This is a genomic window from Sorangium sp. So ce281, from assembly GCF_051527395.1.
Taxonomy (GTDB): Bacteria; Myxococcota_A; Polyangia; order Polyangiales; family Polyangiaceae; genus Sorangium; species Sorangium cellulosum_B.
This window is the reverse complement of the sequence record NZ_CP150322.1, coordinates 8,414,538-8,645,223: the sequence shown is the minus strand read 5'-3', so window position 1 is coordinate 8,645,223 and position 230,686 is coordinate 8,414,538. Positions and strand designations below refer to the sequence as shown.

At 71.6% G+C, this 230,686-nt stretch carries 183 protein-coding genes and 1 pseudogene (2 of these 184 only partly in view); 82 read left to right on the top strand and 102 right to left on the bottom strand.

Annotation, left to right across the window (positions count from 1 at the left end; genetic code table 11):
• Nucleotides 1-161, bottom strand: partial view of a glutathione S-transferase family protein gene (locus WMF27_RS32905; RefSeq protein ID WP_437764909.1) — the 5' end (the start) only. Its footprint begins 598 nt before the window's first position; the window shows 161 of its 759 coding nt (coding positions 1-161); its start codon is at nucleotides 159-161; its stop codon lies off the left edge, out of view.
• A 925-nt stretch (nucleotides 162-1,086) separates the two neighbouring features.
• Here WMF27_RS32905 and WMF27_RS32900 point away from each other — a divergent pair.
• On the top strand, nucleotides 1,087-2,958 hold the full coding sequence (locus tag WMF27_RS32900) for a DUF2169 domain-containing protein (RefSeq protein ID WP_437764910.1): 1,872 nt from the start codon (nucleotides 1,087-1,089) through the stop codon (nucleotides 2,956-2,958).
• A 13-nt stretch (nucleotides 2,959-2,971) separates the two neighbouring features.
• On the opposite strand, the gene WMF27_RS32895 is transcribed toward WMF27_RS32900, so the two are convergent.
• The 4 genes from WMF27_RS32895 to WMF27_RS32880 form a co-directional block, all read right to left on the bottom strand.
• Nucleotides 2,972-5,572, bottom strand: coding sequence for a type VI secretion system Vgr family protein (locus WMF27_RS32895; protein WP_437764911.1), 2,601 nt, complete (start codon nucleotides 5,570-5,572; stop codon nucleotides 2,972-2,974).
• Between the two features lie 64 nt (nucleotides 5,573-5,636).
• Entirely contained in the window at nucleotides 5,637-6,227 is a 591-nt protein-coding gene (locus WMF27_RS32890; protein ID WP_437764912.1) for a hypothetical protein, read from the bottom strand.
• Nucleotides 6,218-10,423 (bottom strand): DUF6531 domain-containing protein, encoded by a 4,206-nt coding sequence (locus WMF27_RS32885; RefSeq protein WP_437764913.1) that lies wholly within the window; start codon nucleotides 10,421-10,423, stop codon nucleotides 6,218-6,220. Before WMF27_RS32885 ends, WMF27_RS32890 begins: the two co-directional genes overlap by 10 nt.
• Nucleotides 10,410-11,855 (bottom strand): hypothetical protein, encoded by a 1,446-nt coding sequence (locus tag WMF27_RS32880; protein ID WP_437764914.1) that lies wholly within the window; start codon nucleotides 11,853-11,855, stop codon nucleotides 10,410-10,412. The genes WMF27_RS32885 and WMF27_RS32880 overlap by 14 nt, the downstream gene beginning before the upstream one ends.
• 971 nt (nucleotides 11,856-12,826) lie before the next feature.
• Here WMF27_RS32880 and WMF27_RS32875 point away from each other — a divergent pair.
• Both WMF27_RS32875 and WMF27_RS32870 read left to right on the top strand, forming a co-directional pair.
• On the top strand, nucleotides 12,827-15,037 hold the full coding sequence (locus WMF27_RS32875; protein WP_437764915.1) for a PKD domain-containing protein: 2,211 nt from the start codon (nucleotides 12,827-12,829) through the stop codon (nucleotides 15,035-15,037).
• A 575-nt stretch (nucleotides 15,038-15,612) separates the two neighbouring features.
• Entirely contained in the window at nucleotides 15,613-16,062 is a 450-nt protein-coding gene (locus WMF27_RS32870; RefSeq protein WP_437764916.1) for a hypothetical protein, read from the top strand.
• Between the two features lie 121 nt (nucleotides 16,063-16,183).
• Here WMF27_RS32870 and WMF27_RS32865 read toward each other — a convergent pair whose 3' ends face one another.
• A complete protein-coding gene (locus WMF27_RS32865) occupies nucleotides 16,184-17,119 on the bottom strand; it encodes a cupin domain-containing protein (protein ID WP_437764917.1) in 936 nt (311 codons plus the stop codon).
• 15 nt (nucleotides 17,120-17,134) lie between these two features.
• Between WMF27_RS32865 and WMF27_RS32860 the strand changes: the two genes are divergently transcribed.
• On the top strand, nucleotides 17,135-17,644 hold the full coding sequence (locus WMF27_RS32860; protein ID WP_437764918.1) for a DUF4267 domain-containing protein: 510 nt from the start codon (nucleotides 17,135-17,137) through the stop codon (nucleotides 17,642-17,644).
• Nucleotides 17,637-18,116, top strand: a complete 480-nt coding sequence (locus WMF27_RS32855) for a DUF2871 family protein (protein WP_437943246.1) — start codon at nucleotides 17,637-17,639, stop codon at nucleotides 18,114-18,116. The genes WMF27_RS32860 and WMF27_RS32855 overlap by 8 nt, the downstream gene beginning before the upstream one ends.
• A gap of 1,765 nt (nucleotides 18,117-19,881) precedes the next feature.
• Here the strand turns inward: WMF27_RS32855 and WMF27_RS32850 are convergent.
• From WMF27_RS32850 to WMF27_RS32815, 8 genes and pseudogenes are all read right to left on the bottom strand, one after another.
• Nucleotides 19,882-20,136 (bottom strand): hypothetical protein, encoded by a 255-nt coding sequence (locus WMF27_RS32850; RefSeq protein WP_437764920.1) that lies wholly within the window; start codon nucleotides 20,134-20,136, stop codon nucleotides 19,882-19,884.
• Nucleotides 20,133-20,399 carry a hypothetical protein gene (locus WMF27_RS32845; RefSeq protein WP_437764921.1) on the bottom strand — a complete coding sequence of 89 codons (267 nt, stop codon included), beginning with the start codon at nucleotides 20,397-20,399 and terminating at the stop codon, nucleotides 20,133-20,135. Before WMF27_RS32845 ends, WMF27_RS32850 begins: the two co-directional genes overlap by 4 nt.
• A gap of 199 nt (nucleotides 20,400-20,598) precedes the next feature.
• Entirely contained in the window at nucleotides 20,599-20,766 is a 168-nt protein-coding gene (locus WMF27_RS32840; RefSeq protein WP_437764922.1) for a hypothetical protein, read from the bottom strand.
• A complete protein-coding gene (locus tag WMF27_RS32835; protein ID WP_437764923.1) occupies nucleotides 20,763-20,891 on the bottom strand; it encodes a hypothetical protein in 129 nt (42 codons plus the stop codon). Before WMF27_RS32835 ends, WMF27_RS32840 begins: the two co-directional genes overlap by 4 nt.
• A 33-nt stretch (nucleotides 20,892-20,924) precedes the next feature.
• Nucleotides 20,925-21,881 (bottom strand): hypothetical protein, encoded by a 957-nt coding sequence (locus WMF27_RS32830; protein ID WP_437764924.1) that lies wholly within the window; start codon nucleotides 21,879-21,881, stop codon nucleotides 20,925-20,927.
• Between the two features lie 671 nt (nucleotides 21,882-22,552).
• Nucleotides 22,553-23,689 (bottom strand): annotated as a pseudogene (locus WMF27_RS32825) (IS701 family transposase); the annotation flags it as partial.
• Nucleotides 23,690-23,821: 132 nt separating this feature from the next.
• The gene (locus WMF27_RS32820) at nucleotides 23,822-24,499 is read right to left on the bottom strand and encodes an RDD family protein (RefSeq protein WP_437764925.1); all 678 of its coding nucleotides are present in this window, start codon (nucleotides 24,497-24,499) and stop codon (nucleotides 23,822-23,824) included.
• Nucleotides 24,500-24,771: 272 nt separating this feature from the next.
• Nucleotides 24,772-26,358: a sigma 54-interacting transcriptional regulator gene (locus WMF27_RS32815; protein WP_437943245.1), complete on the bottom strand. Its 1,587-nt coding sequence runs from the start codon at nucleotides 26,356-26,358 to the stop codon at nucleotides 24,772-24,774.
• Nucleotides 26,359-26,775: 417 nt separating this feature from the next.
• Here WMF27_RS32815 and WMF27_RS32810 point away from each other — a divergent pair, with 417 nt between their 5' ends.
• A complete protein-coding gene (locus WMF27_RS32810) occupies nucleotides 26,776-28,005 on the top strand; it encodes a serine hydrolase domain-containing protein (RefSeq protein WP_437943244.1) in 1,230 nt (409 codons plus the stop codon).
• Between the two features lie 73 nt (nucleotides 28,006-28,078).
• On the opposite strand, the gene WMF27_RS32805 is transcribed toward WMF27_RS32810, so the two are convergent.
• Both WMF27_RS32805 and WMF27_RS32800 read right to left on the bottom strand, forming a co-directional pair.
• Nucleotides 28,079-29,029: a hypothetical protein gene (locus tag WMF27_RS32805; protein WP_437764928.1), complete on the bottom strand. Its 951-nt coding sequence runs from the start codon at nucleotides 29,027-29,029 to the stop codon at nucleotides 28,079-28,081.
• A gap of 147 nt (nucleotides 29,030-29,176) precedes the next feature.
• Nucleotides 29,177-29,911: an iron-containing redox enzyme family protein gene (locus WMF27_RS32800; protein WP_437764929.1), complete on the bottom strand. Its 735-nt coding sequence runs from the start codon at nucleotides 29,909-29,911 to the stop codon at nucleotides 29,177-29,179.
• Nucleotides 29,912-30,096: 185 nt separating this feature from the next.
• Between WMF27_RS32800 and WMF27_RS32795 the strand changes: the two genes are divergently transcribed.
• The 11 genes from WMF27_RS32795 (at nucleotide 30,097) to WMF27_RS32745 (ending at nucleotide 39,873) form a co-directional block, all read left to right on the top strand.
• The gene (locus WMF27_RS32795; RefSeq protein WP_437764930.1) at nucleotides 30,097-30,909 is read left to right on the top strand and encodes a DUF1287 domain-containing protein; all 813 of its coding nucleotides are present in this window, start codon (nucleotides 30,097-30,099) and stop codon (nucleotides 30,907-30,909) included.
• A 231-nt stretch (nucleotides 30,910-31,140) separates the two neighbouring features.
• The gene (locus tag WMF27_RS32790) at nucleotides 31,141-31,728 is read left to right on the top strand and encodes a dihydrofolate reductase family protein (protein ID WP_437764931.1); all 588 of its coding nucleotides are present in this window, start codon (nucleotides 31,141-31,143) and stop codon (nucleotides 31,726-31,728) included.
• The gene (locus tag WMF27_RS32785) at nucleotides 31,725-32,732 is read left to right on the top strand and encodes an RNA polymerase sigma factor (RefSeq protein WP_437764932.1); all 1,008 of its coding nucleotides are present in this window, start codon (nucleotides 31,725-31,727) and stop codon (nucleotides 32,730-32,732) included. The genes WMF27_RS32790 and WMF27_RS32785 overlap by 4 nt, the downstream gene beginning before the upstream one ends.
• 59 nt (nucleotides 32,733-32,791) lie before the next feature.
• On the top strand, nucleotides 32,792-34,042 hold the full coding sequence (locus WMF27_RS32780) for a hypothetical protein (RefSeq protein ID WP_437764933.1): 1,251 nt from the start codon (nucleotides 32,792-32,794) through the stop codon (nucleotides 34,040-34,042).
• A 169-nt stretch (nucleotides 34,043-34,211) separates the two neighbouring features.
• The gene (locus tag WMF27_RS32775) at nucleotides 34,212-34,697 is read left to right on the top strand and encodes a hypothetical protein (protein ID WP_437764934.1); all 486 of its coding nucleotides are present in this window, start codon (nucleotides 34,212-34,214) and stop codon (nucleotides 34,695-34,697) included.
• 49 nt (nucleotides 34,698-34,746) lie between these two features.
• Nucleotides 34,747-35,757: a cupin-like domain-containing protein gene (locus WMF27_RS32770; RefSeq protein WP_437764935.1), complete on the top strand. Its 1,011-nt coding sequence runs from the start codon at nucleotides 34,747-34,749 to the stop codon at nucleotides 35,755-35,757.
• A gap of 217 nt (nucleotides 35,758-35,974) precedes the next feature.
• Nucleotides 35,975-36,961, top strand: a complete 987-nt coding sequence (locus WMF27_RS32765) for a patatin-like phospholipase family protein (RefSeq protein WP_437943243.1) — start codon at nucleotides 35,975-35,977, stop codon at nucleotides 36,959-36,961.
• A gap of 511 nt (nucleotides 36,962-37,472) precedes the next feature.
• Nucleotides 37,473-38,354, top strand: coding sequence for a CHAP domain-containing protein (locus WMF27_RS32760; protein ID WP_437764937.1), 882 nt, complete (start codon nucleotides 37,473-37,475; stop codon nucleotides 38,352-38,354).
• 76 nt (nucleotides 38,355-38,430) lie between these two features.
• Nucleotides 38,431-39,324 carry a hypothetical protein gene (locus tag WMF27_RS32755; RefSeq protein WP_437764938.1) on the top strand — a complete coding sequence of 298 codons (894 nt, stop codon included), beginning with the start codon at nucleotides 38,431-38,433 and terminating at the stop codon, nucleotides 39,322-39,324.
• Between the two features lie 13 nt (nucleotides 39,325-39,337).
• Complete coding sequence (locus WMF27_RS32750) at nucleotides 39,338-39,508, top strand: cupin-like domain-containing protein (RefSeq protein WP_437764939.1); 171 nt, start codon at nucleotides 39,338-39,340, stop codon at nucleotides 39,506-39,508.
• 77 nt (nucleotides 39,509-39,585) lie between these two features.
• Nucleotides 39,586-39,873, top strand: coding sequence for a hypothetical protein (locus WMF27_RS32745; RefSeq protein WP_437764940.1), 288 nt, complete (start codon nucleotides 39,586-39,588; stop codon nucleotides 39,871-39,873).
• On the opposite strand, the gene WMF27_RS32740 is transcribed toward WMF27_RS32745, so the two are convergent.
• Nucleotides 39,844-40,851, bottom strand: a complete 1,008-nt coding sequence (locus WMF27_RS32740; protein WP_437764941.1) for a cytochrome P450 — start codon at nucleotides 40,849-40,851, stop codon at nucleotides 39,844-39,846. The genes WMF27_RS32745 and WMF27_RS32740 overlap by 30 nt on opposite strands.
• Before the next feature lie 271 nt (nucleotides 40,852-41,122).
• Between WMF27_RS32740 and WMF27_RS32735 the strand changes: the two genes are divergently transcribed.
• Nucleotides 41,123-41,311 (top strand): hypothetical protein, encoded by a 189-nt coding sequence (locus tag WMF27_RS32735; RefSeq protein ID WP_437764942.1) that lies wholly within the window; start codon nucleotides 41,123-41,125, stop codon nucleotides 41,309-41,311.
• Between the two features lie 173 nt (nucleotides 41,312-41,484).
• Here the strand turns inward: WMF27_RS32735 and WMF27_RS32730 are convergent, their stop codons facing one another.
• Together WMF27_RS32730 and WMF27_RS32725 are read right to left on the bottom strand one after the other, a co-directional pair.
• Entirely contained in the window at nucleotides 41,485-42,393 is a 909-nt protein-coding gene (locus WMF27_RS32730) for an alpha/beta fold hydrolase (protein ID WP_437764943.1), read from the bottom strand.
• A gap of 307 nt (nucleotides 42,394-42,700) precedes the next feature.
• Complete coding sequence (locus WMF27_RS32725) at nucleotides 42,701-44,113, bottom strand: spondin domain-containing protein (RefSeq protein WP_437764944.1); 1,413 nt, start codon at nucleotides 44,111-44,113, stop codon at nucleotides 42,701-42,703.
• A gap of 817 nt (nucleotides 44,114-44,930) precedes the next feature.
• On the opposite strand from WMF27_RS32725, the gene WMF27_RS32720 reads away from it, so the two are divergent.
• From WMF27_RS32720 to WMF27_RS32700, 5 genes are all read left to right on the top strand, one after another.
• Nucleotides 44,931-45,839, top strand: coding sequence for a pirin family protein (locus WMF27_RS32720; protein WP_437764945.1), 909 nt, complete (start codon nucleotides 44,931-44,933; stop codon nucleotides 45,837-45,839).
• 96 nt (nucleotides 45,840-45,935) lie between these two features.
• Nucleotides 45,936-46,331, top strand: coding sequence for a GFA family protein (locus tag WMF27_RS32715; RefSeq protein WP_012239229.1), 396 nt, complete (start codon nucleotides 45,936-45,938; stop codon nucleotides 46,329-46,331).
• Nucleotides 46,332-46,435: 104 nt separating this feature from the next.
• Nucleotides 46,436-46,810, top strand: coding sequence for a BlaI/MecI/CopY family transcriptional regulator (locus WMF27_RS32710; protein ID WP_437524485.1), 375 nt, complete (start codon nucleotides 46,436-46,438; stop codon nucleotides 46,808-46,810).
• Entirely contained in the window at nucleotides 46,807-48,237 is a 1,431-nt protein-coding gene (locus WMF27_RS32705; protein WP_437943242.1) for a M56 family metallopeptidase, read from the top strand. The genes WMF27_RS32710 and WMF27_RS32705 overlap by 4 nt, the downstream gene beginning before the upstream one ends.
• 44 nt (nucleotides 48,238-48,281) lie before the next feature.
• Nucleotides 48,282-49,349 carry a hypothetical protein gene (locus WMF27_RS32700; RefSeq protein ID WP_437943241.1) on the top strand — a complete coding sequence of 356 codons (1,068 nt, stop codon included), beginning with the start codon at nucleotides 48,282-48,284 and terminating at the stop codon, nucleotides 49,347-49,349.
• A gap of 66 nt (nucleotides 49,350-49,415) precedes the next feature.
• On the opposite strand, the gene WMF27_RS32695 is transcribed toward WMF27_RS32700, so the two are convergent.
• The 3 genes from WMF27_RS32695 to WMF27_RS32685 all read right to left on the bottom strand — a co-directional run bounded on the left by WMF27_RS32695 (nucleotide 49,416) and on the right by WMF27_RS32685 (nucleotide 51,834).
• Nucleotides 49,416-49,946, bottom strand: a complete 531-nt coding sequence (locus WMF27_RS32695) for a hypothetical protein (protein WP_437943240.1) — start codon at nucleotides 49,944-49,946, stop codon at nucleotides 49,416-49,418.
• Nucleotides 49,947-50,443: 497 nt separating this feature from the next.
• On the bottom strand, nucleotides 50,444-51,127 hold the full coding sequence (locus tag WMF27_RS32690) for a hypothetical protein (protein WP_437943239.1): 684 nt from the start codon (nucleotides 51,125-51,127) through the stop codon (nucleotides 50,444-50,446).
• Nucleotides 51,128-51,237: 110 nt separating this feature from the next.
• Nucleotides 51,238-51,834: a hypothetical protein gene (locus tag WMF27_RS32685; protein ID WP_437943238.1), complete on the bottom strand. Its 597-nt coding sequence runs from the start codon at nucleotides 51,832-51,834 to the stop codon at nucleotides 51,238-51,240.
• Nucleotides 51,835-52,418: 584 nt separating this feature from the next.
• Here WMF27_RS32685 and WMF27_RS32680 point away from each other — a divergent pair.
• From WMF27_RS32680 to WMF27_RS32655, 6 genes are all read left to right on the top strand, one after another.
• Nucleotides 52,419-53,123 carry a hypothetical protein gene (locus WMF27_RS32680; RefSeq protein WP_437764951.1) on the top strand — a complete coding sequence of 235 codons (705 nt, stop codon included), beginning with the start codon at nucleotides 52,419-52,421 and terminating at the stop codon, nucleotides 53,121-53,123.
• Nucleotides 53,124-53,142: 19 nt separating this feature from the next.
• On the top strand, nucleotides 53,143-53,652 hold the full coding sequence (locus tag WMF27_RS32675) for an RNA polymerase sigma factor (RefSeq protein ID WP_157907086.1): 510 nt from the start codon (nucleotides 53,143-53,145) through the stop codon (nucleotides 53,650-53,652).
• Nucleotides 53,649-54,422: a DUF4384 domain-containing protein gene (locus WMF27_RS32670; RefSeq protein WP_437764952.1), complete on the top strand. Its 774-nt coding sequence runs from the start codon at nucleotides 53,649-53,651 to the stop codon at nucleotides 54,420-54,422. The genes WMF27_RS32675 and WMF27_RS32670 overlap by 4 nt, the downstream gene beginning before the upstream one ends.
• The gene (locus tag WMF27_RS32665; protein WP_437764953.1) at nucleotides 54,419-56,008 is read left to right on the top strand and encodes a caspase family protein; all 1,590 of its coding nucleotides are present in this window, start codon (nucleotides 54,419-54,421) and stop codon (nucleotides 56,006-56,008) included. The genes WMF27_RS32670 and WMF27_RS32665 overlap by 4 nt, the downstream gene beginning before the upstream one ends.
• Nucleotides 56,009-56,126: 118 nt before the next feature.
• Nucleotides 56,127-58,028 carry a leucine-rich repeat domain-containing protein gene (locus tag WMF27_RS32660; RefSeq protein ID WP_437764954.1) on the top strand — a complete coding sequence of 634 codons (1,902 nt, stop codon included), beginning with the start codon at nucleotides 56,127-56,129 and terminating at the stop codon, nucleotides 58,026-58,028.
• A gap of 145 nt (nucleotides 58,029-58,173) precedes the next feature.
• Entirely contained in the window at nucleotides 58,174-59,502 is a 1,329-nt protein-coding gene (locus tag WMF27_RS32655) for a ferritin-like domain-containing protein (RefSeq protein ID WP_437764955.1), read from the top strand.
• Between the two features lie 500 nt (nucleotides 59,503-60,002).
• Here the strand turns inward: WMF27_RS32655 and WMF27_RS32650 are convergent, their stop codons facing one another.
• On the bottom strand, nucleotides 60,003-60,431 hold the full coding sequence (locus WMF27_RS32650; RefSeq protein ID WP_437764956.1) for a jacalin-like lectin: 429 nt from the start codon (nucleotides 60,429-60,431) through the stop codon (nucleotides 60,003-60,005).
• 632 nt (nucleotides 60,432-61,063) lie between these two features.
• On the opposite strand from WMF27_RS32650, the gene WMF27_RS32645 reads away from it, so the two are divergent.
• Together WMF27_RS32645 and WMF27_RS32640 are read left to right on the top strand one after the other, a co-directional pair.
• Nucleotides 61,064-61,741, top strand: coding sequence for a DNA alkylation repair protein (locus WMF27_RS32645; RefSeq protein WP_437764957.1), 678 nt, complete (start codon nucleotides 61,064-61,066; stop codon nucleotides 61,739-61,741).
• Between the two features lie 432 nt (nucleotides 61,742-62,173).
• Entirely contained in the window at nucleotides 62,174-62,383 is a 210-nt protein-coding gene (locus WMF27_RS32640) for a hypothetical protein (protein WP_437764958.1), read from the top strand.
• Nucleotides 62,384-62,408: 25 nt separating this feature from the next.
• Here the strand turns inward: WMF27_RS32640 and WMF27_RS32635 are convergent, their stop codons facing one another.
• Entirely contained in the window at nucleotides 62,409-63,611 is a 1,203-nt protein-coding gene (locus tag WMF27_RS32635; protein WP_437764959.1) for a poly(ethylene terephthalate) hydrolase family protein, read from the bottom strand.
• 391 nt (nucleotides 63,612-64,002) lie between these two features.
• On the opposite strand from WMF27_RS32635, the gene WMF27_RS32630 reads away from it, so the two are divergent.
• Together WMF27_RS32630 and WMF27_RS32625 are read left to right on the top strand one after the other, a co-directional pair.
• Nucleotides 64,003-64,764 carry an ATP-binding protein gene (locus WMF27_RS32630; protein ID WP_437764960.1) on the top strand — a complete coding sequence of 254 codons (762 nt, stop codon included), beginning with the start codon at nucleotides 64,003-64,005 and terminating at the stop codon, nucleotides 64,762-64,764.
• A 202-nt stretch (nucleotides 64,765-64,966) separates the two neighbouring features.
• On the top strand, nucleotides 64,967-66,544 hold the full coding sequence (locus WMF27_RS32625) for a hypothetical protein (RefSeq protein WP_437764961.1): 1,578 nt from the start codon (nucleotides 64,967-64,969) through the stop codon (nucleotides 66,542-66,544).
• 476 nt (nucleotides 66,545-67,020) lie between these two features.
• Here the strand turns inward: WMF27_RS32625 and WMF27_RS32620 are convergent, their stop codons facing one another.
• A complete protein-coding gene (locus WMF27_RS32620; protein ID WP_437764962.1) occupies nucleotides 67,021-67,209 on the bottom strand; it encodes a hypothetical protein in 189 nt (62 codons plus the stop codon).
• A 341-nt stretch (nucleotides 67,210-67,550) separates the two neighbouring features.
• Here WMF27_RS32620 and WMF27_RS32615 point away from each other — a divergent pair, with 341 nt between their 5' ends.
• Complete coding sequence (locus tag WMF27_RS32615) at nucleotides 67,551-68,213, top strand: hypothetical protein (RefSeq protein WP_437764963.1); 663 nt, start codon at nucleotides 67,551-67,553, stop codon at nucleotides 68,211-68,213.
• A gap of 124 nt (nucleotides 68,214-68,337) precedes the next feature.
• Here WMF27_RS32615 and WMF27_RS32610 read toward each other — a convergent pair whose 3' ends face one another.
• Nucleotides 68,338-69,531 (bottom strand): FAD-dependent monooxygenase, encoded by a 1,194-nt coding sequence (locus WMF27_RS32610; RefSeq protein WP_437764964.1) that lies wholly within the window; start codon nucleotides 69,529-69,531, stop codon nucleotides 68,338-68,340.
• Between the two features lie 84 nt (nucleotides 69,532-69,615).
• On the opposite strand from WMF27_RS32610, the gene WMF27_RS32605 reads away from it, so the two are divergent.
• On the top strand, nucleotides 69,616-70,572 hold the full coding sequence (locus tag WMF27_RS32605; protein ID WP_437764965.1) for a LysR family transcriptional regulator: 957 nt from the start codon (nucleotides 69,616-69,618) through the stop codon (nucleotides 70,570-70,572).
• 71 nt (nucleotides 70,573-70,643) lie between these two features.
• Here WMF27_RS32605 and WMF27_RS32600 read toward each other — a convergent pair whose 3' ends face one another.
• Nucleotides 70,644-71,372 (bottom strand): enoyl-CoA hydratase/isomerase family protein, encoded by a 729-nt coding sequence (locus WMF27_RS32600; protein WP_437764966.1) that lies wholly within the window; start codon nucleotides 71,370-71,372, stop codon nucleotides 70,644-70,646.
• A 322-nt stretch (nucleotides 71,373-71,694) separates the two neighbouring features.
• Between WMF27_RS32600 and WMF27_RS32595 the strand changes: the two genes are divergently transcribed.
• The 4 genes from WMF27_RS32595 (at nucleotide 71,695) to WMF27_RS32580 (ending at nucleotide 88,443) form a co-directional block, all read left to right on the top strand.
• Nucleotides 71,695-73,752 carry a leucine-rich repeat domain-containing protein gene (locus tag WMF27_RS32595; RefSeq protein ID WP_437764967.1) on the top strand — a complete coding sequence of 686 codons (2,058 nt, stop codon included), beginning with the start codon at nucleotides 71,695-71,697 and terminating at the stop codon, nucleotides 73,750-73,752.
• Between the two features lie 274 nt (nucleotides 73,753-74,026).
• Nucleotides 74,027-74,995 (top strand): hypothetical protein, encoded by a 969-nt coding sequence (locus tag WMF27_RS32590; RefSeq protein WP_437764968.1) that lies wholly within the window; start codon nucleotides 74,027-74,029, stop codon nucleotides 74,993-74,995.
• Between the two features lie 590 nt (nucleotides 74,996-75,585).
• Nucleotides 75,586-87,753, top strand: a complete 12,168-nt coding sequence (locus WMF27_RS32585) for a tetratricopeptide repeat protein (RefSeq protein WP_437764969.1) — start codon at nucleotides 75,586-75,588, stop codon at nucleotides 87,751-87,753.
• A 351-nt stretch (nucleotides 87,754-88,104) separates the two neighbouring features.
• Complete coding sequence (locus tag WMF27_RS32580; protein WP_012239209.1) at nucleotides 88,105-88,443, top strand: HU family DNA-binding protein; 339 nt, start codon at nucleotides 88,105-88,107, stop codon at nucleotides 88,441-88,443.
• A 206-nt stretch (nucleotides 88,444-88,649) separates the two neighbouring features.
• On the opposite strand, the gene WMF27_RS32575 is transcribed toward WMF27_RS32580, so the two are convergent.
• A complete protein-coding gene (locus WMF27_RS32575; protein WP_437943237.1) occupies nucleotides 88,650-89,264 on the bottom strand; it encodes a hypothetical protein in 615 nt (204 codons plus the stop codon).
• A gap of 207 nt (nucleotides 89,265-89,471) precedes the next feature.
• The gene (locus tag WMF27_RS32570) at nucleotides 89,472-89,681 is read right to left on the bottom strand and encodes a hypothetical protein (RefSeq protein WP_231864381.1); all 210 of its coding nucleotides are present in this window, start codon (nucleotides 89,679-89,681) and stop codon (nucleotides 89,472-89,474) included.
• Between the two features lie 344 nt (nucleotides 89,682-90,025).
• Between WMF27_RS32570 and WMF27_RS32565 the strand changes: the two genes are divergently transcribed.
• Entirely contained in the window at nucleotides 90,026-90,835 is an 810-nt protein-coding gene (locus WMF27_RS32565) for a hypothetical protein (protein WP_437764971.1), read from the top strand.
• Between the two features lie 139 nt (nucleotides 90,836-90,974).
• Here the strand turns inward: WMF27_RS32565 and glyA are convergent, their stop codons facing one another.
• Genes glyA through WMF27_RS32550 form a run of 3 tightly spaced genes read right to left on the bottom strand, consistent with a single transcriptional unit; the run spans nucleotide 90,975 to nucleotide 93,796 of the window.
• The gene (gene glyA, locus WMF27_RS32560) at nucleotides 90,975-92,246 is read right to left on the bottom strand and encodes a serine hydroxymethyltransferase (protein WP_437764972.1); all 1,272 of its coding nucleotides are present in this window, start codon (nucleotides 92,244-92,246) and stop codon (nucleotides 90,975-90,977) included.
• Nucleotides 92,243-93,577: a dihydrolipoamide acetyltransferase family protein gene (locus WMF27_RS32555; protein WP_437764973.1), complete on the bottom strand. Its 1,335-nt coding sequence runs from the start codon at nucleotides 93,575-93,577 to the stop codon at nucleotides 92,243-92,245. Before WMF27_RS32555 ends, glyA begins: the two co-directional genes overlap by 4 nt.
• A gap of 42 nt (nucleotides 93,578-93,619) precedes the next feature.
• Nucleotides 93,620-93,796: a hypothetical protein gene (locus WMF27_RS32550; RefSeq protein WP_437943236.1), complete on the bottom strand. Its 177-nt coding sequence runs from the start codon at nucleotides 93,794-93,796 to the stop codon at nucleotides 93,620-93,622.
• Between the two features lie 114 nt (nucleotides 93,797-93,910).
• On the opposite strand from WMF27_RS32550, the gene WMF27_RS32545 reads away from it, so the two are divergent.
• Complete coding sequence (locus tag WMF27_RS32545) at nucleotides 93,911-95,719, top strand: glycosyltransferase family 39 protein (RefSeq protein ID WP_437764975.1); 1,809 nt, start codon at nucleotides 93,911-93,913, stop codon at nucleotides 95,717-95,719.
• 59 nt (nucleotides 95,720-95,778) lie between these two features.
• Here WMF27_RS32545 and WMF27_RS32540 read toward each other — a convergent pair whose 3' ends face one another.
• Nucleotides 95,779-97,434 carry a hypothetical protein gene (locus tag WMF27_RS32540; RefSeq protein ID WP_437764976.1) on the bottom strand — a complete coding sequence of 552 codons (1,656 nt, stop codon included), beginning with the start codon at nucleotides 97,432-97,434 and terminating at the stop codon, nucleotides 95,779-95,781.
• 397 nt (nucleotides 97,435-97,831) lie between these two features.
• On the opposite strand from WMF27_RS32540, the gene WMF27_RS32535 reads away from it, so the two are divergent.
• The gene (locus WMF27_RS32535) at nucleotides 97,832-98,878 is read left to right on the top strand and encodes a glycosyltransferase family 4 protein (protein ID WP_437764977.1); all 1,047 of its coding nucleotides are present in this window, start codon (nucleotides 97,832-97,834) and stop codon (nucleotides 98,876-98,878) included.
• Between the two features lie 24 nt (nucleotides 98,879-98,902).
• On the opposite strand, the gene WMF27_RS32530 is transcribed toward WMF27_RS32535, so the two are convergent.
• From WMF27_RS32530 to WMF27_RS32520, 3 genes are all read right to left on the bottom strand, one after another.
• Nucleotides 98,903-99,949: a hypothetical protein gene (locus tag WMF27_RS32530; RefSeq protein WP_437764978.1), complete on the bottom strand. Its 1,047-nt coding sequence runs from the start codon at nucleotides 99,947-99,949 to the stop codon at nucleotides 98,903-98,905.
• A gap of 360 nt (nucleotides 99,950-100,309) precedes the next feature.
• The gene (locus WMF27_RS32525; RefSeq protein ID WP_437764979.1) at nucleotides 100,310-100,927 is read right to left on the bottom strand and encodes a TonB family protein; all 618 of its coding nucleotides are present in this window, start codon (nucleotides 100,925-100,927) and stop codon (nucleotides 100,310-100,312) included.
• Between the two features lie 59 nt (nucleotides 100,928-100,986).
• Entirely contained in the window at nucleotides 100,987-103,299 is a 2,313-nt protein-coding gene (locus tag WMF27_RS32520) for an ArnT family glycosyltransferase (protein WP_437764980.1), read from the bottom strand.
• Between the two features lie 120 nt (nucleotides 103,300-103,419).
• Between WMF27_RS32520 and WMF27_RS32515 the strand changes: the two genes are divergently transcribed.
• On the top strand, nucleotides 103,420-104,181 hold the full coding sequence (locus WMF27_RS32515; protein ID WP_437764981.1) for a Uma2 family endonuclease: 762 nt from the start codon (nucleotides 103,420-103,422) through the stop codon (nucleotides 104,179-104,181).
• 117 nt (nucleotides 104,182-104,298) lie between these two features.
• On the opposite strand, the gene WMF27_RS32510 is transcribed toward WMF27_RS32515, so the two are convergent.
• A complete protein-coding gene (locus WMF27_RS32510; protein ID WP_437764982.1) occupies nucleotides 104,299-105,819 on the bottom strand; it encodes a serine/threonine-protein kinase in 1,521 nt (506 codons plus the stop codon).
• Between the two features lie 396 nt (nucleotides 105,820-106,215).
• On the opposite strand from WMF27_RS32510, the gene WMF27_RS32505 reads away from it, so the two are divergent.
• The 5 genes from WMF27_RS32505 to WMF27_RS32485 all read left to right on the top strand — a co-directional run bounded on the left by WMF27_RS32505 (nucleotide 106,216) and on the right by WMF27_RS32485 (nucleotide 111,580).
• Complete coding sequence (locus tag WMF27_RS32505; protein ID WP_437764983.1) at nucleotides 106,216-107,961, top strand: hypothetical protein; 1,746 nt, start codon at nucleotides 106,216-106,218, stop codon at nucleotides 107,959-107,961.
• 39 nt (nucleotides 107,962-108,000) lie between these two features.
• On the top strand, nucleotides 108,001-108,789 hold the full coding sequence (locus WMF27_RS32500) for an HmuY family protein (RefSeq protein WP_437764984.1): 789 nt from the start codon (nucleotides 108,001-108,003) through the stop codon (nucleotides 108,787-108,789).
• Entirely contained in the window at nucleotides 108,771-110,486 is a 1,716-nt protein-coding gene (locus tag WMF27_RS32495) for an MXAN_6640 family putative metalloprotease (RefSeq protein ID WP_437943235.1), read from the top strand. The genes WMF27_RS32500 and WMF27_RS32495 overlap by 19 nt, the downstream gene beginning before the upstream one ends.
• Before the next feature lie 84 nt (nucleotides 110,487-110,570).
• Nucleotides 110,571-110,996, top strand: coding sequence for an STAS/SEC14 domain-containing protein (locus WMF27_RS32490; protein WP_437764986.1), 426 nt, complete (start codon nucleotides 110,571-110,573; stop codon nucleotides 110,994-110,996).
• A 158-nt stretch (nucleotides 110,997-111,154) separates the two neighbouring features.
• Nucleotides 111,155-111,580, top strand: a complete 426-nt coding sequence (locus WMF27_RS32485; RefSeq protein WP_437764987.1) for an STAS/SEC14 domain-containing protein — start codon at nucleotides 111,155-111,157, stop codon at nucleotides 111,578-111,580.
• An 8-nt stretch (nucleotides 111,581-111,588) separates the two neighbouring features.
• Here the strand turns inward: WMF27_RS32485 and WMF27_RS32480 are convergent, their stop codons facing one another.
• Complete coding sequence (locus tag WMF27_RS32480) at nucleotides 111,589-113,175, bottom strand: S8 family peptidase (protein ID WP_437764988.1); 1,587 nt, start codon at nucleotides 113,173-113,175, stop codon at nucleotides 111,589-111,591.
• 334 nt (nucleotides 113,176-113,509) lie between these two features.
• Here WMF27_RS32480 and WMF27_RS32475 point away from each other — a divergent pair, with 334 nt between their 5' ends.
• On the top strand, nucleotides 113,510-114,085 hold the full coding sequence (locus WMF27_RS32475; RefSeq protein WP_437764989.1) for a hypothetical protein: 576 nt from the start codon (nucleotides 113,510-113,512) through the stop codon (nucleotides 114,083-114,085).
• 132 nt (nucleotides 114,086-114,217) lie between these two features.
• Here the strand turns inward: WMF27_RS32475 and WMF27_RS32470 are convergent, their stop codons facing one another.
• The 8 genes from WMF27_RS32470 to WMF27_RS32435 all read right to left on the bottom strand — a co-directional run bounded on the left by WMF27_RS32470 (nucleotide 114,218) and on the right by WMF27_RS32435 (nucleotide 121,580).
• The gene (locus tag WMF27_RS32470) at nucleotides 114,218-114,865 is read right to left on the bottom strand and encodes a hypothetical protein (RefSeq protein ID WP_437764990.1); all 648 of its coding nucleotides are present in this window, start codon (nucleotides 114,863-114,865) and stop codon (nucleotides 114,218-114,220) included.
• Between the two features lie 439 nt (nucleotides 114,866-115,304).
• Nucleotides 115,305-115,784: a hemerythrin domain-containing protein gene (locus WMF27_RS32465; protein ID WP_437764991.1), complete on the bottom strand. Its 480-nt coding sequence runs from the start codon at nucleotides 115,782-115,784 to the stop codon at nucleotides 115,305-115,307.
• Between the two features lie 323 nt (nucleotides 115,785-116,107).
• The gene (locus WMF27_RS32460) at nucleotides 116,108-116,821 is read right to left on the bottom strand and encodes a pirin family protein (protein ID WP_437769980.1); all 714 of its coding nucleotides are present in this window, start codon (nucleotides 116,819-116,821) and stop codon (nucleotides 116,108-116,110) included.
• Between the two features lie 118 nt (nucleotides 116,822-116,939).
• Nucleotides 116,940-117,899 carry a GNAT family N-acetyltransferase gene (locus WMF27_RS32455; RefSeq protein ID WP_437764992.1) on the bottom strand — a complete coding sequence of 320 codons (960 nt, stop codon included), beginning with the start codon at nucleotides 117,897-117,899 and terminating at the stop codon, nucleotides 116,940-116,942.
• A 70-nt stretch (nucleotides 117,900-117,969) separates the two neighbouring features.
• On the bottom strand, nucleotides 117,970-119,145 hold the full coding sequence (locus WMF27_RS32450; RefSeq protein ID WP_437764993.1) for a hypothetical protein: 1,176 nt from the start codon (nucleotides 119,143-119,145) through the stop codon (nucleotides 117,970-117,972).
• On the bottom strand, nucleotides 119,142-119,372 hold the full coding sequence (locus WMF27_RS32445; RefSeq protein WP_437764994.1) for an acyl carrier protein: 231 nt from the start codon (nucleotides 119,370-119,372) through the stop codon (nucleotides 119,142-119,144). Before WMF27_RS32445 ends, WMF27_RS32450 begins: the two co-directional genes overlap by 4 nt.
• Before the next feature lie 15 nt (nucleotides 119,373-119,387).
• Nucleotides 119,388-120,188 (bottom strand): acyltransferase, encoded by an 801-nt coding sequence (locus tag WMF27_RS32440; RefSeq protein WP_437764995.1) that lies wholly within the window; start codon nucleotides 120,186-120,188, stop codon nucleotides 119,388-119,390.
• Between the two features lie 357 nt (nucleotides 120,189-120,545).
• Entirely contained in the window at nucleotides 120,546-121,580 is a 1,035-nt protein-coding gene (locus tag WMF27_RS32435) for a lysylphosphatidylglycerol synthase domain-containing protein (protein ID WP_437764996.1), read from the bottom strand.
• A gap of 116 nt (nucleotides 121,581-121,696) precedes the next feature.
• Between WMF27_RS32435 and gor the strand changes: the two genes are divergently transcribed.
• Complete coding sequence (gor, locus tag WMF27_RS32430; protein ID WP_437764997.1) at nucleotides 121,697-123,124, top strand: glutathione-disulfide reductase; 1,428 nt, start codon at nucleotides 121,697-121,699, stop codon at nucleotides 123,122-123,124.
• A 148-nt stretch (nucleotides 123,125-123,272) separates the two neighbouring features.
• Complete coding sequence (locus WMF27_RS32425; protein WP_437764998.1) at nucleotides 123,273-123,863, top strand: DUF420 domain-containing protein; 591 nt, start codon at nucleotides 123,273-123,275, stop codon at nucleotides 123,861-123,863.
• Between the two features lie 33 nt (nucleotides 123,864-123,896).
• Here WMF27_RS32425 and WMF27_RS32420 read toward each other — a convergent pair whose 3' ends face one another.
• The 13 genes from WMF27_RS32420 to WMF27_RS32360 form a co-directional block, all read right to left on the bottom strand.
• Entirely contained in the window at nucleotides 123,897-125,402 is a 1,506-nt protein-coding gene (locus WMF27_RS32420; RefSeq protein ID WP_437764999.1) for a hypothetical protein, read from the bottom strand.
• 99 nt (nucleotides 125,403-125,501) lie between these two features.
• Nucleotides 125,502-126,161, bottom strand: a complete 660-nt coding sequence (locus WMF27_RS32415; RefSeq protein WP_437769981.1) for a protein-methionine-sulfoxide reductase heme-binding subunit MsrQ — start codon at nucleotides 126,159-126,161, stop codon at nucleotides 125,502-125,504.
• Between the two features lie 2 nt (nucleotides 126,162-126,163).
• Entirely contained in the window at nucleotides 126,164-127,210 is a 1,047-nt protein-coding gene (gene msrP, locus WMF27_RS32410) for a protein-methionine-sulfoxide reductase catalytic subunit MsrP (protein ID WP_437765000.1), read from the bottom strand.
• A 47-nt stretch (nucleotides 127,211-127,257) separates the two neighbouring features.
• Nucleotides 127,258-128,040: a DUF5995 family protein gene (locus WMF27_RS32405; protein WP_437765001.1), complete on the bottom strand. Its 783-nt coding sequence runs from the start codon at nucleotides 128,038-128,040 to the stop codon at nucleotides 127,258-127,260.
• A gap of 1,166 nt (nucleotides 128,041-129,206) precedes the next feature.
• On the bottom strand, nucleotides 129,207-129,980 hold the full coding sequence (locus tag WMF27_RS32400; protein ID WP_437765002.1) for a succinate dehydrogenase/fumarate reductase iron-sulfur subunit: 774 nt from the start codon (nucleotides 129,978-129,980) through the stop codon (nucleotides 129,207-129,209).
• A complete protein-coding gene (locus WMF27_RS32395) occupies nucleotides 129,980-131,893 on the bottom strand; it encodes a fumarate reductase/succinate dehydrogenase flavoprotein subunit (RefSeq protein ID WP_437765003.1) in 1,914 nt (637 codons plus the stop codon). Before WMF27_RS32395 ends, WMF27_RS32400 begins: the two co-directional genes overlap by 1 nt.
• A 19-nt stretch (nucleotides 131,894-131,912) precedes the next feature.
• Nucleotides 131,913-132,608: a succinate dehydrogenase cytochrome b subunit gene (locus WMF27_RS32390; protein ID WP_437765004.1), complete on the bottom strand. Its 696-nt coding sequence runs from the start codon at nucleotides 132,606-132,608 to the stop codon at nucleotides 131,913-131,915.
• A gap of 149 nt (nucleotides 132,609-132,757) precedes the next feature.
• Nucleotides 132,758-133,618, bottom strand: coding sequence for a response regulator (locus WMF27_RS32385; RefSeq protein WP_437765005.1), 861 nt, complete (start codon nucleotides 133,616-133,618; stop codon nucleotides 132,758-132,760).
• A gap of 330 nt (nucleotides 133,619-133,948) precedes the next feature.
• The gene (gene ureG, locus WMF27_RS32380) at nucleotides 133,949-134,791 is read right to left on the bottom strand and encodes an urease accessory protein UreG (protein ID WP_437765006.1); all 843 of its coding nucleotides are present in this window, start codon (nucleotides 134,789-134,791) and stop codon (nucleotides 133,949-133,951) included.
• Nucleotides 134,792-134,800: 9 nt separating this feature from the next.
• Nucleotides 134,801-135,463: an urease accessory protein UreF gene (locus tag WMF27_RS32375; protein WP_437765007.1), complete on the bottom strand. Its 663-nt coding sequence runs from the start codon at nucleotides 135,461-135,463 to the stop codon at nucleotides 134,801-134,803.
• A 93-nt stretch (nucleotides 135,464-135,556) separates the two neighbouring features.
• On the bottom strand, nucleotides 135,557-137,272 hold the full coding sequence (ureC, locus tag WMF27_RS32370) for an urease subunit alpha (RefSeq protein WP_437765008.1): 1,716 nt from the start codon (nucleotides 137,270-137,272) through the stop codon (nucleotides 135,557-135,559).
• A complete protein-coding gene (gene ureA / locus WMF27_RS32365) occupies nucleotides 137,269-137,979 on the bottom strand; it encodes an urease subunit gamma (protein ID WP_437765009.1) in 711 nt (236 codons plus the stop codon). The genes ureC and ureA overlap by 4 nt, the downstream gene beginning before the upstream one ends.
• Before the next feature lie 55 nt (nucleotides 137,980-138,034).
• The gene (locus WMF27_RS32360) at nucleotides 138,035-138,898 is read right to left on the bottom strand and encodes an urease accessory protein UreD (RefSeq protein ID WP_437765010.1); all 864 of its coding nucleotides are present in this window, start codon (nucleotides 138,896-138,898) and stop codon (nucleotides 138,035-138,037) included.
• A gap of 393 nt (nucleotides 138,899-139,291) precedes the next feature.
• On the opposite strand from WMF27_RS32360, the gene WMF27_RS32355 reads away from it, so the two are divergent.
• A complete protein-coding gene (locus WMF27_RS32355; protein WP_437765011.1) occupies nucleotides 139,292-140,638 on the top strand; it encodes a class I SAM-dependent methyltransferase in 1,347 nt (448 codons plus the stop codon).
• A 100-nt stretch (nucleotides 140,639-140,738) separates the two neighbouring features.
• The gene (locus WMF27_RS32350) at nucleotides 140,739-141,854 is read left to right on the top strand and encodes an aminopeptidase (protein ID WP_437765012.1); all 1,116 of its coding nucleotides are present in this window, start codon (nucleotides 140,739-140,741) and stop codon (nucleotides 141,852-141,854) included.
• A 1,252-nt stretch (nucleotides 141,855-143,106) separates the two neighbouring features.
• Here the strand turns inward: WMF27_RS32350 and WMF27_RS32345 are convergent.
• The 3 genes from WMF27_RS32345 to WMF27_RS32335 all read right to left on the bottom strand — a co-directional run bounded on the left by WMF27_RS32345 (nucleotide 143,107) and on the right by WMF27_RS32335 (nucleotide 147,470).
• On the bottom strand, nucleotides 143,107-143,625 hold the full coding sequence (locus WMF27_RS32345; RefSeq protein ID WP_437765013.1) for a nuclear transport factor 2 family protein: 519 nt from the start codon (nucleotides 143,623-143,625) through the stop codon (nucleotides 143,107-143,109).
• 99 nt (nucleotides 143,626-143,724) lie between these two features.
• The gene (gene purL, locus WMF27_RS32340) at nucleotides 143,725-146,094 is read right to left on the bottom strand and encodes a phosphoribosylformylglycinamidine synthase subunit PurL (RefSeq protein WP_437765014.1); all 2,370 of its coding nucleotides are present in this window, start codon (nucleotides 146,092-146,094) and stop codon (nucleotides 143,725-143,727) included.
• A gap of 101 nt (nucleotides 146,095-146,195) precedes the next feature.
• Complete coding sequence (locus tag WMF27_RS32335; protein ID WP_437765015.1) at nucleotides 146,196-147,470, bottom strand: SpoIIE family protein phosphatase; 1,275 nt, start codon at nucleotides 147,468-147,470, stop codon at nucleotides 146,196-146,198.
• A 386-nt stretch (nucleotides 147,471-147,856) separates the two neighbouring features.
• Between WMF27_RS32335 and WMF27_RS32330 the strand changes: the two genes are divergently transcribed.
• The 3 genes from WMF27_RS32330 to prs are packed head-to-tail and all read left to right on the top strand — an operon-like array spanning nucleotide 147,857 to nucleotide 151,763.
• Nucleotides 147,857-148,900 (top strand): LolA family protein, encoded by a 1,044-nt coding sequence (locus tag WMF27_RS32330; protein ID WP_437765016.1) that lies wholly within the window; start codon nucleotides 147,857-147,859, stop codon nucleotides 148,898-148,900.
• Nucleotides 148,897-150,843: a class I SAM-dependent methyltransferase gene (locus WMF27_RS32325; RefSeq protein ID WP_437765017.1), complete on the top strand. Its 1,947-nt coding sequence runs from the start codon at nucleotides 148,897-148,899 to the stop codon at nucleotides 150,841-150,843. The genes WMF27_RS32330 and WMF27_RS32325 overlap by 4 nt, the downstream gene beginning before the upstream one ends.
• Nucleotides 150,840-151,763 carry a ribose-phosphate diphosphokinase gene (prs, locus tag WMF27_RS32320; protein ID WP_437765018.1) on the top strand — a complete coding sequence of 308 codons (924 nt, stop codon included), beginning with the start codon at nucleotides 150,840-150,842 and terminating at the stop codon, nucleotides 151,761-151,763. The genes WMF27_RS32325 and prs overlap by 4 nt, the downstream gene beginning before the upstream one ends.
• A 13-nt stretch (nucleotides 151,764-151,776) precedes the next feature.
• Here prs and WMF27_RS32315 read toward each other — a convergent pair whose 3' ends face one another.
• Complete coding sequence (locus WMF27_RS32315; RefSeq protein WP_437769982.1) at nucleotides 151,777-153,120, bottom strand: DUF1552 domain-containing protein; 1,344 nt, start codon at nucleotides 153,118-153,120, stop codon at nucleotides 151,777-151,779.
• Between the two features lie 395 nt (nucleotides 153,121-153,515).
• Between WMF27_RS32315 and WMF27_RS32310 the strand changes: the two genes are divergently transcribed.
• From WMF27_RS32310 to WMF27_RS32300, 3 genes are all read left to right on the top strand, one after another.
• A complete protein-coding gene (locus tag WMF27_RS32310; protein ID WP_437524272.1) occupies nucleotides 153,516-153,734 on the top strand; it encodes a hypothetical protein in 219 nt (72 codons plus the stop codon).
• A 490-nt stretch (nucleotides 153,735-154,224) separates the two neighbouring features.
• Nucleotides 154,225-154,695, top strand: a complete 471-nt coding sequence (locus WMF27_RS32305; RefSeq protein ID WP_437324392.1) for a ferritin-like domain-containing protein — start codon at nucleotides 154,225-154,227, stop codon at nucleotides 154,693-154,695.
• 240 nt (nucleotides 154,696-154,935) lie between these two features.
• Nucleotides 154,936-155,541, top strand: a complete 606-nt coding sequence (locus WMF27_RS32300; protein WP_437765019.1) for a leucine-rich repeat domain-containing protein — start codon at nucleotides 154,936-154,938, stop codon at nucleotides 155,539-155,541.
• On the opposite strand, the gene WMF27_RS32295 is transcribed toward WMF27_RS32300, so the two are convergent.
• The 7 genes from WMF27_RS32295 to WMF27_RS32265 all read right to left on the bottom strand — a co-directional run bounded on the left by WMF27_RS32295 (nucleotide 155,522) and on the right by WMF27_RS32265 (nucleotide 163,679).
• Nucleotides 155,522-157,264: a M23 family metallopeptidase gene (locus WMF27_RS32295; RefSeq protein WP_437765020.1), complete on the bottom strand. Its 1,743-nt coding sequence runs from the start codon at nucleotides 157,262-157,264 to the stop codon at nucleotides 155,522-155,524. The genes WMF27_RS32300 and WMF27_RS32295 overlap by 20 nt on opposite strands.
• Nucleotides 157,261-157,737 (bottom strand): hypothetical protein, encoded by a 477-nt coding sequence (locus tag WMF27_RS32290; RefSeq protein ID WP_437765021.1) that lies wholly within the window; start codon nucleotides 157,735-157,737, stop codon nucleotides 157,261-157,263. The genes WMF27_RS32295 and WMF27_RS32290 overlap by 4 nt, the downstream gene beginning before the upstream one ends.
• Nucleotides 157,738-158,041: 304 nt before the next feature.
• A complete protein-coding gene (locus WMF27_RS32285) occupies nucleotides 158,042-158,659 on the bottom strand; it encodes a DUF4276 family protein (RefSeq protein WP_437765022.1) in 618 nt (205 codons plus the stop codon).
• Nucleotides 158,656-159,849: an AAA family ATPase gene (locus tag WMF27_RS32280; protein WP_437765023.1), complete on the bottom strand. Its 1,194-nt coding sequence runs from the start codon at nucleotides 159,847-159,849 to the stop codon at nucleotides 158,656-158,658. The genes WMF27_RS32285 and WMF27_RS32280 overlap by 4 nt, the downstream gene beginning before the upstream one ends.
• 164 nt (nucleotides 159,850-160,013) lie before the next feature.
• Nucleotides 160,014-160,787, bottom strand: a complete 774-nt coding sequence (locus tag WMF27_RS32275; protein WP_437765024.1) for a glutaredoxin domain-containing protein — start codon at nucleotides 160,785-160,787, stop codon at nucleotides 160,014-160,016.
• A complete protein-coding gene (locus tag WMF27_RS32270) occupies nucleotides 160,784-162,880 on the bottom strand; it encodes an ABC-F family ATP-binding cassette domain-containing protein (protein ID WP_437765025.1) in 2,097 nt (698 codons plus the stop codon). Before WMF27_RS32270 ends, WMF27_RS32275 begins: the two co-directional genes overlap by 4 nt.
• Before the next feature lie 172 nt (nucleotides 162,881-163,052).
• Nucleotides 163,053-163,679: a glutathione S-transferase family protein gene (locus WMF27_RS32265; protein ID WP_437765026.1), complete on the bottom strand. Its 627-nt coding sequence runs from the start codon at nucleotides 163,677-163,679 to the stop codon at nucleotides 163,053-163,055.
• A 511-nt stretch (nucleotides 163,680-164,190) separates the two neighbouring features.
• On the opposite strand from WMF27_RS32265, the gene WMF27_RS32260 reads away from it, so the two are divergent.
• The 3 genes from WMF27_RS32260 (at nucleotide 164,191) to WMF27_RS32250 (ending at nucleotide 168,920) form a co-directional block, all read left to right on the top strand.
• A complete protein-coding gene (locus WMF27_RS32260; protein WP_437943234.1) occupies nucleotides 164,191-166,500 on the top strand; it encodes a DUF3160 domain-containing protein in 2,310 nt (769 codons plus the stop codon).
• 558 nt (nucleotides 166,501-167,058) lie between these two features.
• Entirely contained in the window at nucleotides 167,059-167,487 is a 429-nt protein-coding gene (locus WMF27_RS32255; RefSeq protein ID WP_437765028.1) for a hypothetical protein, read from the top strand.
• A gap of 335 nt (nucleotides 167,488-167,822) precedes the next feature.
• Nucleotides 167,823-168,920, top strand: a complete 1,098-nt coding sequence (locus WMF27_RS32250; RefSeq protein ID WP_437765029.1) for a hypothetical protein — start codon at nucleotides 167,823-167,825, stop codon at nucleotides 168,918-168,920.
• A 60-nt stretch (nucleotides 168,921-168,980) separates the two neighbouring features.
• On the opposite strand, the gene WMF27_RS32245 is transcribed toward WMF27_RS32250, so the two are convergent.
• Together WMF27_RS32245 and WMF27_RS32240 are read right to left on the bottom strand one after the other, a co-directional pair.
• Nucleotides 168,981-169,148 (bottom strand): hypothetical protein, encoded by a 168-nt coding sequence (locus WMF27_RS32245; protein ID WP_437765030.1) that lies wholly within the window; start codon nucleotides 169,146-169,148, stop codon nucleotides 168,981-168,983.
• Entirely contained in the window at nucleotides 169,145-169,378 is a 234-nt protein-coding gene (locus WMF27_RS32240; protein WP_437765031.1) for a hypothetical protein, read from the bottom strand. Before WMF27_RS32240 ends, WMF27_RS32245 begins: the two co-directional genes overlap by 4 nt.
• Before the next feature lie 127 nt (nucleotides 169,379-169,505).
• On the opposite strand from WMF27_RS32240, the gene WMF27_RS32235 reads away from it, so the two are divergent.
• Entirely contained in the window at nucleotides 169,506-169,892 is a 387-nt protein-coding gene (locus WMF27_RS32235) for a hypothetical protein (RefSeq protein ID WP_437765032.1), read from the top strand.
• A 66-nt stretch (nucleotides 169,893-169,958) separates the two neighbouring features.
• Here WMF27_RS32235 and WMF27_RS32230 read toward each other — a convergent pair whose 3' ends face one another.
• Nucleotides 169,959-170,267, bottom strand: a complete 309-nt coding sequence (locus tag WMF27_RS32230; protein ID WP_437765033.1) for a hypothetical protein — start codon at nucleotides 170,265-170,267, stop codon at nucleotides 169,959-169,961.
• A 174-nt stretch (nucleotides 170,268-170,441) separates the two neighbouring features.
• On the opposite strand from WMF27_RS32230, the gene WMF27_RS32225 reads away from it, so the two are divergent.
• From WMF27_RS32225 to WMF27_RS32215, 3 genes are all read left to right on the top strand, one after another.
• Nucleotides 170,442-170,642: a hypothetical protein gene (locus WMF27_RS32225; RefSeq protein WP_437765034.1), complete on the top strand. Its 201-nt coding sequence runs from the start codon at nucleotides 170,442-170,444 to the stop codon at nucleotides 170,640-170,642.
• Nucleotides 170,643-170,736: 94 nt separating this feature from the next.
• On the top strand, nucleotides 170,737-171,147 hold the full coding sequence (locus WMF27_RS32220; RefSeq protein WP_437765035.1) for a hypothetical protein: 411 nt from the start codon (nucleotides 170,737-170,739) through the stop codon (nucleotides 171,145-171,147).
• Between the two features lie 162 nt (nucleotides 171,148-171,309).
• Nucleotides 171,310-172,347 (top strand): IS630 family transposase, encoded by a 1,038-nt coding sequence (locus WMF27_RS32215; RefSeq protein ID WP_437765036.1) that lies wholly within the window; start codon nucleotides 171,310-171,312, stop codon nucleotides 172,345-172,347.
• Nucleotides 172,348-172,706: 359 nt separating this feature from the next.
• Here the strand turns inward: WMF27_RS32215 and WMF27_RS32210 are convergent, their stop codons facing one another.
• The 4 genes from WMF27_RS32210 to WMF27_RS32195 all read right to left on the bottom strand — a co-directional run bounded on the left by WMF27_RS32210 (nucleotide 172,707) and on the right by WMF27_RS32195 (nucleotide 178,592).
• Nucleotides 172,707-174,980: an ATP-binding protein gene (locus WMF27_RS32210; RefSeq protein ID WP_437765037.1), complete on the bottom strand. Its 2,274-nt coding sequence runs from the start codon at nucleotides 174,978-174,980 to the stop codon at nucleotides 172,707-172,709.
• Nucleotides 174,977-176,863 (bottom strand): ATP-binding protein, encoded by a 1,887-nt coding sequence (locus WMF27_RS32205; protein WP_437765038.1) that lies wholly within the window; start codon nucleotides 176,861-176,863, stop codon nucleotides 174,977-174,979. The genes WMF27_RS32210 and WMF27_RS32205 overlap by 4 nt, the downstream gene beginning before the upstream one ends.
• A 205-nt stretch (nucleotides 176,864-177,068) precedes the next feature.
• Nucleotides 177,069-178,133: a YihY/virulence factor BrkB family protein gene (locus WMF27_RS32200; RefSeq protein WP_437765039.1), complete on the bottom strand. Its 1,065-nt coding sequence runs from the start codon at nucleotides 178,131-178,133 to the stop codon at nucleotides 177,069-177,071.
• Between the two features lie 117 nt (nucleotides 178,134-178,250).
• Nucleotides 178,251-178,592, bottom strand: a complete 342-nt coding sequence (locus WMF27_RS32195; RefSeq protein WP_437765040.1) for a hypothetical protein — start codon at nucleotides 178,590-178,592, stop codon at nucleotides 178,251-178,253.
• A gap of 125 nt (nucleotides 178,593-178,717) precedes the next feature.
• Here WMF27_RS32195 and WMF27_RS32190 point away from each other — a divergent pair, with 125 nt between their 5' ends.
• The 3 genes from WMF27_RS32190 to WMF27_RS32180 all read left to right on the top strand — a co-directional run bounded on the left by WMF27_RS32190 (nucleotide 178,718) and on the right by WMF27_RS32180 (nucleotide 183,477).
• Nucleotides 178,718-181,720 (top strand): TIGR03960 family B12-binding radical SAM protein, encoded by a 3,003-nt coding sequence (locus WMF27_RS32190; RefSeq protein ID WP_437765041.1) that lies wholly within the window; start codon nucleotides 178,718-178,720, stop codon nucleotides 181,718-181,720.
• A gap of 121 nt (nucleotides 181,721-181,841) precedes the next feature.
• Complete coding sequence (locus WMF27_RS32185; RefSeq protein WP_437765042.1) at nucleotides 181,842-182,531, top strand: sensor histidine kinase; 690 nt, start codon at nucleotides 181,842-181,844, stop codon at nucleotides 182,529-182,531.
• Nucleotides 182,532-182,589: 58 nt separating this feature from the next.
• Entirely contained in the window at nucleotides 182,590-183,477 is an 888-nt protein-coding gene (locus tag WMF27_RS32180; protein ID WP_437765043.1) for a Uma2 family endonuclease, read from the top strand.
• 27 nt (nucleotides 183,478-183,504) lie between these two features.
• On the opposite strand, the gene WMF27_RS32175 is transcribed toward WMF27_RS32180, so the two are convergent.
• The 3 genes from WMF27_RS32175 to WMF27_RS32165 are packed head-to-tail and all read right to left on the bottom strand — an operon-like array spanning nucleotide 183,505 to nucleotide 186,734.
• Nucleotides 183,505-184,707 carry a vWA domain-containing protein gene (locus WMF27_RS32175; RefSeq protein ID WP_437765044.1) on the bottom strand — a complete coding sequence of 401 codons (1,203 nt, stop codon included), beginning with the start codon at nucleotides 184,705-184,707 and terminating at the stop codon, nucleotides 183,505-183,507.
• Between the two features lie 2 nt (nucleotides 184,708-184,709).
• Nucleotides 184,710-185,549: an AAA family ATPase gene (locus tag WMF27_RS32170; RefSeq protein WP_437765045.1), complete on the bottom strand. Its 840-nt coding sequence runs from the start codon at nucleotides 185,547-185,549 to the stop codon at nucleotides 184,710-184,712.
• 45 nt (nucleotides 185,550-185,594) lie between these two features.
• Entirely contained in the window at nucleotides 185,595-186,734 is a 1,140-nt protein-coding gene (locus WMF27_RS32165; RefSeq protein ID WP_437765046.1) for a phospholipase D-like domain-containing protein, read from the bottom strand.
• Nucleotides 186,735-187,707: 973 nt separating this feature from the next.
• Here WMF27_RS32165 and WMF27_RS32160 point away from each other — a divergent pair.
• Nucleotides 187,708-188,271: an ExbD/TolR family protein gene (locus WMF27_RS32160; protein WP_437765047.1), complete on the top strand. Its 564-nt coding sequence runs from the start codon at nucleotides 187,708-187,710 to the stop codon at nucleotides 188,269-188,271.
• A gap of 30 nt (nucleotides 188,272-188,301) precedes the next feature.
• Here the strand turns inward: WMF27_RS32160 and WMF27_RS32155 are convergent, their stop codons facing one another.
• The 10 genes from WMF27_RS32155 to WMF27_RS32110 all read right to left on the bottom strand — a co-directional run bounded on the left by WMF27_RS32155 (nucleotide 188,302) and on the right by WMF27_RS32110 (nucleotide 199,725).
• Nucleotides 188,302-188,883: a hypothetical protein gene (locus tag WMF27_RS32155; protein WP_012239127.1), complete on the bottom strand. Its 582-nt coding sequence runs from the start codon at nucleotides 188,881-188,883 to the stop codon at nucleotides 188,302-188,304.
• Between the two features lie 29 nt (nucleotides 188,884-188,912).
• A complete protein-coding gene (locus WMF27_RS32150; RefSeq protein ID WP_437765048.1) occupies nucleotides 188,913-189,761 on the bottom strand; it encodes a hypothetical protein in 849 nt (282 codons plus the stop codon).
• Complete coding sequence (locus tag WMF27_RS32145) at nucleotides 189,746-191,737, bottom strand: BatD family protein (protein ID WP_437765049.1); 1,992 nt, start codon at nucleotides 191,735-191,737, stop codon at nucleotides 189,746-189,748. Before WMF27_RS32145 ends, WMF27_RS32150 begins: the two co-directional genes overlap by 16 nt.
• A complete protein-coding gene (locus tag WMF27_RS32140) occupies nucleotides 191,734-192,828 on the bottom strand; it encodes a tetratricopeptide repeat protein (RefSeq protein ID WP_437765050.1) in 1,095 nt (364 codons plus the stop codon). Before WMF27_RS32140 ends, WMF27_RS32145 begins: the two co-directional genes overlap by 4 nt.
• Entirely contained in the window at nucleotides 192,815-193,957 is a 1,143-nt protein-coding gene (locus WMF27_RS32135) for a vWA domain-containing protein (protein WP_437765051.1), read from the bottom strand. The genes WMF27_RS32140 and WMF27_RS32135 overlap by 14 nt, the downstream gene beginning before the upstream one ends.
• Nucleotides 193,954-195,099 (bottom strand): VWA domain-containing protein, encoded by a 1,146-nt coding sequence (locus tag WMF27_RS32130; protein ID WP_437765052.1) that lies wholly within the window; start codon nucleotides 195,097-195,099, stop codon nucleotides 193,954-193,956. Before WMF27_RS32130 ends, WMF27_RS32135 begins: the two co-directional genes overlap by 4 nt.
• Nucleotides 195,096-196,367, bottom strand: coding sequence for a hypothetical protein (locus WMF27_RS32125; protein ID WP_437765053.1), 1,272 nt, complete (start codon nucleotides 196,365-196,367; stop codon nucleotides 195,096-195,098). Before WMF27_RS32125 ends, WMF27_RS32130 begins: the two co-directional genes overlap by 4 nt.
• The gene (locus WMF27_RS32120; RefSeq protein ID WP_012239120.1) at nucleotides 196,364-197,272 is read right to left on the bottom strand and encodes a DUF58 domain-containing protein; all 909 of its coding nucleotides are present in this window, start codon (nucleotides 197,270-197,272) and stop codon (nucleotides 196,364-196,366) included. The genes WMF27_RS32125 and WMF27_RS32120 overlap by 4 nt, the downstream gene beginning before the upstream one ends.
• Nucleotides 197,269-198,255: an AAA family ATPase gene (locus tag WMF27_RS32115; protein WP_437524192.1), complete on the bottom strand. Its 987-nt coding sequence runs from the start codon at nucleotides 198,253-198,255 to the stop codon at nucleotides 197,269-197,271. Before WMF27_RS32115 ends, WMF27_RS32120 begins: the two co-directional genes overlap by 4 nt.
• A 123-nt stretch (nucleotides 198,256-198,378) precedes the next feature.
• Entirely contained in the window at nucleotides 198,379-199,725 is a 1,347-nt protein-coding gene (locus tag WMF27_RS32110) for a serine/threonine-protein kinase (RefSeq protein WP_437765054.1), read from the bottom strand.
• Nucleotides 199,726-199,948: 223 nt separating this feature from the next.
• Here WMF27_RS32110 and WMF27_RS32105 point away from each other — a divergent pair, with 223 nt between their 5' ends.
• On the top strand, nucleotides 199,949-201,058 hold the full coding sequence (locus tag WMF27_RS32105) for a hypothetical protein (RefSeq protein ID WP_437765055.1): 1,110 nt from the start codon (nucleotides 199,949-199,951) through the stop codon (nucleotides 201,056-201,058).
• A complete protein-coding gene (locus WMF27_RS32100) occupies nucleotides 201,055-202,752 on the top strand; it encodes a hypothetical protein (RefSeq protein WP_437765056.1) in 1,698 nt (565 codons plus the stop codon). Before WMF27_RS32105 ends, WMF27_RS32100 begins: the two co-directional genes overlap by 4 nt.
• Before the next feature lie 18 nt (nucleotides 202,753-202,770).
• Here WMF27_RS32100 and WMF27_RS32095 read toward each other — a convergent pair whose 3' ends face one another.
• From WMF27_RS32095 to WMF27_RS32070, 6 genes are all read right to left on the bottom strand, one after another.
• A complete protein-coding gene (locus WMF27_RS32095) occupies nucleotides 202,771-204,336 on the bottom strand; it encodes a dipeptidyl-peptidase 3 family protein (RefSeq protein ID WP_437765057.1) in 1,566 nt (521 codons plus the stop codon).
• Nucleotides 204,337-204,372: 36 nt separating this feature from the next.
• Nucleotides 204,373-205,308 carry an SDR family oxidoreductase gene (locus WMF27_RS32090; RefSeq protein WP_437765058.1) on the bottom strand — a complete coding sequence of 312 codons (936 nt, stop codon included), beginning with the start codon at nucleotides 205,306-205,308 and terminating at the stop codon, nucleotides 204,373-204,375.
• Nucleotides 205,305-206,168, bottom strand: coding sequence for a lysophospholipid acyltransferase family protein (locus WMF27_RS32085; protein ID WP_437765059.1), 864 nt, complete (start codon nucleotides 206,166-206,168; stop codon nucleotides 205,305-205,307). Before WMF27_RS32085 ends, WMF27_RS32090 begins: the two co-directional genes overlap by 4 nt.
• Before the next feature lie 258 nt (nucleotides 206,169-206,426).
• A complete protein-coding gene (locus tag WMF27_RS32080; RefSeq protein WP_437765060.1) occupies nucleotides 206,427-206,747 on the bottom strand; it encodes a hypothetical protein in 321 nt (106 codons plus the stop codon).
• Between the two features lie 377 nt (nucleotides 206,748-207,124).
• Complete coding sequence (locus WMF27_RS32075; protein ID WP_437765061.1) at nucleotides 207,125-208,927, bottom strand: protein kinase domain-containing protein; 1,803 nt, start codon at nucleotides 208,925-208,927, stop codon at nucleotides 207,125-207,127.
• Nucleotides 208,928-209,120: 193 nt separating this feature from the next.
• Nucleotides 209,121-211,013, bottom strand: a complete 1,893-nt coding sequence (locus tag WMF27_RS32070) for a radical SAM protein (RefSeq protein ID WP_437765062.1) — start codon at nucleotides 211,011-211,013, stop codon at nucleotides 209,121-209,123.
• A 153-nt stretch (nucleotides 211,014-211,166) separates the two neighbouring features.
• On the opposite strand from WMF27_RS32070, the gene WMF27_RS32065 reads away from it, so the two are divergent.
• The 4 genes from WMF27_RS32065 to radC all read left to right on the top strand — a co-directional run bounded on the left by WMF27_RS32065 (nucleotide 211,167) and on the right by radC (nucleotide 215,441).
• Complete coding sequence (locus WMF27_RS32065) at nucleotides 211,167-213,392, top strand: HEAT repeat domain-containing protein (protein WP_437765063.1); 2,226 nt, start codon at nucleotides 211,167-211,169, stop codon at nucleotides 213,390-213,392.
• 5 nt (nucleotides 213,393-213,397) lie between these two features.
• A complete protein-coding gene (gene xseB / locus WMF27_RS32060) occupies nucleotides 213,398-213,760 on the top strand; it encodes an exodeoxyribonuclease VII small subunit (RefSeq protein WP_437943233.1) in 363 nt (120 codons plus the stop codon).
• A gap of 16 nt (nucleotides 213,761-213,776) precedes the next feature.
• Nucleotides 213,777-214,505, top strand: a complete 729-nt coding sequence (locus WMF27_RS32055; protein ID WP_437294310.1) for a competence/damage-inducible protein A — start codon at nucleotides 213,777-213,779, stop codon at nucleotides 214,503-214,505.
• A 156-nt stretch (nucleotides 214,506-214,661) separates the two neighbouring features.
• Complete coding sequence (radC, locus tag WMF27_RS32050; RefSeq protein ID WP_437765065.1) at nucleotides 214,662-215,441, top strand: RadC family protein; 780 nt, start codon at nucleotides 214,662-214,664, stop codon at nucleotides 215,439-215,441.
• Here radC and WMF27_RS32045 read toward each other — a convergent pair.
• On the bottom strand, nucleotides 215,438-216,637 hold the full coding sequence (locus tag WMF27_RS32045) for a tetratricopeptide repeat protein (RefSeq protein WP_437765066.1): 1,200 nt from the start codon (nucleotides 216,635-216,637) through the stop codon (nucleotides 215,438-215,440). The genes radC and WMF27_RS32045 overlap by 4 nt on opposite strands.
• Nucleotides 216,638-216,711: 74 nt before the next feature.
• A complete protein-coding gene (locus WMF27_RS32040; protein ID WP_437765067.1) occupies nucleotides 216,712-217,449 on the bottom strand; it encodes a hypothetical protein in 738 nt (245 codons plus the stop codon).
• A gap of 262 nt (nucleotides 217,450-217,711) precedes the next feature.
• On the opposite strand from WMF27_RS32040, the gene WMF27_RS32035 reads away from it, so the two are divergent.
• The 4 genes from WMF27_RS32035 (at nucleotide 217,712) to WMF27_RS32020 (ending at nucleotide 223,283) form a co-directional block, all read left to right on the top strand.
• A complete protein-coding gene (locus tag WMF27_RS32035) occupies nucleotides 217,712-219,049 on the top strand; it encodes a Stp1/IreP family PP2C-type Ser/Thr phosphatase (RefSeq protein WP_437524150.1) in 1,338 nt (445 codons plus the stop codon).
• Nucleotides 219,050-219,223: 174 nt separating this feature from the next.
• Entirely contained in the window at nucleotides 219,224-220,804 is a 1,581-nt protein-coding gene (locus WMF27_RS32030; RefSeq protein WP_437765068.1) for a hypothetical protein, read from the top strand.
• Between the two features lie 62 nt (nucleotides 220,805-220,866).
• On the top strand, nucleotides 220,867-222,333 hold the full coding sequence (locus tag WMF27_RS32025; protein WP_437765069.1) for a hypothetical protein: 1,467 nt from the start codon (nucleotides 220,867-220,869) through the stop codon (nucleotides 222,331-222,333).
• Between the two features lie 5 nt (nucleotides 222,334-222,338).
• Nucleotides 222,339-223,283, top strand: coding sequence for an RluA family pseudouridine synthase (locus WMF27_RS32020; protein ID WP_437765070.1), 945 nt, complete (start codon nucleotides 222,339-222,341; stop codon nucleotides 223,281-223,283).
• Between the two features lie 18 nt (nucleotides 223,284-223,301).
• On the opposite strand, the gene WMF27_RS32015 is transcribed toward WMF27_RS32020, so the two are convergent.
• From WMF27_RS32015 to WMF27_RS32000, 4 genes are all read right to left on the bottom strand, one after another.
• On the bottom strand, nucleotides 223,302-224,210 hold the full coding sequence (locus WMF27_RS32015) for a M23 family metallopeptidase (RefSeq protein WP_437765071.1): 909 nt from the start codon (nucleotides 224,208-224,210) through the stop codon (nucleotides 223,302-223,304).
• Between the two features lie 267 nt (nucleotides 224,211-224,477).
• Nucleotides 224,478-226,778 carry a CapA family protein gene (locus WMF27_RS32010; protein WP_437765072.1) on the bottom strand — a complete coding sequence of 767 codons (2,301 nt, stop codon included), beginning with the start codon at nucleotides 226,776-226,778 and terminating at the stop codon, nucleotides 224,478-224,480.
• A gap of 686 nt (nucleotides 226,779-227,464) precedes the next feature.
• Nucleotides 227,465-229,378, bottom strand: coding sequence for a hypothetical protein (locus WMF27_RS32005; protein ID WP_437765073.1), 1,914 nt, complete (start codon nucleotides 229,376-229,378; stop codon nucleotides 227,465-227,467).
• A gap of 133 nt (nucleotides 229,379-229,511) precedes the next feature.
• Nucleotides 229,512-230,054 (bottom strand): hypothetical protein, encoded by a 543-nt coding sequence (locus tag WMF27_RS32000; RefSeq protein ID WP_437765074.1) that lies wholly within the window; start codon nucleotides 230,052-230,054, stop codon nucleotides 229,512-229,514.
• Between the two features lie 30 nt (nucleotides 230,055-230,084).
• Here WMF27_RS32000 and WMF27_RS31995 point away from each other — a divergent pair, with 30 nt between their 5' ends.
• The gene (locus tag WMF27_RS31995; protein WP_437943232.1) at nucleotides 230,085-230,672 is read left to right on the top strand and encodes a hypothetical protein; all 588 of its coding nucleotides are present in this window, start codon (nucleotides 230,085-230,087) and stop codon (nucleotides 230,670-230,672) included.
• Between the two features lie 11 nt (nucleotides 230,673-230,683).
• Nucleotides 230,684-230,686, top strand: the beginning of a protein-coding gene (locus tag WMF27_RS31990) for a hypothetical protein (RefSeq protein WP_437765076.1). The gene runs 1,854 nt beyond the window's last position; 3 of the gene's 1,857 nt are visible here — the first part of the coding sequence; it begins with the start codon at nucleotides 230,684-230,686; its stop codon lies beyond the right edge, outside the window.

The window sequence follows — 230,686 nt, the reverse complement described above, 5'->3', positions numbered from 1 at the left end:
CGCGAAAACGGGTGGTGGTAAAGAACGATGGCCATGGTGGTGTCTGTCTCTCCGTTCGTTTCCGCCGGTCGGTCGGCGGCGCGGCGGAGGCTACCAGAGTCCGGCCCCGTTGGGCGGCGCCAGGTGCGGCAGATCTGAATTTTTCTGCCCGCCGCGTTCATGGCTCGCTTCGGCGACCGCTCGTCATCGACCGGTTGTTCGGGCGGGCTGGGACGGTGAGGGGCGGGAGCGGCTCGTGAGGTGCTGCGCCCGCCCCCGCTTTGCCCTGGAGCGCCTCCGTGTGCTGAGGAGCGGCGTGACACCTGTAAAGCTGCTTGCGCGGCTATCCACACTTCTCCCCCCGCTGAGGTACCCGGTCGCAATCGCCAGGCTCATGGGACCACATTCGGGTGCTAACGCCACTCTCATGGGTCCACCTCATCGCCAGGGTCATAGGGCCACACGCCAGGTGGCGTAACCCGGTATCGCCAGGGTCATGGGGCCACCCTGATCCGGCGCGGCTACTCTGGGCTTGACAACCGGCTGCGAAGGCGTCGTGCCGACCGACGGCGGCGCCGGTCGAGCTGGTTTACTTTCGCGAGCACCGCCGTCGCATACGGTATGCAACCTGGCGGGCCGCGTACCCTTCCGTCGGCTCAGGTGTAGTCGAGGCGGCTTGCAAGACGCTGGCAGCGCAGCGCATGAAACGGAGCGGAATCCGCTGAAGGCATGAGCGTGGCCAGGCGATTCTGACCTTCCGCGGCCTGATCCAGAGCGAGCGCTTCGACGGCGCCTGAGCGTTGCTTGCAGCCACATATAAAACTGAGGTGACACTCCTTGAAAATGTTATCGGATTGAACGACTATCGGCGATAATCCTGCTGTCAGTGTGGGAGCTACACCCTTCCGGAATGCTGAGCGCGCGATCCCACGGAAGGGATGGCCTGGTCCGACGGGTCCGCGTGCGCAGCGGAAGGCGCCGGGCCTGAGCCCTGAGACGACCCTGGAAGCGCAGGCCGCGCTGCGATGACGCCGTGTGCTTCCCCGTGGCCGCCTCCTTCGCGGCACCGCCACCGACGGCTTCGACCGTGCTACAGTGCCGTCCGCCATGGATGTCCACTCCTGCTGCCCGCTGCGCGCCGCCGCCCTCCGCTGGCAGCCTCGTCCGGGCTCCCATGCGCTGACCGTGATCTGCAAAGCGGCCTTCGAGCTCAGGCCCGGCGAGTCGCCGCTCGCGGATGCACAAGAAGAACCCTTGCACGCCGACGCTCACTGGCAGAATGATCCTCGGCGAAGCCTGCGCGCCGCGGGCGATAGGGTGCCGTTCAAGCGCCGCGCCGACGTGCTCGTGCTCGGACATGCCTTCGCGCCGGCCGCAGCGCCCGTGACGTCGCTCGCGGCGCGCATCGCGGTGGGATCGATCGACAAGTCCATCGAAATGCACGCGGACCGCGCGTGGACGGCAGACGGACGGATCCTGGTGGCAGAGCCGTTTGCACGAGCGCCGCTCACGTGGGAGCGAGCATCCTGGGGCGCGAACAACCCCGCTGGCATCGCGCCGAGCGGTCCTCCGGACGAACGCGGGCTGCGACCGATCCCGAACATCGTTCCGCGGGGATTCGTCCTCCGGAGCCCCGCAGACCCGATCCCTGCCGTGGGGCTCGGGCCCATCGCCCCCACGTGGTATCCGCGCGCCGCGCTGCTCGGGCGGTACGCGAGCACATGGGATCATCGGGCATGGAATGCTCGGCCGTTGTCCGAAGACTTCGATGGCGCGTTCTTCAACGCAGCGCCGCTGGATCAACAGCTCGCCGAGCTGCGAGGCGACGAGACGATCGTGCTCGAGAACCTGCATCCGACGTACGCGCAGCTCACGACGAAGCTCTCGACGATCAATCCCCTGGTCACGGTGCGGCGCGCGTCGGGCGACGTGCAGGACGTCCGGCTCCGTGTCGATACACTGTGCATCGACACGGATCGGGCGATCGCCACGCTGGTATGGCGCGGCATGGTGCTGCTCGGGCATGCCGGCGAGACCGGGGCCGTGATGGTGACGATGGAGGGGCCGGCGCTCGCCGCGGAAGCCGAAGGCACCGTCATGCTGGTCGGCCCGACGACCACGAGGACTGCGGATGCGGCTGCGCGGTCGGCGCTGCCGTTCGTGCAAGCCGCCGGGCCGATTCCAACGATTCATGAGATGGCGCGCCAACCCGCGACGTCGCGCCGCGACGATGACGAAGGCACAGGTACGCTTTGGCATCAGGTCAAGAGCGCTGCCCCGGCGCTTCCATTTCAATCGACTGCGGCGCCCGCCCCGCCGGCGGCCGTCGCGATGGAGCCCACCGCACTCGACCAGCCGCTGACGACCTGGTCCAGCCACGAGGTCGCAGGCGATCGGTTCACAGAAGCACCGCGCCGAGCGGATGTTGCTCCTCCGGCGATGATCGGGCCGCTGGCCAAGGCGGACACGGCTCGGGCGCCCGTGGAGGCGAGTACCGTCAGGTCGGAACAGGCGGCGTCAACCCCGGAACCCACGCCGATCGAGGCCGAGGAGCCGCCGGTCGACCTGACGCTCGAAGAGACGGCGACCATCGCGGCGGAGCTTGCGGAAGGAAAGACGGAGCGCGCCGAGATCCTCGACGCGCATGGAGTGGGCGAGCGCGCGTGGAGAGCGAACGAGAGGCGGTGGAACGAAGCGCTCGCAGAGGAGCAAGGTCGAGGAAAGAGCGCGCTGCGAGGGGCGTACGACGCGGCTTACGCCGCGCGGGTGGAGAAGTTCCGGGGCCCCGTCACGCTCGAGGAGTACGCGCGTATCCTGGTGGGCATCGAGCGAGGGCGCGCGAATGGAGTGCTGGACGCGCTGAAGATCCAGCGGCCCGCGCTGATGCCGATCGTGCGCGTGTGGGCCAAGAGGGTGGCGAAGGACGTGAAGCTGAGCCAGGAAGCAACGAAGGCGCTGCGGGAGGCGAAGCGCGCGTGAGACGCTCGTGCGCTCAGTTGATCTTCACCATCCCGCCCGAGATCTCGTTCGTCCCCGCCGCCGCCGAGCTGACCGCCGGGGCCGCGATGCCCACCTTCGCGGCGCCCGAGATGCTCACGTTGGCGCCGCTCACCGTCGCGTCGGCGGTGAACTCGGCGCTGCCTCCCTCCGTCGAGGAGATCGTCGCCTTCTGGCCGGAGCAGCGGACATCTGCGTCGCAGAGCGTGTTCCCGCCGCCGCTCCCCTGAACCAGCGCCTTGGCGTCGAGGAACACCTCGCTGCTGCCTGACGACCGCAGCTTCGCGTTGGCGTCGAGGATCAGATCGCTGTTGGTCGACGAATGCATCTTCGCGTTGGCGTCGAGCAACGCCTCGCTGCCGGCGTTGGATGTCATCTTCGCATTGGCGTCGAGCACGATCTGCGCGTTGCCGCCCGCCTTGATCGTGATCTTGCCGGGCTCGAGCGTGATCGAGCTGCCCTGGCATTCGAGCGTGATCTTGTTCGGCGCGCTCACGTACGCCGTGTCCGACGCGGTCACCTTGAAGTTGCCCGTGACGTCGGTGTGGCTGCCCTGAAAACCGCCCTGCGCGGGCTGGCCTTTCACTGTGTTGAACTGGCTGCCGGTCACCGTGACCCTCTGATCGCCGCCGACCGTCGCCGTCTGGTCCGCTCCGACCGTGATCGTCTGATTCACGCCGATCGTGACGGACTCATTGTTGCCCACGACGCGCGAACGGTCATTCCCCACCGTGTGCGTGTCGTCGTGACCTACGCTCTTCGTTCGATCGTTGCCTATCGTGACGCTCTCGTCGTTCTTCACGAGCTTGGCCAGGTCCTTCTCGGCCTGCATGCGCAGGAGCTCCTTCCCCTGCGCGTCCTCGAACATCAGCTCGTTGTACCCGCCCCCTCCGCCCGTCGAGTTGCTCTTCCACCCGCTCTGCGTCTTGTTCTCCGGCAGCTTGTACGGCGTCTTCTGCAGGCCGGTATAAATGCGGCCGACGATGACGGGGCGGTCCGGATCGCCCCCCAGGAAGTCCACGAGGACCTCTTGCCCGACGCGGGGCAAGCTCGACCCGCCGTAGCCCGCCCCGCTCCACGGCTGGCTCACGTGGATCCAGCACGAGCTGTTGTCGTCCCTGTTGCTCTCGCGATCCCAGTGAAAATGGACGCGCACGCGACCAAACTCGTCCGTGTGAATCTCCTCCCCAGGAGGGCCGACGACCGTCGCGCTCTCCACGCCGCTCACGGTCGGTCGCGGCGTCGCGTGCTCCGGCCGGAATGGGACGTCCGTTCCCCGCGCCTTGCAGTGGTGCGACCACTCTCCTCTGTCCGTGCCGCGCAGCGATGACTCGATCACCAGGAGCGGCTTGGCATCCCCGATCGCCGCATGCGGGTGCCCATCGAAGCTCACCACCACGCCGGGCGCGAGGTCGTGCGCGTTCGTGTCGAACGTGCATAGGCGGGAACTCCCGCGCTCCGCGTCCAGGCGCTGCTGAGCCAGACGGGCGGCCTCCCTCTCGTCGGTGCGCGTCTTGCCCTTGTCGTCCGCCACGGGCGTCGCCTCGCCTTGATCCGCGCCGAACAGGAACGCGCCTGGCACGTACTGGAACCGCTCGAGCCTCTCCTCGATGCCCTTGCCGCCCGACGCGGTCGCCATCAGCTTGTAGCCCGGAGGCCGCCGGTAGTCGTGATCGCGCAGCGTGACCTTGCCCGGCCTCACCTGCTGGGACATGCGCACCGCCGTCACGAACTTGATCCCGACGTCGCGCACGAGGGTCGCGTCATCCAGGAACGAGAGCGATCCCTCGCGCCTGGGGTTCGCGTGCGCCGCGTCCGACAGCACGAGCCTCGTGCCCTCGTCGGTCTGCTCGAAATAGTAAGCGATGCCCGCGTCTTCGAGCATCCGGCTGATGAACGTGAAGTCACTCTCCGCGTACTGAACGCGGTACTTGCGCTTCTTGTATGCCGCCGCGTCGTACTGCCTCTTGGGCTCGATGTTCCACTCGGCGAGGATCTTCAGCACGATGTCCGGCTCGGAGATCTGCTGAAATATCCGGTAATTCCTGCGCTGCGTGAGCAACCACAGGGTCGGCACCACCGAGACTTGATAGGTCGACAGGCCGTCGGGCTCGACGCGCGTGAGCTCGATGTGGTTGCAGATCCCGGTCCACTCGCGCAGCTGCGTTCCCGTATCGAGCGCGAAGCGCGCGGGCTGCCCCACGACCTCGTCGAAGTCGATGCTCGGGTTTTCCGAGAGCGCGACGAGATCGATCTGAAACAGCGACGACATGCGGTCGTGGACCGAGAACTGCCGCACGTCGAAGCGATCCTTGGAAGAGACGTTCAGCTCGAGGTTGTTGCTGCCGCTGAGCCTGCGCGCGACGGCGCCGCCGATCTCGCCGGCGATGCGGCCGAGAGAGGAGCTGACGGCGCCCTTGGGGATCGAGGACGTGATCGCCTTCGCCTCGAAGAACGGCAGGTCGGCTGCGACGTCGGGCGTGGCGCCTCCGTCGAGCTCCTTGCCCTTGCCGGTGGCCCTGGTGGCTAACTTTCCGAGCGCTGCTTCCCCAGCCGACTGCGTAGCGTCATCGCTCGATGTCTTGATGAACGACATCTCACCGCCCTCCGATCACCATCGTCATCGACATAAAGCCAGGTCGCGCCGGCGGCGCGGCCCGTCACGGTCGTCCGTCGCGCTCCCACTGCCGCCCCAGCGCGACGAACAGCCCGTGGGCGCCGAAGTCGGGATCCTCGTGCCTCGTAGCGAGCGGGATCGCGGCTTCGAACAGCGCCGCCGCGTCGAGGCCGCGCTGCTTCATCCGCGCGCGAAGCGGGTACATCGTCCGCTGGAAGTCGCGGCTGCCCACGCGGGCGTCGTAGATCGCCGTGAGCGCGAGCGCGATATCGAGATCCGCTTGATCCAGGGACTCCAGGAAGCGCTCGAAGCACTCCCGGATGACGCCCGTGAACTGCCACTGCACCCGCCCGTGCGCCGCCAGCAGCGCCTGCGCGCGCCGGCGCCCCGCGTCGTCGAGGCGGCGCAGGTAGGCCTCCGCCATCTCGCGCGCGAGCGGGTGCAGCAGGGCGTTCCGCCTGCGCATCTCCGCCTTCCACTCCTCGCTGACGGGCCGCCCCAGCGCCGTCCCCGGCACCAGGGGCTCCGGCGTCGGCGCCGCATACGCGGCGTCGAGCGCATCCATCTGGTCGTTCCAGCGCGCGAAGAGCGCATCCATCTCGCGCTGGTCTTCCGGTCCCCCCTTCATCGACATGGCGGCTCCATGCGCCGCGGATTCTTCTTGTCTCCGAGCGTGCCGACCAGCTCGTACCCCGCGGCCGTGAGCTGATCCATCTCGCGCCCGAACACCGAGCGACCGAACTCCTCGCTCTTGAGTAGCTCCTCGATGGGCTCGCTGGCGAGCAGCACCACCGCGTTCTTGTCGATGAAGGCCTGCATCCACATGTCGTTCACGAAGGTGTTCCAGTGGAAGACGCCGTCGGCGCAGGGCGGCATCGGCAAGGACAGCTTCGCGTACCCCTTGCCGTTCTGGTCGATGAAGCCGGCGACGTCGCCGAAATCGCCGATGACGGGGATGTCGGTGCTCTTGAGCGTCTTGTTGTACAGGTTCCACGCCTGGTTCTTGAACGTCTCGCTCATCGGGTTGGCGGCCCCCTCACCGGCGTTCCAGGCGTCCGCTGCCGCCATGAAGTCCACCCACGACATCGGCGCGAGCCCGAGCGGATCGCAATACGCCCAGGGGTTCGCGGGGTAGCCGTACGGGTTGGAGCCCCCGGAGAGGCCCAGCGGATCGCGGCTCGTGTAGTTGCCGGTGAACGGGTCGTAGTAGCGGAAGCCGTTGTAGTGCAGCTCGGCGTCCGTGTCCTCGTACTGCCCGGGCCAGCGCCACGGGCAGTCGTCCGCGGCGCCCACGCGGAGATCGGCCCGCCCGTAGATGTCGAGCTGGGCCTGCCAGGCGAGCTGGCCCTGCTCGTCGTACATCTCGGTGGGGTCGCCCATGTGATCGTGCGCGATCGACCAGAGCCGATCGCCGCGCCGCTTCGCGACCGGCGCGGCGTCGTGCGGGCTCCAGTACCACGACACCAGATCGTCGCCACGGCGCTCATGCACCATGCGGAGGCCGTCCCAGAGGTAGCGGACCTCCTCGTCCACGCGCTGATCCTCGCCGAGGCGCACCTTGCGGGTGCGCCGGCCGAGCGCATCGTACTGGTATTCAATGCGCTGCCCGTCGGGCCGGCTGATCGCGCGCAGCATGCCGCGGTCGTCGTAGGTGTAGCTCCACGTCGCCCCGCTCGCATCGATCCTGCGGATCCGCTGGCCGTCGGCGTCATGCGCGTAGCTCGCCTGCGAGGTCCGGGCGATCTGCCCGTCGCCCACGTACTCCCGGTCGCGCCGATCGGCGCGGCGGTACACGTTCCCCTGCGCGTCGTGCGCCCGCTCGAGCTCCTGCGCGCCGCGGCGCTCACGCACCACGCTCCCGAGATCGTCGTGGTCGTAGTACGTGACCGCGCCACGGAGCGCGTCCTCGAGCGCGACGAGGCGATCGTCACCCTGCCAGTGCCAGCGGCGGTCCTCGATCACGCGCTCCCCGCCCCCCGCCTCGCCCTCCGCCACGGCCGCGACGGTGTGCCGCTGGTACGGGCGCCCCCGGTCGTCGCGCTGCCAGCTCAGCCCGAGGTTGCCTGGCATGCGCCGCGCGATCTCCTGGCCGGCCACGTCGCGCTCGAACTCGATGGCCGCCCCGTCGTGCCGCGCGCGCATTCCGAGCCACATCCGCGTGACCGAGCCCATGGGATCGCGCTCCAGCTCCTGCCGCAGCCCCTGCGAGCTCTGCACAGCCGTCCGCAGCCCGTCCAGGCCGTAGCGCGACTCCACCCAGTCCTCGCCGCTGATCTCGCGCAGCGTGCGGCCGAGCGCGTCGCGCTCGAAGCTCACCGCCCCGTGCTCGTTCATGGCTTCCATCAGCGCGCCGTCCGCCCGCCAGCTGAGCGCCGTGAACGTCCCGTCCGAGTGCTGGACGCGGACCACCCGGCCGATCTCGTCGTACTCGATGGCGCTGGTGCGCTGCGCGGGGCCCTGCACCCGCACGAGCCGCCCCGAGGCGTCGTACTGGTACGACTGCACGCCGCCGTCGGGCCGGCGCTCGCGCACGACCCGCCCCACCGGATCGCGCTCGAAGGTGGTGCGCCGCCCGGTCGCGTCCACGTGCGCGCGGAGCCGGCCTTCGGTGTCGTACTCGAAGCGCCGGATCCCGGGCCCCTCCTCGCGCGCGATCACGCGGTGCGCCGGGCCATAGCGCAGCCGCACCGCGCGGTCGCCGTCCTCGACCGCGACCAGGTTCCCCTCGGCGTCGTACGTCCGGCGCTGCCACTCCCCCGTGGGGCGCGCCAGCTCGATGACCCGCCCCTCCTGGTCGTAGCGCAGCGAGATCTTCGCGCCGCCCTCGTCGATCGCAGTCTGGCGGCCCTGCTGGTCCCACGAAAGCCGCTTCGCGAGGCCCCGTCCGTCCTTCACGGCGCGCAGGAGCCCGCGCGCGTCGTGCTCGAACTCGACGATGCGCCCGCCGAGGCTCCGCACCCACGCCGGCAGCCCCTTGGCCCAGCCGAACGTCGTCACCCGGCCGAGCGGATCGGTGCTCGCGATCTGCTGGCCCTGCTTGTCGTGGCGCCACGTCCACAGGCCGCCGATCGGGTCCTTCACCTCGACGAGGTTGTCCTGCGCGTCGTACGCGAACGCGAGCGCCGCCCCGTCCGGCCGGACCAGGCGCGTCAGGTTGCCGCGCGCGTCGTACTCCATCTCCGTCGCGCGCCCGCCCGCATCGACCTTGCGCGTCCGCTTCAGGGTGACGGGGTCGTAGGCAAACTGCGTGGCCCCGCCCAGCGGATCGCGGATCGCGGTCACGAGCCCCACGGCGCTCATCCGGTACTCGGTCGTGTGGCCGAGCGAGTCCTTCACGTACGTGACGTGCTGCTTCTTGTCGTAGGTGATCTGGTGGTCGAAGACGCCGCCGTCGCCCCACGTCCGCGTGCACCAGGCGTCGGCGCCGAGCCCGTCGTAGATGAAGTACCAGCTGAACCCGGTCCGGTCGGTCTCGCGCGTCAGGAGGTGCGTGCAGTACTCGAATCGCCAGCGGGCGCCCGTCCCGTCCTCCACCTCGACGAGGTCGCCGGCGTCGTCGTAGCGGTACCGGCGGTGCGCCGTCCACCCGTCGCCCTGGGGACTCTGCAGCACGAGCGCCGTGATCCGCCGCGCCGCGTCGTGCTCGACGCGGATGTAGCGGCCCAGCGCGTCGCGCACCCACTCGAGGCAGCCGCGGGCGTCGTAGGTGAAGATGTTCCGGTGGTGACGCGTGCGATCGCGCATCGCCACGATGCGCGCGGTCGGCCCGAGCGCCCCCGGCTCGCCGGGATCGCCGCTGACCGGCGCGAACTCTCGGACCCCCCCGTCCTTCGCCTCGACCTCCCATGCTCCCTCGGACAGGCAGCGGAGCGTGAGCCCCTCGATCGGGTTGAAGATCGACTGCCCCGGCTCGATGCGGCGCCGGGGCAAGTCGAAGGTGTCGAACTCGATCTCGCGCCCGTCCTCGCCGCGCAGCACCACCTTGCCGCGCTCGCGCCACACCGCCTGGTCGAGCGAGAGGCTCCAGCCGTGGCCCATGCGGCCCGCGCGATCGGCCCACGCCGACGAGTAGATGCGGTCGATTTGCAGCGGCAGCGGGCTCGACAGCGCGAAATCCACGTGCTCCGAGACCACCCGGCCCGACGCGACGTCGACCGGGTGCCCCGTGAAGAAGCACACCGCGCGGTGGAGGAAGTTGCGGAACCGCCCCGGGGACAGCCGCGACACCAGCGCGTGCAGCGAGTCCGACATGAACCGGGTGCGCAGCGACGCCATCGCCGCGGCCATGAGGTCCAGCGACATCGGCCCCCCGATGAGGATCGGGGCGCCCTTCGGCACTGCGAGCACGATGGACGACGGCAGCCGGATGGGCTCGGAGCAGCTCAGGAAGATGTCGCCGAGCCGCACGGCGTTGCTGCCCATCACCGATACGGTCTTCGAGCCGAAGATCGCCACCGCGTCGTTGTCCGGCGTGACCGGCTTGGGCGGCGTCGGCACCTCGCCCGGCCGGATGACCGGCTTCGGGGTCCTCGGAAAGGGCGCCCAGAAGGTACCGGGTGGGAACAGGATGTGCCCCGGGATGTGGATGGCCTCGGTGCCGGTGTTCGTCGCCGGGAAGATGCCCCAGTAGACGACGGGCCCCTGCACCGGCGCCCCGGCCGCGAGCGCGAAGGCCGCCCCGATAGCGAGCCCGGCGGCGAGCCCGAGCGGATCGAAGACGATCCCGGTGAACGGATTGGGGATCGGCAGGGGCGTGGGCGCCGGCATGGGCACGAGCTCCCAGTGCACGTCGATGCCCAACACCGGATCGAAGAAGCTACTCGCCAGCAAGCGTCACCTCGCGCGCGGGCGCGCCGACCTCGCCCTGCTCCATGGCGTCCGCTTGCGTGTATAGCGACTCCGCCTGGGCCACCAGCCCGCGCTCCCGGCAGAGCGCCGCCAGCCGGCGCGCCGCCTCCGGCGCGCTCGAGATCTTCACCACCTCCCGCTCCGACCCCTCCGCGACGCGGATCGCCTCGGAGAAGCACGCGATCGCCTGCTGCTCCGTCTTCATCTGCAGCGCGATCTGCCCGGCCAGCCTCCACGCCTCGATGGCGAGGAGGGGCACGTTGGCCTTGTCCGCGCGCCTCGCGCACTCCGCGTACTCGCGCGCCGCGTCCGGGAGACGCTGCTGCAGCGCCAGCACGAGGGCGAGCGCGAGCCGGGCCTGCGCCTCCTGCAGGCCGAGGTTGTGCCGCGCGGCAAGGTCGACCGCCCCGCGCAGCTCCTTCGCGGCGAGGTTCGGCTGCTCGAGGGCCGAGAGATAGCTGGCGAGCGACACCTGGCAGAGGACCGTCACCTCGGCGAGCCGCAGCGACGCGGCGAGATCGCACGCCTCGCGCTGCATGCGCACCGCGTCCAGGCCTCTGCCCTCCTTCATCGCCAGCGCGGCGCCGAGCACGAGGCGCTGCAGATCGGGCGCCTTCTCCAGGTACTCGGGGGAGAGTCCGGCCTCCCGGAGCATTCGCTCCCGGACCGCCGGGTCGAGCGGCGGCGGCTCGTCGACGCGCCTGGGCGGCTGTACCCCGCGCGGCGCCGCGCGCCCGAACGTGGCGTTCGGCGCCTGCACCAGCGCCCGCAGGTCCTCGTCGCGCTGCCCGGGATCCGGGGCGCACTCGCACCGCATCGCCCGGTCTTGCCCGAGCCGATCGAGCAGCGCCGGCCACGGCGCCGCCGCGTCCACCATCCAGACCCAGCGGCACGGCCCCAGCGCCGGCTCGGTGATCAACGCCTCGATCTCGTTGCCGAGCGCCTCCGCGTCCTCGACCACCGTCGGCGCGATCGCGACGACGAGCCCCTCCAGCGGCGGGCGCAGCGCCGCCACGACGGCCCCGGCAGCGCCGCGAAACGGCGCCACCCGGGCCGCCCGGCGGCCGGCGCCCTGCGCCGCGAGCGGGCTCGCGGACACCGCGGACGCCGGCGCCGCCGCGGCGGGCATCTCGATCCCCTCCTTCTGCATGAAGGCGGCGCGGCGATCTTCCCAGTGGGCGAGCAGCCGGTGGGCGCGGACCTGCCAGCCCGGATCAGCGAGCGTGTACGCGTCCTCGAGCACCACCCACGCGCTCCGGTTGTCGTGATGAAACTCTAGCCCCGCGACGATCCGGAGCGCCGGCTTGCGCAGGTCCGCGCTGGTCCGCACGACGAGGAGCTCCACCTCCTTCGCCCGGACAAACCAGCTTCCCTCTACGAGAAGGCGGTTCAGCGCGGCGGAAATGGCCTGCATGGTAGCTCCGTGCCGCCGATGGAATCCAGGAGTCGACCGGCGCTCACGCGGAACATCCTATCCGAGCGCCGCCGCCGGCGTCCACTCCGAGTCCGCCGCTCCCTGGAGATCATCGACGTCCGTCTGGAGATCATTGGCCCCCACCTGGACATCGATCCATCCTCACATCGAGGCCATTGACTTGGACGGAGCTCCCATCTGGTCGGAAGCTCACCCAGGGGTCCCGGGACGCTGTCCGTAGCCGTGCGTGGGATCCGCGGTTGTTGTCATTGCTGCTCACCTCCGCCGAGCTCGGTCCGAACAGGCGCGTTCGTCGGGTTCGCGGCGCAGAACACCTCGAGCGCCGGCCCGATGTAGCCTACGCTCTCAGCGTGGGGGCGATCCGATGCCGCGCACAACCAACGTTGAGCCCTCGCAAAGACCTGCTCGAGCCAGTGGGATCTCTTCATCATACACTACCGTCACCTTTCTTGCAGCCCGAAAGCCCGGCCAAGAAGAGGCCCGCCGCGAGGGCGAGCGCCGCGATGCGGAACGGATGGAACTCCATCGAGTTTGAGGCTTAGCGCAGCTCGCGGACGGGCGCGCAGGGGTCGAGCGCGCCGTGGCCGCCTCCCCGCCGGCCACCCGCCCTGGCTCCGGAGAGGCATTCTGCCACAGCCCGCGAACGAGCTTCCCGGGATCGGCGGAGGTGACCGCGCCGCCCCACATCCACGGCCGCAGGCCACGGCACGTGCGCGAGGTTGAATGCGAGCAGACCTGCAAGCATCTCAGTCCCCGCAAGGACTTACGTTTCGGCGGGGCTCCTGTCCCTGCAGGGAACGACGACGATGAAGGCGACCCAGGCGCTGACACCGCCGGGATGACGTGCATGAACGGCGGAATCCTCGGCAGAGCGACCTCGATTTCCGGATCGCCGACGCTCGAGCATCGAGACCACACCACCCAAGAGAAGAACCCAGGAAGGTGATAGGATGAGAAGGGGACGAAGAGACTTCGTGCAAGGATCGACGGCCATCGCGCTCGCGCTCGCGCTCGCGTTGCCGGCGTGCGGCCAACAGGGGATCGACGGAGGTGACGCTGCGGAGACCGGGGTCATCCGTGCGGCCCTCGCGATCCGGGGCGAGCGGCACGACGTGACGGCGGTTCACTACAAGGTCGTCGGCGCCAGCAGCACCTGCAGGGACACGGCGATCGCCGAGGCGACCAGCGCCCTCGACATCGACGTGCCCCTCGCCGGCGACGTGCCCTACGACGACCACCTCGTCACGGGCTCCGGGACGCACGCGGCCGCGGAGGGCACGTTCGTGCTGCCTCGCGGCAATTACCGCGTCTGCGCGACGCCGATGCACGACGCTTCGCCGTCGGAAGAGTGCGCTCCCGCCGAGACGGTGGTGGATGTCCCTGGGCAGTGGACGAGGGAAGTCATGCTCGTGTCCCAGTGCCGCGGGGATACCGACGGCCTCCTCGACGCGGTGGTCGCTCTGAACTCCCCGCCAAAGATCAACAGCCTCGACATCGCGCCCAGCAAGTTCATCACCCTGTGCGAGACGGCCACGATCACCGTGGACGCAGAGGATCCCGATGGCGACGCGATCTCGATCACCTGGCAGCTCGGCTCGAAGGTGCGCGGGTCCTCCCCGGTCCTCGGCCTTCCTGGGCCCGTCGGCACGTTCTCGACGGACACGCCGGGCGTCTACACCCTTGGGGTCAAGGCCACCGACGTGCACGGTGCGTCGACCTTGCTGACGTTTTACATCCACGTATCGGCCGAGCGCTGCGACTGCACCTGCCCCGACGGCTCCATCCAGCTCCCCGACGGGGAATGCGCGACGAGCTACGACATCGATGCGGACCGCCTCATCAACCAGGAGGAGCGCTGCGATGACACGGACACCCACCGCTACGGGTGCGGCGACTACGGGTTCCAGTGGCACGATCTCGGGCGCCGGTTCTCCTCCGTGCGCCGGGTCGACGTCGAGCTCGAGAGCGGCATCGACTGCTCCTTCGACGCCGGCGCCAGCGCCGTGTCGCTCAATGGCGCCGCGATTGGCAACTTCGACCCTGTCGGATCGTGCACTTGTGACTCGGATCACGGGCTCGCCTCGTTCACCGACGTGAATCCCAGCTCGTACGTGCTCGGCGGGGTGAACTCCGTGAATATTTCCGCGCCGAGCTGCGACGGGCTGAGCCGGAGCGAGGAGCTCGGCGGGGCGTTCGCGCGCGTCACGGTCGTCTACAGCTGCGAGCCGAGCCTCTGCGCCGACGTGACCTGCGCGCCGCCGGACGCGTGCCACGTCGCGGGCGCGTGCGACCCAAGGACGGGGCTCTGCACGAACCCGAACGCGCCCGACGACACGGCGTGCGACGACGGCGACCCGACCACCGCGGAGTCGATATGCATCAGCGGCGCGTGCGTCGCCGAGTCCCCCTGCGGCAACGGCAGGGTCGGTCCGGGCGAGGAGTGCGACGATGGCGGCCATGTCAACGGCGACGGCTGCTCGGCGACCTGCCAAGTCGAGGGCACGCGCCGGTTCCTCTACACCGTGCGCGAGGAGGACGACATGCTTCGCCGGTTCGACCTGCGGACGCGGAAATTCGAGGACGTCGGTCCGCTCGGCGTGAGCTTCGACATCGGCGAGCTCGCCTGGGAGGAGGCGACCGGCACCCTGTGGATGATCGACGGGCGCGCCAACAAAGGACTCTACACGGTGGACATCGCCACCGGGGCCGCCAACCTGGTGGGCATCCACGGTGTCGACAAGATGTTCGGGCTCGGCCTCGATCCGAGGACTGGCAACCTGTACGGCAGCGCGCGCGGGAGCCAACCCGGGTTCTACCAGCTGGACAGGGCGACCGGGGCCGCGACCCTGCTCGGGACGCCCCCCAGAAACTACGACGGCATGGCCTACGACACCACCCGCGACCAGCTGGTCGGGTTCGTCGCCGGTTACGGACCCCTCTTCGCCATCGACGTCGCGAACGGCGCCGGGTCGTTGCTGGCATACCAAGAGCCCACCAACGCCGGAGGCCTCGCGTACGATCCGGTCGCCGACCAGTTCTGGGAGATCGATCAGGACGGGTTCCTGTACACCTACGACCCGATGTATGACTATATGCAGACCATCTTCATCTCGCAGCTCGGCGCGCACGATGGGCTGACCCTGGTCATGCCCGCGCCGTGACGTTCCGTATCCGAGGAGCCTCCGTGCGAGGAGGGCCCTCGTGGATCGCGAAAGGACGCTGGCGAGGCGCCGGGCATGTGGAGGTCCCCCGCTCGCGTCCATGGATCCAGGGGCTCGCCCGGGGGCGAGCGCGGTGAGCGTGGGGTCGTACTGCTCCTCGTCCTCGGTGTTGACGGGCGCCGCCTCGCCCGGCGACGCGGCGAGGAAGGCCGGCGCCTCGCCTCTGCGCTCGCCACCTTGAACAACGTGTCACCGGACCTTGAACAAGGCGTCACCGATGGTGACGTGCCATTCCCCGTCGAACCAGCGCCCGTGGCCGAGGTCGCTGCTGATTATACTGCCTCGTAGACGCTCTTCCGAGCTTGTCGTACGCGGTGAACGTCAAGGTGTGAGGGCCGTAGGGCACCGTGCTCGTGTCGATCGTCGCATAGTAGCGATCGTTGTAGTCGTTGAAGGTGAGCGGGGTCGTCACCCCTGCGTATTCCGCTTCGACGGAGTAGACGTCTTCGTAGGGTATTGCGGCGATGCTGACCTGGATGTTGTTGAAATAGATCGGCTCGGAGGGCGGCTCGGACGTGCTCCGCCTGGCCCTCGAAGCGGCCCGGCGCGACGCGCCGGACAAGGCGCAGCTCGCGCGTCTCGCGGCGCGGCTGCCGCTCCACCCTCCGGGCGGACCGGGCGGCGGCAAGGATCCCGGCGGCCCCGCGGACGGCGGTGGACCGGCGACCGGCGGCGGCGCGGGCGCTCCGGCGACCGGCGGCGGCGCGGGCGCCCCGGCAACGCACGCTCCGGAGGGGATCGCCGCGACCGGGGCTATCGCACCGCCGTCGGTGCTCTCCGGCCTGGCGGTCGGCGCGCTGAGCCGCCCTGACAGGGGCGGCTGCTGGTGGGGCGATGGCTCCTTCGGGTCCGGCACGATGGACATCGTGAGCATCGACGTCGCGGAGGTCGTGGTCCGGCTGAGCGGCACCGATACCCACGACATCGACGCCAACGGCGAATACACCGCAGCTCGATGCCCCTGACGTCCCTGGGTCCGTGACGGAGAAGAATCCTCTCGTCGAGGGTCTGGCGATTCCCAGGCGAACGAGACGTCCCTTTATATCGATCTACGTCACGAGCTGATCGACGCTCCTGCGCGGTGATTCAGCCGTGCGCGGCGCGCAGCTGCGCGCGGACAGCCGACGGCGTTGCCCCGGTCTCGCGCCGAAACGCGCGCTGAAACGCCTGCACCGTGGCGAACCCGACCGCGTGGGCGATCTGCTGGTTCGACAGCGTCGTCTCGCGGAGCAGGCGGCGCGCGTGCTCGGTGCGCAGCGTCGCCCGGTACGCCATGGGCGGCGCGCCCGTGGCCTCGAGGAACCGCCGGGCGAGCGTGGCGCGCGAGACGCCCACCGTTCGCGCCAGGGTGTCGACGTCCCACGCGCGCGCCGGGTCGTGCACGAGCTCGGCGATCGCGCGGGCGATGACGACGTCCTGCGTGGCGCCGAGCGCGGCGAGCTTCGCGGGCTCGCGGTCGGCGAGCAGCCGCACGAGCTCGATGAGGATGAGCTCGAGCCAGCGACGGCGAGCCAGCCCCGCCCCCGGGCGCGTCTCGTGCAGCTCGCTCCGCAGGCGCGCCAGCGCGTCGGCAAACGAGGGCCGCGCCTCGACGGCCCGCGCGCCGGCGTGGATCACCGGCGGCAGGACCTGCAGCAAGGGGGCAAGCGCGTCGTGCTCGAACCGGAACACGCCGCACAGCGCGCGCGCCGCGGCGGCGCCGCGGCCGAGCACGCGCTCGCCGTCCTCCTCTCGCGAGACCTCGAGCCACCGGTCGAGGAGCACGGGCTTCGCCCTCGCGTCGCCGTGGTCGACGCGGTGCCCCACGTTCGGTCGCACCAGCGCCACGTCGCCCTGGTAGAGCGAGACAGCCTCTCGCCCGGCGCGCAGCACGCAGCTCCCCTCGGTCACGTGGTGGAGCACCAGGATCGGACGCGCCGGAAGCTCGAGCGCCCAGGCCCCTCGCGCCTCGGTCCGGCAGACAAGCTCGGACGAGAGTTTTGCCATGGAAAATCGGCTCGATAGCGGGTCATCCTGGTACATGGCGCGAGCCTAGCGATGATCCAGAACGCGCGCAACGTGAGCGTCTGGGGACATTCGTTGCGCGCGCCGGCCATCGCGGGCGCGTCCGCCGAGGGCTACATCCAGCCCATGAACAACGCCGCTATCGCTCCCTCCGCCTCGTTCCTCCCGTTGCGCCGCCTCGGCGGCGCGGGCATCGCCACGATGCTCACCGGCCTCACGCTGTGCTTCATCGGCGCGCGTTTCCTGGTTGTCCCCGGCGCCGCGGCTGCGGCCTTCGGCGTGCCGCTCGCTGGCCTCGCCGCGTACGCTGTCGCCAAGGGAGTGCGCGACCTCTCCGTCGGCGCCTTGCTCATCGCCTTCGCGCTCCTCGGCGAGCGGCGCGCCGCGGCGCTCGCGCTGCTCCTCGGCTCCGTGATCCCCGTCGTCGACGGAGCCATCGTGCTCGCGTGGCGCGGCGCTCACCCGGGCTACCTCGCGATCCACTGGGGCACCGCCGTGTTCTGCATCGCGCTCGGCGTGCTGCAGCTCCGCCGCCGTGCGTGACCCTACCGGGTGCTTGAAGGAGTCCCATCGGGGCGATGGTCGATCACAGGGAGTGAGCGCCGAAATACGGAAGTCGTACGACGCAGCACACGTCACCATGATCCTCGGAGTGGTCTCCGGGCTGTTCTACCGGGAGTTCACCAAGGTCAATCACTTCATCGGCGAGACCCAATTGGCCCTCATGCACACCCACCTGCTCGCGCTGGGCACGCTGGGCGTGCTAGTCGTCCAAAAACGGTATACAAACGGATTTCGCGTACCGCCTTCGCTTCCGCCACGGCCTCCGCTTCGTGCCGCTCCTCCGCTTCCGACCCTCTTTCGACGTGTCCCTGCGCTGCTAGAACTCCGAACGGTCCGATGGAGAGTCCTTTCGGGGGGGCGAGGGGCAGAGCGGAAGGCCGAGTTCTCGCAGCGAAGCGAGAGAACATGTGGGGGCCTCTGCGAGCCCCGGACGTGGACAAAGGAAGCCTAGAACGGCAAGCGGTGCGAACCGCCCGGCGTTCTAGTACTACAGCCGCACGTCGAGGAATCGCCGCGGATTCCGATGAGCTGGCGGACGAGCGTGACGTGCGGCTCGTCCGCACACCGGTGGCGCCCAGCTCGTTCGGTGGGCGCCGACGTGCGGCTGTAGTACTAGAGCGTGTTTCAGAACCGCGGTGGCCGCGCGTTCTACTGAGCCCAGTGCGACTGCGGCAGTCCACCGATCGAGGTTGCAGATGGCGATCTGCGCTCCGGGAAGGTGGTTAGCTGTGACTGCGCGAAGGCCGTGCACGGGCGCACGCAGCTTAGGATCTTTGCGAAGGAACGCGGCGCGCGCGGGAGAACGCCGGTCGACGTTCGGCTCCAGCGGGCTCTGCGTGCTGACACGCCCTGCTTTCGGAAAGGCTGAAATGCTGCATGCCTGTGCCGGCGCTTCGGCCGGCACAGGCATGCGACCGCGCGCAAGGTCCGATCGCTGTCCCCGGCGCGGTCGTGGCGTGGGTTCAGTCAGTGCAGCGGGAGAGGCGCTCGGCCGCCAAGGGCGACTCCATTTGCGGGTGAACGCTGGCTGGCGGATGTCCAGCCAGCGGGGGACCGGCCGAGGTTGCCGCATGCGCCGGGAAGCGCGTCGGCACAGCGTCTGATCCGACGACCACCTCGCGTGACGTCGCGGACTGGGCTGGGGCCGCGCTCGGTAGCCTCGATGTACGCTCGCTTAGCCTGTCCGAGCACAGGACCGCGAGACTGCCCCGTCCAGGCGGAGCCTCCGCAGGGGGACGTGTGCTTGAGCACGGAGGAGCGGGAGGCGGGAGCCGCGCTGAACCGGTCGAACGTGCCGCCGCAGAACGCGCAGGTGTTGCGCTTGGCCGGTGAGTTCGTGCACTCGGTACGGCCGAGGTTGGCGGCTGGGACGGGGCCGCGATCGGCCTCTCCGGTATGCACTCGGCGTGCCCACCGCCGAGGACCCACAACACGAGCCCCCCGTGCCAGTCGACGACGGCGCAGACGTAGAACGACGCGGCCAGGACTGGGGCGGCGATCACGTAGCGCCACCACCGGATGCGGTTGTGGTGCTGCGTCTCCGCCTTGCTCGCCCACGCCGGCGAGGGTAGCGTGCTCGAGGGGTTCGCACCCTGAGCGCCGCGTGCGGTACCGATCTTCTGTGGCAGGACGACGGTGTCGCGTGCGGCGTGCTTCTTTGTAGGCTTGCCGGCTTCGCGAGCCGGCTTGCGGGATCTGCTTGTCTTCATCGTGCTTGTGCTCCTTTTCGTTGGTGGGTGCTCCATAGACCATCTCCTTCCGTGCCCGTGACAGGCACGGGGCGGTGATTTACGGCAGATCCTCCGACTTGTCCAGAGGGCCTGTGGGACAAAAATCGCGTCATTTGTCGGCGTTTTCTCAAATGTTGCGGCGAGCAAAAACTGATTAAGTTCGGGTATAAGAATCCCATTAATGGTCTTTGAATGGAGCTCCTCAAAAGACAATTGATTATAAGAATCCAGGCGAATGAGCCTTTACTGAGGTAGGTGCGTAAGGGCCGACGCCGTCCTGAACCTGAGGAACGCCGGCGCGGCACTTCGGGTAGCGCGCAGCCGCGACGAGACGTGCACGTCTGGATGATGCCGCAGGGCACTGGCACGAGCGGTGCTTGCAGGCGGCGCGCAAGCCGCTACGGTCACGCTGGTCTGGCGGAGGCTGCAGAGCGCCGGCTCGCCGGGCATCGGGCAGCGCTCGCGGGCGGCGCAAAGGAGCGGCGGCTACGCTGATCTAGACGAAGCCCCGCAGGGCGCCGGCTTCGCGAGCACCTTGCCCGCGCCGATCGCCGCCAACATCTCCCCGCTCAACCGGAGCGACGAGCTCGGCCCCGTACCGGGATCGGCATCCGACGGGCGCCGCGGCTCCGCCTCACCGTCGGGGGGGACGCAGGGCGCCGGCTTCGCGAGCACCTCGCCCGCGCCGATCGCCACGAGCATCGCCCTGCTCAACCGGAGCGGCGAGCTCGGCCCCTTCACCCTCCTCTATAGAGTGCAGGAAGCTCCACGGCGGCATCCGACGGGCGCGGCTCCGCCTCACCGTCGGCGGGGTCGCAGGGCGCCGGCTTCGCGAGCACCTTGCCCGCGCCGATCGCCACCGACATCGCCCCGCTCAACCGGAGCGGCGAGCTCGTCCCCGTACCGGGATCGGCGTCCGACGGGCGCGGCTCCACCTCACCGTCGGTGGGGCCGCAGGGCACCGGCTTCGCGAGCACCTCGCCCGCGCCGATCGCCACGAGCATCGCCCTGCTCAACCGGAGCGGCGAGCTCGTCCCCTTCGCCCTCCTTTATAGAGTGCAGGAAGCTCCACGGCGGCGTCCGACGGGCGCGGCTCCGCCTCACCGTCGGTGGGGCCGCAGGGCACCGGCTTCGCGAGCACCTCGCCCGCGCCGATCGCCACGAGCATCGCCCTGCTCAACCGGAGCGGCGAGCTCGTCCCCTTCACCCTCCTCTATAGAGTGCAGGAAGCTCCACGGCGGCGTCCGACGGGCGCAGCTCCGCCTCACCGTCGGTGGGGCCGCAGGGCACCGGCTTCGCGAGCACCTCGCCCGCGCCGATCGTCACCGACATCGCCCTGCTCAACCGGAACGGCGAGCTCGTCCCCTTCACCCTCCTCTATAGAGTGCAGGAAGCTCCACGGCGGCGTCCGACGGGCGCGGCTCCACCTCACCGTCGGTGGGGCCGCAGGGCGCCGGCTTCGCGAGCACCTTGCCCGCGCCGATCGCCACCGACATCGCCCCGCTCAACCGGAGTTCGATGGGATGCCTCTACTTACGGCGGAGGTTACGCCAATAGTTAGCGGCGTCGGCAACAGCAGTTCTCACGAGTTGGCGTTCATCTGCCTTGCTGTACAGCTTGCGTTGCTCACGCCAGAGCCTCATCAGTGCTGCCGAGCCCTTCGTAGTACGCGCTTCTAGCACACGAAGGTAGTGCGCGTCTCGGTTCTCTCGCTGACGACACCCGCAAGACGTCGTCCGCCCACTTCGGAGGTTGCTTGCCAGCACCTCGGTTTCGCCGCCGCAATCGCATCTGCACAGCCATCGACGCCCCTGCTTCGGATGCTTGGCGGCCTCGCTCACCACCATAAGACGCCCGAATCGATCACCCTCGTGAATCGAGCTTCGCTTGGGTGCGGGCAGCGGGGGCGGCACTGAAAGCTCACGTTCCGCGAGTTCATCACCTCCCCCCTCTTCTGTAGAGTACAGGGAGCTCGGAGGCATGTCCGGAGGCGGATCTACGCGCACTTTCCCGGCCAGTACAACGCTTACAGCAACGCGGCTGAGGTCAGCTTTTAGGACATAGCACTTCTTGCCGTCTTTACGAAGGACACCTTGTCGAGAGAGCCACTGTTGGGCTTTGTAAACCTTCCACCCAAGCATCTCCGCCGCCGCTTCGATCGTATACGCGTCTCCGTCATCCGTGCGGATCAGCGCTCCTCGTGGGCCGTTAGGGCGGCGGCCACGTTTCTCGTCTCGAAAGAACTGGTCGACCTCCTCAGGCGTCGCGTCACGTCGCTGGTAGGGCGTCCCATCCCAGTCCACGTCCCAGTCTATCCAATCATCCTCTAGGTCATCCTCGTCCCAGTCGTCGTTGTCGTCCCATTCGGGCTCGCTGTCTAGCTCCTCATCGCCCACGTCGTTTTCGGGGGACACCTCCTGGATCGAATCCAGCGTGGGTCGGGTCTCTATCGATGGGTTCTCGCTTCCTGTCTTCCTCTTGGACATGACGGTGCCTCTTGAAATTGACACGCGTTCTGGCTGTGTGCACCGAAGTTTACAGCGCGCGCCTACCGAGTTCACGCCTCCCAGCGTGGAACGCGCCGGCATGGACGCCGAGATGCAAAGCATCGCCTTCCAACCCGGGTCGTCCGCCTGGATCGCGCCTCCGTCCGTCACCTCGCTAAATCTGGGCCACCGGCTCCGTATCGGATGACGCGCTGTGTCTAGAACGCGGAGACGCCACGACGTCCGGTGCCGCTGCGGAGCGGGACGCGGTGTGCTCCGCAGCGATGTCTGGCGGAGCTCGTTCGCACATTTCTGAGCAGGCCGAACACCGGTGTTCGGCGAACGAGGAGACCGAGTTCTCTACCTTTGCCGATGCACATCCATAGGACAAAGTCAACAATAAAATTCGTATCAGGGCAGGATTGCAGGCAGCGCGCACTGAGACACGTTCTCTAGAGCGATTTTGACTAGTACTACAGTTGTACTTACGGCGGCCGAGCGCCACGGCGTCGGTAGTGGCAGCAGCGCGCCAGCGCCTGGTGATGCCGCCGCCACCAGGACCAGCGTAGGACCGCGTCGGGTCAGCCGGCGCGGTCCACTGCAGCGCCCAGAGCAGGCGGCGCACCTCGGGCACGGTCAGCGGGATGAGCACGGCGGGGCGCTTGGGCGCCCCGGATTTTTTTCCCCGCGGGCACATCGGAGGCAGCCCGTTGAACCGTCAGGAAGGCGTGCGCAAAGAGCGCGAGGGTGATGTGGCGGTGCCAGCCGGTGAAGCTGCGGACCTCATAATGGTCAAGACCGACCTCGCCCTTCGCGCTCTCGAAGCACTCTTCAATCGACCAGCGGCTTCCAGCGGCGCGAATCACGTCGACCAACGAGGTGCTTTTCGTGGCGTAGACGGCGTAGTAGGCCACGTCTGCCGGGTCAGCGAGGCTGCGGCGGAACAGGATGCCGCGCTGGCAGCGATCTGGCTTCGCTTCAGCAAAGCGGGCGAAGGCGCAATCATAGAGCCGTGGTCCCTTGGCTCCGTCGCCTGCGCTGACGCGGTGCCAGCCGTCCGCAGGCACCTGCTGCAGCAACTCGCTCACCTTGATCTGTCGCCACTCCTGCCAGATCCGATGCTGGCTCGAGACCGCAAGCACGTACGGCTGCTCTCGTTCCTCCAGCCAGCGCCGCAGCTTGCTATCGTCGCCGTAGACCTCGTCGCCCACAACCCAGGCGGCAGGCACGCCTGCGTCCAAGGCCCGCTGCACCATCTGCAACGCCAGTTGCGGCTTGGTCGCCAATGTCACGCCCTCGGGCACTCCTGCGCGTTGGCATCGGGCACGATCTTCGACCCACGACACCGGCAGGTACAGGGCTCGATCGAGGAAGGTACGCCCGCGCGGCGTAGCATAAGAGAGAAAGACCCCCACCTGCGAGTTCTCGATCCGACCCGCCGTGCCGCTGTACTGTCGCTGTACGCCGGCCGACTGCGTGCCCTTTTTCAAAAAGCCCGTCTCGTCGATCGCCAGCACGCCCATAGGATGGCCGAGATGCTCGACAACGTAGGCGCGGAGGTCATCGCGCACTGCATCCGCATCCCAGCGCGCACGACCGAGCAGGTGCTGCAGCGCGTACGGGGTCGGGTCGCCGACAGCCTCGGCGAGCTGCCAGCTGTTCTTGCGTTCGATCGGGCTGAGCAGCCCCTTGAGGTAGGCGGCGACGTGGGCGCGAACCTCCGCGCGTGCGAAGTGGCTGCCCACGCGCTCGACGAAACCTGCCCAGGAGCGTGCCCAGACCTCGCTGAGCGCTGCCGGTTCGTGCAGGAGCGCTGCGTCCGACCGAGCCGGGCGCCGAGCTCTCCGGGGTGTGGCGGTGACCATGCACAAGAGCCGCCGACCCGCAGCCCTGTGACACCAGGACGGGGCCGGCTGCCTCGCTGAAGTGCAACTGTAGTACTAAGAGCGCCGATGGCGGACGCGTCCTCTGCGCCTCGCGGGCGAGTCGGGCCGCGTCCCATCCTCGTCCTCGTCCTCGTCTGCGTCAGCCGACTCGCGCTGCTCGGGCTGCTTGCGGATCACCTTCGTCCCGGCGATCATGTCGTGCAGGCAGCGGCGATCGCCGCGGAAGATGAAAACAGCATCGATGATGGCGACAAGCCCGGCCAGCTGCCCCAGGCCCGGCGCGTAGCCGAGCAGCCCGACCAGCCAGGTGCGCAGGAGGACCCCGTCGACGAAGCCTGGCAGACTGCCATTCTTCTTCACGATCTGGATGCCCGTCAGCCGCTTGCCGATGGACTGACCGCTGGTGCAGATAAGATAGGCCTGCACCGCCATGAGCGAGATCCATGCCGCTGTCGAGACGATCTGCGCGGGGCTCGTGCCGAACATCCAGTACGGCGAGATCTCTTTGCCCTGCTTTGCCTGCTGCAGGAGGTCGCCGGTCACAGCCTCCACGAGCGCGGGGAGCGTCGCAATGAGGGCGAGCCCGCCGTCCACCATCGCGGATGCGAATCGCGTGCTGCGATTCGCCAGCTGCTCTGTGACCTCCGCATCTCCTGCCGCTCGGATATCGGCGCTCGCGGTGGGAGGAGCGTACGGATTGAGCGCCCTTTCGGGGACGTTCCTGCTGGCCATGTAGCATGGGAACACGCGCCAGACACACATGTCAACGCCGCGCCGCGAGCGCTGCACGTGCGGAGCTGGGGCGCCGATCACGTCGATCTGGCGTGAAATAGACCGTCTCGGACGTCCCAGTTCGTGTCCGCTGCTTGGCGTCCGTGGCGCGCTCGGCGGTCCGAAATTTTCCTCGTGTCAGGTGGGTTCAACCCGTCTCTCGCTCTGGCTGCTCGATTCGTTCCCAGGAGTCGTCAGGCACCAGCATCGTCTCGCGGCCAGCGTCCCGCCGCTCAGGGCGACCGCTTCCGCGGCCGCGGGATGCCATACTCGTCGATGCGGTTGATCAGCGTGCGCAGCGAGACGCCGAGGAGCTTGGCGGCGCGCGTCTGGTTGCCCGCGGACCGCTCGAGGGCCTCGACGACGCGCTGCCGGTCGGCGGCCTTCATCTCGAGCCGGAGCCTCGCCAGGGCGTCGCCGCTCGGCGGCGGCGCGTCGGCCGGCGGCAGCCCGGCGCCGCTGGGCGGAGGCGGCGGCAGCGCGGCGCGGCCCGACGGGGGTGCGTCGCCGCTCGACAGGGGCGTGGCGCGGCTCGACGGGGGCGCGGCGCCGCCGGGCGGCAGCGCGGCGCCGCTCGGCGGCAATGGCGGCGGCGGGGGGATGGTGCCGCTCGGCCGCGACGCGGCGCCGCTCGGCGGGGGCGTGGCGCCGTTCATCAGGTGCGGCGGCAGATCGGCGGGCAGGACCGACTCCCCCGCGCACAGGACCGCCGCGCGCTCGATCACGTTGCGCAGCTCGCGCACGTTCCCCGGCCAGGCGTACGCCTCGAGGGCGGCGAGCGCCTCCGGCGAGATGCGCGGCGCGCCGCGCTGGTCGAGCTGCAGGCACGCCTCCTCGAGGAACCTGCCGGCGAGCGGGCCGATCTCGGCGACCCGCTCGCGGAGCGGCGGGACGACGAGGGAGATGCCGTTCAGCCGGAAATAGAGGTCCTGGCGGAAGGCGCCGCGCGCGATCTCCGCCTCGAGATCGCGGTTGGTCGCCGCCACGAAGCGGAGGTCGAGCCGGCGGGGGGTGCGGCCCCCGATGCGGAGCACCTTCCGGTCCTCGAGGACGCGGAGCAGCTTCGCCTGGAAGGCCAGGGGCAGCTCGCCGATCTCGTCGAGGAACAGCGTGCCGCCGTGGGCCGCCTCGAGCAGGCCGGGGCGCGCGTGGCTGGCCCCCGTGAAGGCGCTCTTCTCGTGGCCGAAGAGCTCGCCCTCGAGGAGCGACGGCGGCAGCGCGGCGCAGTTCAGCTCGACGTAAGGCCCGCTCGACCGCGGCGAGCGCGCGTGGAGGGTCCGGGCGAGCACCTCCTTGCCCACCCCCGTCTCGCCCAGGATGAGCACGCTGATGGGGCTCCGCGCGGCGCGGGCGGCCTGCTCGTAGAGCGCCAGCATCGCAGGGGCTAGCAGCACGATCTCCGCGGGCGGCTTTCCGCGCTCGGGCTCCTCGGCCGCCCCGCCGGGCGCGCGGCCGACGACGACGGTGGTCGCGCCGAGGTTGAAGCGCTCGCCGACGCCGACCTCGGCGCTCTCCCGCGAGAGGCGCCGCAGGCGGTGCGTGCGCGCCGTCAGCGCGCGGGCCTGCGGCTCGCCGACGAAGGTGCCGTTGGCGCTCCCGAGGTCCTCGATCCGGAGCGGCGGGCCGACGTGGAGGGCCGCGTGCCGGCGCGACACCGAGCGATCGTCGATCCGCACGTCGCACCCCTCGTCGCGGCCGAGGACGACGCGGCCCTGGGGCGGCAACGGGGCGAAGGTGATCGTGCTGCCGGCCACGATCGCGAGCCGGAGCGTCGTCGCGCAGGAACCCCGCACATCGCTGCCGGGAAAGCCTTCGTCCACGAGCACATCCTACGCGCCGCCGCGCGCCGCCGTGCGCTGGTTCGGCGTTGATCTGCACGAAGATTTGCACGAATCGTGCAAACCCGTGCAGAGCGTCGGGACCGCGCGGGCGATAGCGCGGCCGATCGTGCAGGCGGGTGCACGATCGGCGCACCGGTCCGCCGGCGCCCTCGCGCTGCGGCGCCGCGAATCGCTGGGTCCGCTGCTCGGCACACCTCCTGCTGTCCAGGAATTCGGGCGCTCGCGAGCGTCGATGGCGACCTCAGCGGCGGCGCGGGAAATCGCGCCCGAGCGGGCTCTGCGGCAGCGCGACCCGGCCCCCCACGGATCACGGATCAGGAGCGAGCGAACATGTGCACCGAGCATGGATTTTTAAATCGCAGACGCCTTCTCCAGGGGCTGGGCCGTACGGCGGCGGTGGCCGCGTTCGCGCCGGCGGTCCTGTCGGCCAAGGTGGCTGAGGCGCACATCCAGACGACGTACGAGCAGCTCGTCCCGGGGCTGCCCGAGCGCGTCGGCCTGTGCTCGGAGCGCATCGAGGACGTCTTTGCGCGCATCCAGCGCCGGGTGACCGACGGCCTGTTCCCGGGCGCGGTCGCCCTGGTGGCGCGGCGGGGGAGGATCGTCGGGCACCGGGCGTTCGGCTCCCGGGTCCGCGGCGCGGACGAGCCGATGACGCTCGACACGCTGTTCGACCTGCTCTCCATCACCAAGGTCCTCGCGACGGCGACGTCGGCGGTGATCCTCGTGGAGGACGGCGTGCTGCGGATGAACGACCGGGTGGCCGACTTCATCCCGGAGTTCGCGGCCAACGGCAAGCAGGCCATCAAGGTGCGCGACATGCTCCGGTACACGGCCGGCTTGCCGCTGGACAGCCAGTTCCTGGACGACCCGGACTGCGAGAGCGTCTGGCAGCGCATGGCGGAGTCGCCGCTCGAGTACATCCCTGGCACGCAGGTGCTCTACAGCGATCTCACCTACCGCCTCCTCGGGCGGGTGATCGAGGTCGCCTCGGGCATGGATCTCGACGCCTTCGCGAAGGCGCGCATCTGGGGCCCGCTCGGCATGCGCGACACGACCTTCAACCCGTCGGCGGCGCTCATCTCGCGGACCGCGGCCACGGGCTACTCCGAGCTCCGGGGGAGGGTGCTGCGCGGGGAGGTGCAGGACGAGCAGGATCACGCGCTCGGCGGGATCGTCGGCTGTGACGGCGTCTTCTCGACGGCGCGGGACATCGCGGTGTTCTGCCAGATGATCCTGAACGGCGGCAGGTACGGCGGCGTCCGCGTCCTGAGCCGCCAGGCCGCCGCCGCGATGGTGAGCAACCAGACGCCCGAGGTGAGGGCGTCGGAGACCGACGTATCGCCGATAACCAACCTCCTGATGACGCCCAAGGGCTATGGCTGGGAGCTCGCGACCCACCGCTTCTCCAACGGCGGGTCGCGCCTCTCGAGCGGCTCTTACGGCAAGGCCGGCGGCACCGGGTGTTTCCTGTGGATCGATCGCCGCCGCGAGCTGATCGGGGTCATCTTGACGAACCACGGCGTGCCGACGCCGTTCGATGAGATCGGCTGGAACCGGATGCTCGACGCGGTCGGGAACGGGGAGTTCTTCGACGGGATCGTCAACGCCGTCATCGACGACTGAGAGTCGCCTTCATCTCGTCTCCGCGGCGCCCCCGCGGCCCCTCGGGCTCCCTCCAGCGCCGCGCGGCGCGGCCTTACTTGCCGCAGCCGACGCGCTCGGAGTGGAGCGCGAGGTCGTCGTACCACATCGTCTTGGCCCCGCCGTGGTACTTCTCGAACCCGAACTTGAAGAGCTTGTAGTCGTACGGGCCCCAGTCCGTGACGTGCATCGCGTTGACCTCGGTGCCGTCCACGAACACGCTCACCGAGCGGCCCGGCCCGTCGTAGTGGAACTCGAGGCAGTACCAGGTGTTCGCGACGAGCTTCACGCCGCCGCTGCACATGTACATGCCGCCGTTCGAGAGCATCTCTTTGTCGTCGCTCTTGCGATTCAACTCGAGCTGACACTGGTGCTCGCCGATGCGGATCTGCTCCCCGTTGTTGGGATCCCCGTTGCCTTCCACGGCCGCGACATACGTGTTGTGGCCCATCTGGATGTCGGTGGCGCTCTTGAGGTAGATCCTGCCCCAGAAGTTGCTCGGCACGGCCACGCCGAGCATCTGGCTGAAGTCCGTGCCCGTGACCTTGACGGAGCGCGAGCCGCTGTGACCTGTGCTGTCCAGCGTCACGAACTCGCCCATCCTCTCGCGCAGGTAGTCCGGGAAGAACTGGATCTCGGAAGGCAGCGAGCCGCCCTCGAAGTCGGAGCAGAAGATGCTGCACCCGCCGGGATCCGTGCCGCCGGTCGCCGCCGTGCTGGTCGTTGTGTCGCCGGCTCCGGTGCTCGTGGCGCTCGTGGTGACGTCGCCTGAGCCGCTGCTCGTGGCGCCGCTGCTGGCGGCGCCGCCCGTGCCGCTGCCCGTCGTCGCGCTGCCGCTGCCGCTGGTGGCGCCGCCGCCGCTGGTGGCGCCGCCGCTGGTCGCGCCGGGGCCGGAGGACGTGCTCCCGGGGCCCGGGCCCGCGGCGTCGTCGCCCGACCCGCCGGCGCCGCCGGCCCCGGAGCTGGATTCGCCGCCGCACGCGGCCACGGACCCAAGTGTGAACATGGCAAAGAAGGCAAAGGAACGAGCCGAGAAGGACATACCGGGAGATCTCCTCAAGAACGGGCGCAGAACGGCCCAAGCGATGCGCGCGATTCTATCAGTGAACCCCGCGCGTGTCAGGCAGAACCGGAGGAGTGCGCCGGGGCCAGCTCAGGCCTGCCGGAGCCCCATCGCGCGCGCGACTCCATCCCGGTACGCCAGCCAGGCCGCGTGCGCTGCGGCCACCGCCGACGCGACAGCGTCCGCCGTCGGGCCCTCGTCCGGCGCGTGGCCCAGCACCATCTCCCACGCGTCCCGCCGGTGCCCTCCTTCGACCGCCCGGTGCGCCCTCGCCAGGCGCATGCGCTCGGGCGGACACCCGTAGTGCCGCACCATCGGGTGCGCGCGCAGCGCCTCCTCGATCGGCGGCGCCTCGCGCTGCCCGAGCAGCTCCGCGCGCTCGTGCACGCTGCCCTCCACGAAGATCGTCAGCACCGCCGCGCCCACGACCCACGGCGGCGCCGCGCTCGCGCGGTCGAGCAGCGCCCGGTAGGCGTGGGCCTCGGGCTCGAGCGGGAGCGACTCGTCCTCGATGGCCGCGCGCGGGATGCCCAGGCCGTCGATCATTTCCAGGAAGAGCGCCGGGTGCGACACGCCCAGCGAGAGCTTGCCCGTCTGCTCTTCGAAGAGGTTCTCGGCGAGGGCGCTGCGCACCGCGGCCGGCGGCGACTGGCCGAGCACGCGCGCGAGCAGCACCGGGAAGTCGCGCACGTAGACCCGGTATTCGTGCCTGAAGTGAACCGCGAGCTGGTCTCGCGTGAGGCCGGGGCCTGTGAGGTGCGCCCAGGCCCAGTGGTTCTTGCGGTCCATGATCGCGAGCAGGCGTTCCTGAAGACGACGCGTCATGCGGCAGCTCCTCGGCAAGGGGTGAGCCTTGGTTGTACAGCACCGACGGCGTCTGCCCAGCGCCGTCGTCGCAGGTCGCGCGGAGGGCGGCGCGCCGCCAGGGCAGGGCGGGGAGGGGATCGAGAGCCTGGGGGGCTCGTGCGCCGTCCTTGTCACAGATCGCCCGCTCCGGCCGATGACGCGCCATGAGCTCACGTTCCTGGGAATTCGTCGCCGCGGTCACCCTCCTGGCCTGTGGCTCGCAAGGGCCCGCTCCGCGCGAGAGCCGTCACGCGTCGGCCGCTGGGCCCGCGCCGCTCCCCGCGCCCGCGCCGCTCCCCGCGCCCGCGCCGCTCCCCGCGCCCGCGCCTGAGCCTGAGCCTGCTGTGGCGCCTCCTGCCGAGCCCGCCATCGCGCCCGCGTCCGTCGATCCGATCGTCGCCCGCGCGCGCCTGGAGGTAGCCCGCGGCGTCACCTACGATCCGGCGTGGGTCGCGATCGGCTACCCCAACGGCGATCCGGCCCCCGATCGCGGCGTCTGCACCGATGTCGTCGTCCGCGCCGTCCGCGCTGCGGGCGTCGATCTCCAGGAGAAGATCCACGAAGACATCCTCGCGCGCCGGGCGGTCTACACGACGGTCGAGCGCCCCGATCGCAACATCGACCACCGCCGCGTCGGGCCGATGCTTACCTACCTGCGCGCCCACGCCACCTCGCTCCCCAGGACGTTCGACGAGGCCGCGGTGGGCACCTGGAAGCCCGGCGATATCGTGGTCTGGGCGCTCAAGCCGTGCCCTTCGTGCAGGCCGGATCATGTGGGCATCGTCAGCGATCGCAAGGGGCCGCGCGGCATCCCGCTCGTCCTGCACAACATCGGCCCGACGCCGACCGAGGAGGATGCCCTCGATGCCTGGACCGTGCTCGGCCACTTCAGGCTCCGTCTGAGCCGCTCAGGGACAGGCAACGGAGCAAGAGAGAATGCACAGGGAGACGGGGAGACGGGGAGGAGAGAGAGATAGACAGAGCAAGGTGGAGAGGCGAGAGGTGGGGATCCTCCCTTGAGCCTGCTCGCCGCCCCGCATCGATGCCGTCCGAAGCCGCCGGCGCCGAGCCTGCGGGGTCGAACGACTGACCCCCATCTCTCACCTCCCCGCCTCCCCGTCTCCCTGTGAATCTCTCCTTTCTTCCTCTCCTCCCAACAATTTTTTCGCCCCCCGTATCCTCCCGGCCGCGCCGTTCGTCGGTGGGCCATGACGACGACACCCCCGACCGAACGACGCCTCTACGTCTCCATGATCACGTCCCTCGACGGCTACATCGAGGGCCCGGGCCGCGAGCTCGACTGGTTCCAGGACGGCAACCCGCAGTTCGAGCGGTACTGCGACGAGATGATCGACTCCGTCGGCCTGGCCGTGTACGGGCGCACCTCCTACGAGCTCATGCTCCAGTACTGGCCTGACGCCGAGGCCCACCCGCGCTCGCCCCAGGACCTCGCGTTCGCGCGCAAGATGAACGCCCTGCCCAAGGTGGTGCTGTCCCGGACCCTGACGCACGCCGCGTGGGCCAACACCCGCGTGGCCCGTGACCCCGAGGAGATCGCCGCGCTCAAGCGGCAGCCCGGCAAGCCGATCGTCGCCTGGGCCGGCGCCGCGCTCGTGTCGACGCTGATCGAGCACCGCCTCGTCGACGAATTCCGCCTGATCGTGCACCCGGTGGTGCTCGGCGGCGGCACGCCGCTGTTCGCGCGCCGCGACCATCGCCTCTCGCTGCGGCAGATCCGGACCCAGAACCTGGGCGGCGGGCTCTCGGTCCTGTGCTACGAGCCGGTCTGGTCATGAGCGACGAGCCGCGCGACCTCGGCGAGCTGAGCAACGACGTGAAGGCGTCATGGCAGCGGTTCCTCGACGTGTTCGAGCCGCTCCGGCCCGAGCTGTACCGCTATTGCCGCTACCTGACCCGGAGCCCGTGGGACGCCGAGGACCTGGTGCAGGACACCATGGCCCGCGGCTTCGTCACGCTCGGCACCCTGTTCCACGAGCTGCCCAACCCGCGCGCCTGGCTGTTCCGGGTGGCGTCGAACCTCTGGATCGACCGCGCCCGGCGGCAGCGGCTCGAGCGCGACGCGCTCGGCGAGCCCGCGGCAGCGCCCGTGGCGCCAGGGCACGCGCCCGACGAGCGGGCGTCGCGCGAGGCCGCCGGCACCCTGGTCGCGCACCTGTCGCCCCAGGAGCGCGCGGCGGTCGTGCTCAAGGACGTGTTCGATTTCTCGCTCGACGAGGTCGCCGCGTCGCTCTCGACCTCGGTCGGCGCCGTGAAGGCGGCGCTGCACCGCGGCCGCGGCAAGCTCGTGGCGCCCGAGGCCGACGAGCCCCGGGCGCCCGCGCCGGGCGTGCTCGACGCCTTCTGCGCCGCCTTCAACGCCCGCGACCTGCCGACCCTGACCTCGCTGCTCCTCGACAGCTCGATCACCGAGATCGTCGGCGTGGTGACCGAGTACGGGCGCGAGCCCCCGGCCGATCCGCGCACCGGGTCGTTCGTCGGCAGCCTCTCGCCGATCACGACCACCGACGCCGGCGGGGTCGACGCCCGTCACCTGGTCGGCTACCTCGGCGGCCCGCCGCGCTGCGAGGTGCGCGAGCATCGCGGTGAGCTCTTGCTGCTCTTCTGGTTCGATCACGATGCCGGACCCGCGGTGCGCACCGTCTGGACCGTCGAGACCGACGGCGAGCACATCGCCCGCATCCGCAACTACTTCTTCACCCCCGATGTGATCGCCGAGATCTGCCGCGAGCTCGACGTGCCTTTCCGCACGAACGGCTACCGCTACTGGATCCACGGGTAGCGGCCTCGCTGTAACGTGCTGGAGATCGCCCCGACAACGGGCGCAGAATGGCCCCGGCGATGCGGGCGACCTCCCGACCTGCCTTCGAGCTCACGAGCCGCCGCGTCGGGCGGCGCTACGAGGGCCTTGGCCGCGTCTTCGGAGGCCTCGCGCTGCTCGCGAGCGGGGGAGGGCCTTTTCTGATCAGCGTCATCGCCCTGGTCCTCGCGCACGTGCTGGGCGAGCCGAGCCTCCGCGGGTTCGCGTTCCACGCCCTGACCCTCGCCGTGCCCGGTGTGATCGTCGGCCTGGGCCTCTCGTTCGTGAGCGCCCTGTTCACCACCACCGCCATCGGCTGGAAGGGGCCGGTGCGCGTGGCCGCCGACGCGGCTGGGCTGCGTCTCGGCTCCGGCGCCGCGGAGCGCTCGATCCCGCGCGCCGAGATCCGCTCCGGCCTTGTCCTGTCGGACCTGCGCGTCCGCGTCGAGCTCCGCCTGCGCGGCGGGCGGGTGCTCGAGGTGCACATCGCGCGGGAGGAAGAGGGCGCGCGCCTGCTCGCGGCCCTCGGGATCGGCCCCACGGAGCGGCGCGTCGCGGTCTCGCTCGGCAGCGTCCACCGCGAGCTCTTGGCCGGCTGCTTCGGTCTGCCGGCCTTCATGATCCTCTGGCTCGTCGTGATCATGGCGCTCGCCGAGCCGCTCACCGGCAGCTCCGGACCGGTCGTGGCGTGGTTTGCCCTCACCGCGCTGTCGACATGGCTCCTCCGCCGCGCCGTGCGCCGCACTCCGGTCGTGGTGGGCACCGACGGCGTGCGCGTCGAGCGGCCCTTCTCGACCGTCTGGCTCCCTTACGCCGAGCTCGACTCGGTCGAGAGGCGCGGCGATTGCCTCCTCCTCTTTCGCCGGGGCAGCAGCGGTCCGGTCGTGCTCCGGACGGGAGAAGCCCTGACAGAGACGCTGGCGCAGCGCCTCCGTGATGCGCGCGAGGGCGCTGCCGGCGGCGCAGCGCTGCACGGCGCCGACGCGCTGGAGCGGCGCGGCCGCGATCTCGCGCTCTGGCGCGAGGACCTCCGCAAGCTGCTCGCCGGCGACGGCTACCGCGCCGCTGGCCTGACCCCCGAGGACGCGCTCCACGCGCTCGACGACGCCAGCGCCCCGCTGGAACGCCGGGTGGGCGCTGCCTTGCTCCTGCGCGTCGCTGGCTACCCCGAGGCGCAGGAGCACATTCGCATCGCCGCCGGGACCACGGCCGACGATGCGCTGCGCGCTGCGCTCGAGAGCGCCGCGGAGGACGAGGTCGACGACGCGGCGCTCGCGCGGGCCCTGCGGTGAGCCGCGCGCCGCTGAGCCATTCTGGGCCACGCGCTACGGGCGCGTCGGTCGGCGCTGTAGAAGGCGAGATCTTCAGGGATATCCGGCGGTAGTGAGATGGCACATGTCCTGCACGCTGCCGGCAGCGGAGGTGTTCATGTCACGTAACTTTCTTTCGGACGATGCAGCCTTGTTATCGCCGCTGCCCACGCCGCCGCCTCGAACGGCGGCCCTGGTGCAGCGGGTGTCTCGAGCGGCCGCAGCGGCTGCTGCCGTCTTCGTGGTCGCCTGTGGTCCTCCGGGCGTCGACGAGGGACACGACCCGGGCGATCAAGGCGAGATCATCCCGCCGATGCCGCCGCCGCCGGATGGGGAAGAGGGGGAGATCATCCCGCCGATGCCGCCGCCGCCTCCGGACGAGGAGATCATCCCGCCGATGCCGCCTCCTCCGGACTGCGAGGGCGGCGAGATTGTGCCGCCGATGCCGCCGCCGGGCGGGGAAGAGGGGGAGATCATCCCGCCGATGCCGCCGCCGCCTCCGGACGAGGAGATCATCCCGCCGATGCCGCCGCCGCTTCCGGACGAGGAGATCCTCCCGCCGATGCCGCCGCCGCCGGATGGGGAAGAGGGGGAGATCATCCCGCCGATGCCGCCGCCGCCTCCCCCGTGCAAGTGAGGCGCTCGATCGTCGCACCGTTGCGCTCCCCAACATCGTGAGGTCGAAGATGGGCGAACAGGAATGCGAGCTGGAAGTTGCGCCCGAGTGGTGGCGCTGGGCCACGGAGAACCTGCTGCGCGGCGTGCCCGAGGGCGTGATCTCGGAGCAGCTCCAGGCGGCCGGCGTCGGCAGCGCGCAGGTCGGAGAGCTGCTCTCGGCCATCGTCCGTTCGCCCATCTTCGTCGCCGCTCGGCCCTTCGCCAGGTCGGCGCGGCGGCACGAGATGCTGGCGCGGCTCCAGCAGAGAATGGCGTCGGTCGCCTGCGATCCGACGGGGATCCCGCGGCGCTCCGGCGTGTCCGGCGAGGAGCTCCGCGACGTCTATGTCGCCGGCAACATCCCGGTCGTCCTGACCGACGTCGTGACCCGCTGGCCCGCCTTCGGCCGGTGGACCCCGGCGTACCTCTCCGAGCGCTTCGGCGATGTCGTGGTCGACGTCACGACAGGACGCCAGAGCGATCCCGACTACGACATGCACGCGGCGCGGCACACGGAGAGCACGCCGCTGCGCGACTTCGTCGCGCGCATCGCCGGCGCCGCGAGCGAGGAGACGAACGACTTTTACATGGTCGCCAACAACCGCGTCCTCGAGCGGACGAAACTCGGCGCGCTGCTGGACGACGTGGTGCTCCCGGACGGGTACTGCGCCGCGCAGCGGCTGCTGGGCGCCTCGGCGCTCTGGCTCGGCCCTGCCGGGACCGTCACGCCGCTGCACTACGACACGTCCAACATCCTGTTCGGACAGGTGTACGGCAGGAAGCGTTACCGCATGATCGCGCCGTTCGAGACGTCGCTGTTCGACGGCGCACGCGCGATGTACGCCGATCGGGACCCGGAGAAGGACCCGATGGCTCCGGTGCTCGTGAAGGACGTCGTGCTCGAGCCGGGCGAGGCCCTCTTCATCCCGGTGGGCTGGTGGCACCACGTCCGCGCGCTCGACGCCAGCATCAGCCTGGGGATCAACAGCTTTCCGTTCCACAACGACTTCGACTGGTACCGGCCGAGCAACATCGGTTAGCGAAGAACGGAGCGGAGCACCGCGTTTCAGGCGCTCCCGATGGACCTCGATCCGCATGCGGCGAGGTGGGCGCCGGCGGGGTGGCGAAGGGGTATTCGACGTCCTACCCGTCCCTCCAGGAGGCGCCTCGGCTGCCGCGCGCTCTCCCCGCATCGGGCCCATGGACCTGCACGAGCGCGCCTCGTTCGGCATACGATGGCTCGCGGGAGGCTGCGACTTGACCATCAGGAACCTCGTGTTTCAGGGCGGTGGCGTGAAGGGGATGGCGTACGTGGGGGCCATCGCCGAGCTCGAGAAGCGCGACGCGCTGGCCGCCGTGACCAGCGTGGCGGGCACCTCGGCCGGCGCGATCACCGCGGCGCTGCTCGCCGTGGGCGCCGGCGCCGAGCAGGTGGGGCGCATCCTGCGCTCGACCGACTTCACCTCGTTCATGGACGGCGGCGGCTGGGTCGTCGGCGGTTCGGTCCGGCTCTTCAACGGCTATGGCGTCCACCCGGGCAAGGCGTTCGAGACCTGGCTCCGCGCCCAGATCGCTGAGCTCACCGGGCTCCTCACGGGGCGCGCCCAGCCCGATGTCACCTTCGGCGACCTCCAGGTCCTTGCCGCACAGCACGCCGGCAGGGCGCGCGCGCTCTACGTCGTGACGACCAACCTCACCAAGCAGGTGGCCGAGGTCTTCTCCGCCGAGGCGCACGCGGACGTCCCCGTCTACCAGGCCGTGCGCATGTCGATGAGCATTCCTCTCTTCTTCGAGGCATACCCCTTCCGAGGCGACCTCTACGTGGACGGCGGCGTGTCGTGGAATTACCCCATCGACCTCTTCGACGGCACGCACCGCCGGCCGATCCTGGGCCTGCTCGGCAAGGCGGTCGGCATCAACCCCGGCACGCTCGGCTTCAGCCTGGGGACGAAGGAGCAGATCGACTCCGCAAAGGACGGCTGGCGCCCTCTGCCAGCTCGCATCGACGGCCTGGAGGGCTATGTAAAGGCCCTTACCTCATTCATCCTCGACACCTCGACCCTCCTGCACCTCGACAGCGCGGCCATCCAGAGGACCGTCTTCATCGAGAACGCGAACATCCCCACCACCGATTTCGAGATCACCCCCGCCCAGATGGACACGCTGATCGAGAACGGCGCCGACGCCACACGGCGCTGGTTCGAGGCGCACCCGCTGGCCAGCTGGGCGGCGGCCAACCGCTGAGACCCCGCGCGGGGCCAGCACCTCGTCGCCCTGGTCCCCCGAAATCCCGACGAAAGTAACGGATCGCGGCCGTTCGCACCGCAATTCCGTCCTTGAGCAGCGCGACACTGGCGTTCGTCGTACAGGCGAAACGCCCAGGCCGATTCGCATGTGCGCAAGTGTTCGCACATCATCGCGCACCATGGTTTGCGCAATGGTTCGGTGCCTACTCACTCGGCCCGAATCGCGACCTCATAATCGGCCGATTCGAGGGTACGCCATGAGCGCTCCGAGGTGGCACATGCCGTGCTCAGGCACATTGGCAAGATGCACGGGCTCAAATCGCGCGAGATCTGACGCCGTGAGGACGCATGAGCCCGTCCACCCTGGAGCGCTTCGCAGAACGCGATAGAACAGATTCGATGTTCGTCGATCTGAGGGTTGTAACAAGGGCACCCCATTGCGCTCGGGAGGCCCGATCTGGTCGTGAGATTCATCAGCGGCGGCACGGCGCGCCGAAGAGGATATTCGTATGGCAAACACCGCCAGAGCCATGCTCGACAAGTGTCGATCTTACCTCGGGTACAAGGAGAATTCCAATAACGATACAATGTTTGGAGAGTGGTACGGTCTCAATCACCAGCCATGGTGTGCGATGTTCATCTCGTATTGCGCGGCGAAGACGAAGAATGACGATGTCATTCCGAGGTACGCGTCATGCGAGATCGGCGCTGACTGGTTCAAGGTCCGCGGCCAGTTCAGCTCGAACCCGACAGTCGGCTCGATCGTCTTCTACGGCGCGCGAGGCGGCACCCACACCGAGATAGTCGAGGCGGTGGACGGCTCTACGATCACCACCATCGGCGGAAACACCAACAATGATGGATCGGCCAACGGCGACGGCGTCTACCGACGCCGCATCAGCCGCCGCTCGATCTCGATCCACGGATACGGGCATCCTGAATACAAGAAGGAGGATATTGATATGCCGAAGCGCGTGAGCCTTGCTCGCAAGGGGAAAATGACGTTGAAAATCGACTCCTGGGAGGTCATCTCCTTTACCACGGAATACTCCGATCACGGCGACATGCACCCTGCCGACGGCGCGTCCTTCATCCAGGGGCCTGCGCATTACATGGCGACCGCGGCCGCCGAGATATCGGGCCTCGTCAAGGGCACCACCCTCCAGTCCCGCTTCGTCGAGGTCACCGGCACGGGCGCCGGTACGGTGGAGAAGTACGGCCCGATCCAGGAGCACGTGGTGACCGCTGGCGCCACCTTCATCACGCAGACCCGCGCCGGCGCCGTCTGCGACGACGGTAACCGCGTCCAGTGGCGCATCGTCGTCGCCGACGGTTCGGTCAACGGCATCCTCGAGTCCGCCGAGGTCCAGGCCCACTACTGGGCCATCTGAGCTCTCCGACCCCCTGCGGTGCCCCGTAGGCGTATACGCCTACGGGGCATCGCCCTGCTCTGACAAGGAAATCCGCATGGTCACCGTCAACGAACTCTTGCCGTACAAGCTCACCCATGACCAGGTGCGCTGGAGCTTCGACACCGACAACGAGAGATATGCTCAGATCATCCTCGACGCAGCGATCGAGGCGGGCGTGGGCCACCGGGGCGCGGTCATCGGCGTCGCCACCGCCTGCCAGGAATCGCGCCTGCGCAATCTCCGGGGCGGCGACCGGGACAGCCTCGGCCTGTTCCAGCAGCGTCCTTCCCAGGGATGGGGCACAACCGAGCAGATCCTCGATCCGCATTACGCGGCGGGCAAATTCTTCTCCGCGATGAAGACCATCTGCCCACGGAATTTCGGCCCCCTTTATCTGACGAAGACCCAGCTCTGGGAAGTGGCCCAGGCCGTGCAGCGCAGCGGCTATCCTACCTACTATGCGAAGCACGAGCTGGCGGCGGCCAAGCTTGTCGCGGAGCTGATCAACCGCGGCGACCCTGCCCCGCGGCGCGTGAGCCTTGCCAGAAAGGCGAAGGGATCCCTGCGCCTTGACTCCTGGGAGGTCGTCTCCTTCACCACGGAGTACTCCGATCACGGCGACATGCACCCTGCCGACGGCGCGTCCTTCATCCAGGGGCCTGCGCATTACATGGCGACCGCGGCCGCCGAGATATCGGGCCTCGTCAAGGGCACCACCATCCAGTCACGCTTCGTCGAGATCAGCGGCACGGGCGCCGGTACGGTGCAGAAGTACGGCCCGATCCAGGAGCACGTGGTGACCGCTGGCGCCACCTTCATCACGCAGACGCGCGCTGGCGCCGTTTGCGACGACGGCAACCGCGTCCAGTGGCGCATTGTCGTCGCTGGCGGCTCGGTCAACGGCATCCTCGAGTCCGCCGAGGTCCAGGCCCACTACTGGGCCATCTGACCCCCGCGCAGAGGTGACAAGCCGTAGGAATAAGGATGTCGTGCTCGATCCGGGCGAGGCGCTCTTCATCCCGGTGGGCTGGTGGCACCACGTTCGCGCGCTCGACGCCGGCATCAGCCTGGGGATCAACAGCTTTCCGTTCCACAACAACTTCGACTGGTACCGGCCGAGCAACATCGGTTAGCGAAACGCTCGACCATCGGTCACCGAACGTGAACGTTCGGATGTAGGGGAACGCGGCGCGAAGCTTGGTTGATGCCTATGGCGGGCGTGGGACGCTTCGACGCCACGCACCGGCCGATCCTGGGCCTGCTCGGCAAGGCGGTCGGCATCACCCCCGGCACGCTCGGCTTCAGCCTGGGGACGAAGGAGCAGATCGACGCCGCAAAGGACGGCTGGCGCCCGCTGGCCGCCCGGATCGACAGCCTGGAGAGCTATGTAAAGGCCCTTACCTCGTTCGTCCTGGATACCTCGACCCTCCTGCACCTCGACCGCGCGGGAACCCCTGTGCGTCGGGCGTCACGACACAGAGGGTGGCGTGCTCGATAGGGGGGCGACGCGACGCGCCCCGGCGCTGGAAATTCTGCGAAATGCGGACGCTCGGGCTCGGCGAGCGTCGCCGTGGCGCCGTGCCTGCCGCGCAGTAGACTGCACGGTGAAGGCAAAGGGGGTTGGCTCGAGGAAGCCCTCGGCGCCGCCCGATGGGTACACGTGCCGCCCAACGCGAAATGTGCTCTTGCGGCCGAGACACCCGGACAAGCGCGAGCCGGACACGCGCACCTGCGGATCCTGGCAAAAGCCGCGAGTCGGCTCGTCCTCTGCGACGAGCCTTTCCTCGACCGCGCCGCGGACGAGGCCCGGCGCCTCCCGGAGCTTCGCGAGCTCGGCGGGGTGGTTGAGGAGCGCGAGCACGGTGTTCGCGATCTGGTTCACGGAGGTGACGAATCCCGCGGCGACCATCTGGAAGCATTGCATGGCCGCCTCGCCCGCAAGCTCGGTGTCTCCGCCTTCTGCCTCGATGAACCGGCTCGCGACGTCTTCGCCCGGCGCCTTCCGGCGCTCCTCGACGAGCCGCATCATGTAGTCGATCATGTCGCAGCAGCTCTGCTTCACCGCCCGCTTCTGCTCGTCCGAGCTGACCCCGCCGCCGGCGAGCTTCAGGAGGTCCGTCGACCATCTCATGAACTGCGGCCGATCGGCCTCCGGTATCACGAACATCTCGGCGAGCGTGTTGAGCGCGACCGCCTCGGAGAACGCCGAGACGACATCCATCTCGCCGTCGCGCCGCGCCTTCTCGGCGGCGCGCTGCACGAGCCCCACGACCCGCGGGCGCATCCACTCGACGGCCGACGGAGAGAACCCTTTCATGATGAGCTGTCGAAGCTTCGTGTGGCGCGGCGGGTCCTGAAAGAAGGCGAGCCGCGACAAGGAGTCGAACGTCTTTCTCGAGAGCTCGTCCTCGCCGAGCATGCCGAGGCTGCCGAGGATCGCCGTCGCCCGCCGCGCGGTGAAGCTCGGGTCCTTCACGAGCCCCTCGATATCGGCAGGAGCGGTGATGAGGAAGCACTGCAGCGGCTCGAAGAAGTAGACCGGCGCCTCGGTGCGGAGCCGATCGAGCGTCGGGAAGGGATCGGCGAAGAAGCGTTCGCTCGTGAGGTCGAAGCCAGAGGTGACGGCTATGGTCCTTCTTTCCTTGTGGCGCTCGTGGCGCGGCGGAGATTCTCGGCCAGGCTAGGGTATCGCCGCGCCGCCGTGAAGCGCCCTGCCCGCGCGTCAAACGCCGCGCGACGCCATCGAGGTGGCGCGCGCCGACGGCACCTACGCGGAGGCGGAGAAGGCCGCGGTGGCCAGGGCGGCCGCGCTGCTCGGCGTGGAGCAGGCGACGGTGAAATCCATCGAGGCAGCCACCTGTGGACCGAGCGCGCCCGTTCCGATGACGCCCTCTCGCACCGCGACGACTTCCTGGGCATCGTCAGCCACGATCTGAGAGCAAGCCAGCGGGAAGGACAGTCACTCGACCGCGTGGCGATTCTTGCCGCTGCCACGCGCGCCGACGTGGCAGGACGATGCTCGAGCTCAGCTGCGACACCGCGCGAGGAGGGAGCGGCTACAGGCGACGCCGCTGTGCAGGTGGCGGGAGCTTGGCCCATGGGCTCTTGGCTACTGTAGGCCGAGCAAGAACTCCTGTATGCGGGCCGATACCACGCTTCCTGCCTCGAGGAGCATCGCGTGGCCTGTGCGGAGCACGATCATCCACTCGGCACCCGGAATGAGGCGGCGCAGCGCGTCGAGATCGGCCCGCAGGGCCATCACGTCGCGCTCGGGCGCGATCACCAGGACCGGCACCCGCACCTGGGGGAGGACGTCCGACGCGCGTGCCTCCATCAACGACCGCAGAGACTCCCAGTAAGCGCGAAGGTCCATGGTCCCGACGGCGCGGAGGAAATGCTCCAGCTCCTCCCGAGGCGCCTCGGGCCCGAAGACGCCCGCGGCCTGGCCCAGGGGGAAGAGGGCCTTGGACGCCGTGACGCGGCGCACGACCGGCGCAATACGAGGGACGATGGGGGCCGCCGTCCGTAGCGCCATACGGAGGGCCGCGCGCGCGCCGGGGATCCGGAAGGCGGCGCTCGACGCGTAGGGGTGATCGGCGCCGCCGGCGATGAGCACCATCGCGCGCACGAGATCAGGGCGGCGGCGGTAGAGCTCGAGCAGCACCGTGACGCCCATGGAAAAGGCGATGTGCACCGGCGCGCCGGAGAACGTACTACGAGCACGGACCGCCTCCGTCACCCGGAGAAGGTCGTCTGCGTGGGTCGAAATGGCGTAGTCGCCCGAGCGCGCCGTCTCGCTCTGCCCGTGGCCCCGGTAGCTCCAGTGGACCAGGTGGGTCGTCGTTGCGAGCGCGCTGACGAGGTGCTTCCAGAAGTTCTCCGTCGTGCTGAGGCCGTTCGTGAGGACGACAGGCGCTCGATCCCGCAGCTGCACCTCGTCGCCTGGGCGCTCGTGCGTGTGCCACGCGATGCGCGTCCCATCGCTTGCAACGATGTGCCGGAGGATCGAGCCTTCCATGATTGGAATGGACGGTAGCATGCGCGACCTCGCGACCAGCTGCTCGGGTTGTCGGTGGCACCCGAGGGGCGAGCAAGCTCGGACCGGTAGTCGAGCCCGCCGCTCGCATCGGCTCGCTGCCGGCTCATAGAAACTAGCCGGCGCCCGCAGGCTCTGCTGAGGTCGGCCACGCTCGAGCGCGAGCGGTCTACCGAGGTAGGAGAGCTGGGCTTTTGCGTGAGCGACAGGCTCGGAGGTCACGCGTGAACGGCCCCGGGCGTCCCCGGGGCCGTGATTCAGCAGCCAGCGCTGCCGCTCGTGGTCTCCGCTACCGCGCCGGGCTGATGGTCACCTTCAGCATCCGGCTGGCCGCAGGATACAGATAACCGTCATCGACGGAGCGCACCCGGTCCGTGGGATCGTCGGCGCCCATCTGCGGCCCGGCCTGGCGCGGCGCCTGGTCGGGGCCCACGCCGGGCCACTGGTTGGCCTCGGTGCCCGCGTCCCAGATCGAGACCTGGTCGGAGACATCGCCGCTCACCGGCTCGCCGCTCGCGTCGAACAGCGCGATCCCCTCCTCGCTCGGGGCGAAGAACAGATCGTTCGATTGCCCCAGCATCGACGCGAAGCTCAGCCGCTCGCCGGGCCGCGCGGTCACCCTGAAGCTGAACTTCGCGCCGGGCAGCAGCGGCCCCGGCATCGAGGCGCCCACGGGCGTGTCGTAGACCAGCACCGACGAGAGCCCGCTCTCGCCCCCGACCTCGGCCTCCAGCGACTCCGCGAGCGTGGTCGGGTTCCCGTCCTCGGCCAGCATCTCGAGTCCCTTGCTCCGGTCCGCCTCGCCCGACCTGAACAGCGGCGCTGCGGCCCCGTGCACCACCGCGACGCCCGGCGCCGCCGGCGAGGTCAGCCCCGCGCGGGGCATGACCCCCTCGTGCAGCATCATCGGGTTCCCGTCCTCGGCTTGCGCCTCCAGCCCGTTACCGGGGTACGCCTGCCCGACCGTGAACAGCGGGTTTTCCATCGTGTGCACCACGAAGAGCCCCGGCGACAGCGGCACGGCGGCCGGCTCCCCGCCCTCGGGCATCAGCGTCCCCACCTCCGACATGTTGGTGATCCGGACCGTGAACTCATTGCCCGGCTCCGGCGTCACGACCACCTGGATGACCTCCTCGACCGCCGGGTAGGTATAGCCATCCTGGACCAGCCGCACCGTGCTGTCCGGGTCCTTGGCGCCCGTGTTCGGGCCGCTCTGCCGGGGCGCCTGGTTCGGCCCCGCGCCCGGCTCCTCGTTGGCCTCGCTGCCTGCGTCCCACAGCAGGACCTGGCCGGTCACGTCCCCGCTCACCGGGTTGCCCGCCTCGTCGTAGAGCGCGATCCCGGCGCCATCGGGCGCATAGAACAGATCATTCGACTGCCCGAACATCGTCGTGAACGACAGGCTGTCGCCTGGCAGGGCGCCGACGCGGAACTCGAAGCTCTTCTCTGGGAAGAGCGGTCCGGGCATGCTCTCGCCCACGGGCGTGTTGAACACGCCGGCCACCCGGTAATCCCGCGCGGGTGTCACGTTCTCGATGGTCACCTCGAAGCTCGTGGCCGCATCCTCGGCAGCAGATCCGCCGGCGCCTCCCCCGCCCATGCCGCCCGCGCCTGTGGTATCGCCGCCTCCGTCATCGCTGCAAGCAGCGGCGAGGGTGAGGACAAGGGACATGGCCGACAGCGTGCGACGCCGAATCTTCATGACGATCCTCCAGAAGCAGTGAATGAGATGACGCGAACTGGATCGCCCCCGCCGCGGAGAGCGGCGTGCAGCGATCGTTCCTCCAACGCGCTGGAGACCGGAGCGGCCGCGGGCGCCCGCGTCGGCCCGCGATGGCCAGTGGCGCGTGGTTCGAGGGTGCTACGCGGCGGGTGCAGATCGGTTTCGCGACCCTCGCACGCGCCTGCACGATCGCGCTCGGGAAGAATTGTTCAGCGCGGCCGTCGGTCGCCTCGAGCGCGTGGGCGCCTGACTTCGGACTCCTCTGTGATCGGCCCGGCGGCGCCCCGCTCGACACGCCCGCAGCGCTGGCGACCGCGGCTCGCGTAGAGGGGTCAGCACGCCCGCAGCTTTCACCCGATCGCCGCGAGCGTGGCGCTCGGGCGCCGGCACAGGCGGCGGCACCGGCGCGGGCAGCAGCAGCAACGCGGGCGGCAGGGCCTCGTGGGCCGGGGGCGTGCCTTTCGTCCATACCGGAGATCACAAGGCGGCCGGTTGGGCTCGCGTCGGGCCACACCGGAAGAGGGTTCAGCCGCCCGTGTCCCGTGTAGCTCTTGAGAATTGTCAAAGTCTCCGCCGTTCGTTTCTCCACGCCAGCGCCGTCGCCCAAGAACTTCCCCGGTTCCGCGCTCACGGCAGGCCCCTGGCGGCTTGGCACCACCTCACACGCAGCCACGCAAAAACCTGGGCGACGAGCCGCTACACCTCCGGAGCTCCTCCTGGGCTAGGGTAGGGTAGCGATCCCTGGACCGAGGCGGCGCCCCGCGCACCCCCGCCCAGCGCTGCGAAGGAGCCCCCGATGAGCCGTTACGCCGACCATGAACCCGCCTGCGTGGACTCGCCCGCGAACGCGATCGAGCTCGTCATCGACGCGCGCGCCCGCGATCTGGGCGGCTTCTCCGTGCGGCGCGTGCTGCCGTCGGTCCGTCGCCGGCTCGTCGGTCCGTTCGTCTTCTTCGACCACATGGGCCCTGCGCACTTCGCCGTGGGACAGGGCATCTCGGTGCGCCCGCACCCGCACATCGGGCTCGCGACGCTGACGTACCTGTTCGAGGGGGAGATCCTCCACCGCGACAGCCTCGGCACGGCGCAGCCGATCCGGCCGGGCGACGTCAACTGGATGGTCGCCGGGCGCGGCATCGTCCACTCCGAGCGCGGCGACCTGGCGCACGAGACGCTCCTCCACGGCGTCCAGTGCTGGCTCGCGCTGCCGACGGAGCGCGAGGAGGACGCTCCCCGCTTCGAGCACCACCCGGCGGCGACGATCCCCGTCGTCACCCGGGAAGGCGCCACGCTGCGCGTGATCGCGGGGGAGGCCTACGGCGCGCGCTCGCCGGTCGGCGTCCTGTCGCCGACGCTCTACGTCCACGCGGAGCTCGACCCGGGCGCCACGCTCCCGCTGCCCGAGGAGCACGCGGCGCGCGCGGCCTACGTGATCGACGGGTCGGTCGGCTGCGAGGGCCAGCGCTTCGGCGAGGGGACGATGCTCGTGTTCCGCGCTGGAGCGCAGCCGGCGCTCCGCGCGCTCTCGCAGAGCCGCGTGATGCTCCTCGGCGGCGCCGCGCTCGACGGCGACCGCCACATCCTGTGGAACTTCGTCTCGAGCTCGCCGGAGCGCATCGAGCGCGCGAAGCAGGACTGGAAGGCAGGGCTCTTTCCCAAGGTGCCGGGGGACGACATCGAGTTCATCCCGTTCCCCGACGGGTGAGGGGGCGCGAGCGCCGGAGCGGCGCGCTCAGGCGCCGCGTTCGAGGGAGCCGGAGCGGCGCGCTCAGGCGCCGCGTTCAAGGGAGATAGACGGGCCATGTTGAACGGAGCTTGTTACTGCGGTGCCGTGCGCTTCGAGGTCGACGACGCGTTCGGCTACGCCTTCTACTGCCATTGCTCGAGGTGCCGGAGGCGCACCGGCGCCGCCTGCGCCGCCATCGGCGGGATCGAGATCGACAGGCTCCGCGTCACCGCGGGGCGGGAGCACCTGCTCCGGGTCGGCGAGTCCGAGGACGGGTACCGCTGCGTCTGTAAACAATGCTTCTCGCCCGTGTACGACGTCGTCCGCGAGCAGCGGTTCGCGCACGTGCAGCTCGGCACGCTCGACGGCGCGCCGGCGAAGGGGCCCGATCACCACATCTACGTCGGCTCGAAGGCGCCCTGGCATCAGATCACGGACGCCTTCCCCCAGTTCGAGGAGCTGCCGGCGTAACGCGCGGCCCGACCGGGCCCGGGATCCCGCCGGCCGCCGCCCCGGAATCCACGCGACTACATTTGTAGTTGACGGGCGGCCTCCCGTGAACGACACTTGTCGTCGTGGGAACCGAAGCGCTGACCGATCTGCAGCTCGCGGTGATGAAGGCCCTCTGGGCCGTCGGGGAGGGCACCGTTGGGGACGTCGTCTCGGCGATGGCGGAGGACGGGCGGGAGCTCGCTCCCACGACGGTGGCGACCTTGCTGCAGCGGCTCAGCCAGCAGGGGTGGGTGGAGCGCAAGCGGTCTGGCAGGCAGTTCGTGTACCGCGCGTCGGTCGACCAGAAGGAGGCGGCCAGGGGCGTGCTCCACCGCGTGCTGCGCTCGTTCTTCGGCGGCAGGGCCTCGGCCCTCACCGCGCAGCTCCTGGAGTCGGAGCAGCTCAGCCCTGAAGAGCTCGAGGAGATGCAGCGGCTGATCAAGGAGAAAGGCGCGTGATCCTGGCGCTCCACCTGCTCGCGGGGCCGGGCGCCTGGTCCGGCATGGCGGCCCTCTGGCTGGCGCTGCTGCTCACCTGTTCGGTCCATGCCGCGGTGTGGACCGGGGCGGCGGCGCTCCTGGCTCGGCGGAGTTCCCTCTCGTCCTCCACGCGGCACCTGCTCTGGAAGATGGCGCTGTTCGGTCCGCTCGCGACACTGCTGCTCGCGGCGGTGATGTCATGGGGCTTCGAGCGCGCGCCCGGCGACACGGCATCTCCTGGAGAGATCACCGTCCTGTCGCTCGAGGACGCCCCCGCGCCGGCGGTCCTCGATGCCGCGCCGGGGGCCGGCGGCTCGACCGGGGAGAGCGCCGGCGCCGGATCACCGGCGTGGCGCGCGGGGGGAAGCCCGGGGTGGAACCTGCTCGCCGCGTGCACGGTCGGAGCGGCCGCGCTGGGGCTGCTGCGGTTCGCCTCGTCGGCGCTGCTGCTGTGGCGCGGGCTCCGCGGGCGCAGGGAGGTGCGGGACGCGCGGCTGCTCCAGCGGCTGGAGCGGCTGCGCGCCCGGATCGGAATGGGCCCGGTCGCGCTGACGGAGAGCGCCGGTGTCGGCAGCCCGCTCGTCATCGGAGCCTCCGAGATCTGCGTCCCGCTGGCGAGGCTCGCCGCCCTCACCGACGCCGAGGTCGACGCCGTGCTCGCGCACGAGCTGGCGCACATCGAGCGCCGCGACGGGCTGTGGTTTCCGGCCGCTGGCCTCGTGCAGTCGATCCTGTGGGCGCATCCGCTCGTTCACTGGGCGTCGTCGCGCTTCCGCCAGACAGCGGAGCTCGCCTGCGACGATCGCGCCGTCGAGCTCACGGGGGATCCCCTCGGCCTGGCGCGCGCGCTGGTCCAGGTCGCGTCGGGCGCGTCGCTCGCCCCGCGGCGCGCGCTGGTCCCGGCCATGGCGCGCTCGGCGGGCGCGCTCCTCCCGCGCGTCAGGCGCCTCCTCGATGCGGGGAGCCGGGCGCGATCCACGCCGAGCCCTCGGGGCCGGCGGCGGGCCATCGCCAGCCTCGCCGCGGCCGGCGTGGCGGCTGCGGGCCTGAGCGTCCAGGTGGCGCGCGCGCGGCCGCCGCTGCTCGCGTCAAGCGCGGGCGGCGCGCTCGCGCGGGATCGCGGCGCTGCCCTCGGCGCAACGGCATCGCCGCCCGACGCGGCCGCGGCGAGCGAGCAGATGGTCGAGCTCGCGCGCCGTGAGCACGAGATCGAGGCGCGGCTCGAGGAGGCGCTGCTCCTCCCCGACGCGCAGCGCGCGGACACCCAGGCTGCCGTGCGGGTCCTCGAGCTGCGCCAGGAGCTGAGGCACGCGCGCGCCGCGAAGGCCTGGATCGAAGAGCGTTTCGTCGACGAATGGACGACGTGGGAGAGGCGCCCGCGGGCGTCCGGCAGCGCGCCTCGGTAGCGCGCTCCGCACACCGCACGGGCCTGTCCAGAACAGGAGCTGACATGTCGATCATGAAGAGGGCGCCGAGCGCGCGGCGCACGGCTGCGCGCGCGGCGCGTGCGGGGTTGACCGCCCGGGCGCTGTGCGCGGTCGCGACGATCGGGCTGACGGCCGCCGGCTGCGCGCGCGCGGAGGTCGTCACCCTGGAGCGCACGGGACAGCCCATCACCGTCCACAGGCCTGCGCTGTATCCGGAGACGATCGAATACGACAGCAGCCGAGGCAAATTCCTTGTGAGCTCGTTCAGGGAGGGCGCGATCTACGCGGTGGACGGCGATGGCGGCGTCTCCCGTGTCGTCGACGACCCACGCCTCTGCTCGGTGCTCGGCATCGCCGTGGACGTCGAGCGGGGGCGGCTCTGGGCGGTGAGCTCCGATCTCGGCGCGAGCGTCAAGCCATCTGCCGCGGGGCCGAAGAACGTGGCCGCCGTGGGCGTCTACGATCTCTCCACGGGCAAGGCCATCCACTACGTGGACCTCGCGCCGCTGTCCCCCGGCGCTCACCTCGTGAACGGCATCGCCCTGGACTCGGCCGGCAACGCCTACGTGACCGACAGCTTCTCGCCGACCATCTACAAGGTCGATCCGCAGGGGAACGCGGCCGTCTTCCTGCGGGACGAGCAATTTGCCGGCGAGGGGATCAACCTCAACGGGGTGGTCGTCCACCCCGATGGCTATCTGCTGGTCGTCAAGAAGAGCGATGGCACCTTGTTCAAGGTGCCGCTCGCGAACCCCGCGCGGTTCACCAGGGTCGATGTCGCCGAGCGGTTCGTGGGCGGAGACGGGCTGACCCTGGTGGGAAAAAAAGACCTCGTGGTCGTCGCGAACCAGGCCGCTGGCGTCGCGTCGAACGCCGCGTTCTCGCTGTCGAGCGAGGACGGCTGGAGCACCGCGAGGTTGCGCGCGGTCCAGCGGCTCGGCGACGTCTATCCGACGACCGGCGTGCTCCGGGACGGAAAGCTCTATGTCATCCACAGCAAGCTGAACGAGCTCATCCAGTCGTCGCCGGAGCAGCGAGAGCGGCTGCGGGTGGAGGCGACCATCCAGCAGATCGGGCGCGCAGCGCTGTAGCCGCGGCGCGCCTCGCGGCCGGCCCGAGGCGGGCGGGGGTCGTGCAGGGCGCGCCTTGCGGCGGCGTCAGGGCTGGTCTTCGCCCTGGCCCTGGCCGTCGTCGGTGTTGCCGAGATCGGGGCATTTCTGCGCGATGAGGTCACACGCCGCGATGGGGGCCTCGAGCGCGCTCGCCGCGGAATCGCAGCTGAGCGCTCGGACCTTCTCGGCGTTCGCCAGCATGCACGCCTCGTACTCGGCCACCGTCGCGGTGCAGCCGACGCGCGCCTCGGCCGGCGGCAGACAGCTCGCCGTGGCGGTGTCGTCCGCGCGCGCCGGCGGCTGCTGGCTCTCGGCCAGGCACTTGTCCCTCACGACGGTGCACTCCTGCCCGACCGTGGACCACAGGAGTCCGACGAACTCGCAGGTATCCTGCCTGGTGAGCACGAGGCTCGGCGTGAGCGACTGGCACGTGGTGTCTTCGTCCACGGCCGTCAGGTCCTTGAGCTGCTTGCTGCTCAGCGCGGCGGGGATCGGAGCGGCCGCCACATCCTTGCCGCCCCAGAGGACGAGCGACAGGAAGGCCGAGAGTGCTCCGAGTCGAATCAGTCGATTCATTCGTTCTCTCCCTTGTACGAGCGGCCGGCTCCGGCCGCGGACGGGCTCGGAGCAACCGACGTACCCGGCGCCTCGTTGTGCACGACGGGGCCGCGCGGGTCTCCGCCGCCGCCCGCGGCGCGATGATCGAGGGCCACGCGCTCATGGGTCTTCCAGGCTTCCCTCCTTCGCGGCCGCGCGCTCTGGCGAGATCCCACCCAATCCACGCTGGCCGCCTGTCCTTCGGTGTGTGTGCGCGCGCGCTCGCCGGCGCGGGCAGGATGGGTACAGGGCCGCTCGCCCTGCCATGGCGCCAGCGCGCTCACAGGGACGGCGCTCTGGCGCGCGGACGAAGCGGATCGGACGACGTGAAGTCGAGCCATCCGCCGCAAGGACGCGAGGGAGAGAAAATCCTGGCTCTCCTGGCGGCCTTGGCGTCCCGGTGAACTCCCGGCACGCTGCCGCGCCGCGCGCGGCGAGCGCCGCGCCGGAGCGGAGGGCGGCCGGGGGCGGGCCGGTCAGAAGAGGTCCCGCTCTCCGCCCGGATACACGAAGGAGCTGCGGGGCGAGTACCATGAGGCGCTCTTCACCACCTGGATCGGGCTCCCGGGCCGGAGCGCGTACACCGGGTGATCCTTCGCGAGGAACTCGACGGCGAGGAGCTCGTACGGGTCGGCCATGTCCGCGATATAGGGGTAGTTGCCGGCGACGAGCCGCCCGTCGACCTTCGTCACGTAGGCGAGGTGGCCGCGCGCGACGACGCCGATCTTGTTGCCGACGAGCGCCCTGGTCCGGATGATGGGCACGCCGTCGACCGAGGTGGTCGCCACGAGCTCTCTGCCGTGCAGCTCGAGCGTCGTCGCCCCGGGCGACGCCGGCACGCCGCGCTCGCGCACGTACCGGCGCACGGTCTCGGAGGAGTTGACGTAGTGCGTGAAGAACCGCGCCGGGCTCGCGCCGTCGGGCGTCGTGTGATCCGCGAGATCCAGCCCCAGGTAGGTGAGCGAATAGGCGCCGAAGCCGGAGGTCTGCTCCGGCGTGTCGACCACGTACTGGTTCATGTAGATGGCCTTGTTCTCCGCCGGCCTGATCCCCTCCGGCAAGAGCGCCGCTGCGGCGGCCGGATCCGCCGGGACCCAGCTCGAATAGAGCATACGGCTGTCGATGACCATCTGCGGCGCGGCGAGCTTCGACTCCGACATGGTGCTTTCCTTCTCCCCCCCGGGGAGACGAGCAGTATCACAACTCGGCGCCCGGCGAACGCACGAGGCGCCGGGCCGACCCCGCGGCGAGCGCCGCGGCGCCCGGGCCGCTACTGGACGAGCGAGCAGACGTAGAACCGCTTGTTGTCGCAGTAGTCGCCGCTGCACTCCACCGCCGTGATGAACCGGTGCGTGCCGAAGTGTGCGTACCACTCCTCCTCCGACAGCCAGTCCGACCAGGAGCAGCCCGTGAGGCGACCAGCCGCAGGTTTTGTGCACTCGAGCGAGATCTCGTCGCAGTAGCTGTCCGCGCAATCGATGCCCGTCACGATGCCCTTGTTCCCGCGGCCGCCGAAGCAGTAGCGCACGTTGTCGCCGAGCTCGAACGCCTCGCAGCTGCCGCCGCTCGGGCCGTCCGAGCACACCGGCTCGCCGAGATCGCTGTCCCCCTCCTCGGAGAAGTAGCTCGTCCAGTACCTGGTGGAGATGTCCAGAGAGCTCCAGGAGGGCAATCCGTTGCAGTGCAGCGCGACCTCGTCGCAGTAATCCCCCCAGCACGCGAAGCCGGTGGCGGCCTCGGGGCCGGGACAGTAGGCGGGGGCGTCTTCTTCCGAGACGTAGCCGGTCCAGCCAGCCTGGGCCGGAGAGGCCGCCGCGATCGACGCGAGCGCAACACAGCCTCCGAACAGCACGGCGATCTTGTTCATGATAGCAAGGCTCCTTTCTCTGTCGTGTCGGCAGGGCGCCGTCGGGCGGGCATCGGCCGAAGGATTCCGGCCACGCGTGCGTGGGGCGGGAACCCCCCCGCGGTCTCGCCGTCTGCGTTCGAGCGCCTGCTGGCGACGTGGAATAGCAACCGATGCGCCAAGCGCCGCGAGCGCGCCGGGCCCCGGCGTTCACGGGGGTGCAGGAGGAGACGCGCGCGGCGCGCGGCGAGCGGCTTGAGCCAGCTTTGCGCAACCCGAGCGCCATCGGCCCGAGCTGGTTCGGGTGGATGGTGGGAAGATAATTTTGCATCAAGACTGTAAGATAAACAGTCGACATCGACCCGTGCCCAAACCGGGACGTCTGCGGTCTCTCCAGGTTGAAGGGGCCAGCGAAGGCGGGTCCCTTTCCGGGGCGCCGCGCTGCACCGAACGGCAGGCGTCCCGCCGTGCATCCAGGAGAGCTCCGCCGGCGGCGCGACCGCACCGCGGCGGTGACGGCGCGCGCTGCGCGCGGCGTCCTCTCGCGGATGGCTGGTTTGCTCGTTCACCAGGGCTCGTCGTTCTTTTTTTCAAGGAGAAATGTCATGAACTTTCGTTCGATGCTCTCTTTTGCTCTTCCGCTCCTGCTCGCCGCGTGCGGCGACCCCCAGGTGGGCTCCGAGTATCCGGGCGAGGCGCTGCTGACGGTCGAGGGGACGATCGTCAATGAGCTCGACGTCGCGCCTGCGGGGCCGGTCGACGCCGTGCTGGTCTGGAACACGGTAGACGGCTCCAGCGATGTCGAGAGCTTCCCCGCCCGCGCGGCGGTGACCGGGAGCTTCCCCGCGAGCTTCACGCTGTCGATCCACGAGCCCCCGCAGGAGATCGCGCTCAACGATTTCAGCGAGGAAGGCCTCGTGGACACCCGGGTCGGCATCGCCACCATCGAGGCGGCGCTCGACGAGGCCTCCGCCGGGGAGGGCGCCTCGCTCGGCGTCGATGAGGACCATGTGATCGTGTACGTCGAGAGCGAGATGGCCGAAGACGGCTTCTGGTCGAAATTCTTCGGAGAGCAGCTCTCCCCCGGATTCCACGTCATGGATGTGTTCAGCCGCGAGGGCGAGGTGGACGCAGAGCTGCAAGCGGCCTTCGACGCCTGCGACGCCGCGGCGACGACGGAGGCGGAGCACAAGGCCTGCTACGGGCATGACGCGAAGATCAAGATCCGTCCCTCCGCCGGCGGGTCGAGCACATCGCTCACCGTCCGGATGGCGGTTTCCGAGGATTTGACGTACCCCGACTGGCACTGATCGTGGTACACGCTCGGACGTGGAGGATCGCGAGGCGCTGGTGTCGCTGATCGAGGCGGCCTACCGGCAGCATGGGCACCTCGTGCTGCGCCGGGCGCGGCGGCTCCTCGGGAACGAGCAGGAGGCGCGGGAGATCCTCCAGGATGTCTTCGCCTCCCTGCTCGGCGAGCCCGGGCAGCTCGACGGCAAGGGCCCGATGGTGGGCTGGCTCTACGGCGCCACCACGCACGCGTGCCTGAACCGCATCCGCGATCACAAGAACCGGCTGCGGCTCCTCGACACCCACGTTGCACCCCTGCAGCAAGAGAGCGCGGCGGCGTCCGCCGAGAACGCCCTCCTCACGCGGGAGCTCCTCGCGCAGCTCCCGGGCGACCTCGCGCAGGTCGCCGTCCACTATTACTCCGATGAGATGACCCACGAGGAGATCGCGCGCGTGATGGGCTGCTCCCGCCGGCACGTCGGCAATCTGCTGGAGCGGCTGAAGGCCACGCTCTCCGACCGGATGAGAGAAGGGAGTTCGAGTCCATGACGCCAGCGCGACCCGAAGGGTGCCTCTCGGAGCTGAAGCTCGACGAGCTCATGGCGGGCCAGCTCGACGCGGCCGCGGCGCAGGAGGCGAGCGCGCACGTGGCTGGCTGTCCGCGGTGCTCGGCGCGGCGCTCCGAGATGGAGGCGGCGCGCGCCTCGTTCGCGGCGTCGGCGCCGCCGCTGCGGCTCGCCCGCGGCGCCTCCATCTCGGAGCGCCGCGCCGCGGCGAAGCTCCGCCCGCCGCGCCGATGGCTGGCGCCCGCGGCGGCGAGCGCGCTCGCGGCGGCGGCGGCGGCGCTCTTCTTCTTCCGCTTCCACGCAGCGCCAGAGGGACGAGACGCGGAGATCCCCGGAGAGCGCATCAAGGGCGCGGAGCACATCGGCTTTTACGTCAAGCGCGGCGGGAGCGTCCTGCCCGGCGGCGCCGGCGAGAGGCTCCATCCCGGCGACGCGATCCAGTTCACGTACTCCAGCGCCGAGGCGCGGTATCTCGTGATCCTGAGCGTGGACGGGGCCTCCCAGGCGAGCGTCTATTACCCGAGCGGTCCTGTCGCGGCGCGGATCGAGCCGGGCCGGGAGGTCCTCCTCCCCCAGAGCACGGTGCTCGACGACACGCTCGGCACCGAGCGGATCTTCGGGCTGTTCTGCTCGGAGGCGATCGCGGTCGAGCCGCTCCGGGCCGCGCTCGCGGCTCACCCCGGCGCGCCGCCCGCCCCGCCGGGCTGCGACGTCGACGCGCTCACGGCGGAGAAGGTCGCGGCGTCGCCGTGATCCGCCGTCGCAGAGCGGCGCTCGCCGCCGCGGCGTGCGGCCTGGCCGTCGCCGCCGCGGCGGCCCCGGCCGAGGCGCGCATCGAGCGCTTCGCGGTGCTCATCGGCAACAACGCCGGAGAGAAGGGCGAGGTCGAGCTCCGGTACGCGGAGGACGACGCGGCGAAGATGTACGACGTGCTCAAGGACCTCGGCGGCTTTCCCCCGGCGAACCTCGTGCTCTTGCGGAGCGAGGGCGCGGAGACGGTCCGGCGCACGCTCATCACGATGAACGACCGTGTCCGCGCGGCCATCTCGAGCCCGGACACCGATGTCCTCTACCTCGTCTATTACTCCGGCCACGCCGACGCGAACGCGCTTCACCTCGGGCCGACGCCGCTCTCGCTGACGGAGTTCGAGCAGCTCGTCCGCGGCTCGGCGGCCTCGGCGCGGCTCTTGATCGTCGACTCGTGCCGCTCCGGGGCGCTGACGCGGGTCAAGGGCGGCACGAGCGCGCCCCCCTTCGTCATCAAGCTCGATCAGCGGCTCGCCGGGCAAGGGATGGTGACGCTCACGTCGAGCTCCGGAAACGAGGACGCTCAGGAGTCTGATGAGCTCAAAGGGTCGTTCTTCACCCACGCGCTCGTCTCGGGGCTGCTCGGGACGGCCGACGCGGACCGAGACGGCGCCGTCTCCCTCGAGGAGGCGTACCGCCATGCGTACGAGAGCACCTTGCGCGCCACGAGCCGCACGTGGGCCGGGGCGCAACACCCCACCTTCCGTTACGACCTCCGCGGCCAGGGCAAGCTCGTCCTGACGGAGCTGCCTGTCCATGCGTCGCTCCGGGGCGTGCTCCGCTTTCCGGCCGGCAGGGCCTACCTCGTGATGCGAGACTCCAGCGAGGGCGCGGTGGTGGCCGAGGTGGGGGCGAGCGACGCGACGCGGACCGTCAGCCTGCGCCCTGGCCGTTACTTCGTGCGGGGGCGAGGCCCCGACTTCCTCCTGGAGGGGAGCGTCGACGCCGGGGCCGGGCAGACGATGGATGTCGGCGACGAGCGATTGAGCCGCGTCATGTTCGCGCGGCTCGTGCGCAAGGGCGGCGGCGTCCGCGAGGTCGCGCACGGGCCGGTGGCGGGCTATCAGCTCAGGACGCCCCTTGTCCCGGGGGATTCGCTCTGTCACGGCGGCTTCGTCGGGTACGGGATCGAGCTCCAGCACCTCGGCGTCGCGCCCCGGCTCAGCGCGTGCCGCAGCGCCTTCCAGAACGAGCACCTCACGGCGAGCGATGATGAGCTCGGCCTGGACGTGCGCCTGTCCCGCTCCTGGGATCTGCCCGTGATCAGCCTCGGCGTCGGCGTGGACGTCGGCCTCGCCGTGATGAGGCAGCGGTTCGAGACCGCCGGGCGGGCGCCCGACCGCCATGGCCTGGCAGGGGCGTTCGGCGTCGATGCAGGGGTGAACATCGATCTGCCGGAGGGCTTCTACCTCGGCGTCGAGGCGGCGGCGCAGACGTACGTCTTCAAGCAGCAACGCGCGGGCAGCGACGAGGGCGAGGTCGGCCCCGCGGTGGCCATGCGGCTCCGCGTGGGCGTGGGCATGAGCCTTTGACGCGGGCCGCGATCCTGCAAAATTGCCGCGTCGCCATTGCGCACCTCCAGCGTCGCCCCGGGGTCTTGACGCAGGATCGGAGTGAGCTCAACGTCGTGGGATGGGGAAGCCGTGGCGGATGGGCGTGCTTGCGCTGATTGCGCTCGCGCCGGCTTGTGATGGCCGGATTGTGCGTGACGTCGAAGAACCGCCGGCGGGCGGAGGCGAGGTCGGATCGACGGCAGGAACTGGCGGTGCCGGCGCCACGTCATCCAGCTCGGGCGACCCCGCGGTCGTCGCGAGCGCCAGTTCAGGCGGTCAATCCTCGGGAGGTGGGCCGAGCGAGCCGGACGCAGGCGCAGGCGGAGCCGCAGGCGCAGGCGGGGACGGAGGCGCAGGCGGGGACGCAGGCGCGGGGGGCGCTGCGCAGGGGTGCGAGCCGGGCCGTTCACTCGGCGGCGTCGTGAATGCCAATCGCCAGGAGGATCTCGAGAAGCTGCGCGGTGTTTCCGTGCTCGATGGCAGGCTCACCATCGGCGGGGAAGTCTCCGATCTGTCCCCGCTCGCGTGCCTGACGACCATCACGGGCCGCCTCGATATCAACGACACATTTCAGCTGTCTACCCTGGACGGTCTCGACGCCCTTTCCTCCATCGGGATGCGGCTGGAGGTGATGCGGAACCTATCGCTGCTCAGCCTCAGCGGACTTTCGAGCCTGCGACAGGTCACGGGAACCATCGACATCCGTGAAAACCCGCTCCTCGAGAGCCTCACCGGCGTCGGGGTGAACGTCGGGGAGCTGCGCGTGATCGACAACGATTCGCTCGAGTCCTTGTCAGGCCTCGAAACCATGGAGGAGGGGGAGCTCTGGATCGAGGGCAACGACCGGCTCGCGACGCTGGACGGGCTGGGGAACCTCCGCCGAGGGAGCCTCACCGTCATCGACAGCGACGCGCTGACCAGCCTCGAGGGCCTCGGAGCCGTCGAGGAGCTCGATGAGCTCGCCATCTCCGAGAGCGACGGGCTCGCCAGCCTGGAAGGTATCGAGCGGCTCACGAGCGTCGAGCACCTCTTTTTGTGGAAGAATCGGCAGCTGAGCTCGCTGCGCGGCCTCGACGGCCTCGTCCAAGCGGGGTTCATCGAGATCGGGTTGAACGAGCGTCTCGTGGACCTGACCGGGCTCGCGGCGCTCGAGACCGTCAACTCTCTCGAGGTCAGCGGCAATCCCTCGATGGTCAGCCTCGACGGCATGCTATCGCTCCGCGGTATCCAGTATCTCACTGTCAGTGGGAATCCCGAGCTCGTGAGCGCCGGCGCTCTCGCGCATGTTCCCTCGGGCGAGGACCTCATGCCGGCGCTTTACTTCTCGGGCAACCCCAAGCTCACGCGCATCGATCTCGGCGGTGTAACGCACCTGCAAATGTTCTCCGTCTCCGGCTGTGACTCCCTGTCGGATCTGTCCGATCTCGCCGGCGTCACCCAGCTGGCGGCTCTCGGCGTAAGCGATAACGCCGGACTCATGAGCCTCACGGGAGTCGAGCAGCTCTCGCAGCTCGATCAGCTGACGATCAGCCACAATCCTCGGCTCACGGATCTCCGACCCCTGAGCGGCCTCCGCAACATATACGGGATCGGAATCACCGGTAATCCTGCGCTCACCACCCTCGACGGGCTCGGTTCGCTCAGCGAGGGCAACGGCGTGACCGACAGCGTGACGCTCGAGGACAACGATGCGCTCGTGGACATCGACGCTCTGCGTGGCCTGGTCCACGTGCGCCAGCTCACCATCCAGGACAATGACGCATTGCCTGCGCTGACCGGGCTCGAAGACCTGGCCGAGCTCTCCTGGCTCTTCGTCGAGGGGAACCGGTCGCTCGCGACGCTTCGCGGCCTGGGAGCTCGAACGATCGCTGCTTGGATGCGGATCGCGCACAACGACAGCTTGCCGAGCTGCGAAGTCGAGGCATTCATGGATGGCCTCTACTGGCTGCCCGAGAGCACGATCGAGGAGAACAACGGTACCGGGACCTGCTCGCCCTGAGCCGCGGGGAGGTCAACGCCGTTGTTGACGCTCGACACCGACGCGCACCCATCTCTGTGTCAGGATGTGCCGGCTGTTCTGGCACAGAAGCGCTGAATTCCCCAAGATCTCGTGTCTGGCATGCTTGCTGCTGACAGGCAGCCCCATGACAACGACATCCTTCTCTTCGGCTCAATTTCGGATCGCGCTCGCTCACCGGCTGACCCGCGCGATACTCACCTCGGCGACGCTCGGCATGGTGGCTGGAGGCGCCGCGTGCAGCGGCGATGTCGTCCGGGACCGCGTGTCGGGCGAAGGTGGCGGCGGCCTCACCGCGGGAAGCGGCGGCCGCCCCTCGGGCGACGCGAGCTCGGGATCGCGTGGAGAGGACGACGAGAGCTCGGGATCGCATGGTGAGATGGACGGGCAAGGCGGCGGCATCGACGGTGGCCCCGTGTCGGCGAGCTCGGGTGGTGTCTACTACGACACCGTCGAAGGCACCCACTGCATCTCGCGGGAGGAGGTCAGCGGGCAGGGCGGTGCAGGGGGAGCTGGCGGCGTGGGGGGCCAGGGCGGCGCGCCCGCGAGCCCGTGCCCTCCTGTCAACCCTTACGATAGTAAACACCGTTTCCCAGGCAGCGGCTGCGGAGTCTACGAGATCGGCGAGGGCGTCCTTCGAGAGGGTCAGTGCTGCTACGACTACACCGCCGAATGCGCCTCCGTGGGCCGGCCATTCGTCGTGGGCGAGCGCGCCCGCACCGCGCGGGCAGCGCGGCGGGAGGCGGGCGCGTGGGGCGCAGCGGCGCGCCCGGACGTCGCGCAGCTGACGCCGGCAGAGCGCGCCGCGCTGGCCGATGCGTGGCTCCGCGACGCCTTGCTCGAGCACGCATCCGTCGCCTCGTTCTCGCGCTTCGCCCTGGAGATGATGGCCGTCGGCGCCCCCGCCGCGATGCTCGCCGCCGCGCACGAGGCCGCCGGCGACGAGGTGCGCCATGCGGCGCTCTGCTTCGGGCTGGCGAGCGCGTACGCGGGCGCGGCGCTCGAGCCCGCGCCGTTCGAGTTCGGCGGCCTCGTCGAGGTCAGCTCGGATCTCCCCGAGATGGCGGCGCGCGCCGTCCGTGAAGGCTGCGTCGGCGAGACGCTCGCCGCCGTGCAGGCCAGCGAGCAGCTCGCGCACGCGAGCGACGCCGCGGTCCGGAGCGTCCTTGCCACGATCGCCGAGGATGAGGCCAGGCACGCCGAGCTCGCGTGGCGCTTCGTGGCCTGGGCGCTCCAGGCGGGCGGCGATGCGGTGCGCCGGGCGGTCGCGGCGGCGTTCGACGCCGCCCTCGCCGCGCCCCCGCCGGCCGCCCCGGCACAGGCCGCCCGAGCCGGCGCCCTGGCCGCGCACGGGCGGCTCGAAGGCGCCGCCCTGGCCTCGGCGTGGCGCCGCGCGATCGCGGACGTCATCACGCCGGCCATGCACACGCTGCTGTCTGCCCATCTCCGCGGGTGAGCCATCCTGCCGGAAAAGCCGGTCGAAAATGAGCCCTCGCCGGAGAGTCCGGCGCCATTGGCCATGGACATCGCCGGCTGCACCGCGTCAGGAGTCTCCGCATGCTGCGAATGAACGAAATTACCGGTTTGGTCTTCGGGCTTGGTCTGCTTGGCGCTGGATGCAGCTCGGGTGACGACGACGCCGGCGGAAACACCCCTGCCGCGTTCACGCTCTCGAGCCCTGCCTTCAAGGACGGGGAAACGCTCCCCGTCGAGTACACCTGCGACGGGAAGGACTTTCCTTTCAGCGGGATGCCGCCCGTGGACCACACCTCTCCCGAGTTGAGCTGGACGGCCGGCCCCGCAGGCACGCAGAGCTACGCCATCGTTCTCAAGGACGTCACGCTGGTCAAAGCCGGAGATCACCGGCAGGGCGGCCGGCAGCGGCCGCCATCTGGCCGCGGCCGGCAGGCGCTCGCCTCGCCTCGCCTCCGAGGACGAGGCGCGCCGGACCGCAGCTCAGCACTCGCCGTCGGTGAAAAAGCCGATGCTGTCGAGCTCCTCGCCACTTCGGCCGAAGAACCCACCGACCTGGACGTTCGAGATGGTGAACGGCGTCCCACCGGAGCCGCCGTAAGGGCCGTGCACGCGGCCCTTGCTCGTTCTGAACTTGAGCTGGTCGACGCGAGAGCCGGCCCGCCCGTCGATCCTCGTGATGTACTCACCCGGCTCGAGCGTGAAGCTCTGCAGGGAGCCGCCGCCCCTTCCATGCGATTCACCGGTCACCCGACTGCCCGCAGGGGTCGTCCAGACACCCTGTATGGAATCGATCCGGCGCCCGCTCCGGATTTTCACCTGTACCAGCTGGCAGGTCTCGGTGAGATTGTCAGTGAACGCCTTTCCACCATTGCCCCCGTTCTCCTGAGTACGAACATAGCCGCTGCTCATGAATACGCTCCTTTCCGGCGATCGAGCAGTGAGCCGTTGCCGCGCTCTGCGCTGCTGCGCCGCTCACCCCCTGAGGCCCACGTTGCAGCAGGTGTGCCATTATGCCCCGGCGGAATGTCGGGCCGCAGCCTCGGCAGGCGCCGTTCAATGCAGCCCCTCGGTGATCCTCATTCTACCCGGGTCGACCTCCGTCGCGTGGAGCTCAGCGCCGGAGGGCCGCCATGGCAGACGGCACCATCACGCGCACGTGGCGCAAGCGCCATCATCAGCGCTGGGTAAAGAGGGTACAGAGCGGGCGCGTGGGTTCCAAGACAGGCTGAGCGGCAAAATGCCGCGTCTGTGGCACCGGCGCTCACGTGACGCGCCATCATGAGGTGAGGGCGGGCGGCCTTGGCGTCATGGCGGTTTTTTCTGCCGCTGGTTCTGCTCTTTTCTGGCGGTTTCAACCCGTCTGTCGCTTCTAGGACCCCTCCTCGGCGCGACCACGCTTCGGAGCGGACCGCTTCGCCGGATTTCTGAGCTTTCTCTCTGGATTCAGGGCGACATTGAGTGGATATTCAAGATGGTCCTCTGGATGTCGGGGCGACGCCGCGCCGCTGGACGGCGCCCGCGGATACGGCTAGCTCGAGGCCATGAACCTCACCAACGTCCTGCGGGAGCTCGCCGCGCTGAGCAACGAGAAGATGCGCGAGGTCAACGCCCGCGCCGGAGACGCCCACGGCGTGAACCTCACCCAGCTCCGCGCGCTCGCGAAGCAGCTGAAGACGGACCACGCCCTGGCCGGCGAGCTCTGGCGCACCGGGGAGCCCGACGCCCGCCTCCTGGCGACGCTCGTGTTCAAGCCAAAGACCTTCTCGGTGGACGAGCTGGACGCGATGGTCCGGGAGATCGGCTATCCCAAGCTCCTCGACTGGTTCATCGTCAACGTGGTCAAGGCGTCGCGGCACGTCGAGGAGCTGCGTGTCCGCTGGAAGGACTCCGCGAGCGAGCTGGTCGGGCGCGCCGGCTGGAGCTTGACGACGGATCGCGTCGTGAAGAGCCCAGCCGGCCTCGATCTCTCCGCGCTGCTCGACCAGATCGAGGCGGAGATGAAGGCGGCGCCGGGCCCGAAGCAGTGGTCGATGAACCACTGCCTCGCCGAGATCGGCATCCACAACCCCGGGTTGCGCGCCCGCGCGGTGGCCATCGGCGAGCGGCTCGAGGTGCTCAAGGACTACCCGGCGTCGCCTGGCTGCACGCCGCCGTTCGCGCCGGTCTGGATTGCGGAGATGGTGGGGCGGCAGAAGGCGGCGAAGACGCGGGGCAAATGAGGGGGCGGCTCACCCCGCTCCCGATGGGGTGAAATTCGCGTGCTCGTGCGTTTGCGCTCGGCCCGCCGTGAGGCGCGACGCGACAGAGGACTGTAGAACAATCCAATTGCGACAAGAGCAGACTGCGCCGGGGGGTAAGGATAAGCGCGCACTCCCATGCTGGATGATTCCATGATATGCTGTCAGACCATCGCGCGCCGGCATCGGGTGCACCGAGTTTGCGGCACGCTGTGGGGGCCGCTCCCCTGATGCGACCTCCGGCCGTTCCCGTCGAGCAGGTCCCGGCCGCGTTCACGGCTGACCGGCGCGCCCGCCGGTAAACGCTGCTGGGGCGCAGCGCAACCAGCCCTCGACCTCCGGCCACGACGACGGGCCTCTCCTGGTGTCGGTGATCATCGCGTCCCGCGTCCGATCGGTGAAGACCGCGGCCCCATGATCGGCAGCGTTCACCGTTCACCGCCGGCACCCACGCCGATCTGGGCCGCGCTCGCCTTCGCAGGCGGCACCGCGCCAAGCGCGATGGTCCCCTTCGTGACCGCCGCTCCGAAGAACTGGGCCGAAGGAACTCCCGTCACCGTAACGGACGCCACGCTCCCGATGGCCCTCGAAGCCATGAGCGTGACGACGTTCGTGAGTCAGTGAAGCCTAGCCAGATCGGCCCCGTCGCTCAGGGGACCTTCATCAGGGCGTTCTGCTCTGCTTGCACGCGGCCATCGGTGCAGAACTTGCAGTTGTCGCCGTAGAAGAAGTTCCTGTTCGCTGTGTCATCCATCAGATGAGCGCGGAACCAGGCCGCGGCCGACGACAGGGACACGCCATTTGCGCCCTGATAGACCCAGCTACCGTGATCCGCGTTGAGCTCGTTGAGGAAAAACGCGGGCTGATCGGTGACCGTCTTGAAGACATCGTGGACCCCGCTGCATTTCACCGTGGAGTCCTTCCCCCCGCAGAAGAACAACATGGGGGTGTGCACTCCCTTGAGGGCAGTGGTGCCGCAAATCGTGCCGAGGGCCGAGAAACGGGGATCGGAGGCCGTCTTGCAAGTCGACATGCCCCCATAGGAATGGCCAAGCTGGCCGATCTTCGTGGTGTCGAGGGCGTGATAGTACGGGCTGCTCGCATCCTCGGCTTGTTCCAAGATCCAATCGAGGCCCGCGGTCGTGGGAAGAGGATCGCCTTCTGCGGTCGCGGTGCTGAGAGAAGCCACCACGACGAAACCGTGGGACGCGAGATGGTTGACGATCGGTCCGTATTGTCCGCACCACTGATTGCTGCCGGCGTTGACGACGCATTTCGGCGGGTTCTGCTCCGGATTGTCCCGGTAGCCATTGGCCCAGATCAGGATCGGATGGCAGTGGCCGCTGGTTGCGATATTGCTCGGGCGGTACACGTGGAAGCGCTGTTGCTCGTCCCCATAGATCGGATCGGGAACGACGCCGGCGAGGGGGCCGACGTTCTTGTCTGCGGTGACCGAGAAGGGGCCCGTCTTGGTAGGATCGGCCGTGGGGAACGGGTCGCCGACGCAGCTACTGACCGAGCCGCCGCTACCGGTCGAGCCGCCGCTTCCGGCATTTCCTTGGCCGCCGCTGCCCGGTTGCCCGCCCGAACCCGCGCCACCCGAGCCGCCCGACGCCGAGCCGCCAGCCCCACCACTGGATGCGCCGCCGCTGGATGCGCCGCCGCTGGATGCGCCGCCGCTTTCGGCCGTTCCCCCAGAGCCCGTCGCACCACCGGAGGCCGTGCCCCCGCTGCCCGTCCCACCGCTGTCCGTGCCAACCGCGCCCCCGCTCGCGGCAGCGTCCCCATTCGATCCGTTACCACACGCCGCGGTGGAAACGCACACGCCCAAAGCCAGTAGCCAACGCCTCATGGTGACTCTGTCCTCGCCCAGCCGCTCAGCGTCGTCAAGCGCTTTGGCGGATAGGACAAGCAAACGCGTTCCGCAAAGTCAAGTTTCTCGGAGCCGTCCCTGGCTCGTGCAGTCCGACTGTACGAGCTTATCGACAGAACGGGCCTTATGCGATCAGACAGGCCTTCCACTCGTGAAACGCCTGCGATTACCGCGACGTCGCACCAAGCGGAAGGCATCCTACCGTATAGCTGTACACTACTGGCACCAAGCGGAAGGCGTCCTACCGTATAGCTGTACATTACTGAGCTCGTCCAAACGGCCGCCCCGTCACGCGCGGCCAGCACGCCGCCCTCGTCGTCACGCCGCATTCGCTCGCCACCTACGACGCCCTGAAGAAGGACCCGACGCCATGACCGATCTAACGCCCACCGAGACGAAGGCCCGCCTGAACGGCCTCGGCCTGTTTGGTCTGCTCGCGTGCTGGGAGGAGCTCGCCGACAAGCCCTGGCTTCGCGAGGTGCTCGCCATCGAGGAGCGCGAGCGCCACAAGCGCAGCCTTGAACGCCGCATCAAAAACTCCCGCGTAGCCGCCTTCAAGCCCATGGCCGACTTCGACTGGTCCTGGCCCAAGAAAATCGACCGCGAGGCCGTCGACGACCTCTTCGCTCCCGGCTTCATCACCGCCGGCCACAACGCCGTGCTCGTCGGCCCCAACGGCGTCGGCAAGACCATGATCTTGAAGAACGTCGCCCACCAGGCCGTCATCCGCGGTCACACGGTCCGCTTCTCGACCGCGAGCGACATGCTCGCCGACCTCGCCGCGCAGGAGTCCTCGGCCGCGCTCGCGCGCCGGCTGCACCGCTACACGGTTCCCGGCCTTCTTTGCATCGACGAAGTCGGCTATCTCTCCTACGACGGCCGCTACGCCGACCTGCTGTTCGAGGTCGTCACTCGTCGCTACGACGCGCAGAAGCCGATCCTGCTCAGCACGAACAAGGCCTTCTCCGACTGGGGCCAGGTCTTCCCGCACGCCGCCTGCGTCGTCACGCTCGTCGACCGGCTCGTGCACCGGGCCGAGGTGATCGAGATCGAGGCCGAGAGCTACCGGCTCAAGGAAGCCAAGGAGCTGAGCGCCTCCCGCATCAAGCAGCGCCGCGCCAAGAAGCACTGAGCCGCCTCTTCACCGGTGAACTTCACCGGCGTCGGATGCGGGTTTCACCGGTGAACTTCACCGAACCCCCGCGGATTGCCGCGATCATCAACACCTGGCCGAGCCGATCCGCCGCTCGACCCGCCTCATCCCGCTCGATACCGGCGCACGTTTCCGCCGCTCGGTGAGTGCCTCGCCGGCTGATAGGATCGCGGGCGTCACCGTGAACGATCGCCGCGAGAGCTCCCTGGCCATTCCCCACGACGAGATCCAGAGCGCCGAGGACCGGTCGTGGACCGATCGGCTCCTCGGCTGGCTGGTGCTGCCCGAGCTCCCCGAGGCCGAGCGGGGCGAGATCGCGACGACCCTGGCGCGCGTCGAGGACCCCCGCGCGGCGGCGCGGCTCCTGCGCATCGTGGAGGCGCGCGAGCTACCCGAGGCGGCGCGCGAGGCTGCGGGCGCGATCCTGAGGAGCGCCGGGAATCCGCCGGGCGGCGCCTGGCTCAGGGCCGCCTGGGCGGAGGGCGACATCGTGCTTCGCCGTCACGCGCTGCTCTTCATGGAGCGCGCCGAGGCGGACCTCGTCGAGCCGGTCGCCCGGGATCCCGCGCACCCGCTTCACAAGGAAGCGATAGAGGCCATCGCGCTCGGCTTCTCGGAGCCGCGCTTCCAGGCGCTGAAGATCGCCGCCCTCGGGCACCCCGACGCGGGTATCCGCAAGGTCGCCGCCGACGCGCTGGTATGGGACGAGCCCGTCGCGGCGGAGGCTCCGCTCCTGCGCGCCGCCGCGGATCCCGCGGTCGACGTCGCCGTCGCCGCGCTGGAGACGCTCCACTATTACCCGAGCCGGCGCTGCCTTGATGCGGTCGCCGCGCTGTGCACGCACCCTGACGAGCGGGTGCGCGCCGCAGCGGCCGCCTGCGCCTTCGAGATCCGCGAGGGGAGGTTCCGGTGGGCGCTCGACCGCGCCGAGCCGGCCGAGCGGCGGTTTCTCCTCGCGTGGATGGAGCCGGTCCGGCATCTCCCCGGCGTTCTGGGAGACGATGACGCGTCGGAGGCGGACGATCCCGCCGCGCGCGGCCGGATCTCCTCGCCCGGCGGCGATCACGGATCGGAGGCAGATCTCGAGATGGCCGAGCTCCTCGCGCTCTATGCCGATCTCGACGGCTGCTGGGCGGAGAGGAAGCATCGGTTCGCGGACCGCTTCCGAGCAGCGGGAGTTGCGGCGGCTCGCGGCGCAGCGGCGGCGTTCCTGGCGGGGCATCCGGATCCCTGGATCCGCGAGCGATCCGCGTCGCTGCTCGGCGCGTGGGGCGAGCAGGAGGCCCTCCTCGGGCTCACCCGCGATCCTGCCTTTCACGTCAGGAAGAGCGCGATGTACTGGCTCGGCCAGCTCCCTGCGAGCCGGGCCCTCGCGGGGCCCGCCTGGGAGCACCTCGGCGAGCTCGGGACGACTGGAACGCATGCGCTCGAGACCCTGAACACGTATGTGGCCCATGCGCTCAAGGAGGAAGCCATCCCCCGGCTGCTCGCGCTGGCGCGCAGCGACGAGCGCGAGCCGGTCCGGTGCGGCGCCGTCGACGCGCTCGCGAAGCTCGGCGCGCACGCCGAGGTCGTCGCGCTCCTCCCCTTGCTCGCCGAGCCGCCGCAGGTTACCTGGGCGGTTCACCTCGCGCTCCTCTCCGCGTGCGAGCGTCTCGGACTCCACCCGGGACGGTGCGACGCGCTCCGCGAGGTCGACAACCTCGATGTTCAGCTCGCGCTCGCGCCCTGGGCGGCGGGGTCATCCGTCGCCGATTAGCCTCGAAGGAGAGCGCTGGACCGTGACTCCGCGACGCGGCCCGAAGGGAACGTCTCGGCAACCTGCTGTGGGGCGCGGAGAGCCCCGCGAGCGAGCAAGGTGGCGTGGGTGGATGCGGGCAGCGATAGCTGCCGGGTAACCATGACCCTGCGGGGCGCGGGGACTGGCCAGCCTGCGGCCTCCTCTTGACACGGGACGACATCTCCGCTGGCCTCGCAGAGGGGCATGGCCACCAGGGTAGCTGGAGCAGCGGCGAGAGCCAGGAGGGCACCTCCGAGTACCACGCCGCACGGCGTGAGCCTACGTCATCGGCCGATATCTTCCAGCCAGTCTGGAATTGCAAACTGGAAGCGGCAGATTCAACGAGCCTGTCTTCTGCACCACGGCATCGTTGAACTTATCTAGCGAGGAGGAGAGAACGCCCGATGGGACGCCGAAAGAGCATTCTCGGAACGTTCGTGCGCGAAATGGAGAAGTCAGCCAATCGAGCAGCCGCCGATCGCCGACGACGAGAGCGGCGTCTCGAAGCGGTCAAGGGCCGAACGATTGAGCGAGAAATAATCCGCCATGAGCGTGAACAGGAGAGAGCCCGGATACGAGCTGAGCGCGAGGCCGAACGTCTCCGTATCACCGAGGAGAGGGAACGTGCTCTGCTGCAAAAACAAGAAGCGAAGGATGCGCAGATTAGGGCCTGGCGCTTGGAGTGTGAGGAACGACAAAGAACGCGAGCAGGAAATCGAGCGTATCGCCAACGAGTCGCCCGAAGTGGAAGATCGCGACCGGCTCTACGCCGAACTCTTGGAGCGTCGAACATTCGAGCCGGCCCTCTTCGTCGCCCCGGCTCCGCCAAGCAGCAAGGCCAAAGCGAGAGAGCTTCACCGGCAGGCCGGTCAGGAGATCGAATCTCAGTTGGCCTCCTTCCGGCCGAAGCTCACTGGCGTGCGGCGGACGCAGGTTGTCGCGTGGGCAGTTCTGGCCGCCGGACTAGTGCTATTTCGTCGAATCCATGGGCGACTCGCCAGTTCCACTGGCAATCATCCTCATCGGAGTCGTCGGCATTGTCGTGGCACAGGTCATAGCAACGAGGCAAGTCGGTAACCAGCGCAATACGTTCCAGGCGAGGGTGGAGCAGGACGTGCATCTCCGATTACAGGAAGCTCTCGAACTGCTCTCACGCCAAGACGAGGCGCAAGCTCAGGCAGCGCTGATGAAGGCGCGAATGGACTATGAGGCTGTGCGGTCATCGAGTATCGTCTCTCTCGAACTCGATGTTCCAGAGCCGAGTGTCATACCGACGACCGAAGCGAAGCTCCTCGCCGGCGGTAAGGTCACTTACAAGGAAAAAGGCGAGAAACAGCTCCGCGAGCAGTATCTGAGGTTGGTCGGCGGCTTGGCGATCCGACATGCTTCTGAAGCGCTTCTGAACCTGCCGACGTGTCAGTTGGTCGAGCTTTGTGCATTTCGTACCGCGCTAGATCCGTCAATCGGAAGGCCGACGCGGTGCAGGGTGCTCTATGTCAGGGTTGACTATCCGACGCTCGCGCCGATGACGATGGACGGCATAGATCCTCTTTTGACTATGAAACATTTCAATCATAAAATCAACGTCGATCGCGGTCGCAACCTACAGCCGCTTGACACAAGCATCAGCGGCGGTAACTCCGGGTGAACAGGTCCGTGTCAAAGATCACGGCGTCTAGACAGGAGTCCGTAGGGGACCTGCTTCCTCGCGCGTGGAGAGGTTCAATCGCGACATCAGACGGCCGGCTTCTTCGAATCGGGACTCGTGGAGTTCATGAGCGCCTCACCAGACCCTCGTAGGGCTTGAGCGCGAACGGCAGCGTCAGCGCTCCGAAATCCGGTAGGCCGCCCGTGATCGCGTCCTCGGTCGGCGGTCCGTCTTGCCTGGCGTCCTGCTCCAGCGCGATGTCCTGATTGCGAGTCACGTAGGCGCGCAGGTCGTCCTCGTACGAGGCGATGCCACTCACCAGATCATCCCTGTGGACGGCGAGCTCACCCGCCAGGACGTAGGAGCCGATCATCGCGACCGAGGTGGCTTGACCCGTGCCCAGAGAGACGGCGTAGCCAGCATCGCCGACCAACACGATGCGCCCGCGCGACCAGGTGCTCGCGCGGACCTGGTTCAACGAGTAGAAGTGGAAGTCGGTCGCGTGCATCATGTGTTCGACGATCTGCGGGATCACCCATCCAGCGCCCGCGACGCGCTCGGCCAGCATCCGCTTCTGCGCGGCGATGTCGCGAACGTCGTAGGCGAGCCCCTCCGGGGCGTTGAAGCCGAGATAGGTCCTCGCGTTGACATCCCTTCGCAACCCCATGACCAGCGCGCCCACGGAGTCAGGCTGCCGGTACATCACCTGCCAGCGCTCGAGGCCGAGGAAGTTCGGCATGCCGAAGGTGGCGACGTACAGGTCACCGACGGCACGGAGGAACTGCTCGTCGGGGCCGAAGGCAACGCGCCGGACCCCCGAATACAGTCCATCGGCGCCAATCACGAGGTCGAAGCGGCGGGGCGCGGTGGCGGCGAACGTGACGTCGATGCCCGACTCGTCCTGGGTCAGCGACGTGATGGAGTCGCCGAAGACGTATTCGACCCGGCTCCCCACGGCTTCGTGAAGCACCTGACAGAGGTCGTCCCGGAGGATCTCGACATCAGGGCTGTCGAGCCGGCCGCCCGTCAACGTGCTCTCGGTGCTGCGGAAGAGCTCGTTGCCGTCCGCGTCGACCATGGCGATGCCCGTCAGCTTCGTGCTGCGATCGCGGATCGTGGGGAGGATGCCCATCCGCTCCGCGACCTCGAGGGCCGGACCGCGCACATCGAGCGCGTGACCGCCCGGCCGCAGATGCGGCGCGCGTTCAACCACGGTGATCTCGAAGCCATAGCGGGCGAGCCAGTAGGCGGTGGTGAGACCGGAGATGCTGGCGCCGGACACCAGCACGCGGGGGGACTTTGGACTCGTGGTGCTCATGGGAGCTTACGTACGCTTCTGGCATCGAGCTGTCCAAGACATTGATTGTTCTTGTATGATACCTCCAGGGCAACGGTCGAACCCATGGAACTCCGACACCTGCGCTACTTCGTGATCATCGCCCAGGAGCAGAGCTTCCGGCGGGCCGCCGAGAGGCTCCACGTCTCGCAGTCGCCGCTGAGCCGGCAGATGCAGGACCTCGAGGAGGAGATGGGCGTCGAGCTCTTCGAGCCCGAGGGACGTGGCATCAAGCTCACCGCCGCCGGGAAGTCCTTTGCCGAGAGGGCCCGGAGTATCTTGGCGAGCGTCGATGCGGCCGTCGACGAAGCCAAGGGGGTCGCCGAAGGGAGGCTCGGCACCGTGGTCATCGGCTTCGAATCGGGGACGACCTTCATGGGGGCGCTCTTGTCCCTCGTCGCGGCCTTCCGAAGGCGAACGCCCCGCGTCGGGCTGCAGCTCGTCCCCATGAGCAGCGTCGAGCAGTGGACGGCGCTGCGGCAAGGGACGATCGCCTTTGGCTACGGCGCCTACGCGCCCAGCGACGACGCCCTCGGCCACCTGGAGATGACCCGCGACCGACTCGGCCTGCTCCTCTCGCCTGACCACCGGCTCGCGCGCCTCAAGAAGATTCGACTTCGAGACCTCGAGAGCGAGCGCGTGCTCCTCCAGCCACGTCAGCTCTATCCGCGGCTCCACGCAGACCTCATCACGGCGGCGCGCGCCCAGGGCGTGACCTTGCGCGTGACGGCGGAGGTGATCGATCTCGAAGCGCTCATGGCGCTGGTCGCGATCGGCGACGCGGTCACCTTCGTCGGGAAGAAGATCTCGGACATGGCTTCACAAACCTCGATGGTGTGGCGCCCCATCGAGGGCCTCCACATCAACCTGAGCGAGGTCGTTACGTGGCGCGCCGAAGATTCAGGCGCGCCCGTCGTGCGAGCGCTGATCGAGAGCGTACGAGAGGTCCGGCTCGCCATACAACACGACGCGGCCCACGTGGCGTCCGGCCCATCGAACCCAGGGCGACGCAAGAAGCGCTGAAGCTCAAGCGAGGTGTCCCCTCCGCGCTCAGGGGCGCGAGCGACGGCCCTTCTGCGCCGAGCGCTGCGCGTTCATGCCGGCAGAAAGGCCTGCTTCGAGGAGAGGAGCGCGTCCATCAGGGCCTCCCGCTCCGCGGGCGGCTGCGCCGCGACCCGCTCCCACGCGTCCCTGCGGAGGCTCGCCTTGGCGAGGCGGAACGCCGCGGCGGGGCGGCCGCACGCCGTGGCGAGGAAGCGGCGCGCGTCCTCGAGCGGCTCGGCGGAGAGCGCGTCGCCGACGCCCATGTCGAAGAGGCTCGCGGGGGAATGGAGCTCCGCGCCGAAGACGAGCCTCCGGAGCGCGCGGGCGGGAGAGGCGGTCCGGGCGATCTCGAAGGCGACGCGCGGGAAGGCGATGCCCACGGCGAGCTCGGGGAGACCGACCTTGTAGTCGCCGGCGCCGAGGGCGAGGAAGTCAGCGCACATCGCGAGCAGGAGCCCGCCCGCGATCGCATGGCCGTGAACGGCGGCGGCGAACGGCTTCGGAAAGCAGAAAGCGGCGCCGAAGGCGGCGTCGAAGTCGTCGAGGAAGCTTCCAAGCCCGTCTCGATCGAGCGACGCGACCTCGCGGAGATCGAGACCCGCAGACAGGCAGTTGCCGGCGCCCCGGACGAGCACGCCGCGCGCGGCGTCGTCCTCGGCCAGCCGCTGGAAGACGTCGGCCAGCTGGCGGAGCACCGCCTGGTTCATGGCATTGACCTTCGGTCGGCTCAGCGTGACCTCGGCGATGCCGTCCCTGGTGAGCACCTCGACGAATTGCATGGCGAGACGATCGCGCAGAGACGAGCGCGGCGCAAGCTCGCCCGCCCTGGCACCCGGGCCGCGGCCCGCGGTGATCAGGCTGCGTGTGCGAGATCGCAAGCGATCCCTTCTGCAAACGCGGCGCTCTATCAACGGATGATCCATGCACCGAAGAACCGCTTTCATGCCACAGCCATCCTGAGCCGACCTGTCATAGGCCCCAGACGCAACGAGACGGGCACGGCGCGCTCCGCGTTTCCTGCAAAATTTCCGTGCAGTAACCGCACGGTTCCAGCACCCCGTCGTTCTTGACGCGGGATCGGCGTGAGCCCAACCTCGCGGCATGCGGAACCCGTGGTGGGTGGGCGTGTTTGCGGCGTTCGCGCTCGCGTCGGCCTGTGGGGCCCGGGATGCGCTCGACATCGAGGGACCGCCGGCGGAGGAAGGCGAGGTCGGATCGACGGCAGGGGCTGGCGGTGCCGGCGCCACGTCATCGAGCTCGGGCGACCCAGCGATCGGCGCGAGTGCCAGCTCAGGCGGTCAATCCTCGGGAGGTGGGCCGGGCGAGCCGGGCGCCGGGGGCGAGGGGGGCGCGGGGGCCGGTGGCGTGGGGGAATGGGGGGCGGGGGGCTGGGGCGCGGGGGGCGACGAGCAGGGGTGCGACCCGACCCGCGTGGAGAGCGGCACCTGGAATGTCAATCGCCAGGAGGATCTCGAGAAGCTGCGCGGCGTCACCGTCCTCAATGGCAGGCTCAACATCGGCGGCGAGGTCTCCGATCTGTCCCCGCTCGCGTGCCTGACGCGCATCTCGGGACGCCTCATGATCAGCGACACCAGGCTGTTGTCGAGCCTCGATGGCCTCGACTCCCTTTCCGTCGTCGGAGCGCGGCTGGAGGTGGCGCGGAACGCGTCGCTGCTCCGCCTCGGCGAGCTTCCGAACCTGCAACAGGTCAAGGGGATCATCGAGATCCGTGAGAACCCGATCCTCGAGAGCGTCGCCGGCGTCGGGTTGAACGCACATGAGGTGCGCGTGATCGACAACGATGAACTCGATTCCTTGTCAGGCTTCGGAAGGTTCGAGGAAGGGGTGCTCCTGATCCAGGGCAATGACCACCTCGTGTCGCTGGACGGGCTGCAGGGCCTCCGCCGGGGGACGCTCCGCCTGGTCGACAACGATGCGCTCCTGTTCTTGCCAGGCATCGAGAATTTCGAGGAGGGGGAGCTCTGGATCGAGGGCAACGACGGGCTGGCGACGCTGCGCGGGGTGGTGAACCTGCGCCGCGGGCGGCTCAGCGTGATCGACAACGACGGGCTGACCAGCCTCGACGGCCTCGGGGCCGTCGAGGATCTCGAGGAGCTCGCCATCTCCGGCAACGACGGGCTCCTCAAGCTGGACGGTGTCTCGCGGCTCTCGACCGTCCAGAACCTCGTGCTGGCGGAGAACCCGCAGCTGGGCTCGCTGAGCGGCCTCGAGCAGCTCCGTCATGCGGGATCCATCTCCATCGCGCAGAACGAGCGTCTCCGGGACCTGATCGGGCTCGGGGGGGTCGAGACCGTCGACGGTCTCGTCATCAGCGGCAATTCATCGATGGTCACCCTCACGGGCATGTTCTCGCTCCGTGGTGTCGTGTCCGCGGTGATCGAATCGAACCCCGAGCTGGTGATCGCCGACGCTCTCGCGCACCTTTCCTCGGACTGGGGCGACGTGCAGTCGCTTTATTTCACCTCCAACCCCAAGCTCACCAGGATCGATCTCGGCGGCCTCACGCGCCTGCAAGAGCTGTTCATCAACGATTGTAGCTCCCTGGCGGACCTGTCCGACCTCGCCGGCGTGACCGAGCTGTCGGTGCTCTCCCTGGGCCAGAACGCCGGGCTCGTGAGCCTCACAGGAATGGATCAGATCTCGGACCTCTTTCTGCTCTCGATCGCGAACAATCCCCAGCTCACGGATCTCCGGCACCTGAGCGGCCTCCGCAACGTCCGAAACGGGATCGAGATCGTCGGTAACCCCGCGCTCACCAGCCTCGATGGGCTCGGTTCGTTCGGCGCGGGCGACGGCGTGACCGAGGTCGTGAGGCTCGAAGGCAATGAATCGCTCGTGGACATCGACGCGCTGCGTGGCCTGGTCCGCGTGAGCCAGCTCGTCATCCAGGACAACGACGCGCTGCTCGGGCTGACCGGACTCGAGGGCCTGGCCGATCTCGGTAGCCTCATCGTCGAGGGGAACCGCTCGCTCGCGACGCTCCGCGGCCTGGGCGCCCGGACGATCGGTGGTTGGATCGAGATCATGGGCAACGAGAGCTTGCCGAGCTGCGAGGTCGAGGCGTTCGTGGAGCGCCTCGACTGGGTGCCCGGCAGCGTGCGCGAGGAGGGCAACGGCACCGGGACCTGCTCGCCCTGAGCCGGCGGGGAGCCCGCCGTCGCGCGCGAACGACGCCGTCGCGAGCGCCACGCTCGGGCGCTCGCAGCGGCATTGCGCTGCGACGGCATTGGCGCCCAGCGATCCCGTTTTTTTCACCGTGCCAAGTCGGACTGGTTGTACGGTGACGCGCGTGAAAACGCGCCTCGCCGCCATTCTCCTCCCGTCCTGCGCCGCGGCTTCGCTGCTGGCCTGCGGTCCGTCAGCTCGGCCCGCAGACGCCCCGCACGCGCAGGTGTCCCCTGGTGCGAGCGGGATGGCGCCTGCTCCGGTCGTGAGCCCGGCGGCCGCCGAACCCGCGCCGAGCGCGGCGACCGCGGCCCCTGCTCCGGCGAAGACGTGCAGCGAAGCGCAGGACATCGAGACCTGCGAGGCCGAGTGCGCGGCGGGCAGGGCGGCGGCGTGCGAGGCGCTGGGCGACCTCCACGCGAAGGCGGAGGACAAGGCGTTCCCGGGGTTCTCGCTCGGGTCTGCGCTGCGGGCGTTCGGCGAGGCGTGCAAGCTCGGCGCGAAGAGCGCGTGTGACAAGCGCGAAGCCCATCTGAAGGAGCTCCGCGCCGCGTGCCAGAAGAGCGCGAGGAGCTGCGCCGCGCTCGGCCGGGCGCTCTCGGGACAGGACGGCCACGACAAGGAGGTCGACGAGAGCTTCGACCGCGGCTGCAATGCGGGAGACGTCGCCGCTTGCGAGGGCCGCGGCGAGCTGCACATGGACCTCGAGCCGGCGAAGATCCACGCGGCGATCGCCGAGAAGGCGCTGGATCGAGCGTGCGCGAGCGGCTCGGTGAGCGCGTGCTGTTCGCTCGTGAAGGTCTACACGGACACCGACCGCGAGAAGAAGGCCGATGCCGCGAAGGCGCGGGTCCAGGCCGCGAACGACAAGTCGCAGCAGGGCCGGATCGCGTGCGACGTCTTCCGCCTGGGAGGCAAGCCCAAGGTGCGGGTGATCGCGAAGGCGAACGCGGAGAGCGCGAAGGCCCTGAGCAAGCAGGAGATCGCTTTGCTCGAGGAGGTGCTGTCGCGCCGGGTGCCGTATTGCTACGGCGAGCCGCCGAAGAGCCCCGCCGAGCTCGACATCGAGCTCGTCCCGGACGGCGCCGCCAGGATGGCCGGCTACACGGGGGCCGACAGCGAGCAGTGCGTGAGCCGCATCGTGGAGAGCATCCACCTCGCCGGCACGGCGCCGCGCCGCGCCCGCTTCGGGCTCAGCTTCGAAGCGGCCAAGTAACGCCGTCGCCGGCGAGGAAGCGGCGTTTCACCGAGGCTCTCGGGCTGGCTCACCAGGATGGGGGGCACCAGCGCGTGAGTCGGGCGAACCACGCTGGCCACAGCGTAGACACCCCGGGGCGCACGTCGTCAGAAAAGCTGCCAGCGCGGGAGCCCCGTGAGGGCCGAGCATTCCACCTCGCGCCAGCGGCCATCACGGCGCTGTGCGCGCGCGCTCTGCAATCGAACCGCACAGCCGACCTCAGCAGTTCGGTGAGCCCATCGCTCCCGCAACGGGCGCCGCAGCGCGGCCGTGCGGCCCGCCGCGGTTCGCCAGAACGCGCGTGCCACCGCTGTCGCATCTCCTCCTCTCTTCTGCTCCGCCAGTGCTCGACTCCACCCTCCCTCACGCTCACGCGCCGCGCAGGGCCGCCGCCCGCGACGATCGGGCCTCCCGCCCGAGCCACGTCCCCGTCCCCGAGCCCATTTACCCATTTGGGAAACGCTCCTGTTACCTTGGGCAGCGCTCCGCAGCGCACTGCGGGCGCAGGTTCGACGGCAGCGCCGGCGCGCCGGCCCCTTGCACCACCGCCAGCCGAGGTCCGGATCCACATGCAGCAGGACACGAAGAGCGCGCGCGTCTCGTTTCGTATCGACAACCTCGAAGCCGCGCTCGAGCAGGGGATCGACAACGAGGCGGCCGCGCTCGACGTGCTCGTTGCCGCGGCGGCCAAGGGGAGCCTGCACCCGGAGCTCTGGGCGAAGCTCCACGAGGCCTCCGCCCGCCACGACCGGTTCTCCGAGCTCGCGTTCGCCTACGAGCGCCTCGTCGGCGAGCGGCGGTTCGGGATGCTCCCGCAGACCGCCCAGGCCGAGGTCCTCGTGCGCGCCGCCGAGTTCCTCGCCGACTCCTTCGGCGACCCCGGCGGCGCTCGCCCCTACCTCGAGCGGGCGCTCTCCGTGCTGCCCTCGCATCAGGAGGCGTTCTTCCGGCTCGAGCGCATCCTCCAGGAGGCGAACGAGCCAGCGAAGCTCGCGGACCTCTACGCCCTCGCGGCGGGCCACCGCGCGGACCGCGCCGAGCAGCTGTCGCTGCTCCGCCGCGCGTTCGAGCTCGTCGACGTCAACGGAAGCGGCGCGAGCGACGAGGAGCGCGCGATCAAGCTGCTCCAGCAGATCCTCAAGGTCGACCCCGGCGACGCCTCGGCGCGCCGGGAGCTCGAGGCGCGCTACGCGCGCGCCGGGCGGCACCAGGAGATCGCGAGGATGCTCGAGCAGGCGCTCACCGCGGAGGCGCCGCCGCCCGACGCGCTCGAGATCCGCGCGCGGCTCATCGACCTCTACAGCGGCCCGCTCAAGGAGATCGAGCGGGCGCTGCCGCACGTCGAGGAGGTGCTCGCGCAGAACCCGGGCCACGAGGCCGCCCTCCGCGCCGGGGAGGCCCTGCTCGCGCGCAAGACCGTCCTCGTGCGCGCGGCCGCGGCGCTCGAGGCGGCCGGCGCGCGCCGCGGGGACGCCCTGGAGGCGGCGCGGATGATGGCCCTCCAGATCGAGAACCTGCGCGGGCCGCGCCGCGTCGAGGTGCAGAAGCGGCTCGTCGAGCTGCAGTTCCAGCGGCTCGGCGATCTCGCGTCGGCGTTCTCGCTGTCGGAGCAGATCCTCGCGGTCGACCCGTCCGACGAGGCGGTGCGCGAGCGCTTCGTCGCGCTCGCGTCGGCGCTCGACCGCCAGGCCGACGCGGCGCGCGTGCTCGTGCGCGCGTCGGCCGGCGCCAAGGACAAGCCGCTCAAGGCCCGCATCGCCGCCGAGCTCGGTGAGCTGTACGAGGGCCTCGGGGACGGCAGGAAGGCGCGCGCGTCGTTCCAGCAGGCGCTCGACGGCGAGCCCGACGACGCGGCCGCGCGGCGCGCCGCCCGCGGGCTCGCGAAGCTCTGCGAGCGCGAGCGCGACGCGCGCGGGCTCGCGGGCGCGCTCGAGCGGCTCGCCGAGGCCGAGCCGGAGGCCGATGCGCGCGAGGCCGCGGCGGAGCGGCTCGCGCGCCTCTACGAGGAGGAGCTCGGCGACGCCGCGGGCGCGATCGCGGCCTACCGCAGGCTCGCGGAGTCGGGCTCCTCGCGCGAGCCGGGCGCGCTCGCGGCGCTCGAGCGGCTGTACGAGGCCACCTCGGCGCACGAGGGCCTCGCGTGGGTCCTGGAGCGGCGCGCCGAGGCGGAGCCGGACCGCCGCGCGGCGCGGGAGCTCGCCTTCCGCGCGGCCGAGCTGCGCACCCGGCTCGCGGATCTGCCCGCCGCCGTCGCCGCCTGGCGCCGCTACCTCGCGGCGTTCGGGGCGTCGCGCGAGGCGCACGCGCGGCTCCTCCCGCTGCTCGAGCAGGAGCGGCGCTGGGCCGAGCTCGAGGCGCTCCTCGAGACCGAGGCCGAGCTCGCGGCCGGGCAGGACCGCGCCTCGGTGCTCGCCCGGATCGGCGCGATCCGCATGGCGCGGCTCGACGATCCGGCCGGCGCGATCGCCGCGTACCGCCAGGCGCTCGCGCTCGATCCGGCCGAACGATCGAGCCGGCTCGCGGTCGAGAAGATGCTGGGCGCGCCCCCGGGCAACGGCGCCGCCGGCGCGGAGTCCTCCCCGTCGCGGCAGAGCTCCCACCTGCTGCTGACCGACGATCAGCGGCTCGCGGCCTGCGCGGTGCTGGAGCCGATCGCGCGCGCGGAGAAGGCGGCGCCGCTGCTCGTGCGCGTGCTCGAAACGAAGGCGGAGCTCGGGCCCGTCGTCTGGGCGCCGGGCGCGTCCGCGCCGACCCCGGCCGACGTGTCGGGCAGGCTCGCGGCGCTCGAGGAGGCGGCCTCCGTGGCCGAGCGCGAGCTCAGGGACCCGAAGAAGGCGCTCGATCTCTCGGCGCGCGGGCTCTCGCTCGCGACCGCGCACGCGCCGGAGAGGCTCGCGCGGTGGGTCGCCGAGGTCGAGCGGCTGACGGAGCACGGCAGCGAGTCCGCGCGCCGCGCGCCGGCGCTCGCGGGGGCGCTCGGGGATCGCGCGGTGGACAGCCCGGCGCTGTCGCACCTCGCGCGGCGCGCGGGCGAGGCGCTGCTCGCGAGCGGCGACGTGACGCAGGCGCTCGCCCTCTACCGCCGCGCGCTCGCGTTCGAGCCGTCGTCGCTCGATCTCATCGCGCGCGTCGACGCGCTCCTGCGCGAGCAGGGCAGCCCCGAGGAGCGGCTCGCGCTCTACCGCGAGGCGCTCGCGCAGCCGTGCGCGCCCGCGCGGCGGCGCGAGCTCCTGCACGCGATCGGCACCATCCAGCGCCGCGACGTCGGCGACCTCGCCGGGGCGGTCGCGACGTACCGCGCGGCCATCGAGGACGACGCGGGCGACGACGCCGCGTACGAGGCGCTGCTCGAGACGTACGCGGCGGGCGGGGCGTGGGGCGCGCTCTACGGCGCGCTGGCCGAGCGGCTCCCGGGCGTGGCGCCCGACGCGCGTGTCGCCCACGAGCTGCGCATGGCCGACGCGGCCGCGAGGGGCGGGGAGGTCCCGGGCGCTGTCGCGCACTACCGCGCGATCCTCTCGGGCGGCGCGGCGCTCGACGGCGCCGCGCTCTCCGCGATGGAGGCGCTCGCGCTGTCCGCGGGCGACCCGGCGCTGCTCCGCGAGGTGCTCGAGCGGCGCGTCGCCGCCGCGGGGGATCCCCAGGACGAGGCGCTCTGGCTGGAGCGCCTCGGCGAGCTCGCGGCGTTCGGCATCCGCGCGCCCGACGCGCCCGACGCCGCGCGCGCGGCGGACGCCCCGGCGGCGCAGGCCGCTCCGGGCGACCTCGACGCCGCGGTGACGGCCTGGCAGCGCGCCGCCGGGCTCGCCGAGGGGCCGCTCGCGGATCCGGAGCGGGCGCAGAGGCTCTACGAGCGCGTGCTCTCCGTCGCGCCGAAGCACCGCGACGCCGCCGCCCGCCTCGCGGCGCTCTACCGCGGGCAGGGGGCCTGGCCCCGGCTCGCGGCCGTCTGCGAGGTTCTGCTCGAGACGGCGGCGTCCGACGACGAGGCGCTCGCCGCGCTCGCCGCGCTCGAGGACGCGGCGATCCGGGCGCGCGCGACGTCGCGCTTCGTCGACGCCGCGCTCGATCTCCGCGATCGCATGAGGGCCGGGGGGGAGGGGAGCGCGGCCGCCGGCAAGGCGGCGGCGCGGGTCCGGGCGATCGAGGCGGCGCTCGCGCGCGTGCTCGCCGCGGATCCCGAGCGGCAGGACGACGCCGCGTCCGTCTACCGGCGCCTGCTCTCGCCGCAGGACGACGGCGACGCCGCGCTGGGCGCGCTCGACGCCGCCGCGCTGGAGGCGTTCCGCGCGTTCCTCGCGCAGAGCCCCGACACGCTCGCGCGCCGCGTGGACCGGCGCTGGCTCTTCACGCTCCTCATGGAGCGCGGGCACGAGGGCGAGCGCCCGAGGGCGCTCTCCGCGTGGGCCGCGTGGGAAGAGGAGATCGGCAACCGCGCGGCGGCCGCGGCGCTCTACGCCCGGCTGCTCGAGGTGGATCCCGAGAACGACGACGCGCTCGCGGCGCGGGGGCGCCTCCTCGCCGAGGTGGGCGATCACGAGGGCGCGGCGGAGGTGCTCGCGGCGCGCCGCGACCGGAGCCAGGGCAGCGCGCGCGTCGCGCTCGACGTCGAGCTCGCGACGCTCCTCTTCGATCGGCTGGATCGGCCGGCGGACGCGCTCGACGCGGTCGCGCCCGCGATCGAGGCCGGGACGATCGAGCCCGCGGTGATCGAGATCGTGCAGCGCGCGCTCGGGCGTCCCGAGACGCAGGCGCGCGCGGCGCTCCTCCTCGAGCGCGCGTGCGACGCGCTCGACGACCCCGAGGCGCGCGTCGCGCTGCTGGAGGCCCTCCTCGCGAGCTCGCCGGCGGACGCCGCGCCGGGCGCCCCGCTCGACGCGGGCAGCCTCGCGGCCGCGCAGCGCGCCGCCGTCCGCCGCGGCTGGTTCGAGCGCCTGCTCGATCACCACGACCACGACGCGCCGCGCGGCCTCGACGCCGCCCTGCGCGCGGTCTCCGAGCTGCCGGGCGAGCTCGCCCTCTGGGATCGGCTCGAGGAGCTCGGCCGCCGGGCGAAGCAGCCCGAGCGCGTCGCGGCCGCGCACGCCGCGGCGCTCGACGTGGGCGCGGCGCTCCCGCCCGACATCGCCGAGGAGATCGGCCGGCGCGCCGTCGAGCACCACGAGGAGTGGTTCGACGCGCCGGAGGCCGCCCTCGCGCTGCTCCGCCGGCTCGTCGAGCTCGTGCCTGGCTCGCTCTGGGGCTTCGAGCGGCTGAAGCTCGCCTACAACGCGGCCGAGCGCTGGGAGGACCTCTTCGCGCTCTACGACGTGATGCTCGAGCGCACCTCGGCGGCCGACGAGCGCGTCTTCCTCCTGGAGGACGCCGCGGCCGTCGCGCGCGACCTCGCCGGCGACGGCGAGCGCACGATGCGCTACCTCGAGCAGCTCCTCCCGCTCCAGGACGACGCGCGCACCCGCGCCGCGCTCGAGCGGCTCTACGAGCGGCACGGCAGGCACCGCCCGCTCATCGATCTCCTGTCGGTCGAGCTGCCGAGGCTCTCCGGCGACGCCGCGGATCGGCTCCGCGAGCGCGTCGCGCTCCTCTGGATCGACGGGGTCGGCGACGCCGCGTCGGCGCTCCCCGTGGTCGAGCAGCTCCTCGACGCGCCCCCGGAGCCGCGCGCCGCCCGCGCGGCGCCGCGCCCCATCGACGCCTTCGCGTTGCTCGAGCGGATCCTCGGGGCGCTGCCGCCCGAGCAGGCGCCCGCCGGCGAGGCCGGCGCGCTCGATGCGCGCGCGGCGCGGCAGCGGTCGGCCGCGCTGCTCGCGAAGCACCACCGCGAGGAGGCGAGGCCCACGGACCTCGTGCGCGTGCTCGAGATCCAGCTCGAGGGCGCCGACGCCGGCGATCGCCCGGCGCTGCTGCGCGAGATCGTGCGGCTGCGCCGCGACGCCCTCGGCGACGAGCCGGGCGCGTTCGCGCGGCTCGCCGAGCTCGTCGAGCTCAGGCCGTCGGAGGCCGCCGATCGCGCGGAGCTCGCCGAGCTCGCCGAGCGCCTCGGCCGGCACGACCGCCTCGCCGAGGTCCTCGCCGCGGCCGAGCCGCGCGCCGGCGACGCGCGGCAGGCGCTCTCGCTCGTGCGCGACGCCGCGCTCCTCCGCCGCGACCGGCTCGGCGACGCCGACGGGGCGATCGCGCTCTTCCGCCGGCTCTTCTCGCTCGCCGAGGCGAGCGGCGACGGGGAGGCCGCGCGGGACGCCGCCCGCGCGCTCGATCGGCTCTTCGCTGAGGGCGATCGCGTCGCCGAGCGGTGCGACGTGCTCGACACGCTCGCCGCGATCGAGACGGACCCGGCGGCGCGGCGCGAGGCCCTCGGCGAGCTCGCGCGGCTCGCCTCCTCGCGGCTCGGCGACGAGGCCCGGGCGATCGCGGCGTACTCGGCGCGCCTCGTCGACGACCGCCAGGATCTCGCGGCGCTCGACGGCCTCGCGGCGCTCCTCGAGGAGGGCGGGCGGTACCGCGAGCTCGCGGCCGTGCTGGAGCGCCGCGCGGCCGTGCGCGGCGGCGCGGGCGGCCGGCGCGATCTCGGGCGCGTCGCGCGGCTCTTCGAGCGCGAGCTCGGCGACGCCGACGAGGCCATCGCCACCTGGCGCCGCATCCGCGAGGAGCTCGCGCCCGACCCGGAGAGCGGCGACGCGCTGGCCGCGCTCTACACGCGCGCGGAGCGCTGGGGCGACCTCGTCGCGCTGCTCGAGGTCGAGGCGTCCGCGGCCGGCGCGCTCCCCGGCGGGGCGGGCGCGGCGCGCAGCGTGGAGCTCTTCCAGCGCCTCGGCGACACGCACCGCGATCGCACGCTCGCGTGGGAGCTCGCCGTGAAGGGCTACCGCCGCGCGCACGAGGCCGAGCGGGACGCGCGCCGCGCGGGCGTCGAGGGCTTTGGCGGGGAGGGCGAGTGGGGGGCGGCCGAAGGGGGCGAGCGGGACGCGCGCCCGCCCGCGCCGCGCGCGGGGCTCGAGGAGCTGCTCCGCCGCATCGACCCGGCGTCGGCCGAGCACCGCGGCGCGCTGGTCGCCGCCGTCGGCGCGTTGCTCGAGATCTGCGCCGACGCGGACGACTGGCGCGGCCAGATCGCGCTGCTCGAGCCGCGGCTCGCCGCGGCCGGGACGGACGCCGAGCGGGTCGCCATCCTGAAGGCCTCCGCGGCGCTCCTCGAGGAGCGAGGCGACGACCGGGAGGGCGCCTTCGAGCTCGTCTTCCGCGCGTTCCTCCTGTCGCCCGGCGCCGAGCCGCCCGAGGGGCTCCTGCGGCTCACGGACCTCGCGGGCCGCTGGCACACGATCGCCGACGCGCTGCCCGCCCTCGAGCGCCGCGGCGACGTCCCCGCCGCCACGCTCCGCGACCTCACGGCCCGCGTGGGCCGCTGGCACCGCGACGCGCGCGCCGACGAGGACGCCGCCGAGCGCGCGTTCGAGCGCGCGCTCCTCCACGACCCGGCGAACCGCGCGATCCTCCTCGATCTCGCGGAGCTCCTGCGGCGGCGGCGCGGGCCCTCGCTCGTCCCGACGCTGCTCCGGCTCGCCGCGGCGACCGGGCACGACCTCGCCCTCTACCGCGAGGCCGTGGAGGCGGCGCGCGACGCGGGCGACGCGGCGCGGGCCCGCGCGATCGCGGCGGAGCTCCTCGAGATCGCCGTGCAGCGCCTCGCCGACGAGGAGGAGCAGCCCCCTGGGCCCGGCGCGTGGCCGGCCTCGCGCGCCGCCCTCTGGGCGATCGACGCGCTCGTCGGCATGCTCGCGGGCGCGGGTGACAGGCCGCAGGTCGTCGCGCTGTGCCGGCGTGGCGCCGCGCTCCCGTTCGCGTCGAGCGAGCGGCGCCGGCTGCTTCGCGTCGCCGCCGAGGCGGCGGAGCCCGGCGAGGCGATCGCCCTCTACGGCGGGCTGTTCGCGGACGATCCGACGGACGAGTCGGTCGGCGAGAGCCTCGCCGCGCTGCTCCGGGCGGCCGGGCGGCGCGAGGAGCTCGTGCGCCTGCGCGAGCTGCAGATCGAGGTCTCTGGCGATCTCGATCGCCGCGTCGCGCTCCGCTACGACGCCGCGGAGCTCCTCGCGGACGCCACGCGCGCGTCCGAGGCGATCGCGCTGCTCCGCCAGAACCTCGCGGAGAGCCCGGGGCACGGCCCGTCGATCGACAGGCTCGCCGCGCTCCTCGAGGCGGGCGGGCTGCACCGCGAGCTCATGCTGCTCCGCGAGGAGCAGGCGGCCGCGCGCGGATCGGCGGACGCCGAGCTCTGGCTCCAGGCGGCGTCCCTCGCCGAGCACGAGCTCAACGAGCCCGAGCGCGCCATCGCCAGCTACCGCCGCGCCGCGGACATCGGGTCCGTCGAGGCGCTCGACGCCCTCGCCCGGCTGCTCGCGCGCCGGGGCGAGCACGCGGCCGCCGCCGAGGCGCTCGAGCGGCTCTGCGCCGGCGCGGCGCCCGAGGAGCTGCACCAGGCGGCGCTCCGCCTCGCGGACGCGCACCTCACCGCCGGCGAGCCCGATCGCGCCCGCGCCGCCCTGGAGCGAGCGCTGCCCCGCGCCGCGCAGCCCGCGCCGCTGCGCGAGCGGCTCGCGTACCTCTACCGCGCGTCGGGCGCGTGGAGCGCCCTGGCCGCGCTCATCGCGGGCGACGCCGCGCGCGCCGACGAGGCGCCGGCCCGGCTCTCGCTCCTCCGCGAGGCCGCTGACCTCTACCTCACGCGCGGCGGCTCGCCCGCCGCCGCGATCCCGCTGTTCGACGAGGCCATCGCGCTCGCGCCGGACGACCTCTCGCTGCGCCTCGCGCGGAGCCGCGCCCTCTCCGCCGCCGGCAGGACCGACGACGCGACCGCGGCCCTGCGCGGGATCATCGCCGACTTCGGCACCCGCCGCCCCAAGGAGCGCGCGTTCGTCCACTACGAGCTCGCCCGCGTCGCGCTCGCCACGGGCGATCGCGCCCGCGCGATGGCGGAGTTCGACCTCGCGCTGCGCGTCGACCCCGCGCACCCCGACGCGCTCCACGGCCTCGCCGGCCTCGCCCTCGAGGACGGCCAGCTCGAGCGCGCGCACCGCGCCTACCGCGCGCTGCTGCTCGTCGCGCGCCGGCCCCGCGACGAGGGCGAGGGGCTCGTCGGCGCGCGGCGCAGCACGATGCCGCCGACGCGCTCCAGCGTGGTCCTCCCGTCGGGGACCTCGTTCAGCCGGGCCGAGGTCCTGCTCGCGCTCGGCGAGATCGCGCGCCGGCAGGGGGCGCCCGACCGCGAGGCGGAGTACGTCGAGTCCGCCTTCGAGGCGGCGCGGGAGAGCGACGCCGAGCACGAGAAGCTCCTCGCCGCGCTGCGCGCCCGCGGGCGCCACGACCTGCTCGCGCGCGCCCTCGAGGCGCGGCTCGCCGGCCCTGCCGAGGGGCCCGCCGAGGACGCCGCCGCGGCGCTCGGCGAGCTCGCGTCGCTCTACGAAGGCCCGCTCGATCGCCCGGAGCTCGCGCTCTCGGCCCGCCTGCGGGCCCTCGATCTCACGCCGGGCGCCGGCGCCGCGCACGACGCCGCCCTCGAGCTCGCGCGCCGCTCGGGCCAGACGCAGCGCTACCTCGACCTCGTCGAGCGGCTCGTCGCCCGGGCCGCCTCCGAGCCGTACGAGGTCGCGCTCCTGCTCCGCTTCGGCCGCGCCCTCGAGCTCTCGCCGGCCGATCAGGAGCGCGCCGCGGCCGTCTACCGCCGCGCGGAGGCGAAGATCGCGGCCGGCGCGCCGCCCGCGGGCCGCGACGCGGGCGCCGACATCGAGCAGCTGTGGAGCTCGCTCGAGGCCATCTACGCGCGCCTCGGCGATCGCGCCGCGCAGGCGGACGCCCTCCGCAAGCGCATCGGCCTCGCCGACGCCCCGGCCGCCCCCGCGGGCGGCGCGGATCGCGCCGGGCCGCGGTACCGCCTGGCCGCGCTGCTCGCGGCGGACGCGGCGGACGTCGATCAGGCGATCTCGCTCCTCGAAGAGGCGCTCGACCTCCACGCCGATCCGGACCTGGCCGAGGCGATCCTGCGCGACGCGCTCCGCACCGATCCGAGGAACCCGCGCGCGATCCGCCTCTTCGAGCGCCTCGCCCGGCAGGGCGGGCGGCCGCGCGCCCTCGTGGACGCGCTGCTGCTCCTCGCCGAGGTCGAGGGCCCCGGGGTCCTCGAGGAGGCCGTCCGCACCGCCCGCGCGCTCGGCGATCGCGGGCTGGCCGAGTCGATCCTGCTGCGCATCGTCGGCCCGGGCGCGCGGTCATCGTCCGGTTCGTCCGGTTCGTCCGATTCGTCCGATCCGTCCGGCTCCGCGTGGGCGCTCGTCGCGCTCGCGGAGCTCCGCGAGGAGGCCGGCGATCTCGCGGCCGCCGCGTCGCTCTGCGAGCGCGCCGCGCGCGCCTCGGCGCCCGAGGAGGAGCGCGCGCTGCTCCTGCACGCCGCGGAGCTCGCCGCCGGCCCGCTCGCCGACCTCTCCCGCGCCGCGCGCCTCTACGAGGAGCTCCGCGCCCGCGAGCCCGCCGAGCGCGAGATCTGGACGCCCCTCGCCGGCGTGTACCGGCGGAGCGGCGACGCCGCGCGCCTCTCCGCGCTGCTCGAGGAGACGGCGCCCCTCGTCGACGATCTCTCCGAGCGCTGCGCGCTGCGCCTCGAGCGCGCGCGCCTGCTCGCGCGGGAGTCGCCGGAGGAGGCGGCGATCCTGCTCCGCGACATCCTCGACGAGGATCCGACCCAGGTGGAGGCCGCCATCCTCCTCGCCACGATGCTCGAGGAGGCCGGCCGCACCGACGAGCTCGGCGAGCTCTTCGCGCTGCAGCTCGACGCCGCCAAGGATCGCGCGGACGTCGCCTCGATCGCGTCGATCTCGATGCGCCTCGGCGCCCTCCTCGAGCAGCGCGGCGACGATCGCGGCGCGCGCGACGTCTACCTCGGGGCCGCGGACTGGGACGGCGCGAACCGCGACGTGCTCCGCGCGCTCGTGCGCCTCAGCCGGAAGCGCGACAACGCCGACGACCTCATCGACGCGCTCGAGAAGCTCCTGCGCACCGAGCAGGGCGGCGAGGCGGCCCAGCTCGCCCTGGAGCTCTCCGAGCTGCACGGCGCGCGCGGCGACGACGCCGCGGCGGAGGCCGCCCTCAAGGCCGGGTACGCCGTCTGCCCCGCGAACGACCGGCTCCGCGAGGAGCTCGCGTCGCGCTACGCGGCCCGCGAGGCCTGGCACGCCCTCGCCGAGCTCCACGTGCTCACGGCGCACGGCGCCGACGGCGACGAGGCGCGCGTCGAGTCGCTCTGCCGCGCCGCCGAGATCCTCCGCGATCGCGCGGGCGACGCCGCGGCGGCGGCCGAGCTCCTCGAGCGCGCCCTCCGCGTCGCGCCCGGGGATCGCGACGTCTTGATCGCGCTCATCGACGCGTGCGGCGCGGTCTCCGACCACGCCCGCGCGGCCCGCGCGCTCACGGCGACGCTCGAGGCGAGCCCGGACGACCCGTGGCTCCACCGCGCGCGGGCCGAGGTCCACGGCGCGCTCGGCCAGGGCGACCGCGCCCTCGCCGATCTCGAGCGCGCCTACGCGCTCGGCGGCGCCGAGTACGCCGCCGAGCTCGTCGCCGGGCTCGAGCGGGCGCTCGCGCGCGCGGCGGCGCGGTCCGCCGACGCCGAGGCCGCGGGCGCGCCCAGCGAGGCCGCGGCGGGGGCGGCGGGCGCCGCCTCGCCGCGCGCGCTCCGGCTGCGCCTCGCCGAGATCCTCGCGCGCTCGGGCGACGTCGAGCGCGCGCGCGCCCACCTCGGCGATCTGCTCCACGCCGACTCCAAGGACCGCGCCGCGCTCAAGGCGCTCGCCGGCCTCGAGGAGTCCGCCGCGCGGTGGGACGCCGCGAGCGCCGTCTACCGCAGGCTCATCGCGCTCGAGGAGGGCGACGCCCTCGTCGCCACGGCGCTCCTCCTGGCCGGCGCCTGCGCGCGCGGGGGCCACCTGGGCGACGCCCGCGGCGGGCTCGAGCGCGCGCTCCGCGCCGCGCCGGGCAATACCGAGATCCGCGACCGCCTGCGCGCGCTCTACGCCGAGATCGGCGCGAACCGCGAGCTCGCCGCCATCACGCTCGAGGACGCCGCCGCGGCGTCCGACGTGGCCGGCCGCTTCACGCTCCTCGTCGCCGCCGGCCGCCTGCTGCTCGACGCCGGCGACGCCGCGCAAGCGGCCGCGGCGCTCCGGGAGGCGCGCTCCCTGCGCCCCGAGGAGAGCGAGGTCGCCCTCCTGCTCGTCGACGCGCTGAGCGCCGCGGGCGACTCGAGGGAGGCGCGCGCGGTCACCGCCGAGCTCATCGTCGCTGCCAAGGGGCGCCGCTCACGGCACCTCGGCGCCGTCTACCACCGCGTCGCGCGGATCGAGGACGCCGAGGGGAATCTGCACGAGTCGCTCACGGCGCTCACGAGGGCGCTCGAGAACGATCCTCAGAACGGCGAGATCGCCATGGAGCTCGGCGAGAGCGCGCTCGGGCTGGGGGAGGAGGACATCGCCGCGCGCGCTTACCGCGCGGTCACCCTGATGAAGATTTCCCCCGAGCCCGGCGAGGGAGGCACGACGCCCGCCGCGCGGGCGCTCGCCTATTACCACCTCGGGGCGATGGCGCTCGCGGCCGGCGACCGCCGGAAAGCGCGCCTGATGCTCGACAAGTCCGTCTCGGAGGACGGTTCGCTCGAGGCGGCCCGGGCGCTGCTCGACGAGCTGCGCGCCGGCTGAGGGCCTGTCCCGCGCGTCTCCGCGGGTATGCCCAGGTCGCGGAGGCCGCCTCCGCGGCCGCCCCAGGCGGCGCGCGCAGGGGCGTGGAGCGCGCAAAACCGCGCGACTCCAGGCGTTTTTTGACGCTCTCCGGCCCGCGACGGCGCCGCGCCGCCGCCCTTCCCGGCGGCTGGTTGCCCCTCTGGCGCGCCGCTCCGGCGCGGTCTTTCAGGGGTCCGCGCGATGCCCCGTCTCAGAAATCGCTATTTCTCCCCGCATTTTTGTCTTTTTTTGTCCTGTGTCGTGTGTAAGGTTCACTGAGGCTGTGCGCGACGAGGTGTCGCGCGCGAGCTCATGTCCGAGGAGAGTGCCATGGCAAGTAAGAAGACGGCCGGGGGCGGCGCGAAGAAGACGTTGAGCAAGAGCGGCCTGATCCAGGCCATCACCGAAGCTGCCGGTGATGAGCTGAGCCGCAAGCAGGTCAAGAACGTTCTCGAGTCCCTCATCACGATCGGTCATCGCGAGCTGAAGAAGTCGGGCGTGTTCACGCTGCCCGGCTTCGCGAAGTTCCGGGTGGTCAAGCGCCCTGCGACGAAGGCGCGCCAGGGGATCAACCCGTTTACCAAGCAGCCGATGACCTTCGCCGCGAAGCCGGCGAGCAAGTCGGTCCGCGCTCGGCCGATCAAGGCCATCAAGGACGCGCTCCTGTAGGCTTACGGGATCTCCCAGCGGAGCGCAGGGCGGCCACGGCGACGTGGCCGTTCTTGCTCCATGGCCTCGGCGCGCCATCGCCGGGGCGGCGGAAGGGCGCCCAGCACGCGGCGGCGCGGGGCAGGGCGGCCCGCGCGGCGCGCCGGCGACGTGCCGCCGCCGGGGGCCGGGCGGCTCGATGCCGCCGCCCCCGCCGCGAGGTCAGCTCACTTCTTGCGGCTGTAGGCCTGCGCCGCCACCGGTCCCGAGCCGGTGCGCGCCTTGACTACCAGCTTGGCCGTCGCCGCGATGGGGAATGGCCATTGGTAGCAGCTCTGCTTGGCTCCGATGGCGGCAGTCGGGCCGGTGTCCGAGTCGACAGCGAGCACCGGTTTCAGGTTGAACGCTGCGAGCCCTGGCTGTCCTCCGGCGTTCAGGTCGAGCTCCAGCTGGATGTCCACCTCGGTGACGGTGGGGAGCGCCTGCGCCAGGAACGTGTAGCAATTGCCCGGCTGGAGCATGAAGGTCTGCCCAGAGGCCGTCTGTCCCTCGGGCACCACGCTGCAGACGGGCGCCCCTTCCGGCTGCATCTTCGGCGCCTCCCCGGCGGCGCGGCCCTGGAACATGGTGGTCATCGCGAGCGACTGGACTCCATCGCAGGGTGCCGCCGTGGGCACCGCGACCGGGGGCAAGCCGGCGTCCGGGGGCGGCACGGACGCTGTCGGCTGCGGGGGCGGCGTCGTCCCCGCGTCCGGGGCGTCGTCCGCGAACTCCGGATCCTTGCTGCTGCCGCCGCAGCCCAGCGCTGCCACCGACAGCGCCAGGAGCACTGCTGAACCCAACGACCTACCCGTCACCGTCATCTGCGGCCTCCTCGCGCACAGCCCTGCCGCACGCCGCGGCCCCTCGTTGGGATAGCTGTGCTCGCGGCGCTCATACACCCGCCAGGGGGCGGGGGCTATGCGCGAGCGTCTTGCGCCGCTGCGCCGCCGGCGCAAGCCCGCAGGCAAGCCGGCGCGGGCGTTCGACCTCTCGCGCCGTCGCGCCGCTCAGCCGCCGGACTCGCCCACGAACTCGCGCAGGATGCACATGCGCGCAATGAGCAGCGCCTCGGGTCGGATCGCCTGATCGAGGTACGCGGCGGAGTTCGCCTCCACCAGCGACTCGCGCAGCATCCCCTGCTCCAGGAACGTGACCGCGCGTCCGAGGTGCAGCCGCGCCCTGTCGGCCGCGAGCCCCATGCCAGCGCTCGCCAGCATTTCTCGTTCCAGGAACCACCTAGCAAACTCTCCGGGACGATCGAGCTTCGCTCGGGAGCCGTGGTCGGTCATGCCGTAGGCTACCTCACTTTTTGACCCGGGCCAGGCGCGCCTGGCCGCAATAACCCGGGAAATCATGGCAGAAACAGCATCAATCCGTCGGATGGGCGCGATGAAAGCGAGGGCGTGCCACGTCCAAGTCGACATCCGGCGGACGGACCTGGAGCTCGGTTGAGCGGGCTTCGGGGGGCGCGCCGGGGAGCTCCCTGCGAGCGACCCGTTGCGTCGCGAGCCCGTCAGTGAGATTGAACGCGGCGTTCTGCCGGAAATTCGAGGAGGTTCTTTTGCTCCGTACGATTGGCGTCCTGTCCGCCCTGGTCCTCACCGCCGCCCTCGCTGCTGGTTGTCAACAGCGGGAGGCGTCCACGCCGCCGAGCTACGCGAACCAGCCCCCGCCCGGCTACTACCAGCAGCCCGGGTATCAGCAGCCCGGCTACCAGCAGCCCGGGTATCAGCAGCCTGGGTATCAGCAGCCCGGCTACCAGCAGCCGGGGTACCAGCAGCCGGGGTACCAGCCTGCCCCGACGCAGCCTGCCCCGACGCAGCCCGCCCCCACGCAGCCTGCCCCGACGACGACGCAGCCTGCCCCGACGGCGCAGCCTGGCGGCTTTCCCTGGCCGTTCCCGCTCCCGGGCCAGCAGACCGGCGGGCAGCAGCCGGCCCCGAGCGGCGGGAGCAGCTCCGGCAGCGCGTCGGCGATCGATCCGAACCTCGCCTCCGCCGCGACGATCCCGCTGAACAACCTCGCTGCGACCGAGGCGCCCGGCATGACGAAGGAGGGAGGGCCGATCGCGGGGCAGTTCAGCGCCGGACAGACCCTCGAGCAGCCGATCCAGCTGATGCCCGGCAAGTGCTACACGATCGTCGGCGTCGGCGCGGGCATCACCGAGCTCGACATCAGCCTCGTCGCGCTGACCCCGATCCCGATGGGCTCGTCGGTGCTGGCGCAGGACAACTCGAGCGGCGCGAACGCCGCGCTCGGCGGTCGGGGCAACTGCTATCGCTGGTCGCTCCCCGTCGGCATCAACGCCAAGTACATCGTGAAGGCCACCTCCGGCTCGGGCGTCGCCGCCGCGCAGCTTTACGTGAAGTGACGCCGCCAGGACGCCGAGGACGCCAGGAGATCGCTCTCCCCGGCGTCCTCGGGTATCGGCCACAAAAGCGCCGAGGACGCCAGGAGATCGCTCTCCGTGGCGTCCTCGGTCGCAGCGCCGTGGCTCGCGGCAGCGCTGGCTAGAGCCGGATGCCGGGCGCCGGGAAGCCGCGGCAGAGCTCCGCGACCTCGGCGGCGATGCGCGCGATGCGCGCCTCGTCGTTCACGTTCTGCGCCACCTCATCCATCCACGCCGCGAGGCGCTCCATCTCGGCGACGCCCATCCCGCGCGACGTCACCGCCGGCGTGCCGATGCGGAGCCCCGACGGGTCGAACGGCTTGCGCGGATCGAACGGGATCGAGTTGTAGTTCGCCACGATGCCCGCGCGATCGAGCGCCTGCGCGTACGGCTTGCCCGCGATCCCCTTCGGCGTCATGTCGATCAGCAAGAGGTGGTTGTCGGTCCCGCCGGTGATGAGCCGGAAGCCGCGCGACTCCAGCGCGCGCCCGAGCGCCTGCGCGTTCACCACGATCTGCTTCGCGTAGGCCCGGAACCCTTCCTCCGAGGCCTCCTTCGCCGCGACCGCGATGGCCGCGGTCGTGTGGTTGTGCGGACCGCCCTGGAGGCCGGGGAACACCGCCTTGTCGATCGCGCCCGCGTGCTCCTTCTTGCAGAGGATCATCGCGCCGCGCGGGCCCCGGAAGGTCTTGTGCGTCGTCGACGTCACCACGTCGGCGATGCCCACCGGCGACGGGTGCACCCCCGCGGCCACGAGCCCCGCGATGTGCGCGATGTCCGCCGCGAGGATCGCCCCCACCTCGTCGGCGATCGCCCGGAACGCGGCGAAGTCGAGCGTGCGCGGGTACGCCGTCGTCCCGCACCAGATGAGCTTCGGCCGGTGGGCGCGCGCCAGGTCGCGGACCTGATCCAGGTCGATGCGGTGATCGCTCTCGCGAACCCCGTACGGCACGCTCTTGAAGTACTTCCCGGTGATGCTCACCGACCAGCCGTGGGTCAGGTGCCCGCCCGCGGGCAGGCCGAGGCCCATGATCGTGTCGTTCGCCTGCGCGAACGCGAGGTAGACGGCCAGGTTGGCCGGGCTCCCGGAGTAGGGCTGCACGTTCACGTGGTCGGCCCCGAACAGCTTGGCCACCCGCGTCCGCGCGAGCTCCTCGACCACGTCGACCTGCTGCTGACCCTCGTAATACCGCTTGTGCGGGTACCCCTCGGAGTACTTGTTCGTCAGCACCGAGCCCGTCGCCTCGAGCACCGCCCGAGACACGTAGTTCTCGCTCGCGATGAGCCGGAGCGTGTCCGCTTCCCGCCGCTCTTCCAGGCGGATCAGCTCGGCGATCTCCGGATCGACCTCGTTGAGTGCCCGCAGGCCCTTCACTTCGCTTGTCGCGCTCATACCTCGAACTCCCCGCGTGTGAGGATGTCGGTGACGCGCCAGAGGAACGAGTTCGCCAGCACCCCGTCGATGATGCGGTGGTCGTACGAGAGCGCGAGGAACATGACCGGATGGATCGCGATCGAGTCCTCCTTGTCCTTCGTGACCACCACGACGCGCTTCTTGATCTCCCCCATCCGGAGGATGCCCACGTTCGGCTGCGAGATGATCGCGCCGCCGAAGAGGTTCCCCTTGAGCCCGGGGTTCGAGACCGTGAAGGTCGTGTTCGCGAGATCGTCGGCCGTGATCTTGCCGGACTTCGCGCGCCCGGCCAGCTCGTCGATGCTCCTCGCGATGCCCCGCAGCGACAGCTCGTCCGCGTGCTTGATGCTCGGGACGATGAGGCCGCCGGGCGTGTCCACCGCCACGCCGAGGTTGACGTCGCGCAGCACCACGTACGAGTTCTCGAGCACTCGAGCGTTGAACTCCGGGTGCTCGCGCAGCGCGCGGACGGCCGCGGCGCAGATGAAGGACAGGAACGTCAGCGACACGCCCGCCTTCTTGAACTCGTCCTTGTGGAGGTCGCGCAGCTTCGACGTCTCGTGCAGGTCGACCTCGGCGACCGTCACCACGTGCGGCGACGTCACCTTGGAATAGACCATGTGGTCGGCGGTGATGCGGCGGCGCCGGCTGAAGGGCACCACCTTGTCGCCGGGCTTCGGGGAGTAGGGCGGCACCTTGTACGCGCCGTACCCGACGCCGGGCACCGGCGGCACGAACCCGCCGCTCGCCTGGATGAGCTGCGAGAGCTCCGCGGCCGCGCTCGCCGGCTGGGCCGCCGCGCTCGGCTGAGGCGCCGGCTCGGCCGGCGCGCCGTGCGCCGCGCGCATCACGTCGTCGCGGGTGATCCGGCCGTGATCGCCTGTCCCGTGCACGTCGCGCAGGTCGACGCCCGACTCGCGCGCGAGCTTCTTCGTCGACGGGCTCGTCAGGGGGCGGGCGCCCTCGTCGTGCCCGTTGCTGCCGGGCGCCGGCGCGGCGGCCGCGTTCAGCGGGAGGTGCACCGGCGCCGGCGGCGCGCTCGCGCGCTGGGCCGTCGCCTGGGCCTCGCCCTGCGCCGTCTCGTCGATCTGACAGAGCAGACCTTCCTTGGCGACGACGGTGCCCTCGGCCACCGCGATCCGCGAGACACGACCCGCGACGGGCGCCGGGATCTCCGTGTCTGCCTTGTCGGTCGCAACCTCGAGCAGCGGCTGCTCGCGCTTGACGAAGTCGCCCTCGCGCACGAGCCACCTCGAGACGGTTCCCTCGACCACGCTCTCGCCGAGCTGTGGCATGCGAACTTCGACCATCGCTTCTCGCGCCTCCAACGCGCGCCGCCGTGAGCGCCCGTTTCACCTCTCCGAGCAAGGCGGCACGGTCGTATACGCCGCCCGCCCTTCGAGAGCAACGACACAGTGTTCGTCCGGTGTGCATCCTTTTTTGTGGGTCGCGTCGGTCGCGTCGGTTGCGTCGGTTGCGTCGGTTGCGTCGGTTGCGTCGGTTGCGTCGGTCGCGTCGGTCTCGACCACGGCGAGCCGCCTCCACCGAGGCACGCCTCCACCTGGGCGCCCCGGCGCAGAGCGGCTGGGATCGAATGTCGACGCACGTAGACGCTGGCGGGCCCCAGCCGGTACAAGGGCCCCGTGCGTGACGCCGCGCCGGATGCGACCGCAGCCCCCGTCCCCCTGGCCCCCTCGAGCGAGAGCGCGCGCGAGCGCCTCGCCGCCGGGCCGCCGCGCGTCGTGGGGGCGCGGGCGATCCGGGCGGCCTCGCTCGGCGTCATCGCGTTCCTGCTGCTGCAGGTGCTGACCTACGGCTACGGCCGCGATCAGGGCATCTACGCCATGGTCGCGCGCGCGGTGCTCGACGGCGGCATGCCTTACCGCGACGCGTTCGACTTCAAGCCGCCCGGCATCTTCCTCATCTACGCGCTCGCCCGCGCCCTCTTCGGCCCCGCGCAGTGGGGCATCCGCGTCATCGAGGTCCTCGGCCTCGCCGGCATGTGCCTCGCGATGGCGTCGCTCGCCGCCCGCCTCTTCGGCGACCGGCGGATCGGGGTCGTCGCCGCGGCGCTCGCCGTGCTGGTGCACGCCCAGCTCGATTTCTGGCACACGGCGCAGCCCGAGTCGTTCGGCGGCATGCTCACCATCGCCGCGCTGCTCGTGGCCACGCCGCGCGGCCGCGACGGCGCGCCCCGCCCGGCGCCGCGCGGCGCCGCGCTGGTCGTGTCGGGCGCGCTCTTCGGCGCCGCCGGCCTCCTCAAGCCGCCCCTCGCCGGAGGCGGCGTCGTGCTCGCCGTCGCGCTGGCCGCGCCCGCCCTCGCCGAGCTCGCGCGGCGGGGCGCGGCGCGGGCCGCCGTCCAGCGCTGGAGCGACGCCGGTCCGAGCGCGCTCCAGGGCGAGCCGGCGCGCTCTGCGCCGCCTGCGTCCGGGCCGCTCCGATCGACGGCGGCCGCGCTCCTCTGGGCGGCGCTCCGGCCCGCCTTGCTCATCGCGCTGGGCGGCGTGCTCCCCGTGCTCGCCTGCGCCGCCTGGTTCGCCCTGAGGGGCGCGCTCGGTGATCTGTGGGAGGTCCTCTTCGTCTTCACGCCGCACTACACCGCGCTCGGGTGGCGCGGCGCGAGCGTGCTCGGCATGGCGTGGTACGGCGCCTGCGAGTGGCTCGTCCACTACTCCGGCCCGCTCGCGCTCGGCCTCGCTTGCCTGGTCGCGCTCCACCCCGAGCGCCACGAGCGGGCGGGCGTGGCGCTGCTCTCGGGCGTGATCGCCATGCACCTCGTCGGCGTCGTGATGCAGGCGAAGTTCTTCCCCTACCATTACGGCGCGACGTGGCCGCTCACCGCGATGCTCGCCGCGCTCGGCCTCTGGAAGGCGTGGCAGCGGTGCACCCGCTCCGGCGCGAAGGCGGCCGCGGCGGCGCTCCTCGCGGCGCTCCTCGCGACCGCCTTCGCCCGCTCCGCGACCAAGGACGTGGCCGACGACTACATCGAGCGCTGCGCCAAGCGGATCGCGGTGCTCGCCACGGGCGCGAGGGACCAGGCGCGCCTCGACCGCCTCGCGTCGGTCGCCGACGTCAACGCCGCGGCGAACCGGGAGGTCGCCGCGTGGCTGCGCGAGCGCGTCGCGCCGGGGCGCCCCGTGTTCGTGTGGGGCTTCGAGCCGGTGATCTACGACCTCGCCGATCGACCGCCGGCGACGCGCTACCTCTACAACGTCCCGCAGCGCGCGGCGTGGGCCCGGCAGGAGGCGCGCGACGCGCTGATGCGCGACCTCGCCGCGAGCCCGCCGGCCGCGATCGTGGTCGAGCGCCACGACGTCTTCCCCTCGGTGACCGGCGACGTGATCGACTCGCGCGACACGCTGAACGGGTTCCCTGAGCTCGCGGGGCTCATCGAGGAGCGCTACGAGCTCGCCGTGAGCATCGAGGATTTCGAGATCCACCTCGAGCGCTGAGCTCCGGAGCCCAGCCCCGGGCGGCGGCGGCGCGGCGCGCTGCCAGCTGCGCCGCGCCTTCAGGGGCAGGGCAGGGTGTTGGGCCTGCGAGGGGTGGGCGCCGCCGCCCCGAAGCGGCGGCCGTCGCGGAGGCCGTCGGCGCAGCGCTGGATCGACTGCGTCTGAGACAGCGCGGAGGTCGCGCCCTCGCTGACCTGGACGCGCCCCGGAGCGCCGGCGATCAGGGCGTTCAAGAGCTGCGCGTCCGGCTCGGCCGCCGGTCCGTAGACCAGCGCGTCGATGAGGCGCGCCGCCGTGGCCGGCGTGGACGTGGGGAACGCCGCGGGCAGCCCCTGGTACAAGGCGACCGCGTCCGGGCCGTTCCGCAGGGCGTTGGCCGGGAAGACGAGGGTGGGCGTCGGTTCGACGCCGCTGGTGCCGACGAGCAGGAGCCCGCCCCCGTCCGTCGTGCCGTCGAGCGCGATCGCGAGGTAGGAGCCGTCGGTGTCCCCGTTGTAGAGCACGAGCGTGTAACCGGCGAGGCTCACGTACCGCCAGCCCGTGCTGATCTCGATGAACTCGAGCAGGTCGTCGCTGTCCGCCGTGTCGGCGTCGACCTCGTTGATCTGGAGCTGGATCACCGTCACCGGGAACGACGTCCACCGCGCCCCCGGCCGGTTCACGACGATGTCTCCCGGGCCGATCGGCGTCGCGTCCGAGAGCGCGGGGATCGTGATCTGCGTGTCGGAGTCGATCGTGAAGGGCTGCGGCGCGAAGCCCACGGTCACCCCCGTCGCCCCGGTGAAGCCGGAGCCGGTGAGCACGAGCGCGCCGCCGACGGCGATGATCGGATAATCGACGGAGGTCACGCTGGCCGGCGCTTCGCATGCAGGGCAGGACCTGCCGCCGCAGTCGATGCCGCCCTCGTCGCCGTTGTGCAGCCCGTCCTCGCACGTGGCGGCCTGGCAGACGTAGTCGATGCAGACCCCGGTCGGGCAGTCCGAGTCGACGAGGCACTGCACGCAGACCCCGGCGGGGTTGCACAGCCCGCCGTCGGCCAGGGAGCACCAGGTGCCGGCCTCGACCGGGTCGTTGATCGGCGAGCCATCGCGGCAGGAGTCGACCGTGCACTGGCTGTGGTCGTCGCGCAGATCGTCGTCGTCGTCGACCTCCGTGACCGCGCCGTCACCGTCACAGACGCGCTCGCGACAGTCGCCGGCGATCTGCTCCTTCACGGGCGTCCCCGAGGCCACGGGCTCGGTCGCGCATCCACCGTCGACGCACCTCGCGACCGCGCACTCGCTGTCAGGCGTTGGGCAGTCGGTGTCGCCGGTGCACGAGACGACGCCGCCGCCGCCGGAGCCGTCGATACCGCCCGCTCCGCCGCCCCCGCCGGCTCCAGCATCGCCTCCGTTGCCGCCGTTGCCATCGACTCCGCCGGCGCCACCATCGCTCCCGCCGTTGCCACCGCCGGAGCCACCATCGCCACCGCCGGAGCCACCATCGCCACCGCCGGAGCCACCGCCGCCGTCGCTGCTCCCGCCGCCGCCGTCGCTGCTCCCGCCGCCGCCGTCGCTGCTCCCGCCGCCGCCGTCATTGCCGCCGGAGCCACCGCCGCCGCCCCCTCCGCCCGTTCCTCCCTGTCCGCCGCTCCCTCCCGTGTCCTCATTGATGAGGCTGCGATCGGGCATCGTGACCATCTGGCAGCCCGCGGTGGCCACCAGCGAAAGGCTCAACGCGAGCGCGGAAGCGTAACGATTCGATCTCGAAGTCATTGACCACCTGTGTGCAGATTGGCAGGGGCGCTCGGGCGCTCGACGCTTCCGGCGCTGCCCCGCGCTGCCCCGCGCGCGGGAGCGAGCGGGAGCGAGCGGGAAGGCGCATCCTAGACGCACGGCACGCCTGAAGAAAGCGCCGCGCCGCCGCGCGCCGGCCCGGATCGCGCTGGCCTGGCGGGCGCCGCGCTGCGCCTGCTGCGCAGCAGCTGTCCTCGCGCGCTCCCTCGGCCGGGCAGGTGGGGAGCAGCCCGCTGGCATGCTCGTTGATGGGTCTCGAGCGCGGGGTTGCGCTCCGCTGCGAGCGGGGGCGAGCATGGCGCCCCGGTCGCGGCGCGGCGACCGAGGAGCAAAGAGCATGCGGATCGCGATCGTTTCCACCCCGTTCATCCGGGTGCCTCCCTCCGGGTACGGCGGGACCGAGCTCTTCTGTCACGAGCTGGCCGAGGGGCTGTCGGCGCGTGGACACGAGGTCACGCTGTTCGCGACGGGGGATTCGGTGGTCAGCTGCCGCCGCCGGTCCCTTTACGGGAGCCCGAGCTGGCCTCCGGCGCCGGAAGACGAGGTCAACCACGTCGCCTGGGTCTTCTCGGAGATCGCGCGCGAGGACGGGTTCGACGTGATCCACGTGAACAGCCCGATCGCCGTCCCGTTCACCCGCTTCGTCCACGTCCCGGCGGTGCACACCCTGCACCACGCGCCCTGCGGCGAGAGCTCGCGCATCTACGCGCGCCACCCGGAGATCGCGTACGTGGCGATCAGCGCGCGGCAGCGCGCCCTGGAGATCCCGCTCCCGCGCTCGTGCGTCATCCATCACGGCGTCACGCCGGCGCGTTATCCGCCGAGCCTGAGCGACGAGGGCTACCTCGCGCACCTGGGCCGTTACGCCGAGGAGAAGGGGACCCACCTGGCGCTCGACATCGCGAGGGCCGCGGGCCTGCCGATCAAGCTCGCGGGCCGCGCGCACCCCAAGGACCGGATCTATTATCTCCAGGAGGTCGCCCCGCGCCTCCGGGAGCGCGGGATATCGGACCTCGGGGAGATGGGCCACGACCGCAAGGTCGCGCTCCTGCGCGGGGCCCGCGCCGTCCTCTGCCCGCTCCAGTGGGAGGAGCCGTTCGGGCTGATCGCCATCGAGGCCATGCTCTGCGGCACCCCGGTGCTCGGCTTTCGCCGCGGCTCCTTCCCCGAGATCGTCGACGAGGGCGTCACCGGCTACCTGGCGCCGCCGGGCGACCTGTCGCGCCTCGCCGCGCTCGCGGCGGGCCTGGCCCGCTTCGATCGCGCCGCCTGCGCGCGCCGCGCGCGCGAGCGCTTCAGCAGCGCCGTGATGGTGGGCAAATACGAGGAGCTCTACCGGACCGTGACCGGCCCGCGGCGCGCCGAGGGCTCCCGGGCGGCGTGATCGCTGCGCGGGAGGTCGAGGGGCTCAGTTGACCTGGGGTGGGATGGCCACCTGGCACTCGTTGGCCGGCGTCATCCATTTGATGGCGTTCAGCCAGAAGCGCTCGACCTGATACTCGGGATGATCGACCCACTCGGTGTTGTAGGTGATCCACTCGTCGCCCCAGACCAGGACCCGGCCATCGCCTACCTCCAGCGCCTTCAGCACGTCGTTGCCGTCGCCGGTCGCCAGCGTGGTGCCCTCGCCGACCACCGGGTAGCCGGTGTCCACGCCGACAGCCTCGATCCCGTCGAGCACCGGATGCCCTCCGCTCCACTCCGTGATGGGGACCGTGGCGCCGCCTCGCCTCGGGAGGATCTGCGCTGCGTCGTAGCCGACGCCGAGCGGAGCGAGCAGCGTGTTGACGTTCTCGCGCTCCCGGGTCTGGCCGTACCCGATCAACGTCATGAGGCCGCCGCCCTTCGAGATCCAGTCGCGGAGCGCCTCGACCTCGGCGTCCGAGTACGTGCGCCCGATGTCGCTCACGTCCTGGATGACGATGACCTGGTGCTTCGCGAGCTCCTCCGCGGTGAGCTCGGCGTCGTTCAGGCCGAAGGCGCCGTTGATGCTGCGCTCGTTCAACCAGGACTCGAAGACGTCGCCGTCGCCCCACCGGCCCGGCTTGCCCAGCGTGGCGATGCGGAGGCAGTCGCAGACGCCGTCGCCGGCGACGTCGACGTCGTCGACGATGCCGTTGCCGTCGTTGTCCAGGCCATCGCAGGTGTCCTCGTTGCTGGGCGTGCCGCTCCCCGAGCTGCTGTTGCCGCTGCCGGCGCCCGTGGCCAGGCTGCCGAAGTCGTCTCCGCCGCTGCTCGAGGCCACGCCCCCGAGGTCGTCTCCGCCGCTGCCCGCGCTGCCCGCGCTGCCCACGCTGCCCGCGCTCCCCGTCCTGCCGCCGCTGTCCCCGGTGCTGCTGGCACTGTCATTGCTGGAGCACGCGGCCGCTTGCAGCGCCGCAGCGATGCACGCGACCCGCAGCAGATGTCCGGCAGGGACCCGACCGAAGGACGACAGGCGAGATCTCGAGTTCATGGCTCTCTCCACGAAGTTAGGCGTCGATGGCGGCGAACCCTGGCGAGCCGCCGAAAGCATTCGAGCGAAGCTGCATGGTGTCTTCCGGGCGGGGCTTTGCGCAACGCGAAATAGCGGTTCGCGTGACGAACATCGGGGTCGACCGTGGGTGCCATGGCCTCGTGGTGTGACGTCGCACCGTGAGGCATTGTAAATTTCAAGCCCGACGCGGTCTTCGAGAGAGCTCGCGCCCAGGACCTCGTCGCCCAAGTTCATTCATGGTCGCGCGTCTCCGGTGGGCCCCCTCCCAGGGGGCCGGGAGCTCGGCGGGACCTCACGCCCGACCAGGAAGGACCTGGCCTCGCGCGGCCAGGGCTCCCCTCAGGGTTGCACGAGCTCGACGCCGCTGAACTCGATGGGAAAGGTGATGACGGTCGTCACCCCGCCTTGCGGCGAGGGGAACTGCATCTTCTCGAAGGCATCGGCCACGCAGCGATCGACCTGCTGATTCTTCGCCGTCGACCTCACCACGTCGGCCCTGTTCACCCTGCCGGTCGGACCGATCGTCGCCTTGACGGTCACCTTCCCCGTGAACTTCGGCGAGCTCTTGACGCCGATCTTGTAGCACTCGTCGAACAGCTCGCCGTGCTTCTCCACGACGTCGCGGACCTGCGATTCGGAGATGTTTCCTCCCAGCGTGCCGGTCGCGGTGGCCGCGCCGGGCCTCACGTTGCCGTCCGGCCTCGAGGCGGCCGGCCGCGGCGGGGGCGCCTCGACCGGCGTCGCCGCCGCGGGGACCTGCGCGTCCGGCGGGGGCGCCGCGGGCTTTGGCTCCGGGGGGGCCGAGGTCGTCGAGGTCGTCGGTTCCGGGGACGCCGAGCCGGTTGGCCCCTCCGACGCGGGCTGCGCCGGCGACTGGGCGGCTGGCGGCGGGGCGCCGCAGCCCGCCGCGAGCGCGAGCGCGAGGATCAGAACCACCCCTGTTCGGCGAGAGCTCATGCCCGAAGGTAAAACCCGAACGCGGGGCCGTGTCCACGGGGATAGCGGCGCGCGCTCGCTCAGCGCAGCCGCAGGACCTCGACCTCCGACGCGCCGCCGCGATCCACGAGCTTCGGCGCTCGGCCGCGCTCGCGCGCCGTCATGGACGCCCAGAACACCTCCGTCCCTGGCCGCTTCCGGATCGGCACCGGATCGGCATAGAGGAAGCCCGTCCTCCAGCGCTGCGGCGAGATCGCCGTCGGCGGTCCGACCTCGCGGACGACCGGGTCCGCCATCGTCGTGGACAGCGGGGCGCGCTCGACGACCCGGGAGCGCACCGCGAGCACCACGTCGCTCGCCGCCGGGCCCCCTGCGCGCACGAAGATCGTGAGGAGCGAGCGGGCGCCCTCGTGGAACGTCGTCCCGAGCAGCTCCGTGCCGTCGTCGAACCGCGCCCCGATCGGCGCGAGCGCGGCGCGGATCTCCGCGAAGAGCGCCGCCGCGCGCGCGCCGTCGCCGGCGGCCAGCGCCATGTTGTGCGCGATCCGCTTCTGCTCCAGCGTCTCCGGCGGCGCGGCCGGCGGCTCCGCCGGCTGTCCGAAGTGCACGCGGAGCTCCCACGTGAGGAACGGATCCGGCACGATCTCGCGCTCGGGCTCGGTGCCCGAGACGAGGTACCAGGCGAGGAGCCCCGGCTCTCGCTCGCGGAACGAGAACGCCTCGATGCCGCTCGCGCCGCTTGCCGAGAGCGTGCGCGCCCCGGCGCCCGCGCCGAGCACCCAGAACGGGCCCACCGCCGTCACGTCGAAGCGCTGCGCGAGGCTCGCCTGATCCCGGTCCAGCATGAACCGCGTGTCCACGAGGTAGGCGCCGCGCGGCGGCGCTTCCTTCGGCGGGGGTCGGCTGGGCGTCACGACGCGCCCGCCGAGCGCCCAGACCTGCGCCCAGGTGGCCTTCATGCTGTCGTGCATCGCGACGGGCGCGTCGGTCGGCGTCCCCGGCAGCCTCGGCGCGAGCCATCGCAGGAACGCCGTCTTCTCCCCGTCGGAGTCGATGAGGTGCCCCCGCTCATTGAAGCGCCCGCCTGTCTCGCGCGCATAACGCAGCGCCGGGAGCCCGTCGCGCAGGACGGCGGCGAGCGGCACGAGCCACAGCGCGAGCGCCGCGAGCGCCGGCCCGCCCGACGGCGCGTCGAGCGCCGCCCCGGCGGACTGCGTCGCGACCCGGGCGGCTCGCCGCGCGGCGGCGGCGCGCTCCAGGAGCGCCGCGCCGGTGTCGACGAGGGCGGCGGCGGCGAGGGCGAAGTAAGCCGCGAAGTAATGCGGCCAGAAGATGTGGATGTCGGCGCCTTGCCGGAAGACGACGTACTGCACCGCCGCGGTCGCGAGGTAGAGCAGCGGCAGCGCGTCGTGCTCGCGCCGGAGCAGGACGAGCCGCGCCGCGCAGACGATCGCGGCGAGCTTTCCGGCGGCGATGGCGATCGGCGTGAACGAGAGCTCGAGCCAGTACCGCCGGCCCTCGAGCACCTTGCCGAGCGGCTCGGCGTTCCCCGAGGAGCGGAGCCCGTAGCTCGCCAGCAGGTCGCCGAGCTTGCCGGCATGCTGGAAGAGGGCCAGGTAGAGCGCGGCCGTCAGCGCGGCGAGCGAGGCGGTGAGCACCCACCACGCGGCGTAGCGCCGCTCGGGGAGGGGGCCGAAGACGCGCCTCGGGAGCAGGTAGGCCCGGATCGCGCCGAACGCGAGCAGCCCGCCCGTGAGCACGAACGCGGGCCAGTCGGCGTGCATCCCGAGCGCGAGCCCGAGCGCGCTCACCGCGAGGTAACGGCGCCTGGATGTCTGTAACAGGCGGACGTAGCCGAAGAGCCCGAGCAGCGTCCAGGCCATGACCGGGACCTCGAGCGCGTTGAAGTTCGCGAACGACAGCGTGATCGGCAGGACGACGAACGACGCCGCCGCGGCGGCCCCTGCGGCGGGGCGGTAGACGCTCCGGCCGAGGGCGTAGAGCAGGGGCGGCGTCGCGGCGCTCAGGAGGACGGCGGGCAGGCGGCAGATCACGTCGTGCCGCCCGAGGACCTTCATGAACGCGGCCGTCGTCCAGAAGATCCCCCACGGGTGGTGGCAGTAGTACATCCCGGGCGGCGGCCGGCTCGCTGTGTACTCCCACACGGGTCCGGGGATCTTCCAGCGGAGCATGTTCTCCGCGATGATCCCGACGCTCGCCGACGACGCGTAATGTCCGGCGAGGACGGGTCCGAACATCTCCCACGCCGCCGCGAGCGCGAACCACGCCGTGGCGAGCGCGGTGACGGCGAGCGCCGCGCGGGCCTCGCGGCGGGACGCGGCGGGGAGGCCGCGCAGGTCGGTCGGATGGGGGGCGAGGCGCGGGGGCAGCAACGTGGGCGCAGCCTATCTCGTCGGCGGCGCCGCGCGGGCAGGCGGAGCGCCGAGGAGCGGGCGCCGCGCGCCGCAGCGGCGCGGGTCGATGCGCGCGCCCCGGTCGGGTAGGATGGGGGCATGTCGACCGAGGCGCACAGGCAGGTTCATCGGCGGGCGCACCGTGACGGCAAGGAGCGTGATCCGACGTTCTATCCCGTGGAGAAGAAGATGGGGGAGGACTCCCTTCAGACGTGGATCGTGGAGCTCCTCCGTCCACTCATCGAGCGCTGGTACGAGGCGCTCGGTCGGCCGAGGTTCGTGGGGGCGGACCAGTTCATCTATTATCGGCAGTTCGATCCTTCCAAGGTCGTGGCCCCGGACGTGTACGTGCTCCCTGGCGTGCCGCCGGGCCGGCGCGTGCGGAGCTGGAAGGTGTGGGAGACGGGCATCGCCCCGAGCTTCGCGCTCGAGGTCGTCTCGTCCGACGAGCCGTACAAGGACTACGTGGACGCGCCCGAGCGCTACCGGGAGCTCGGGGTGAAGGAGCTCGTGATCTTCGATCCCGACTGGGAGCGGGGCCGGGATCGGGTGCGGTGGCAGCGCTACCGGAGGCTGAAGACGCGCGGCTTCGTCCGGGTGGAGACGACGAACGTCGACCGGATCCACGCGCGCGTGCTCGGCTGCTGGCTGCGGGGGATCGGCGCGGGCGAGGAGGCGCGCCTCCGGCTGGCTACGGGGCCCGAGGGCGAGGAGCTCTTCCCGACCGCCGCGGAGGCGGAGCGCGCGGCGAAGGAGGCGGAGCGCGCGGCGAAGGAGGCTGCGCTGGAGCGCGTGGCGGCGCTCGAGGCCCAGATCGCGAGCGCCGCCGGGGCGAGGGGCAAGGGACCCGGGGCGCCGTGAGCTCCGAGGCCCCCGGGTCGGTTCCGAGACCGTAGCTCCCGCCTCCTCGGGTACCCCTCCCTCCCGGCGGGTCCCGCCCCGCGTGAGGGGCGTCTGCTCCGCTCCGCCTGGCCCCTCTCAGGCCGAAACTTCCTGGGTCGGCGCCTCCATCCTCGCCAGCTGCGTCACGTGATCGCGCCAGAACCGCTCCGCGTCCCGCGCGCTCCACCCGGCGTCGTCGGCGAGCTCCCGCACGGCGCTGGCGAGCTCCTGCATCGACTGGAAGCGCGCCGTCGGATCCTTCTCGAGGCAGCGGAGGACGACGGCCTCGAGCTGCGCAGGGAGCGGCTCCTTGCGACGGGCTGACGGCAGCGTCGGCCGCTGCGAGAGCTGCGCCGCGATCACCTGCGCCAGCGAGCTGCCCTCGAACGGCGGACCGCCTGTGAGCAGCGTGTAGAACGTCACGCCGAGCCCGTAGATGTCGCTGCGCGCGTCCGCCTGCTCACCGCAGAACAGCTCGGGCGCCATGTACTCGGGGGTCCCGCGGATCACGCCCGTGCTGGTGCCGGAGACGGGCTCCCCCCTCGGGACGACCCGCGCGATCCCGAAGTCGAGCAGCTTGACGAAGTCGTGATCGTCGCCGACGTGCGTCACGAACAGGTTCTGCGGCTTGATGTCCCGATGGATGACCCCTGCGTCGTGCGCCTCGATGAGCGACTCGCACGCCTGCGCGATGAAGCGCACCGCGCGCTGCGCCGGCATCGGGCCGTACGCGGCGAGCAATGCGCCGAGATCCGCGCCCGGGAGATACTCCATGGCGATGTAATAGATCCCATCGTCGCTCGCGCCGAAGTCGAAGATGCGAATGGTGTGAGGATTGCTCAGCACGCTGGCGGCGTGAGCCTCTCGCTGGAACCGCCTCAGATCGGCGGGCTCCGGCGCTTCTTGCGTGCGGAGCAGCTTGAGCGCCACCTTGCGGCCCAGCGTCTCGTCCCACGCGAGCCAGACCTCGCCCATGCCTCCCTGGCCAATCCGCGCCTCCAGCCGGTACCGGCCGAGCTTGCGGGCCTGGTAGACCTGCTGCTGCGCTGACCAGACGAGGTGGCTCGAGAGCGCTCCCACGAGGGCCGAGGCGAGCACGAAGACGTAATGTCCGGCGACGCCCGCCAGCTCCGGCACGTCGAGCAGCGACGCGCGGATCGACACGGAGAACACGGCGGCGATGCTCATCACCAGCGGGTACGTGAGCGCGAGGAGCGCCAGAGACCGCAGCGCCGACCACCAGGGGGCCGGCACGATGACGCAGCGGACCAGCATGAGGACCGAGAGCCCATCCATGTAAATGCTGCGGATCCCGCCCAGGTCGAGCGCCATCGCCGAGATGAACAGGGCGGCTCCCAGAAAGAGCAGGTCCCCGGCGCCGGCGATGCGCCGGAGCGAGACGTCTCTCCTGAGCGACATCCGGTAGACGGCGACGATGGCGGCCTGCTCCGCGAGCCGGAGCGCGGCGAAATGCCAGAGGGGCGCGCTGGGATAAACCCACGTCGCCATGTACAGATCCAGGAGGAAGAAGCCAGGCCATACCCACAGGCCGATGTACGCCGCGCGCTGGACCGCGCGGCGCTGGCTCTCGCCGTGCGCGGCGCGCTCCGGACGCATGGCGCGGCGTATGGCGTTCCTGTCCAGCACCGCCCTGTGGGCCGCTGACGCCGGTGCGCCGTCGAGAGCCTTCACGGTCGGTGCGGTCCCCATGCCCATCGTCGTCCCCTGTCTCGCGGCGCGCTGGAGGCTCCTCGATTACTCTCCCAGGTGGAGACGGGGGGCAAGACGCCGCGTGCGGCGCGCGGACTCTGTACCAGGGCGGCCCAGCTCGTCAGGGCTGTGCCATTCGAGGAAGGCTCCACAGGTTTACCGGGAGGACGGCGCGACATGCGGGGGCGGCCGGCGATCGTCGCTTGCCTCCGCGTTCGTCGCCGTGCTCGACGACGAAAACGAGCCGCCGCTCCGGAGGCCCGCGCGGTCCGTGGCGATCCCCGGTGGTAGGCTCGCCGCACCTTGGACACCCGGTCTTCCACGACGGCGCCGGCTCTCGCGCGCCGCGCGCTCTCCGGCCTGCTCCGCCGCGGCGCGTGTCGACTGCGCGCCGCGGCGCGTGTCGACCGCGCGCCGCTCGGCGTGGCGCTCGCCCTCGTCGTCGTCGCCGCGTCCGTCTACGTGATCGCCGTCCCGCTCGCGGTCGTCCGCTACCCGCCGATGACCGACCTCCCGTTCCACGCGGCCGAGACGGCGGCGTTCAGGCACTACCTCGACCCGGCGTGGCACTTCCGCGAGCAGTTCACGCTCCAGCCGCTCGCCGTCCCGTACATGTCCATGTACGCGCTCGGCGCCCTGCTGATGCTCGTCCTCCCTCCCGTGGCCGCGGTGAAGGTCGCGGCGGCGGCGATGCTCGCGCTCCTGCCCGCGGGCCTCGCCGTCCTCTTCCACGGCCTGAAGCGGAGCCCGCTCCTCGGCGTCCTCGGCCTGCTCCTCGTCTGGTGCAACCTCACCCACTGGGGCTTCCTCAATCACATGGGCGCGCTCGGCCTCTTCGCGATGGTCGTCGGCCTGACGCTCCTGCTCCTCGATCGCCCCTCGCGCGGCCGGCAGATCGCGCTCGCGCTCGCGCTCGTCGCGCTGTTCTTCACGCACATCTTCCGCTTCCCGTTCGCGCTCGCCGCCGTCGTCGGCACGGCGATCGTCGTCTTCCCGGCGACGCGGCGGCTCCGCCCCATCGCGCTCCCGCTCGCGCCCTCGCTGGCCCTCTTCGCGGCGTGGCTCGTGGTCCGGACCGACACGCTGCACGCGGCGCCCATCGCGCCCGCGCTCCACTGGGAGCGGCTCCGCGAGGTCCCGTCGCTCCTCTTCACGAGCTTCACCGACCCCGCCGAGGCGGCGGCGGCTGGCCGGGCAGCGCGCTTCGTGCTCGCCGCGCTGCTCGTTTGCGCCGCCGGCGCCGCCGCACGGCTCGCCGGCGCCGGCGCCGATGCGGCGCGCTCACCCGAAGGCGCCAGCGCCGATGCCGCGCGCTCACCCGCCGGCGCCGGCGCCGACGCGGCGCCCTCGCCCGCGGTGGACGCGCAGCAGCGGTCCTTCGCGCGCCTCGCCGCCCTCGTCCCGGTCGCCTGCGCGATCGTGTTCCTGGGCCTGTTCCTGAGCCTGCCGCTGCAGATCGGCCTCTGGTGGTACGTCTACCCGCGCGAGATCGTCGCCGCGCTGTTCCTGGCCCTCGGCGCCTTCCCGGACCTGCCGCGATCACCCTGGCTCAAGGTGCCGGCCGTGCTCGCGCTGTCGGCCGCCGCGGTCTTCCTCGGCGCCGTGGTCCGCGACAACTACCGCCGATTCGACCAGAGCACGCGCGACTTCGACGCCATCATCGCCCGCATCCCGCAGGCGCCGAGGCTGCTCTACCTCGTCTTCGATCACGGCGGCTCGACCCGGACGACGACGCCGTTCATCCATCTCCCCGCCTGGGTGCAGGCCACGCGAGGCGGCTGGCTCAGCTTCCACTTCGCTGTCTGGGATGCCTCGCCCGTCGCCTACAGGCCCCGCGAGGAGCCGGGCGCCGTCGTCCCGCCGCCCACGCCGCTCCGGTGGGAGTGGACGCCTTCGATATTCGACGTGCGCCGCCACGGCGCCTTCTTCGACTGGTTCCTCGTCCGCCGGCGGGCGGGGGCGGATCACCTCTTCGCGAAGGACCCGAGCATCGTCGCCGTCGACCACGTCGGAGACTGGTGGCTCTACCAGCGCAGCGGCGGGCCCTAGCGGGCACGCCGGCTCCGACTTTGGGTTACGATGTCGCCCATGCGCACCTCGACTGCGTCTGCCCTCGTCGCCGCCGTCCTCGCCCTCCTCGCCGTGTGCGCCTGCGGCTCCGAGGACCCCGTCGGCCCTGGCGGCGCGGAGGGCGGCGGGCTCCCCGCCGGGCCCGTCTGCTCGGAGCCCACGCCGGTGCCCTGCGAGGACGAGGTCTTCCAGCAGATGAACCTCCAGGACACCGTGGCGCCCGGGGAGATCGTCAACGAGCAGGACGGCGCGGGCATCCGCTCCATCGTCGACGCCACCGCGGGCGGCCCCTTCGCTTCCGAGCCCGACGCCTACGTCTATGCCCGGTTCACGGACGCCGGCCTCGAGAAGGTCGAGATCTCCGATGAAGCAGCGCTCCAGTCCATGGACTGGGACATCGCCTTCCGCCGCTACATCGTGCGCATCAACAGCGGCCACTCCGGGCCGTCCTGCGTCACGGCGGCGCGCCTCCCGGGCACCCCGGACTACGATGGGATCATCGAGGCGCCCGGCGAGCCGAGGCTCCGCAGCGACGAGTATTTCACCGAGAGCTGCGAGCTCATCCCCGACGGCTCCGGGCTGGACTCCCCGGCGACGGCGCTCTCCGGCTACTGGACCTACCCCGGGTGCGTGAAGATGACCGGCCTCGTCTACGTGCTCCAGCTCGCCGACGGCCGGAGCCTCAAGCTGACCGTCACGCACTTCTACAACGAGCAGACGCAGGCGCAGTGCCAGGAGAGCGGGATGGTCCCGATGGAGGACACCGGCTCCGCCAACTTCCAGATCCGGTGGGCGTTCCTGCCGTGACGCGGACCGCCGGCGCGGTGCCTGCGCGGCGCGGCGGCCCGGCCCGCGCCGCGGCCCCGTGGCGCCGCCTGGGCCGCGCGGCGGCCGTGCTCGCGCCGACGCTCGCGGTCTGCCTCGCGCCGGCGCTCGCCGGCTGCGGCGCGGACGACGCGGCCGCGGCGCCGCTCGACGGGCCCGCCGCGGCGCCGCTCGATCGGCCCGACGCGCGCGGCACGAGCCTCCAGTTCCGGTTCGATCCGGACGACGTCGTCGAGACCTTCGCGTCGGCGTCCGGGAGCTTCCTCGTCCATTTCGCGCGCGAGGGGCGCTGCGCGGTGCCCGCCGAGGACGGCGACGCGACGGGCGTCCCCGACTTCGTCGAGGAGGTCGCCGCCGTCTACGACGAGGTCATCACCCACTACCGAGACGTCCTCGGCTTCCGGCCGCCGAGGAGCGACGAGGACCTGCCCGACAACGGCGGCGACGGCCGCTTCGACGTCTACCTCGTCGACTTCGCCGGCGTCGGCGACGGCGCGTTCCGGGTCGACGCCTGCGCCGAGGACGCCGGGGACCGCTGCGCCGGCTTCATGACCCAGGAGAACGACTACAGCGGCTACGGCTACCCGTCGACGCTGACGGCGAACCGGATCCTCGGGAGCCACGAGCTCTTCCACGCGGTGCAGGCGGGCTACGACCACGGCCAGGACACGCTGATCACGGAGGGGACCGCGGTCTGGGCGACCGAGTCGTTCGACCCCTCGCTGAAGGACTTCGAGGGCTTCGTCGACGGCTACCTCGCGAACGCGGATCGATCGCTCGACGTGCCCTTCACCGGCCCCGTGGACCCCTTCAGCTACGGGAGCGCGCTCTTCTTCCAGTTCCTCGAGGAGCGCTTCGGAGACGGCACGGTCCGCGCGCTCTGGGAGCGCCTCGAGGACGGCGCGAACGGCGAGGCGGATCCGGTGTGGTTCGAGCAGCTCGACCCCTTGCTCTCGTCGCGGGCGCAGACGACGTTCGCCGAGGCGTTCGTGGAGTTCGCCGCCTGGAACCTGCTCACCGGATCGGCCGCGGATCCCGAGCGCTCCTACGCCGCCGGGTCCGGCTACCGCGGGCTCGCCCCGGAGGAGGTCGCCGCGCCCTACGCGGACGGGCTGCGCGTCTTCCACGCGTCGGCGCAGTACTTCAGCGTCTCCCCCGCCGGGCGCGCGACCATGACGGCCGCGCTCGCGGCGCCCGCGGACGATCCGGCGCAGCTCTCCGGCCTCGCGCTGCTGCTCGCGGCGCGGCGCGGCCGCGTGTACGGCGAGGTGGTGCGCGCCGACGACGTCGCCTCCGGCGCGGCGCTTGTCGACATGGCGGGCGCCGATGACCTCGCCGTGATCGTGGTGAACGGCCTGCAAGAAGGCGAATCTCGCAAGCCGACGCTGTGCATCGGCGCGCCGGACGAGGTCGCCGCGTGCCGGGCCGCCGCGGAGACCACCGGCGGCGGCGGCGCCGGCGGCGAGGCGCCCGCCGAGGGCGCAGCGGGCGGCGTCGACGACGGCGGGTGCGGCTGCCGCGTCGTGGCGCCGGCCGCCGCGGTCGCGAGCTCCGCCGCGTCCTTCGGCTGCGCGCTGGGCGCCTCGCTGCTCGCGCTGGCCGCGCGCCGGCGCAGGCGCCTAGCGGGGGCCCACGCGCCGGGCGACGCGCGCGGCGCGGCGCCGAGCGGCGCTCGGTGAGGCGCGTCACCCGGCGAGCGCGCTCCCGCGCCGACCCCGCGAGCGCTCGTCACGCCGTCAGCCGGATGCGCTACCCTGCAGGAGATGAGCGAGCCCCGTTCCGACGACGCATGCCCTCTCCTCCGCGAGGACGCCGAGGGCATTCTTTGTTTGGCCATCGAGGGCGATATCTCGGACGAGATCGCGCGCTCTCTCTGCGCCGTGTTCAGGCGCGTGGCGGACAGCGGCCGCGAGGTCCTGGTGCTCGCCGACGCCCGCCGCGTCGGGGCCCTGACGGCGGCGGCGCGCAGCGCGCTGGCGGAAGAGCTGCGCGGCGTGCGCTTCAGCGGGGTCGCGGTCTTCGGGGCGAGCTTCTCCCTGCGCGTCGTGACCACGCTCGCCTCGAGGAGCGTGCAATTCTTCACGGGCGAGGTCTATCCGCTGGCGTTCTTCGACACGGAGGACGAGTCGCGCGCGTGGCTGCGCTCCCAGCGAGACGCGCGCCGGGCCACGCAGCGGCAGGGCGCATGACGCCCGCCGCCCTCCGAGGCGCGCGGGCGACCCGGCGCATGCGCGGCCCCGAGCCGCGACCCGCGCGCTCGATCGGCCGCTTCACCGGTCGTCGCGCGGGTGGCGTCCGTGATCGAGCGAACGTCGTACCGCCACGCAACGAGCTACCGTGCAACGCCATGAGCGACCCCCGCATCGACGACGCAGACCCGGCCCTCCGCGAGGACGCCGAGGGGATCCTGTGCACCGCCATCGAGGGCGATATCTCGGACGACACGGCGCGCGCGATCGCCGCCGCGTGCAGGCGCCTGTCGGAGAGCGGCCGCGCGGTCCTCGTGCTCTCCGATGCGCGCCGCACCGGGGCCATCTCGGCGTCGGCGCGCAAGGTGATGGCGGGCGAGCTCCGCGGCGTGCGCTTCGACGCGATCGCGCTGTTCGGCGCGAGCTTCGCCGTGCGTGTCGTCTCCACGCTCGCCGCGAAGAGCGTGCAGCTCCTGACGAGGCAATCCTATCCGGTCGAGTTCTTCGAGACGGAGGGCGAGGCGCGCGCATGGCTGCTCGCCCGGCGGGATGCGCTCCGGGCCGGGCGGCGGCCCGGAGCGTGACGTCCCCCTCAGCGGCGCGCGCGGGCCGCGCCGCGCCGGCGCGCCGCCGCGGCCAGGCCGAGGAGCGCCGCCGCCGCGAGGCCTCGCCGCTCGCCTGAGCCCGCGCCGGCCGGAGCGCACGCGCAGCCGGCGCGCTGGTCGCCGGCGCCCTCGCCGCCTCCCGAAAGCGGCGGCGGCTCGTCCCCGAGCACCTCCCTGAGCGCCGCGACAGGGTCGATGATCCCGTGCCCGAAGATGGGATCGTGCCCGCTCTCGTCGGGGACCGCGTAGGGCGCCAGCCGCGCCGTCCGGATCATGACGTCGTAGAGCTCGCCCGCGGTCCGCTCGGGCGCGGCGCTCACCAGCAGCCCCGCGACGCCGGCGGCGACAGGGCACGCCGACGACGTGCCGCCGAACCGGTCGGTGTAGTCGCTCGCGTCGTCCCCCTCGCTCCCGGCGATGTCGGTGCTCAGCGTCCCCGTGGGCGCGACGAGATCGATGGATCTCCCGCGGTTCGTGAACGGCGTCGCGTCTTCCAGGTGGTTGACGGCGCCCACGGTGAGGACGCCCCGCACGGCCTGGAGCTCGTCGTCGAGGATCTCCCGGTCGTCGTTGCCGGCGGCGAACAGGACGAGCGCCCCCTTCCCGTTGCGCCCGGCGTCGAACAGGCGGTTGATCGCGGCCTCGACCACCCTGGGGACGGGCATCGGATCGGCGTACCCCCAGCTGTTCGACACGACGGCGGCGTTCACCTGCAGGGCGAACTCGAAGGCGTCGACCGAGGCGGAGATCGGCCGCGGCTCGTCGTCGATCAGCCGCACGCACCGCAGCCTGCAGGCGGGGCAGCCGCCCGCGATGCCCACGCCGTTGTTGGTGTCGGCGGCGATCAGGCCCGCGCAGGCCGTCCCGTGGTTCACGCTCTGCTCGCCCGGCTTGTAGGTGGGGTCGTCGTCGTCGTCGATGACGTCCAGGCCTGGATCCATCTTCGCGGCGAGGTCGGGGTGATCGAGGTCGCACCCGGTGTCGATGACGACGATGGACGTGGCCGCGTCTCCCTGCGTTCGCCCCCAGGCCTCTTGCATCCGGAGGTCGTCGAAGTACCACTGGTCGGGCAGGCGCGGGTCGTCCGGCGCGAACGGCGCGCCGTGCGCCTCGAGGCGCACGTGGAGGTCCGGGATCACCTCGCGCACGGAGGCCGGCCGCGCCGCGCCCTGGAGCCGCTGGGCGAGGTCGAGGCCGTCGCCGCCGCCGGTGTCCCTGACGAGCCACAGCCCGATCGAGGGCATCAGCGGCCTCACCACCTCCACGCCAGCGGCGCCGAGCGCGTCGAGCGCGTCCAGCACGCCGGGCTCGACCTCCACGATCGCGGTCGCGCCGACGCTCGCCTCGACCGTCCGGCCGCCTGGATAGCGGAGCCGCACCGGCGCGAGCGCGCGCGGCGTCGAGGACGCGCCCAGCGCGGCCGGACCGAGCCGCTCGACGTCGACGCGGCGCCCGCCGTCCATGAATGACCGCGCGCTCGCTGCCGGACGCGCGCTCGCGAGGGCGTCGCCGGTCCCGGCGGCCGCGAGGAGGAGCGCCGCCGAGGAGAGCACGATCGAGGGCTTGTGTCGCATCGCTCTCCTGGATCTACCGGAGCGCGCGGCGTCCTACCAGGGCTGCCCTGGAGCGGCGCACGGGCGAGAAAGATGCAGACCGTCAACCGGTGCTCGGACAAGGAGGATACAGACCGCCAAGACGCCAGAAGACGCCAAAAAGAGAGATGTCTCCGGGGTCTCTTGGCGTCCTTGCCGCCTCGGCAGTTTCTCGCTTCGAGCGCCAGAGACTCTATCTCTGCTTCAGGTCCTCAGCGCGTACGGGGTCGCTCCGGTCGTCGCAAATGTGCTGCAATCTTCTCCAGAACAGCGGCCGCCTGATAGGCATAACTTTATGCGAATGAGGCTTCATCGATTGATGTTCGGTACCGTGCTCGGCGTTTCGCTCGGATGCGGCGGGGGCAGCGTCGAGCCCGCTGGAGATAGCGGCGGCGCACCGCTCGGCGAGTTCGAGTGTCGGGTCGGGGCGGATTGCAACAACAACACGTGCAACCGGGTCAGCGATGCCGTCTGTTATGAAATACGAGGTGCCTACTGCGGATCCGACGAGGACTGCGCCGGCATCGACGGCGAAAGCGGCGGCGGGGGAGCGGGAGGCGGCGGCGGGGGAGCGGGAGGCGGCGGCGCAGGCCCGCCGATCATCTGCGAGGCGCCGCATTTCACGTGCCCCCTGGCTATCCAGCTGCAGCTGCGGAACACCTGCGTCCGCGGCTGCGAGACGGACGCCGACTGCCCTTCGACGCTGGCATGCTCGCCGGAACATCGGTGTCGGGCGAGGTCGTGCGCCGCCGAAGCGGACTGTCCGAAGAACCACGTGTGCGATACGACCGGCGCGTGCGCCCGCACGGCGTGCTCGAGTGACGCCGATTGCGAGGGCTTCTGCGTGCTCGGGAGATGTGAGGAAAAGCCGGGGATGTGTTTCCTGAACTGACCCGCTTCGACGGAGTCCCAGCGGGGCTCCCGCAACGTCGTCCCTGATTCCGCGCCGCGCGACGACCCCCTCCCCGGGGGCCGGACGCCTCGGCAAGACCTCCCGCGCAGGACGACCCTGGGCGGCTCGCTGCTACCCCTTCCCCGGGCCCCGGATCACCATCGACACGAGCAGGTCCCTCATCTTCGAGAGCTCGTCCCGCACCGCTCCGTCGTCGGGGAGCGACGTCAGACGCAGCGTGACGCGCTCCAGGAACTGCTGCCTCGCCCTCTCGAAGCCCGGCACCTGCTGGTCGTGCAGCGCGCAGGTCACCAGCTCGTGATCGAGCAGCCGCCAGAAGAACTTGCCGTCGACGGTCGTGGCGCCGAGCCTCCCCGTGAAGCCGACCACCGCCCGCGCTCCCGCGTCGAGGAGCCTGTCGAACAGCGGCCCGTTCGCGGTCTCGCCACAGCAGAAATAGAGCACGCGACCGCGCGCCCAGAGCTCGATCTCCTGCGCAGGGCTCTCGTGCGAGAGCAGGATGCCGTCGGGCGACTCGTCGTCCACAACGCAGCTCGTCTTGCCGTGGGACGACACCACGATCGCCCGGAAGGGATTGCCGGTGCTCTCGGCGCGCGCGATCTGGCGGAGTAGCCTCCTCCGCTCCGCGCTGGCGCGTCCGAACGGTACGATGGAGAACTGCTCTCCCATACGCCCGTAGAGCTGCGTGCGCCCGGCCGCGAACCACGCGCTGTCCGGGTCGAAGGATGTGTCAATCGAGAGTACAGGTCGAGCCGTCATCCTACCTCCGTCGAAGATCCCCCGGTGAGCGTTGGACATCGCTCGTTCGCGCGCCGGACAGCGCCCGCTGCGCCGAGCAGCTGGCGTGCGGCATCAGGCCCTGTCCATCGGCTTCTCCGCAGCATGCTCTCTTCCCGCGGCCATTCCGGACCCCTGCCACGAGACTCTCCGCAGGCTAGAATAACGACCGTAGGGACGCTCCTACTAGAAAAATCGCATTCGCTCCGACGAATTTCTCAGGCTTCGCTGACTTGTAGGGTGGCGCTGGGGCGTGTGTGCGGCTCAGGCTTTTTACGTCCGGCTTCAGCACGCGCGTGTTGCGTGAGGGTATCGTTTCTGGCAGTCGCCCAGTTGTCCAGACGTCTCTGCGCTGCGTGTCCGGGCGCTCACGGCACCGGGGGCCACCGGGGAGAGGGGGGCTGGAGAGGCGGCGCATGGTTCAGGGGAGGGGCGCTGCGGCGTCGGTCTGGCCCAGGACGAGCCTGCGGGGCTCCCCCTGCTGCAGCGCGCGTATCCTCCCGTGCATCTGCTGCCCGAGCGCTTCGCGCGCGCCGTCGTCAAGGAGCTTCCTGACCTTGGGGAACAGGTGCTCTTCCTCCTCCTTGTGGTGGTGCTCGAGCTGCTCGGCGAGCACATGGAGCTTGGCCCCGAACGTCTCGTCCGCGGCGTCGAGGGCCACGAGATCGGCCAGCACGCGCTTGATGGACAGGTGCTCCTCCAGCGACTCGAGGAGGATATCCTCGGTGCGGCGAGCCCGGACCGCCGGGTAGAAGTCCTGCTCTTCGATCGTGATGTGGGTGGCGAGGAGGTCGGCGGCAGCGGAGAACTGCGCAGCGGTGACGGAAGAGGCCTCCTTCAGCTCGGAGAAGCGCTGCTCGAGCTCGCGGTGGTGGCGTACGAGGAGATCGATGGCGTCCATGAGATCTCTATGGAGCGGATGCCGCCTACGAGCAAGCGGGAGAGGCGCGCAGAGCCTGCCAGATCGAGACTCGCGGATTCGGCTGCCCCCTGGCGTCGGAGCCGCAGCGCGGCGGCGACATGGCCCGTCTGCGGGGGTCGAGCGAAGCGGGATGACGATCCTGCAGTGGTTCGAGCCGCCGCCCGCAAGGTGCCTGTTTGCCCCAGGGAGCTCCCTTGCAGGTGGAAGGCCTCTCCTGACGCCGTGGATCATGGGCGCGATCTCCCGCTGTCTCTTTCTGTCTCATCGAGCCGCCGGCGAGCGGAGCGCGCGAGAGCCGCCCCTCAGGCCAGATCGAACAGCAGCACCTCGCCCGCGCCCTTCCCGACGAGGTGGAGCGACTGGCCTGCTCCTCCCGCGCCGGGGGCTCCGATGGCCGCCGCGTCGCCGGCCTCGAGCAGCGTCCCGTTCAGCTCGACGCTCCCGCGCGCGACGTGGACCCAGGCGTTTCGGCCGGCCGGGAGCTCGTAGCGCGCCTCTTCGCCTTGCCCGAAGAGCCCCGCGAACAGGCTCACGTCCTGGTGGACCGTGACCGAGCCCTCGCGCCCGTCCTGCGAGGCGACGAGCCGCAGCTTGCCCTGGCGCTCTTCTCTCGAGAACGCCTTCTGCTCGTAGCTCGGCGCAATCCCGCGCCGATCCGGCACGATCCAGATCTGCAGCAGGTGGGTCGGGCCCGCCTCCGAGGTGTTGTGCTCGCTGTGGTACACGCCCGTCCCCGCCGACATGCGCTGGACCTCGCCAGGGCGGATGATCGACCCGTTCCCCATGCTGTCCTTGTGCGCGAGCTCCCCCTCCAGGACATAGGTGACGATCTCCATGTTCTGGTGCGGGTGCATCCCGAACCCCCGCGACGGGGCGACGCGGTCGTCGTTGATGACCCGCAGCGCGCGGAAGCCCATGTGCTCCGGATCCTGGTAGTCGGCGAACGAGAACGTGTGGAACGACTGAAGCCACCCGTGGTCGGCATAGCCCCGCTCGCCAGAGCGCCGGATCACCATCGAAGAAGTGTTGTTGGCCATGACCTCAGCATGCGCCCGCCGATCCATCTTGTGAATCGGCATTGTTCTCATGGGAACCATCTACAACGTAGATGGATGCCCCTGGGACACGGTCGCGTCAGACGACCTCGAGGTTGGTCGTCTCGGCGTCCAGCCAGGGCCCGCCTTTCGGGTGGATCACGAACGCGTCGAAGGTCGCGGCCGTCGCGCGCACGCCGGCCGGCCTGAGCTGGTCCTGGGGGACGATCGCCAGGTTCGGCGCGCTCACCGCCGGTGCGGTCGTCTTTCCGTCGAAAGCCTCCGACGCCGCGCGCATCACCGCCGCGAGCCGATCGGCGGTCGGCTCCGGCAGGAAGAGCGCGCCGAGCGTCGCCACCCGGTCGATCCCCCGGGCGGTCGCGATCTCCGACAGGAACACCACCGCGGCGCCGACGGCCCGGCCCGCCTCCTCGACGAGCAACAGCCGGCGCGGCCGTGGATCGCGGAGGGCGTGCTCGAGGTGCGCCGCGTCGGGCGCCGCCCACAGCACGCGCTCGCCGCTGCACGCCGCCATCACGGCGAGCACGTCCTGCACGGCCGATGCCGGCGCGGCCACGGCCCGCGGCGGCGCGGCGCTCGCCCGGGGGAGAAAGCCGTGGTTCCGGCACGCGGTGAGCTGCTTCAGCTCGAGACCCACCGCCGCCACCGCCTTGAAGAGCACGCGCTGCGCGGGCGCGGACCGCGCCTCCACGAACACCGCGATGGGCAGGCCGGTCGCCCGGAGGCCGGCGAGGAGCTCTGTGTACAGCCGGCTCGCCAGCCCTTGCCCCTGGAACTTCGGTCGCACGCTCACGAATGAGAGGACATATCCCTCCGACGCGACGCCCCGGAACCGGAAGCGGCGCGGCGCGACGCCGATGAAGCCGGCCGGCTCGCCGCCCTTTCGCGCGAGCACGGCCTGCGGCGCCGGGCCGGGGAAGCCGAACTGCCACCTCAGGTAGCCGGCCGTGTAATGGAGGGTCGGCGGAGGCCACGCCTCGCGCAGGACGAAGCTGGCCTCGTCCGCCGCCGCGACCGGATCGACATGCTCGAGCTGCATGGACACGAAGCCTCTCAGAGCCCCCAGGAAACGGAAGTGCGAGCAAGCGGCGAAGCGGCGATGCGCTGCGCTACAGGGTCGCCATCTCGGGAGCGCGCCGCACGAGTTCGGGCCAGCCGCTCGGATCGTCGCCGTGCTGGGCCAGGAACGCGTAGACCCACCGCTCCAGGCCGAACGCGATGCACACGCTGTGCATCGGGCCCGCGCCCTCGACATCGCAGCTGAACGCGCGGCCGAAGAAGTCGGTATGGTAGTTCAGCGAGCCGGCCGCCACGCGCTCGCCCTCCGGGAGCATCAACGAGATCTCGTATTTCGTCTCGCTGCTGATCTGGAAGTACGTCTTGGCGGCCGCGTCCGGCGCGATGAAGAACGGGTCGCTCGCCGTCCGGATCTCGCCGGCGAGCCGGTGCTCGTCGAGGTAGCGCGCCACGATCTCGTTCCCCTGCTCGCGCAGCGCGAGGACGTTCTCCCGCGACCCGAGGAAGACGATCTCCCGCATCGTGAACTCCCAGAGCCGCCGCAGGTCGACCATCTTGCTCGACTCGTAGCGGAAGCAGCGGCCCGCGAGGGCGTAGCGCGCGCCGCCAGCCGGCAGCACCCGGTCGCGATTCGCCGCGTACACGTGGTAACAGACCGCCGGCGAGAGGCACACCTCCGGCTGCGCCATGTCGCTCAGCGCGCGCTCGTCGAGCGTGTCCCGGTCCTGATGCCGCGCCCGGAAATCCTCGATGAGCGGCAGGTCCTCCGGCAGATGGCACGTGAACGTGACGATGTGCGGGAACGAGCGGAAGTAGTCGCACTTCGCCAGCGTCGCCGCCGGGATCAACGTCGGCACGAGGATCGGGCTCGGCGAGAACGGCGCGCCGAGCGCCTCCAGCGAGCGATCGAAGTAGCGGTAGAGCCGCAGCGGGATGCCCTCGAGGGCGACCTGGCCCTGGCCCATCTGCGTGATCCCGGCGGGGAGCGCGCCGCCCCGGAACTCCACCCGATCGCACGCCGGGCTGCGGTACACGAGCTTCCGCGTGAGCTGGCGCAGGCTGCGCTGCATGGTGCGCGCGAGGCCCTCCGCCGCCTTCGCGAGGTCGGCCGCGCGCTCCTCGGGGGCCTCGAACTCCAGCGCGGCGCCCTCGCGGACGAAGCGGATGTTCGCGATCTCCTTCGAGAGGAAGGCGATCTGCTTGGGTATCTCCTCCTGCGCCATCTCGGTCGCAGGCGCCGCGAGCTCGACGGTGACGACCCTCCTCACGGCGCGAGCTCCTGGATGAGGGAGCTCAGCGCGCGCGGCGTGCGGGCGACGCTGAACCGGTCGTCGGGGAGCGCGACGTTGAACTGGTCCTCCAGCTCGGTGAGCAGCTGGAGCGCTCGAACCGAGGAGAACCCCGCGTCGTAGATGTCGTCATCAGCCTTGATCGCGGCGGGCAAGCGGCCGACCGTGACGATGACATCGATCACCTTCTCCACCTCGATCACCATGAAAAAACTCCAGGGTTAAGATGCGCTGTCTGAGCCCGAGCGACGCGGAGCGTCGTCCGCGCCGTGCCGCCTCGCGCTCGCATCGGCGCAGTCCGCCGCGGGCGGCGGCGGCGGCTCGGTCCGCAGTGATGCCACCCGCCGGGCCGGATTGCCAGCGACGACGGTGTACGGAGGGACATCGGCCATCACGATGGATCCCGCCGACACCACGCTGCCCTCGCCCACCGTGACTCCAGGGAAGATCGTGGACCGGGTCCCGAGCCAGACGTTGTCCTCGATGACGACCGGCCGCACCTCGGCGTCCGAGGGAGGCAGGCCCCGCCTCCGGGCCTCCGGATCGCTCGGATGCCCGCTCGAGTCGAGGATGAAGACGCCCGCCGCGATCATGCAGTGCTTGCCGATGGTGACCGACTTGCCGACGACGATCCGGCAGCCGTGCCCGATCCCTGTGTTGTCGCCGATCCGCAGCGTGGGGCGGTCGCAGAACCGGGCGGCGAAGATGAAGTCGGTCTTGCCGTCGAGCACCACGTTATCACCGAGGATGATGTCGCCCCGCCCGTTGATGAAGTGGATGAAGGTCCCCGTCCGGACACCCTTGCCGTACTGCGCGCAGTGCGACTTGAAATGCGGCTCGCAGACGAGCACACGCGCACCGAAATAGTACACCTCGCGCGCGGCCTCGAACGCCATGCGCATCGGGACCACGAGCGGCCGCGGCGCGGGCAGGGTGAAGCTGCGGACCTGCCGGCGCACGTGGCGCATGGCGCGGGCGACGTCGTGATCGGAGGAGGCGAGGAAACGAACCAGATTCTTCATAAAGGGTCGCTCGGCGCGGACTGGTCCAGTCTGCGATGTTCAGCGGGTCGCACGCGGCCAGAAGGACGAAACGAACACCAGGGGCCGGAGACTATAACCCGAAACTCGTCGCGCCGAACCTGCTCTTGAGCCGACCTATCTCTCTTCGGCCTCTGCAGGGCCTCTCTTGGGTCTCTGCAGGGCCTCTGTTGAGCCGCTCTTCCGCCGCTCTCACGCTTCATGGCAAACCATGCGCCAATCGACGCTGGCGAATCGCCTGGTTGCAAGATTTTCAAATACCGTGACGGCGAGCGGACTTGGCGTCCTTGGCGACTTGGCGGTTTTTCTACCGCTCCGGGGCAACTTCCCGCAGCAGCGTCAGGTCGCGTCAGGGCCGGACGGAAGAGCGTCGGTGGGGCGTTTTGCCTCTATATGGGGCAAAACGCCCCGGAGCAGGGCCAGGCCCAGCGCGGCCTCGACGAGGGTGAGCGCCACGGCCCACGTCGTCGTCGAGGCGGCGATGGCGGCCAGGCGTGCGTCGCGCGTCGCGCCGGCCGCGAAGCCCTCGAAGAGCGCGGCGGCGAGCACGTCGCGCGTGCCGAAGCCTTGCGGCGTGATGGGGAGCGTCACCGCCACCATCAGGATCGGGATGTACGTGAGGGCGGCTCCAAGGGGAATGCGCACGTCGAAGAACCAGAAGGGGAGCCAGGTGCCGGCGAACAGGACGAGGAGATGCGGGATGCGCGCGGCGAGGGCGACGAGGTGGCCGCGCACGCCCGCCTCGAAGAGCGGGGCGAGGAGCTTCGCGCGCGCGAGCCGGGCGGGGCGGAGCGCGAGGATCGCGAGGTAGAGCGCGCCCGCGGCGAGGAGCAGGGCGGAGCCGGCGAGCGGCCCGCCGTTCGCGGGCACGGCGACGGCGCCGAGGAGGAGCAGGCAGCCGAGCCACGACGCGTACACGACGAGCGTCGCGCCGGCGACGCGCGCGAGCGGCACGGCGTGCACGCGCGCGAGGAAGACCGTGATGAAGGCTTGACCGACGTGGTGGTTGAGCAGCGACGGGAGATAGGAGGCGCCGCGGAGCACGAGGAAATCGCGGAAGGCGACGGGCGCGATCAGGCGGCGGTAGACGAGGACGGTCGCGAACGTGTCGGCGCCGAGGAGCGCGAGGACGAAGAGGGCGGCGAAGGCGACGAAGAGCGGGGCGTCGACGCGCGACAGGGCGGCGCCGAAGGCGTCGAAGTCGAGCCGGCCGAGGACGAACGCGACGAGCGCGGCCGCGAGCGCGAAGGGCAGGGCGCGGCGCGCGCGCCCCGCGAGCCGCGGCGCGGGACGCTCCTGCAGGTCGCCGTCGCGCGGGCGCGGGCTCGGTGACGGAGCGTCGGCGAAGGTTCCTGTGTGGGTCGAGGAGCGCAACGGCGGGACGGTAGCAGAATCCCCGCGCCCGGTGGCCGAGCCGAAGCCGCAGGGAGCGGCGCGCAGCGACCGCACGGCGCGGCGACCGCGCCCGACATGGGGCATAGTCGTCCGCCATGTCCAAGTACGATTACGATCTGTTCGTCATCGGCGCCGGCTCCGGCGGCGTGCGCGCAGCCCGCATGGCCGCTTCCTACGGCGCCCGGGTCGCCGTCGCCGAGTCGCGCCACCTCGGCGGCACCTGCGTCAACCTGGGGTGCATCCCGAAGAAGCTCCTCGTCTACGCCTCGCACTACGCCGAGGACTTCGAGGACGCCGCCGGCTACGGCTGGACGATACCCGGCCACGGCGCGAGCGGGGACGGGCACGCCGGCCCGTCGTTCGACTGGCCGACGCTCCTCCGCAACAAGGACAAGGAGATCGAGCGCCTGAACGGCGTCTACGAGCGGCTCCTGAAGAACTCGGGCGCCGACGTCCGGCGGGGGCACGCCCGGGTCGTCGATCCCCACGCCGTCGAGATCGACGGCGTCAGGATCACCGCCGAGCGGATCCTCGTCGCGACCGGCAGCTATCCCTGGATCCCCGATCTCCCCGGGCGCGAGCTCGCCGTCACCTCCGACGACCTGTTCCATTTCCAGGCGATGCCGCGGCGGGTGGTCATCGTCGGGGGCGGCTACATCGCGGTCGAGCTCGCCGGCATCCTGCACGGCCTCGGGGCCAACGTGTCGCTGGTCCACCGCGGCCTGCACCTCCTGCGCGGCTTCGACGACGACATCCGGGCGTTCCTGGCCGCCGAGATCCAGAAGAAGGGGCTCGACCTCCGCCTGGGCGCGAGCGTCGAGAGCATCGCGCGGCAGGGCGACGCGCTCGTCGCGACGCTCGCCGACGGCACCGAGCTCGCGGCCGACTGCGTGCTGTACGCGACGGGGCGCCTGCCGAAGACAAGGGGGCTCGGCCTCGAGGAGGTCGGGGTGAAGCTCGACGAGGAGGGCGCGGTCGTGGTGGACGACGCGTTCCAGACGTCGGTCCCGTCCATCTATGCGCTCGGCGACGTGATCTCGCGCGTGCAGCTCACGCCCGTGGCCATCGCCGAGGCGATGGCGCTGGTGAAGACGCTCTTCCGCGGCGAGCGCGCGCGCGTGGACTACGCCGGCATCCCGACCGCCGTCTTCAGCCAGCCGAGCGTCGGCACCGTCGGCCTGACCGAGGCGCAGGCGCGAGAGCGCCACGACGTCGCCATCTACCTCTCGACCTTCCGCGCGCTCAAGCACACCCTCTCCGGGCGCGAGGAGAAGACGATGATGAAGCTCGTCGTCGACCGCGCGACCGACCGGGTGCTCGGCGTCCACATGGTCGGGCCCGACGCCGGCGAGATCGTCCAGGGGTTCGCCGTCGCGCTGAAGTGCGGCGCGACCAAGGCGCAGTTCGACGCGACGATCGGCGTCCACCCGACCGCGGCCGAGGAGTTCGTGACCATGCGCGAGCCGCTGCGGAACGCAGATCGCAGCCCCACGCCGATGGGGATCGCGCCGAGCTCCGCGTAGCCCGGGGTCGCTCGGGGCGGCTCCGTCCGCGCCCGTCCGCTTCGGTCCGTCTGCGAGCGCTGATGGTCGTCTCCATCCGCTTCCGTCCGCTTCCGTTCGCTGAGCCGAGCTTGCTCGCCCGCGTTCGCGCTCGGCGCGCTCCTCTGGTATGGACCGCGCGATGTCGTCCCACGCCTCGAGCCACTTGAAGCCGGTCGGCCTGCTCGCCCGCACCAGCGACCGATCGTTCTACGCCTTCAATGCCGTGCTCTCCGCGGCCGCGCTGGCGTTCCTCGCCTACATCCTCATCATCCGGCGGGGCGCGGGCGGCGCGGATCTCCGCTTCATGCCGCCGCTGAACGCCGCCTTGAACGCGACGGCCGCCACGCTCCTCGTCGCGGGCTGGATCGCGATCAAGCGCCGCGCGATGGTCGTGCACAAGTACCTGATGGTCTCGGCGTTCGCCGCCTCGTCGCTGTTCCTCGTCGGCTACCTCGCCTACCACTTCGTCCACGGCGACACGAAGTTCCAGGGCACCGGGCCGCTGCGCGCCGTCTACTTCGCCGTCCTCATCTCGCACATCGTGCTCTCGGCGGGCATCGTGCCGCTCGCGCTGACGTCGTTCTACTTCGCCTACAAGGCGAACTTTGCGAAGCACGCCAAGGTCGCGCGGGTGACGCTGCCCCTCTGGCTCTACGTCTCCGTCACGGGGGTGCTCATCTATTTCATGCTGCGTGGGAGCACGCCCGCAGTGCCGTGAGCGACGCTTGTACCAGGGGCGGGGGGAACCGCTCTAGAAGTCCTTGATGCTGCCGCGCCGCCCCTGGAACCCTCCGAAGACGTACCTGTAGGCCGAGAGCACGGCGTACGAGAGCTCCTCGTACTGGTAGATCTCCTCCATCAGCGGGATCGGGTCCTGATAGAGCGTGTCGCTCGCCACGATCCTGGGCCACGGCAGGTGGTCCGGGTCGGCGCCAGGGACGCCGGCCGCCTTCATGACCTTGAGGAACTCGTGGGCGAGGAGGCCCTGGCCGATGACGCTCGGGTGAACGCCGTCGAGGCTGACGATGCCGCCTGCCTTGCGGCGCCCGGCGCGATCGACGTGGTAGAAGCGGGTGTCCATCGGCGGCGCGACGCTGGCCGCGAAGTACGCGGGGAACTCGTACGACGGCTCGCCGCCGGTGCGCCGGTACGCGAGCCGGTCCAGGCCGCCGGAGACGTCGACGAGGTGATACCGGGGCGCGCGGTGGCGGGCGTTCTTCTCCTCGATGAGCCGGACGAGCTGCGCGTTGCAGGCGTCGACCGTCTCGTCGATGCGCCGCGCGTCCGCCGCGGTGAGGTGCGGCGCGCCCGCCTCGATCAGGCGGGTGCCCCGGGCGAGCGGGGGATAGGTGTAATAGGGGAAGTAGCGCGGGAGGCCGGGCAGCGGGTCGCCGACGCCCGTGGCGATCGGCACGATCGTCACGTGAGGCACGTTGGCCACGAACACCCGCCAGCCCGGGCTCTCGTTGCGCCGCATCAGGGTGTCGACCCGGTCGAGCAGCTCGCCGTACTCGGCGACGAAGTCGTCGGGCATCCAGAGGTTCCACTGCGCCCGGGTCCGCTCGTCGAAGCTGAGCGAGGCCGGCCGCCGCTCGGGCCTGTCCTCGGTCGCCGCGACGCTGAGGAGGATCGCCGAGCCGACCGCGTTGTTGGGGCCGAGCCAGAGGAGGAGGTTCTCGACGCCCTCGCCGCGCGCGTGGTGGCCGAGCCAGTCGAGCTGGCTGTATCCGTCGAGGCGCTCGTCCCGCGACGGGTTGAGGACGCGGAGCGCGGTCCGGTAGAACGCCGCGTTGGGCCCCTGGAAAAAGCCGTCCCTGGCGCCGGGCGCCGCCGCGATCCGCTCCCTGCAGAGCCGCGGGGTCACGAGCCACGCATCGGCCACGTCGAAGCCGTACACCGAGACGTTGTGGAACCAGGGCACGCTCCCGCCGCGGTAGCGACCGGCCCCCTCGCCGCGCTCGTAGTACTCCTCGGCGGCGTCGAGCACGCGGTTGATCTCTAGGAGGACGGCGGCCCACTCGAGCCTGTCGATCGTGGTGCCGAAGGCGAGCTGGAGGCGGCGGAGCACCACCTCCAGATCGAGCAGCAGCCCGTGGGCCGGGTAGTCGGGCACGCGGTACGCCGGGCTCGACAGCGCGTCGCCGACGTCGACGCCGAGCGCATGCGCGATCCACGTGGAGTAGGCGAGCTGGGTGCGCGCCGCGCCGAGCGACATGAAGCCCTGAGAGATGCTGTCCCCGATGGTGAAGAGCCTCATGATGCCGTCCTCACGCGTTCCGCGTCGGAGCCCCATGGTATCCGAACGCGCGGCGCCGCGCGGCAGGTTCGCCGCGCGGCGACGGCGCGACGCCGGCGCTCAGCGCCGCTCCGCGCGTCTGCGCAGGAGGGCGCTCGCGATGCGCACGGCGAACAGGAGCGCGAGCAGCGCCGCGTAGATCATCGGCTCTGTCGCGTCCTTCTTCACGCGGAGGAAGAAGTGCACGATCCCGAGGACGGCGGCGGCGTAGGCGAGGCGGTGCAGGCGCTTCCAGCGCGCGGCGCCGAGGCGCTTCAGCATGCGCGCGGTCGACGTCGCCGCGAGCGGGACGAGCGCGAGGAGCGCGACGAAGCCGGCGAGGAGGAAGGGGCGCTCCGTGATGTCCTCGACGATCGCGCGCACGTCGAGGCCCTGATCGATGAGCGCATACGTCAGGAAGTGGGCGCATGCATAGAAGAACGCGAGCAGCCCGAGCGCCTTGCGGATGCGCAGCGGAAAGGTCCAGCCCGACACGAGCTTGAGCGGCGTCGCCGCCAGCGAGGCGACGAGCAGCACGAGCGCGAGCAGGCCGAGCTGGTTCAGCGCCTCGGCGACGGGGTCCGGGCCGAGCGCCCCGGCCCCGGCGCGCAGGCCGAGCACGGCCAGCGGGATCAGCCCGCCGGCGACGACCGCGGGCGGGAGCCAGCCGAGCTTCCGGCCAGCCGGCGCGCCGGCGGCGGCAGCGCGCGGCGGCGACATCGTCCTCGCTGGCGCGCGCATCATCAGAAGCTCTCCCGCAGGTCCATCCCGCTGTAGAGGCCGGCGACCTCCTCCGCATAGCCGTTGAACGGCAGCGTGGGACGGCGACGCAGCTCACCGATCCTCCGCTCCGTCGCCTGGCTCCAGCGCGGGTGATCCACCGCGGGGTTCACGTTCGCATAGAACCCATACTCGTCCGGCGCGGCGCGGCTCCAGGTCGTCGCCGGCTGCCGCTCGGTGAGCTTGATGCCGACGATCGATTTGCACCCCTTGAAGCCGTACTTCCACGGCACCACCAGGCGAATGGGCGCTCCGTTCTGGCCGAGCAGCGATTTGCCGTAGAGGCCCACGGCCAGCATCGTGAGAGGGTGCATGGCCTCGTCGAGCCGGAGCCCCTCGACGTAAGGCCACTCGAGCACGTCGCTCCGCTGGCCGGGCAGCTGCTCTCGATCGAGCAGCGTGGTGAACTGGACGTACCGGGCGCGAGAGGTCGGCTCGAGGCGCCTGAGCAGCGCGCCCAGCGGGAACCCGAGCCAGGGGATCACCATCGACCACGCTTCGACGCAGCGCATTCGATAGACGCGCTCCTCCAGGGGAAACCATCGGAGGAGGGTGTCGAGGTCGATGACCTCGGGCTTCTTCACCTCTCCCTCGCACGCGATGGCCCAGGGGCGGAGCCTGAGCCGGCCGGCGTTCTGGGCCGGCTCCGACTTGCTCAGGCCGAGCTCGTAGAAATTGTTGTACGAAACGATGTCCTCGTAGGAGGTCCGCGCTTCGTCGGTAACGAACGGGTCTCTCGAGCTCGTCCCGGAGGACGACGCGCCGGCGGCCGGCGGCGCGGCCACGCCGCCGAGCGGCGCGGCGGCGCTGCCGAGCGGCGTGGCCTCGCCGCCGGGGGCGCCGGCCGCCGTGAGGCGCGCCGCGCCGCCCGTGAGCCAGACGAGGCCGCCGCCGATGGCCGACGCGGTGCCGGCGAAGAGCGCCGCGTTCTTGAGGAGCTCGCGCCGCCGCAGGTAGAGCGCTGGAGGGGTGATCTCGCCGGCGGGCGGTTCCTTGGGCAGCTTGCTCATGCCCCCATTCTACGATCGGGCGGGGCTCCGGTTGCGGTCGGCCGCGATCACGCGGCCCTTGACAGGAGGCGGAGCGCCGTATGCGGCGCCTGGTGGAGCGAGGGCAGCGCGAGCATCTGGGCGATGCGCGTGGAGCGCCGCTCGATCCCGCGGGAGAGCGCCGCCCGCTCGCGCCCGCCGCGCGCGGCGAGGAGCGCCAGGACGTCGTCCCAGACCCGCTCGCGCCACCGCGAGAGCATCTCCATGGACACCCAGACCGCGACCTCCGGCGCGGTCTCCAGGAAGAACGCGCTGAGGGGGCAGCCGTGCCGCGCGGTGAGGCGCGCGAGCGCCTCGATGACCGAGGCGCGGAGCAGCGTATTGATCTGATCGTGATCGTGCTTGAGCCGCGCGAGCATCGCCCGGTCGGCGCCGTGCCCGAACTCGACGATCGTCGCGTGGATCCCGAAGATCAGGTCGTAGTTGATGTGGGCGCTGAAGCCGAGCAGCGCGTTCTGCACGGGGGGCGTGAACCGCGACGCCGTGCTCGCGTACGCGATGTGCCAGGCGCCGCAGTCCTGCGCCGCGCCCCGATCGTCCCAGCCGAGCGTCTCGAGGTACCGCTCGCAGAACCGGCCCGCGAGCCGCGAGATCCACGCCGGCTCGAGGAACATGCCGTCGCGTCGCCCGACCTGGGCCGCGACGGCGCGCGTGACGATACCGTAGACGTCGGTGAAGGCCGCTCGCCGATCCCCCGCGGCGAGGAGCCGATCCGTCACGGTGTCGAGAGCAACGCCAGCATCGTGGACGCTCGTCGGATGCAGATTAAGGCCGTCGATGCAGCACCTCATGAAGTTCCCCTCCTACTTCTTCGCTCGTCCAAGAGACCTGTCTGATGTTCGAACTCCCGCATCCGACCAGCCTCGCAGACCCCGGCGCGCGCCGGCGACGCGCAGCACGAACAGTGCAGCAGGGCGCCGTCAGGCGATCTGCCCGGCCCCGGTCGGTCTGGTTTGCGGTCCCGGTGCGCGTCGTTCCCATGTGGAAAGCGGATCTCCTGACCCGCCGGGAGAAAGGTCGCCGCGGCCGTTGCCTCTGGCTTCTCCTCCTGCCGGCCCTCCCCTCGAACCGGCTTCCGCAGAAGAGCGATACTCGATGCGATCCTTGACGCGCTCGCCGCGGGATGCCCCCCCTCGCTGCGGCGCTCTAAGTTCGACCTAGTCTACGACATGGTGTGGGGTGACCACAATTGTCTTATGACGACTGATCCCGTTCAGGACAATTTCGAGGTTATTCCAACTCGTAACCTCGAACAAGTGCCTGTTGACCCTGACACGTTTCATTGCGGCGCGGGAGAGCGCCACGGCATCTTCGCGGTTGCGCTGCTACTGGAGCGACGGCTCGTCACGCTCGGAAAGCCCCCACTGGCATGGGCGCGAGTCGCGACGAGATGTTCTCGAAACATGCCGAGTGCTTATCCCACGTTGACTGTACGGTTGGAGCTCGCGATGTGAAGGTCGTTTAGGAAGTACCTGAGTCGGTGATCAGGAAACTCCTGGCCGGTTTTCCACAGGTAGCCCGCGAAATCTTGCGTTTTTGGTGAAAAATTGTACGAAAACACGCGATGACGGCGGTCTCGTGCCACACCCGCGGCGGCCGTCGGGATCGTGCTGGCGCATCCGCGGCACCAGGGCTCGCCTGTCATGCCGCGGGGCCCTGCTCGGGTGAGCCTCGTGCCGAGGCGCTGCAGCCTGCGCCTGCAGGCACCGGGGGCCGGCCGCACCGGCGGTGAGGGGCCGAAGGGCCGGCCTGACCTCGCGGACCACACGCGCACCCGTGGCGCGGCGCGTCGGGGCGGCGAGCCGGTGGTCAATCCGGGGCGCGCCCGCCTTGACGGCGGGGTGACGGCGCCGGAGCGCCGCCGTTCATGACGTGCGGGAGGAGGGCGTTCGCTGTCGAGGAGAGGGGAGGGAGGGGAGGCGCCGCCGGCCTCGGGCGAGGCCGGCGGTGCGGCGCCTCAGCCGGTGCCGCCCTTGGCCTGCACGTCGCGGTGGATCAGCGTCGCGCGCAGGTAGTCGCGGTTCATCTTCGCGATCATGTCGAGGGGGATCTCCTTCGGGCAGACCGCCTCGCACTCGCCGACGTTCGTGCAGTGGCCGAAGCCCTCGACGCGCATCTGGGCGACCATGTTGAGGCTCCGCTGATCGCGCTCCGGCTCGCCCTGCGGCAGGAGGTTCAGGTGCGTGAGCTTCGCCGCGGTGAAGAGAGAGGCGGACGCGTTCGGACAAGATGCGACACAGGCGCCGCAGCCGATGCACGCCGCCGCGTCCATGGCGCGCTCGGCGACCACCTTCGGCACCGGGATCGCGTTCGCGTCCGGCGCGCTGCCCGTCGACACCGAGACGAAGCCGCCCGACGCGATGATCCGGTCGAACGCGCTGCGGTCCACCGCGAGGTCGCTTACCACCGGGAACGCCTGGGCCCGCCACGGCTCGAGCCACAGCACGTCGCCGTCCTTGTAGTGACGCATGTGCAGCTGACACACCGTCGTCCCACGGAGGGGGCCGTGCGCCTGGCCGTTGATCATGAAGCCGCACATGCCGCAGATGCCCTCGCGACAGTCGTGATCGAACGCGATTGGCTCCTCACCCTTGAGGATGAGCCGCTGATTGAGCACGTCGAGCATCTCGAGGAAGGACATGTGCTCGCTGACGTCGGGCACATCGTACGTGACGAACCGGCCCGCTTCGTACTTGCCCTTCTGCCGCCAGACATGGAGGGTGAGGCGCATTATTTGTAACTCCGCTGCGTGGGGTGAACCTCGTTGAACTGGAGCGGCTCCTTGTGGAGCTCCTGGGCCTGACCTTCGCCTCGCCATGCCCAGGCGGCGACATAGGAGAAGCGCTCGTCGTCGCGCTTCGCCTCGCCCTCGGGCGTCTGGTGCTCCTCGCGGAAGTGCCCGCCGCACGACTCCTCCCTGTCGAGCGCGTCACGACACATGAGCTCCGCCAGCTCGAAGAAGTCGGCGATGCGCGCCGCCTTCTCGAGCTCCTGGTTCAGGCCGGTGCCGGTCCCCGAGACGCGGACGTCGCGGTGGAACTGCTCGCGGAGCTCCGGGATCCGCGCGAGCGCGCCCTTGAGCCCGGCCGCGTTGCGCGCCATCCCGCACTGCTCCCACATGATCTTGCCGAGCTCGCGGTGGAACGAGTCGGCCGTGCGCGAGCCGTTCGCGCCGAGCAGCTTGTTCAGCCGGGCGCTCGCGTCGCGCTCGGCGTCCCTCACGGCGGGGTGGAGGTCGTCGACCCGCTCGAGCTTCGTCGACGCGAGGTAATCGCCGATGGTGTAGGGGATGATGAAGTACCCGTCCGCCAGGCCCTGCATCAGCGCGCTCGCCCCGAGCCGGTTCGCGCCGTGGTCGGAGAAGTTCGCCTCGCCGAGCACGTACAGGCCGGGGATCGTGCTCATCAGGTTGTAGTCGACCCAGAGCCCGCCCATCGTGTAGTGGATGGCCGGATAGATGCGCATCGGGACGCTGTACGGGTCGTCGCCGGTGATGCGCTCGTACATGTCGAAGAGGTTGGCATAGCGTTCGGCGATGGCCGGCTTGCCGAGGCGCCGGATGGCGTCCGAGAAGTCGAGGTACACGCCGAGCCGCGTCGGCCCCACGCCGCGGCCCTCGTCGCAGACCGCCTTCGCCGCGCGCGACGCGACGTCGCGCGGCACGAGGTTGCCGAAGCTCGGATAGCGGCGCTCGAGGTAATAGTCACGCTCGCCCTCGGGGATGACCTCCGGCGGGCGCGTGTCGCCCGGGTTCGTGGGCACCCAGATGCGGCCGTCGTTGCGGAGCGACTCGCTCATGAGCGTCAGCTTCGACTGGTAGTCGCCCGAGACCGGGATGCACGTCGGGTGGATCTGCGTGAAGCAGGGGTTGCCGAAGAGCGCGCCGCGCTTGTGGGCCCGCCAGATGGCCGTGGTGTTCGACCCCTTCGCGTTCGTCGAGAGGAAGAAGACGTTGCCGTAGCCGCCCGACGCGAGGACGACCGCGTCGCCGAGGTGCGTCTCGAGCGCGCCGGTGATCAGGTTGCGGGTGATGAGGCCGCGCGCCTTGCCGTCGATGACGATGAGGTCGAGCATCTCGGTGCGCGGGTACATCTTCACCTTGCCGAGGCCGATCTGCCGCTCGAGGGCCTGGTAGGCGCCGAGGAGGAGCTGCTGCCCCGTCTGGCCCCGCGCGTAGAACGTGCGCGACACCTGCGCCCCGCCGAACGAGCGGTTCGCGAGCACGCCGCCGTACTCGCGCGCGAACGGCACGCCCTGCGCGGCGCACTGGTCGATGATGTTCACGCTGATCTGCGCGAGCCGGTACACGTTGGCCTCGCGCGCGCGGTAGTCGCCGCCCTTCACGGTGTCGTAGAAGAGGCGGTAGATGCTGTCGCCGTCGTTCTGGTAGTTCTTCGCGGCGTTGATGCCGCCCTGCGCGGCGATGCTGTGGGCGCGGCGCGGAGAGTCCTGGAAACAGAAGCTCTTCACGTTGTAGCCGAGCTCGGCCAGCGTCGCGCTCGCCGCGCCCCCGGCGAGGCCGGTGCCGACGACGAGGACCGTGTACTTCCGCTTGTTCGCCGGGTTGACGAGCTTCAGGTTGAAGCGGTGCTGGTCCCACTTCTTCTCGATGGGACCTTCGGGGATCTTCGCATTGAGCTGCATGATGACGGAGGCTCCGGGCTCAGCGGACGATGCCGAACAGGACGGCCAGCGGGACGGATGAGAAGCCGGCGAAGAGCAGGATCGACGACGCGGCCGCGAACTTCTTGAGCGCCGGCGTGTAGCGCGGATGGCTGATGCCCACCGACTGGAACATGCTCCACGCGCCGTGGTAGAGGTGCAGCGCGAGCAGGCCCATGGCCACGACGTAGGCAATCGCCGCGGGCGCCGAGCTGAAGCCCTTCACGACGTTGTCGTAGGCGTCGAGCGGCACGAAGTCGGGGTGCAGGGTGCCCGTCGTCAGGTGGAGCAGGTGATAGACGATGAAGGCGGCGAGGACGCCGCCGCTCAGCAGCATCGTCCGCGCGGCGACGTTCGGGTGCCGCTGCCCCTTCACCTGGTAGGGGACCGGCCGGGCAGCGCGGCTGTGCTGCGCGAGCGTCACGCCCGTGTAGACGTGGACGATGAGGGCGGCGAGGAGGACGATCCGCGTCCCCCAGAGCAGGGAGGGCGTCCCGTGGAGGAAGGCGGCATAGTCGTTGATCTTCTCCCGGCCGAGGAAGACCTGCAGGTTGCCGGTCATGTGGCCGATCACGAATCCGAAGAAGATGACGCCGCTCAGCGCCATCGCGATCTTCTTGCCGACGAGGTCCCGGTAGAAGGTCGCGGCGCGCTGGGCCCTGGCGGGGAGAGTCGATGGTGCAGCGGTGGGGCTCATCGCTCCCTTCCTTTAGTGGGGTGTGAACGCGTTCGCCAGAGGGAATCTTGAGCTCGATCGCCGAAGAATTTGCGGGCGCTCGCCGCAGATCTCGGTCTCGGCGCGGACGCGCGCCTCATCCACATCCCGCGCGATCCCGCGCGCGAGCGTCAGGCGGCGCAGGGGCCGAGCGAGCGCCGTACCTTGTGGCCGTAAAAGGCGAGCGCGAGCTCAATCGCGAAGATGCCGATGGCCTGCTCCTCCTGGCTGGTGAACGCCGGCAGGCGCTCGTCCCGGAGCACCACGAGGCCGCCAAACGAGCTCTCGCCCAGGCGGAGCGGCGCGACGATGGCGGCGCCGAAGCGATCGCCCTCTGCGGTGCAGAGCAGATCCGGCGCGTCGTCCGCGGACAGGCGGACAGGCGAGAGCGCGCCCTCGATGCGCCGGGCGAGCCGGGCGATGAACGCCGCCGACACCTCGGCGCCGGAGGTCGCCTGGTACAGGGTGGCCCCCTGATCGAGCGCCAGCGAGAGCGCCGCGCTGGTCGTATAGACGACCTTCGCCGCGAGATCCACGGCCCGCTCGGGGAAGTCGTCCCGCGAGAGGGACGCGACCAGGGCGGCGCTCGCCTGGTGGACGGCCGCCACGGCGTCGAGGTGGGTGCGCAGCATCGCCGCCTCGAGCAGCCGCTTCAGGTCGTCGACGTCGTAGGGCTTCTCCAGCATGTCGTATGCGCCGCGCTCGATGCACTCCACGGCGGCCTGCACGCTCGAGCAGGGGGTGCCGACGACGATCTCGAGGTCCGGGCCGAGCGCCTTGAGCGCGGCGATGGTCCCGGCGCCCTCGATGCCGAGCGCCCCCACATCGGCGACCACGAGGTCGAAGCGGCGCGCCTTGACGAGCTCGATCGCCGCGAGCCCGCTCTCGGCGCAGGTGACGTCGAAGCCGCCCTGGTTCAGCTCGAGCGCGAGCCTGTCGAGGACCCTCTTCTCGGCGTCTACCACCAGCACATGGGGTCGGGCCTGGCTCACTGATGCCTCCTCCTCTGGTCTACAACGGGTGCGCCGCGCCGCCTCGCCATCCGGCGCTGCCGTGATCGCGTGGCGACCGCGGCGGTCGTGGTGGAAGCCGCTCCGCCCGGCGGAGCCCTCTCCGCCCTCTACCACCCGTCCGAAGTCCGCCTAAGGTCCAATAGAACCGGTATTCCAGCGAAACGGAAGTCGAAGCGGCGTTGCCGCAGTCCTCCGTTGACAGGGGGGGCGCCGCGCGCCCGGCGCAGATGTGCTCCGGTATGCCGACTCCTGTGGAGCGTGAGCGCTTATCGCAGCGCTTCTCGCAGCGGGAGGCGCTGCGATAGAGGCCTATTTCGCGGGAGGCGCCGTGGTGGTCGCGCGGCGCATGGCGGAGAGGATGTGGTCAATGATCTCGGGGACTCCTTGGCTCCGGTTGCACTGGGCGAACAGGAACGGCCCGTCGCCCCGCATCCTCCGGGCGTCCCGCTCCATGACGCCGAGGTCGGCGCCGACGTGCGGAGCGAGATCGGTCTTGTTGATGACGAGCAGATCCGACTGCGTGATGCCCGGTCCGCCCTTGCGCGGCACCTTGTCGCCGCCGGCGACGTCGATCACGTAGATCGTGTAGTCGACGAGCTCCCGGCTGTACTGGGCGGCGAGGTTGTCGCCGCCGCTCTCGACGATGAGGAGCGCGGGCGCGACGTGATCCATGAGGTCGTCGAGCGCGACGAGGTTGTGGCTGATGTCCTCGCGGATCGCCGCGTGCGGGCAGCCCCCGGTCTCCACCGCGCGGATGCGCTCCGGCGGCAGCGCCTCGTTGCGGTGCAGGAACTCGGCGTCTTCCTGGGTGAAGATGTCGTTCGTGACGACGCCGAGCGGCATCCTGTCGCGCAGCGCGCGGCAGAGCGCGAGCACGAGCGCCGTCTTGCCGCTGCCGACGGGCCCCCCGATCCCCACCGTGAACGCGCGCGCCGAGAAATCGCGGTCCTTCGGCGCATCCCGCTCGCTGAAGAGCCCCGGATGCGCCCAGTGCTCGTGCGTGTGCCCGTGCTCGTGCGTGTGCCCGTCTCCGTGCGCATGCGCGTGCCGATGGCCACCCCCGTGAACGTGGTCGTGGTCGTGGTCGTGAACGTGGTCGTGGTCGTGGTCGTGGCCGTTGTGCCCGTGCCCGTGCTCGCCGGGGTCGTGCATGCTGTCACCTCACGATTGAAAGAGACGCGAGTAGAGCCGATCCTGCGTGGCCCCGAAGAGATCGAGGAGCGGCGCCGGCTGAGCGAGCTCGTCGATGCCGTGATCTTCACACTCATGGAGCACCGCGTCGAGGAGCGGCGCGCTCTCGAGTTGCAGTCGCTGTGCCTCCAGCGGCCCGATGAGCCCGAGGCGCACCGCCGCCGAGACGACGCCGCGGAGCGAGGCGTGCAGGTACACGGCCTGCGCGTCCTCGCGCGGGACGCCGAGCGCCGCGAGGGCCGCGCCGAACGCCGGCGCGTGGTGGCCCAGCGCCTCCCGCGCCCGAACGGCGGCGTCGAGGCGGCGGATCTCGGCGGAGGGGAACACGCGCGCGCTCGTCGCGAGGAACGCGCGGCCCTGCGTCCGGCTCGCCCGGTTCGCGACGTGGTTCACGAGGAAGGCGTCGCAGGCGTCGTCGACAGCCGCGATGTCGAGCGGGCGCTCGTGCGCAGCCCGCACGAGCGGCAGCGCGCCGAGGCCCACCTGCCAGAGCGCGCTCGCGACGAACGACGAGAGCGCGCTCCCGGGCCCGACCTCGCCGAGCTGCACCGCCGCCTCCAGGCCCGCGGAGTGCGCGAACCCTCCGACCGGGAACGCGGAGTCGGAGAGCTGGAGGAGGAGCCACCTGTTCATGCGCGCGGATGGAAGCGGACGGGAGCGGACGGGAGCCAACGGAAGCAGGCGGAGAGACGGGTGAACCCGCGGGCGCGGAGCGGCCTCCCCGCCTCAGAAGAGGCTGTACCTCTGCGCGAGGGGCAGGATCTTCGCGGGATCGCAGCGGAGGAGCTCGCCGCCGGCCCGCACCTCGTACGTCTCGGGATCGACCGTGATCGGCAGGAGCGTGCTGTTGAGGCGCATGTCGGCCTTGCCGATCCGGCGGCACCGGCGGACCGCCGAGAGGCGCTTCTTCAGGTCGAGCCGGCGGATGCTCCCCTCGTCCATGGCGCGGCTCGACACGAACGCGATGCTCGTCTCGCCGACCGCCGTGCCGAGCGAGCCGAACATCGGGCGCATGTAGTACGGCTGAGGCGTCGGGATCGACGCGTTCGGATCGCCCATCTGCGCCCAGGCGATGAGGCCGCCCTTGATCACGAGCTCCGGGCGCGCGCCGAACATCTGGGGCCGCCACAGCACGAGGTCCGCGAGCTTGCCCGGCTCGACCGACCCGATCTCGTGGGACATGCCGTGCGCGATGGCCGGGTTGATCGTGTACTTGGCCACGTAGCGGCGGATCCGGAAGTTGTCGTTGTCGCCCTGCTCCTCGGGCAGCCGGCCGCGCTGATCCCGCATCTTGTGCGCGGTCTGCCAGGTCCTCGTGATCACCTCGCCGACGCGGCCCATCGCCTGGCTGTCGCTCGAGATGATGCTGATCGCGCCGAGGTCGTGCAGGATGTCCTCGGCCGCGATGGTCTCGCCGCGGATGCGGCTCTCGGCGAACGCCACGTCCTCCGGGATGTTCCGGTCGAGGTGGTGGCAGACCATGAGCATGTCGAGGTGCTCGTCGAGCGTGTTGACGGTGTACGGGCGCGTCGGGTTCGTCGAGCTCGGGATGACGTTCGGCTCGCCGCAGATGCGCAGGATGTCGGGCGCGTGCCCGCCGCCCGCGCCCTCGGAGTGGTAGGAGTGGATCGTCCTGCCCTTGAACGCCGCGATGGAGTCGTCGACGTAGCCCGACTCGTTCAGCGTGTCGGTGTGGAGCGTGACCTGGATGTCCTCGTGCTCGGCGAAGCTGAGGCAGCAGTCGATGGCGGACGGGGTCGTCCCCCAGTCCTCGTGCAGCTTCAGCCCGACGGCGCCGGCGCGCACCTGCTCGAGCAGCCCCTCGGGCGACGAGGTGTTGCCTTTGCCGGTGAGGCCGATGTTGAGCGGCAGGACGTCCGTCGCCTGCAGCATCAGGGAGATGTGGCGGGCGCCCGGGGTGCACGTGGTCGCGTTCGTGCCCGTCGCCGGGCCCGTGCCGCCGCCGACGAACGTGGTGACGCCCGACGCGAGCGCCTCGTACCCCTGCTGCGGGCAGATGAAATGGATGTGCGCGTCGACGCCCCCGGCCGTGACGATGTGGCCCTCGCCGGCGATGACCTCCGTCGTCACGCCGACGACCATGCCCGGCGTGACGCCGGCCATCACCTTCGGGTTGCCGGCCTTGCCGATCGCCGCGATGCGGCCGCGCTTGATGCCGATGTCGGCCTTGTAGACGCCGGTCCAGTCGACGATGAGCGCGTTCGTGATGACGCAGTCGAGCGCCTCGTCGTTCGAGGCGCCGGGCATCTGCCCCATGCGATCGCGCAGCACCTTGCCGCCGCCGAACTTGCACTCGTCGCCGTAGGACGTGTGATCCCGCTCGACCTCGGCGATGAGGCCGGTGTCGCCGAGCCGCACCCGGTCGCCGACCGTCGGCCCGTAGATATCGACATAGTGCCGCCGCTGCATCCTGTGGCTCATGCCTGCTGCTCCTCCCGCGCGGCGTGCGCCGCCGCGTGCGGGTCGACCTGCACCAGCGTGATCGTCTTCTCGTCGCCCGGCTCGAAGCGGACCGCGGTGCCCGCGGGGATGTCGAGCCGCATCCCCGCCGCCGCCGCCCGGTCGAACTCGAGCGCGCGGTTCGCCTCCGAGAACGGGTAGTGGCTGCCCACCTGGATCGGCCGGTCGCCCAGGTTCTTCACGGGGAGGGAGAGCCGCCGCCGGCCGGGGGAGAGCTCGATCTCGCCGGGCTTCACGAGCACCTCGCCGGGCGTCACGAGCACCTCGCCGGCCGTCACCTCCCCCTGGCCCGCGGGCTGGAAGAGCGACGCGTCGGGCACGGGGAGGAAGCTGCCGTAGAGCGCGAGCGCGAGATCGCCGTGCTCGAGCGCGATCGGGTGGTGGACGGTGACGAGCTTCGTCCCGTCGGGGAAGGTCCCCTCCACCTGGACCTCGGCGACCATCTCGGGGACGCCGGCCATCACCTGCGCGCGCCCGAGCAGGCGGCGGCCGACGTCCATGAGCTCGGCGACGCTGCGGCCGTCGCGGATCAGCTCGAGGATCTGCGTCGCGATGAGCGCGACGGCCTCCGGGTAGTTGAGCCTGACCCCGCGCGCGAGGCGCTTCTGGGCGAGGAAGCCCGCGCCGTGCAGCACGAGCTTGTCGAGATCACGAGGCGCAAGGTGCATGTTCGCCCTCTCTACCGGCGCGGCGACGCCGCGGCTTTGCCGGCGCGGCGCGACGCTACCACTTTCGTGCGAACGGATCATCACCGAGCTCACCCGCGAGGAAGCCGAGCGCGCCGCGGAGGAAGCCGGCCACGCGCTCGACGCTCGTGCCCGCGACGCGCACGACGGCGCCGCCGCCCCGGAGCGGGCTGGCCGACGCGACGAGCTCGGCGCGCCGCTCGGGCGGCGGCCGCGGCGCGAGCAGCGCCTCCGCCGCGCTCGCGGCGCGCGGGCCGAGCGCGACGAGCGTCGCGAGCGCGTCGAAGCGCCCCATGCGCTCGGGCAGCGCGCCGTGCGCGGGATCGAGCCGCGTCGCGTCGAGCAGCACGGCCCGCCCGCCGCGGCTCACCCGGATGCGCGACGCGTACCGGTCGAACGCCCAGCGCTCGCCCCGCGCGCTCCGGCCCGAGGACAGCGCGTCGACGAGCACGAGCGACGCGTCGTCCGCGAGCGCGACGTCGATGTCCTGCTCGTACCGCGAGCCCGCGAAGCAGACGACCGGATCGGGGATCGCGACGAGGAGCCCGCCCGCTTGGACCTCGGCCTCGAGGCGCTGGCGGCTGACGAGGGGCGAGCGGTAGACCTTGGTCGAGGCCTGGGTGCTGAGCAGCGCGGCGGCCCCGCGCCCGACGCGCGCGTGGAGGTGGAGCTCGTCCCCGCCGACGAGGCCGCCGCCGAAGCTCGCGACGAACACCCACGCTGCCTGCCCGTGGTTGTTCGGAGCGAGCAGCTTGAGCGGGCTCCTGGCGAGCGCCTTCTCGAGCGCGGTGCGCGCTCCGACTCGCGTGAACACGAGCTCACCGCTGCCGGCCTTCCCTGCGCGCCGCGCGGGCGGCGGCGGGTCTCGCTGGGCGGCGGGAGGATCGCTGGGCGTGGTCACGGGCCGGCGTGCGTACCACGGACCGCGCCCCGGCCGCGAGGGGGCGCAGCGCACACAGGGGATGGGTACCTCACGCGACCAGGAACACGACCAGGAAGGTGGGGAGAAATTCGAATCATCTTCCCGATTTCCCTCCTTCGCCTGGACATGAAACATCCCGGACATGTGAGCATGCTGTCAGGACTCTCCCGAACACCACCACGGTGTTATGAGCGAGCCAGCCACTGCGTTCCTCCTGTCCCCGACGACAGCGCGTGTCCGGGGTGTCCGCCGGCCGCTGTGGGCGTTCCGTGACTCGCTGTGATGTCGTTTGCATGGATGACATGTTGCTTGACGGGAAAGCGCAGCTCGGGTCAGCTCGTCGGGCGGCCGGGGGGCCGTGGAGGGGGTCCGATGTTCATCGTCAGGAAGGGCGAAATGCCGCCGTGGTCTCGTCGGTTCAAGGAAGCGGCGTCGCGCCTGCTGGAGCGCCACGGCGAGACCCCGTTCGAGCTGCGCTTCTGGGGCGGCGAGCGGCTGCGCTTCGGCGCGGGCGCGCCCGAGTTCGCCGTGACGTTCAGGACGCGTCGGTCGCTCTGCGAGACGGCGCTCCGGGGCACGCTCGGCCTCGGTGAGGCCTATGTCCGGCGCGAGGTCACGTTCGAGGGAGATCTCGAGGACTCGCTCGCCGGGCTGTTCCTGCTCGCTCGGTCCGTGGAGGCGCGCCTGCCGCGCCTCGTGCCCGCGTCGTCGTCGCTCGACCGCGGCCTCTCGGGCGTGCTCGACGCGCTCCGGCTCGGGCTGCTCTCCGGGGCGGCGAAGCGCGAGCGGCTCGCCGTCGAGCGTCACTATGGGCTAGGTAACGACTTTTACCCTCTTTACCTGGACAGGCGCCTCCAGACGTCCTGCGGTTACTTCAGCGCTCCGGGCGAGACGCTCGACGACGCGCAGGCGCACAAGATCTCCCTCGTCGCGCGGAAGCTCGCGCTCCGGCGCGGGCAACGGCTCCTGGATCTCGGCTGCGGATGGGGGCACCTCATGTTCCACGCCGCGGAGGCGTACGGGGTGCAGTGCCTCGGCATCACCCTCTGCGAGAACCAGGCGAGGTACATCCGCGAGCAGGCGGCGGCGCGGCGGCTCCCGGTCGAGGTCCGCGTGATGAGCTGCGACGAGCTCGAGGACGAGCCGCGGTGGGATCGGCTCGTCTCCCTGGGCTCGATGTGCCATGCCGGCGAGCGTCGTATCGAGGTGTTCTATGACAGGGTGAAGGCGCTGCTCGCCCCGGGCGGCGTGTGCCTGCTCGAGAGCGTCACCAGAGAGCAGGAGTCGTCGCGGACTGACCCCTTCCTGCAAAAGCACATCTTCCCGGGATACTGGCCTCCTTCGCTCCAGGGGATGGCGACGCGCGCCTCGGCGCGCGGCCTCGACGTGCTCGACGCGGAGAACCTGCGGCGCCACTCCGCGCTCACGGCGCGCTGCTGGCGCCGTAACTTCCTGGAGAACAGGGAGAAGATCGAGCGGGTCACCGGCTTCGACGGCGCCTTCATGAGGACGTGGGAGTTCTATCTCGCGTGCGCGGCCGCCGCGTTCCGCAGCGGGCACCTCGGCGCCATCCAGATGGTGCTGGCGAACGGGGCTCCACGCGACTACCCCCTCGCACGCGAGCCCCTGTATGCCACGGAGGAGCCCTCGCCGCGGGAACGCGCGCCGATCGTCCCGGCCGTGCAGCTCAGTTCGTGGGGGGCGGCGCTGCCGTCCTGATCGGTCGGGCGCGCCCCACGCGCACCACGGGTGCCGGTGGGGCGCGCGTCCTCTGCGCGGAAGAGCTTGTTAAGCACGCGCGGCCAGCTATCAGCTAAGGATGAGCGAAAGGCTTGCGGCCAGCGCCCGTCGCGGCGCCGCGCCCTCGTGGTCCATGTCGCGCCCTCGCTCCACGGCGCGCCTGGTCTGCGCCGCCGCGGGGCTCGTCGCGCTCTGTCTCCTGCTCGCATCGTGTACCCAGGTCCGCTACATCGCGCAGGCGGGCGTCGGCCAGCTCTCGATGGCCTGGCGCGCCGAGTCGCTCGAGGACGCCGCCTTCGACGCCCGCAAGCCGTGGCGGACGCGCGCGCTGCTGCGCGAGGTCCCGCACATCAAGCGCTTCGGGGAGCGCCACGGGCTGACCCCGACCGGCAATTACAGGACGTATGTCGAGCTCGATCGCCCCGCCGCGGTCTGGGTGGTGAGCGCGTGTGAGCCGCTGCGGTTCCGCTCGAAGACATGGAGTTTTCCTATCGTGGGTACCGTCCCCTACATGGGGTGGTTCGATCTCCAGGATGCCAAGGCGTTCGCGGCGCCGCTCAAGGCGGCCGGCTGGGACGTCGACGTGCGTCCGGCGGGCGCCTACTCGACGCTCGGCTGGCTCGAGGATCCGGTCCTGTCCACGATGATCTCGGACGGGGACGAGGCGCTCGGCGACCTCGCCAACGTGGTGCTCCACGAGTCGCTGCACGCGACGCTGTACGTGAAGGGGCAGACGAGGTTGAACGAGAGCCTCGCGAGCTTCGTCGGGGACGAGCTCACCAAGCATTACCTGGACGAGCGGGTGGGCCCCTTCTCCGCGGAGAAGACGGCCTACATGAGGGAGCTGGAGAGGAGCGAGGTGCGGACGCGCGCGCTGCACGCGGCCTACGTCCACCTCAATCGGCTGTATGCGTCCCCGGCGCCCGACGCCGAGAAGCGGGCGGAGAAGGATGCGGTGCTGGCCCGGCTCAAGGTCGACATCGGGGCGCGCCGTCCGATCAACAACGCGTCGCTCGTGCAGTTCGGTGTCTACAACTCGGGGACTCCGGAGCTCCGGGCGCTGCTCGCGACCTGCGGTGGCAGCTGGCCGAGGTTCCTGGGCGCGTTGCGGAGGCTCGAACGCCACAGATTCTCCGCGCCCCAAGAGAACATCGCCGGTGTGGTCGAGCCGCTGATCGAGGCCGGCTGCAGGTAGCCCAGCGAGCTGCGCTGTGCGCCGTGCGCTGCGCTGTGTGCCGTGCGCTATGTGCCGTGCGCTGCGCCGATGTGGGGTGAGCTGCGCGCCGCGCTGCGTATTGCGGGCTGCGCCGCGTAGCGCGCTGCGCCTTTGGCGGGGGGCACGTCGTCGAGTAACGACGCAAAGCGTCGATGGCAGCCGTCCCGCGCTCTTGCACTTCTTCGCTTCCACGGTGCAATGCGGGGCGTCCAGCGGCTCGAGGATGAACGTATTCATGTCCAGGTGACATTTGCGTTCTGGATCTGAACCCATCCCTGGATCGGACCAGTCCCTGCGGAAATGTATGACCGGTGCTGGCCTCCGGGGTCGCGCGCGCGCCTCGGAGGGAGGGTTTCAGCGGCAATTTTGGCTGCAGGGCGCCAGGGCCGCCGCCCCTTCGCCGTTGGCCCGCCGGTTGCTCTATGTATCCACCAGATGTCGCCCCTGCTTGTCGTCCTGTTTCATGAGGACTCGAAGAGGGGGGACCCTGGCATGACCTTCGCAATGCAGCCCCGGTCTTCGGGGGGGACGCCAAGCGAGGTGCTCTGCGACGCTGGCCGAGCGATCGCGACCCCGCCGTCACCCGAATGCCATGGCTCTTGCGGTATCGGGCTCCTTGATTGACTTGTCGCCGGGTGCCGGCGGAGAGCTTCGGTTCACGTGACGACAGACGCCTCACGAGGCGATTAAGGAGGGATGGTCGAGGCACGCGCGACGCGCGTCGCCCGTTGCGTTGGCTTGGTATGATCAGCTTGTCAGACCCCGGTCTGAGCTTTTCTTATCTGTTGTGCCGCTCTCGATGTTGACCCTGCTTCCCGCTTCGCTTCAGCTTCTCCCCTGCTTCGCTTGAGTTTGCCCGTCCGATTCCGGTTTGCGCTTTGCACTTCGCTTCAGCTTCATCTTTCAGTTTGACTGGCTTCTCGGATTGTCTTAATGTCCCGCCCGTCTTCGCTTTGTCTTCGCTCTTTGCTTGTTTGCGCTTCGTATTGCTTTCCTGACTTCTCTCTTCTGACTTCTGATCTCTTCTGATCGCGGGCCTCTCCAGGACTCCGGTGGACTCCCCTCCGCCGGCGCTTCTGTGCGGTCCCGGTGGGTCCGCGAAAGCGGGCCTCAGGCCGGCGGGTTCTTCCCGACCGGCCTTTCTTTTTTTTGTGCGCACGAGCGCTTCCCTGGCGTGCCCTCGACGCCGCGAAGCTCGCTGCTGGCTGCGTCTCGGGCCTGAGCGCGGTTGTCAGCGGCCGTCGTCGCCGGGGGTGTGCCTGGGGTGGACGGTGGCAGAGACGATCTTCCACTCGCCGTCGATCTTCTCGAGCCGCAGCACCACGGGCAGCTCGTCGCGCCGGACCTCACGCCCATGCCGGGCGCCCGTGACCGTCGCGGTGGCGGTCACCTCCGCCGTCATGCCGGCCGGGTCGACCTGGATCTCCGTGCCACCCAGGCTCACCTCCGCGGTCTGATAGACGACCACTGCCTGGGTCGCCGCGTTCGCGAGCTCGTCGCGGCCGCGGAGGCTGTCGCCGATCTCGACGATGCGGGCGCTCGCCTCCTTCGCGAAGATCTCGGCGAACTCACCGCGAATGCGGCCGTGGCGCACCAGCGGATTCCGCTCGCCGTCGTCGATGCGCACCGCGTTCTCGAGCTGGGTGAGCCGGTCGCGGATCCGTTCCTCCTCGGAGGGCGACAGCAGCAGCGCCGCCGCGCCGAGGACGGCGCCGGCGGCGATGAGCCCGAGCGGGATCCAGCGTTTCATGCTGCAAGTATAGGCGAAGGCGCCGCGCGAGCGCGCGGAACCGCGGAACCGCGGAACCGCGGGACCGATCCCGCTGGCGCCCTCTGTAGGCCATCGCAGCTATCGCCCCACGATCGGCTCGAGGCACCGATCGCGCGCCTCGCGCAGGGCGCGGAGCTCGACGTCGATCCCCTCGCCGCTGCCCGCGTCGATGGTGAGCCGGTCGCCGCCGGTCGTGCCGAGCTCGGTGCAGGGCACGCCCGCCGCCCTGGCCTGCCGCGCGACCTCGGCCGCGTCCTCGGGCCGGACGCTCACGATGATCCGGCTCGGCGCCTCGCCGAACAGCGCCTCGGCGAGCGGCTCGCGCGCGCCGCCGTCCGGCGCGCCCGGCAGCCGCACCCGCGCGCCCACCAGCGCCGCCGGATCGTCGGCGGCGGCGCAGCACTCGCCGAGGGCGATCGCCAGCCCGCCCTCCGAGACGTCGTGCGCGCTCCGGAGGAGCTGCGGCCGCGAGCGAGCGAGCGCGAGGCACAGCCCCTGGAGCCGCGCCTCGCGGTCGAGATCGAGCGCGGGGGGCGGCCCCTTCACCTCGCCCGTGTGGCGGGCGACGTACTCGGAGCCGCCGAGCGGGCCGCCGCGCGGATCGCCGAGCAGCAGCACGGTCAGGCCGGCGGCGGGGAACGAGGCCCGCAGCACGTCCCCCGCGTCCGCGACGAGCCCCACCACCGCGACCGTCGGGGTCGGCAGGATCGCGCGGCCGTCGGTCTCGTTGTAGAGCGACACGTTGCCGCTCACGACGGGCACCGACAGCGCGCGGCACGCCGCCGCCATGCCGTCGATGGCGAGCGCGATCTGCCGCATGATCTCCGGCCGCTCCGGGTTGCCGAAGTTGAGGCAGTCGGTGAGGCCGATCGGCTCCGCGCCGGCGCACACCACGTTGCGGCACGCCTCCGCCACCGCCATCGCCGCGCCCTGGAACGGGTCGAGCTCGCAGAGGCGCCCGTTGCAGTCGCTCGAGAAGGCGAGGAGCTTCTGGTGCCGCTGGCCGTCCTTCTCGCAGGGGACGCGCACCACCGCCGCGTCGCTGCCGGGCCGGACCTCGGTGCCGCCCCGCACGATCTGGTCGTACTGCCGCCACACCCACGCGCGCGAGCCGAGGTTCGGGGAGCCCGCCATCTCGAGGAAGAGCGCGGACCACGAGGCCGGCGCCGGGAGGGAGCGCGGGTCGAACGCCCGGCGCGCCGGCAGCGAGGCGTCGTCGCGCTGGGGGCGGTCGTACTTCGGCGCCGCGTCGGTCAGGAAATCCACGGGCAGGTCGCAGACGACGACCGGGTTCCGGGCCACGCCGGCGGCCGCGCCGCCGAGCGGGTCGTAGCCGGGCGTGGCGCGCACGACCCACCGGCCGGTGTCGGTCACCTTGCCGATGATCGCCGCGTCGAGCTCCCACTTCGTGCAGATCTCGATGACGCGCGCCTCGCACCCGGGCTTCGCGACGAGCAGCATGCGCTCCTGGGACTCGCTCAGCAGCATCTCGTACGGCGTGAGCCGGGCCGCGCGCCGCGGCACGAGGTCGAGATCGAGGTCGAGGCCGCTGCCGCTCCGGCCCGCCATCTCGACCGACGACGAGGTGAGCCCCGCGGCGCCCATGTCCTGGACGCCGACGAGCAGGTCCTCCGCGAAGATCTCGAGGCACGCCTCGAGCAGGAGCTTCTCCATGAAGGGATCGCCGACCTGCACCGTGGGGCGCTGGCTCGGGCCGCCCTCGGAGAACTCGTCGGAGGCCATGGTCGCGCCGTGGATGCCGTCGCGCCCCGTCTTGGCGCCGACGTAGAGCACGTTGTTGCCGACGCCGCTCGCGCGCCCGTAGAAGATGCGGTCGGCGCGGACGACGCCGCAGGTGAAGGCGTTGACGAGGATGTTGCCGTCGTAGGCGCGATCGAAGAAGAGCTCGCCGCCCACGGTCGGCACGCCGATGCAGTTGCCGTAGCCGCCGACCCCCGCGACGACGCCGCGCAGGAGCTGCGGCGTGCGCGGGTGCTCCGGCCGGCCGAAGCGGAGCGAGTCGAGGTTCGCGATGGGGCGCGCGCCCATCGTGAAGACGTCGCGCAGGATGCCGCCGACGCCGGTCGCCGCGCCCTGGTAGGGCTCGATGTACGACGGGTGGTTGTGCGACTCCATCTTGAAGACGGCCGCGAACCCGTCGCCGATGTCGACGACGCCCGCGTTCTCGCCGGGCCCCTGGATGACCCGCGGGCCTGTCGTGGGCAGCCGGGCGAGGTGGACGCGCGAGCTCTTGTACGAGCAGTGCTCGCTCCACATCACGCTGAGCACGCCGAGCTCGGTGAACGTCGGCTGCCGCCCGAGGCGCTCGCGCGCCCGCTCCCACTCGCTCGCCGAGAGCTTGTGCGCTTGCGCGAGCGCGGGGTCGACCGGCGGATCGCCGGGGAAGGGGGAGGGGGCGTTGACAGGGGCGGCAGCGGCGGCGCTCATCGCGGCCTAGCTAGCGCAAGGACGGGACGAGGGGAAGAGCGGGTGGGCCCGTCTCCTGTGCGGGTGGGTCCCGCTCCGGGTGGATCCCGGTCGGGTTCGCTCTAGGCGTCGCGCTTCACGAGCAGCGCGGTGAGGTCGTCGATCTGCTTGGCCGAGCCGGCGAAGCGGCGCACCTCGGCGAGGAGCGCGCCCAGGATGTCGGACGTGGGGCGCGCGTGCAGGCGGTGGATGAGGTCGCCGACGCGCTCCTTGCCGAACACCTGCCCGGCGGCGTCCTGGTACTCGTAGAAGCCGTCGGTCAGCAGCACGAGGAGATCGCCCGGCGCCATCACGAGGGGCGGCATCGGGGGCAGGTCGAGATCCTTGAACATGCCGAGCGGGACGGTCGACGGATCGCGCCACACGATCTGGCCCTCGGCCGCCCGGTAGTGGAGCAGCGGCCCCTGCCCGGCGGCGTGGTAGCGGAGCTGGTGCGTCGTCGGGTCGAGGATCCCGAGGAACGCCGTGATGAAGCGGTCATTCGGCAGGTCCTCGAGGAGCTGCTGGTTCACGTGGTGCATGAGCGCGTCCATGTCGGCCGAGAGGCGCAGGCCGATGCGGAGCATCGCGCGGAACTGGGTCACGCTGAGGGCGGGGCCGATGCCGTGCCCGGCCGCGTCGGCGAGCAGCAGGAGCATCGGCGACATGTCCGCGCGCTCGTCGAGCCGGATGACGTCGTAGATGTCGCCGCCCGTGTCGTCCGCCGGCTTGCTGAACGCCGACAGCGAATAGCCGGGGCAGCGCGGCAGCCGCCGCAGGAGGATGTTCTGCTGGATGTCGCGCGCGATGGTGAGGTCGTGCTCGAGCTTCAGCTTGATCATGCGCTCCTCGAGCAGGAGCGTGCGCTGCACGGCCACGGCCGCCTGCGCCGCGAGCAGCTCCGCCACGTCGCGCTCGTCCGGGCCGAAGTGGTCCGCCTTCGAATTCAGCATCTGGAGCACGCCGACGAGCTTGTCGTCGAGCCCGATGAGCGGCACCGTGATGAGGGATTTCGTATGATACCCCGTCCGGCGGTCGATCTCCTGATTGAACCGCGGGTCGGAATAGCAGTCGTCGACGAGGATGGTCTGGCGCTTGCGCGCGCACTCCCCGGCGATGCCCTTGTCGATGCTGACGCGGATCTGGGCCTCGCCCGTGGCGACACGGGAGTAAAGCTCCTTGGCCTCCTCGTCGTAGAGGAAGACGCTCCCGCGGTCGGCGCCTATCACCTCCCGCCCCGTCTTGATGATGAGCTCGAGCAGCTCGGTGAGATCGCACGGCGCCGCGAGCTTGCGCGAGACGTCCAGGATCAGGATGAGCGACGACGCATCGATCAGGGAGGGAGTGCCCACGCGCATGCGGCCGGAGAGTTTGGGCTACGTGGAAATAGGGGTCAAGACATGGTCTCGCCCCGGGTGCTCATGACGACGTCGTCGCCGGCGCGTGCCCACGCCGCCGTTCCGCCGTTCCGGCAGGGTTCCGCCGTTTCGCCGCGCCGCCGCGCCGCGTTCCGGCGCCGTGGGGATCTCCGGCGTCCCTGGGCGTGCCCCGGCGCGCGTCGGTGTTCCTGACCTCGGCGCGGCCCAATTTTCGAGCGACGACGGTCGCGAGCGCCCCGGTGACGCTGCGAGATCGCCGTCGATGCCGCCGGCGCAGGGACCGGGGCGGTGGAGGTCGGCGCTACCACCTCGGCCCTACCTGTCCTAGAACACGCGACGCACTCTCCTTGAAAGCGAGCTCTTCGATGAACCGCCTCCGCCTCGTCGCCCTCGTCCCGGCCGTTGCCCTGGTCGTGGCGGCCTGCGACGCGCCGCCCGCTCCCGCCGGCGCGGCGCCCGACGCCTCGCCCTCCGCCGCGCAGGCCCTGCCGCAGCCGGCCGCCGCGCCGCAGCAGCCGGCTGACGCGCCGCCGCAGGCGAGCGCCCCCGCGGCGGCCCCCGGCGCGGGCGCTCCGACGACGCCGGACGCGGCGGCGGGCGGCGGTGCGTCGGCCGACGCGGGCGCGCCGGCGGAGGACGCGGGCCGGAAGCGCGAGGACGCTGGCGCCGCGACGGCGGCGCGCGACGCGGGGACGGTCGTCGGCGACGCGGCAGCGCGCGACGCGGGCGGAGGGCGCGCCGAGGCGCCGGCGGCGACCTCCGCGCCCGCGCCCGGCACGGCGGCGCCGCCCGCGGTGCCGCCCGCCGAGGTGGGATCCGCGGACGCCGTAGCGGCCGAGGTCGACGCGATCTTCGTGGGCAAGAAGACATACTCCGCCCGCTTCAAGCAGGAGCACACGCAGAAGGTCTCGGGTGCCGTCAAGAAGCAGAGCGGCGCGCTGTCGGTCCAGAAGCCGGACAGGATCTCGTTTCGCTACGATCCGCCGAACCAGAACCGCATCGTCTCCGACGGCGTGTCGCTCAAGGTCTACGTCGCCGAGGACCGGCAGATGTTCGTCACGCCGGTGCAGAACTCGGAGTATCCGGGCGCCCTCTCGTTCCTCATGGGCCACGGGCTCCGCCCGTCGTTCACGTTCACCTTCAACGACAAGGCGAAGTTCGAGGGCGGCCCCGTGCTCGTCGGCAAGCCGCGGGCGCCGACTCCCCACTACGAATTCGTGATGTTCTATATCGACAAGGCGCTCCTCGCGAAGAAGGACCCTGGCGTCGTGCGCCGCGTCCTCATCGTCGACGCGCAGGGCAACCGGAACCGGTTCGACTTCGAGGACGCGTCGCAGCCCGCGTCGATCGATCCGGCGGAGTTCCAGTTCACGGCGCCGCCCGGCACCGACGTCAAGCAGAACGGATGACCCCGCACCTCTCGCTCTCGGAGCTCTTTCCCGACATCCATCCGGAGTGGATCCTCGCCGAGGACGGCGATCTCCTCGTCGTCGACAAGCCGGCTGGCCTGTCGACGCACGCGCCGGAGGCGGAGCGGATCGACGACATGGTGACGCGCCTCCGCGCCTTCCTCCGCGGCCGGGGCGACGCGGAGGCGTACCTCGGGATCCACCAGCGGCTCGATCGCGACACGTCGGGGGTCCTGCTGTTCACGCGGCGGCGCGAGGCGAACGCGGCCATCGCGCGGCAGTTCGAGGGGCGCACGGTGCAGAAGACGTACGTGGCCGCGGTCTCCGGCTTCGGCGATCGGCCGCCGCGCGGCACCCTGCGGCACCGCCTCGTCCCGGCGCCGGGAGGTGCGATGCGCGCGCTCGCCGAGACCGGCGGGGCGCGGGAGGATCGGGCCGCGAGCGGCGTGCTGGCCATCACCCGCTACCGCCTCCTCGAGCGCCGCGGCGACCGCGCCCTGCTCGAGCTCCGGCCCGAGACAGGCCGCACGCATCAGCTCCGGGTGCAGCTCGCGGCGATCGGCCTCCCCATCGCCGGCGATCCGCTCTACGGCGGCCCCGCGGCCCCGCGCCTGCTCCTGCACGCCGCCGAGCTCCGCCTCGATCACCCGGCCACGGGCGCGGCCGCGACCTTTCGCTCGCAGCTGCCGGCAGTCTTCGAGGCGTGGCTCGCGGCCGCGCCGGCGGACCCGTACGCGGGCGGCGTCGCGGCCGTCGAGCGCGCCATGCGCGAGGCCGCCGAGCGGCGGTACGGGATCGCGCGCGCGGGGGACACCACGGCGCTCCGGCTCGTCCATGGCGCGGGCGACGGCCTCCCCTCCGTCTCCGTCGACCTGTACGGCGAGCACCTCGTCGTGTCGCTGTCCGGCGCGGGCGAGGGCGAGCCGGGCGCGCCGCCGCGGGACCTCGTGCTCGACGCGGCCCACCGGCTCGGGGCGAAGGGCGTCTACCTCAAGGCGCGCCCGAAGCACGCGAGCGTCATCGTCGACGCGCGGCGCGAGGAGTTCGCGCCGCGGCACGCCGTCCGGGGGGAGGACGCCCCGGAGGAGCTCACCGTCTTCGAGCACGGCTTGCCGTTCAAGGTGCGGCTCGGCGACGGGCTCTCGACCGGCATCTTCCTCGACCAGCGCGAGAACCGGCGGCGGGTGCGGGAGCTGGCCCGGGGGGCCCGGGTGCTGAACCTGTTCGCCTACACGGGGGCGTTCACCGTGGCGGCCGTGGCGGGCGGCGCGCGCGAGAGCGTGACGGTCGACGTGTCCCGGGGCGTGGTCGCCTGGGCGCGCGACAACCTCGCCGCGATCGGCGCGGACCCGGCGGCGCACGTCGTGGTCGAGGCCGACGTGTTCCCGTGGCTGAAGGCCGCCGCCCAGTCCGACCGGCGCTTCGACCTCGTCGTGCTCGATCCGCCGAGCTTCGCGACCACGAAGAAGAGCCGCTTCAGCGCGGCGAGCGATTTCGGCGCGCTCGCAGCGCTCGCCTTCCGCGTGCTCGCCCCGGGCGGCAGGCTGCTCGCCTGCACCAACCACCGCGGCATCGCGCGCGCCAGGTTCCGACGCCATTTGCACGAGGCCGCGCGTGAAGCAGGATGCGACGTCGTGCAGATGAAAGATCTCCCCGATCCCGTCGATTTTCCCAGCGAACCAGGCGCGGAGTCCCACCTGAAGAGCGTCCTCGCCAGCGTGGGCGCGCCGTCCGCGAGGGCCCGAGAGGGCGCGCCGCCCGCGAAGGCAGGGAGGGCTGTGCCGTCCGCGAAGGCCACGCCGCCCGCGAAGGCGGGGAAGGCCGCGCCGTTCGCGAAGGCGGGGAAGGCCGCGCCGTTCGCGAGGGCGGCGAAGGCCGCGCCTGCCCGGGGCGCGCGCCGAGGGCCCGCTCCGGCCCGGACGACCCGCCGAGGTGCGCGATGAGCCAGCGGCGCCTGCTCATCACGATCAGCTCGTACAGCTACCTCGAGCCTGCCTTCCTGGCCGCGGGCGACTTCGAGCGCGGCCTCGTCGAGCGCAAGAGCTTCCCCGATGGCGAGCGCTACCTGCGCGTCGCGGTCGACTGCTGGGGGCGCGACGTGGTCCTGCTCGGCGGCGCCCCCCGGGACCTCGACTGGCTGGAGATCTACGACCTCGGCTGCGCCATCTCGCGCGCGGGCGCGCGGTCGCTCTCCATCGTGATGCCTTATTTCGGCTACGCGACCATGGAGAGGGCCGTGAAGCCGGGCGAGGTGGTGACCGCGAAGACGCGGGCGCGGCTCATCTCGGCGATCCCCTCGTGCGACGCGGGCACGCGCATCTTCCTCTTCGATCTGCACACCGATGGCATCGAGTTCTACTTCAGCGACTCGCACGTGACGCGCCACCTCTACGGCGCTCCGCTCATCACGCAGGCGGTCCGTGAGCTGATGGGCGATCGCCCGTACGTGCTGGCGGCGACGGACGCGGGCCGGGCCAAATGGGTGCAGAGCCTCGCCCGCGCCCTCGGGGTCGAGCCGGCGTTCGTGTACAAGGAGCGGAGAGGCGATGGCGTCGGCGTGACCGGCATCAACGCCGATGTCTCGGGCCGCGAGGTCGTCATCTACGATGACATGGTCCGCACCGGCTCATCGCTCGTCCAGGCGGGGCGCGCCTACCTCGCCGCCGGCGCATCCAAGGTCCACGCCGTCACGAGCCACCTCGTCTTGCCGGGCGACTCGCTCGAGAAGATCAGGAAGGCCTCCGTGTTCACGACGCTGCTCGGGACCGACTCTCACCCTGGCAGCCAGCAGCTCGCCGATGCGCCCGGCGCCCTCCGCTCGGTGGCGCCGCTCCTGGTGCGCGCGCTCGAGCGGGAGACCTAGGGCACCTCCGGCCCTACGTGAGGTTCGTGAGCGGCCCGGTGCAGTACTCACGCAAGCCGAACGTGGTCCGGGGGTCGCCGAACAGGTTCAAGATCGAGACGAGCAGGTCGTTGTGCGGGAGATTCGGGTACCGGACCCAGCGCCCGGTGCGCAGGCCCCCGCCGCCGCCGGCCAGCAGGAACGGCATGTCCGTCTTCCTGTGGGTCGGCGGATCCGAGATCTCGGAGCCGAAGAAGACGACGCTCTCGTCGAGCAGCGAGTGCCCGCCCATGTCGACCTTCGCCATCTCCTGCAAGAGATAGAGGTGCTGCTCCGAGTACCAGGTGTAGATGAGCTCGCACTCGGCCGGCCTGAAGCCGCCCATTTCCTGGTAGAAATGGTGGTGCTCGGTCAGGTTCAGCCACGGCAACGTGTGCTTCGCCTCGGTGTCGCTCCACTGCAGGGTGCCGACCGCGGTGATGTCGCAGGCGAGCGCCATCACCAGCATGTCCGTCATCAGCTTGCCCACCTTGGGGATCGCCGCGTCGGTCGAGCTGTCCACGATGACGCCGGCGTCGTCCGCGTCGAGCCCCGCGCTCGGGTTGTAGTCGGACGTGTCGACCCTCGTCGGGGCCCGGCAAGCGCTCGTCGCAGCCGGCGTGCTGGCGAGGCTCTGCTCGATCTCGCGGATCTTCGTCAGGTGCTGGTCGAGCTTCTGCTTGTCGGCCGCGCCGAGCCTCGCGGAGACGGCGGCGTAGCGCCGGTCGACGAAGTCGAGGATCGATCGCTTCCGCGCGAGGCGGAGGGCGGCGTCGTTGCTGGCTCCGGGGTCCAGCGTGCCGAAGAGATCGGTGAAGATCTCCACCGGATCGAGGCGCGGCGGGATGGGGTTGTACGGCGCGGTGTCCTCGAAATTGGCGATGTTCATCGGCGACATCAGGCCGTGGGACTTGCCCGTCGCCCAGCGCACCGCGAGCTGGAGGCTCGCCTTCGCCTTCTGACCGGCGGAGATCCGGGAGGCGATCACCTGATCGATGGACGGCCCCCTCGCGTAGCCGGTCGAGGTGGTCATCTGATCCGTGCCGGTGAGCCAGGCGATGATCCCGCTCTGGTGCTGCTCCCCGCGCGCGCTCTTCATGTCGAGGCCGTCGACGACGAGCAGCCGGTCCTGCACCGGCGCGAGCGGCGCCAGGATGGGGCCCAGCGTGAAGCTCGCCTCGGTGCCGGTCGGACGCCAGCGGTCGATCAAGGTCCCGCCGGGCGTGTAGACGGCGAGGAAGCGCCTGGCGGGGGCGGGTTGCGCGCGCGCCGGGCGCTCGGGTCCCATGATCTCCAGCCACGGGAGCGCGACGGCGATGGCGCCGGCGCCTCGCAGCATGGCACGCCGGCTCAAGCGGAATCTCGACATACCCTTCGCTCCTTTCAGGCAGCCATGTGGAGGAGACCGTCCGTCTGGGTGAGCTCGACGAGGAGCGCAGGTTCGTGACTTGCGGACCCAGACATGGTTCTCCCCCCTCACCCGCATCGGCCAAGCCGAGATCCCCTGATTCAACAACACCTTTTACGAAATGACCAGGGGGATTGTCGTGCGGGGCCCACCACGATGCGGCTCACCACGAGGGCACATGCCGCCGCGCTGGTGCGAGGGGCGTGCGAGGGGCCACGTCGTCGAGCGCGCAGCGCGCGGCGCCGAATTCCCTTGCCGGCGTCGATCGGCGCGTGGATGCTCGCCCCGGATGCGCGGCTCGCGCAGAAAGGATGAGCGTCGAGGCCATGGACGAGCTCGTACGACAGGTCGCAGAGAAGGTTGGCATCTCGGAAGACAAGGCCCGCGTGGCCGTGGAGACGGTGGTCGGCTTCCTGAAAGAGAAGCTCCCCGCGCCGCTCGCCGCCCACGTCGACACCGCGCTCGGCGCGGCGGCCCCCGCCATCGCCAACCTCGACGTCGGCAGCCTCGCGGGCTCGCTCGGCGGCCTTTTCGGCAAGAAGTAGCGGCATCTCCGCCGAGCGCGCCGCCGGAGCGCTCTCGACCGAAGTCCATCTCTCCTCTCTTGATCCTGACCTGGACGACGCCGCCTCCGCGCTTCGCGCGCTCCGGGTGGAGATGCGCTCATGTCCAGGACGTGCTCGCGCTTCGCTGCCTGGCGCGGCGTGAGCATGCGCCGATGGCGCCCCGGCACGTCACGGCTCCGTCCTGGTCCGGCGCGCGCGCGACCCGGCGCCGCGACCGCGGCCCCGATCTGGGTTGAGTCTTCGCATCCCCGCGAGCGCGGGCCCTCTAGCGGGCCGTCTCGGGCGCGGCGGCGGTCGACAAGCGTGGAGAACCGCGGGTTTCCTGGACGACGCGCGCGCAGCGATGGATAGCGGCTGCACAGGCGGGCTCCGGCACCGGGCTTGCGAGCATCGAACGCCTGGAGAAGCACCCGCCCACCTCCGTCTTCACGCGGGCGGTCCGCTTCCGCGAGGAGAGGAGCGATATTCCATGGCGTCCGTGATCGGCGGCGAAGCCGCGTTCATCGGGTCCTTGACCGAACTGATCGAGCTCAACTGGTCCACGGTGGACGCGCTCGCAGCAGCGCTCTCGCGGATGAGCCGACCAGGTGACAAGAGCCGGCTCGCGAGCTTCCTTCACGATCACGAGCGTCACCTCGAGGTGCTCGCCGCCCTGGCCCACGAGCTCGGCGAGCCGCCGGTGGAGAGCGCCGTCCGACCCAAGCTGAAGAGCAAGGCGCTGACGAACGGGATGGTCGGAGATCGCGCGATCCTCGAGGCGATGAGGCATTACGAGGAGGACAGCTGCGCTGCTTACGAGCGGATGATATCGTTCCGCGAAGGCCTCTCCGAGCGCGCGCGCGACGTCCTCCGGCACTCGCTCGCGGTGGAGCGGCGCCACCGGGACTGGTTCTCCGAGCAGCTCGACTCGCGACAAGGGCTTTTGCTGCTGCCGCTGTAGCGCGCGAGCGCCCTTTGGAAGACGCGGCTTTCTTCCGTCGTCTCGTGTATCATCGCGGCGATGATTCGCCCTCTCGTCCTTGCATCCCTTGGCGTCGCCCTTCTCCTCCTCGGCTGCGACGAGCCCCCGAAGCCCGTTACGGGAGCGGCCTCGGCCGCGCCTTCTGCTGCGAAACCGGCCGACGCGTCTCCCGCCGCGAGCCCCGCAGCCACGGCCAGCGCGCCGCCGAAGAAGCAAGAGGTGGTGTGCACCAAGAGCGATCCGGTGACCTTCTCTCATCCGGCGCTCGAGGCCAGGGTGCGGCAGCAGCTCCAGAAGCCCGAGGGGCCGATCAAGCGCGCCGAGCTCAAGAACATCAAGACCATGAACCTGTCGGACGCCCAGGGGCTCGACGAGCTCGATCCGTGCCTCTTCCCCGAGCTCACGGGTGTCAAAGGGCTCTACCTGCCGCCGGGCAAGATCGACGACCTCCGCCCGATCAAGGGCCTGCTCCGGCTGGAGTCGCTGCGCGTCTCGGCGACCCTGGTCAAGGACCTCTCGCCGCTCTCCGGCCTGGTCAAGCTCGACCGGCTCGACATCGGCCGCACGCCCGTCGCCGACCTCTCGCCGCTCGCCGGCCTCACCAGCCTCACCGAGCTCCAGCTCGATGAGACCGAGGTGACCGACGTGGGCCCGCTCGCCGGCCTGAAGAAGCTCGAGATGCTCCAGATGAAGCGGACGCGGGTGAGCGACGTGTCGCCGCTCCGCGAGCTCAAGAGCCTGAAGAACGTCTACCTCGAGGGCTCGCGGGTCGAGGACGCGAGCCCGCTCCGGTCGATCCCCGGGATCAAGATCCACGAAGGCTGAGGCGGCCGGCCCTCGCGCCGCCGCCGGCGTGCCGCGCGGAGCGCTGCCGCGCGCGGGCCGCGCCGAGCGCCGCCATCGCGAGGAGCCCGAGCTGCCAGCCCGCCCCAGCGGAGCCCGCGGCGCCCGCGCCGGCTGCGCCGCACTCGCAGCGCAGCTGCCCGTGAACGCCGACGTTCGCGCCGGGCGCGCCCTCCTCCGCGTCTCCGGTGGCTGGAGCGCCCCCGGAGCCGGCCTCGCCAGCCCCGCCGGCGCCCGCGCTGCCGCCTTCGCCTGGCAGCGGCGGCGCGTCGATGACGTGGGGCACCGGCCCGGAGCCCTGCACCAGGAACGGGCGCGGCCGCAGCGCCGGCCCGAGCGGCAACGCGGCGAGCCTCGCTGCCGGCCACACGACGGCCTCGCCCGGATCGAGGTGCCACGCGGCCGCCGCATCGGCATCCGGCACGGCCCGCCGCTCCGCGCCGTCGATCAGCCAGAGGGAGGCCGCGCCGTCGTCGCCGCGCACGAGCAGCGGCGACGAGGGGAACGCGTCGCCCTCCGGCAGCGCCTGGAGCGCCGCGTCCGGCGCGATGGCGATGTCCCAGAACCGCGAGAACCCCCAGGCGTCCAGCGCGCCGTCGCCGCCGAGCGGCCGCCTCACGCCGGAGGGCAGATCGAGCGGGCACTCGAGGGCCCTCGGGCTCCCCTCGAGCTCCACCTCCTCGCCGCTCGAGCCGTCGACCCCGTAGGCGTGGACCGCGTGGTCGCCCCCGAGCAGGCTGAGCGGCATCGGCGCCTCGAAGCCGTGCGCGCACGAGCCGAGCGGCTCGCAGAGGTCGTCGCGGCGCAGGTCCGCGGGGAAGCTGTAGCCCTCCGCGCCCTCCTCGGTCGCGGGCACGTCGAAGTAGAGCCGCGCGTCGCCCGGCGCGCTCTCCGCGTCCGGGTCGCGGGTCCACCCCGCGATACCGCTGCAGCCGGCGGCCTCGAGGGCGCCCTCGGGGGGCTCGTTGAGCAGCGCCTCGTACGAGGCGACGAGCGATGTGTAGGGCGGCACGTAGACCACGCCGACGCCGCTCACGGACTGCCGCACGTTGAAGTGCAGGTGAATGGTCGTCGGCGTGCTCCCGTAGACGTTGGACACCCGCCCGATGCGCTCTCCCCGCGACACGTCCTGGCCGGGCGAGACCTGGACATTCGACATGTGCAGGTAGTCGTAGCGAGTCCCGTCCTCGCCGGTCAGGTAGACAGAGTAGCCGCCGACGCTCGTGATGGTGCCATCCACCACCGCGACGACCCAGTGTCTCCCCGCCTCGCACGTCGCCGGCCGGATGTCCTGCCCCTGGTGCCCTGTGCCGGAGGGGCAGAGAGGCATCTCCCACGAGCGCGACTCGCAGTAGTTGTCGTGCCACGGGTAGGCGTAGTTGTCCGTATCGCACTGTCCACCGGCCGGGCCCGCGCTCCCGCCTTTGCCGTAGACCTGGGAGTTGGCGAACGCCGGGCCCTCCTCGAGCGGAAAGCGCATGGAGGGCGCATACACGACGTCGTCGGCGCGCCCCTCTCCCGAGCCTGAGAGGAGCTCGCCGGCCGGACGGTACGAGAACGGATCGGCCGCGGCGGCGCGCGGCGGGAGCGCGAGCGCGAGCGCGGCTGTCGCGAACAGCGAGGCCAGCGCGGCGGGGCGGGGGCGCGGCGGGCGGAGCGGGCGGAGCGGGCGGAGCGGGCGGAGCGGGCGGAGCGGCGAGATCATGGCATGTGTCCCGCGGCCCTGGGCTCGTCGCCGCCCACATAGACGAGCTCCGAGGCGAGCTCGAGGAGGAGCGCGTCCGATGCGCAGGCCGGCGCCTCCGGGGAGGCGCACTCGACGTCGAGCGCGTACGAGACGCCGTTCTCGGTCCACGACGCGCTCCAGATACCCTCGTTCGCCGTGACGAACGCTGGCGTGCCGCGCACGGCGCGGGCCCCCCGGAACGGTGGAATGCTTGGATACTTGCGCGATAGGCGGGTCATCGTGAGCGAGACGGTGATCGCGTCCGTCTTTGCCCAGAACGAGGTCCAGTGCTCCCTGGCGACGAGGACCGGCGCCGCGAGGAGCTCGCGCCGCGACGGCACGAGCACCGGGACCCGCGAGGCCCTGGCGGCGTGGGCCGCGGTCTCCGGCAGCGCCGCGAGCGCGCTCCGGTCGACCGAGGCGGAAGGGGGCCAGGTGACGGCGGAGATCACCGGGGTTGCCGCCGCGGACAGCGGCTGGGCGGCCGCAGGATCGGGCGGCGTCTCGGCGGGAGGCGCGGCCTGGTCGCACGCGGCGACCGCGACAGAGAGGAGGATAACAACAGCAGTGGGCGCGCCGCGCATGAGGCCTCGCGGAAGGGGACCCTCTATTCTAGTCGAAAATCGGCAGGTCTGCCCAAGAGGCGGTGGGGGGCGCGCAAGATGTCGCCAGGATGTGACCGGGACGCCTTGATGCTTTGCGTGATGGCGCCGTGGGAGAGCTGTCCGAGGGGGCTTCGGCTCGGCGTCCCCCCGTTCAGCCGCCGCTCGCCATCGTCAGCATGTCGTCCAGAAGGAGCTTGAGGTGCGGGCACTTGGCGTAAGCGACGCCGGGATCGAGCGCCCGGAACAGGTTGGTGCCGTCGATCACCTTTTTGTATCCCCTCTTCAGCTTCTCGCGATAGAGGCGATCAAGGAGTTTCGCTGGCGGCATGTCGAAGTTGACGGCCTCCGGCTGCGCGCACTTGCCCGGGAGCGCGCCGCGCACCTCCGCCGGAAGAATCGAGGGATTGGACAGCAGCCATGCCTCCGTCTCGTGCACCGCAAAATGCTGGCGGTACCTCGGATTCCGCACCTTGCTCTCGATGTCCTTTTTAAACCACGCGTATCGCTCGAGCGCCGTGGTCCTGTCCGCAGGGTAGATGGTCGGGCCGTACAGATCGAGCAGGCCGACCGCTCCCACGACACCCGCGCCCACTTTGCCGGTCAAGTTCAGCTCCACCTTCTTGGCGATCTCGTCATAGAAATCAGGCCAGCCCTCGAAGCGAACAGTCTTGATGCCGATGGGTTGCGGGACCCGTGGGTCGAGCCACCGCTTCAGGAACTCGGGTAATGCCTTCTCGGTGCGGCCCTCGACGAAGAGGACGATCTTCATACCATCCCCTCGAGCTCTCTCGAGCGGAACAGAGCGCCAAGCGTATATTGATCGAGCCACCGGCGGAGCTCATCCCCATCGATGATCGACAGACGTGTCTCGCCGTCCTGCCAGAGCGCCACCGTGGTCACTGGAGGCTCCCCGCCGAAGGCGTCTAGGAGCTGGTCAGAGTGCGTGGTCAAGACGACCTGGGAGCGCTCGGCCGCGTCGGCGGCGAGCTCTGCCACGATGGGCAGCATGCTCGGGTGGAGGCCCACCTCCGGCTCGTCGATCGCGATGAGATCGGCGGGACTGGGGCTTGCGAGGATGGCGAGCAGAAGGAGAAAGCGGACCGTGCCGTCCGACAGATCTGCGGCCGACTGCTCTGTTCGCAGAGACCTCCACCGGACACGGAGCTGTACGCGCTGGTCCGCCGCCGGCGGGAAGACGAGCTCCTCGTAATCCTGGCTGAACGCCGCCCGCATCGCTTCATCGACCACCCTCTTGAAGTCGCGACTCCCCGTGTAGAGCGTGTGGAGCACCGGGATGAGGTTCTGCCCGTCCGCGGCGATACGGCGGTCCATCCTCGCCACGGCGGCCTGCCTGAGCGACGCCTGCTGATCGACGTGCACGTCATGATAGATCGACCAGCCCGATAACACGTCGCGGAACCCCAGCACCTGCGCGTTCCCAAACGGTCCTGCCAAGAGCGACAGCAGCGTCTGGTCGTCTGGTACGCTTCCCTCGTGCGCGGCCAGCTTGCGCTCCCGAGAATCGAACATCACAGCGTGGCCAGGACGCCTTTCAAGGAATTTCTTTGGTTCAGCTTTCTGGCCAATCTCCTTGAGATGATAGTTCGCCAGCTGCTCGTGCTCGATCCTGTACGCGCTCGTCCCACCGAGCCTCCGGAGGCGCAGCTCGTACGTCAGCGCCTCCTTGACGCGGTCTCGTCCTTCGCCGAGCGGGTCCGTCTTCATCGTCCAGGAGATCTCCTGCGCCGCACCATCCCAGAGGAGAGGAGCGATGCCACCCCACCGCAGCACCTCCTGAGGCAACTCGCCCAGTGCGCTTCTCTGGAGCAGTGCGAGCGCACGAAGCAAGTTTGACTTGCCAGAGCCATTGGGGCCGATGATGACGTTCAGTCGACCAGGCTGCCACGTCACGTCACGCAATGAGCGGAATCCAGCGATACTCAGCTTCTGGATACCCACGGTACGATCCTTTCTGTGAATTCGCTGTGCCGGGCGTGCTGGTCTGCGGGACAGGAGCTGCCGCCGGTGCCATCATCGAAGCGGCCGGCGTGTTCGAGCGCGTTGTAACACCGCCCCCTGGAGTTCGGCCAGCGCTGGACCCTCTCTGCCGGCCGACCGCCCCCTCAGAGCGTCGTCCCGCCCGCCGCCCGCGCGAGCGCCTGGTCGATCGCCCCCGGGCTGAACCCCACGAGGATCTGCCCCCGCACGTCGATGATCGGGATGCTGCCCCCGCGCTGGTGGCTCTTCGCGAGCTTGTCCTGCATCTCCGCGGCCGCGCCCGCGTCCTCCTCGATGTCCTTCACTACCGCGGCGATCCCCTTCGAGCGCAGGTAGTCCGCGGCCTGGTGGCACGGCTTGCACCACGAGGCGCCGTAGATGATCACCGTGACCCCCGCGAGGTGGCTCGGCGCGCCCGGCGCGCCGGCGCCCGCCGAGCCGCCGGGGCCCGGCGCCGCGGGCGGCGGCGCCGTCTTCGCGAGGTGCTCGGCGCGCCGCTTCTCCAGCAGCGACTCCCATTCCCTCCGCGGCATCGTCCGGACCGCATACGTGCCGTCCGGCCGCTTCTGCGTCAGATCCGCGACGTAGAACGCGTCCCGCGTCCCCTCCGTCCGGTCCGAGAGCATGGCGCGCACGAGCGCGCGTCCCTCGGCCGGCACGTCGGCCGGATGCAGCTCGACGTGCGTGTCGCCCTTCTCGTCGATCCACGTCAGCATCAGGTTCGCCGTGTCGTCGCGGAGCTCGAGCGGCGGCAGCTCGGCGACGGCCTGCGCGGGCGTGGTGCCGTCGTCGCGCTTCTCCTTGCACGCCGGGCCGAGCGCCGCCGCGGCGAGCGCGAGCAGCACCCCCGCGACGCGAGCCCCCCGCGCGCCCCGCGCCCCCCCCGCTTCCCGCTTCACGCCTCGCCTCCCGCCGTCGCCGAGGCCCCGAGCTCCTCGCTGAGCGCCATCCACTCCGCCATCGCCGCGTCGACGCGCTTCGCGAGCGCCTGCTCCTCGCGCGCCGCCGCCGCGAGCTTCGCCCAGTCGCCGCCCGGGTCCTGCTTCAGCGCGTCGCGCATCTCCGCGAGCTTCGCCTCACCCGCCGCGATCTCCGCCTCCAGCTCCTTGACCCGCTTGCGCTTGCGCTCCGCCGCCCGCGCCGTCGCCTTGTCGCTCTCGAACGCCCGCCGGCGCGCCGCCGCGTCGCCCGCGCCCGCGTCGGCCGGCGGCGGCATCGTCGCGCCGCTCCGCCGCACCGCGCGGCCAGGCGCCTTCGCGCCCCGGTCCGCCGCCTCCGCCCGCGGCTCCTCGCGCGGCGGCGGCGCGCTCGCCGTCTTCCGCGCTCCGCGCGCGCCCTTCGCCCTCTCGCCCTCCTCGCGGGCGCGCTCCGCCGCCTCCGCCTCGGCCGCGAGCTTCTCGAGGTTGTCGCGGTAGTCGCGGAAGCCGCCGGGGTAGATGTCCACGCGCCCCTCGCGCACCGCGACGACGCGCGTCGTCACCGCCTCCAGGAACCTGCGGTCGTGCGAGACGAGCAGCACCGTGCCCTCGAAGCCCGCGAGCGCCTCCTCGAGGATCTCGGCGGCGGGGATGTCGAGGTGGTTCGTCGGCTCGTCGAGGAAGAGCAGGTTGCGCGGCTCGAGGAGCAGCTTGCCGAGCGCGAGCCGGCTCCGCTCGCCGCCGGAGAAGCCCTGCACCTTCCGGAGCGCGTCGTCCCCGTAGAACCGGAAGCGCGACAGGTACTGGCGTGTCGCGTCGACGTTCATGTCGGCCCGCACGCTGCGGATCTCCTCGACCGCGGTCCTCGACGGGTCGAGCGAGCCGAGGTGCTGGTCGAAGTAGCCCTGGCAGAGGTTCGTCCCGCGCCGCACGTCGCCCGCGTCTTCGGGCGCGCCCGCGCCGGCGAGCAGCTTGAGCAGCGTCGATTTGCCGGTCCCGTTGGGCCCCACGATGCCGACGCGGTCGCCGCGCCGCAGGAGGAGGTCCACGCCGGAGAAGAGCGTGCGCCCGCCGCGCGAGGCGCCGAGGCCGCGCGCGTCGAGCACGATGTCCCCGCTGCGCGGCGCGGGCGCGAACCGGAACCGGACCCGCTCGGCGGTCGCCCACACGTCCTCGGGCCGGTCGATCGTCTCGAGCTTCTCGAGCATCTTGCGCCGGCTCTGCGCCTGCTTCGTCTTCTGGCCGGCGATGTTGCGCCGGATGAAGTCCTCGGTCTTGGCGACGAACGCCTCCTGCCGCTCGGCGAGCTCCCGCTCCCGGGCGAGGTCCTCCTCGCGGGCGACGGCGTAGTCGCTGTACTTGAGCGGGTAGGCGCGGAAGCTGCGCTGCCCGAGCTCGAACGTGTGCGGGCAGACGGCGTCGAGGAACGCGCGGTCGTGCGAGACGCAGAGGAGCGCGCCGCCGAGGCCCGCGAGGTGCTTCTCGAGCCAGGTGATGGTCTCGATGTCGAGGTGGTTCGTGGGCTCGTCGAGCAGCAAGAGGTCGGGCTCGATGGCGAGCACCACGCCGAGCTGCAGGCGCCCGCGCTCGCCGCCGGACAGGCTCGAGACGGGGCGATCCATGTCGGCGGGCGAGAACCCGAGGTGGGCCGCGATGATCTCCACGCGGCGCTCGAGGTCGTCGCCGCCGGCGATGTGGTAGCGGTCGGTGAGATCGCTGAGGCGGGCGAGATCGGCCTCGCTGCCGCTGGCGGCCGCGTGCTGCGCCGCCGTGAGGGCGTGGCGCAGCTCGAGCACCTCCGAGAACCCGGAGAGGAAGGCGTCGAGCACCGTGCCCTGGGCCGCGAGCTCGTGCGACTGCCGGAAGTACGCGAACCGGATCCCCTTGCGGATCACGACCGAGCCCGTATCGGGGGTGAGCTCGCGGGTGACGAGGCGGAGCAGCGTCGATTTGCCCGCGCCGTTCGGGGCCACGAGCGCGGCGCGCTGGCCTTGCTCCAGGGAGAAGGTGATGCCCTGGAAGAGCCTGTCCGCGCCGTAACCGAAGCTGAGGTCGGCGACCTGGAGGACCGTCATTGCGGCCGAGTTCTAGCATGTGTCCGGCGCGCGCAAGGGCGCTCGGGGCGCGGGGCCCACGCCGCGCGGCCCACATCGCGTGGACAGCGTGGATGACCGTGGGCGCTCGCCGCGCAGGCGATGAAGAGGTGGGGGCGCGCCTCGCCCGCCCGGGCAGGCGAGGCGCTCGGGCTCAGCCCTCGGCCATGAGCGCCTTCACGGCCGGGCGCTCCATGATGCGGCCGAGCCATCCCTTCAGGTTCTTCAGCTCGGAGATGTCGATCTTGGCCGCCTGGAGGCCCCAGCCGAGCACGGACGCGAGGTCGAGATCCACCAGGGTACAGCGCTCGCCGGTGACGTACGGGCGGCCGTCGAGGCGGCCGTCGAGGATGCGGAGCAGGCCGCGCGCCTCGGTCATCGCCGCCTCGGCCTGCTTCGCGTCCTGCTGCTCCTTGGGGAACCAGTCGCTCGTGTTCTTGATGTAGCGGAACAGGGCGCTGGTCAGGTTGACCTGGCCCCAGACGAGCCACGTGAGGGCCATCAGCTGCTCGGGCGAGCCGGGGGCCGGCCACAGGCCCTTCTCGACGCCGTAGCGCTCGCCGAGGGCGATCTGGATCGCCGCCGACTCGAACATCGGGGTGCCGTCGATCACGAGGGTCGGCACCTGGCCATTGGGGTTGAGGGCGAGGAACTCCGGCTTCTTCTGGTCGCCGGCGCGCAGATCGACCCGGACGGCCTCGTGGGGGACACCGAGCTCGGCGAGCGTCAGGCGGATGCGCCCAGCGCTCGATTGGGGGGAGTAATAGAACGTGATGGTCATGGTTCGCCTCCGGCGCCCCTTCTAGTGGATCCGATTCGCCGCCGTCACGCTCATCGTGCATGGGACCGCCACGTTTCCTCGGGGCCCTGTCGAAACAGCGATGTTCCCACTTTGTCATGGGAAGCAAGAAATCGACAGAATCGGGCGGGGAGCGCGGGTGAGCGAGGGGGGTCGCTCAGGCATCGATGGGCGTGAAGCGCGAAGAGGACAGTCGTCAGGACAACACGAGCGCTTCTTCTCTCCGGCCGTCTTCACGGTTTCACCACGCCCTCTCCGCGCGAAGCACAGACCTCGAACGACCGGACCTGATCCCGGCGCGGTGACATCACGTCAGTTCTCCTCAGCGGCGCATCCATCGCGATGGTGTCGTATCCTGCTGCACTGGAGCAGATCTTTCCTGTTGCGGGCGAAGAGGGGAGCGCGCCTCGCTCCCGCGGCACCGTCCTTGCCCGCAGCGGGGGCGCCGCGCCCCGCGCACTGCACTGGAGGCGCGCTCTGGAAGGAAAACACGATGCGCAAAATGCTTCTTCACTTTCACGTCGTTCCGATCCTCCTCGCCCTCGCCGGCGGCTGCTCCGGCGAGAGCAACCAGCAGCCCGACACCGGCGGCACGCAGACCGGCGGCACGCAGACCGGCGGCACGCAGACCGGCGGTACGCAGTCGGAGCAGCCGCCGGGGCCGCTCGGGCCCGAGCAGCAGGCGGAGCTCAGCGCGCTGCTCGACGAGCAGGAGTCCTCGGCGAACATGACCGCGGAGGACTTCGCCTCGAGGTACGCTGTCCCCTTCGCCTCGGGCCTGCCCTACGCGCCTGCGGACGCCGAGGGCCTCTCGGTCGTCCAGGGCACCTCGCTCGCCCTCGACCAGGACGAGCTCGCGAAGCTCTCCGCGAACGGCTTCGTCATCTCGGAGAAGAAGACCTTTCCGACCTTCGCTTACGGCTACGCGAGCATCTACGCGCTCGACCTGCCGCTCTACGTCTCCGCCGACTCCATCCTGTACGCGGTCCACCGCTCGTACGACGCGATCCTGAAGGGCGTGGAGCTCGCCGCGCTCGCGCCCGAGCTAGGGGCGATGCTCGAGGAGATGCGCGCGCAGCTCGCCGCAGGGGCCGGCGGTGAGCTCGGCGCCGAGGCGCGCGCCGACGCCGACCTCTTCACGGCCGTGGCGCTCTCGCTGCTGAACGACGCGCCCGTCGCGCCCGTGGCGGGCGCCGACGCCGCGAAGATCGACGAGCTCGTCGCGGGCGCCAAGGCCCACCAGGGCGCGGGCGAGGTGCGCCTCTTCGGCTCCGAGCGGATCATGGACTTCTCGCAGTTCGAGCCCCGCGGCCACTACACCGACTCGCCGGTGCTCCAGCGCTACTTCCGCAGCATGATGTGGCTCGGCCGCGTCGACTTCCGCTTCCTCGAGACCCAGCAGGACGGCACGCAGGTCCTGCAGAGGCGGCAGCTCGAGGGCGCCTATGTGCTGCGCGCCCTCGCCGACGAGAACACCCTCGCCCGGTACACGCGCATCGACGACACGGTCCAGACGTTCGTCGGCGAGAGCGACTATATGACGCTGCCCGAGCTCGACGTCCTGCTCGCGGACCTCGGCCTCGACGGCGCCGCCGGCCTCGCCGGGCTCTCGGACGAGCAGATCATCGACGTCGTGGTGAAGAAGGGCCACGGGACGCAGCGGATCTCGAGCCACATCATGATCAACGGCCTCGGCAAGGGCACGATGCCCCTCTCGTCGAGCTTCGCGCTGCTCGGCCAGCGGTACGTCGTCGACTCGCACGTCTTCTCGAACGTGGTCTACGACCGGGTGAAGGGCGGCACCGTCAAGCGCATGATGCCGAGCCCGCTCGACGTGGGCTTCGCCGCGCTCGGCAACGATCAGGCGGGCCTGTTGCTCGCGCCCGAGCTCGGGCAGTTCCCCTACGCGCCGGACCTGCACATGATGCGCGTGCTCGTCGACGCGCACCCCGGCGACTTCTGGAGCAAGAACCTCTACAATCACTGGCTCGGCGCGCTGCGGGAGCTGTCGCCGTCGAAGGCGCTCGCCGACAACGCGGGGCTGCCGGCGGTGGCGAAGACCGAGGCGTGGGGCCGGCGCCTCCTGAACACCCAGCTCGCCTCGTGGGCCGAGCTCCGGCACGACACGCTGCTCTACGCCAAGCAGTCGTACACGGGCGGCGCCACGTGCGAGTTCCCGGACGCCTACGTCGACCCGTACCCGGCGTTCTTCGCGCGCATCGCCGATCTGGCCGAGCAGGGCGCCCGCGTGGTCGAGACGCTCGATCTGTCGGGCGGGCCATCGCTGCCGGACGCGCCGTCGTCGTCGCTGCTGGAGCAGCGGGTGCCGGCGTACTTCGCGCTCCTGCAGCGCGTCGCGCGGACGCTCGGCGAGATGGCCGAGAACGAGCGCGCCGGGGTGCCCCTCACGGCGGAGCACCTCGATTTCATCAACCAGGCCGTCCGGATCCAGAGCGGCTGCGGCTCGGACGTGGGGGCGGATGGCTGGTACGCCGAGCTCTTCTTCGACATGTCCCAGACCGTGATCCAGGACCCGACGATCGCCGACGTGCACACGCAGCCGACCGATGCGGGCGGGGCGCCGGTCGGGCGCGTGCTGCACGTGGGCACCGGCCTGCCGCGGCTCATGGTCGTCACCGCCGATCCCTGCGGCACGCCGCGTGCCTTCGTGGGGCTCGCCTCCTCGTACTTCGAGAAGATCACCGGGGACTTCCAGCGCATGACCGACGAGGCGTGGGCCGGCGAGCTCCACCAGGCGACGCCTGACGACGTCGCCTGGATGAAGGCCCTCGTCTCCCGCTGACCTCGCGTTCAGGGCTCGCGCCCGCAGGATCGAGCCCCTGAGGTCTGTGCCGTGCTGTGCCGGCCAACGCGCCCGTGTGTCTGTGGGATCACGGTTTGCTGAGCAGCGCCGCCGAGCGCGCTGGACATGCGCCGGGAGAGCGCTTCGACGGCGCGCTCCGCCGCCGGCGCGGTCTTGCCGCCATGCTGGACGAGCGGCGCTGCACAGGAGGAGGGGTATCGATAGAGTCCGGACAGCGTTCAAGGGCTCGCAGATGCCTGGTCGGCGCCCGCCGATTTCGATTCACCCCGGAGGTTCCGGACAGGTAGTGCTCAATTTTGAGCAATGGGCCCCGGGTCGCCTTGACGGTCGATCCGGTGCGTGAGCCACACCCGAAGCGCCCGCTCGTTCTCCATATCCCACCTGTCCACCTTTAGCCGGTCGATGTGCGTAAGGTGCGCCGCTGGGTCGATCGGCAGCGCGATGCCAACCACATCCTCGGCTGGCGATGCGGCGCCCTGTAGATGGCACGGGCTCCGGATTGCTCGTCGGGGCGCCCGACGATATCGTCATGGGCCGATGGGCTTCATGGACGTCGTCATCGGCTTCGTGGTCTTCACAATTGCCCTCATAGTGTACGACAGGATGAAGCGGCGCGCTGTGCTGCGGGCGGCGGAAGCGACCCGGCGCGCTGCGCAAGAAGCTGCGGCTGCGGGAGCAGCCCGTCGCGCAGCGGAACACGCCGCTTTTGAGCAGCAGCGGTGGAACCAGCTCTGTGGGCGCTTTGGCCCTGACTTGGCTGCACGCATCTACCGTGGCGAGCTGTGGGTCGGCATGACCGCGGAAATGCTGATGCATTCGAAAGGCCCGCCGGAGGACATCGACGAGAAGGTTCTCAAGACCAAGACGAAGCACGTCTACAAGTACGGCCAGACGGGCATCAACCGGTACGCGCTCAGGGTCACACTCGACAACGGCGTTGTGACTGGGTGGGACGACAAGACGTAAGGCGACCCGAGAAGCTCACCTCACGCCCCGCCCGTTCCCGCTCCGCGGCCCCATCACGCGCGCCGTGCTGCCCGCTGACGCTCGCGACCGACGACGCGAAAGAGCCGTCAAACAGGCTGTAAACGTGTCTGCCTGGCGTGACAATCAGTATCCTAGCGACGCAGAAACGCTGGGAAACATAGGCGTTTCGTTGCTATCTTGCAGGGTACTTAGCAAAGCGCCCTGCCCCCGGCTGGTCCCCGGAGACAGGGCTGCGGAACACCGGACGGTGGCCCGTCCAGCGCACGTCGCAAGGCGCAGCATGAGGCCACGTCTGGGGAGAGGCAAGGCCCTGCATGGCACACGTGCTGCCGATGGCGAAGCGCGTCGAGGTCGTGTCGCATCTCGTCGAAGGGGCGGGCATCCGGCCCACGTCGCGGCTCACCGGCGTGAGCCAGCCGGCGATCCTGTCGCTGCTGCTCCGCGTCGGCGAAGGCTGCGAGCGGCTCCACAACCGGCTGGTGCGCGACGTCGACTGCCGCGCGGTCCAGGTCGATGAGATCTGGAGCTACGTGCAGAAGAAGCAGGCGCGCGTGCAGCCGGGCGACTCGCCCGAGGTCGGGGAGGCGTACGTGTTCGTCGGCATGGCGAGCGCGTCGAAGCTTGTGATCGCCTACCGCGTGGGGAAGCGGGACGAGGCGAACACCGCCGCCTTCATCGCCGACCTGCGGGCTCGGCTGGTGACCGTCCCGCAGCTCTACAGCGACGGGTGGGCGCCTTACGTCGCCGCGGTCGGCTCGTCGTTCGCGCTCGCGGGCTCGGTCGACTACGCCCAGGTGGTGAAGAACTACCGGCGGAAGGGTCGCAAGGACGACGATCACCGCTACGAACCGCCTCGCGACCCGTTCATCACCAAGACGACGATCTATGGGGCGCCGGACGCGAAGAAGGCGTCGACGGCGTACGTGGAGAGGTTGAACGGCACCACGAGGCACCAGAACGGGCGCATGCGGCGCCTGTGCCTGGCCTTCTCCAAGCGCATCGAGCACCACCGCGCGTCGGTCGCCCTGGTGTACGCCTACTACAACCTCTGTCACGTCGTGAAGACGCTCAGGGTCACCGCCGCGATGCAGGCCGGCATCACCGACCACGTGTGGAGCCTGGACGAGCTCCTGGAGACGCTCCTGGCCGAGGGTGAGACGGCCGCGCCCGAGGCGCAACCGCTCGCTCATCGCGAGCCCTCCGCGCCTGCGAGGCCGCTTCCGGGTGGTCGCGGGTTCCTGCGCCTCGTGACCGAGCCGACGCCCGCGCTGAAGCGTTCGTCCCGCCGTTCCGAGCCCCCGCCTCCGGCATCCCCGGTCCAGGCTGCGCCACCTCCGCCGCCCGACCCGCCGCGACGTCCGGTCCAGCTCGACCTGTTCGACCTCGGCAAGCCGCCCACCACCGAGGACTGAGCGCGTGATCGGGTGCGGTCATTTGCCCACTGGCCGCGGTCATTTGGGCAAATGACCGCACTACCCCCCTTCGCGGCTCTGGCCCATGGTGGCCCAGAGGTGGGCCTGCTTCGTCGCTACGTGCGCCGCCGCATCGTGCTGGGCGAGCGCCACCGCAAGCGGGTCCTCTGGCTGCTCTGCCGCCGCGATGCGCACCTCGTTGAGGACCCTATAGATGTAGGGCGTCACGCGTACACCTCGAGCGACGCCAGGACGAGCCCACGCTCTTCCTGGGTGAGCGGCGCGCCGTCGCGGACCTTCGCCACGAGAGTCTCGCGCCGTTGGTGAACCTCATCGGTGCGCCGCTCGAGCTCCGCGAGCAACTCGCTCTCCGGCGCGAGACCGAGGGCGACCCTCTCCAACAGCACCTGCGGGTGGAGCGCCCGCCGGGGCGGCGGCCTGATGGTCTGCTTCGCCATAGCCGGAGCGTGGCGCCAATTTAAGGCGATGCAACGCCAGGATGGGGCGGTCGACGACCGCTCCCCCGGTCTGGTTCCCGCTGTGAGCGGCGGCCCGGCGTGGCCCTCGGTGCTACCGTCGGCCGCCATGGTCAACCTTCCCGGCTTCCCCCTCACCCTTCCAGGTCGTGAGAAGTACGTCCTCGAGGACGTCAAGCTCGTCAACGGTGACATCACCCCGACGTTCGACATGGTCCGCGGGCCAGACGCGCTGGCCCAGCACATGGAGATGCAGATCCTCTCGCTGTCGGAGTCCGAGCGCGCAACAGCGGCGAGCGCCGTCGATGCGCTTCGCCGCGGTCTGGCAGCGGACCCGGAACATATCGCCGTCCACCTCGACCGGATTGACGCGGTTCGAGAAGATGGTCGCGAGGTCGAGATCGAGTTCACTGCCACCGGATACCCGGGGCGCTACGTGAAGCGGCTGACGCTGGACGGACCAGCGGGCATGCACGCGTGCCGCCAAGTGCCGTAGCGGCATCGCCGCCAGCGGCACGCCCCTCACCCATCGACGTCCCTCCTCTGTTCTGCGACGTCCGCCTCACCCACCGGCCGCTTCCTTTCTCTCGCCGCCTCTCCTTCGGCTCCTTCCGCCCGTCCAGCATGTCGTTGGCTGGACGACCTCCCAGCTGAGCCGGCCGCGGTCTTCGAGCCAGAACCGGACAACGGCCACCCAACCGCCGCCGACCGCCGGGTCGTCTCCCACAACGACAACCTCACCGGGCACAGGCTCGCTGGTCAGCACGTGGTCGCGCTCGACCTCGTCGCCCACGGCGAGCCGCGGCACCGCGCGGAGCTCCGCCTCGCGGGCGGCCAGTACGTCGTCGATCGTCCTGCGACGGTCGGTCACGCGCGCACCGCCGATCGCGCTGCCGGGTCGCCAGATGCGACCCGCGAATCACTGAGATCCCCACCGGCAGCCTGATCTGGGTGCGGGGAGGTCCAGCGCCGTCGCCCCGCCTCTGCGCGGACGCCCATGTGCGCCTGCGACGAGTAAACCGCGCCCCCGCCCAAGACACCGGTCATGAACATCAGCCTCCTCCTCGTCCTCATCGCCGTCACCCGCTGCCTCCCGCCCGCCATCGAGTTCGTCCAGCTCATCCGCACCGCCCGCGCCGAAGGTCGCCCCATCGACTGGCGCGCCGTCCTCTTGCTCGCGCTGAAGGTGGCCCGCCCTGCGGCCGAGCTACTCGCGCCCGTCGTCGAGCGGCTCCTCGACCAGTAGCCCGCCCGGGCGTGGGCCGCGCTTCGTCATGGATCCGGCCCACGCCCGGCGCTTTCGCTGTTCGACGCGGCAGCTGCCGTCCTATAATCGCCCCGTGAACCTGACCCGCCTGACCGACGACACGATGCACTTCGTTCCCGCTGCACTCGTCATCCAGACCAACGTCAGTTCTTGCAAATCCGGAGCGGGCGCGCAGGTGATAGGCAATGGGGTCGTGGACCCAACGCAGGAGCGCTCCGTTGTCGATGAATCCATCATGCAGCACATTCGTGGCAAGAGCGGGGAGAAGGACCTCGAGGTATATCTGCAGTTCGACTACGAGGGCATATGGGGCAGCCTCTTCCGCGTGAGACAGCGCGAGCGCCCCGTCGTCGTCGGTGGACTGCCGCGGATCTGCCTGATCGGCCGCGACGTGCTGCGCCTGTGCTCCGTGAAGTTCGGGAGCAACGGCGAGGCCTCGCTCGTCTTCCCACATAAGGATTTCGGCGCTTTCGACTGCACCTAAATAGCCGATCCTGATTCGGGAACACCAGCAATTCCAAGTACTTGAACGTAAAGCTTGCAGGTCGGCCTCTCCGTACGCTCGTGGGCGCGGTGAACGAACCCACCACGAGGAGGAGAGGCCGATGGGGATAATGTTCTTCGGCTTCGTTCCCGTCACAAGCGGGTGCTCCAGCAGCGAGCCCGAAAAGTGCGGGATGGAGCCTACCGAATCCGCTGCCTGATTCTGCTGAGGTTGGATGCTGGAGCGACGCCGGCATCGATCGCGGAGCAACTCCAGGTCGCTCGCTCGACGAACAGCCGGGTCCGCTCGCGCTTCCTCGCCGAAGGCCTTTCGGGCCTGCGCGACCATCGCGCGCACAATGGTCAGCGGAAGGTCTGTGCGGCGCACCGGCAGCGACTGGAGCAATTGCTCGACACGTGCCCGCGGGACTTCGGCTGGGCGCGGCCGACGTGGACACGCGAACTGCTCGCGCTCCAGCTCCAACGCGACACCGGGCTGCGCCTGCGCGTCGGCCACATCGGTCGGCTGTTGCGCGTGCTGGGAGCGCGGCGCAAGCGCCCCCGTCCGTTTGTGCGCTGCCCGTGGCCGAAGTCGCGCGAGCGCCGCAAGATCGGAGCGATCCGCAAACTGATCCGTAGCCTGCCCCGCGACGAGATCGCCTTCTACGCCGATGAGATGGACGTCGGCCTCAACCCGCGGCTCGGGCTCGACTGGATGCGGCGCGGCCGGCAGAAGCGTGTGCTCACGCCCGGCAACAACCCGAAGCGCTACGTCGCTGGCGCGCTGACGATCGGCTCGGGCAAGCTGACGTGGGCGTTTGGCGTTCGCAAGAGCAGCGACTTGTTCATCGCGGCGCTGGCCGCGCTGCTCCGTCATTATCGGCGCTATCGGCGGCTGCACGTCATCGTCGATAACTTCGGCATCCACACGAGCAAGAAGACCCGAGCCTTCGTCGAGGCCACGGAAGGCAAGCTCATGCTGCACTTCCTGCCGCCGTACTCGCCCCAGTACAACCGCATCGAAAGGGTCTGGAAGCAACTCCACGACAACGTCACCCGCAACCATCGGTGCACGACCATCGACGAACTCGTCAAGGAGGTGGTTCATTGCCCGCAGGCCCTCTCCCCCTACCCGGGGTCGACCGCGAGCCTGCGGCCGGTGCTCAGCTCGCCCGTTGCCGATTCAGGATCGGCTATTTAGCGTGCAGGATGCCAACATCCGCCTGCTGGCGGCCGCCTCACCCACCGCTTCTCTCCGCCATCTCCCTCCTCCTTTGCACCGCCGGCTCAGGGCTCGTATCCTCGTCCTGAGCCGGCTCCTCTCCACCCACCCGGGTAGTGCGGTCATTTGGGCAAATGACCGCACTACCCGCCGGCGGCTCCGGACAGCCTCCGGTTTGAGTTTCAACTCTGCCCGGCGGCTCCGGACAGCCTCCGGTTTGAGTTTCAACTCTGCCCGGCGGCTCCGGACAGCCTCCGGTTTGAGTTTCAACTCTCGCCGGCGGCTCCGGACAGCCTCCGGTTTGAGTTTCAACTCTCGCCGGCGGCTCCGGGCGCGCCTCACGCGGCCGCGGCCGCCGCCAGGAACGCCTGCGAGAGCTCCGACGGCGCCGGCAGCGCCGCGCTCGCGAGCCCCCGCCGCGCCACCGCGAGCCAGCGCATCGGGTCGGCGACCGCGCCGCTCGCGATCGCCGCGAGCAGGCGGCGGCGCATCCAGTCCTTGCGGCGGTAGAAGCTCGTGCCGTGCTCGGCCGTCGGGCGCGGGACGTAGCTCGCCAGCGAGACGTGCGTCTTCTCGTGGAGCAGGAGATCCGCGAGCGCCGTGAAGGCGACCGCGTCGTCGCGCAGGAGCACCGCGGTGAGCAGCGCCCGCACCCGGGCCGACGCGAGGTTCACGCTGATCCCGCTCCCGTCGGTGTGCGCCATCTCGTCGGGGCCGTAGAGATCCTGGTGCACCCAGATCGGCGACGCCGGCAGGTCCGCGGACTCGGAGATCGCCGCGTCGAGCCGCTCGATGATCGTCATGGCCGCGGCCACGGCGCGGACGCCGGGCACGTCGAGCGCGGTCTTGAGGAGCGCCTCGCGCGAGGTGCGGGGCATCGGGCACGGCGCGGCGCCCGGCGCCCGCGGAGGCGCCCCGGCGGCGGCCTGGAGGGGCTGCGACGCCGCGCCCTCGCTCGCGAGGCGCCGCCAGAACGCCTGCGCGAGCGGCTCGTCGAGCGCGAGGTACACGAGATCCCCGGGCCGCACGCCGGCGGCCTCCCGCCCCACGGCGGCCTCCGGCCCCGGACCGGAGGCGCCGAGCGGCCAGCGGGCGGTGCTGCGGACCTGGCTCGACGACAGCGACGGCGCGGCCTCCAGCGGGCGGAGCACGCCGGTCCGGTGCGCCTGGAGCAGCTCGCGCAGCGTCAGCGGCGCGCTCCGGTAGTGGACCTGGCCGAGCGGGGACAGCGCCGCCATCGAGGGCCGCTGGCCGGAGTCGACGACGATCGACCGGAAGAGGGGCGCGTCGAGCAGCCCGCTCGCGAAGCGGATGACCTGCTCGGGCGCCGCCACCGTGGGGGTGCGCGCGACCGGATCGAGCTCGTCCACCGCCTGCGCGGACGCGATCATGATGCTCTCGCCGAGCAGCGCCGCGTGGAGGAGCCGGTCGAGGACCGAGGAGAGGCGGTGATCGACCGCGCGCAGGAGCTCGCGGTCGTACAGGGCGTCGCGCAGGACGAACCGCTCGAAGGCCGCGACGAGCGCCGCCTCGACCGCCGCGGACGCGGTCGCCGCGACCGCCGAGCGGCCCTTGTTGAGCGGCACGCCGAGCGGCAGCTCCGCGACCAGGCCGAAGCCCGCCGCCGTGATCGCCCGCGCCAGCTCGCGGTGAAGCCCGAGCTCGGGGCCAGGGAAGGGATCGATCCGCGTCGCCACCGTGAGCCCCTTCTGGGTGATCGTGAGCTGCGGCTCGATGCCGTCGCCCCGGCCCACGAACAGCTCGACCGCGCCGCAGAGCCCGCCCGACGGCGGGAGCCGGAGCGGCACCTCCGCGGCGCGGCGGAGGCGCCCGCGCGCCGTGTTGACGAGCGCGCCGTCCACGTAGATCCGCGCGACGGTCGCGTCGACCAGCCCCACCGCCGCGGTGACCTCGGCGGCGAGCGCGGGCCGCGAGATCGACTGCGAGAGCGACAGCCTCACCGAGGTGCCCGTCGTCGGGCGGCGCGGCGGCTCGGAGGCGCGCTCGTCGACACGGCGCGCAGCGGCGCCCGCGCGGCCGCCGTCCGCGTACGGCGCGGGCGGGGGGCGGGGCAGGGACAGGAGCGTCCACGAGAAGTCCTCGTAGGGCGGCCCCCCGCCGAGCGGCGCGACGAGCAGCCGGTGCCCGCCCGAGGGCGTCGCCGTGACCACCTCGATCCACGGCGCGATCTCGAGCACGGAGAAGAAGCCTATCCCGTGCTCGCCGATCGCGTCGGGCTCGCCCGCCTTGCCGCTCCGGAAGGGCACGAGCAGGTCGGCGAGGAGCTCGGTCCGGCTCATGCCGCGGCCTTGATCGGTGACCGAGATCTCGCGCCCGTCCTCGGACGAGCGGACGTCGATGCGGGCGCCCGGCGGCGACGCGTCGAGCGCGTTCTGGAGCAGCTCGCGGAGCGGGCCGATCCGCGACGACGCCTGCGCGTAGATGGTGCGGGAGAGGATGCGCTGCGCGAGGTCGGGCACCGTCGCCTCGCCGCGGCAGGCGGCGACGAGCGCGAGGCGCTCCGCGCTGCTCGCCTGCAAGTAGGCCTCGGCGCGCCCGTGGATCCGCACGAGCAAGAGCTCCGAGAAAAGCCCGTACGAGATCTGGGTCATGGCTCGCCTCCAGACGTCCTTTCGCCGGGCCGGGGCGCCGCGAAGGCCGCCCCGTCCACGGGTTCGCCGACGATGAGATCGCGCTCGAGATCGGCCTCGCGCACCCCGGAGGCCCGGTCGAAGGCGGCTCGCAGCGCGTACCAGTCGCTCCAGCCCGAGGGGCGCCGCACCGCCGCGCTGTCGTCGCGGATGAGCAGGAGCCGGCGCGTGCCGAGGCACGGCAGCGGCCCCGCCGGCCGCCGCCCCGGCGCGTCGGGGAGCGGCGGCGCGCCCGGCGCCCGGCGCGCCGCCGCGCCCGCGCCGCGGTCCGGCTGGAGCCGGCTCCGGCAGAGGGTGACCATCGTCGTGTGCGGGCTCGTCGCCCGCGCGACGAGCAGCGGCAGCCCGGAGAGGTCGCCGCGGCGCCGCGCCAGGGCCGAGAGCGTCTCCGGCGCGTCGATCTCGAGCTCGTCCTCGAGCAGCTCGCGCTCGCCGGGCAGGTGAGGCTGCCACTCGCGCTCCGCCCAGAAGCTCTCCGGCACGAACAGCCGCTCGGCCACGCTCGGCCCGAGGAACCCGAGCAGCGCCTCGCGCCGCTCGGGGGTCACCATGCAGCGCCCGGGGCCGAGCAGGGCGCGCGCGAGATCGAGGGCGACCTCGTCCCAGCCCGCGGATTGCAGCATGAGCGCGCTGATCTGGGCGGCCATCTCGGCGAGCCTGTCGCGCGTGCGCCGGCCCTCGCCGCTCGCCGCGGCGAGCTCGATGAGGCGCCGGTAGAAGGCCGTCGCGACCGCGGTGAACTCGGGCCCGACCTTGAGCGCATCCCGCCCCTCGGTCAGCTCCACGGCGGCCGGGAAATCGATGAGCGCGAGCTCGGCGAGGGCGAGGCAGGCGTCGACCTTGACCCCGGCGTGGAAGGTGGCCGCCGAGATGCTCGGGAGCAGCCCTCGCCCGCCGACGTGGAACCGCGCGAGGAGCGCGTCGCCGCGCTCCCCCTCGAGGTGGGCCCGCGCCTCCAGCGCGGCCGCGCCGGGGGGCTGCGGCGCGACCGCGACCCGCTCCTGGATGAGCTGCCCGCCGGAGATCAGCCGGCCGTCGTTCACGGCCGCGCCGTCGAGCAGCACGAGGGCGCGGCTCGCGGGGAAGAAGTGGAGCGCGTCGCGCAGGTACGCGCGGACCGTCGCCGTCTCGAGCAGCGCCGAGGTGACGCGCACGCGCGTCCCGAGCAGCGGCGCGATCCGGCGCACCGAGCACATCAGGGCGGCGGTGAGCTCGGGCGACGCGCGGCCGCTGGCTTGCCCGAGCTCCTCCGAGGTGCTCGCAGCCGCGCTGCCCGCGTCGCCCGCGCTGGGCCAGGCCACGACGCGGATCGCCCATCCCTCGACGCCGTCGCCGGTGGTGACGTGCAAGCTGAAGCTCTCCGGATCCGAGAGCCCCAGCCCGAGCACGGAAAAGAACCCGACCCCGAACCGGCCGAGATCGATCCCTGGCCGCTTGTCCGTCGCGAACGGGATGAGCAGCCGTGAGAGGATTGCCCGGAGCCCCATGCCGGCGCCGGCGTCGCTGACCTCGACGCGCCCGTCGGTGACGGCGACGTCGACGACGGGCTGCGGCGCGCGGGCCGCGTCGGCCGCGTTGAGCACGAGCTCGATGAGCGGCCGGAGCGGATGCCCGAACTGCCGGCAGATCTCCTCGTCGAGGATCTTGAGCAGGTAGGCGCGGTCGATGGGCGGCTCCGCGAGGTCGCGCTGCCCCGCGCACAGCGCCTCGAGCGCGGGGCGGTGCAGGCCGACGGCGACGAGCTCGTGCAGCGCCCCCAGAAAGTACAGCCCGGCGTCGCCCGGCAAAGGCGCGGCGCGTCGGTCGCCGCCCCCGTCACCCCCCGCTCCGTAGTGCGCGTGCACGCTCGACTGCTCCCCCTCACGCCCGCCCTCGACATGCCCCTGCGCGAAGTGCGCGCACCCACCGTGCGAATGCGCGCCGAGTGAGCGCCGAGTGGCGGACGAGCGACGGCGCTTTCACCGCCCGTGCCGAGCCGAACCGTCGGGCGTCGACCGTCCGTCCTTCAGCGCGCGGCCGCCGGGGGCGTCGGCCTGCCGCCGTCTCGACCTACCCGGCGGCTTGGTGCTCGCGCGGCGAGCTCGGTGCGCCGCGCGCTTCGTCCTCGTCCGCGCTGCCCGCGCCCTGGGCGTCGCCGAGCCGCGCCGCTGCCCCGCGGGGGAGCGCTGCGCCCTGGGGGAGGGTGGTGCTCAGGGGCAGCGGCGTGACGCTCTGGGGCGGCGGCGTGACGCTCTGGGGCAGATCGGAGAGCTCGGTCAGATCGGAGAGCGCGAGCGCGCTCCACTTGCCGGGGGGCGGGATCGACATCACCCCGTCGCGCTCCCGCTCCAGGCGCGCGTTCAGCTCGCCCCCGATGAGCAGCGCCAGCGCCAGGAGCCACAGCCAGAACAGGAAGATCGCGACGGTCGCGAGGCTCCCGTAGAACGTGGCGTAGCGGCCGAGCGTGGCGACGTAGAGCGAGAAGAGGGTCGACACGGCGGACCAGAGCACCACCGTGAGCACCGCGCCCGGGAAGATCCGGCGTCGCTCGATGTTCGGGCGCTGGATCGAGATCCTGAAGAAGGCGGCGACCATGCAGATGACGAGGCCCCCGGGGAGGGCGAAGGCGACGACGCGGGCGCCGGTCGATCCGGAGAGCGTGCCGATCAGCACGCCCACGCCGGCGACCACGGGCACCACGGCCAGGCTGGCCATCACGCACGCCGCCGCGATCGCCCTGCGCACGTACCAGGGGCGCTCGCGCGTGTTGTAGATCGTGTCGAACACGCCCATGGCGGTCGAGATCCCGGAGGACGTGATCCAGAGGAAGCCGGTGATGCTGATCGGCGCGACCGCCGACGACTGCGAGAGCCGGATGAGCTCCTCCGAGACGAGCTTCGCGACGTCCGGGGGCGCCGCCTGCAGGATGGGCCGCACCACCACATCCGACCACTGGTGGATCCGGCTGAGCACATAGCCGGCGAAGGCGGCCAGCGGGATCAGGCTGAGGAACGCGTCGAAGGCCATCGCGCTCGCGGCCCGCGGCCCGTTGTGGCGATCCAGGCTGACGATGACGCTCCACACCGCCTTCGCTGCGTGGTGGCGCGCGATCTGTTGCCGGATCGGAGCAGGCACGGAGGGCAGCGTCGCTCTCCCTCGTGCGGGGCGCAATACCATCCGCCCCGCCGCCGCGCGCGGCCGATCTCGGCACAGCGGCGATGTCCGTGCAGCGGGGCTCTGGCGCGCGCGCGCCTAGGCGTCGGTGCTCCTGTCGGCGGCGAGGAGGCTCTGTACGGCGTAGGGCACCGACTCGACGCCGGCGAGCTCGGCGAGGGCGTAGGCGATGTGCTCGCGGCTCGCGTGCGGCGGGATGCCGACGATCGCCCAGGAGCCGCCCTCGCCGCGCTGCAGGTTGCGCCCGCGCTCGACGCGCATCGCGGCGAGCGCGGGGTAGACGGCCACCGTCATCCGCTTCGGCCGGAGGCGGTCCAGCGTGCGCATGGCGAAGGCGATCCGGTCGAACTCGCTGGGGTCCCGGTACTCGATATGCCGCGCCCGGTCGATCTCCACATGATGGGCATCACGCTCGCGCACGTCGTGAGCATAGCCCAAGCAGGCCGCCGCGCCGCTCCGGCCTGCGGCCCCGGACGGTGGCTCGAGCTGGCTCGAGCGAGCCGCGGATGCCGGCGCCGGCCGGCCATGCTACGCGCCGAAGCGCCATGGACAGCCTCCCCCTGCTCGCCGATCACCCGTACGCCTCCTTCCTCGATCAGGTCGAGAAGCCCGCGCGCTACGCGGGCGGCGAGGTCGGCTCGGTCGTGAAGGACTGGGCGTCGGTCGAGGCGCGCGTCTGCCTGGCATTCCCGGATGTCTACGACATCGGGATGAGCCACCTCGGCTTCAAGATCCTCTACAAGCTGCTGAACGACGACCCGCGCACGCTGGCCGAGCGCTGTTATACCCCCTGGGTCGACATGGAGGCGCAGCTCGTGAAGCGCGGGCTGCCGCTCGTGTCCCTCGAGTCCGCGCGCCCGCTCAGGGACTTCGACGTCGTGGGCTTCTCCCTGCAGTTCGAGCTCACGTACTCCAACATCCTCACGATGCTGCACCTCGGCGGCGTCCCGCTGCGCGCGGCGGACCGCGGCGAGGACGACCCGATCGTGATCGCGGGCGGCCCGACGGCGACCCACCCCGAGCCGATCGCCCCCTTCCTCGACGCCATCGTCATCGGCGACGGGGAGGAGAAGGCGACCGAGGTCGCCCTCGCGTGGGCGCGGCTCAAGCGCGAGGGCGTGCCGCGGCGCGAGCGGCTCGTCGCGATCGCGCGCCTCGGCGCCGTCTACGTGCCCTCGCTCTACGCGACCCGGCTCGATCCCGACACCGGCTTCGAGGTCGTGGACCGCCCGCTCGCCTCCGGGATCCCGTTCCCGATCGAGCGCGCCCTCGTCGACCTGAACAAGTACCCGTTCCCCGACGAGAGCCCCACCGGCGGGCCCGAGGCCATCTTCGACCGCATGTCGATCGAGATCGCCCGCGGCTGCACCGAGGGGTGCCGCTTCTGCCAGGCCGGCATGATCTACCGGCCCGTCCGCGAGCGCGATCCCGAGCAGATCGTCGACACCGTGATGCGCGCGGTGCAGAGGTCCGGCCAGGACGAGGTCTCGCTCACGGCGCTGTCGACCGCCGACGTCTCGTGCATCTCGCCGCTCATCAAGAAGGTCACCGAGCGCCTCACCGCGGAGCGCATCTCGCTCGGCGTCTCGTCGCTGCGCGCCTACGGGCTCGAGCCCGACCTGCTCGACGAGCTCAAGCGCGTGCGCGCGACCGGCCTCACCTTCGCGCCGGAGGCGGGCTCCCAGCGGATGCGCGACGTCGTGAACAAGAACGTCACGGAGGAGCAGCTCCTCGAGACGGCCGAGCGCGTGTTCAGCCGGGGCTGGGGCAAGATGAAGCTCTACTTCATGATCGGCCTGCCGACCGAGACCGACGAGGACGTGCGCGGCATCGTCGAGACGGGCGCCCGCGCCGCCGGCGCCGGGAAGAGGGCGGCGGGCAGGGGCAAGCCGGTCGACGTGACGGTCAGCGTCTCGACCCACGTGCCGAAGCCCCACACGCCCTTCCAGTGGGCGGCGATGGACACGCTCGGCGAGGTCGGGCGCAAGCAGCAGCTGCTCAAGGATACCGTGCGGCCGTATCGCGCCGTCACGCTGAAGACCCACGAGGCGCACGCCAGCGTCCTCGAGGGCATCTTCGCCCGCGGCGACCGCCCCCTCGCCGACGTCCTCGAGCGCGCCTGGCGGCGCGGCGCCCGCTTCGATTCGTGGGAGGACAGGCTCGAGCTCGCCGTGTGGGAGGAGGCGTTCACGCACGTCGGCGTCGACCGCGCGAAGTACCTCGGCACCCTCCCGGTGACGGCGCGGCTGCCCTGGGATCACATCGACGTCGGCCTCGAGGAGGGCTTCCTCGCGAAGGAGTACAGGAAGGCGCTCCAGAGCCGCCTCAGCCCGCCGTGCGGCAAGGTCGCCGGCACGTTCGTCCACCACACGAACCTCGACGACGCCAAGGCCGACGCGCGGCGGCTCGTCTGTTACGACTGCGGCGTCGCCTGCGACATGACGCAGATGCGCGAGGAGCGGCTCACCTTCCTCGATCGGCTCGGCGCCCACCGGCGCTCGCTGCCGGTGCTCACCGACGCAGGCGCCGCGCCGCCCGCGGCCGCCGCGGGTCCCTCTGGCGCGCCGGCGAGCGACGGCGGCGCGGAGCGGGCGAGCGTCGTTGCCACGGAGCAGGAGAGCGGCGACGGCAGGGAGCCCCCGCGCGCCGAAGGGGAGGCGCCCCACCGCGCGCGGCGGATCGCGCCTGCGCCGAAGGGACGCGGCGGCTTCCGCTACCGCTTCCGCTTCGAGAAGGCCGGGCCGATGGCGCTGCTCGGCCACCTCGACGTCGTGCGCGAGCTGCCCCGCGTGCTCCGGCGCGTCGGCGCGCCGATGACCTACACCGCGGGCTTCCACCCGAAGCCCGACATGACCTTCTCGCCGGCGCTCTCGCTCGGCGTGATCAGCCTCGATGAGTACGTCGACCTCCGCCTCGAGCGCGACCTCGATCCCGCCGCGCTCGACGCGCTCGTCGCCGCGATGTCGGCCGCGAGCCCGCGCGGGCTCGTGTTCCGCGGCGCCGTCCGGCTCGGCCCGGAGGACCCTTCCCTGAGCAAGCTCATCGCCGGCGCGCGCTACGCGCTCGCCTTCGCGCGCTCCGCGATCGGCGGCGACGCGGAGGCGCTCCTCGCCGCCCGCTGCAGCGCCGCCCTCTCGGCCGCGTCGCTCCCGATCCGCCGGGAGATCGACCGGCTCGCCAAGATGGTCGACGTGCGCCAGTACCTCGTGCGGGCCGAGGTCGGCGGGCCCGAGGTCCACGCGGCGCTCGCGCGCGCCGGGCTCGTCGGCGATCTGGTCGCCCTCGAGGTCGAGGTCGATATCCGCGGCTCGGGTGCGGTGAAGTCGTCCGAGGTCGCGGCGGTGATCACGGGAGAGCCGGGGGAGGCGCCGGGCGCGATCACGCCGCCGCCGCACCGCGCCGTGCGGCTTCAGCTGTTCGGCCGCACCCCGCCGGCGGGCTCCGCAGCGGGCGAGCGCTTCTCGCTCTTCGATCTCGAGCGGGCGCGCCGCGTCAAGCCGGCTCCGGAGCGAACACCGGCCCTCCCGCTCGCCGCGGACGCCGAGTGAGCCAGCCCGGGACGGCCGTGTCGTAAAGATCCTCCCGGCGGCGGCGGTGGCGGCGGCGGTGGTGGAGCGCGGAGCGCGCGCGGGCGATCGCTCGGGGATCGGCTACGCTGCGCTTTGCTTTATGGAAAAGGAGGCTCACGAGACGGCGTGCTGCGCGGCGCGCCTGGCCGCGGCGGGGGCGGTCGGCGCGAGCGTCGCCCACGAGCTGCGCAACGCCCTCGCGGTCGCGGAGTCGTCGCTCTACCTGGCGCAGCGCGACCTCGACGATCGGCCTCGCCTGCTGCGCCACCTCGACCGGGTGACGTGCGAGATCCGCAAGGCGCACGAGGTCATCGGCAGCGTCCTCGGGCTGGCGCGCGGCGAGCCGCTGCGGCGCGAGCCGGCGCACCTCGGCCGGCTCATCGAGAGCGCGCGGCACGCGCTGGTGCTGCCCACGGCGGTCCGGTTCGAGGTCGCCGTCGCGCCGGCCGATCTCACGCTCCTGTGCGACCCGATCCTGCTCGAGCGCGTCTTCTCGAACCTCTACCTCAACGCGATCGAGGCGTTTCACGAGGGGCCCGGCGGCGTGATCGTCACGCGGGCGTGGAGGGGCGACGAGCGCACGCACCTCGAGATCGAGGACAACGGCCCCGGCGTTCCTCCGTGCGTGGCTGACCACCTCTTCGAGCCGCTCGTGACCGCCAAGGTGAAGGGGACCGGCCTCGGCCTCGCGCTGAGCCGGGTCATCGTCGAGGCGCACGGCGGCGAGATCACCGCGACGGCGGGCCGGTGCGGGGGGGCGGCGTTCCGCATGTGGTTGCCGAACGCGTGACGGGCGCGGAGCGTGGCGAGCTCCCCGGGGCGAATCCCCGGCGTGCTATCGTCCTTTCATGCAGGTGAAGCACCGGACGGGGGAGCGGGGCCCTTTCCGCGCGGAGCACCTCCGCGCGGGGGATCCGTACGAGCTGTCGAACGGCCACCCCGTCTACTGCGCCCCCACGGGGGGGCGTGCCTCGGGGCCGAACCACCTGGGCAGCTCGGTCGTGGGGTGGGACCCGGCGGTCAAGGAGGTGGGCGTGGGCACGGGGTACTCCCCGGATCCGGGCACCCTCCGGGCGCCGGACGTCGCGGTGGGGAACGTGCCCGACAGGCCGGGCTGGGTGAAGGGCGTGCCGGAGCTCGCGATCGAGTACGCCGACGTGGGGCAGGACGAGGAGGCGCTGAAGGAGAAGATCGCCGACCTGCTCGCGGCCGGTACGAAGCTCTTGTGGGTGGTGCGCCTCACCGGTCCACGGCGGGTCGAGGTGCACGAGCCGCGCCGGAAGGTGCGCGTCGCGCTCCCCGGGGAGCTGCTGAGCGCGCCGGGCATCCTGAAGAACGCGGTCCGGGTCGAGGCGCTCTACGACCGAAGCGAGGCGGAGAAGAGCACGCTGACCAACCTCCTCCAGCGGCGCGGATACGAGGATCTCGACGCCGTGCTCGATGCAGGGCGCGAGGAAGGCCGCGAGCAGGGGCGCGAGGAAGGCCGCGAGCAGGGGCGCGAGGAAGGCCGCGAAGCGGGGCGCGAGGAAGGCCGCGAAGCGGGGCGCGAGGAGGGGATCCTCGAGGGCAAGCGCGACGCGCTGAGGCGTGTCCTCGCTCGGCGAGGATTGCGGCTCACGAAGGCGGCCGCGGCGAAGATCTCGTCGTGCAGGAGCGAGCGCGAGCTCGACCGCTGGCTCGACCGCGCCCTCGTCGCGTCGGCCACGGCGGAGGTGTTCAGGCGCGCGGGCCGTTGACCCGGGCGCGAGCGCGCGCCGCACGGCTCAGGCGCGGCCGCGGCCGCGGACGAGCTCGGCGATGGCCTCTCCCAGGCCCTCCAGCGTGAGCGCGAACATCGGGAAGATGCTCTTGATCGCGTCGACGGTCGGGTGGGGGTAGGGGCCGATCCCGTCGGGGTTCAGCCACACGGCGCGGTCGAAATGGTCGCGCAGCATCATCAGCCAGGCGACGCCGGGCAGCCGCGCGTCGGGGTCGAACGAGGAGCCCGCGCCGCCGCCGGAGCCCGACGAGCCGAGCAGCTCGTAGGGCGCCATCGAGGCGTCTCCGACCATCACGAGCTTGTGGTGCTTGCCGCACTCGCGGAGGAGCTCGCGCACCGGGACGGGGTCGAGGAGCCCCTCGGTCCTGAAGACCCTCTCGTAGACGCAGTTGTGGAAGTAGTAGCTCCTCAGCTCCTTCCAGTGCGTCGCGCGCTTCGCCGCGCTGAAGAGCTGCGACACGAGCGCGGCGCTGGGATCCATCGAGCCGCCCACGTCCATCATCAGGATCACGCGCGTGTTCGGCCGGCGCGGGGGCCTCGTGACGATCTCGATCTCGCCCGCGTTCCTGGCCGTCGCGTCGATCGTCGCCTCGATGTCGAGCTCGCGATCGCCGCCCTCGCGCGCGAAGGCGCGCAGCTTGCGCAGCGCCACCTCGATCTGGCGCACGTCGAGCGTGAGATCGCTGCGGTAGGGGCGGTAGCGGCGGGCGTCGGCGTTCTGCACGGCGCCGCTGCGCCCGCCCGCGGGGCCGCCGACCTGGATGCCGCTCGGATGGAAGCCGCCGCGGCCGAACGGCGAGGTGCCGCCGGTCCCGATCCACCGGCTCCCCCCGTCGTGGCGCTCGCGCTGCTCGCGGAGGCGCTCCTCGAACCGCCGGAGCACCTCCTCCAGATCGAGCTCCTCGATCATCGCCCTCTCCTCGTCGGAGAGGGCGCGCAGCTTGATGGGATCCCGGAGCCACGAGAGGAGCTCCTCCGTCACCGCCTTGGCCTCCACGTGCACGCCGCGGAAGTGCTGGGCGAACGCCAGATCGAAGTCGTCGAGGTGCGCCTCCGAGTGGACGAGCATCGCCCGCGCGACGTGGTAGAAGCCCTCGAGCGAGCTCTCGTGGAGGCCTGCGGCGAGCGCGCGCGCGAGGCCGACGGCCTCCTGGGCGCCGACCGGGACCTTGCGGGCCCGGAGCTCGTAGAGGAACGCGACGAACATCGCTAGGACCGGAACCGCCTGCCGCCCGCCAGCTGATCGGCCAGCGCGACCAGGTCCTGCTCCTTCTTGAGCAGCGCGCCGAGGAACGGCAGCGCCTTGTCGAGCTTCACCTCGCCCACGCCCGCGCTCCGCAGGACGGCGATCCAGTCGATGAGCTCGCTCGTCGAGGGGCGCTTCCGGATCCGGGTGTTCTTCCGGATCTCGTAGAAGACCTGCATCGCCTGGTCGGCGAGCGTCCGATCGAGATCGGGGTGGTGGACGCGGAGGATCTCCCGCATGAGCTCGGGCTCCGGGAAATCGATGAAGTGGAAGACGCAGCGGCGCAGGAACGCGTCCGGCAGCTCCTTCTCGTTGTTGCTGGTGATGATGACGACGGGCCGCTCCCGCGCGGCGATCTCGTCGCCGGTCTCGGCGATGCGGAAGCGCATCCGATCGAGCTCGTGGAGGAGATCGTTCGGGAACTCCAGGTCCGCCTTGTCGACCTCGTCGATGAGCAGCACGACGCGCGCCGAGGCGTTGAACGCCTTGCCGAGCGGGCCGAGCTTGATGTACCGGCGGATATCGCGGACGTCGCCGTCGCCGAAGCGCGCGTCGTAGAGCCGCTGCACGGTGTCGTAGACGTAGAGCCCGTCCTGGGCCCGCGTGGTGCTCTTGACATGCCACGTGATGAGCTCGGCCGGCAGGCTCCGCGCGATGGCCTCGGCGAGCAGCGTCTTGCCGGTGCCGGGCTCTCCCTTGACGAGGAGCGGCCGCTCCAGGACCAGCGCGCAGTTGACGGCGGCCTCGAGCGCCTCGCTCGTGAGGTAGCGTTCGGTGCCGCGGAAGCGGCGGAAATCGGACATGCCGGAACGGTAGCACCCCCGCCGAGCGCGGCGGACCGCGCGGGATCAGAGCCAGTCGCGCGCGAGGTAGGCCGTCCACGAGGCGGCCCGCTCCCAGAGGGGGCGCTCGGCCCAGCGCGCGGCGGTGATCTCGTGGCAGTGGGCGAGGTCGTCGGCGAACATCCGCTCCATCGCGCCCGCGAACCCGCGGTGCGCGACGACGGCGTTCACCTCGAGGTTCATGCGGAGCGACTGGCTGTCGAGGTTGGTGGAGCCGACGGTGGACCAGAGGCCGTCGATGACCGCGGTCTTGGCGTGAAGGACGCGGCCGCGCCACTCGAACATGCGGGCGCCGGCGTCGAGGAGGTGGCCGTAGATCGCGCGCGACGCGAGCAGGACCGCGGGCACGTCGGTGGTGCCGGCGACCATGATCCTGACGTCGACGCCGCGGCGGGCCGCGGCGGAGAGCGCGTGGATGATCCGGAGCGGCGGCAGGAAGTAGGCGTTGGTGATGAAGATCCTGCGCCGGGCGCGCTCGATGGCGTGCCGGTAGGCGTCGCGGATGCCGTGGCGGTGCCTGCGGCGGGGGAGGTCGTTGCTGATGATCTGGACGGCGGGGTCGGGCCTGCGCGCGGCGTAGACGTAGCGCTCGTCGTCGATGGGGGCGCCGCCTGTGCGCTGCCACGTGCGCAAGAAGAAGTACTGGAGCTCGGCGGCGGCGGGGCCCTCGATGCGGAGATGGGTATCGCGCCAGCTGGCGCCGCCGTCCTCCGGAGCCGCGTAGTCGTCGGAGAGGTTGAGGCCGCCCGTGAAGGCGATCGCACCGTCGACGATGAGCGCCTTGCGGTGGTCGCGGCGGGCGACCTTCCCGAGCGGGGCGGAGAGGTCGAGGGGGCGGAAGGCGAGGGACCGGACGCCGGCGCGGCGGAGCCCGTCGAGGAAGGACGACGAGACGGAGGAGCCCCAGGCGTCGAAGAGGACGTTCACCTCGACGCCGGCCGCCGCGCGCTCCATGAGCGCCTCGGCGAAGCGCTGGCCGGTGCGATCGACCCGGAGGATGTACGTCTCGAGGCAGATCGTGCGCCGGGCGCCGGCGATGGCCTCGAGCATGGCCGGGTAGGTCTGCGCGCCGTCCTTGAGGAGCGCGAGGCGGTGCGCGCCGACGGTCATCTCGGCGAACGCGGGCGCGGGAGGGGGCTGGGACATGCGGCGGGGGCCAGGCTGCCCGGGACGAGGCGGCGCGATGATAGCGCGGACGAGCGCGTGACGCCCCGGCGTGATGCTTGGCCGGCGCCGGTCTCCCCTCGGCGTCCCTGGCGCCTCGGTGATCCGGGCTGTCGAGCGCCCCGATCAGCCCGTCTTCTCGACGTACGTCATCACCAGGTACAGGATGACCTGCCGTTCTGATTGCCCTCCACGGGCAACGACGCGCCGAGCCCATCGCCGGAGATCAGCCCGGGCGAGCTTCGTGGCGTGTTCTGACGGACGGATTTCATCGCACCTGCCAGACGGGCATCCACGTCCAGATCGGGAACCACCAGAGGGCGACCGGCATGGTCAAAGAGCTTCCCGACGATGTCGGCCTGTTGCTCTCGGGAACATGCTCGTTTCGAGCCGCCCGCCGCCGCTGCCGGTATTCCTCGAGGTCGATCACTTGAGCACTCTGGGGGCGCATCCGCTTCACCTCCAACCCGTAGATATATCATCCGTTATAGCGGATTATCTGTCAAGCGACAGCTCGGCCATGACGCACGGAGGGCGGCACGCTGCGTTGACCCGAGGACGGCAGGGCGCCCTCGCGTCCGCGGCGCAAGGCTGCCGCTTCTTCGCTTCTGCCGAAGAAATCGAGCTTTTCGTCCGTCCTTTCCATGTTCAGAGCGTCCGATGATGAGATCGCCTGCCAATGACGCGTTGCGTCTTTCAGGGGCTGGGCGGATCGAAGCGCCTCCGAAATAGTGGACGACGCGGAGCGTGGGCCACCCGAGGGATCGCTCGTCGCGCTCTTCCTCCTCGGCATCGCCGGCGGGGCCCGCCCGCGAGCGGTTCACCCGTGGCGGGGGAGAGGACGTTGGTGCTTTCCAGGAACATCCGGCGCGCGCCGCGCTCTGTCCTCCTATCGCAGCGCGGCCGCGGAGCTGGCGAGTGCGCCGCGACAACACGAACACACAAGGAGGCAGCCATGGCGGGCGTCGACGTGGGAGGTGGCGAGCGGCGGGCGCGAAACAGCGAGATCAACATGATTCCGTTCATCGATCTGCTGATGGTGACCATCGCCTTCCTGCTGATCACGGCGGTGTGGGTCACGAACTCGCGGCTCAAGACCAGCGCGGAGGTGCCTGCCGCCGCGGGGTGTGGTGAGGAGTGCCAGAAGGAGCCTCTCAGGACGATGCACGTCCATGTCGGCGAGGACCAGTTCAACCTCGTGTGGAAGCAGGGCGCGACTGTCCTGAGCGAGGTGAGCGTCCCCAAACGTCCTGTCGAGATCGGCGGGGCAGGAGCCACCGCGATCCGTTACAGAGAGCTCGGCGAGGCCATCCGCCGCGAGTGGGAGCGGAGCGGAGAGCACCGCGCCCCGAGCGACCGCCGCGCCGACCAGGCCGTGCTCCACAGCGACAACAAGACGCCGTTCCGTGAGCTCGTCGCCGTGCTCGACGCGATCAATGCCCCGCGCCGAACCGTCCTCCTCAATGATGGCCGTAGCGCCGAGATGCCAGCCTTCCTGGCCACCTTCTCGGCACGTTAAGAGCGGTGGTTGAGCGACGGGGGAAACGCGTTACGCGGTGAACTCGGTCGTCAGCGCTACCCAGTTCGAGGGCGGGCGGACGGCGTAGCTCAGCGCCAGGACCTCGATCAGCACCACCCGGTAGATCGCGTGGACGTCGTCGACGTCGACCTCGTGCGCGTTCGCCTCGAGCGCCGCGTCGAGGTGCTCCTGCACGAAGGCGAGGACGTCGGGCTGCTCCATCGCGATGACGTCGTCCGAGTCGACCGCCTCGGCAGGATCGTGGAGGCGGATCTGCTCGTCCAGGTTCAGCGACTCCTCGACGCCCGTGAGCGCCGTCTCGGTGACCTCGTCGAGGTCCTGACCGAACAGCTCGTCGAAGGCGAGCCAGATCGCCAGCGTCAGGAAATAGCCGAGGGCGAGCGCCGTCTCGTCGAGCGGGCCGGACAGCACCGAGGAGATCCGGTCCGCGAGCGCAGGCTGCGTCTGCTCGAAGCGCGTGAACGCGTCGTCGAGCTGCTTGCGCGAGTCGTCGTCATCCTCGGCGAGCTGATCCTCGATCTCGGACAGGACGCGCGCCGGCACCTGAGCGTACGAGGGGACGGGGCGAATGGCTGCGCGGCGTACCCACACGGGGACAACCTAGCACACGATGGCGCGGCTCATGGAGCGAGCAGCCGAATGCTCGACGCCGGGACCCATCCCTCCGTGGCGCCCCAGCGGACCTCTGCGAGCCCGCCCGATCTCCTGCCGACCTCGACCGACGCACCCTCGGGGATCGCGCTGTGCTCCGCGCGGGGCAGCGCGCGCCCGTCCTCGTCGAGGAGCCGGACCTCGGGGACCACCACCACGCCAGCCCGGGTCGTGAGGCGGAGGTGCCGCGCCGCATAGGTGAGCGGCACCAGCGCGAGCAGCGCGACGAGCGCCGTCGGCGCAAGGACGCTGCCCGCGACGTGCGCAGGGCCGGCGGGGCGGCGCCGCAGGACCATGCCCAGGGCGAGGAGCAGCGACGCGAGGAGCGCGGCCGCCGCCCAGGTGCGCTCCGAGGCGAGGCCGACGATGACCCGGCCGAGCGTCGGGCGCACGTCGACCGCATCGGTGGCGCGGCGCGAGCGCCGGCGGGTGATCTCGGCGCGCACGAGATCCAGCGCGCGATCCGCGTCGGCGTCGCCCGGACGGAGCCGCAGCGCCTCCTCGAACGCGGCCGCCGCCCGGCCGAGGTCTCCGGGGCGATCCGCGCCCTCGCGGACGCGCGTGACGTAGGCGAGCCCGCGGTTGTAGCTCGCGTCCGGGTGCACGAAGCCGCGGTCGGCGAGTAGCTCGAACGTGTCGATCGCCGCGCCGTACTCGCCGCGGCCGAGCGCGGCCGTGCCCTCCTGGAACAGCACCTCCGGGGGCTCCGCCGGCTGCGCGCGCGCCTCGCTCGACGGCAGCGCCGCCGCGAGGCTGGCAGCGAGGAGGAGCGCGCCGGCGAGGGGGCGCCTGCGGCGGCCGTTCACGCGGGCTTCCATCGCGAGAGCTCGGTCACGACGGCGCGGCCCTGCTCGACGAGCGCCGCGGCGGCGGCGCCGCCGCCCTCCTGCGCGGTCGGCTCGAACCGGATCGCCTCGCACGCGGCCAGCGCCTCGCAAGCGCGCGACGAGAGCGGCCCGGGGACGCCGCGCCTGCCGAGCTCGCCCGGGAGCTCCGCGAGCAGGACGCCGCGCGAGCGGAGGCCCGTCGCGGACTCGATCGCCCGGTGCACCGCGCGCTCGACCGCCGCGGCCGTCGCCCCGAGATCCCCCTGCGCGGCCGCCTCCTCCGCTTCGCGCTGGGCGATCGCCGCGAGCCGGGCGGGCGAGGTCGCGCCCGCCGCGCGGCGATCGCGCGCACGGCGCAGGAGCCGATCGCCCGCGCCGAACAGCGTCACGACGAGCGGCGGCGCGGCCAGGAGCAGCCAGAACGGCGCGCCGTCGAGGGGCAGCGTCGCGGGCGGGGCGTGCGGGTCGAGCGACGTGCGGAGCCCCGGCATGCCGGCGAACGGCTCGCCCCGGCCAGCGCCGTCGTCCTCGGATCGAGGCGCCCCGGACGGCGGCCCGGACGACGCCGGAGGAGCCACCGGGCTGACCTGGACGACGCCGAGCTCGGCGCGCTCGACCACGTAGCGCTTCTGCGCCGGATCCCAGTAGGGGAGCTCGATCTTCCCGAGATCGACCGCGCCGCTCTCCTGGATCCGGACGACGTAGCCGAACGATCGGGTGCCGCCGATCGCGCCGCCGCGCGGCGCGATCGCGTCGCGCTTCTCCGGGTCGAGCCACTCGAGCCCGGTCCGCTCCGGCACCCGGAGCGACTGGGGGAAGTTGCCGGTGCCCGCGACCTGCACGGTCACGGCCACCGAGCCGCCCTGCTCGATCTGGCGCGGCTGCACCGTCGCCTTGAGCGTGAACTGACCGACGTCGCCGACGACATAGCCGGACGGGCGGCCGGCGAGGGGCGGCTCCGTGACCTTCACGACGACGTCGTTCGATTCGCGCAGCACGCGCACGCCGATCCGGCGCCCGCTGATGCGCGTCTGCATGCTGCCCGTGTGCAGCTCGCCCGTCTTCAGCGGGAACAGCGCCAGCTTGTCGACCAGGCGGGCCGCGTACCGGTGCCCGCCGACCCGCGTGTACACGGGCCGCTCGTTGCGGGGGTCCTCGAGGAGCGGGTGGCGAAGGAAGTCCGCGGCGGGCGCCGCGCGGGGCTCGGTCATCTCGGCGTTCTCGCGGAAGTACAGGTAGAACGAGACCGTGACCTGCTCGCCGACCACCGCGGTCGTCTTGTCGGGGATGGCGCGCAGGAACACCACCGGGTCCGGCTCGCGCGGCATCGCCAGCCCTGTCGCCTCGGCCTCGGGCTCGTCCTGGGTCGGCTCGTCGTCGAAGAGGCCGCCCGAGCCGCCGAACGGCCACGGGAAGCCCTGCAGCGGGCCGCCGGGCAACAGGAACGGGTTGTTCGGCCGGCGAGGCCGCCCGCTCGCCGGCGCGACCTTGATCATGATGGGAGCCGCCGGCAGGCGCCTGCCGTTCCACGAGATCGTCGGCCCCGGGATGGTGTAGCGGCCGGGCTTGTTCGCGACGATCTGCCACGTCGCGCTGATGCCCAGCTGCGTGATCATGACGCCGCCCCCGAGCTGGGTCTTCATCTGCGTCCCGATGCTCGGGCCGGAGACGATGGAGAGGTCGGGCGGGACACGGAGCTCCGGATCGGAGGGCATGCCGGCGCCGCGCTCGACGAGCGCCTTCACCTCGACCGTGAACGGCTCGCCGACCTCGACGTCGGTGGAGCTCGCGCGGGCCGAGAGCTCCGGCTGCTGCTGGGCGCGCGCGCGGAGCGGGGCGAGCAACGCGAGCAACGCCACGAGCAGCGCGGTCGCGAGCGGCGCGAGGCGCGGGGGGGCGAGCGCGAGCGGGGCAGGGAAGCGCGCGGCGAGCGCGAGCGGGGCAGGGGAGCGCGGCGGGCGCGTCACTTGTCCTCCATGCCGCGGCCGCGCCGCATGCCGGCCTTGTTCTTCGCTTCCTGCTCCTGATACGTCGGCGCCTCCTCGAGCTGGTCGAGGATGCGATCGTCCTGCCGGCCGGTCTGCGGCGGCTCCTGGGGCTGCTCGCGCGGCGGCTCGGGTGGCTCGGGTGAGCCGGCGTCGGGCGTCTGGTCCTGCGGGCCAGCGTCAGGGCTCTGATCCTGGTCGCCGCCGTCGTCGCCCGCGTCCTGGTCGCCGCCGTCGTCTCCCGCGTCCTGGTCGCCGCCGTCGTCTCCCGCGTCCTGGTCGCCGCCGTCGTCGCCCGCGTCGGGCTCGGCGTCGGGCTCGGCGTCCGGCGGCGCATCGGGCTCGGCATCGGGCGGCGCATCGGGCTCGGCGTCCGGCGGCGCAGCGTCCTTCTGGTCCTCGATGCGCCGCAGAGCGATCGCCCGGTTCCAGGCCGCGTCCCGGCCGACGCCGTCGCCGCCGGCCTCCTCGAGGACCCCGGGGAGGATGGCCAGCGCCTGATCGTAATACGTCACGGCGTCCTCGTACTTGCGCCGCAAGAACTCGAGGTTGCCCGAGAGGTAGCGGGCCCGCGCGCGCAGATCGGCCGGCACGCTCGGATCGGCCCCGATCGCCTTCAGGAGGACCAGCGCGCAGTCGATCTCGATCCCGCGCAGCGCGTCGCGCTGCTCCTGCTCCGGCCCGCCGTCCGCGAGCTCCTCGTCACCGAACCGATGACCGTAGCGCTCGGCCAGATGGAACAGCGCCAGCCCGAGATCGAACGAGCCGTTCGGCTTCTGGCGCACGGAGTCCGGCAGCCCGATGCCGGCGTCGCTGCACGGGCCCGTCCCCAGGTAGCTCTGGAGGGCCTGCTCGGCAGACTCGAGGTTGCCCGCGTCGAGATCGCGGATCGCCTGGTCGACCGCCGGCGCGTTCCGCTCGAACGGGGACGTCGGGTCCCACCCGCTGCACCCGGTCGCCGCAGAGAACGCGGCCCCGGTGAGGCACGCGGCGGCGAGCCCGATCGCGATCCAGCGCCCGCGGCGCGCGAAGAACCCGGCGAGATCCACGCGCTTGCGATCACGACGCGGCATGCCGCCCTCCCGCGTTCTCCCCGGAAGCCTGCCCCGCTCCCGCCCCGAGCGGGCGCCCCTTCAGCAACGCGGCGCGCTTCGGCGCGGCCTCGGGGCGCGTCGCCACGAAGCGACGGCGCGGGGCGTCCTTGAGGAACACCTCGGCGATGAGGAGCAGGATCGCGAGGCCGAGCGGGTAGAAGTAGACGTCCGCGTAGACCGTCTCGACCCGCTCCGAGAGCTCGCTCTTCATCTGCCGCCTGAGCTCCGCGGCGATCGTCTCGATGCCCGTGGTCCCCTTCTCCGCGCGGATGATCTGCCCGCCCGGCGTGGCCTGCGCGATCGACGCGAGCTGCTGCTCGCCCGACAGCGACAGCTCGGTCGTGAGCGGCTTGCCCTGGCGATCCGTCCGCCACCCGACGATGCGGCCGTCCTGGCCGATCTCCGGGATCGGCTCCGGCGTGCGCCCGCCGATCTGAACGACGTGGATCGTCGTGCCCTGGGCGCCGATCGCCTGGGCGACGCTCAGCGGGTAGCCCTCGAGGTCCTCGCCGTCCGTGACGAGCAGGATGATCCGCTTGTGCTCGGCGGACTTCGGATCGCGCCTCAGGAGCTCGTTCGCCTGGTCGAGCGCGCGCGCGATCGCCGTGCCGCCGATCGGCATGTCGTTCGGGTCGAGCTGGCGGAAGAACTGCGCGATCGCCGCGCCGTCGGCGGTCAGCGGGAAGCCCATCGGCTCGCCGGCGAACGCGACCGCGCCGAAGCGCGCGCCCTCGAGATCCTTGATGAGGCGGGCGACCTCGACCTTCGCCCGGAAGATGCGGGACGGCTCGACGTCGCGCGCGTACATGCTCTTCGAGTAGTCGAGCACGACCACCACGTCGACGTTGGTCGCCGGCACGAGCCGCGTGCCCTTGCCGTACTGGGGGCGCGCCGCGGCCACGAACGCGAGCGCCGTCGCGAGCACGAGCAGCACGCCCTTCCAGGCGCGGCGCTTCGCCGGATCGGCGGTGGTGAGCGCCTTCACGCGATCCTCGTCGCCGAAGCGCTTGATGGCGCGCGCCACGCCGAAGCCGCCCAGGATGAGCAGGAGGCCGATCAGCGCGGCGAACGCCGTCCCGAGCAGGAACCAGGGGGCCGCAAAGTTCACGGGAACCTCCGGAGCAGCCAGGCGCGCAGGAGCGCGTCGAGCCCGATCAGGAACACCCCCGGCAGGAGCAGGAACGGGAAGAGATCCTCGTACGCGGCGCTCGACGCCTCGAAGCGGGTCTTCTCCAGCCGGTCGAGCACGTCGTGCATGCTGTCCGCGAGCGCCTTCGCGTCGGTCGCCACGTACGACGCGCCGCCCGTCTTCTGCGCGATCTCCTGGAGCAGCGCGGGGTTCACGGGGAAGCGGTGGCGCACGTAGCGCGGCTGCCCGAAGAGATCGATGCCGTCCTCGACCTCGACCTCGTCGTCGGTGCCGATCTGGATCGTGTAGACCTTCGCGCCGAGCGAGGTCGCGAGGTGGGTCGCGTACTCGGGGGAGATGGCCCCGGCGTTCGAGTCACCGTCGGTCAAGAGGATGACGACCTTCGACTGCGCGTCGCTCCTGCGCAGGCGGGCGACCGCGGTGCCGAGCGCGTCGCCGATCGCCGTCGCGCTGCCGTCGATCACGTTGAGCGTCATCTGCGAGACCATCTGCGTCAGCAGGTGGTAGTCGAGCGTCGGCGGCGACAGCACGTAGGCGGCCTTGCCGAAGACGACGACGCCGAGGCGATCGGTCCTCCTGCGGCTGATGAAGTCCTGGAGGACGAGCTTGGCCGTGTCGAGCCGGGTCAGCCGCTTGCCGCGCGGCAGCTTCGGCTGGCCGGGGAGATCGCTCGGTCGCGCGTCGAGGATCGCGCGCATCGAGCCCGACAGGTCGAGCGCCACGACGATGTCGATGCCCTTGTCGTCCGAGCGCTGCTCGCGGAGCACGCTGACCGGCCGCCCCATCGCGAGGACGAGCAGCGCGAGCGCCACGGCGCGCAGCACGCCCGGCAGGTCGCGCAGGTGGCTGCGCAGGCCGCGCGGCCCGCGCGCGAGCGGCGCGACCGTGCCGAGCCGGAGCCGCGGCCTGCGCGCGTCCTCCGCGAAGATGCCCCAGTACCAGACGACGGGCACCGCGATGAGCGCGAGCAAGAACCACGGGTTCTGCCAGCTCGCCGAGGACCAGGCATCGCGGCGCGCGAGGTAGGGGTACACGCAGGCGAGCGCGGCGACGACGAGCGTCGCGAGGAGGGCGAGCGCTGCGCGCTTCGTGCGGCTCAAGGCGCCTCCTCTCCCTCTGGCGCCCGGGACGGGCGGGCGGGCGGCTGCTGCCCGCCGGCGGGCGGCTGCTGCCCGCCGGCGGGCGAGCTGCGGGGGCCGGCGCCGTCGCCTGGACGCGCCGCCGGCGGGGTCGTGCGGTGCACGATGCTCTCGCCGTCGTCGAGCGCCGTGAGGCAGTCGGCCTCGCTCGGCTGGAGGCGCGCGAACTTCACGAGGTCGCAGTCGGCGAGGAACCGCGCGATCTGCGGCAGCACCGGCACGGGCGGGCGCACCCGCGCGAGCAGCTCCCGCATCTCGTCGCTCGTCGTCTCGAGGCCGTCGAAGCCGTACCGCGCGCCGAGGTACCTGCGCACGCAGTCGCTCACGAGGTCGAAGTACTCACCGGTCCGCCCCTCGCCGAGCAGGTCGGAGCGCCGGAGCGCCTCGAGCTCCTCGAGCGCGGCGACCCACGGCAGCTTGGGTGGCGGCGCGACCACCACGCGGGGCCGGCGCAGCCAGCGCCGGACCAGCCACGCCACGAGCAGCCCGAGCGCCGCGCCGATGAGGATGCCGGCCGTGAGCTGCTTCGCGAGCACCCACTCCTCCCGCTGCGGCCGCGGCGGCGGGTTCGGCTTGACCTTGGGGTCCCGCTCGTTGGCGATCGGGTCCTCGATCACGATCTCGTGCGGCCGGGTGCAGACGGTGACGAGCTCCCCGCTCGCGCGGGACACGGCGATCGGCACGGGCGGCAGCAGGAGGGCGCTCCTCCCGGGCTTCTTGGGCAGCGGGACGAACGGGATGACGAGCCTGGTCGTGGCGCCGGCGTCGGTCGCCGTCGTCGTGCTGGTCGGCCCCGCGCCCGCGTCGGCCTCCGGCAGGACGAACCCCGCCTTCTGGATCGCGCGCGCGGCGTCGCTGTCGCCCTGGACCTTGAAGCCCTCCGGCAGCACCGTCTCGCCCTTGCCGTGCGTGACCGTGATCTCGAGGTGGGCCGCGTACCCGCTGAACCCGTTCTTCGGGAACGTCTCCTCGATCCGGGGGCGCGTCGCGCCGGGCGGCACGTGCTCCGCGCACGAGGCCCACACGCTCTCGCCGCGCTCCGTGGCCGCCGGGGCCGGGGTCGGGGCCGGAGGCGGCGGCGGGGCGTCGTCAGCGGCGGGCCCTCCGGCGCCGCCGGCGTCCGGCTGCGATCGCGCCGGCGACGCGCACGCGAGCGCCGCCGCCAGCGCGGCCCACGCGAGCGGGCTCGCGCCGCGCGCGGCGTGGACCGCCGAGCGACGCGCCCTCATCGCCTGAGCCTCCGCGCCCGCTTGGCGAACAGGTCGCGCAGCGGGCTCACGAAGCTCTCGCCGGTCTTCACCACAACGGCGTCGAGCGCGAGCTTCTTGAACAGCTTGTCGCGGTCGCTCCGGAGCTTGCGCATGGCGGCGCGGTAGTGGTCGCGCACCGCCCGGTCGCCGGTGTCCACCACGACCTCTTCCCCGGTCTCCAGGTCCTCGAACGTCGCGAGCCCCACGTCGGGCAGCTCCTCGTCGCGCGGGTCGACCAGCATCACCGGGATCACGTCGTGCTTGGCGCTCGCGAGCGAGAGCGAGCGCTCGAAGCCGGAGGCGAAGAAATCGCTGATCACGAAGGCCACGCTCCTCCGCTTGGCGACCTTCACCAGCGTCTCGAGCGCGAGCTTCAGGTTCGTCCCCGTGTACTTCGGCTCGTGCCCGAGGATCTCCCGGATGACGCGCATCACGTGCTTGTCCCCCTTCTTCGGCGGGACGAGCTTCTCGATGGCCTCGGTCGCGAGCACGAGGCCCACGCGGTCGTTGTTCTTGATGGCGCTGAAGGAGCAGAGCGCGGCGATCTCGGCGGCGACGCGCGCCTTCGACGCGCGCCGCGTGCCGAACTGCTCGCTCTGCGAGGCGTCGACGACCAGCATGACGGTCATCTCCCGCTCCTCGACGAACACCTTCACGAACGGCTCGCTCATGCGGGCCGAGACGTTCCAGTCGATCCAGCGCACGTCGTCGCCGGGCAGGTAGGCGCGCACCTCGCGGAACGAGAGCCCTTGCCCCTTGAAGACGGACGAGTACGTCCCGGAGAGCTGCTCGTTGGCGAGCCGTTGCGTCCGGATCTCGATGCGCCGGAGCTGCTTCAGGAGCTCCGGCGGCAGCGGGTTCTTCGAGCCGGAGGCCTTGATCACGGCACCTCGACCACCTCGAACACGCGCCGGACGATCTGCTCGGACGTGACCTCCTCGGCCTCCGCCTCGTAGGTCAGGACGACCCGGTGCCGGAGCACGTCGGGGCCGATCGCCTTCACGTCCTCCGGCGTGACGTAGCCCCGGTGGCGCAGGAAGGCGTGCGCGCGCGCCGCCAGCGCCAGCGCGATCGAGGCGCGCGGGCTCGCCCCGTACTCGATGAGGCTGCTCAGCTCCCGCATCCCCTTCTGCCCGGGCTCGCGCGTCGCGAAGACCACGTCCACGATGTAGTCCTTCACGCGATCGTCCATGTACACGTCGCGCACGACCTTGCGCGCGGACACGAGCTCCTCGGGGGTCGTCACCTTCGCGGCCTTGCCCTCGACCACCCCCGTCGTGCGGTCGATGATCTGCCGCTCCTCGGCCCGCGCGGGGTAGCCGACCTTGACCATGAGCATGAACCTGTCGACCTGCGCCTCCGGGAGGCGGTAGGTCCCCTCCTGCTCGATCGGGTTCTGGGTCGCCATGACCACGAACGGGCTCGGCAGCGGGTAGGTCGTGTCGCCGATCGTGACCTGCCGCTCCTGCATCGCCTCGAGGAGCGCGCTCTGCACCTTCGCCGGGGCGCGGTTGATCTCGTCGGCGAGCACGAGGTTCGCGAAGATCGGGCCCAGCTTCGAGGTGAAGTCGCCCTTCTGGTGGTTGTAGATGACGGTGCCGATGAGGTCGGCGGGCAGCAGATCGGGCGTGAACTGGATCCGCGAGAACTTCGCGTGGATGGCGTCGCAGAGCGTCCGCACCGTCAGCGTCTTGGCGAGGCCCGGGACGCCCTCGAGGAGGACGTGGCCCCCGGTGAGCAGCCCGATGAGGATGCGCTCGATCATGTACGTCTGGCCGACGATGACCTTGCCGACCTCGCTCAGCAGGGTGTCGATGAAGGCGCTCTCTTTGGCGACCAGCTCGTTCAGGGCGCGTACGTCGTGCATAACGGGTGGGAGCTCATAGCAAGCCCGGCCGCCCGAGGACAACCGGCGCCTCTCGAATATTCCTCGGCGCGAGGCGGGGCCGCGGCGCGCGCTCGTCGGCGTGGGGCGGGGCCCCGGCGCGCGCTAGAAGCCGGGCTCGCGGAATTTGGCGCGCCCGGTCTCGGCAGGCGATCGGGAGCGAGGCGGGCTCGCGCTCGCGGCGGGGGTGGAGGACGGCGGCGCCGCGGGCGCGGTGGACGGGGCCGGCTCTGACACGTGCGCGGGCTCCGGGGCGCGCGGCTCGGCGGTGGCGACCCCCGGGCGCGGCTCCACCGTGACGGCCGGCGCCGCGGGCACCGCCACGGGCGGCGCGCCGGGGCCCTCCTCGAGGCCGATCCACAGGAGCGTCGCCGCCCCGAGCAGCGCGCCCGAGGCGACGAGCGCCGCCGCGGTGGCGATCGTCCGGGCGCGGCGGCGCGGGTCCAGGCGCGAGGGGGTGCGCCCCCGCGCCCTGCCCTCCGCGGCGCGCAAGGCGTCCTTGATCAGCGCCGTGCGACGCGACGTGCGCGCGGCGAGCGCGTTGCGGATGTACCCCGTGACCTCGCCAGGGCGGCTGCCGAGGGTGGCGTCCACTGCCTCGAGCGCGTCCGCGAGCTCGGCCATCGTCGCGAAGCGCTCGGCCGGATCCTTGGCCAGCGCGCGCATCACCGCCGCCTCGAGCGCGGGGGGGTACCCGGGGACGAGGGGGCCCGGCGGATCGACCGGCTCGGGCCGCGCGATGCGCGCCATCGTCGCGAGGTCGTGGCTGGCGGCGAACGGGTGCGTGCCCGTCGTCAGCTGATAGAGCACGATCCCGAGCGCGAAGACGTCGGACCGCCGGTCCAGCTGCTCGCTATAGACCTGCTCGGGCGCCATGAAGAGGATCTTGCCCTTCATGTGCCCGGTGTTGGTCGTCGGGTTGTCCACCTGCGCCATGGCCTTGGCCACGCCGAAATCGGCGATTTTGACCGAGCCGTCCCGCGTGATCAGGATGTTGTGCGGCGAGACGTCCCGGTGAACGAGCCCGATCAGCGCGCCGCCGTCGTCCCGTAGCTCGTGGGCCGCATGCAGCCCGCGCGCCGCCTCGATCGCGATCCTCACCGCGACGGGCAGGGGGAGCGGGCTGCCCTGCTTGCGGGTGCTGCCGCCGAGCAGCGCCACGAGCGCGTCGCCGTCGATCCACTCCATCACGAAGTAGAGCACCCCGCTCTGCTCACCTTGATCCAGGATCGCGCACACATTGGGGTGCTTGATCCGGGCGGCGATGCGCGACTCCGTGAGGAACATGCGCTTGCAGCGCGGATCGCTGGAGAGCGCCGGCAGCATCGTCTTGACTGCAACGATCTTGTCGCCCGCCGCCCCGCCGCGCTCTCGGGCCGCCCACACCGTCCCCATTCCGCCCTGCGCGATGGCGATCAGCAGCTCATAGCGGCCGAGAAGCTGGCCTGGCACAAGATCGACGGGCGCTATCACAGCTCGTACCTGCGACTCCTGTGTCGTCGTGAGTCCGACCATGCTGAAGCTCCCACCGACAGTGGGAGAGCGTTCCAGGCGGGTCGTGCAGGAGCGTTCCAGGATCGGACGCCAATCTCAAACAATTTTCCAGTTGTCGAGGATCGGCCGGCGTGAGTACGGTTAGACTGCCTCTATCGCTTGGTGATGGAAGGAGGCGCGGGTGAAGCATCGGATCACCATCGGCGGAGTGGTATTCTTCGCCTTGGTCGGCGTCGGTCCGGCTGCGTTCGCCGAGCCTTCCCCGGAGGACGCCGGCCGCGCGCCGCCGGCCGCGGTCGCGAGCGACACTGCGGCTGTCGTTGCGCCCCACAAGCCGAGCGCCGCGGAGCTCGCGTCCGCGCGGCGCCTCTTCGCGCTCGGCCTCGCCGCGGAGGACAGCGGCCGGTGGGCAGAGGCGCTGGAGACGTACGAGCGCATCCGCAAGATCGTCGTGTCCCCGCCTCTCTGGTATCACCTCGGCGTCTGTCACGAGGCGCTCGGCCACGTCGTCGAGGCGCTCAACGCATTTGAGCTCGCCGCGTCCGGCGCGGCCGCGCGGAACGAGATCGCGCTCGCCAGGGAGTCGCGGGCACGACTGGAGAAGCTTCGCGTGAAGACGTCGCAGATCGTCCTGCAGCTGCCCGAGGACGCGACCGGCGTGCGCGTCGAGATCGACGGTGAGCCGATCCACGCCGCGCTCGTCGGCGCGGCCATCCTCGTGAGCCCCGGGGCGCGGCGGGTCGTGGTGGCGGCCGAGAACTATGCGGCGCGGTTCGAGGCGACGGTGCAGGCCGAGACGGGCGCGGTCGTCGAGCTGCGGGCCGAGCTCGGCCGCAAGCGCTCGCCCGTGGTCCCGCTGTCGAGCGCGCCCGCGCGCCAGGCGCTGCCCAGCGCGCCCGCGCCCGGGCCGCGCATCTCGCCGGTGGTCGTCGTGGGGACGGCGGCCGCGCTCGCCGCCGGCGCCGTGGTCACGGGCGCCCTGGCGTACGACGTGCGGCACAGCTTCCTGAAGAAGAACGAGAACCCTGCCCCGGGCTCGCTGGGCGAGCGGCAGGCGCTGCGCGACCGCGGGCAAGCGCTCGCCGTCACGAGCACGGTGCTCACCGGGGCCGCCGTGATCGCGGGCGGCTTCGCCACCTACCTCTTCTGGCCCTCGTCCTCCTCGCCTGCGGCTCCTCCGGACGCCGCCGGGCGGCGGCCCGCGCCCGCGCCGCGCGCCCCCCGCCCGGCGGCGCTCTCGCCATGGGTCGGCGCGGACGGCGCCGGGGTCGCCGTGCGGGGAGTGCTGTGAGCGGCGCACCTCGCCCCGGAGCGGGCGTCGTCGCGGCGCTCGCCCTCGCCTGCGCCGGCCTCGGCGCGTGCACCTTCATCGCGCCGTTCCCCGACGTCGCGGCGGATCCCGTGCCGGTGGGCGAGGGGGGAGGCGGCGGCGGCGACGGCGGCGGGGCGGGCGGTGGCGGCGAGGTTCAGGAGATCTGCGTCCCCCTCACCGAGGCGGCCTGCTACGCGGGGCCGCAGGGCACGCAGGGCGTCGGCCTCTGCGTCGCCGGCGTCGCCGCGTGCAGCGATGACGGGACGGACGTCGGCGCCTGCGTCGGCCAGGTGCTGCCCGCGTTCGAGAGCTGCGCCACGCCCGAGGACGAGAACTGCGACGGGCGAGCGTGCACGGGCGACCCCGTGCACAGCGTCGCGCTCGGCGGCGCCGGCGCTCAGCAGGGCCTGGGCATCGCCGCCTCCGCCGACGCCGTCGTGGTGGTCGGCTCGGCGTCGGGCAGCACCGATCTCGGCGCGGGCCCGTCGGACGAGCTGGGCGCGCTCGGCGAGCCGGACGCTTTCCTCGTCTCGTTCTCCCGCGACGCCTCCAGGCGCGAGGGGCGGTTCCGGTTCGGCCGCCGCTTCGCGGACAGCGTCGCCCGGGCGGTCGCGCTCGCGCCGGGGGGCGACGTGGTGCTCGCGGGCAGCGCGGCCGGCGACGTCGATTTCGGCGGCGGCGTGCTCGAGGGCGCCGGCCGCCGCGCCGACGTCGTCGTGGCGCGGTTCGACGCGACCGGGGCGCACCAGTTCAGCCGGCGGTTCGGCGACGACGCCACGCAACACGCGGCGGCGGTCGCCGTGGACCAGGCGGGGAACGCCTTCATCACCGGCGAGTTCTCGGGCACGCTCGACTTCGGCGAGGGCCGCCGGGGCGAGCGGTTCACCCTGGAGAGCCACGGCAAGAGCGATGCCTTCCTGGTCAAGCTCGACGCTGCCGGCCACGTCGACTGGGCCAAGCGGTTCGGCGGCCAGGGAGATCAGGCCGGTACCGGCGTCGCCGTCGACGGCGACGGCGACATCGTCGTCGTCGGCTGGTTCAGCCGGGAGGTCGATTTCGGGGGCGAGAGGCCGCTCACCACCGACGCCATGACCAACCTGTTCGTCGCGAAGCTCGACCCCTCGGGCGACCACGTCTGGAGCAGGGCGGCCGACGCGACCAACGCGGCCGAGGCGCTCGGCGTGGCGGTCGATGGAGCGGGCAACATCCTCGTGACCGGCTCGTTCCGGAGAACGATCTCCATCGGCGAGTCGCTGCTCACGAGCAATGGGGACAAGGACGTCTTCCTCATCCGGCTGGACGAGAACGGCGTCCTGCAGTGGTGCGAGGACTTCGGCGACGACGCCGACCAGGAGGGCGCCTCCGTCGCGGTCGATCTCGCGGGCAACATCCTCCTCACCGGCTCCTTCCTGGGGAGCCTCGACATCGGCGAGGAGGCGCACTCGGCCGTGGGCGCCGCCGACGTGTTCGTGGCGAAGCTCGACCCCGCCAGCCATCCGATCTGGTTGCGCTCGTTCGGCGACTCGGGCGAGCAGCGCGGCGCGGCCGTCGCCGTCGATCTGCTCGGCGATGGCTGGGTGACCGGCCGCTTCGACGGCCTCCTCGATCGCGGGGCAGCCACGGCCGCGAGCCAGGGCGCCGGCGACGCGTTCCTCGTGCAGATCGGGCCGTGAGCGCCGCTCGCCGGCGGCTCACTCGCCGGCGAGCGGGTAGATCGGCCGGATGTCGATCGGGATCCCCTCGAGGCCGCCGAGCGCGTGCTGCATCGGCTCCGAGACCTCGCCGTATCTGGCGAGGAGCTCGCCGGCGGCCTGCCTGTCGCCGCGGTGCTGCACCATGCAGAGGTCGCGGACGAGGCGGGTGATGGCGGCCTCGAGCTCCTCGGCGTCGACGGTGAAGCGCCGTGTTGCCGGGTCGAAGCGGGCGGCGCGCTCCTCGAGGAACCGGTTGATCTGGAGCGCGGCCCCCTTGCCGTGCGCCTCGGCCACGCCGAAGCGGGTGCTCCTGAAGAGCCCTGCGAAATAGGAGATGAGGAGCTTTTGCCTGAAATCGGCCGCGAAGTGGCCTCGCTGGATCATGAAGAGGACGTTGTAAGCGCCCATCACGTCGGCCTTGGCCTCCTCCAGCGCGGAGTACGTCGGGCCGAGCGCGATCCGCACCTCGACCCGCTCCCCGCCCACGGTCGTGAACGCAGGGCCGAGGCTGTGCGAGAGCTCGTGGAAGAGCGTCTCGTTGAAGAACGCGTCGGAGGACAGGTGATCGAGCTGCGCCGGGTCGAGGACGCGCTCGGCGATAGGGCGCATGATCAGCTCGAACTTCGTCTCGATGACGTTGCGGAGCAGGACCTTCTTGGCCCCCTTCTCGGCGCGGACGCGCTCGTCGTTCGGCAGGTTGAACGCGATCGTCTGGACCGATTTGCGGGCGTCGCCGGCGCTGAACACGAGGTCGACGACCTGGATGGGGCTCTCGCCGCCCCGCGCGGTCTTCACGTCCTCGGGGACAGGCAGGTTGCGCTCCATCTCCGGGAGGAGCTCCTTGTACTTCGAGAGCTTCCGGGAAGCGTCGGGGTCGCTCACCGTGACGAACGACTCGAACGAGGCCTTGAGGCCGAGGAGCTCGTCCTCGTAGGTCTCGTAAGGGCCGATGGTCACCTCGACGCGGCTGTCGAGGTCCATCCAGTCCTTGTCGGATGCATAGTAGTCGTCGGAGCGGAACGCGGCGGCCCGGGACCTCAGGAACCGCCTTAGGCTCTCGCTCGCGGTGAGCGCCGCGGCCTCCTCGAGGAGCGCGCCGGCGGGGCCGAGCCACGCGGCGTAGGCCTGGCTGTACGGCACGGCGACGAGCCGGCCCTGGTCCCGGCGGATGAGCGTGAACAGGCTCTCGAAGGCCTCCTTGTCGCCCGGGTGCTGCTCGATCCACGCCTTGAGCTCGTCGGCCGAGAGATCTTCCGGGTAGAAGCCGGCGCCGGGAGGATGGGGCCTGTCGATGGCGAAGGGGCGGTGGTGATCCTGCCTGTCCCACGGGCCGCGCATGATGTCGAAGTAGGCGAGCCTGTCCCGCCCCTCCGGGGTGCCGTCCGCGACGAGCTTCTCGCGGAGCTCCGGGTTCCCGGCGTAGGCCTGCCGATCGAACACGGGATCGAGCTGCCGCGAGGCCTCGATGAGCTTGCCGAGCGCTCTCCTCTCCGGCTCGGGCAGAGCGCCGATGTCCGCGGTGAGCCTGGCCGGCGCGAACTGCTTGACCTTCTCGGACAACATCGGGACCTCCTTATCTCGTGAGATGAGCTCCCCGGCTCAGGGGCGGCTCGCTGGGACCGGGTGGGCGTCGCGGTACTCGCGGATTGCCTGGGCTTCGTCGACGGCGTGCTTGAACCCCGTGGCGGCGCGGAAGGCGGCGCCGTCCACGACGACGGGGTACTTGATGTGGGTCAGCGCCGCGCGAGGGAGCTTCGGCAGGCCGAAGCGGCCGAGCGCGTTGCGCAGCACGAACTCGGGGAGGGGCACCGCCACCCGGCCCGCCGCCCGGATGATGAGCGACAGGGGCACAGGCTGCGGGCCAGAGACGTTGTAGACGCCGCGGATGCGCTTCTCGAGGGCGAGGCAGATGGCGGTCACGACGTCCCGCTCGTGCATGAACTGGAACAGCGGGTCGAACCCGAGCACGTACGGGACGCGGGGGCCTCGGAGGAAGCTCGCCAGCGTGCCGTGGCCTGTCGGGCCGAGCGTGTAGCACATGCGGAGAACGGTCGTGCAGAGCTCGGGAGCGCGCCAGAGCGCCGTGCAGGCGTAGAGATCGGCCGCGACGAGGTCGGCGAGCTCGGGGAAGGTGGACACCGCCATCGGAGGATCCTCCTCCGTGTGGTAGAGCGGCGATTCGGGGCCGGCGCCGTAGTAGGTGTGTCGGCCGACGAAGATCACGTGTTCGACCCCGCAGGCGCGGCTGTTGTCGAAGACGACGCGCGTGCCGCCGAGGTTGATCCGATACCGCTCCTCCGTCTGCTCCACGAGGTGCGTCACGGTCGCCATGTGGATGACGGCCTGGGGCCGGGTCTTGCGGAACACGTCCTCCGCGGCGCGCTTCTGCAGATCCACGTTGTGCATCTCGATGCCGGCCGGGGCGGTCGGCCACGGCCGCCGGTCGATGCCGATCACCTCGTGCCCCTCCTCGAGGAGGCGCGTCGCGACCATGCGGCCCAGCGGGCCGGTGATCCCTGGGATGAGGACCCTCATGCGTGCTCCTTCGATGAGGCGGGCCTGGGCGGCGTGGCGCCGCGCCAGTCCACTGCCAGCTTCCCGCGGCGCCGCTTTCGCCCGGCCTCGATGAGCTCGGCGATCCTCGCCTTCACCTGCTCGACGTGGCCCAGGATCACCTCGTCTTCCTCGGCGCCGGTCCCGGCGAACGTCATCGGCTCGCCGTACGTGATCTCCAGCTGGACCGGCAGCGGCGCCGGGATGAGGTACGGGGTGATCGGGATGTACGGCACGCCGAACAGCCGGCCGATCGTGTACGAGTTGGCGATGGTCGGCACCGCCTCGCCGCCGCCGACGAAGCCGAAGGGGATGACGGGCGTCCTCGTCTTCATCGCGAGCCGGACGAACCCCGATCCGAAGTGCACGAGCGAGTTGCGCTCGCTGTAGAGCTTGGCGGTGCCGCGCGCCCCCTCGGGGAACACCATGAGCAACCGCTCGTCCTCGAGGAGGCGGCTCGCGTGCTCGGGGAGGCCGGTGAACTGCCCTGTGCGGCTCGACCAGAGCGAGGTGAAGGGGAGGCGATTGATGAATTTCTCCGCCATCCCCTCGGCCAGACGCGGAGGATCCATGGCGAAGAACATCGACGCGACCACCATCGCCCCGTCGATGGCGACTCCCCCGCAGTGATTGCCGACGAGCATCGCCCGCCCGCGCGCGGGGACGTTCTCCAGGCCCGTCACGCCCACCGAGAAATAATGATGATAGAAGAAGTCCAGGAGGGAGAAGAAGAGACCCAGGTGCTTCCGGGAAATGCCGTACGGATCGACCCCGAAGCTGTTGAAAGGGATCTCCAGCCGCTGGACGCGCTGGGCAATCGAGTCGCTGACGAGCAGAGTCAAGGGTCACCCTCCGGGAGGCTTCGGCGCCCGGAGGGTATGCGCGATCGGGCGAGGAGCACAACCTCCGCCAACCGGCACAAGAGGCAGCCGGCGCGGCGGAGCCATGGACCACGCGCCGCGCGCCGGGCGCGCTCGTCGAGGATCGCTCCTCGAAACATAACGCGCCGCGGCGAACAACCGCCTGTACGTGGAGACCGCGAACGCGCGAGCGCAGTCGACGTATGTCGCGCTCGGAATGCGGCGTTCGCACGCGGAGCTCTACGAGCTCGATTTGGCCTTCGGCTCGTCCTGAGGGGGCCGGCTCTCCTGGTTCGAGCCAGGGGGGACGACCGCGGCCATCGACGGCCAGGAGCCCTTGACGAGGGCTCGCATCGCGGCCGTCTTCAGCGCCACCTCCCCGGGATCGAGGAAGACGCCGAGGGCCTGGCGGATGTGAGGGAGCGTGCGGATGAGATCGGCTGGCGTCATCGCTTCGGGCGGTGACACATCGCTCCGCTCGCAGGCCTCCTGGATGAGCTTTCTGGCGAACGCGGGTGCGAGGCCACAGCACTCGACGACCTGCTCAAAAAGCGAGCGCATGAGCTGGTTCCCCCCGGGGTAACGTCCGACGCGCGGCGCGTCTTTCACTTGGGCGAGCACATACCGCCCTACGACAAGAATAGCCTACCTCCCCTATCGCGCTCGTGAGGCGACCACTGACGTTCTGCTGTCTTCCGTGAGCATGTAGGCGATGCCGCGCGTTCAATGTGCGATAGCGCGACCCGGCGTCGCGCTATCGGCGCCGAGATCGCGGGTGCTCGCGGTCGTCGGGGTGTTGGACGTGTCTCCATGGTCGGAGTGTTGGACGCGGCGGCGAAAAGGATCATGGCTCGGCCCGGGAGGCGCGCTGGATCCATGCGCACGTACCGTCTTGGGCTTTCTCCGCGGTGACGTCGTGCGTCACAGCCCTGTGCGCGTCACAGGCCGGATGGCTTGAAGGGCGTCCGGGAGGACGTCCGCGGAGCGCTCCGCTTCGGCTCTGGCGCCTTTGGCGCGGTCTTCGGCGCCGCGCTCCGAACGGTCGATGAGCGGGTGGCCGGCTTCGCCGTCGGGGCCGTGGATCCGCTGGTCGTGCGCGTGTCGGGCCGGCTCGTCCTCGGCTTGACGGCCGCGGGCGGGGTCGCTCGGGAGACCGGCCGCGGGGCGGGGCTCGTTGCACGGTTGGCGGTGGGGGCAGGGACCTGCGCGGGCCCACCGGGCGCGGAGCCGTGGGTGGACCGGTCAGGGGCGGAGCCCTGGACGGCTCCGCCGGAAATCACGCCCTGAGCGGAGCTGTCGGGAACAGCGCCCCGAGCGGAGCCGCCGGGGACCGGGGACCCGGCCGGTCCGCCGGGACGCCCGGGCGCGGCCGCCTGGACCGGCCCGCTGGCCGCCGCGGCCGCGGGGAAGAAGGACGAGATCCGGGAGACAGAGGCGCTCTCCGCCGTGAAGGGAGCGGCTGGCTCTTGCTGGCCGGCGGCGAGAAAGGCGCCCGCCCCGACCGCGAGCGCGACAGCGCAGGCGCTGGCGAGCACGCGGCGGCGCACGATGTGGTGCCGGCCGCGGGAGACGGCCTCGGAGACGACGGCGCCCAGCCCCGGCGCGCTGCTCTCGGCGCCCGAGTTGTCCTGCGCCGCCCCGACGCTCCGCTGGGTCAGGGGAGCGCGCTGGCTCAGGGGCAGACGATCGCTCAACGGAGAGCGTGGGCTCAGGGGCAGAGGATCGCTCAACGGAGAGCGCTGGCTCAGCGGCGATCGCGCCGACCGGGGCGCCGACGCGGGGCCGCCCCGCGCGCTGAGCGGCGCGGTGAGGCTCTCCGGCGGCCCGCGCAAACCGACCTCCTTGATGAGCGCCTCCACCGCCCGGGGCGACGACACAGCGAGGCCCGGCGTCTGCGTGGCTGCGTCTTCCAGCGCCTCGGCGAACGCCACGGCGGTCGGGAAGCGGTCGTCGGGGTCGGTGCGCAGCGCGCGCAGGCAGATCTGGTCGAGCGCGGCCGGCACCGACGGGACCACCCCGCGCGGACCCGCGGGCGCGCCCTGGAGGATCTGCGCGAGCAGCGCGCCGTCGTTGTCGGCCTTGAACAGGCGCTCCTCCGTGAGCATCTCCCAGAGCACCACGCCGGCCGAGTACACGTCGCTGCGACGGTCGACGTTCGCGGCCCGGATCTGCTCGGGGGCCATGTAGGCGAGCTTGCCCTTGAGCGCGTTGCCCCGCGTCGACATGAGCCGCGTCTCGGCGCGGGCCACGCCGAAGTCGGTGATGCGCGCGATGCCGTCGACGCCGACGAGCACGTTCTGCGGCGAGACGTCGCGGTGCACGAGGTTGAGCGGCTCGCCCTCGCCCCCCGTGAGCTCGTGCGCGGCGTGGAGACCCGCGAGCACGTCGAGGAAGATGCGGAGCACGATCCCGAGCGGGACGGGCCGCTTCGCCCGCGCGCACGTGCGGAGCAAGCTGTGCAGCGACGGACCCTCGATGTACTCCATGACGAGGAACAGCGGGTCCTCGACGAGATCGAACGTCGCGACGACATTGGGGTGGCGGACCCGCGCCGCGAGGCGCGCCTCGTCGAGGAACATCGCGACGAACTCGGGCTCCGCCGCGATGTGCGGGTGCATCATCTTCAGGGCGACGAGGCGCTCGAACCCGCCGGCGCCCAGGGCCCGCCCGAGATACACCGTCGCCATGCCGCCTGACGCGATGGCGCGCAAGCTCTCATAGCGGCCCGCGTGCAAGGTCACGTGACCAGACTACACCATGCGTGATGCGTTCTCCACGACTCCCGCGCCGCTCGCGCGAGCCTCCTCCCACACGGCCGCGAGGAGAACCGGATTCTGTGTCGATGTGAGGTGCCCTGCGACCGAGCGCCGAGCCCAGCGGCTCACGTGACCTGTCTCTCGGCGATCCGGGGCCGCGCGCGGCGCGGGAGCGCGATCAGCTCACGATCGGCAGCCGCCTGGCCGCCCGCCGTGGGCGCGCGCCGCCCTGCTCGCGCTCGCGCAACGCAAGGTCGTGCTCGATGATCGTCAGGGGGTTGTCGTAGGCCGGCAAAGGAAGATCCTGATTCTTCGCATAGACAGGGTGCCTGCCGTGCTTTTTGTACCACTCGGCCACCGTGGCGTTGGCCTTCATCTTCTCGAGGATATTCCGCCACCCAGCCCCGGTGTTGTACGCACAGAAGCTGATCTCGCCGAGCTGTGTTCCGTACGGAATGATGCACATCTCGGTGCGACGGAAGTCGTAATTGAACAGGTCCTGGAACCACATGCCCGCGACGAAAAGGACCCGCCACTCGTACTCGAGGGCGTCGCCCTCGCCGGCGTGCGCGGCGCCCGTCTGGCTCATGAACTGCTTCACGAGCGTCGCGAGGTGGAAGCCGGGCGGCGCGTTCTCCGGCTGGTAATGGCGCAGCAGCGCGGCGACGACCTGCGCCTTCGTGAGGGCGCGGCCGCGCCCCGCGTCGAAGATCGCGCGCAGGTCGGAGAGCAGCCCTTCGACATCGATGAAGTCGAGCAGCGGGACCATCTGCTTCGTCTTCTTGTGGACGAACAGCACGGTCCCGATCCCGCAGTTCGGGTGGCAGCCGCAGTTGATTTGCCCCCAGTCCTTGTCGGGGCCGTCGAGGAGGTCGGTCACGTTGCCGAAGGGGCTGAGCGCCGACAGGGGGAACCAGTCGCGCAGCGGGTCGGTCACGCCGGTCTGACGGGCGATGTCGTGCGCGAGGTGGCTCAGCGTATAGCGCTGCTGCTCGCGCAGGTCGTCGGAGATGTCCTCGTCGCGGCCGGTGAAGCTGACCGGCTGGAAGCTGACGACGGTGATCTTGTCGGCGTTCTGGACCGCAAAGTCGATGATGGGCCCCACCTGATCGTTGTTGACCCCGTTGACGATCGTCACGACCAGGATGACGTCGATCCCGACGGCCGAGAGCTCCTCGATCGCCCGCAGCTTCACGTCGTAGAGGTTCCCGATCTTCCGGTGGCCGTTCGCGGCGTTCGTGACCCCGTCGAACTGCAGGTACGCCATCCGGAGGCCCGCTTCCTTGGCCTTCCTGGCGAAGCCCGGCTCGTCCGCGAAGCGGATCCCGTTCGTCGCGCACTGCACCGCGAAGTACCCCTTCTCGCGCGCGTACCGGATCGCGTCGAGGAAGTGCGGGCTCAGCGTCGGCTCGCCGCCGGAGAACTGGATCGACATCTGGCGGCGCGGGCGCACCGCCGCCGCGTCGTCCAGGATCCGCGTGATCTCCTCCCAGGAGAGCTCATGCACGTAGCCGACCTGATTGGCATCCATGAAGCACGGGTCGCACATCATGTTGCAGCGGTTCGTCAGGTCGACCGTGAGCACCGCGCCGCGACCGTAACGGATGGTGCTCGAACCGTGGTCGTGGATCCTGTCCTTCGTCATCTCGACGTCGCGGCCGCCGAAGAGGCGCTCGATCCGGGCCAGGAACGCCGGGTCGATCGAGATCGTGTCCGAGAAGAAGCCATGCTTCGGGCACGTCTTCTCCATGACCACGCGCCCTTCGCGCGCGACGATGCTGGCGCGGATCTCCCCGGGCTTGTCCGTGATGAGCTTGGTCCAGTCCGCCCTGCCACTCAGGATCTCGGCGCGCGCCTCCTTGACGCAGCGCGGGCACAGGCTGTCCGTCTCGCGAGGCCAGCCGAGCGGGGGCTTCGTGCGCTCGCCGCCCCTCGGGATCGGCTTGTCGCTCCACTTCGGGTGAAACGGCCTGGGCTCGCCGCCGAGGCGGCTCAGTCGCTGCAAGATCGGCCACGCCTTGCCGGCGGAGACCGTGATGGCCTTTTCCAGTATCCGTACCAGGTCGATCAAGCGTCACCTCTCTCACAGCCGCATTTCGCGGCTGCACGGTAGGTCGACCTAGCGCGTGCTTCCATCAAATTCCAGGTTATCACGCGGCGCTGACACGGCTCGGCCTGGGGCGTGACAGCGGGCCGTCGATCGCGGGATAGTGCGGCGCAGCGAATGCGATTCCTCCCTGGAACCCCCCGCGCCCTGGGCCTCGCCGCGGCGCTCGCGGCCACCGCGATGGCGGGCCCGGCGGCGCCTCAGCCGGCTTCGCGGACCGCCCGGGCGCCGCGGGCCGCGGCGGAAGGCGGCAAGGCGCCCGCGGGGGCCGCGGCCGGCGCGACGCCGCTGCGCGGCAGCCTCGGCGTGCCCGTCGGCGAGCGGCTGCTCTCGTCGAGCGACCCGGCGGCGCGGCTCCGCGGCATCGAGCGCCTCGGGGCGATCGGCACCGAGGAGGCGGTGAGCGCGCTGCTCGCCGCGCTCGAGCAGCACGGCGCCCCGGGGGCGCGCGATCCCAGGGCGCGCCTCGCGGCGGTGCGGGCGCTCGCGCCGCACGCGCAGCGGGACAGCGTGCGCCAGCTCCTCGCGCGCGAGCTCTCGGAGAGCGCGCCCGCGCGCGGCGCCGCCTCGCCGCTCGGCGAGGTGCTGCGCGGCACCGCCGCCCTCGCGCTCGCGCGCACGGGCGAGCGGCGCGCGCTCGGCGTGCTCGTGAACGCGATCGTGCAGGGCGGGGCCGCGGGCGAGGCCGCCGCGCGCGCGATCAAGGCGCACCCGCCCGCGTCGCTCCAGCTCCTGCTCGGCAGCCGCAAGCGGCTCGAGCCGGCGCTCGCGAGCTTCCTCGGCGATCTCGGCGATCTCCGGGCGATCGCGGCGCTCCGGCCGATGCTCGAGGGCGGCGACAGGGCGGCGCAGGTGGCCGCGGCGCGCGCCCTCGCGCGCCTCGGCGACGAGGCGGCGCTGGCGAAGGCCCGCGCGTGGCTCCGCAAGCCAGAGCCGGGGCTCTTCGAGCCGACGGCGGAGATCCTCGTGTACCTCGGCGCGCCGGAGGCGGCGGACGCCGTGGCCGCGCTGCTCGGATCCGAGCTCGGGCGGATGGAGGGGCTCAGGCTGGCCGAGCTCGGGCCGGCGGAGCGGCTCGCGCCGGCGCTCGCGCGCGCCCTCCCGCTGCTCCCCGACGACGCGCGGCCCCGCGCGGTCGCGGCGATCGGCCGCGCGGGCGGCGCGGAGGCGGCGCGGCAGCTGCGCCGGGTCCTGAACGAGCGCCCCGAGCTCGCGACGGCGGCCGCGTTCGCGCTGGCGACGATGCCGGGGGCCGAGGCGCGGGCCGCGGTCGCGGAGCTCTTCGATGGCCCGCGCGCCGCGAAGGACGCGGACCTCCGCAGGCTCGGCCTGCGCGCCGGGGTGGTCCGCGGGCTCGTGCTGCGCGACGCGCCCGAGGCGCTCGAGAAGCGGCTGCTCGCCGCGCTCGCCGCGCCGAGCGGGTCGAGCGATCGCGCCGTCGGGGTGTTCGGCGCCGTGGCGCTCGGCCTCCGCGACGCGGTCGATGTCGTCGGCGCCTGCTCCCCGTCCTCCTGCGATCGCGCGGCGGTCCACGCGGCGGCGCGCGGCGCGCTCGCTCGGGGCGAGCGCGCCCTCGCCGCCCTCGCGCCGCTCTTCGCGGCGCTCGCCGCGCCGGGCGCCGGGCCGCCGCCCGGCGACGCGAGCGCCGCGAAGAGCGGCGACGCAGCGCCCGACGCGGCGGCGATCTCCGCCGGCGTCGCGCTGCTCGCGGAGCCCGGGGGCGGGGCGATCGCGACCTCGCGGCTCGCCGCCCTCGCGGAGGCGGGCGGACCGCTGTCGCCGCTCGCCGCCCGCGCGCTCGCGTCCCGCGACGACGAGGTGGTCCGCGGCAGGATCGAGCGGCTGCTCGAGGGGGGCGATCCCGTCGTGCGCGCGCACGTCGCGCTCGGCCTCGGGAGCGACCCCATGCCCGACAGCGTCTCCCTCCTCGCCCGCGCGTACCGCTTCGAGGACGACCCCGCGGTGCGCCGCGCGATCGTCCGCGGCCTGTCCCGGCGCACCGAGGTGCAGCGCAGGCGCGTCCTCGTCGCGGCGCGGGATCTCGATCCTGACGAAGGGGTGCGCGCGCTCGCGCGGGCCGCCCTCTCCGGCGCCGACGCGCGGGCGCTCGATCGGCCCCGCTCCGCGCTGGCGACGGGCGTCGTGTGGGTGGCCATCGTCCCGAACGACCGGAGCGCGTCCGGGAGCGCTTCCTCGCGCCCGGCGCGGCTCGTCCGGCCGGATGGGCTGGCGGTCCCCGTCGTCGCCGATCCCGACGGCGTGCTCCTCGTGCCGGCGGTGCCGCCCGGCGTGAGCGCCGTCCTGCTTGCGCCGGCCGCACCCCCGGGGGACGCTGGCTCATGACGACGATGAGCAACGCGACGGACGAGGGCGCGGGCGTGGAATCACGCGCCGAATCACGCGCCGAATCGAGCGCGGAGCCCGGCGCCGCCGGGGCGCCGGCGAAGGGCGAGGCCGACCGCGCTCCGCGGAGCGGCGACGCGGGCGCCGGCGCGATGTCGTTCGAGGAGTCGACGCGCCGCCTCGCGAAGATCGTCGCGGAGCTCGAGGGCGGCGACCTGCCGCTCGAGCGCGCGCTCTCGCTCTTCGAGGAGGGCATCCGCCTCTCGCGGTCGGCGCAGGAGCGCCTCGATCGCGCGGAGAAGCGCGTCGAGGAGCTGCTCGGGCTGGACGCCGACGGGCGCCCGGTGACGCGCGAGTTCGAGAGCTGAGCGGAAGAAGGGCGACATGAGGACGGCGGCGGCGCTGATCATCGGCAACGAGCTGCTCAGCGGGAAGATCGCTGACGAGAACCTGGTCGTGCTCGCGGGCACCCTGCGCGCGCTCGGCGTCAGGCTGGAGCGGGCGGTCATGGTGCTCGACGAGCTCGAGGTGATCGCCGCCGAGGTGCGGGCGCTCGCGGCGTCGCACGACTGGGTCTTCACGAGCGGCGGCGTGGGCCCGACGCACGACGACCTGACGATCGCGGGCGTCGCGCGCGCGTTCGGCGTGCCGGTGGTCAGCGCGCCCAACATCGAGAGCCTCCTGCGCGATTACTACGGCGATCGGCTCACCGAGGGGCACCTGCTCATGGCCCGCATCCCGGAGGGCGCGCGGCTCGTGACCGGCGGCAGCGCCGCGTGGCCCGGCGTGGTGATGCGCAACGTGTGGATGCTGCCCGGCGTGCCGCAGATCTTCCGGGCGAAGCAGGCGCTCATCCAGGCGGAGCTCTCCGGCGGGGCGCCGTTCGTCTCGCTCGCGGTGTTCACGACCCTCGACGAGGGGCAGCTCAAGCCGATGCTCGACCGCGTGGTCGAGGCCCACCGCGACGTCGACATCGGCTCTTATCCGAGGTGGTCCGGCGTCGAGTACCGCACGAAGCTCACGTTCGACGGCCTCGTCGAGGCGAGGGTGCGCGCGGCGCGCGACGCCTTCGCCGAGAGCCTCCCCGCGGAGACGATCGTCCGCGTCGAGTGACGCGCGCGTCTCCGTTCGCGCTCCTGGCGAGGGCGCGACGGCGTGAGGGCCTGGCGGCCGCCACCCTCCGCCGCCGCTCCGCCGCCTCGCCGGCGCGCGCGCCCCCGCGGCGCCCCGGGCCGGCAGGCCGGCCCGCCGCGTGCTTGTCGCCCGCGCATGAGCCCGTGGAAGCGCGCCGCCCTGCTGTCCGATCACCTCCCCGAGACGTGCACCGACGACCCCTCGGCGCTGGCCGCCTTCGTCGGTCCGCGAGAGCGAGCGCTCGAGGAGGGGATCTGGTCGCTGGGCGACGCCGACCTGCTCGCGATCGTGCTCGGCACAGGGCTGGTCGGCACCCCCGTGACGCTCGTCTCCGCCGCGCTCCTCTCGCGCTTCGCCGGGCTGGAGGGGCTGGCGCGGCTCGGCCCGCACGCGCTCGCCGAGCACCCCGGCCTCGGGCTCGCGAAGGCGCTCCGGATCGCCGCGTCGCTCGAGCTCGGGCGGCGCGCCTTCGAGCGCGCGGTGCGCCCGCGGCCTCCGGTGCGCACCTCGGCCTCGATCGCGGCGTGGTGCGCGGCGCAGCTCGGCCCGCTCGATCACGAGCAGATGTGGGTGATCTCGCTCGACGGCCGCAACGGGATGAGGGGAGCGCGCAGGGTCTCGCAGGGCGGGCTCCACGGGTGCTCCGTCTCGGCCAGGGACATCCTGCGCGCCGCGCTCTCGGACGCGGCCTCGGCGCTCGTGCTCGTGCACAACCACCCGAGCGGCGACTCGGCGCCGTCGCCGGAGGACGTGGCCATGACCAACGCGGTCGCCGCCGCCGGCGAGGTGATCGGCGTGCCGCTCGTCGACCATGTCATCCTCGCGCCGGACGGGCACTACTCCTCGCTGCTCGATCTCGGGATGATCGCGCCCGGCGACGCGCCGCGCGCCGCCGCCCCGCCGAGCCGAGGCTAGGCGCGCCGGCCGACCAGGAGGCCGTGCCGCTCTCCGCCGGGCGCCCCTCCGGTGCCTGGCACGCTCGCGAACCGCAGCGTCGCGCCGCCCCAGTCGACCGAGGGGCTCCCCTTCAGCAGCGACGTATAGAGCGCGCTCGCCTGCGTCATCGGGCAGCCGATCGCCTCGCGCACGAGCGTGAGCGACGCGCCCGTCGCATAGCTGACCGGCGCCTGCCGGCCGTCCTCGCCGATCACCGTGACCTTGAAGACGTCGTCCTCGGCGCGCGCGGCGCGGTCCGGATCGGTCAGCGCGAGGTGCAGCGCCTCGATCGCCCCGCTCCCGGGGCCATTGTTCGAGGAGTCGAGGGTCACGTGGAGCTCGAGGAGCGGCGCCGTGTAGCGGACGATCTGCCGCGCCGCCGCGCCCTCTGCCGTCGCGGGCGCCGCGCGCGCCTCGCGGCGCCTGAGCTGCGCCTCCATGACGAGCGCCGACCGCGCGAGCTCCCGCTCCGTCTTGCCGAGCAGCCGGCGCGCGCGCATCTCGGCGAGCGCGCGCTGCAGCACCTCGCGGTTCCTCGCCGCCTGCTCGTGGCTCCGCTCGCGCGCGAGCAGCGCCTCGAGCTCGCCCAGCGCTCGCTCGTGCTCCCCGATCGACGCGAGCGCGTCCGCGAGCGTGAGCCGGGCGTCGGCGAACGAGGGCGCGCGCCTCACCGCCTCGCGGTAGGCCGCGATGGCCGGCGCGATCTCCCGCCGCGCCTCGTGCGCGAGCCCGAGCGCGAAGGCCGCCCGCGCGTCCTCCGGCGCCGCGTCGCACGCGCGCGCGAGCCAGCGCGCCGCCTCGTCGTAGAGCCGCAGATCGTACAGCACCACCCCGAGCTCGCGCTGCGCCCGCGGATCGGGCGGCTCGATCGCCGCGCCCCGCCGGAGCTCCGCGGCCGCCTCGTCGAGCCGGCCGAGGCGGACCAGGGCGCGGGCGTAGGCGAGGCGCGCCTCGATCAGCTCCTCCCCTCCGCCGAGCTCCACCCCGCGCGCGAGCGCCCCCGCCGCGTCCGCCCAGCGCTCTTCCGCCGCGTACGCGGCCCCGAGCGCGAGCCACGCCCCCGCGTCGTCGGGCGCGCCCGCGACGTGCCCCTCGAGCCCGGCGATCCCGCCCGCCATGTCTCCGCGGCCCAGCAGATCGAGCGCGCGCGCTCGCCGCGCTCCGGACGACGTCATCGCGGCAGCGTACGCCGGCGCGGCGGCGCGGGTCGAGCGCCCGAGCGGGCGGGGCCTCCCCCGCGCCTTCGACGTCAGTAGCTCTGCGGGAGATCGCCCGCGAGGCACGAGACGGTGTTCGGCGCCCCGCGCGACGACCACTTGGCGCCGGTCGGCACCCCGCCGTCGAAGCGCACGCCCTCGCGTGGATCCCACGACGGCGTCTCGCCCGGGCGCAGGGAGTGCGTCCCGCTCTGGTAGAACGCGATGATGTACGTATGCCCCGCGACGCGGCAGCCGAGCCGCCTCGCGAGCGCCTGCGCGAAGGACTGGCCGGTGTGGCCGAAGGCGCTGCAGCAGCGGAGCCACACGAGGGCGTCCGGCCCCGCGAGCTCGGCCCTCACGGCGTCGAGCGCCTCATCGAGCGGCGAGCCGGGCCGGAGCGCGGCTTCGTCGAGCCGCGTCGCGCCCATGCGCATGTACCCCCAGCCGCCGTGCCCCCAGGCCTGCAGCGACGCGATCTTCCGGCCGCGCTCCCGCGCCGCGCGCGCCGCCCAGCCGAGCGCCTCGGCCCAGCTCGTGGCGGACTGCCACGCGTCGGCCGCGCCCGTCATGCGGTGCAGCAGCGCGCCGGCGCGCCAGATCGGCGTGAGCCCGATCGTCGCGCCCACGGCCTCGCCCAGGACCTCGAGGTCCCCGGTCTCGGCGGAACCGGCGGAGTCGGCCGCCGCTGGGTGCGCGCGCGCCGCCGCGCCATCGCGCCGCCTCGCGCCGTTCGCCCGCCGCGCGTTACCCCACCCGACGTCGGTGTTATCGAAGAGAACGAGCCGCATTCAACCCCCCATTCTACGCGCTCCGAATGTACCGCCGCTCGCAACCGCGGCCACGCGGTCGATTCCCCACCCGCCCCCCGAGCGTCTCCCGACGCCGCACGCAGCGCGCCGCACGCGCCGTACGCCAGCGGCACGCCCCGGGCGCGGCGAGGGCGCGATGGACGGGAGGAGGTCGTCCGTCGACGTCCTCCACCGTCTAGTTCGCGGTGGGCGCAATCGGTAGTGATTTCCTCCCGCGCCCTCGGCTAGCCTGCCCGAACCGATGGGCCTGTCCGAAAACATCAGGTTTTATGCGGCGACCGACGTCGGCCGCATGCGGGACCACAACGAGGACAACTACCTCGTCGACAAGAAGCTCGCGCTCTTCGTGGTCGCCGACGGGATGGGCGGACACGCCGCAGGCGAGGTCGCGAGCGCCCTCGCCGTCCGCATCATCCACGAGGAGCTGAAGAAGGAGCGGGACCTCATCGAGAACCAGGCGCGCAGCAACGTGCGGCGCGCCGCGATGAAGGAGGTCCTCAGCCTGCTCGAGCACGCCGTCCAGCGCGCGTGCGCCCGGATCCACGAGGAGGCGAAGGCCGACACGACGAAGCGCGGCATGGGCACGACGCTCTCCGCGCTCCTCATCGCCGGCTCGCACGGCTACATCGCGCACGTCGGCGACAGCCGCATCTACCTCCTCCGCGAGGGCCGCATCCAGCAGGTCACCGAGGACCACACCGTCTACAACGAGCTCATCAAGCGCGGGAAGCTCACGCGCGATCAGATCGAGAAGGTCGCGCAGAAGAACGCGATCACGCGCGCCGTCGGCGTGTACGAGCGCGTCGAGGTCGACACGCTCACGATCGAGGTGCTCCCGGGCGACCAGTTCCTCCTCGCGTCGGACGGGCTCCACGGGTACATCGCGCACACCGCGGAGCTCGAGCCGTTCTTCGAGGAGGAGAACGGCGAGGTCGCCGCGAACGGCCTCATCGATCTCGCGAACAGGAAGGGCGGCAAGGACAACATCACCGCGATCCTCGTCCGGCTCGGCCAGGGCGACCACCGCGACAGCGTCCGCGCCCGGCTGCTCGCGCTGAAGCGCGACGTGCTCGCGAAGATGCCGCTCTTCGCGCGCCTGCAGGAGCGCGAGATGCTCCGGGTCATGCAGGTCGCCGAGGTGCTCTCGTTCGAGCCCGACCAGATCGTGGTGCGCGAGGGCGATCGCGGCGACGAGCTCTTCATCGTGCTCTCGGGCCTCGTCCGGATCATCCGCGGCGAATCGGTGCTGAGCGAGGTCGGCCCGGGCGAGCACTTCGGCGAGATGGCCCTCATCCGCAGCATGCCGCGCTCGGCCACCGTCTCGGCCGTGGAGCAGAGCGAGCTCATCGCCGTCCGGCGCGCCGATTTCTTCGAGATCCTCCGCAAGGAGCACGAGCTCGCCGTGAAGCTGCTCTGGCAGTTCCTGGGGGTGCTCGCCGACCGGCTCGACCAGACGTCGCGCGACCTGAGCACCGCCCGCGAGGAGCTCGCCGCGGAGGACATCACGAGCGAGATCTTCCCCGACAGCGAGGAGGGGAAGAGCCCGTTCGCCCCCGAGGAGCGCTCCTCGGCGCGCTGAACGGCGCCCCGCGGCCGCGCCCCCGCGGCCGCGGCCGCGCGGAACGGAGCGAAACGGAGCGGGATTGCTGCGGCGTGAGCGGCGGGGCGGGGCCGCGCGAGCCGGGCGAGCGATTCGCGGATTGACACCCTCCTACCCCGGCCGGTAGCGTCCGTCCGACGGATAACCATGAGCATGCACGGCAGAAGGTACTGCGAAGGCCATCTCGCTCGCGTCGCCATCAACGTGGCTGGGGGCTCGGCGTTCGCGTCGCTCGCGGCCCTAGCGGCGGCTCTCCTCGCGGCGTCCCCCGCGGCCGCCGACGAGCCGCGGAGCGCCACCGAGCCGCGGCTCATGATGGAGACCGGCGAGATCACGAGCGTCGTCGACGCCTTCGACGACGGCGACACCTTTGATTTGAACTTCAGCTTCGGCTTCGAGTACGCGTCGAAGAGCGCGAAGATCCGGCGCGAGACGAGCATCGCCGGGCCGGGGCTGTCGTCGGGCGGCTACACGTCGAACCTGCTCAACGTGGCGACCTACAACGAGGCGACGTCGAAGCTCAACTTGCGCCTCGACGTCGGCCTCTACCGGGACCTGGCGCTCTACCTCAGGATGCCGCTCATCCTGAACCACGCGCGCGAGCTCACCGATCTCAACGGCAGCGCCGGGGCGGAGGCGCAGGCCGTCGCGCTCGCGGGGGCCCCCGGGGAGCAGCTGTTCCAGATGCCCTTCACGTCGCCGAACCGGAGCGGCATCGAGTACCTCGCCGTCGGCCTCGACGTGAACATCATGAACCAGGCGCGCGACCGGACGAAGCCGACCTGGCTGTTCGGGATCGAGGGGCGCTTCCCCGTGAGCGAGCCGATGCACGCCTGCACCGAGTCGCCGAAGAGCGGCCAGGTGAAGTGCGCCGATCCGACGGACGTCAACCGGAACAACAGCAGCGACAGCGAGTTCGATGGGCAGAGCGTCGCCCAGCGCGACCCCGGCGTGTCGCGCGGCACCATCGGCCTCGAGGTCCACACGTACCTGTCGAAGCGGATCAAGTACGTCGAGCCGTACGGCGGGTTCAAGGCGCTGTTCGAGTTCCAGCAGGAGTCGAGCGACTACGGCCTCACCGACCTGAAGACGTCGCTGGTGAACCACCCGCCGCTCGTCGGCAGCGTGATGCTCGGCGTGCTGATCGTCCCCTGGGAGAACCGCGAGAAGTACACCGGGCTCACGCTCGATCTGCGCTTCACCGGCGAGTACCACTCCGAGGGGCGCGACTACTCGGAGCTGTTCGACGCGCTGGGCTCGAGCGACGCGGGCTCGCTGCGCCAGCCGCAGTGGGCGGCGTTCCGCGACAACGACGCGTACGACCCGAGCCTGTGCAGGACGGGCGATGCGAGGGCCTGCTCGCCGTCGATCGTCGACGTGGGCTCGCAGCGCACGTACTTCACGGGGCTCAGCGACGTCCAGCCGTACGGCTCGTACCGCGCCTCGGCGAGCGTGACGTGGCGGGCGGCCGAGCTCGTGAAGTTCCAGATCGGCGCGGGCTTCCGCCACGACGGGGGGCACGGCATCGGCGGCGACCAGCCGTGCAACTCCCAGTTCAAGGACAGCCTCGGGGCGGCAGGGCCTTGCCGCCGCCAGGACGCGGACGGGCGCCTCACCGTCACCGGCAGCCCGAACCCCAACTACCGCCCGACCATCAACGCGGTCGGCCGCCGCTTCTACGTCAACGACAGCAACACGTTCGACCTCTTCGCGAGCGGCACGTTCATGTTCTGATCGACGCCCCGAGCGGCGTGGCCACCGCGGCGAGCGCCGCCTCTGGCCGAAGCAGCAACCCCATGATCGACCCCTGGCACCTCCGCGGCGGCGCGGGCGCCCTGGCGCTCGCCGCGGCGCTCGCCGCGGCGCTGCCAGCGTCGGCTCAGCCTGAAGACGCGGCGTTGCCTGCGCGCTCCGGGGGAGACGAGCGACCGGCGCAGCCGCCGCGACCCGATCGGCCGTCGCGATCGGCCGTGGTGCTCGCGACCGCGGTCGCGCCCGGGGCCGACGAGCGCGCCGCGCCGCTCGCCAGCGCGCTCGACGCGCTCCTGTCGGACACGGCGCAGGACCTCGGCCTGTCGGTGGATCTGGCGGGCCGCGTCGCCTCGCGATCGCGCCCCGACGAGGCCGAGCTCATCGAGCGCGCGCGCTCCGGCGACGAGCTCCTCATCGCGCCGAGCCTCGAGCTGCGCGGCGACGAGGTGGAGCTCAGGCTCGCCGTTGCGTCCGGCGGATCGAGGTCGCTGAGGGTGCGGGTCGAGCGCGTCGCGCGGGACGACCTCGCGGTGCGCGCCGCGGTGATGCTCCGCGATCTCCTGGCCGAGCTCGACGCCGGCGCCGCCGCGGCCCGTGCGTCGGCCCGCGAGGCGCCGTGCCCCGAGCGGTGCCGCGGGCGCCTCGCCACGCCGGCGCGCAGCATGGGCAAGGCGACGCTCGCGGCCAACGCGACGCTCTACGGAGGCCTCGTGGGCTTCTCGATCCAGCGATCGAGCGGCTCGGACGATCCGCGCCTGCTCTATCCGCTCCTGGCGGTCGGCGCCGGCATCGGGCTCGGCGGCGCGATCATCATCGCGGAGGAGTGGGACGTCGGCGTGGCCGACGCGTGGTACCTCGGGTCCGGCACGTGGTGGCCGACGATCGCGGGGCACCTGATCTACCAGGGCCGCTTCGCGCAGCACGCGGCGGATCCGGCCCAGGAGCGCTGGGCGTCCGGGCTGATCGGCGGGACCGCCGGGATCACGCTGGCGGCGCTCGGGCTCTCGCTGGGCCGGATGTCCGAGGGCGGCGCGCTGATGGCGCAGTCGGGCGGCGGGCTGGGGCTCATGCTGGGCGGGCTCGTCGAGTGGGCGGGGCGGGGCGACGTGCAGCGGACGCCGATCGCGGGAATGGGCTACGGCGCGGCGCTCGGCTGGCTGGCGGCGGCCGCGGCGGCCACGCAGCTCGACGTCACGCCGTCGGAGATCCTGGCGATCGACGTGGGCGCGATGCTCGGCGGGCTGGGCGCCGCCGCGCTGGCCAGCCCGCTCGTGTTCGAGTCCCCGACCGAGGCGCAGCAGCGGGCCTGGGTCGGCGCCACGGCCGCGGGCTTTCTGCTCGGGGCGGGCGTCGCGTGGTGCGTGACCCGCCCTGCCGGCGCCGGAGCCCGCAGCGCAGGCCCCTCGTGGAACCGGTTCGGCCTGCCCATGTTGGGAGTGATAGGAGAGAGCGTGGTCGGGAGCCGGCGAGCGCCCGCGCTCGGCCTCGGGTGGCAGGGGGCGATTCCGTAGGAGCTATGAAGATCACGATCACCGAGCTGGATGCAGGGACGCGCCTCGACAAGCTGCTCGTGCAGCTTCTCCCCGGGCTGGGGCGTGCGGGCGCGAAGCGGCTGTTCTCCGAGGGGCGCGTGCGCGTCCTCGGCGTGGGGAAGAGCGGCGCCGGCCGGCGCGCGTCGAAGGGCGACGTGGCGGCGGCCGGCGAGGTGCTGGAGGTCGACGTCGAGCCGACGGAGGCCTCCGGCGCGGCGACGCCGGATCCTTCCGCGCCGCTCGACGTGGTGCTCGAGCGCGACGACCTGGTGGTGGTGAACAAGCCCGCCGGGGTGCCGACGGCGCCGCTCCAGCCGGGCGAGCGCGGGACGGTCGCGAACGCGCTCGTGGCGCGGTATCCCGAGATGGCGGGCATCGGCTTCTCTCCGCGGGAGCCGGGGCTGTGCCACCGGCTGGACACGGACACGAGCGGCCTCGTGCTCGCGGCGCGAACGGCCGCTGCGTTCGCGGCGCTCGGCGCCGGGCTGAAGGAGGGGCGGCTCGACAAGCGCTACCTGCTGATCTGTCAGATCGGCGATCTTCCCGAGATGGGCTCGATCGAGGTGCCGCTCGCGCCGCACCCGAAGGACAAGAAGCGGGTCTACCCCTGCATCCACCCGCGCGACGTGGCGCGGTACGCCCCGAGGCCGGCCGCGACGACGTACAAGCGCGTGCGGCAGGTGGGGCTCTGGGAGCTCGTCGAGGCGCGGGCGCCGCGGGCGCTGCGGCACCAGATACGGGCGCACTTCGCGTCGGTGGGGCACCCGCTGGCCGGCGACGTGCTCTACGGCGGGCCCGCGGTGGAGGGGCTCAGCCGCCACGCGCTGCACGCGCACTACATCGGGTGGGGCGGCAGCGACGCGGTGCCTGCGTTCGTGGTGACGTCGCCGCTGCCCGCGGACATGGCGGCGCTGGTCGGCGAGGCCTGAGCCGCGCGCCGCGTCGCCTCAGCGCGCGCGCGCCTCGACGACGTGGCCGTCGACGTCGCGCGCCCGCGCCGTGATCTGGAGGTCGTTGGCCGACGCCGTCCCGTCGAGATCGCTGAAGCGGAAGCCGATCACGTACGCCGCGGACTGCGCGTTGAACTTCGCCGGCTCGATCCGGATGCCTCCGAGGCTCTGTTCGTCGATGGTCGCGGCGTCTCCCTCCCCGGTATATTTGCGGTTCCACTCCTCGTAGTTGAACACGCGCTCCTCGATGACCTCCCCGGTCGATCGGCTGGACGTCGCCACCGCGAGCTCGACGAGGCCCGGGGAGATGCCTGGCAGGGTGGCCTCGACCTCGACCGAGACGCTCGACGTGGAGTCCTCGTCGGTGCGGCGCACGGAGAGCGCCGGGGGCAGCCCGCCCGGCGTGGGGAGGAAGCGGAGCGGGTGCACGCAGTACACCTTCTCGTGCCCTCCCTCGCGGATCTCGAAGTGCAGGTGGGGGAACAGGCTGCCGGCGGCGAGCCCGGTATAGCCGATGTGCTGACCGCGCCCGACCTGATCGCCGGTCTCGACGAGCGGCATCGCCAGGTGGATATAGGTGCTGTAGAGGCACGCGCCCGGCTGATCGCAGTGCTCGATCTGCACCACGACGTCCTCGAAATCCTGGTAGCGGCCTGCGCGGATCACCTTTCCGTCGGCGACCGCGTACACCGGGGTGCCCATGACGGTGGGGATATCGATGCCGCGGTGGAAGTCGTAGACGCCATCGCGCGAGGTCTGCAGGCGGGGACCGAAGCTCGACGACATCGGCTGGATCTCGTCCGTCCCCCCGATCGGCCACACGAGGTCTGGGCCTTCAGGCTCCGAGCCGCAGCCGGCGACGATCGCGGAGAGGGCCAGCACGGGCGCGAGAGACGATGGCTTCATGGTGGCGAGTCCGTGGCGCGCGGGCTCCGCGCAGGTGGCGAGTCCACGGCGCGGCGCCCACACGCAGGCTATCGAAGCAGCGCGCGGAAGTCGAGGTCAGGTGTGCTGTGATGGATCCATGCGGCGCCGCCATCGACGCCGCTCGACTCTTCGCCTGCGGAGCAGCGGGGCCCAGCTCGGGATCGCGCGCGTCGTCTCGGGGCGCGCCGAGGGGCTGCGGCTCGCGGGCGGCTTCGCCCTCCGCCCTCGCCGGCCGCGGCGGCGCGCTCAGGGCGTCGCCGGGGCCAGCGCGTACGACCGGTGCGTCATCGTCACGCCGAGGCTCGTGAGCGCCGGATCCGCGGCGGTGCAACGCACGAAGCTCCAGTTGTTCGGCGTGGCGAACGCGAACCCGAGGGAGCTGTCGGCGACGGTGCCCTCCCACTCGATGAGCGACACGTCGTCGAGGAACGAGGTGGCCTCGCCGCTCGCCGGCACACCCGCCCTGAAATAGAACCGGACGGAGCCCGCGTTCGCCGGCGGGGTCAGGTCGACGGTGAACGGCTGCCAGCCGTAGGTGCCGGCCGCGCGCGTGAAAACGATGCTGTTCGACACGCTGGTCCCGCCGCTCGTGTACCAGTAGACCTGCACACGCATCGGACCGGCGTTGTTTCCCTTCATGTAGCCGGTCAGGGTCAATTTGCGGCCAGGCTCGAACTTGACGCGGTTGTTCATGTAGGTCGAGGCCTCGGTCGTGTTGCTCGACTTGCGCAGGAACACCATCGCGCCGGTCCCGCCGTGGACGACGCTGTTCTCGATGTAGCGGTACTCGCTCATCGACCACATCGAGCCTTCGTGGGAGGTGTCGTCGACGTCGCCGTCCTCGAAGTCGCCGTAGAGCATGATCTCCCGGCCGTAATCGCAGCTCGCGGCGGCCGTCGTCCGGACGGCGGCGAGCGAGTCCGCCGGGTTCGAGCGCAGGTGGGCGAGGGGGCCTGTGCGGCGGCTCGTGAGCGGCACGGTCCGCGTCTCGACGGCATCGCTCGTCGTGTACTGCGAGGGGCTGCTCGCCGCGGCGGCCCGCGGGCCGCTCGGGAACACGACCGCTCCGGTCAGGCCGTCCGCCGCCTCGCCGGGCGCGGGCGCCGCCGGCAGCGTCGTGGAGAGGTGGCCGATGTGGCGGATCGCCCGGCCGAGCCAGGCGCCGCCCACGAGCTTCGGGACGTAGTCCTCGTTCTGGAACGGGATGAGCTGCACGCGGTGCACCGCGCGGTTGCCGCTCGCGTCCTCGTCGATGTCGATGGCGGCGAGGTACGACTGGAACGTCTCGAAGACGTCCTGATCGAAGACCATGTTCCCGAGCGACATGAAGATATAGCGGGGGCCGGCGCCGGCGTTGTACAGCCCGATGCCGTGGATCGTGTGCGGGTGGTGCGCCACGACCATGCCGGCGCCCTTCTGGACGAGCTGGGTGAACCGCCGCCGCATGCCGGACGACGGATAGTCGCTGTACTCGATGCCTCCGTGCAGCACCGGGATGGCGAAGCGCCCGACCGCGTCCTCCGCCATGAAGTCGCTGATCTCCGTGAGGCTGAGCTCGAGCGCGCCGGGCTTGGGCGGAGGCCCGTCGGAGGCGGTGAGCGTGTACGCCGGGAGCGTCGTCCCGTCGTTGACGAGCTGGTTGAACCCCTGGAAGGCCACGTCGACGCCGCCGAGCGTCCGGTAGAGCACGGTGCCCTTCGCCATCGTCTCGTCGAGCCCTGCGCCGAACCAGTCGAGGCCGGCGTTCGGGACGGCGGTGAGCGTGTCGGCGACGCCTGCCCCCAGGTAGTCGAACATGTGGTTGTTGCCGAGGCTCACGGCGTCGACGCCGGAGAGCGCGAGCGCCCTGACCGTCTCGGGGTAGGAGAAGAACGTGAACGACTTGTAAGGGTGGGGCGTCTGCGGGTTGGCAGTGACGGGGCACTCCAGGTTGACCTGGGTGTAGTCGGCCGACGAGAGGACGTCGCGCAGGAAGGCGAGGACGGCGCTCGCGTCGGCTTGCCGTGTCGCGGGGCGGATCAGGTCGCCCACCTCTCCCTCGATGCCGTCTTCGTCGCTGTCGATGAAGCGCCGGCCGAACATCGTGTCGCCTCCCACGAGGATCCGGGCGCGGCCCGCGCGCTGCTCCGTCAGCACGACGCGGCCGACCCCGGCGGCCGCCTCGGCGAGCGGCAGGTGCAGATCGGCAGGGACGATCTCGCTGGTGTACCCGTCGACCTCGACGCGCAGCAGGACCGAGCGCCGCGCGAGCGCCGCCAGCGTGAACGCGCCCGCGCCGTCGGTGAACGCGATCTCGCCGTGGTTGACCGCGCCGCTCCCCCAGCCGATGGCCGTCACCTCCGCCCCCGCGATCGGCGACCCCGCCTCGTCGACGACGACGCCGGTCACGTCGATGGGGGCCGCCGCGTAGGTCGCGTCGTACGCGGCCTCCGTGGCGTCGAACTGGAACGCCGCCGACGCATCGCCCGCGGCGAGCCAGGCGCAGGCCGCAGCGCACACCGACAGCGGCGCGGAGGTGATGACGCGGACAAGGGGTCTTTCTGCCATGTTCGCTCCCGATCGGTTGGGGCCTGTTCGAGGACGGATGACCTCGACAGGCGTGATGGGCGCCAGAGCTCCTTCAGGGCCGGCTCAACACGTGCAAAACGTACAGCGTGCAAACGTGTAAATGTGCCGTGTGACCAAACTCCGAGGTGACCAAGGCCGACGATGGGGTCGCGAGCGTCGATTGGCCGCTCAGCCCTCGCTGGAGAGGCCGCGAGAGCGCCGACCCATGCACGATTCGATCCGTTTCAGCGATGGCGCTGGAGACAAGGACGATGATCTCGAGACTATCATGCTTCGATCATCGCTCGCTAGACGCTCGCGTGGAGCAACCGGCGATTTGTCTTCTTGTCCTCTAGTTTTCTTGCGGTCTTGTGGTCTTGTGCTCTTGCCGGCGTAGCAAGGTGTTCCTGCACGTGAAGGCGTGCGCATGGATGGTGCGCTGTGGCGATGCGCGCCTGTGTCGCATAGGGGCGTACTGCCCTGGGCTCGCTACCCGACCAGCGCCGAGCCCTTGGCGAGCTGCGCGCGGCCGATCACGGCCAGGAGATCGGTTTGGGTCACGATGCCGCGCAGGCGCATCCTGGCGTCGACGATCAGCGCTTCGTGCACGCGCCCGCAGGAGAGGAGCTGGAAGAGCTCGTTGATCGGCGTGTCCTCGCCGGCGGTCTCGAAATACTGACCCGGCGCTACGCCGCAGCGGAGACGGCCTTCTTGCGGGGGCGCGGCGCGCGGGTCGCCCCGGCCGCGCCGGCGCCGGACGGCCTCGTCGGCATGGCGCCCGCGGGCGGGGTGGACACGGCGCGGACCAGCGCGGCGGCGATGGCCGCCGTCATCCTCGCGGTCGGCAGGCGCGGCGTGAACGCGAGCACGCGCTCGCCGGGGCGCCGGCCGCGCGAGGAACGGCCGCTCTTCGCGAGCCCCTCGACGGCGCGCTCGCACGGCGAGCCGGGGGCGACGCGCAAGAGGACCTCGGGCAGCCCGATGGCGCCGCCGGCGCCGGGCGCGTAGACGACGCCGACCTCGATCCCGACGAAGCCGGGGAGCGCCGCGCGCGGCGAGAGGCCGAGCCGGAGCTCGTCGGCGTCGGGGCTGCCGTCCGGGATGCGGAGGCGGCCGACGACGCGGAGCTCCTGCGCCCCGGCCGCGGCGCCGGCGGGCGCCTTCCGCAGGCGCCGCACGCGCCGCGCGACGTCGCGCAGGAACGCGACCGGCCGCGCCGCCGGATCGGCGGGGAGCTCGGCGAGCCGGCCGGTGCAGAAGATCGCGAGCAGCGCCGTCGCGTCGAGCGCCAGCAGGTGGGCGTGGTACGGCGAGGCGGCCGCCACGGCGTGGACGCCCGCGCCGAGCCCGGCGAGCAGCGCGACGAGCAGCGCCTTGCCGGCGCGCGTCGAGACGTCGAGGTAGACGCCGCGCGCCCGCGGCGGCTCGCGGAACGCCTCGGCCTCCGCGATGGGGAGCCACTTGCCAGGGCGCCGCAAGGTCGCGGCGGCGCGCTCCGGGCGGGGCGTGCGGTGCGCGGCGAGCGCGGTCGCCGCCGCCACGAGCGCGGCGCCCGGCGTGCCGTCCCTGAGCAGGAGCTCCAGGGCGACGCCGGCGACGAGCGCGAGCCCCGCGAGCGCGGCGCGCGGCGCGAGCGGGATCGGGACGAGGGGCCGCGGCAGGGCGCCCGCGGCGCGCGCGAGGCGCTCGTGCTCGCGCGCCTTGAGCGCGACGAGGGCGCTGTAGAGCGCGAAGAGGACCACGCCCGCGGCCACGTAGAGGGTGCGGCTGCGATCGGGGCTGCCGGCCGCGGCGTCCGAGAGGCGGCCGAGCGTGTCGGCCCCGGGCTTCGCCGCCGCGGGCTCGGGCTGGAAGGCGCGCGCGTCGGCGCGGATCGCCCACCGGATCGGCTCGGCCTTGGGGGCGTACGGGCGGAGCAGCTCCAGCTCGTCCTTGTCGAGCGCGCGGCGGAGCGTGGAGAGCGTCGTCGGCGCCGGGAGCGCGTCGGGGGACGCCTCGTCGGCCCGCGCCTCGTCGACGCGCGGCTCGTCGGGCGCGGCCGGGAGCGCGACGGTGAGCCGCGCGGAGTCGTAGCCGTCGTCCCAGACGGGGCCGCTCCAGGAGACGCGGGAGCTCGGGCCGTCCTGCCGGATGAGCCCGCGCTTCATGAGGTCCGTGCGGTAGCGGAAGAAGAGCACGAACACCCCGCGGCTCAGCCCCTTGCCGTCGAAGCGGGCCCGCATCGCCGCCGGGCGGCGCGTGCCGTCCTCGCGCGGCCGGAGGTCGGGCGGCAGGAGCTCGATCGCGACCGGCGTCGCGGACGCGAGCGAGCCCGCCTCCGCGGCCTTGAAGGGCACGGCGTAGCTGCCCTGATCGAGCTGGGCGTCCGGGTCGACGCCCTGGATGTCGAGCCCGCGGAGCGGCCCGCCCGAGATCTTCAGCGTGACCTTGTGCTCGACCGTGGCGGCGCCGGCCCGGTCGATCGACAGGCGCACGTCGTCTCCGGCGATGTGCACCTCGACCCACGCGCGCGCGGGGAGGGCGAACGCGATCGACACGAGCGCCGCCAGGAACGGGAGCAGCAGCGCCGGCCCGGGGCGGCGGGCGATGCGAGAGGGCATGGTGCAGGAGTCCCACGTCGCCGCGCGCGGGGCCAAGTTCCAGGGACGCCGCCGGCCGTCCCGCGCGGCCGCCGCGCTCACCCGCCGGGCCGGCGTCGCGCGCGGACTGGCGACTGCAAGGCGAGGGCGTCGATCAGAAGACGACGCCGAGCGAGAGCGACCCCATGAGCTTGATCTTCCCCGCCTTCTCGTAGAAGGAATACTGGTAGGGGCCCGCGGTGATCGTCACGGGATCGGCGAGCGCCACGCCGAGCCCGAAGCCTCCCGACATGGCGAACCCGCCGTCTCGGCTGAGCACGTTCGTGCTCCCCACCATGCCGCCGAGGACGACGCTGCTCACGTCGCCGCGGCCCTCGAGCCGCCCGGGAGGGGTGATGACCGCCTCGAACGACTCGTAGCCGATGCGGCCTTTCACCCAGAAGCCCCGCAGCGCCTTGCCCTCGACGTAGACACCGACGTCCGCCGCGAGCGCGTAGCCGGTCGTGTCGAGCGACGCGTCCTCGAGCGAGCCCCAGATCCACGACGGCGCGATCCCGAGGGTGAGCGGCCCGATGACGGCGACCTCGCCCTCGAAGGTCATCTTTCCAAACAGGAGATCCAGCGCGTTGTAGCGGACCGACCAGCGGCAGCAGGTGGACTCGGGGGGCTTCGGGGGCGGCGGGGGCCCGGCCGGCAAGGCGTAGCCCGGACCATAGCCGGGCGGCTGTTGAGGATAGCCTTGCTGAGGATAACCTTGCTGGGGGTAGCCCTGCTGAGGATATCCTTGTTGCTGAGGGTAGCCTTGCTGCTGAGGATACCCCTGCTGAGGATATCCCTGCTGCTGAGGATATCCTTGCTGCTGCGGGTAACCTTGCTGCTGAGGATACCCCTGCTGCTGCGGGTAACCTTGCTGAGGATATCCTTGCTGCTGAGGATACCCTTGCTGCTGCGGGTAACCTTGCTGCTGAGGATACCCCTGCTGCTGCGGGTAACCTTGCTGCTGAGGATACCCTTGCTGCTGAGGATACCCGGACGGCGCCTGGGCAGCTCCGCCGGGCTGCGCCTGGCCCTGCGGGAGCGGCTGAGCGTTCTGTTGCGCTGTCGCCGCCGGGGCGAGGAGGAGCGCGCCGAGGCCGAGAAGGAGGCCGCAAGCTGCCGGGCGGAGAGCTGCCCTGGACAAGGGCGCGCGCGCGGGGCCCAGACCCGTGGTGAAAGCGCAATCCATGGCGGTGGACTGTACCGAATCCCGAGCACGCCGGCTACACGCGCGCCGCGAACCGTCACCGCGCTCGCGCGCACGATCTCCAGCCTGTAATCTCCGTCCCGATG

Coding starts and splice junctions, on each gene's coding strand:
- WMF27_RS32175 (WP_437765044.1), bottom strand. CDS start 184,707: ATGTTCGTCGCGTTCCTCTACGAGCTCCGGGCCCGCAAGGTCCCGGTC.
- WMF27_RS32800 (WP_437764929.1), bottom strand. CDS start 29,911: ATGACGCGTCGTCTTCAGGAACGCCTGCTCGCGATCATGGACCGCAAG.
- WMF27_RS32330 (WP_437765016.1), top strand. CDS start 147,857: ATGAACCGCCTCCGCCTCGTCGCCCTCGTCCCGGCCGTTGCCCTGGTC.
- WMF27_RS32045 (WP_437765066.1), bottom strand. CDS start 216,637: ATGACGTCGTCCGGAGCGCGGCGAGCGCGCGCGCTCGATCTGCTGGGC.
- WMF27_RS32025 (WP_437765069.1), top strand. CDS start 220,867: ATGATCGACCCCTGGCACCTCCGCGGCGGCGCGGGCGCCCTGGCGCTC.
- WMF27_RS32875 (WP_437764915.1), top strand. CDS start 12,827: ATGAGAAGGGGACGAAGAGACTTCGTGCAAGGATCGACGGCCATCGCG.
- WMF27_RS32890 (WP_437764912.1), bottom strand. CDS start 6,227: ATGTCGATGAAGGGGGGACCGGAAGACCAGCGCGAGATGGATGCGCTC.
- prs (WP_437765018.1), top strand. CDS start 150,840: ATGAGCCAGCGGCGCCTGCTCATCACGATCAGCTCGTACAGCTACCTC.
- WMF27_RS32445 (WP_437764994.1), bottom strand. CDS start 119,372: ATGGTGATCGAGGTGGAGAAGGTGATCGATGTCATCGTCACGGTCGGC.
- WMF27_RS32080 (WP_437765060.1), bottom strand. CDS start 206,747: ATGCGCTCGCTTTTTGAGCAGGTCGTCGAGTGCTGTGGCCTCGCACCC.
- WMF27_RS32250 (WP_437765029.1), top strand. CDS start 167,823: ATGGCACACGTGCTGCCGATGGCGAAGCGCGTCGAGGTCGTGTCGCAT.
- WMF27_RS32725 (WP_437764944.1), bottom strand. CDS start 44,113: ATGAAGATTCGGCGTCGCACGCTGTCGGCCATGTCCCTTGTCCTCACC.
- WMF27_RS32580 (WP_012239209.1), top strand. CDS start 88,105: ATGGCAAGTAAGAAGACGGCCGGGGGCGGCGCGAAGAAGACGTTGAGC.
- xseB (WP_437943233.1), top strand. CDS start 213,398: ATGAGCAACGCGACGGACGAGGGCGCGGGCGTGGAATCACGCGCCGAA.
- WMF27_RS32865 (WP_437764917.1), bottom strand. CDS start 17,119: ATGTACCAGGATGACCCGCTATCGAGCCGATTTTCCATGGCAAAACTC.
- WMF27_RS32285 (WP_437765022.1), bottom strand. CDS start 158,659: ATGAAGATCGTCCTCTTCGTCGAGGGCCGCACCGAGAAGGCATTACCC.
- WMF27_RS32655 (WP_437764955.1), top strand. CDS start 58,174: ATGACAACGACATCCTTCTCTTCGGCTCAATTTCGGATCGCGCTCGCT.
- WMF27_RS32880 (WP_437764914.1), bottom strand. CDS start 11,855: ATGCAGGCCATTTCCGCCGCGCTGAACCGCCTTCTCGTAGAGGGAAGC.
- WMF27_RS32185 (WP_437765042.1), top strand. CDS start 181,842: ATGGAAAAGGAGGCTCACGAGACGGCGTGCTGCGCGGCGCGCCTGGCC.
- WMF27_RS32090 (WP_437765058.1), bottom strand. CDS start 205,308: ATGAGGGTCCTCATCCCAGGGATCACCGGCCCGCTGGGCCGCATGGTC.
- WMF27_RS32615 (WP_437764963.1), top strand. CDS start 67,551: ATGGGCGACTCGCCAGTTCCACTGGCAATCATCCTCATCGGAGTCGTC.
- WMF27_RS32500 (WP_437764984.1), top strand. CDS start 108,001: ATGCGCACCTCGACTGCGTCTGCCCTCGTCGCCGCCGTCCTCGCCCTC.
- WMF27_RS32115 (WP_437524192.1), bottom strand. CDS start 198,255: ATGCACGACGTACGCGCCCTGAACGAGCTGGTCGCCAAAGAGAGCGCC.
- WMF27_RS32315 (WP_437769982.1), bottom strand. CDS start 153,120: ATGCTGCGAGGCGCCGGCGCCATCGCCGTCGCGCTCCCGTGGCTGGAG.
- WMF27_RS32140 (WP_437765050.1), bottom strand. CDS start 192,828: ATGCCGCGTCGTGATCGCAAGCGCGTGGATCTCGCCGGGTTCTTCGCG.
- purL (WP_437765014.1), bottom strand. CDS start 146,094: ATGAGCGCCGCCGCTGCCGCCCCTGTCAACGCCCCCTCCCCCTTCCCC.
- ureA (WP_437765009.1), bottom strand. CDS start 137,979: ATGCACCTTGCGCCTCGTGATCTCGACAAGCTCGTGCTGCACGGCGCG.
- WMF27_RS32030 (WP_437765068.1), top strand. CDS start 219,224: ATGCACGGCAGAAGGTACTGCGAAGGCCATCTCGCTCGCGTCGCCATC.
- WMF27_RS32260 (WP_437943234.1), top strand. CDS start 164,191: ATGCGCAAAATGCTTCTTCACTTTCACGTCGTTCCGATCCTCCTCGCC.
- WMF27_RS32790 (WP_437764931.1), top strand. CDS start 31,141: ATGACGACGACACCCCCGACCGAACGACGCCTCTACGTCTCCATGATC.
- WMF27_RS32845 (WP_437764921.1), bottom strand. CDS start 20,399: ATGCTCGTGGCGATCGGCGCGGGCGAGGTGCTCGCGAAGCCGGTGCCC.
- WMF27_RS32310 (WP_437524272.1), top strand. CDS start 153,516: ATGGACGAGCTCGTACGACAGGTCGCAGAGAAGGTTGGCATCTCGGAA.
- WMF27_RS32015 (WP_437765071.1), bottom strand. CDS start 224,210: ATGAAGCCATCGTCTCTCGCGCCCGTGCTGGCCCTCTCCGCGATCGTC.
- WMF27_RS32165 (WP_437765046.1), bottom strand. CDS start 186,734: ATGTCCCAGCCCCCTCCCGCGCCCGCGTTCGCCGAGATGACCGTCGGC.
- ureC (WP_437765008.1), bottom strand. CDS start 137,272: ATGAGCCACAGGATGCAGCGGCGGCACTATGTCGATATCTACGGGCCG.
- WMF27_RS32005 (WP_437765073.1), bottom strand. CDS start 229,378: ATGCCCTCTCGCATCGCCCGCCGCCCCGGGCCGGCGCTGCTGCTCCCG.
- WMF27_RS32240 (WP_437765031.1), bottom strand. CDS start 169,378: ATGGCGAAGCAGACCATCAGGCCGCCGCCCCGGCGGGCGCTCCACCCG.
- WMF27_RS32390 (WP_437765004.1), bottom strand. CDS start 132,608: ATGAGCCCCACCGCTGCACCATCGACTCTCCCCGCCAGGGCCCAGCGC.
- WMF27_RS32375 (WP_437765007.1), bottom strand. CDS start 135,463: ATGAACAGGTGGCTCCTCCTCCAGCTCTCCGACTCCGCGTTCCCGGTC.
- WMF27_RS32010 (WP_437765072.1), bottom strand. CDS start 226,778: ATGGCAGAAAGACCCCTTGTCCGCGTCATCACCTCCGCGCCGCTGTCG.
- WMF27_RS32805 (WP_437764928.1), bottom strand. CDS start 29,029: ATGTTCACACTTGGGTCCGTGGCCGCGTGCGGCGGCGAATCCAGCTCC.
- WMF27_RS32395 (WP_437765003.1), bottom strand. CDS start 131,893: ATGCAGCTCAATGCGAAGATCCCCGAAGGTCCCATCGAGAAGAAGTGG.
- WMF27_RS32770 (WP_437764935.1), top strand. CDS start 34,747: ATGGGCGAACAGGAATGCGAGCTGGAAGTTGCGCCCGAGTGGTGGCGC.
- WMF27_RS32760 (WP_437764937.1), top strand. CDS start 37,473: ATGGCAAACACCGCCAGAGCCATGCTCGACAAGTGTCGATCTTACCTC.
- WMF27_RS32585 (WP_437764969.1), top strand. CDS start 75,586: ATGCAGCAGGACACGAAGAGCGCGCGCGTCTCGTTTCGTATCGACAAC.
- WMF27_RS32530 (WP_437764978.1), bottom strand. CDS start 99,949: ATGAACTCGAGATCTCGCCTGTCGTCCTTCGGTCGGGTCCCTGCCGGA.
- WMF27_RS32555 (WP_437764973.1), bottom strand. CDS start 93,577: ATGGTCGAAGTTCGCATGCCACAGCTCGGCGAGAGCGTGGTCGAGGGA.
- WMF27_RS32510 (WP_437764982.1), bottom strand. CDS start 105,819: ATGCGTCCGGAGCGCGCCGCGCACGGCGAGAGCCAGCGCCGCGCGGTC.
- WMF27_RS32640 (WP_437764958.1), top strand. CDS start 62,174: ATGATCGGCAGCGTTCACCGTTCACCGCCGGCACCCACGCCGATCTGG.
- WMF27_RS32225 (WP_437765034.1), top strand. CDS start 170,442: ATGAACATCAGCCTCCTCCTCGTCCTCATCGCCGTCACCCGCTGCCTC.
- WMF27_RS32020 (WP_437765070.1), top strand. CDS start 222,339: ATGAAGATCACGATCACCGAGCTGGATGCAGGGACGCGCCTCGACAAG.
- WMF27_RS32190 (WP_437765041.1), top strand. CDS start 178,718: ATGGACAGCCTCCCCCTGCTCGCCGATCACCCGTACGCCTCCTTCCTC.
- WMF27_RS32515 (WP_437764981.1), top strand. CDS start 103,420: ATGTCGACCGAGGCGCACAGGCAGGTTCATCGGCGGGCGCACCGTGAC.
- WMF27_RS32055 (WP_437294310.1), top strand. CDS start 213,777: ATGAGGACGGCGGCGGCGCTGATCATCGGCAACGAGCTGCTCAGCGGG.
- WMF27_RS32525 (WP_437764979.1), bottom strand. CDS start 100,927: ATGAGCTCTCGCCGAACAGGGGTGGTTCTGATCCTCGCGCTCGCGCTC.
- WMF27_RS32180 (WP_437765043.1), top strand. CDS start 182,590: ATGCAGGTGAAGCACCGGACGGGGGAGCGGGGCCCTTTCCGCGCGGAG.
- WMF27_RS32470 (WP_437764990.1), bottom strand. CDS start 114,865: ATGACGGCTCGACCTGTACTCTCGATTGACACATCCTTCGACCCGGAC.
- WMF27_RS32160 (WP_437765047.1), top strand. CDS start 187,708: ATGGCGGGCGTCGACGTGGGAGGTGGCGAGCGGCGGGCGCGAAACAGC.
- WMF27_RS32265 (WP_437765026.1), bottom strand. CDS start 163,679: ATGACCATCACGTTCTATTACTCCCCCCAATCGAGCGCTGGGCGCATC.
- WMF27_RS32690 (WP_437943239.1), bottom strand. CDS start 51,127: ATGTCGGAGTCGAAGCTCGCCGCGCCGCAGATGGTCATCGACAGCCGT.
- WMF27_RS32335 (WP_437765015.1), bottom strand. CDS start 147,470: ATGCGCGTGGGCACTCCCTCCCTGATCGATGCGTCGTCGCTCATCCTG.
- WMF27_RS32255 (WP_437765028.1), top strand. CDS start 167,059: ATGGGCTTCATGGACGTCGTCATCGGCTTCGTGGTCTTCACAATTGCC.
- WMF27_RS32895 (WP_437764911.1), bottom strand. CDS start 5,572: ATGTCGTTCATCAAGACATCGAGCGATGACGCTACGCAGTCGGCTGGG.
- WMF27_RS32670 (WP_437764952.1), top strand. CDS start 53,649: ATGACGCCAGCGCGACCCGAAGGGTGCCTCTCGGAGCTGAAGCTCGAC.
- WMF27_RS32695 (WP_437943240.1), bottom strand. CDS start 49,946: ATGAATCGACTGATTCGACTCGGAGCACTCTCGGCCTTCCTGTCGCTC.
- WMF27_RS32405 (WP_437765001.1), bottom strand. CDS start 128,040: ATGAGGTGCTGCATCGACGGCCTTAATCTGCATCCGACGAGCGTCCAC.
- WMF27_RS32795 (WP_437764930.1), top strand. CDS start 30,097: ATGAGCTCACGTTCCTGGGAATTCGTCGCCGCGGTCACCCTCCTGGCC.
- WMF27_RS32535 (WP_437764977.1), top strand. CDS start 97,832: ATGCGGATCGCGATCGTTTCCACCCCGTTCATCCGGGTGCCTCCCTCC.
- WMF27_RS32780 (WP_437764933.1), top strand. CDS start 32,792: ATGCGGGCGACCTCCCGACCTGCCTTCGAGCTCACGAGCCGCCGCGTC.
- WMF27_RS32425 (WP_437764998.1), top strand. CDS start 123,273: ATGGACCGCGCGATGTCGTCCCACGCCTCGAGCCACTTGAAGCCGGTC.
- WMF27_RS32635 (WP_437764959.1), bottom strand. CDS start 63,611: ATGAGGCGTTGGCTACTGGCTTTGGGCGTGTGCGTTTCCACCGCGGCG.
- WMF27_RS32350 (WP_437765012.1), top strand. CDS start 140,739: ATGAGCGAAAGGCTTGCGGCCAGCGCCCGTCGCGGCGCCGCGCCCTCG.
- WMF27_RS32650 (WP_437764956.1), bottom strand. CDS start 60,431: ATGAGCAGCGGCTATGTTCGTACTCAGGAGAACGGGGGCAATGGTGGA.
- WMF27_RS32325 (WP_437765017.1), top strand. CDS start 148,897: ATGACCCCGCACCTCTCGCTCTCGGAGCTCTTTCCCGACATCCATCCG.
- WMF27_RS32170 (WP_437765045.1), bottom strand. CDS start 185,549: ATGTCCGATTTCCGCCGCTTCCGCGGCACCGAACGCTACCTCACGAGC.
- gor (WP_437764997.1), top strand. CDS start 121,697: ATGTCCAAGTACGATTACGATCTGTTCGTCATCGGCGCCGGCTCCGGC.
- WMF27_RS32420 (WP_437764999.1), bottom strand. CDS start 125,402: ATGAGGCTCTTCACCATCGGGGACAGCATCTCTCAGGGCTTCATGTCG.
- WMF27_RS32755 (WP_437764938.1), top strand. CDS start 38,431: ATGGTCACCGTCAACGAACTCTTGCCGTACAAGCTCACCCATGACCAG.
- WMF27_RS32345 (WP_437765013.1), bottom strand. CDS start 143,625: ATGAAACGCTGGATCCCGCTCGGGCTCATCGCCGCCGGCGCCGTCCTC.
- WMF27_RS32355 (WP_437765011.1), top strand. CDS start 139,292: ATGTTCATCGTCAGGAAGGGCGAAATGCCGCCGTGGTCTCGTCGGTTC.
- WMF27_RS32835 (WP_437764923.1), bottom strand. CDS start 20,891: ATGTCGGTGGCGATCGGCGCGGGCAAGGTGCTCGCGAAGCCGGCGCCC.
- WMF27_RS32660 (WP_437764954.1), top strand. CDS start 56,127: ATGGGCGTGCTTGCGCTGATTGCGCTCGCGCCGGCTTGTGATGGCCGG.
- WMF27_RS32295 (WP_437765020.1), bottom strand. CDS start 157,264: ATGATCTCGCCGCTCCGCCCGCTCCGCCCGCTCCGCCCGCTCCGCCCG.
- WMF27_RS32455 (WP_437764992.1), bottom strand. CDS start 117,899: ATGCAGCTCGAGCATGTCGATCCGGTCGCGGCGGCGGACGAGGCCAGC.
- glyA (WP_437764972.1), bottom strand. CDS start 92,246: ATGAGCGCGACAAGCGAAGTGAAGGGCCTGCGGGCACTCAACGAGGTC.
- WMF27_RS32270 (WP_437765025.1), bottom strand. CDS start 162,880: ATGACGGTCCTCCAGGTCGCCGACCTCAGCTTCGGTTACGGCGCGGAC.
- WMF27_RS32480 (WP_437764988.1), bottom strand. CDS start 113,175: ATGCGACACAAGCCCTCGATCGTGCTCTCCTCGGCGGCGCTCCTCCTC.
- WMF27_RS32630 (WP_437764960.1), top strand. CDS start 64,003: ATGACCGATCTAACGCCCACCGAGACGAAGGCCCGCCTGAACGGCCTC.
- WMF27_RS32570 (WP_231864381.1), bottom strand. CDS start 89,681: ATGCTGGCGAGCGCTGGCATGGGGCTCGCGGCCGACAGGGCGCGGCTG.
- WMF27_RS32125 (WP_437765053.1), bottom strand. CDS start 196,367: ATGAGGGCGCGTCGCTCGGCGGTCCACGCCGCGCGCGGCGCGAGCCCG.
- WMF27_RS32400 (WP_437765002.1), bottom strand. CDS start 129,980: ATGCGCCTCACCCTCCATGTCTGGCGGCAGAAGGGCAAGTACGAAGCG.
- WMF27_RS32730 (WP_437764943.1), bottom strand. CDS start 42,393: ATGGAAGGCTCGATCCTCCGGCACATCGTTGCAAGCGATGGGACGCGC.
- WMF27_RS32305 (WP_437324392.1), top strand. CDS start 154,225: ATGGCGTCCGTGATCGGCGGCGAAGCCGCGTTCATCGGGTCCTTGACC.
- WMF27_RS32465 (WP_437764991.1), bottom strand. CDS start 115,784: ATGGACGCCATCGATCTCCTCGTACGCCACCACCGCGAGCTCGAGCAG.
- WMF27_RS32605 (WP_437764965.1), top strand. CDS start 69,616: ATGGAACTCCGACACCTGCGCTACTTCGTGATCATCGCCCAGGAGCAG.
- WMF27_RS32095 (WP_437765057.1), bottom strand. CDS start 204,336: ATGTTGTCCGAGAAGGTCAAGCAGTTCGCGCCGGCCAGGCTCACCGCG.
- WMF27_RS32235 (WP_437765032.1), top strand. CDS start 169,506: ATGGTCAACCTTCCCGGCTTCCCCCTCACCCTTCCAGGTCGTGAGAAG.
- WMF27_RS32830 (WP_437764924.1), bottom strand. CDS start 21,881: ATGTCCAAGAGGAAGACAGGAAGCGAGAACCCATCGATAGAGACCCGA.
- WMF27_RS32860 (WP_437764918.1), top strand. CDS start 17,135: ATGATCCAGAACGCGCGCAACGTGAGCGTCTGGGGACATTCGTTGCGC.
- WMF27_RS32595 (WP_437764967.1), top strand. CDS start 71,695: ATGCGGAACCCGTGGTGGGTGGGCGTGTTTGCGGCGTTCGCGCTCGCG.
- WMF27_RS32485 (WP_437764987.1), top strand. CDS start 111,155: ATGAGCGACCCCCGCATCGACGACGCAGACCCGGCCCTCCGCGAGGAC.
- WMF27_RS32490 (WP_437764986.1), top strand. CDS start 110,571: ATGAGCGAGCCCCGTTCCGACGACGCATGCCCTCTCCTCCGCGAGGAC.
- WMF27_RS32590 (WP_437764968.1), top strand. CDS start 74,027: ATGGCGCCTGCTCCGGTCGTGAGCCCGGCGGCCGCCGAACCCGCGCCG.
- WMF27_RS32680 (WP_437764951.1), top strand. CDS start 52,419: ATGAACTTTCGTTCGATGCTCTCTTTTGCTCTTCCGCTCCTGCTCGCC.
- WMF27_RS32460 (WP_437769980.1), bottom strand. CDS start 116,821: ATGGTGATCCGGCGCTCTGGCGAGCGGGGCTATGCCGACCACGGGTGG.
- WMF27_RS32745 (WP_437764940.1), top strand. CDS start 39,586: ATGGCGGGCGTGGGACGCTTCGACGCCACGCACCGGCCGATCCTGGGC.
- WMF27_RS32035 (WP_437524150.1), top strand. CDS start 217,712: ATGGGCCTGTCCGAAAACATCAGGTTTTATGCGGCGACCGACGTCGGC.
- WMF27_RS32720 (WP_437764945.1), top strand. CDS start 44,931: ATGAGCCGTTACGCCGACCATGAACCCGCCTGCGTGGACTCGCCCGCG.
- radC (WP_437765065.1), top strand. CDS start 214,662: ATGAGCCCGTGGAAGCGCGCCGCCCTGCTGTCCGATCACCTCCCCGAG.
- WMF27_RS32645 (WP_437764957.1), top strand. CDS start 61,064: ATGAACCTCACCAACGTCCTGCGGGAGCTCGCCGCGCTGAGCAACGAG.
- msrP (WP_437765000.1), bottom strand. CDS start 127,210: ATGAGCAAGCTGCCCAAGGAACCGCCCGCCGGCGAGATCACCCCTCCA.
- WMF27_RS32715 (WP_012239229.1), top strand. CDS start 45,936: ATGTTGAACGGAGCTTGTTACTGCGGTGCCGTGCGCTTCGAGGTCGAC.
- WMF27_RS32820 (WP_437764925.1), bottom strand. CDS start 24,499: ATGGCCAGCAGGAACGTCCCCGAAAGGGCGCTCAATCCGTACGCTCCT.
- WMF27_RS32210 (WP_437765037.1), bottom strand. CDS start 174,980: ATGACCCAGATCTCGTACGGGCTTTTCTCGGAGCTCTTGCTCGTGCGG.
- WMF27_RS32685 (WP_437943238.1), bottom strand. CDS start 51,834: ATGAACAAGATCGCCGTGCTGTTCGGAGGCTGTGTTGCGCTCGCGTCG.
- WMF27_RS32065 (WP_437765063.1), top strand. CDS start 211,167: ATGCGATTCCTCCCTGGAACCCCCCGCGCCCTGGGCCTCGCCGCGGCG.
- WMF27_RS32040 (WP_437765067.1), bottom strand. CDS start 217,449: ATGCGGCTCGTTCTCTTCGATAACACCGACGTCGGGTGGGGTAACGCG.
- WMF27_RS32440 (WP_437764995.1), bottom strand. CDS start 120,188: ATGAAGAATCTGGTTCGTTTCCTCGCCTCCTCCGATCACGACGTCGCC.
- WMF27_RS32415 (WP_437769981.1), bottom strand. CDS start 126,161: ATGCGCGCGCCAGCGAGGACGATGTCGCCGCCGCGCGCTGCCGCCGCC.
- WMF27_RS32785 (WP_437764932.1), top strand. CDS start 31,725: ATGAGCGACGAGCCGCGCGACCTCGGCGAGCTGAGCAACGACGTGAAG.
- WMF27_RS32700 (WP_437943241.1), top strand. CDS start 48,282: ATGTCGATCATGAAGAGGGCGCCGAGCGCGCGGCGCACGGCTGCGCGC.
- WMF27_RS32600 (WP_437764966.1), bottom strand. CDS start 71,372: ATGCAATTCGTCGAGGTGCTCACCAGGGACGGCATCGCCGAGGTCACG.
- WMF27_RS32610 (WP_437764964.1), bottom strand. CDS start 69,531: ATGAGCACCACGAGTCCAAAGTCCCCCCGCGTGCTGGTGTCCGGCGCC.
- ureG (WP_437765006.1), bottom strand. CDS start 134,791: ATGCACGACCCCGGCGAGCACGGGCACGGGCACAACGGCCACGACCAC.
- WMF27_RS32150 (WP_437765048.1), bottom strand. CDS start 189,761: ATGGAAGCCCGCGTGAACGGCCGCCGCAGGCGCCCCCTCGCCGGCGCG.
- WMF27_RS32900 (WP_437764910.1), top strand. CDS start 1,087: ATGGATGTCCACTCCTGCTGCCCGCTGCGCGCCGCCGCCCTCCGCTGG.